202 protein-coding genes, 7 tRNA genes, 2 rRNA genes, 2 pseudogenes and 1 riboswitch (2 of these 214 running past the window's edge) are annotated in these 230135 nt (G+C 61.0%); of the genes and pseudogenes, 80 read left to right on the top strand and 133 right to left on the bottom strand.

Annotated features, from left to right (window positions below):
• From nuoK to EM6_RS13630, 13 genes are all read right to left on the bottom strand, one after another.
• Positions 1–264 carry the 5' portion of an NADH-quinone oxidoreductase subunit NuoK gene (nuoK, locus tag EM6_RS13690; protein WP_013480276.1) on the bottom strand. 45 nt of this gene lie to the left of the window's left edge, so the window shows 264 of its 309 coding nt (coding positions 1–264); the start codon lies at positions 262–264; the stop codon falls past the left edge of the window.
• Positions 261–869: an NADH-quinone oxidoreductase subunit J gene (locus EM6_RS13685; protein ID WP_126423706.1), complete on the bottom strand. Its 609-nt coding sequence runs from the start codon at positions 867–869 to the stop codon at positions 261–263. Before EM6_RS13685 ends, nuoK begins: the two co-directional genes overlap by 4 nt.
• Before the next feature lie 199 nt (positions 870–1068).
• On the bottom strand, positions 1069–1560 hold the full coding sequence (gene nuoI, locus EM6_RS13680) for an NADH-quinone oxidoreductase subunit NuoI (RefSeq protein ID WP_013480274.1): 492 nt from the start codon (positions 1558–1560) through the stop codon (positions 1069–1071).
• Complete coding sequence (gene nuoH, locus EM6_RS13675) at positions 1557–2642, bottom strand: NADH-quinone oxidoreductase subunit NuoH (protein ID WP_126423705.1); 1086 nt, start codon at positions 2640–2642, stop codon at positions 1557–1559. The genes nuoI and nuoH overlap by 4 nt, the downstream gene beginning before the upstream one ends.
• A gap of 6 nt (positions 2643–2648) precedes the next feature.
• The gene (nuoG, locus tag EM6_RS13670) at positions 2649–4712 is read right to left on the bottom strand and encodes an NADH-quinone oxidoreductase subunit NuoG (protein ID WP_126423704.1); all 2064 of its coding nucleotides are present in this window, start codon (positions 4710–4712) and stop codon (positions 2649–2651) included.
• 38 nt (positions 4713–4750) lie between these two features.
• The gene (locus EM6_RS13665; protein WP_126423703.1) at positions 4751–5191 is read right to left on the bottom strand and encodes an NINE protein; all 441 of its coding nucleotides are present in this window, start codon (positions 5189–5191) and stop codon (positions 4751–4753) included.
• 8 nt (positions 5192–5199) lie between these two features.
• Entirely contained in the window at positions 5200–6513 is a 1314-nt protein-coding gene (gene nuoF, locus EM6_RS13660; RefSeq protein ID WP_126423702.1) for an NADH-quinone oxidoreductase subunit NuoF, read from the bottom strand.
• Between the two features lie 2 nt (positions 6514–6515).
• Positions 6516–7181 carry an NADH-quinone oxidoreductase subunit NuoE gene (gene nuoE, locus EM6_RS13655; RefSeq protein WP_126423701.1) on the bottom strand — a complete coding sequence of 222 codons (666 nt, stop codon included), beginning with the start codon at positions 7179–7181 and terminating at the stop codon, positions 6516–6518.
• 48 nt (positions 7182–7229) lie between these two features.
• Complete coding sequence (locus EM6_RS13650; RefSeq protein WP_126423700.1) at positions 7230–7598, bottom strand: hypothetical protein; 369 nt, start codon at positions 7596–7598, stop codon at positions 7230–7232.
• Entirely contained in the window at positions 7598–8857 is a 1260-nt protein-coding gene (locus EM6_RS13645) for an NADH-quinone oxidoreductase subunit D (protein WP_126423699.1), read from the bottom strand. The genes EM6_RS13650 and EM6_RS13645 overlap by 1 nt, the downstream gene beginning before the upstream one ends.
• A gap of 9 nt (positions 8858–8866) precedes the next feature.
• Complete coding sequence (locus EM6_RS13640) at positions 8867–9481, bottom strand: NADH-quinone oxidoreductase subunit C (RefSeq protein ID WP_126423698.1); 615 nt, start codon at positions 9479–9481, stop codon at positions 8867–8869.
• 15 nt (positions 9482–9496) lie between these two features.
• Positions 9497–10057, bottom strand: a complete 561-nt coding sequence (locus EM6_RS13635) for a NuoB/complex I 20 kDa subunit family protein (protein WP_126423697.1) — start codon at positions 10055–10057, stop codon at positions 9497–9499.
• Positions 10048–10425 carry an NADH-quinone oxidoreductase subunit A gene (locus tag EM6_RS13630; protein ID WP_013480264.1) on the bottom strand — a complete coding sequence of 126 codons (378 nt, stop codon included), beginning with the start codon at positions 10423–10425 and terminating at the stop codon, positions 10048–10050. The genes EM6_RS13635 and EM6_RS13630 overlap by 10 nt, the downstream gene beginning before the upstream one ends.
• 320 nt (positions 10426–10745) lie before the next feature.
• On the opposite strand from EM6_RS13630, the gene EM6_RS13625 reads away from it, so the two are divergent.
• From EM6_RS13625 to EM6_RS13610, 4 genes are all read left to right on the top strand, one after another.
• Positions 10746–10822, top strand: a tRNA-Asp gene (locus EM6_RS13625).
• A 60-nt stretch (positions 10823–10882) separates the two neighbouring features.
• A tRNA-Asp gene (locus EM6_RS13620) sits at positions 10883–10959 on the top strand.
• 326 nt (positions 10960–11285) lie between these two features.
• A complete protein-coding gene (locus EM6_RS13615; protein WP_126423696.1) occupies positions 11286–14492 on the top strand; it encodes an autotransporter outer membrane beta-barrel domain-containing protein in 3207 nt (1068 codons plus the stop codon).
• A gap of 144 nt (positions 14493–14636) precedes the next feature.
• Positions 14637–14882 carry a hypothetical protein gene (locus EM6_RS13610; protein WP_013480261.1) on the top strand — a complete coding sequence of 82 codons (246 nt, stop codon included), beginning with the start codon at positions 14637–14639 and terminating at the stop codon, positions 14880–14882.
• Positions 14883–15207: 325 nt separating this feature from the next.
• On the opposite strand, the gene EM6_RS13605 is transcribed toward EM6_RS13610, so the two are convergent.
• The 3 genes from EM6_RS13605 to lon form a co-directional block, all read right to left on the bottom strand.
• Positions 15208–15283 (bottom strand) — tRNA-Val (locus EM6_RS13605).
• 96 nt (positions 15284–15379) lie between these two features.
• Positions 15380–15658 (bottom strand): HU family DNA-binding protein, encoded by a 279-nt coding sequence (locus tag EM6_RS13600; RefSeq protein ID WP_013480260.1) that lies wholly within the window; start codon positions 15656–15658, stop codon positions 15380–15382.
• 264 nt (positions 15659–15922) lie between these two features.
• Complete coding sequence (lon, locus tag EM6_RS13595) at positions 15923–18316, bottom strand: endopeptidase La (protein ID WP_126423695.1); 2394 nt, start codon at positions 18314–18316, stop codon at positions 15923–15925.
• Between the two features lie 259 nt (positions 18317–18575).
• A riboswitch (SAM-I-IV-variant riboswitch) is annotated at positions 18576–18682 on the top strand.
• 41 nt (positions 18683–18723) lie between these two features.
• Here lon and EM6_RS13590 point away from each other — a divergent pair.
• The 3 genes from EM6_RS13590 (at position 18724) to EM6_RS13580 (ending at position 20858) form a co-directional block, all read left to right on the top strand.
• A complete protein-coding gene (locus EM6_RS13590; RefSeq protein WP_172961267.1) occupies positions 18724–19788 on the top strand; it encodes a threonine aldolase family protein in 1065 nt (354 codons plus the stop codon).
• A 123-nt stretch (positions 19789–19911) separates the two neighbouring features.
• Entirely contained in the window at positions 19912–20181 is a 270-nt protein-coding gene (locus EM6_RS13585) for a hypothetical protein (RefSeq protein WP_126423694.1), read from the top strand.
• Between the two features lie 173 nt (positions 20182–20354).
• Entirely contained in the window at positions 20355–20858 is a 504-nt protein-coding gene (locus EM6_RS13580; RefSeq protein WP_126423693.1) for a c-type cytochrome, read from the top strand.
• 169 nt (positions 20859–21027) lie between these two features.
• Here the strand turns inward: EM6_RS13580 and EM6_RS13575 are convergent, their stop codons facing one another.
• Positions 21028–22260 carry an N-acetylmuramoyl-L-alanine amidase family protein gene (locus tag EM6_RS13575; protein WP_126423692.1) on the bottom strand — a complete coding sequence of 411 codons (1233 nt, stop codon included), beginning with the start codon at positions 22258–22260 and terminating at the stop codon, positions 21028–21030.
• Between the two features lie 728 nt (positions 22261–22988).
• On the opposite strand from EM6_RS13575, the gene EM6_RS13570 reads away from it, so the two are divergent.
• The 4 genes from EM6_RS13570 (at position 22989) to EM6_RS13555 (ending at position 28805) form a co-directional block, all read left to right on the top strand.
• A complete protein-coding gene (locus tag EM6_RS13570; protein ID WP_126423691.1) occupies positions 22989–25670 on the top strand; it encodes a ribonuclease E/G in 2682 nt (893 codons plus the stop codon).
• 142 nt (positions 25671–25812) lie between these two features.
• A complete protein-coding gene (locus EM6_RS13565; protein ID WP_126423690.1) occupies positions 25813–27216 on the top strand; it encodes a M48 family metalloprotease in 1404 nt (467 codons plus the stop codon).
• Positions 27217–27228: 12 nt separating this feature from the next.
• A complete protein-coding gene (locus tag EM6_RS13560; RefSeq protein ID WP_126423689.1) occupies positions 27229–28029 on the top strand; it encodes a thioredoxin domain-containing protein in 801 nt (266 codons plus the stop codon).
• A gap of 101 nt (positions 28030–28130) precedes the next feature.
• Positions 28131–28805 (top strand): hypothetical protein, encoded by a 675-nt coding sequence (locus tag EM6_RS13555; RefSeq protein WP_126423688.1) that lies wholly within the window; start codon positions 28131–28133, stop codon positions 28803–28805.
• Here the strand turns inward: EM6_RS13555 and EM6_RS13550 are convergent.
• The gene (locus tag EM6_RS13550; protein ID WP_126423687.1) at positions 28802–30202 is read right to left on the bottom strand and encodes a methyl-accepting chemotaxis protein; all 1401 of its coding nucleotides are present in this window, start codon (positions 30200–30202) and stop codon (positions 28802–28804) included. The genes EM6_RS13555 and EM6_RS13550 overlap by 4 nt on opposite strands.
• Before the next feature lie 316 nt (positions 30203–30518).
• On the bottom strand, positions 30519–31778 hold the full coding sequence (gene clpX, locus EM6_RS13545) for an ATP-dependent Clp protease ATP-binding subunit ClpX (RefSeq protein ID WP_013480180.1): 1260 nt from the start codon (positions 31776–31778) through the stop codon (positions 30519–30521).
• Between the two features lie 259 nt (positions 31779–32037).
• Between clpX and EM6_RS13540 the strand changes: the two genes are divergently transcribed.
• Positions 32038–32640: an HAD-IB family phosphatase gene (locus EM6_RS13540; RefSeq protein WP_126423686.1), complete on the top strand. Its 603-nt coding sequence runs from the start codon at positions 32038–32040 to the stop codon at positions 32638–32640.
• Here the strand turns inward: EM6_RS13540 and EM6_RS13535 are convergent.
• From EM6_RS13535 to EM6_RS13520, 4 genes are all read right to left on the bottom strand, one after another.
• Entirely contained in the window at positions 32637–33266 is a 630-nt protein-coding gene (locus tag EM6_RS13535) for an ATP-dependent Clp protease proteolytic subunit (protein WP_013480178.1), read from the bottom strand. The genes EM6_RS13540 and EM6_RS13535 overlap by 4 nt on opposite strands.
• Before the next feature lie 132 nt (positions 33267–33398).
• Complete coding sequence (locus tag EM6_RS13530; RefSeq protein WP_126423685.1) at positions 33399–33908, bottom strand: DUF2059 domain-containing protein; 510 nt, start codon at positions 33906–33908, stop codon at positions 33399–33401.
• Between the two features lie 121 nt (positions 33909–34029).
• Complete coding sequence (gene tig / locus EM6_RS13525) at positions 34030–35370, bottom strand: trigger factor (protein ID WP_126423684.1); 1341 nt, start codon at positions 35368–35370, stop codon at positions 34030–34032.
• A 169-nt stretch (positions 35371–35539) separates the two neighbouring features.
• Entirely contained in the window at positions 35540–36784 is a 1245-nt protein-coding gene (locus EM6_RS13520) for a dicarboxylate/amino acid:cation symporter (RefSeq protein ID WP_126423683.1), read from the bottom strand.
• 180 nt (positions 36785–36964) lie between these two features.
• Here EM6_RS13520 and EM6_RS13515 point away from each other — a divergent pair, with 180 nt between their 5' ends.
• Entirely contained in the window at positions 36965–37657 is a 693-nt protein-coding gene (locus tag EM6_RS13515) for a class I SAM-dependent methyltransferase (protein WP_126423682.1), read from the top strand.
• Complete coding sequence (locus EM6_RS13510; protein WP_126423681.1) at positions 37654–38964, top strand: MBL fold metallo-hydrolase; 1311 nt, start codon at positions 37654–37656, stop codon at positions 38962–38964. Before EM6_RS13515 ends, EM6_RS13510 begins: the two co-directional genes overlap by 4 nt.
• On the opposite strand, the gene EM6_RS13505 is transcribed toward EM6_RS13510, so the two are convergent.
• Entirely contained in the window at positions 38965–39501 is a 537-nt protein-coding gene (locus EM6_RS13505; protein ID WP_126423680.1) for a DUF1697 domain-containing protein, read from the bottom strand.
• Positions 39502–39633: 132 nt separating this feature from the next.
• On the opposite strand from EM6_RS13505, the gene EM6_RS13500 reads away from it, so the two are divergent.
• The 11 genes from EM6_RS13500 to EM6_RS13450 all read left to right on the top strand — a co-directional run bounded on the left by EM6_RS13500 (position 39634) and on the right by EM6_RS13450 (position 53252).
• A tRNA-Leu gene (locus EM6_RS13500) sits at positions 39634–39717 on the top strand.
• Between the two features lie 321 nt (positions 39718–40038).
• Entirely contained in the window at positions 40039–42435 is a 2397-nt protein-coding gene (locus EM6_RS13495) for a TonB-dependent receptor plug domain-containing protein (RefSeq protein WP_126423679.1), read from the top strand.
• Positions 42436–42563: 128 nt separating this feature from the next.
• Positions 42564–44195, top strand: coding sequence for a S41 family peptidase (locus EM6_RS13490; protein WP_232037175.1), 1632 nt, complete (start codon positions 42564–42566; stop codon positions 44193–44195).
• Complete coding sequence (locus tag EM6_RS13485) at positions 44195–44560, top strand: hypothetical protein (RefSeq protein ID WP_126423677.1); 366 nt, start codon at positions 44195–44197, stop codon at positions 44558–44560. Before EM6_RS13490 ends, EM6_RS13485 begins: the two co-directional genes overlap by 1 nt.
• A 105-nt stretch (positions 44561–44665) precedes the next feature.
• Positions 44666–46141, top strand: a complete 1476-nt coding sequence (locus EM6_RS13480; RefSeq protein WP_126423676.1) for a replicative DNA helicase — start codon at positions 44666–44668, stop codon at positions 46139–46141.
• Positions 46142–46553: 412 nt separating this feature from the next.
• On the top strand, positions 46554–47927 hold the full coding sequence (radA, locus tag EM6_RS13475) for a DNA repair protein RadA (RefSeq protein ID WP_126423675.1): 1374 nt from the start codon (positions 46554–46556) through the stop codon (positions 47925–47927).
• A gap of 194 nt (positions 47928–48121) precedes the next feature.
• A complete protein-coding gene (locus EM6_RS13470; protein ID WP_126423674.1) occupies positions 48122–48619 on the top strand; it encodes a CvpA family protein in 498 nt (165 codons plus the stop codon).
• A gap of 115 nt (positions 48620–48734) precedes the next feature.
• Complete coding sequence (purF, locus tag EM6_RS13465; RefSeq protein WP_126423673.1) at positions 48735–50231, top strand: amidophosphoribosyltransferase; 1497 nt, start codon at positions 48735–48737, stop codon at positions 50229–50231.
• A 35-nt stretch (positions 50232–50266) separates the two neighbouring features.
• Positions 50267–51004: an SDR family NAD(P)-dependent oxidoreductase gene (locus tag EM6_RS13460; protein ID WP_126423672.1), complete on the top strand. Its 738-nt coding sequence runs from the start codon at positions 50267–50269 to the stop codon at positions 51002–51004.
• Positions 51005–51075: 71 nt separating this feature from the next.
• Positions 51076–52419, top strand: a complete 1344-nt coding sequence (locus EM6_RS13455) for an aminotransferase class III-fold pyridoxal phosphate-dependent enzyme (RefSeq protein ID WP_126423671.1) — start codon at positions 51076–51078, stop codon at positions 52417–52419.
• Positions 52416–53252, top strand: coding sequence for a PhzF family phenazine biosynthesis protein (locus EM6_RS13450; protein ID WP_126423670.1), 837 nt, complete (start codon positions 52416–52418; stop codon positions 53250–53252). The genes EM6_RS13455 and EM6_RS13450 overlap by 4 nt, the downstream gene beginning before the upstream one ends.
• A gap of 12 nt (positions 53253–53264) precedes the next feature.
• On the opposite strand, the gene EM6_RS13445 is transcribed toward EM6_RS13450, so the two are convergent.
• The 13 genes and pseudogenes from EM6_RS13445 to EM6_RS13385 form a co-directional block, all read right to left on the bottom strand.
• The gene (locus EM6_RS13445; RefSeq protein WP_126423669.1) at positions 53265–53666 is read right to left on the bottom strand and encodes a DUF6334 family protein; all 402 of its coding nucleotides are present in this window, start codon (positions 53664–53666) and stop codon (positions 53265–53267) included.
• Positions 53667–53669: 3 nt separating this feature from the next.
• Positions 53670–55256, bottom strand: a complete 1587-nt coding sequence (gene der / locus EM6_RS13440; protein ID WP_126423668.1) for a ribosome biogenesis GTPase Der — start codon at positions 55254–55256, stop codon at positions 53670–53672.
• 92 nt (positions 55257–55348) lie between these two features.
• Positions 55349–56764 (bottom strand): PQQ-like beta-propeller repeat protein, encoded by a 1416-nt coding sequence (locus tag EM6_RS13435; RefSeq protein WP_126423667.1) that lies wholly within the window; start codon positions 56762–56764, stop codon positions 55349–55351.
• 41 nt (positions 56765–56805) lie between these two features.
• The gene (locus EM6_RS13430; RefSeq protein ID WP_126423666.1) at positions 56806–57537 is read right to left on the bottom strand and encodes a tetratricopeptide repeat protein; all 732 of its coding nucleotides are present in this window, start codon (positions 57535–57537) and stop codon (positions 56806–56808) included.
• A 188-nt stretch (positions 57538–57725) separates the two neighbouring features.
• Positions 57726–58547 (bottom strand): 3-methyl-2-oxobutanoate hydroxymethyltransferase, encoded by an 822-nt coding sequence (gene panB, locus EM6_RS13425; RefSeq protein ID WP_126423665.1) that lies wholly within the window; start codon positions 58545–58547, stop codon positions 57726–57728.
• A 47-nt stretch (positions 58548–58594) separates the two neighbouring features.
• Positions 58595–59020, bottom strand: a complete 426-nt coding sequence (locus EM6_RS13420; RefSeq protein ID WP_126423664.1) for a hypothetical protein — start codon at positions 59018–59020, stop codon at positions 58595–58597.
• 4 nt (positions 59021–59024) lie between these two features.
• On the bottom strand, positions 59025–59612 hold the full coding sequence (locus EM6_RS13415) for an RNA polymerase sigma factor (RefSeq protein WP_126423663.1): 588 nt from the start codon (positions 59610–59612) through the stop codon (positions 59025–59027).
• Positions 59613–59640: 28 nt separating this feature from the next.
• Positions 59641–60036, bottom strand: coding sequence for a DUF6249 domain-containing protein (locus tag EM6_RS13410; protein ID WP_126423662.1), 396 nt, complete (start codon positions 60034–60036; stop codon positions 59641–59643).
• A 134-nt stretch (positions 60037–60170) separates the two neighbouring features.
• The gene (locus EM6_RS13405) at positions 60171–60518 is read right to left on the bottom strand and encodes an ArsC family reductase (protein ID WP_126423661.1); all 348 of its coding nucleotides are present in this window, start codon (positions 60516–60518) and stop codon (positions 60171–60173) included.
• A 43-nt stretch (positions 60519–60561) separates the two neighbouring features.
• On the bottom strand, positions 60562–60954 hold the full coding sequence (locus tag EM6_RS13400) for an AAA-associated domain-containing protein (RefSeq protein ID WP_126423660.1): 393 nt from the start codon (positions 60952–60954) through the stop codon (positions 60562–60564).
• Between the two features lie 63 nt (positions 60955–61017).
• Positions 61018–61485, bottom strand: a pseudogene (gene arsH / locus EM6_RS13395) (arsenical resistance protein ArsH); the annotation flags it as partial.
• 231 nt (positions 61486–61716) lie between these two features.
• A complete protein-coding gene (locus EM6_RS13390) occupies positions 61717–62226 on the bottom strand; it encodes an MOSC domain-containing protein (RefSeq protein WP_126423659.1) in 510 nt (169 codons plus the stop codon).
• Between the two features lie 89 nt (positions 62227–62315).
• Positions 62316–64259 (bottom strand): isoaspartyl peptidase/L-asparaginase, encoded by a 1944-nt coding sequence (locus EM6_RS13385; RefSeq protein ID WP_126423658.1) that lies wholly within the window; start codon positions 64257–64259, stop codon positions 62316–62318.
• Positions 64260–64427: 168 nt separating this feature from the next.
• On the opposite strand from EM6_RS13385, the gene EM6_RS13380 reads away from it, so the two are divergent.
• Positions 64428–67232, top strand: coding sequence for a TonB-dependent receptor domain-containing protein (locus tag EM6_RS13380; RefSeq protein WP_232037174.1), 2805 nt, complete (start codon positions 64428–64430; stop codon positions 67230–67232).
• Between the two features lie 37 nt (positions 67233–67269).
• Here the strand turns inward: EM6_RS13380 and EM6_RS13375 are convergent, their stop codons facing one another.
• On the bottom strand, positions 67270–69051 hold the full coding sequence (locus EM6_RS13375) for an amidohydrolase (protein WP_126423657.1): 1782 nt from the start codon (positions 69049–69051) through the stop codon (positions 67270–67272).
• Between the two features lie 142 nt (positions 69052–69193).
• Here EM6_RS13375 and EM6_RS13370 point away from each other — a divergent pair, with 142 nt between their 5' ends.
• Positions 69194–70321 carry a succinylglutamate desuccinylase/aspartoacylase family protein gene (locus EM6_RS13370; protein ID WP_126423656.1) on the top strand — a complete coding sequence of 376 codons (1128 nt, stop codon included), beginning with the start codon at positions 69194–69196 and terminating at the stop codon, positions 70319–70321.
• 535 nt (positions 70322–70856) lie between these two features.
• On the opposite strand, the gene istB is transcribed toward EM6_RS13370, so the two are convergent.
• From istB to guaB, 7 genes are all read right to left on the bottom strand, one after another.
• Positions 70857–71624, bottom strand: a complete 768-nt coding sequence (istB, locus tag EM6_RS13365) for an IS21-like element helper ATPase IstB (protein WP_126423655.1) — start codon at positions 71622–71624, stop codon at positions 70857–70859.
• Entirely contained in the window at positions 71621–73114 is a 1494-nt protein-coding gene (gene istA / locus EM6_RS13360) for an IS21 family transposase (protein WP_126423654.1), read from the bottom strand. Before istA ends, istB begins: the two co-directional genes overlap by 4 nt.
• Before the next feature lie 318 nt (positions 73115–73432).
• Positions 73433–74689, bottom strand: a complete 1257-nt coding sequence (locus EM6_RS13350; RefSeq protein WP_126423653.1) for a tyrosine-type recombinase/integrase — start codon at positions 74687–74689, stop codon at positions 73433–73435.
• A gap of 315 nt (positions 74690–75004) precedes the next feature.
• Positions 75005–76555 carry a glutamine-hydrolyzing GMP synthase gene (guaA, locus tag EM6_RS13345; protein WP_126423652.1) on the bottom strand — a complete coding sequence of 517 codons (1551 nt, stop codon included), beginning with the start codon at positions 76553–76555 and terminating at the stop codon, positions 75005–75007.
• Positions 76556–76693: 138 nt separating this feature from the next.
• On the bottom strand, positions 76694–77998 hold the full coding sequence (locus tag EM6_RS13340) for an RsmB/NOP family class I SAM-dependent RNA methyltransferase (protein WP_126423651.1): 1305 nt from the start codon (positions 77996–77998) through the stop codon (positions 76694–76696).
• A 9-nt stretch (positions 77999–78007) separates the two neighbouring features.
• On the bottom strand, positions 78008–78397 hold the full coding sequence (locus EM6_RS13335) for an MAPEG family protein (RefSeq protein WP_126423650.1): 390 nt from the start codon (positions 78395–78397) through the stop codon (positions 78008–78010).
• 12 nt (positions 78398–78409) lie between these two features.
• Positions 78410–79867, bottom strand: a complete 1458-nt coding sequence (guaB, locus tag EM6_RS13330; protein ID WP_126423649.1) for an IMP dehydrogenase — start codon at positions 79865–79867, stop codon at positions 78410–78412.
• A gap of 209 nt (positions 79868–80076) precedes the next feature.
• On the opposite strand from guaB, the gene EM6_RS17410 reads away from it, so the two are divergent.
• Together EM6_RS17410 and EM6_RS13325 are read left to right on the top strand one after the other, a co-directional pair.
• Positions 80077–80220: a hypothetical protein gene (locus EM6_RS17410; RefSeq protein ID WP_172961266.1), complete on the top strand. Its 144-nt coding sequence runs from the start codon at positions 80077–80079 to the stop codon at positions 80218–80220.
• Between the two features lie 61 nt (positions 80221–80281).
• A complete protein-coding gene (locus EM6_RS13325) occupies positions 80282–81346 on the top strand; it encodes a metallophosphoesterase (RefSeq protein ID WP_126423648.1) in 1065 nt (354 codons plus the stop codon).
• A gap of 1 nt (position 81347) precedes the next feature.
• On the opposite strand, the gene EM6_RS13320 is transcribed toward EM6_RS13325, so the two are convergent.
• Together EM6_RS13320 and EM6_RS13315 are read right to left on the bottom strand one after the other, a co-directional pair.
• Positions 81348–81827: a polyhydroxyalkanoate granule-associated phasin gene (locus EM6_RS13320; protein WP_126423647.1), complete on the bottom strand. Its 480-nt coding sequence runs from the start codon at positions 81825–81827 to the stop codon at positions 81348–81350.
• 26 nt (positions 81828–81853) lie between these two features.
• Positions 81854–82189, bottom strand: a complete 336-nt coding sequence (locus EM6_RS13315; protein WP_126423646.1) for a DUF1523 family protein — start codon at positions 82187–82189, stop codon at positions 81854–81856.
• Positions 82190–82264: 75 nt separating this feature from the next.
• On the opposite strand from EM6_RS13315, the gene EM6_RS13310 reads away from it, so the two are divergent.
• Positions 82265–82693: a hypothetical protein gene (locus tag EM6_RS13310; RefSeq protein ID WP_172961265.1), complete on the top strand. Its 429-nt coding sequence runs from the start codon at positions 82265–82267 to the stop codon at positions 82691–82693.
• Positions 82694–82709: 16 nt separating this feature from the next.
• On the opposite strand, the gene EM6_RS13305 is transcribed toward EM6_RS13310, so the two are convergent.
• The gene (locus EM6_RS13305; RefSeq protein WP_126423644.1) at positions 82710–83426 is read right to left on the bottom strand and encodes an RlmE family RNA methyltransferase; all 717 of its coding nucleotides are present in this window, start codon (positions 83424–83426) and stop codon (positions 82710–82712) included.
• Positions 83427–83684: 258 nt separating this feature from the next.
• Between EM6_RS13305 and EM6_RS13300 the strand changes: the two genes are divergently transcribed.
• The 3 genes from EM6_RS13300 (at position 83685) to queA (ending at position 85777) form a co-directional block, all read left to right on the top strand.
• On the top strand, positions 83685–84152 hold the full coding sequence (locus EM6_RS13300; protein ID WP_013480115.1) for a peptidylprolyl isomerase: 468 nt from the start codon (positions 83685–83687) through the stop codon (positions 84150–84152).
• Between the two features lie 121 nt (positions 84153–84273).
• The gene (locus tag EM6_RS13295) at positions 84274–84699 is read left to right on the top strand and encodes an STAS/SEC14 domain-containing protein (RefSeq protein WP_126423643.1); all 426 of its coding nucleotides are present in this window, start codon (positions 84274–84276) and stop codon (positions 84697–84699) included.
• A 31-nt stretch (positions 84700–84730) separates the two neighbouring features.
• On the top strand, positions 84731–85777 hold the full coding sequence (queA, locus tag EM6_RS13290) for a tRNA preQ1(34) S-adenosylmethionine ribosyltransferase-isomerase QueA (protein WP_126423642.1): 1047 nt from the start codon (positions 84731–84733) through the stop codon (positions 85775–85777).
• Positions 85778–85879: 102 nt separating this feature from the next.
• Here the strand turns inward: queA and EM6_RS13285 are convergent, their stop codons facing one another.
• Positions 85880–87013 (bottom strand): pyridoxal phosphate-dependent aminotransferase, encoded by a 1134-nt coding sequence (locus EM6_RS13285; RefSeq protein ID WP_126423641.1) that lies wholly within the window; start codon positions 87011–87013, stop codon positions 85880–85882.
• A 71-nt stretch (positions 87014–87084) separates the two neighbouring features.
• On the opposite strand from EM6_RS13285, the gene EM6_RS13280 reads away from it, so the two are divergent.
• Genes EM6_RS13280 through tgt form a run of 3 tightly spaced genes read left to right on the top strand, consistent with a single transcriptional unit; the run spans position 87085 to position 89381 of the window.
• Positions 87085–87591 (top strand): GNAT family N-acetyltransferase, encoded by a 507-nt coding sequence (locus tag EM6_RS13280; protein ID WP_126424150.1) that lies wholly within the window; start codon positions 87085–87087, stop codon positions 87589–87591.
• A 25-nt stretch (positions 87592–87616) separates the two neighbouring features.
• Positions 87617–88207, top strand: a complete 591-nt coding sequence (locus EM6_RS13275; RefSeq protein ID WP_126423640.1) for a hypothetical protein — start codon at positions 87617–87619, stop codon at positions 88205–88207.
• Between the two features lie 46 nt (positions 88208–88253).
• Complete coding sequence (gene tgt / locus EM6_RS13270) at positions 88254–89381, top strand: tRNA guanosine(34) transglycosylase Tgt (RefSeq protein ID WP_126423639.1); 1128 nt, start codon at positions 88254–88256, stop codon at positions 89379–89381.
• Positions 89382–89407: 26 nt separating this feature from the next.
• Here tgt and EM6_RS13265 read toward each other — a convergent pair whose 3' ends face one another.
• On the bottom strand, positions 89408–90121 hold the full coding sequence (locus EM6_RS13265) for a hypothetical protein (RefSeq protein ID WP_126423638.1): 714 nt from the start codon (positions 90119–90121) through the stop codon (positions 89408–89410).
• Between the two features lie 145 nt (positions 90122–90266).
• Between EM6_RS13265 and EM6_RS13260 the strand changes: the two genes are divergently transcribed.
• A tRNA-Lys gene (locus EM6_RS13260) sits at positions 90267–90343 on the top strand.
• Between the two features lie 197 nt (positions 90344–90540).
• Here the strand turns inward: EM6_RS13260 and hspQ are convergent.
• On the bottom strand, positions 90541–90921 hold the full coding sequence (hspQ, locus tag EM6_RS13255) for a heat shock protein HspQ (RefSeq protein ID WP_126423637.1): 381 nt from the start codon (positions 90919–90921) through the stop codon (positions 90541–90543).
• Between the two features lie 266 nt (positions 90922–91187).
• On the opposite strand from hspQ, the gene EM6_RS13250 reads away from it, so the two are divergent.
• The gene (locus EM6_RS13250; RefSeq protein ID WP_126423636.1) at positions 91188–92402 is read left to right on the top strand and encodes a Ppx/GppA phosphatase family protein; all 1215 of its coding nucleotides are present in this window, start codon (positions 91188–91190) and stop codon (positions 92400–92402) included.
• Here EM6_RS13250 and queE read toward each other — a convergent pair.
• Together queE and queC are read right to left on the bottom strand one after the other, a co-directional pair.
• Positions 92395–93045: a 7-carboxy-7-deazaguanine synthase gene (gene queE / locus EM6_RS13245; RefSeq protein ID WP_126423635.1), complete on the bottom strand. Its 651-nt coding sequence runs from the start codon at positions 93043–93045 to the stop codon at positions 92395–92397. The two genes, EM6_RS13250 and queE, sit on opposite strands and share 8 nt — an antisense overlap.
• Positions 93045–93770, bottom strand: a complete 726-nt coding sequence (queC, locus tag EM6_RS13240; RefSeq protein WP_126423634.1) for a 7-cyano-7-deazaguanine synthase QueC — start codon at positions 93768–93770, stop codon at positions 93045–93047. The genes queE and queC overlap by 1 nt, the downstream gene beginning before the upstream one ends.
• A gap of 249 nt (positions 93771–94019) precedes the next feature.
• Between queC and EM6_RS13235 the strand changes: the two genes are divergently transcribed.
• The 4 genes from EM6_RS13235 to EM6_RS13220 all read left to right on the top strand — a co-directional run bounded on the left by EM6_RS13235 (position 94020) and on the right by EM6_RS13220 (position 96058).
• Positions 94020–94472 (top strand): PaaI family thioesterase, encoded by a 453-nt coding sequence (locus tag EM6_RS13235; protein ID WP_126423633.1) that lies wholly within the window; start codon positions 94020–94022, stop codon positions 94470–94472.
• On the top strand, positions 94469–94882 hold the full coding sequence (locus EM6_RS13230) for a PaaI family thioesterase (RefSeq protein ID WP_126423632.1): 414 nt from the start codon (positions 94469–94471) through the stop codon (positions 94880–94882). Before EM6_RS13235 ends, EM6_RS13230 begins: the two co-directional genes overlap by 4 nt.
• Before the next feature lie 77 nt (positions 94883–94959).
• Positions 94960–95355 carry a hypothetical protein gene (locus EM6_RS13225; RefSeq protein ID WP_126423631.1) on the top strand — a complete coding sequence of 132 codons (396 nt, stop codon included), beginning with the start codon at positions 94960–94962 and terminating at the stop codon, positions 95353–95355.
• Between the two features lie 73 nt (positions 95356–95428).
• Entirely contained in the window at positions 95429–96058 is a 630-nt protein-coding gene (locus tag EM6_RS13220) for a S24 family peptidase (protein ID WP_126423630.1), read from the top strand.
• Between the two features lie 140 nt (positions 96059–96198).
• Here EM6_RS13220 and EM6_RS13215 read toward each other — a convergent pair whose 3' ends face one another.
• Positions 96199–97869, bottom strand: a complete 1671-nt coding sequence (locus EM6_RS13215; RefSeq protein ID WP_126423629.1) for a lysine--tRNA ligase — start codon at positions 97867–97869, stop codon at positions 96199–96201.
• A gap of 190 nt (positions 97870–98059) precedes the next feature.
• On the opposite strand from EM6_RS13215, the gene EM6_RS13210 reads away from it, so the two are divergent.
• The gene (locus EM6_RS13210) at positions 98060–98482 is read left to right on the top strand and encodes a MerR family transcriptional regulator (RefSeq protein WP_232037173.1); all 423 of its coding nucleotides are present in this window, start codon (positions 98060–98062) and stop codon (positions 98480–98482) included.
• 70 nt (positions 98483–98552) lie between these two features.
• On the top strand, positions 98553–100337 hold the full coding sequence (locus tag EM6_RS13205; protein ID WP_126423627.1) for an acyl-CoA dehydrogenase C-terminal domain-containing protein: 1785 nt from the start codon (positions 98553–98555) through the stop codon (positions 100335–100337).
• 131 nt (positions 100338–100468) lie between these two features.
• Here the strand turns inward: EM6_RS13205 and EM6_RS13200 are convergent, their stop codons facing one another.
• A complete protein-coding gene (locus EM6_RS13200) occupies positions 100469–100951 on the bottom strand; it encodes a peroxiredoxin (RefSeq protein ID WP_126423626.1) in 483 nt (160 codons plus the stop codon).
• 205 nt (positions 100952–101156) lie between these two features.
• On the opposite strand from EM6_RS13200, the gene EM6_RS13195 reads away from it, so the two are divergent.
• Positions 101157–101711 (top strand): YqgE/AlgH family protein, encoded by a 555-nt coding sequence (locus tag EM6_RS13195; protein WP_232037180.1) that lies wholly within the window; start codon positions 101157–101159, stop codon positions 101709–101711.
• A 90-nt stretch (positions 101712–101801) separates the two neighbouring features.
• Positions 101802–102959 (top strand): glycerophosphodiester phosphodiesterase, encoded by a 1158-nt coding sequence (locus tag EM6_RS13190; RefSeq protein ID WP_126423624.1) that lies wholly within the window; start codon positions 101802–101804, stop codon positions 102957–102959.
• A gap of 112 nt (positions 102960–103071) precedes the next feature.
• Here EM6_RS13190 and EM6_RS13185 read toward each other — a convergent pair whose 3' ends face one another.
• The 9 genes from EM6_RS13185 to coxB all read right to left on the bottom strand — a co-directional run bounded on the left by EM6_RS13185 (position 103072) and on the right by coxB (position 110961).
• Positions 103072–104352, bottom strand: a complete 1281-nt coding sequence (locus EM6_RS13185) for a M16 family metallopeptidase (protein ID WP_126423623.1) — start codon at positions 104350–104352, stop codon at positions 103072–103074.
• Between the two features lie 86 nt (positions 104353–104438).
• Positions 104439–105131 (bottom strand): SURF1 family protein, encoded by a 693-nt coding sequence (locus EM6_RS13180; protein WP_126423622.1) that lies wholly within the window; start codon positions 105129–105131, stop codon positions 104439–104441.
• Complete coding sequence (locus EM6_RS13175) at positions 105128–105499, bottom strand: DUF983 domain-containing protein (protein WP_126423621.1); 372 nt, start codon at positions 105497–105499, stop codon at positions 105128–105130. Before EM6_RS13175 ends, EM6_RS13180 begins: the two co-directional genes overlap by 4 nt.
• A 2-nt stretch (positions 105500–105501) precedes the next feature.
• Positions 105502–106392: a cytochrome c oxidase subunit 3 gene (locus EM6_RS13170; RefSeq protein ID WP_126423620.1), complete on the bottom strand. Its 891-nt coding sequence runs from the start codon at positions 106390–106392 to the stop codon at positions 105502–105504.
• A 183-nt stretch (positions 106393–106575) separates the two neighbouring features.
• On the bottom strand, positions 106576–107112 hold the full coding sequence (locus EM6_RS13165; RefSeq protein WP_126423619.1) for a cytochrome c oxidase assembly protein: 537 nt from the start codon (positions 107110–107112) through the stop codon (positions 106576–106578).
• The gene (locus tag EM6_RS17405; protein WP_172961264.1) at positions 107109–107282 is read right to left on the bottom strand and encodes a hypothetical protein; all 174 of its coding nucleotides are present in this window, start codon (positions 107280–107282) and stop codon (positions 107109–107111) included. The genes EM6_RS13165 and EM6_RS17405 overlap by 4 nt, the downstream gene beginning before the upstream one ends.
• 4 nt (positions 107283–107286) lie before the next feature.
• On the bottom strand, positions 107287–108255 hold the full coding sequence (gene cyoE, locus EM6_RS13160) for a heme o synthase (protein ID WP_126423618.1): 969 nt from the start codon (positions 108253–108255) through the stop codon (positions 107287–107289).
• Positions 108256–108376: 121 nt separating this feature from the next.
• Positions 108377–110059, bottom strand: coding sequence for a cytochrome c oxidase subunit I (gene ctaD / locus EM6_RS13155; protein ID WP_126423617.1), 1683 nt, complete (start codon positions 110057–110059; stop codon positions 108377–108379).
• 23 nt (positions 110060–110082) lie between these two features.
• Entirely contained in the window at positions 110083–110961 is an 879-nt protein-coding gene (coxB, locus tag EM6_RS13150) for a cytochrome c oxidase subunit II (RefSeq protein WP_232037179.1), read from the bottom strand.
• Between the two features lie 421 nt (positions 110962–111382).
• Here coxB and tldD point away from each other — a divergent pair, with 421 nt between their 5' ends.
• The gene (tldD, locus tag EM6_RS13145) at positions 111383–112822 is read left to right on the top strand and encodes a metalloprotease TldD (protein ID WP_172961263.1); all 1440 of its coding nucleotides are present in this window, start codon (positions 111383–111385) and stop codon (positions 112820–112822) included.
• Between the two features lie 154 nt (positions 112823–112976).
• A complete protein-coding gene (locus EM6_RS13140; RefSeq protein WP_126423615.1) occupies positions 112977–114950 on the top strand; it encodes a TonB-dependent receptor plug domain-containing protein in 1974 nt (657 codons plus the stop codon).
• A gap of 69 nt (positions 114951–115019) precedes the next feature.
• On the opposite strand, the gene EM6_RS13135 is transcribed toward EM6_RS13140, so the two are convergent.
• From EM6_RS13135 to EM6_RS13120, 4 genes are all read right to left on the bottom strand, one after another.
• Positions 115020–116906: a peptide MFS transporter gene (locus tag EM6_RS13135; protein ID WP_126423614.1), complete on the bottom strand. Its 1887-nt coding sequence runs from the start codon at positions 116904–116906 to the stop codon at positions 115020–115022.
• Positions 116907–117045: 139 nt separating this feature from the next.
• Positions 117046–118419: a glutamate--cysteine ligase gene (locus tag EM6_RS13130; RefSeq protein ID WP_126423613.1), complete on the bottom strand. Its 1374-nt coding sequence runs from the start codon at positions 118417–118419 to the stop codon at positions 117046–117048.
• A gap of 179 nt (positions 118420–118598) precedes the next feature.
• Positions 118599–119345, bottom strand: coding sequence for a 16S rRNA (uracil(1498)-N(3))-methyltransferase (locus EM6_RS13125; RefSeq protein ID WP_126423612.1), 747 nt, complete (start codon positions 119343–119345; stop codon positions 118599–118601).
• Positions 119346–119369: 24 nt separating this feature from the next.
• On the bottom strand, positions 119370–120296 hold the full coding sequence (locus EM6_RS13120; RefSeq protein WP_126423611.1) for an alpha/beta hydrolase: 927 nt from the start codon (positions 120294–120296) through the stop codon (positions 119370–119372).
• Between the two features lie 105 nt (positions 120297–120401).
• On the opposite strand from EM6_RS13120, the gene pelA reads away from it, so the two are divergent.
• Positions 120402–121529, top strand: coding sequence for a pectate lyase (gene pelA, locus EM6_RS13115; protein ID WP_126423610.1), 1128 nt, complete (start codon positions 120402–120404; stop codon positions 121527–121529).
• Between the two features lie 90 nt (positions 121530–121619).
• On the opposite strand, the gene EM6_RS13110 is transcribed toward pelA, so the two are convergent.
• Positions 121620–123548 (bottom strand): M61 family metallopeptidase, encoded by a 1929-nt coding sequence (locus tag EM6_RS13110; RefSeq protein ID WP_126423609.1) that lies wholly within the window; start codon positions 123546–123548, stop codon positions 121620–121622.
• Between the two features lie 149 nt (positions 123549–123697).
• Between EM6_RS13110 and EM6_RS13105 the strand changes: the two genes are divergently transcribed.
• Positions 123698–124474 (top strand): hypothetical protein, encoded by a 777-nt coding sequence (locus tag EM6_RS13105; protein WP_126423608.1) that lies wholly within the window; start codon positions 123698–123700, stop codon positions 124472–124474.
• Here EM6_RS13105 and EM6_RS13100 read toward each other — a convergent pair.
• Both EM6_RS13100 and EM6_RS13095 read right to left on the bottom strand, forming a co-directional pair.
• Positions 124440–124871: an OsmC family protein gene (locus tag EM6_RS13100; RefSeq protein ID WP_126423607.1), complete on the bottom strand. Its 432-nt coding sequence runs from the start codon at positions 124869–124871 to the stop codon at positions 124440–124442. The genes EM6_RS13105 and EM6_RS13100 overlap by 35 nt on opposite strands.
• Positions 124868–125740: a pirin family protein gene (locus EM6_RS13095; protein WP_126423606.1), complete on the bottom strand. Its 873-nt coding sequence runs from the start codon at positions 125738–125740 to the stop codon at positions 124868–124870. The genes EM6_RS13100 and EM6_RS13095 overlap by 4 nt, the downstream gene beginning before the upstream one ends.
• Positions 125741–125872: 132 nt before the next feature.
• Here EM6_RS13095 and EM6_RS13090 point away from each other — a divergent pair, with 132 nt between their 5' ends.
• The gene (locus EM6_RS13090; protein WP_232037172.1) at positions 125873–126556 is read left to right on the top strand and encodes a glycoside hydrolase family 2 TIM barrel-domain containing protein; all 684 of its coding nucleotides are present in this window, start codon (positions 125873–125875) and stop codon (positions 126554–126556) included.
• On the opposite strand, the gene EM6_RS13085 is transcribed toward EM6_RS13090, so the two are convergent.
• Together EM6_RS13085 and EM6_RS13080 are read right to left on the bottom strand one after the other, a co-directional pair.
• Positions 126511–127803, bottom strand: coding sequence for a glycoside hydrolase family 5 protein (locus EM6_RS13085; protein ID WP_126423605.1), 1293 nt, complete (start codon positions 127801–127803; stop codon positions 126511–126513). The genes EM6_RS13090 and EM6_RS13085 overlap by 46 nt on opposite strands.
• Positions 127804–128014: 211 nt before the next feature.
• A complete protein-coding gene (locus EM6_RS13080) occupies positions 128015–128419 on the bottom strand; it encodes a hypothetical protein (protein WP_126423604.1) in 405 nt (134 codons plus the stop codon).
• A gap of 278 nt (positions 128420–128697) precedes the next feature.
• On the opposite strand from EM6_RS13080, the gene EM6_RS13075 reads away from it, so the two are divergent.
• Complete coding sequence (locus tag EM6_RS13075; protein ID WP_172961262.1) at positions 128698–129393, top strand: FadR/GntR family transcriptional regulator; 696 nt, start codon at positions 128698–128700, stop codon at positions 129391–129393.
• A 56-nt stretch (positions 129394–129449) separates the two neighbouring features.
• Here EM6_RS13075 and EM6_RS13070 read toward each other — a convergent pair whose 3' ends face one another.
• Complete coding sequence (locus tag EM6_RS13070; protein ID WP_126423602.1) at positions 129450–131027, bottom strand: GH39 family glycosyl hydrolase; 1578 nt, start codon at positions 131025–131027, stop codon at positions 129450–129452.
• Positions 131028–131436: 409 nt separating this feature from the next.
• Between EM6_RS13070 and EM6_RS13065 the strand changes: the two genes are divergently transcribed.
• Genes EM6_RS13065 through EM6_RS13050 form a run of 4 tightly spaced genes read left to right on the top strand, consistent with a single transcriptional unit; the run spans position 131437 to position 136883 of the window.
• Positions 131437–132648, top strand: coding sequence for a sigma-54-dependent transcriptional regulator (locus tag EM6_RS13065; protein WP_126423601.1), 1212 nt, complete (start codon positions 131437–131439; stop codon positions 132646–132648).
• Positions 132638–133810, top strand: a complete 1173-nt coding sequence (locus EM6_RS13060; protein ID WP_126423600.1) for a sensor histidine kinase — start codon at positions 132638–132640, stop codon at positions 133808–133810. Before EM6_RS13065 ends, EM6_RS13060 begins: the two co-directional genes overlap by 11 nt.
• 5 nt (positions 133811–133815) lie before the next feature.
• The gene (locus EM6_RS13055; protein WP_172961261.1) at positions 133816–134502 is read left to right on the top strand and encodes an ABC transporter ATP-binding protein; all 687 of its coding nucleotides are present in this window, start codon (positions 133816–133818) and stop codon (positions 134500–134502) included.
• Positions 134499–136883 carry an ABC transporter permease gene (locus EM6_RS13050; protein ID WP_126423599.1) on the top strand — a complete coding sequence of 795 codons (2385 nt, stop codon included), beginning with the start codon at positions 134499–134501 and terminating at the stop codon, positions 136881–136883. The genes EM6_RS13055 and EM6_RS13050 overlap by 4 nt, the downstream gene beginning before the upstream one ends.
• Here EM6_RS13050 and EM6_RS13045 read toward each other — a convergent pair.
• The gene (locus EM6_RS13045) at positions 136852–137085 is read right to left on the bottom strand and encodes a hypothetical protein (protein ID WP_126423598.1); all 234 of its coding nucleotides are present in this window, start codon (positions 137083–137085) and stop codon (positions 136852–136854) included. The genes EM6_RS13050 and EM6_RS13045 overlap by 32 nt on opposite strands.
• 679 nt (positions 137086–137764) lie before the next feature.
• Between EM6_RS13045 and EM6_RS13040 the strand changes: the two genes are divergently transcribed.
• The 4 genes from EM6_RS13040 (at position 137765) to EM6_RS13025 (ending at position 141991) form a co-directional block, all read left to right on the top strand.
• On the top strand, positions 137765–138943 hold the full coding sequence (locus EM6_RS13040; RefSeq protein WP_232037171.1) for an alginate export family protein: 1179 nt from the start codon (positions 137765–137767) through the stop codon (positions 138941–138943).
• Between the two features lie 13 nt (positions 138944–138956).
• Positions 138957–140207, top strand: a complete 1251-nt coding sequence (locus EM6_RS13035; RefSeq protein ID WP_126423597.1) for a CmpA/NrtA family ABC transporter substrate-binding protein — start codon at positions 138957–138959, stop codon at positions 140205–140207.
• Positions 140208–140282: 75 nt separating this feature from the next.
• Complete coding sequence (ntrB, locus tag EM6_RS13030; protein WP_232037170.1) at positions 140283–141170, top strand: nitrate ABC transporter permease; 888 nt, start codon at positions 140283–140285, stop codon at positions 141168–141170.
• 11 nt (positions 141171–141181) lie between these two features.
• On the top strand, positions 141182–141991 hold the full coding sequence (locus tag EM6_RS13025; protein ID WP_126423595.1) for an ABC transporter ATP-binding protein: 810 nt from the start codon (positions 141182–141184) through the stop codon (positions 141989–141991).
• Positions 141992–142201: 210 nt separating this feature from the next.
• On the opposite strand, the gene EM6_RS13020 is transcribed toward EM6_RS13025, so the two are convergent.
• The 5 genes and pseudogenes from EM6_RS13020 to EM6_RS13000 form a co-directional block, all read right to left on the bottom strand.
• Positions 142202–144862 carry a nitrate reductase gene (locus EM6_RS13020; RefSeq protein WP_126423594.1) on the bottom strand — a complete coding sequence of 887 codons (2661 nt, stop codon included), beginning with the start codon at positions 144860–144862 and terminating at the stop codon, positions 142202–142204.
• A gap of 35 nt (positions 144863–144897) precedes the next feature.
• Positions 144898–145245, bottom strand: a complete 348-nt coding sequence (nirD, locus tag EM6_RS13015; protein WP_126423593.1) for a nitrite reductase small subunit NirD — start codon at positions 145243–145245, stop codon at positions 144898–144900.
• A complete protein-coding gene (gene nirB / locus EM6_RS13010) occupies positions 145242–147728 on the bottom strand; it encodes a nitrite reductase large subunit NirB (RefSeq protein WP_126423592.1) in 2487 nt (828 codons plus the stop codon). The genes nirD and nirB overlap by 4 nt, the downstream gene beginning before the upstream one ends.
• A gap of 243 nt (positions 147729–147971) precedes the next feature.
• Positions 147972–149116 (bottom strand): annotated as a pseudogene (locus tag EM6_RS13005) (ABC transporter substrate-binding protein).
• Entirely contained in the window at positions 149110–149703 is a 594-nt protein-coding gene (locus tag EM6_RS13000; RefSeq protein ID WP_126423591.1) for an ANTAR domain-containing response regulator, read from the bottom strand. Before EM6_RS13000 ends, EM6_RS13005 begins: the two are co-directional and overlap by 7 nt.
• 304 nt (positions 149704–150007) lie before the next feature.
• Between EM6_RS13000 and EM6_RS12995 the strand changes: the two genes are divergently transcribed.
• The gene (locus EM6_RS12995; protein ID WP_126423590.1) at positions 150008–151219 is read left to right on the top strand and encodes a nitrate/nitrite transporter; all 1212 of its coding nucleotides are present in this window, start codon (positions 150008–150010) and stop codon (positions 151217–151219) included.
• Positions 151220–151487: 268 nt separating this feature from the next.
• Here EM6_RS12995 and EM6_RS12990 read toward each other — a convergent pair whose 3' ends face one another.
• The 8 genes from EM6_RS12990 to EM6_RS12955 form a co-directional block, all read right to left on the bottom strand.
• Positions 151488–153890 (bottom strand): glycosyl hydrolase 115 family protein, encoded by a 2403-nt coding sequence (locus EM6_RS12990; RefSeq protein ID WP_126423589.1) that lies wholly within the window; start codon positions 153888–153890, stop codon positions 151488–151490.
• On the bottom strand, positions 153887–155725 hold the full coding sequence (locus EM6_RS12985) for a glycoside hydrolase family 2 protein (RefSeq protein ID WP_126423588.1): 1839 nt from the start codon (positions 155723–155725) through the stop codon (positions 153887–153889). The genes EM6_RS12990 and EM6_RS12985 overlap by 4 nt, the downstream gene beginning before the upstream one ends.
• 391 nt (positions 155726–156116) lie before the next feature.
• Positions 156117–159230 (bottom strand): sugar-binding domain-containing protein, encoded by a 3114-nt coding sequence (locus EM6_RS12980; RefSeq protein ID WP_126423587.1) that lies wholly within the window; start codon positions 159228–159230, stop codon positions 156117–156119.
• 55 nt (positions 159231–159285) lie between these two features.
• Complete coding sequence (locus tag EM6_RS12975) at positions 159286–160269, bottom strand: pectinesterase family protein (RefSeq protein WP_126423586.1); 984 nt, start codon at positions 160267–160269, stop codon at positions 159286–159288.
• A gap of 46 nt (positions 160270–160315) precedes the next feature.
• The gene (locus EM6_RS12970; protein ID WP_172961260.1) at positions 160316–161221 is read right to left on the bottom strand and encodes a rhamnogalacturonan acetylesterase; all 906 of its coding nucleotides are present in this window, start codon (positions 161219–161221) and stop codon (positions 160316–160318) included.
• A gap of 62 nt (positions 161222–161283) precedes the next feature.
• On the bottom strand, positions 161284–162897 hold the full coding sequence (locus EM6_RS12965) for a family 43 glycosylhydrolase (RefSeq protein WP_126423585.1): 1614 nt from the start codon (positions 162895–162897) through the stop codon (positions 161284–161286).
• Between the two features lie 465 nt (positions 162898–163362).
• The gene (locus tag EM6_RS12960; protein WP_126423584.1) at positions 163363–166797 is read right to left on the bottom strand and encodes a TonB-dependent receptor domain-containing protein; all 3435 of its coding nucleotides are present in this window, start codon (positions 166795–166797) and stop codon (positions 163363–163365) included.
• Between the two features lie 585 nt (positions 166798–167382).
• A tRNA-Ile gene (locus EM6_RS12955) sits at positions 167383–167458 on the bottom strand.
• A 252-nt stretch (positions 167459–167710) separates the two neighbouring features.
• Here EM6_RS12955 and EM6_RS12950 point away from each other — a divergent pair.
• From EM6_RS12950 to EM6_RS12935, 4 genes are all read left to right on the top strand, one after another.
• Positions 167711–168454, top strand: coding sequence for an SIMPL domain-containing protein (locus EM6_RS12950; protein WP_126423583.1), 744 nt, complete (start codon positions 167711–167713; stop codon positions 168452–168454).
• A gap of 74 nt (positions 168455–168528) precedes the next feature.
• A complete protein-coding gene (locus EM6_RS12945) occupies positions 168529–169041 on the top strand; it encodes a DUF805 domain-containing protein (RefSeq protein ID WP_126423582.1) in 513 nt (170 codons plus the stop codon).
• Positions 169042–169077: 36 nt separating this feature from the next.
• Positions 169078–169713 carry a TIGR02466 family protein gene (locus tag EM6_RS12940; RefSeq protein WP_126423581.1) on the top strand — a complete coding sequence of 212 codons (636 nt, stop codon included), beginning with the start codon at positions 169078–169080 and terminating at the stop codon, positions 169711–169713.
• Between the two features lie 4 nt (positions 169714–169717).
• The gene (locus EM6_RS12935; protein ID WP_126423580.1) at positions 169718–170752 is read left to right on the top strand and encodes an oxidoreductase; all 1035 of its coding nucleotides are present in this window, start codon (positions 169718–169720) and stop codon (positions 170750–170752) included.
• Between the two features lie 76 nt (positions 170753–170828).
• Here the strand turns inward: EM6_RS12935 and EM6_RS12930 are convergent, their stop codons facing one another.
• Both EM6_RS12930 and EM6_RS12925 read right to left on the bottom strand, forming a co-directional pair.
• Positions 170829–173165 carry a TonB-dependent receptor gene (locus EM6_RS12930; protein ID WP_126423579.1) on the bottom strand — a complete coding sequence of 779 codons (2337 nt, stop codon included), beginning with the start codon at positions 173163–173165 and terminating at the stop codon, positions 170829–170831.
• A 151-nt stretch (positions 173166–173316) separates the two neighbouring features.
• Positions 173317–173934, bottom strand: coding sequence for a DUF1134 domain-containing protein (locus EM6_RS12925; RefSeq protein WP_126423578.1), 618 nt, complete (start codon positions 173932–173934; stop codon positions 173317–173319).
• A 163-nt stretch (positions 173935–174097) separates the two neighbouring features.
• Here EM6_RS12925 and EM6_RS12920 point away from each other — a divergent pair, with 163 nt between their 5' ends.
• On the top strand, positions 174098–174823 hold the full coding sequence (locus EM6_RS12920) for a DUF6348 family protein (RefSeq protein ID WP_126423577.1): 726 nt from the start codon (positions 174098–174100) through the stop codon (positions 174821–174823).
• Here EM6_RS12920 and EM6_RS12915 read toward each other — a convergent pair.
• Positions 174805–175461: a hypothetical protein gene (locus EM6_RS12915; RefSeq protein ID WP_126423576.1), complete on the bottom strand. Its 657-nt coding sequence runs from the start codon at positions 175459–175461 to the stop codon at positions 174805–174807. The two genes, EM6_RS12920 and EM6_RS12915, sit on opposite strands and share 19 nt — an antisense overlap.
• Positions 175462–175944: 483 nt before the next feature.
• On the opposite strand from EM6_RS12915, the gene EM6_RS12910 reads away from it, so the two are divergent.
• Positions 175945–177192 (top strand): SGNH/GDSL hydrolase family protein, encoded by a 1248-nt coding sequence (locus EM6_RS12910; protein ID WP_126423575.1) that lies wholly within the window; start codon positions 175945–175947, stop codon positions 177190–177192.
• A gap of 120 nt (positions 177193–177312) precedes the next feature.
• Positions 177313–179115 (top strand): translation elongation factor 4, encoded by a 1803-nt coding sequence (gene lepA / locus EM6_RS12905; protein ID WP_126423574.1) that lies wholly within the window; start codon positions 177313–177315, stop codon positions 179113–179115.
• Positions 179116–179282: 167 nt separating this feature from the next.
• On the opposite strand, the gene EM6_RS12900 is transcribed toward lepA, so the two are convergent.
• From EM6_RS12900 to EM6_RS12845, 12 genes are all read right to left on the bottom strand, one after another.
• Positions 179283–179669, bottom strand: coding sequence for a hypothetical protein (locus EM6_RS12900; RefSeq protein ID WP_126423573.1), 387 nt, complete (start codon positions 179667–179669; stop codon positions 179283–179285).
• Positions 179670–179685: 16 nt separating this feature from the next.
• Positions 179686–180078, bottom strand: coding sequence for a hypothetical protein (locus EM6_RS12895; protein WP_126423572.1), 393 nt, complete (start codon positions 180076–180078; stop codon positions 179686–179688).
• A gap of 251 nt (positions 180079–180329) precedes the next feature.
• Positions 180330–180722, bottom strand: a complete 393-nt coding sequence (locus EM6_RS12890; RefSeq protein ID WP_126423571.1) for a DUF6491 family protein — start codon at positions 180720–180722, stop codon at positions 180330–180332.
• A gap of 12 nt (positions 180723–180734) precedes the next feature.
• The gene (locus EM6_RS12885) at positions 180735–181211 is read right to left on the bottom strand and encodes a DUF6491 family protein (protein ID WP_126423570.1); all 477 of its coding nucleotides are present in this window, start codon (positions 181209–181211) and stop codon (positions 180735–180737) included.
• A 70-nt stretch (positions 181212–181281) separates the two neighbouring features.
• The gene (mnmD, locus tag EM6_RS12880; RefSeq protein ID WP_126423569.1) at positions 181282–183009 is read right to left on the bottom strand and encodes a tRNA (5-methylaminomethyl-2-thiouridine)(34)-methyltransferase MnmD; all 1728 of its coding nucleotides are present in this window, start codon (positions 183007–183009) and stop codon (positions 181282–181284) included.
• An 88-nt stretch (positions 183010–183097) separates the two neighbouring features.
• Positions 183098–183319 carry a hypothetical protein gene (locus tag EM6_RS12875; RefSeq protein WP_126423568.1) on the bottom strand — a complete coding sequence of 74 codons (222 nt, stop codon included), beginning with the start codon at positions 183317–183319 and terminating at the stop codon, positions 183098–183100.
• Positions 183320–183527: 208 nt separating this feature from the next.
• Positions 183528–184394, bottom strand: coding sequence for a flagellar motor stator protein MotA (motA, locus tag EM6_RS12870; protein ID WP_126423567.1), 867 nt, complete (start codon positions 184392–184394; stop codon positions 183528–183530).
• A gap of 107 nt (positions 184395–184501) precedes the next feature.
• The gene (locus EM6_RS12865; protein WP_126423566.1) at positions 184502–185038 is read right to left on the bottom strand and encodes a hypothetical protein; all 537 of its coding nucleotides are present in this window, start codon (positions 185036–185038) and stop codon (positions 184502–184504) included.
• Positions 185039–185078: 40 nt separating this feature from the next.
• On the bottom strand, positions 185079–185645 hold the full coding sequence (locus EM6_RS12860) for a hypothetical protein (RefSeq protein WP_126423565.1): 567 nt from the start codon (positions 185643–185645) through the stop codon (positions 185079–185081).
• Positions 185642–185893, bottom strand: a complete 252-nt coding sequence (locus tag EM6_RS12855; protein WP_126423564.1) for a hypothetical protein — start codon at positions 185891–185893, stop codon at positions 185642–185644. The genes EM6_RS12860 and EM6_RS12855 overlap by 4 nt, the downstream gene beginning before the upstream one ends.
• Before the next feature lie 151 nt (positions 185894–186044).
• Positions 186045–186968, bottom strand: coding sequence for a 2-hydroxyacid dehydrogenase (locus EM6_RS12850; protein WP_232037169.1), 924 nt, complete (start codon positions 186966–186968; stop codon positions 186045–186047).
• A gap of 61 nt (positions 186969–187029) precedes the next feature.
• Positions 187030–188454: a hypothetical protein gene (locus EM6_RS12845; protein WP_126423562.1), complete on the bottom strand. Its 1425-nt coding sequence runs from the start codon at positions 188452–188454 to the stop codon at positions 187030–187032.
• A 118-nt stretch (positions 188455–188572) separates the two neighbouring features.
• Here EM6_RS12845 and EM6_RS12840 point away from each other — a divergent pair, with 118 nt between their 5' ends.
• The 4 genes from EM6_RS12840 (at position 188573) to EM6_RS12825 (ending at position 191110) form a co-directional block, all read left to right on the top strand.
• The gene (locus EM6_RS12840) at positions 188573–189034 is read left to right on the top strand and encodes a hypothetical protein (RefSeq protein WP_126423561.1); all 462 of its coding nucleotides are present in this window, start codon (positions 188573–188575) and stop codon (positions 189032–189034) included.
• Positions 189035–189065: 31 nt separating this feature from the next.
• On the top strand, positions 189066–189485 hold the full coding sequence (locus tag EM6_RS12835) for a DUF1801 domain-containing protein (RefSeq protein WP_126423560.1): 420 nt from the start codon (positions 189066–189068) through the stop codon (positions 189483–189485).
• Between the two features lie 173 nt (positions 189486–189658).
• Positions 189659–190372 (top strand): hypothetical protein, encoded by a 714-nt coding sequence (locus EM6_RS12830; RefSeq protein WP_126423559.1) that lies wholly within the window; start codon positions 189659–189661, stop codon positions 190370–190372.
• A 72-nt stretch (positions 190373–190444) separates the two neighbouring features.
• Positions 190445–191110 carry a hypothetical protein gene (locus tag EM6_RS12825; protein ID WP_126423558.1) on the top strand — a complete coding sequence of 222 codons (666 nt, stop codon included), beginning with the start codon at positions 190445–190447 and terminating at the stop codon, positions 191108–191110.
• A 15-nt stretch (positions 191111–191125) separates the two neighbouring features.
• Here the strand turns inward: EM6_RS12825 and EM6_RS12820 are convergent, their stop codons facing one another.
• From EM6_RS12820 to rpsU, 3 genes are all read right to left on the bottom strand, one after another.
• On the bottom strand, positions 191126–191614 hold the full coding sequence (locus tag EM6_RS12820; protein ID WP_126423557.1) for a hypothetical protein: 489 nt from the start codon (positions 191612–191614) through the stop codon (positions 191126–191128).
• Between the two features lie 101 nt (positions 191615–191715).
• On the bottom strand, positions 191716–192111 hold the full coding sequence (locus EM6_RS12815) for an acyl-CoA thioesterase (protein WP_041659479.1): 396 nt from the start codon (positions 192109–192111) through the stop codon (positions 191716–191718).
• 128 nt (positions 192112–192239) lie between these two features.
• Entirely contained in the window at positions 192240–192473 is a 234-nt protein-coding gene (gene rpsU, locus EM6_RS12810; RefSeq protein ID WP_041659477.1) for a 30S ribosomal protein S21, read from the bottom strand.
• Between the two features lie 277 nt (positions 192474–192750).
• Here rpsU and EM6_RS12805 point away from each other — a divergent pair, with 277 nt between their 5' ends.
• Complete coding sequence (locus tag EM6_RS12805) at positions 192751–193398, top strand: COQ9 family protein (RefSeq protein WP_232037168.1); 648 nt, start codon at positions 192751–192753, stop codon at positions 193396–193398.
• 193 nt (positions 193399–193591) lie between these two features.
• On the opposite strand, the gene EM6_RS12800 is transcribed toward EM6_RS12805, so the two are convergent.
• Positions 193592–194668, bottom strand: a complete 1077-nt coding sequence (locus tag EM6_RS12800; protein WP_126423555.1) for a 5-(carboxyamino)imidazole ribonucleotide synthase — start codon at positions 194666–194668, stop codon at positions 193592–193594.
• Positions 194669–194672: 4 nt separating this feature from the next.
• Positions 194673–195167: a 5-(carboxyamino)imidazole ribonucleotide mutase gene (gene purE / locus EM6_RS12795; protein ID WP_126423554.1), complete on the bottom strand. Its 495-nt coding sequence runs from the start codon at positions 195165–195167 to the stop codon at positions 194673–194675.
• 114 nt (positions 195168–195281) lie between these two features.
• On the opposite strand from purE, the gene EM6_RS12790 reads away from it, so the two are divergent.
• Together EM6_RS12790 and EM6_RS12785 are read left to right on the top strand one after the other, a co-directional pair.
• Positions 195282–196031, top strand: a complete 750-nt coding sequence (locus EM6_RS12790; RefSeq protein WP_126423553.1) for a GGDEF domain-containing protein — start codon at positions 195282–195284, stop codon at positions 196029–196031.
• Between the two features lie 53 nt (positions 196032–196084).
• Complete coding sequence (locus EM6_RS12785; RefSeq protein WP_126423552.1) at positions 196085–196474, top strand: VOC family protein; 390 nt, start codon at positions 196085–196087, stop codon at positions 196472–196474.
• A 28-nt stretch (positions 196475–196502) separates the two neighbouring features.
• Here EM6_RS12785 and EM6_RS12780 read toward each other — a convergent pair whose 3' ends face one another.
• Positions 196503–197678 (bottom strand): deoxyguanosinetriphosphate triphosphohydrolase, encoded by a 1176-nt coding sequence (locus tag EM6_RS12780; protein ID WP_126424144.1) that lies wholly within the window; start codon positions 197676–197678, stop codon positions 196503–196505.
• 129 nt (positions 197679–197807) lie between these two features.
• Between EM6_RS12780 and EM6_RS12775 the strand changes: the two genes are divergently transcribed.
• Complete coding sequence (locus EM6_RS12775; RefSeq protein WP_126423551.1) at positions 197808–198134, top strand: HesB/IscA family protein; 327 nt, start codon at positions 197808–197810, stop codon at positions 198132–198134.
• A 221-nt stretch (positions 198135–198355) separates the two neighbouring features.
• Here EM6_RS12775 and EM6_RS12770 read toward each other — a convergent pair whose 3' ends face one another.
• On the bottom strand, positions 198356–199030 hold the full coding sequence (locus EM6_RS12770; RefSeq protein WP_126423550.1) for a hypothetical protein: 675 nt from the start codon (positions 199028–199030) through the stop codon (positions 198356–198358).
• 261 nt (positions 199031–199291) lie between these two features.
• Here EM6_RS12770 and EM6_RS12765 point away from each other — a divergent pair, with 261 nt between their 5' ends.
• Complete coding sequence (locus EM6_RS12765; RefSeq protein ID WP_126423549.1) at positions 199292–200074, top strand: hypothetical protein; 783 nt, start codon at positions 199292–199294, stop codon at positions 200072–200074.
• Positions 200075–200446: 372 nt separating this feature from the next.
• On the opposite strand, the gene guaD is transcribed toward EM6_RS12765, so the two are convergent.
• From guaD to EM6_RS12690, 16 genes are all read right to left on the bottom strand, one after another.
• Positions 200447–201817 carry a guanine deaminase gene (guaD, locus tag EM6_RS12760; protein ID WP_126423548.1) on the bottom strand — a complete coding sequence of 457 codons (1371 nt, stop codon included), beginning with the start codon at positions 201815–201817 and terminating at the stop codon, positions 200447–200449.
• 121 nt (positions 201818–201938) lie between these two features.
• Positions 201939–202958 carry an adenosine deaminase gene (locus tag EM6_RS12755; protein WP_126423547.1) on the bottom strand — a complete coding sequence of 340 codons (1020 nt, stop codon included), beginning with the start codon at positions 202956–202958 and terminating at the stop codon, positions 201939–201941.
• Positions 202933–203886 carry a xanthine dehydrogenase accessory protein XdhC gene (xdhC, locus tag EM6_RS12750; protein WP_126423546.1) on the bottom strand — a complete coding sequence of 318 codons (954 nt, stop codon included), beginning with the start codon at positions 203884–203886 and terminating at the stop codon, positions 202933–202935. Before xdhC ends, EM6_RS12755 begins: the two co-directional genes overlap by 26 nt.
• Entirely contained in the window at positions 203883–206192 is a 2310-nt protein-coding gene (gene xdhB, locus EM6_RS12745) for a xanthine dehydrogenase molybdopterin binding subunit (protein WP_126423545.1), read from the bottom strand. The genes xdhC and xdhB overlap by 4 nt, the downstream gene beginning before the upstream one ends.
• On the bottom strand, positions 206185–207618 hold the full coding sequence (gene xdhA, locus EM6_RS12740; RefSeq protein ID WP_126423544.1) for a xanthine dehydrogenase small subunit: 1434 nt from the start codon (positions 207616–207618) through the stop codon (positions 206185–206187). The genes xdhB and xdhA overlap by 8 nt, the downstream gene beginning before the upstream one ends.
• Positions 207619–207632: 14 nt before the next feature.
• Entirely contained in the window at positions 207633–207962 is a 330-nt protein-coding gene (uraH, locus tag EM6_RS12735) for a hydroxyisourate hydrolase (protein ID WP_126423543.1), read from the bottom strand.
• Positions 207959–209353: an NAD(P)-binding domain-containing protein gene (locus tag EM6_RS12730; RefSeq protein ID WP_126423542.1), complete on the bottom strand. Its 1395-nt coding sequence runs from the start codon at positions 209351–209353 to the stop codon at positions 207959–207961. The genes uraH and EM6_RS12730 overlap by 4 nt, the downstream gene beginning before the upstream one ends.
• On the bottom strand, positions 209350–209853 hold the full coding sequence (uraD, locus tag EM6_RS12725; protein WP_126423541.1) for a 2-oxo-4-hydroxy-4-carboxy-5-ureidoimidazoline decarboxylase: 504 nt from the start codon (positions 209851–209853) through the stop codon (positions 209350–209352). Before uraD ends, EM6_RS12730 begins: the two co-directional genes overlap by 4 nt.
• Positions 209850–210230, bottom strand: coding sequence for an oxalurate catabolism protein HpxZ (gene hpxZ / locus EM6_RS12720; RefSeq protein WP_126423540.1), 381 nt, complete (start codon positions 210228–210230; stop codon positions 209850–209852). The genes uraD and hpxZ overlap by 4 nt, the downstream gene beginning before the upstream one ends.
• Complete coding sequence (puuE, locus tag EM6_RS12715; protein WP_126423539.1) at positions 210217–211128, bottom strand: allantoinase PuuE; 912 nt, start codon at positions 211126–211128, stop codon at positions 210217–210219. The genes hpxZ and puuE overlap by 14 nt, the downstream gene beginning before the upstream one ends.
• Positions 211125–212348 carry a pyridoxal-phosphate-dependent aminotransferase family protein gene (locus EM6_RS12710; protein WP_126423538.1) on the bottom strand — a complete coding sequence of 408 codons (1224 nt, stop codon included), beginning with the start codon at positions 212346–212348 and terminating at the stop codon, positions 211125–211127. The genes puuE and EM6_RS12710 overlap by 4 nt, the downstream gene beginning before the upstream one ends.
• A complete protein-coding gene (locus EM6_RS12705) occupies positions 212345–213715 on the bottom strand; it encodes an allantoate amidohydrolase (RefSeq protein WP_126423537.1) in 1371 nt (456 codons plus the stop codon). Before EM6_RS12705 ends, EM6_RS12710 begins: the two co-directional genes overlap by 4 nt.
• A gap of 10 nt (positions 213716–213725) precedes the next feature.
• Positions 213726–215300, bottom strand: coding sequence for a gamma-glutamyltransferase family protein (locus EM6_RS12700; protein ID WP_126423536.1), 1575 nt, complete (start codon positions 215298–215300; stop codon positions 213726–213728).
• Positions 215297–216619: an AtzE family amidohydrolase gene (locus EM6_RS12695; protein ID WP_126423535.1), complete on the bottom strand. Its 1323-nt coding sequence runs from the start codon at positions 216617–216619 to the stop codon at positions 215297–215299. The genes EM6_RS12700 and EM6_RS12695 overlap by 4 nt, the downstream gene beginning before the upstream one ends.
• The gene (locus EM6_RS17400; RefSeq protein WP_172961259.1) at positions 216616–216876 is read right to left on the bottom strand and encodes a hypothetical protein; all 261 of its coding nucleotides are present in this window, start codon (positions 216874–216876) and stop codon (positions 216616–216618) included. Before EM6_RS17400 ends, EM6_RS12695 begins: the two co-directional genes overlap by 4 nt.
• 95 nt (positions 216877–216971) lie before the next feature.
• On the bottom strand, positions 216972–217871 hold the full coding sequence (locus EM6_RS12690) for a LysR family transcriptional regulator (protein ID WP_126423534.1): 900 nt from the start codon (positions 217869–217871) through the stop codon (positions 216972–216974).
• A 296-nt stretch (positions 217872–218167) separates the two neighbouring features.
• Between EM6_RS12690 and EM6_RS12685 the strand changes: the two genes are divergently transcribed.
• Together EM6_RS12685 and EM6_RS12680 are read left to right on the top strand one after the other, a co-directional pair.
• Positions 218168–218998 (top strand): pirin family protein, encoded by an 831-nt coding sequence (locus tag EM6_RS12685; protein WP_126423533.1) that lies wholly within the window; start codon positions 218168–218170, stop codon positions 218996–218998.
• Between the two features lie 189 nt (positions 218999–219187).
• Positions 219188–219799: an FMN-dependent NADH-azoreductase gene (locus EM6_RS12680; RefSeq protein ID WP_126423532.1), complete on the top strand. Its 612-nt coding sequence runs from the start codon at positions 219188–219190 to the stop codon at positions 219797–219799.
• 169 nt (positions 219800–219968) lie between these two features.
• Here the strand turns inward: EM6_RS12680 and otsA are convergent, their stop codons facing one another.
• From otsA to otsB, 3 genes are read right to left on the bottom strand one after another with little or no spacing between them, the layout of a single operon-like run.
• A complete protein-coding gene (otsA, locus tag EM6_RS12675) occupies positions 219969–221420 on the bottom strand; it encodes an alpha,alpha-trehalose-phosphate synthase (UDP-forming) (RefSeq protein WP_126423531.1) in 1452 nt (483 codons plus the stop codon).
• A 9-nt stretch (positions 221421–221429) separates the two neighbouring features.
• Complete coding sequence (locus tag EM6_RS12670; protein ID WP_232037167.1) at positions 221430–223289, bottom strand: glycoside hydrolase family 15 protein; 1860 nt, start codon at positions 223287–223289, stop codon at positions 221430–221432.
• Positions 223282–224028, bottom strand: coding sequence for a trehalose-phosphatase (otsB, locus tag EM6_RS12665; RefSeq protein ID WP_126423530.1), 747 nt, complete (start codon positions 224026–224028; stop codon positions 223282–223284). The genes EM6_RS12670 and otsB overlap by 8 nt, the downstream gene beginning before the upstream one ends.
• Before the next feature lie 470 nt (positions 224029–224498).
• Between otsB and EM6_RS12660 the strand changes: the two genes are divergently transcribed.
• Positions 224499–226070 (top strand): alpha-N-arabinofuranosidase, encoded by a 1572-nt coding sequence (locus EM6_RS12660; protein WP_126423529.1) that lies wholly within the window; start codon positions 224499–224501, stop codon positions 226068–226070.
• 118 nt (positions 226071–226188) lie between these two features.
• Here EM6_RS12660 and EM6_RS12655 read toward each other — a convergent pair whose 3' ends face one another.
• The 4 genes from EM6_RS12655 to EM6_RS12640 form a co-directional block, all read right to left on the bottom strand.
• Complete coding sequence (locus EM6_RS12655) at positions 226189–227205, bottom strand: P63C domain-containing protein (RefSeq protein WP_172961258.1); 1017 nt, start codon at positions 227203–227205, stop codon at positions 226189–226191.
• A 393-nt stretch (positions 227206–227598) separates the two neighbouring features.
• Positions 227599–227675, bottom strand: a tRNA-Arg gene (locus EM6_RS12650).
• Between the two features lie 217 nt (positions 227676–227892).
• Positions 227893–228007 (bottom strand): 5S ribosomal RNA (gene rrf / locus EM6_RS12645).
• A gap of 108 nt (positions 228008–228115) precedes the next feature.
• Positions 228116–230135: ribosomal RNA gene (locus EM6_RS12640) — 23S ribosomal RNA — on the bottom strand; it runs 758 nt beyond the window's last position.

Raw genomic sequence — 230135 nt, 5'->3', positions numbered from 1 at the left:
GTTACGGAAGAACGTCACAAGAATAGCCAGACCGACCGCCGCTTCCGCAGCCGCAACGGTGAGGACGAACATCGCCATGATCTGACCCTGCACATTATGCAGGTGCGTCGAGAAGGCGACGAAGTTGATATTGACCGCGAGCAGGATCAGTTCGATCGACATCAGGATGATGATGATGTTGCGGCGGTTCATGAAGATGCCGAACACCCCGATGGTGAACAGGATGGCCGAAACGATCAGATAGTGTTCAAGACCGATAGTCATTCCTTGATTCCTTCGCCGGTTTTGACCTTGACGATGGCCACGGCGTCCTTGCGGCGGCGCGTCACCTGGGTGTGGATGTCTTGGCGTTTAACATAGGTGCGGTGCTGGAGCGTCAGCACGATGGCGCCGATCATGGCCACCAGAAGCACCAGACCCGCCGCCTGGAAGACATAGACGTAATCTGTGTAGAGCACGCGACCGATGGCTTCGATATTGCTCATCTCCGCGCCATAAACCTGCGGCGATTGACCCGCAGCGGCACCGCGCTGGGCCACGGCCGAGGAGATCATGATCAGCTCGATCAGCAGAAGAATACCGACCACCATGCCGATGGGGAGGTAGTTGGCGAAGCCCTGCCGCAGCTTGGTGAAGTCCACATCCAGCATCATGACGACGAAGAGGAAGAGGACCGCCACCGCGCCGACATAGACGACGACCAGCAGCATGGCGAGGAATTCCGCCCCCATCAGGACGAACAGGCCCGCCGCCGAAAAGAAGGCGAGGATCAGAAACAGCACCGAGTGCACCGGGTTGCGCGCGGTAATCACCAGCGCCCCCGATACGACGGTCACGGCCGCCAGAATGTAAAAGGCTATTGCCAGCATGATCGGGACCTCCGCCCCTTCTCTACTTTGCGGGTTCGGGATCGCTCCCTAGCCCCTCAGACTGTGATCCCGCAAGGCATATCCTTACGGAATCGGTGGATATTCCAGAGCACTTCCCGATTGGGAAGCGCTCTTACTCTCTTGTCGCGCGTTTGTTTCCGAAAACCGCTTCACACTTTTCGGAACGCGCTCACGCGCCTTAACGGTAAGGCGCGTCCAGTTCGAGGGCGCGTGCAATCTCGCGCTCCCAGCGGTCGCCATTGGCCAGCAGCTTCGACTTGTCGTAGTACAGTTCTTCGCGCGTATCGGTGGCGAATTCGAAGTTCGGGCCTTCGACAATGGCATCGACCGGACAGGCTTCCTGACACAGGCCGCAATAGATGCACTTCACCATGTCGATGTCGTAGCGCGTCGTGCGGCGCGACCCGTCCTCGCGCGGTTCGGCCTCAATGGTGATGGCCTGAGCCGGGCAGATCGCTTCGCACAGCTTGCAGGCGATGCAGCGCTCTTCGCCATTAGGATAGCGACGCAGGGCGTGTTCACCGCGGAAGCGCGGGCTGATCGGCCCCTTCTCGAACGGGTAGTTGATGGTCTTCTTCGGCTTGAACATATATTTCACGGCAAGGCCCGTGGCCCCGACGAAGTCAAGCAGCAGCGCGCCCTTGGCGGCTTGGACAAGACGGCCGATCATGCGAAATTACCTCCGAAAACCTGGTAGGCCGCGATGATAACGACGGCAACGAGAGACAGGGGCAGAAAGACCTTCCAGCCCAGACGCATAAGCTGATCGTAGCGGTAGCGCGGTACGATGGCCTTGGCGATGGCGAACATGATGAACCAGAACACCACCTTGACGATGAACCAGCCGAGGCTGATCAGGGTGTAGGCCAGAGTGCCGGGGGCAATGATCGAGTCCATCGGGATGGGCGATTGCCAGCCGCCAAAGAAGAGGATGGTGATCATGGCGCACATCAGCACGATGTTGGCGTATTCACCGATCATGAACAGCAGGTACGGCGTCGAGGAATATTCGACCTGATAACCGGCGACCAGTTCGGATTCGGCTTCGGGCAGGTCGAACGGCGGACGGTTGGTTTCGGCGAGCGCCGAAATGTAGAACATGACCATCATGCCGAACATGACCGGCAGCTTGATGATGCCGAGGCCCAGAAGCCCACCGCCGCCGAGGAAGTTCCAGTTCCAGAAGCCCCCCGCCTGCTTGTTGACGATATCCGACAGGTTCATCGACCCGGCCAGCAGCACGACCGTGATGATGATGAAGCCCAGCGACACTTCGTAGGACACCATCTGCGCGGCGGACCGCAGGCCGCCAAGGAAGGGGTATTTCGAGTTCGAGGCCCAGCCGCCCATGATGATGCCATAGACACCGAGCGACGAAATGGCAAACAGGTAAAGGATGCCGACATTGATGTTCGACACCACCCAGCCCGGCGCAAACGGAATGACCGCCCACGACATGAAGGCCAGAACGAAGGTCAGAAGCGGCGCGATCAGGAAGACCGGCTTATCAGCCCCGGCGGGGATGATCACTTCTTTCAGCACGAACTTGAAGAAGTCGGCGAAGGACTGCATCAGGCCGAAGGGACCGACGACGTTCGGTCCTTTGCGCATCTGCACGCCGGCCCACACCTTGCGGTCACCCCACAGCAGGAAGGCCAGAGAGACCATCACGCCGACGATAACGGCGAGAGCCTGCCCGATGGTGATGATCGTCCAGCCCCACGGACCGGCCCAGAAATTAGCGTCTGTCATATGCTCTTACTCCGCCGCCAGGCTCACCGGACCGGACCGGGTGGCCGAAATATCGGCCATGGCCACGGACGCCCGCGCGATGGGGTTGGTCAGGTAGAAGTCTTTGATAGTGCTGGCGAAGGTTTCGCCGGTGATCTCGCCCTTGGCCCCCAGTATCGCCACGTCGAACGCCTTAGGCGTCGGGCGCGCGTCGATGCGGCCAAAGGTCGGATGATCGGTGATCAGAGTGCGGCGCAGGTCCGACAGGCTGTCGTAAGGCAGGGTCTTGCCCAGCTTGGCCGACAGGGCGCGGAAGATGGCCCAGTCCTCTTTGGCCTCGCCCTTCGGGAAGACGGCGCGTTCGGAAATCTGCACGCGGCCTTCCATATTGACGTAAAGGCCCGACTTTTCGGTATAGGCCGCGCCCGGCAGGATAACGTCGGCCGCCGAGGCCCCGGCATCGCCGTGCGAGCCGACATAGACCACGAACGACCCCTTAAGTTTGGCCGTGTCGATCTCGTCGGCACCCAGCAGGACCACAACATCCAGCTTACCGTTCAGGATACCTTGCGTATCCAGCCCGCCCTCACCCGGCACGAAGCCGAGGTCGAGACCCGCGACGCGCGCAGCGGCCTGATGCACGATGTTGAAGCCGTTCCAGTCGTCGCGCACCACAGTGTAGGGCTTAAGGATTTCGCTGGCGATCAGGGCCAGCACAGCGGCCCCCTCTTCGCCCGACACCGCGCCGGAACCGATCAGAACCGCGGGCTTCTTCGCGTCCTTCAAAAGATCACGGAAAGCCGATTTCTTGAACTCTTTCAGAGCTTTCGGGCCGGTTCCTAAGTGCGCGTAATCATAGGTCAGATCACAGGCTTCGCCGATCACGGCGACCTGAGTCTTACCCTTGAGCCACGACTTGCGGATGCGCGCATTGATCAGCGGCGCTTCGAGGCGCGGATTGGTGCCGATCAGCAGGATGACATCGGCCTCTTCGATACCGGCAATGCCGGAATTGAAGAGCCAGGCTTCGCGCGGCGTGTTGGCCGAAACCGGACCGAAGGCCTCACCCGCCTGACGGCAATCGAGGTTTTTCACGCCCAGAGAGGTGAACAGGTCCTTGGCCGCTTTCAGGCTTTCGGCGTCCTGAAGGTCACCGGCGATCACGCCGACCTTGTCCGCAGACGTCGCTTGCAGCTTGCCCGCCACAGCGTCGAGCGCCTCATCCCACGAGGCCGGGGTCAGGCTGCCGTTCTTGCGCACATAGGGACGGTCGAGACGCTGACGGCTCAGACCATCGACGGCATAGCGCGACTTGTCCGTCAGCCATTCCTCGTTGATGTCGTCCTTCAGGCGCGGCAGGGCGCGCAGCACGGTCGAACCGCGGTAATCGATACGGATATGCGCACCAAGGGCGTCGTGCACGTCGATGGTTTCGACCTTTTGCAGTTCCCACGGGCGGTAGTTGAACGACCACGGCTTGTGCGTCAGGGCGCCGACCGGGCACAGGTCATTGAGATTGCCCGACAGTTCCGACGACACGGCCTGTTCCAGATAGGAGGTGATTTCGGCGTTTTCCCCGCGCGAAATCATGCCCATTTCGGTGACACCGGCGACTTCGGTCGAGAAGCGGACACAGCGCGTGCACTGGATGCAGCGCGTCATGAAGGTCTTGATCGTCGGCCCAAGATACTTTTCTTCGACGGCGCGCTTGTTTTCCTGATAGCGCGAGCCATCGCGGCCATAGCCCATGGCCTGATCCTGAAGATCGCATTCACCGCCCTGATCGCAAATCGGGCAGTCGAGCGGGTGGTTGATGAGCAGGAACTCCATCACCCCTTCGCGCGCCTTCTTGACCATCGGCGTGTTGGTGAAGATTTCCTGACCGTCAGCGGCGGGCAGCGCACACGAAGCCTGCGGCTTCGGCGGTCCGGGCTTCACCTCGACGAGGCACATGCGGCAGTTGCCGGCGATCGACAGGCGCTCATGGTAGCAGAAACGGGGAATCTCCTCACCCGCCAGCTCCGCCACCTGAAGCACGGTCATGCCGGGTTCGAACTCGACCTCGACACCATTGACTTTAGCTATCGGCATCTGCCTCAAACCTCATACAAAAAAAGCATTCCGAACCGTCAGAACCAGGACTTGTCGCCAGCGACATAGTCCTCATGGAACTGTTGTTCGGACTTGAACAGGTAGATGATCAACTCGATGAACGAGATGAACGCCACCGCCAGACCCGGCAGGATCAGGAACCAGCCAATCGTGCCGCATGCGAGCATGATGATGCCGGCATTGGTCTTGCCGAGATAGAATTTGTGGATGCCCCAGATCCCGAAGAAGAAGGTCAGGAGGGCCGCCACCCATTTGTTCTTGTCAGGGATGCCGGACTTGATGACATAGACGCTGACGGCGACGCCTTCAGAGCCTTCGAAATCCACCGCCATACCGGCCGCCACGGAGCGCGCACCGCCCATCAGATCGGCGCGCGAAAAGCTGTAGCGCTGACCGTCGTCGCCACTGATCAGGCCCTGACCCGTGGCATCGCTGAATGAGAGTACCTTGCCCCGCATGACGTCCCCTACTCTGCCGCAATCGAGTGTCCGGCGAAGTTGCCCTTCGACGAACGATATTGCGCGATACGATCTTCAATTTCGTGACGGAAGTGACGGATCAGGCCCTGAATCGGCCAGGCCGCCGCGTCGCCCAGCGCGCAGATGGTGTGGCCTTCGACCTGCTTGGTCACGTCCAGCAGGATGTCGATTTCCTTGGGGTCGGCGTCGCCCTTGGCCATGCGTTCCATCACGCGCCACATCCAGCCCGTGCCTTCGCGGCAGGGCGTGCACTGACCGCAGGATTCGTGCTTGTAGAAGTAGCTGAGACGCGCGATGGCCTTGATCAGGTCGGTCGATTTGTCCATCACGATCACCGCCGCCGTGCCGAGACCAGAGCCCAGCCCGCGCAGGGTGTCGAAATCCATCGGCATGTTTTCGCACTGTTCGGCCGGGATCATCGGCACGGACGAGCCGCCCGGAATGACGGCTTTCAGATTGCCCCAACCGCCCCGGATGCCACCGCAGTGATCTTCGATCAACTGACGGAAGGGAATCGACATGGCCTCTTCGACATTGCACGGGCGCTCAACGTGGCCCGAAATGCAGAACAGCTTGGTGCCGGTATTGTTTTGCGCGCCGAAACCGGCAAACCATGCCGCGCCACGACGCAGGATGGTGCCGACAACCGCAATGGACTCCACATTATTCACCGTCGTCGGGCAGCCATAGAGGCCGGCACCGGCCGGGAACGGCGGCTTCAGACGCGGCTGGCCCTTCTTGCCTTCCAGCGATTCGAGAAGCGCGGTTTCTTCACCGCAGATATAGGCCCCGCCACCGTGGTGGACATAGATGTCGAAATCCCAGCCGTGGACGTTATTCTTGCCGACCAGCTTGGCCTCATAGGCCTGCTTGATCGCCGCTTCGAGACGCTCGCGCTCAAAGACATACTCACCACGGATATAGATGTAGCAGGCGTGCGCCTGCATGGCGAAAGACGCGATCAGGCAGCCTTCGATCAGCAGGTGCGGATCGTGGCGCATGATTTCGCGGTCTTTACAGGTGCCCGGTTCCGACTCGTCGGCATTGACGACGAGATAGTGCGGACGGTCCTTGACCTCCTTCGGCATGAAGGACCACTTCAGACCGGTCGAGAAGCCGGCACCGCCGCGCCCGCGCAGCCCCGAATTCTTCACATTGGTGATGATCCAGTCGCGCCCGTAGGAGAGGATGTCCCTGGTCGCGTTCCAGCAGCCGCGTTGCTTTGCCCCCTCAAGGCCCCAGTCATGGAAGCCGTAGAGGTTGGTAAAGATGCGGTCCTTGTCTTCGAGAATACCCACCATGATTACGCCTTGACCTCCGCTTCCGGAGCATTGGGAATTTTGAGCGGCCTGGCCGCCGAACCGTCATACAGCGACGGGTCTTTCAGCGTGGTTGCGCCGCCCAGCGGTTCGGACGTGAAGCGGCCATTGTACGGGCCGGTCTTCGGCGTCTTGCCCGCCGCGAAATCGTCGATGATCTGGGCCAGATTGTCCGGCGTCAGGTCTTCGTAGAAATAGTCGTTGATCTGCGCCATCGGGGCGTTGGTGCAGGCGCCGAGGCACTCGACTTCCTGCCAGTAGAACTTGCCATCGGCCGACAGCTTGTCCTTCGGGCCGATCTTGTCCTTGCATACCTTCATCAGGGCCTCAGAGCCGCGCAACTGGCACGGCGTCGTGCCGCACACCTGAATCAGCGCCGCCGAGCCCACCGGCTCCAGCATGAACATGGTGTAGAAGGTGGCCACTTCGTACACGCGGATGCGCGCCATGCCGAGCATTTCGGCGACGACGGCGATGGCGGGTTCCGACACCCAGCCCTCCTGCTTCTGGATCAGCCACAGGATGGGGATGACCGCCGACTGACGGCGGTTTTCGGGATACTTGGCAATCCACCAGTTAGCCTTTTCAAGCGTTTCCGGCTTGAACGCAAAGCTATCCGGCTGAACGGCGGCGAGACGGCGAACGGACATCTCAGGCCTCTCTCATCTGGGATACGGTAGGATTATAGGCGGGCAGGCTCATTGCTTATAAGCCTCCCAGCGATCGTTGCGGGCCTTCATCATGCGCGCACTGGCCGCCTTGACCAGCGGGATGCGCCGCGCGACCATCATCGACACGACAGCGACAGCGATGGAGGCAAACACCATGGGGGATTGGCCATACTGCGGGTTGGCGTCGATATAGATGCGGACGCCGAAGATGATCAGCAGCATGGGCGCGTAGGAAATGACGGTTTCCAGCACCAGATCCTGCAAATAGCCCTTCATACCGCCGGGGTGATAGCCCCACGCAGCCTTGGCCAGCCACAGACGCAGACCCAGCGCCACCGCCAGGAACACGAGGACGAGCAGGAAGGTTTGCCAGGTTTGGAGTTGAAAGCCCTGCATCAGCGGTCCACTTCCCCGAACACGATGTCAAGCGAGCCGAGGATGGCCGACACGTCGGCCAGCAGGTGGCCACGGTTCATCCAGTCCATCGCCTGAAGGTGAGCAAAGCCCGGCGCGCGTATCTTGCAGCGGTACGGCTTGTTAGAGCCATCCGACACCAGATAGACGCCAAACTCACCCTTGGGGGCTTCGACGGCGGCATAGACTTCGCCCGGCGGGGTCTTGAAGCCTTCGGTGTACAGCTTGAAGTGATGGATCAGGGCTTCCATCGAATTCTTCATGTCGGCGCGGCGCGGCGGCGTGATCTTGTGATCGGCAGCCAGCACTTCACCGCCAGTTACGCGAAGCTTTTCAACGCACTGCTCCATGATCTTCACAGCCTGACGCATCTCTTCGACGCGGCAGAGGTAACGATCCCAGCAGTCGCCGTTCTTGCCGATGACGATATCGAAATCGAGTTCGTCATAGCATTCATAGGGCTGCGACTTGCGCAGGTCCCACTCGATGCCCGAACCGCGGATCATGACGCCGGTAAAGCCCCAGTCATAGGCTTCCTGCTTGCTGACCACGCCGATATCGACATTGCGCTGCTTGAAGATGCGGTTTTCCGTGACCAGCGACTCGATATCGGCCAGCGCGCGCGGGAATGCCTTGCACCATTGTTCGATATCGTCGATCAGTTCCGGCGTCAGGTCCTGATGGACGCCGCCCGGACGGAAGTAGTTGGCGTGCAGACGCGCGCCACAAGCGCGCTCATAGAACACCATCAGCTTCTCACGCTCCTCAAAGCCCCATAGCGGCGGCGTCAGGGCGCCGACGTCCATGGCCTGAGTGGTGATGTTCAGAAGGTGCGACAGGATACGACCGATTTCCGAGAACAGCACGCGGATCAGTTGCGCGCGCTTGGGCACTTCAAGGCCCAGCAGGCGCTCGATCGCCAGACAGAAGGCGTGCTCCTGATTCATCGGGGCCACGTAGTCGAGGCGGTCGAAATAGGGCGTGTTCTGCAGATAGGTGCGGTATTCCATCAGCTTTTCGGTGCCGCGGTGCAGCAGGCCGATATGCGGATCGACGCGCTCGACGATTTCCCCGTCGAGGTCGAGCACCAGACGCAGAACGCCGTGTGCCGCCGGGTGTTGCGGGCCGAAATTGATGGTGAATTTACGGTCGTCGAAACTGGCGCGTGCCTCGACCTCTTCGAAGGCCCCGGTGCGGGGATCGACAAAGGAGGACAGCGGGGTTTTGATGTCTTCAGCCATGATAACCCTTTACGCCTTGTTCGGATTGGCAGCCTTCTCATCGCCCGGAAGGACGTAGGAGGCCCCTTCCCATGGCGACAGGAAGTCGAAACGACGGAATTCCTGAACCAGCTTGACCGGTTCGTACACGACGCGCTTCTGCTCTTCGTCGTAGCGCACTTCGACATGCCCCGTCATCGGGAAGTCCTTGCGCAGCGGATGACCGGAGAAGCCATAGTCGGTCAGGATACGGCGCAGGTCCGGCTGACCCGAAAACAGCATACCGTACATATCGAAGGCTTCGCGCTCGTACCAGTCAGCGTTCGGATAGACGCTGCGCACGCTGGGCACCGGCACGGCTTCATCGGTCATCACCTTGACGCGCAGGCGCAGGTTCTGCGTCAGCGACAAGAGGTGATAGACGACGTCGAAACGACGCTCGCGCTTCGGATAGTCGGCCCCGCACAGGTCAATGAGCTGGTGGAAACGATAAGGCTCGGCGCGCAGCTTGGTCAGCACCTCGATGATGCGCTCACGCTCTACCACCAGGGTCAGCTCGCCAAAGGCGTGGATGACGTCGATCAGCGCTTCCTTGAAGTCGGCGCGGGCCTGTTCGGCGATCTTGAGGAATTTTTCTTCAGACATGGCGTGAAATCCCTCTTAGCGGCGGATCGTGCCGTTGCGACGAATCTTCTTCTGAAGCTGAAGAAGACCATACAACAGCGCTTCGGCCGACGGCGGGCAGCCTGGCACATAGACATCGACCGGTACGATGCGGTCGCAGCCGCGCACGACGCTGTAGGAATAGTGGTAATAGCCACCGCCATTGGCGCACGAGCCCATCGACAGGACGTAGCGCGGATCGGGCATCTGGTCATAGACCTTGCGCAGAGCCGGCGCCATCTTGTTGGTCAGGGTGCCGGCAACGATCATCAGGTCCGACTGACGCGGTGAGGCGCGCGGGGCCATGCCAAAGCGCTCCATGTCGTAACGCGGCATCGAAGCCTGCATCATTTCGACGGCGCAGCAGGCCAGACCGAAGGTCATCCACATCAGCGAGCCGGTGCGCGCCCAGGTGATGACATCGTCCGCCGAAGCGACAAGGAAGCCCTTTTCGTTGAGCTCCGAGGACACGGCCTCAAAGAACTTGTCGTGGACCTTGGGATCGTAGCCCTCAACCGTAGTGCGGCCAGCCTGACCGGCAGGAATGATTACTCCCATTCCAGGGCTCCTTTGTTCCACTCATAAATAAAGCCGACCGTCAGGACGCCCAGAAAGACCATCATCGACCAGAAGGCAAACTGCATACCCGCCTGCGGTAGGTCGAACATCGACACCGCCCACGGGAAGAGGAAGGCCACTTCGAGGTCGAAGATGATGAAGAGGATCGAGACGAGATAGAATCGCACGTCAAACTTCTGACGGGCGCTGTCGAAGGCGTTGAAGCCGCATTCGTAAGCCGAAAGCTTTTCGGTGTCGGGGGCCTTGGGCGCCAGAACCAGCGCCGCGATGATGAACCCCAGCCCAAGGACGAGGGCGATGCCGAAGAAAATCACAATCGGCAGATACTTTATAAGGAGGGCTTCCATTGTACGATCCCACTTTTGGCTCTGCCCCACCCATGGTGCACCGCAAAAGGTTCGTGGGACAGACTCAACTGAGCCTATTAGACCACCTCGCGCCGCGCTTCAAACACTCAAAAGCCTAAAATCGGGGGAAATGCCAAAAATGTCGTCGAATTTTCTGCACTTGAAAATCGTTCTCAGGCCTTCCCCGGTCTTCCACAGCCAAATGGCTTTTTGACGGTTTTCCGCAATATGGCGCTTGACACCGCAGGCCGCCCCGCACTATCTAGCGCACCTCTTCGGCGGGGCTAACGTCCTGACGCAGAGAACGACAATATATGGATGCGGGTGTAGCTCAGTTGGTTAGAGTGTCGGCCTGTCACGCCGAAGGTCGCGGGTTCGAGCCCCGTCACTCGCGCCACCCCTTGTAACCCAAGCCGGTGGCCTTCGCATCCAAAGACGTCGTTGCCCGAACAGGAATGCGGGTGTAGCTCAGTTGGTTAGAGTGTCGGCCTGTCACGCCGAAGGTCGCGGGTTCGAGCCCCGTCACTCGCGCCACCTGGAGAATACACTCTCTCAGGTGGCCCCGCATATCCTTTCTTTTTCCTTCATGAAAATTCATCTTCGCGCAAAATTTGCATTAGGCAAATCTGTGTCTTCGCGTGTATGTCTGTGACGAAACAGGGTTGACGCAAACGACACATACGGGCCTGCGCATGTCTGCAATGACATAGAATAGCCCATATTCGTCCCGAAGAGTCGCCGCTGACATAAGGGCGGGAAAACGCCGCCAGTATATTGTTTCCTTGGGGGCAGGCGCGCCATTGCATGACGCGACGCGTTGTTCTGTCTGAGAATTCAAATCGACGAGCGAAAGCGAGACTATGCGCAAATCTCATCTCTTCAATGCTACCGCCCTTGGTCTGGTCATCGCGGTTACCGCAGGTGTGGCGCAGGCCGAAGTCGTTATAAACACTTCGACGACCGCCCCTGTTAAAACCTCAACGGCGACCACGGCGGGCGCTGCGGATGATATCAAGCTGGATACAGGCGGCACGATTACGCTCAAGGGCGCAGGCGCGCGCGCAATCACAATCGATTCGAACAACAAGGTGAATGTGGTCGGTGCGATCGACATGTCGTCTTCGGGCGACGACGCCACGGGCATCTATATTGACGGCGGCCGCACCAGTGGCCTGACCCTCTCCGGCAAGATCACGGTCACCGACGATTACACCCCCACGGATACGGATTCTCCGACCGATGGCATTGCCGATGGGGTCTTTGCCAAAGGTGAGCGGCGCTACGGCATTCGGTCGGTCGGCACAACGCCCTTCATTGGCGATGTCAGCCTCGCTTCGGCCAGCGCCATTCAGGTCGAAGGCAACAATTCCTACGGTGTCCGCTTTGAAAACGCCCTGACGGGTAATTTTAACTCCGACAGCACGGTGACCGTTGTAGGTGATAATGTGCGGGCCTATTCGTTTGAGGGCGGCGTCACGGGCAATATCGTCATCGGCGGTTCCACCACGGCTCAGGGGCTGAACGCCACGGCGCTCAATCTCGCCAGCAACCTCACCGGCGCGTTGATCCTGGACGGCACGGTCGCAGGCACCGGCTACCGCCTGACTACAGTTCCCGACAAGGCGACACTGGACAAGCTTCAGGTCGAAGACAAGCTGCAGGCGGGACCACTGGTTAATATCGCCGGCAATGTCACCAAGGGCATACTGATTCAGTCCACCATTGCGGATACGGACGCGGCCAAGGCGGAAGCCGAACGTAATAATGACGAAGACGGCAACGGCGTCACTGACACGGCCGATGGTGCCGCCAGCCTGTCGCAATATGGCGGTGCGGCGGCCCTGAAGGTCGGTTCGGCCACGCAGGACATTACTATCAACGCCATCAACATCGCAACGACCGCGACCGATACCTACAAGAACCAGAAGTTCGGCCTGGTCGTGCGCGGCAGCATCGCCTCTTCCGGCGTATTCGAAGGCGTGGTCGCCAAGGCCATCGAAACGGGCGGCATGGGTCGCACGGTCACCTTTGAAAACGGCATCCTGATCAATGGCACCGTTTCGGCCTCTTCCTACCTGGCCGAAGCGCGGGCTGCCAATCTTCTGGCCGGTACGGTCGCCAATGCCTTTAATGTCGGCGGCAACCTACGCGCCGCCAACAGCTCCACCAAGAACGAAACCGCCTACGCCCTCTATATCGGCTCAGGGGCTAAGGTACCCGAAGTCAATGTCAGCGGCACGATCAGCGCGACTTCGACGGGCTCAAAGTCGAACGCGACAGCGATTTTTGATGGCTCAAACACGCTGGTGCGCCTGAACAATACCGGCAACATCACGGCCTCGATCACCCAAACCGACGATGACGCTAACGGCGTGGTTGACCCGACCAACAACCGGGCTGTGGCCATCGACCTGAGCGGCAATACAGCCGGCGTCACCCTTGTCCAGACCGACCTCAAACCGGATGACAATACGGTCGCCGCCCCCGTTATCTCAGGCGATATCCGTCTGGGCTCGGGCAATGACGTGGTGAAGATCGACGGTGGCTTTGTCATCGGCAATATCGACTTCGGCGCAGGCAGCAACAGTCTGAGCATCACCACCAACGGCATTGTTGGCGGCAAGATGACGGGTTCCGGTACGGTGTCCATCGACATCGTGAAGGGCGCACTCAATCTCGATACCGGCTCAAAGCTCAACGCCACAACAGTAAATGTAAGTGCGGACGGCACGCTACGCTTTGTGCCGGATACGGCCAATCCCAACACCCCCCTTATCGCCGCCTCCGGGGCCGCCGTGTTCGCAACAGGGGCCAAGGTGCAGATCGGCATGTCCAGCATCGTCAAGCCGGCGACGCGCTACACGCTTCTTACCGCTTCGAGCATAACGCTCGGCACGCTTGATAAGGCCAGCCTCGACAGCAATATCCCCTATCTGTACAAGGCCGCCCTTTCGACCAATACGGCCAATACGGCGCTCTATGCCGATGTACGCCTGCGCACACAGAGCGAAACCGCCCTGTCGGTCAATGAGTTCGCGGCCTTCGATGCCGTTTTGACTGCCGCCCAGGGCAATACCAGTGCCACGCGCGCCCTGCTCAATCCGACCACAGCGGAAGGTTTCAACAAGGCCTATCTGTCGTTCCTGCCCGACTATTCCGGCGAAACGCTGCTGACCCTGTCCAAAAGCAATGACGGCCTGTCGCGCACCATGGCCAGCCAATCGATCATCCCGCAGGCCGGTGTCAACCAGTACTGGGCGCAGGAATACGGCTTCCAGATCAATCGCGACCGCACAGACGTCACGGGCTTCGAATCGACCGGCTTTGCTTTTGCCGGTGGGGTCGAACGCGGCATTACCGCGACTCAGGCCGCCGGTCTTTATCTGGCCTACACCGCCACCAACCCCAAGGGTACGTTGGGCGCGCCGGACGAAGACCTCAGCTCGACCGACCTGTCTCTTGGGGCCTATTGGCGCCTGGATAACGGTTCGGGCCTGAAAAGCTGGGTCCGCGGCGGCGTGGGCTACGCCAACTTCGAATCGAAGCGTCAGATCCTCGAATCCGCCTTCATCGCGAGCTCGACCGCCAAGTGGAAGGGCGTCAGCTATTCGGGCAGCATCGGGGCCTCCTACAGCGTCGATGCCGGCTGGCTGAGCCTGACCCCCATGGTTAGTGCCGACTATTTCGGCCTGAAGGAAGACGCCCATACCGAAACCGGCGGCGGCACGGCGTTCGACCTGTCGGTGGATGAGCGTACAGGCCATATCTTCAGCGGCACCGCCTTGCTGAATATCGGCCGCTCCAACAAGAACGCCCTCTTCCGTCCGGAAATCTGGGTCGGTTACCGTAACAACTTCTCGGCGGAAATCGCCGATACGGTGGCGCGTTTTGGCACCGCCACCCCGTTCACGCTCAAAGGCGGCGACATCAAGGGCGGCGCCCCGATTGCGGGTGTGCGCCTTGCGGCCTCCAACGAATACAGCTATTTCGGTATCGAAGCCGAATATGAAAAGTACGACGCCTACAACAACGTCTCGCTGTCACTACGCGCCCGCTTCCAGTTCTAATCGCATTCAGATCGGACCGCAAAAACCGCCGGTAACCCCGGCGGTTTTTTATGCGCCTCCTACTCGCCACCGCTGTTATCCGTGCTGAGCGCTTTCACGCTTGCGCCTATCCTCAGTCCATCGAAGAGACAGAGGAGCCTTCCCATGGCGAGCACAACAACGGCCCCCGGTAAGGGCACAAACAGCATTCTCATCCTGATTGGCGTGGCCGTGATCGCCCTTCTGGCGGTCGGTGCCGTGTTTCTGATGCAGGACAACCGTAGCGGTTCCGAGCGCATGGGTGATGCCGTAGAGGCTCTGCCGCAGGGCGTGGACAAGGCCGCTGATGAACTGGGTGATCAGCCACCCGCCGAAAACATCAAACGTAACGCCGAAAAGGCGACGAACTAAAATTCAGACCGGTCTGGGAGCACTCAGGCCGGTTTTTCATTGCCGCTTTGGACGCGCAAAAACGGTACGATGTGTGGGACAAAGGGTGAGCGATGACGGGATCGCTCCCACGGTTACACCAACCAACAAAGATTCAGCGGTTCGCAAACTGTCGAGAGAAATGGTGAGCGATGGCAGGATCGAAGCCGCGTTTGCGCAAGCAAACAAACAAAAATGCGGCGGTTCGCAAACTGTCGAGAGAAATGGTGGGCGATGACGGGATCGAACCCCCGTTTGCGCAAGCAAACAAACAAAAATGCGGCGGTTCGCAAACTGTCGAGGTAAATGGTGGGCGATGACGGGATCGAACCGCCGACCTACTCGGTGTAAACGAGCCGCTCTGCCAGCTGAGCTAATCGCCCCTCCACAGGGGACCGGACATAAAAAACCGGAGGCCGGTCAATGCCAACCTCCGGTCCCGAAGTCAAGCCGTTTCGGCTTAAATTCTGTGAGTGATATTAGCCGTTCAGGGCGTTCTTCAGGCCTTCGCCGACGCGGAAGCGCGCGGTGACCGAAGCCGGACGCGAAACGGTTTCGCCGGTACGCGGGTTGCGGGCGGTGCCGGCTTCGCGCTTCACAGCGAGGAAGGTGCCGAAGCCGACGAGGCGGACTTCTTCACCCTTTTTCAGGGCGTCCACGACGGAATCGGTGAAGGCGTCAACGGCCTTCTTGGCTTGTTCCTTGGTCAGGCCCGCCTGATCGGCAATGGCGGCCACGAGTTCAGCTTTGGTCGTCATAAGTTTCTCCCTGCCCGCCATGACGGGCATTTGTGTGAACCGTTCCCTGTCGGACTCAGCGAGTCGTCGGCGGGTGGACCCGATAGAGACTACAAAAACCCCCGCTCGTCAAAAGCGAAATCGCATTTTTTGCACTGCAAACCGAGTTTTTTTAAGGACTTACACAAAAAAGAGCGAAATTTGAGGCGCTTAGCCAACAAATTCCGCTCTTTATTTTCAACCGTTTTGGCGAGTGCACGCCAAAATAGCGCTATCCCTTACGGCTTAATGGGCCGTGAGACCGTCTGCGTCGTCGGCAGCGGGCACCGCCGGGGGCGGAATCACCGGCTCCACCCACTCGATGGATTCGAGCGGTCGGGTCAGGGCGTGGGTCAGAACCTGCTCGACATGGCCGACCGGAATGATCTCCAGACCGGCCTTCACATTCTCAGGCAGTTCGGTCAGGTCCTTCTCGTTCTCCTTGGGGATCAGGACCGTCTTGACGCCTGAACGCAGGGCCGCCAGCAGCTTTTCCTTCAAGCCGCCAATAGCCAGCACGCGACCGCGCAGGGTGATTTCGCCGGTCATGGCGATATCCTTGCGCACCGGAATACCGGTCAGGACCGAGACCATGGCGGTGACCATGGCCACGCCGGCCGACGGGCCATCCTTGGGCGTAGCGCCTTCCGGGACGTGGACGTGCACATCGGTGCGTTCAAAGACCGGCGGCAGGATGCCGAACTTCGGCGCCAGCGCCTTGACGTAGGAATTGGCCGCTGAAACGGATTCCTTCATCACGTCCTTGAGGTTACCCGTGACCTTCATATTGCCCTTGCCGGGCATCTTGATGGCTTCGATGGTCAGGATGTCGCCACCGAATTCCGTCCAGGCGAGACCCGTGACGATACCGACCTGATCGGTTTCATCGGTTTCACCATAGTGGAATTTACGCACGCCGGCATATTTGGCCAGACGCGCCTCATCCACCGTGATCGAGCTGACCTTTTCGCGCGCCAGGTCACGGATGGTCTTGCGCGCCAGATTGCCCAGCTCCCGCTCCAGCGAGCGCACACCCGCCTCACGGGTGTAGTAGCGGATCAGGTCGCGGATGGCCTGCTCCGGCACGATCCACTCCTCGCCTTTGAGGCCGTGATCCTTGGCCAGAGACGGCAGGATGTGGCGCTTGGCGATTTCGACCTTCTCATCCTCGGTATAGCCGGGGATGCGGATGATCTCCATGCGATCCAGCAGGGGCTGCGGCATGTTGAGCGAGTTGGCCGTCGTCACGAACATGATCTTGGACAGGTCGTAATCGACCTCCAGATAATGGTCGTTGAAGGTCGAGTTCTGCGCAGGGTCCAGCACTTCGAGCAGGGCCGAGGCCGGGTCGCCGCGCCAGTCGGCCCCCATCTTGTCGATTTCATCGAGCAGGAAGAAGGCGTTGGTCGTCTTGGCCTTTTTCATCGACTGGATGATCTTGCCCGGCATGGAGCCGATATAGGTGCGGCGGTGGCCCCGGATTTCTGATTCGTCGCGCACGCCGCCGAGGCTGATTCGCACGAATTCGCGACCGGTCGCCTTGGCGATGGACTTGCCCAAGCTCGTCTTACCCACGCCCGGAGGGCCCACAAGGCACAGGATCGGGCCTTTCAGCGTGCCCATGCGCGCCTGCACAGCCAGATGCTCAAGGATGCGCTCCTTGACCTTCTCAAGGCCGTAGTGATCGGCATCAAGCGTGCCTTCGGCCTTGCTAAGGTCGATCGGCTTGGGCTTGGACGCGCCCCAGGGAATGGCCAGAAGCCAGTCGAGATAGTTGCGCACGACGGTCGATTCGGCCGACATGGGCGACATGTGGCGCAGCTTGTTCAGCTCCGACATCGCCTTGACGCGCGCTTCCTTGCTCAGCTTGGTCGCCTTGATCTTCTTTTCGAGTTCGAGGATCTCGTCCTTGGCGTCGTCCTGTTCACCCAGCTCGCGCTGAATGGCCTTCATCTGCTCGTTGAGGTAATATTCGCGCTGGGTCTTTTCCATCTGACGCTTGACGCGCGAACGGATCTTCTTTTCGACCTGCAGGACGCTGATCTCGCCCTCCATCAGGGCATAGATTTGCTCCAGACGCTTGGCGACCGCCAGTTGCTCCAGAAGCTGCTGCTTCTCGCCGATCTTGATGACCAGATGCGCGGCAATCGAGTCGGCCAGCACGTCGGCTTCCGACACTTCGGCCAGGGCCTGAAGGGCTTCCGGCGGAATCTTCTTGTTGAGCTTGATGTAGTTTTCGAACTGGTCGGTGACGGCGCGCACCAGCGCTTCGAGGTCAGGCCCCTGCGTCACGGCAGGCTCCAGCGCATAGGCTTCGGCCTCATAGAACTCGCTGCGGCCGGTAAAGCGCTTGATCTTGGCGCGCGACTTGCCTTCGACCAGCACCTTGACCGTGCCGTCGGGCAGTTTCAGCAATTGCAGCACATTGGCCAGCACGCCGATGTCGTAGATGGCGTCGGCTTCGGGATCGTCGTCACCGGAATTTTTCTGGGTGGCCAGCAGGATCTGCTTGTCGCCCTTCATCACCTCATCGAGCGCCTGCACAGATTTTTCACGTCCGACAAACAGCGGCACGACCATGTGCGGGAACACCACGATATCCCTCAAAGGCAATACGGGTATGGTCAGAACATCAAACATTACTTACTCCTGAGCCGGACAGCGCGCCTCGACAAGGGCGTCCAACGACCACCCCGCGTAAAGATAAAGGGCGCGTTCTCCGGATATATACGCGCAATGTCTGCGCAGGGGTTCACCATTCACCTTAGACGATTCCTCGGCTGAACCTAGGCTGAATGTGGGACTTTCCCACCCATATTCAAGGGAGGCCGGATCAGGCGACTCTACCGGTTTCCGCAGAAACTTTCGCTTGCGCAAGTGCTTATGAACGGCTAAGGCGAAAGGGCATCCAGAGTTAAGCGACGCGCTTAACGCCAACCTGCCCTTCCCGGCAAGGTGGCGTCCGGAAACGGAGATGCGGCCGAACCGGCAACCAACGGGACCAAGGCTCATGCGTCGCAAAACTCATTCTATCTGAGAGACGCCCCATGCCGGACACCGCCCTGCCCCTCACGACCTTAGCGCCGCAGCAATTCGCCAGCGACAACTATGCCGGCATCTGCCCCGAAGCGTGGAACGCCATGCATGAGGCCAATGCTGGCTCAGTTCCCGCCTATGGCGACGACCCGTGGACACAGCGCGCCGCGGACGCCCTGCGCGACCTGTTCGAGCATGAGGCCGAGGTCTTCTTCGCCTTCAACGGCACGGCGGCCAATTCGCTGGCCCTGGCGTCTCTGTGTCAGTCCTATCACAGCGTCATCTGCTCCGCCTCGGCCCACGTCGAAACCGACGAATGCGGCGCACCGGAATTCTTCTCCAATGGTTCCAAACTGCTGGTGGCCGCCTCGACCGACGGCAAGTTGACGCCGGAGGCCATCCGCGCGCTGGCCACCAGCCGCTCCGACATCCACTTCCCCAAGCCGCGCGCCGTCACCATCACCCAACCCACCGAAACCGGCCTCGTCTATGCCATCGACGAAGTGAAGGCCATTGCCGCCGTCTGCCGCGAACTGGGTCTGCGTCTGCATATGGACGGCGCGCGCTTTGCCAATGCCTGCGCGGCGCTCAACTGTAGCCCGGCGGACATAACGTGGAAGGCCGGGGTCGATGTGTTGTGCTTCGGCGGCACCAAGAACGGCATGGGCGTCGGCGAGGCTATTCTATTTTTTGATCGCGGTCTGGCGCAGGATTTCGACTATCGCTGCAAACAGGCCGGGCAACTGGCCTCCAAGATGCGCTTTCTGGCCGCGCCGTGGCTGGGCATGATCAAGGACGGGGCGTGGCTGCGGAACGGTCAGCACGCCAATGCCTGCGCCCGCCGACTGGCCGAGAAAATTTCTGGTTTGCCGGAAATAGAACCCATGTTTGCCGTGCAGGCCAATGCCGTCTTCCTCAAGGCGCCGGAATCTGTTCTGGACGCCCTGCGCGCCAAAGGCTGGCGCTTCTATACCTTTATCGGTGGCGGGGCGCGCTTCATGTTCGCCTGGGACGCCGACCCGGCGCGAGTGGATCAACTGGCCGCCGATATTCAGAACGCGTCTGAAAACAGATAGTCCGGTGCACTTTCTGAGACTTCACTTGCGCTTTTGTCAAAACCACCTGCGGCATTGCGCGCATTGATTATTTACCGGGCCGGGCGCACCCTGCCCCCTCAACCACAAGATGGGAGATAGATCATGCCCGGACTGGCCTACCGCTTTTTTGACAACAATACCGGTGAAGAGGTGTTCGCCTCGGACGATTTTGATTTTGCCGCCATGCCGACCGTCAATCACCTGATCCGCGACCCGGAGCTTGTGGCGCGCTACGGTGGCCCGGCAGTGATCAATCGCATCGAACAGGGCGAGGTGAACACAGCGGGAGCCGTCGAATACCACATCTTTATTGACGGCTCTGAGGAGCGACTCAATTCGCAGGACATCGACGAGAATTATCGTCGTTCCTGAGGTTTTCACCGAAAGCCATTGAATGTTAAGCAGGGCACGCTTCTATCGGGCGTGGCCTTTTCCTCTTCCGCCCCCTCTGCCTGTGGCAAGGCGTCACAGGCACGCGCAGAGTCGCCTCTCGCCAAAAGGGACTGTGTCGGCTAAACGCTTGACGTGAACCGATGGAGACTTTGATGCGCGCCGCCTTGTTTTTGGCCCCCCTGACCCTTGCCCTCAGTCTGTCAGGCTGCGGCGATAAACCCGCAGAGACGGCAAGTGAAACCGCTGCACCACAAGCCAATGCGCCGGCGGTCGAGGGGCCGTCCGAGGCGGAAAAAGCGGCCAAACTCGCCACCCTGCCCGCCCCCTACAATACGGCCGATCTGAAGGCAGGTGAGAAGGCGTGGATCAAGTGCCGTTCGTGCCATACGCTGGTCGAAGGGGGGGCCAATATGGTCGGCCCCAACCTCTATGGCGTGTTCGGGCGCAAGTCAGGCAGCAAGGCCGATTATCAGTATAGCGACGCGATGAAGGGCCACAACGCGGTGTGGGACTTCGCCACGCTCGACGACTATATCGCCCATCCGCAAACAACGGTGCCTGGCACCAAGATGGGCTTTATGGGCCTTAAGGACGAGACGGAGCGCCATAACCTGATCGCCTATCTCAAGGTCGAAACCACTCCGGCGCAGAAATAAAACACGTGATAATACCAACGGCCGAAGATGCTGACCGCATCCGGCCGTTGAGAACTCAAGAATGTCTTATATGTATCAGTGACATGAGACATTCTCGAACGGAATACCAAGAGTCATTTCCAATGACCCTTGGTATTGCAGAATTCAGGCGGGTTAAGGCGTAAAAGAGTCAGCGGGCGACAAACCCGAACGAGGCGTAGCGCACATCATTGGCGAAGTACTGGTCGATCGCCTTGACCAGTTGCGCGGCCATCCGGTTGCGATCCCCCGAATCGTTCAGACGCGCCTCGTCTTCGGGGTTGGTGATGAAGCCCATCTCCAGCAGCACAGCGGGGACATCGGCGGCCAGCAGGACCACAAACCCGGCCTGACGGTGGCTACCCTTGAGCAGGGGCACTGTGCCATCCATGTTGTCGAGCATCAGTTCGGCAAAGGTGGCCGAACGGTTCTTGGTGGCGCGCTGGGTCAGGTCGATCAGGATGCGCCCGACCGTCTTGTCCGTCGCGCCCGTCGGTAAAGCCCAGTCGCCGCGGTTCATGGCGTTTCGCGCCGCGCGCTCGGTGCCGGAATCCGACAGGGTATAGATGGACGCCCCCTTGGTGGCCGTATTTGGCCCGGAATCGGAGTGCAGCGAAATAAACAGGTCGGCATTGGCGTTGCGGGCGATGCGCACGCGGGCGACCTTATCGACATAGACATCGGAGTCGCGCGTCATGATGACCTTATAGCGACCCGTGGCTTCCAGCCTGGCTTTCAGCGCCTTGGCCGCCGCCAGATTGACGTCCTTCTCCCACGAAAACGCGCCACGCGCACCGGGATCGTGACCGCCGTGACCGGCATCGACCACGATGATTTTCTTGCCCGTGCGGGGTTTGTCCGCCGCTTCGGTGCGCAAGGCGGGGGGTATGGGCGCAGCATCGGCCACGGCCTTGGCAGCGACCGCCTGCGGCGCAGGCGCATCCGCAGCAACCACGTCGATCACGTAGCGATAGGTGCTGATCCCATCGGCCGGTGGCAGCAGAAAGCGACGTGCAATACGGGCGTTGCGGCTGAAATCAAGGCGCAGACGGGTCATGCCGGCCGTCGTGTCCAGCTTCCAGCCCTTGACAAGCCCCTGCCCCTGCCCGCTCAGCGCCGAACCGACGCCGATACCCGACAGGCCCAGAACGGCGCGCTGCTGGTCTTCCTCGCGGCTGAGGAGTTCCCCCTTGGCCGAGGATTGCAGGTCGATGACCAGTCGCGTCTGGTTCGGCGCACCGCCCAGACGCACATTGACCACATCACCGCTGGAGGCCGCTTCGACCGGGGTGATGTCCCCTGTCGCAATTACGATGGCCCCCGCCATCAGGGCGGCCAGCCATAACTGACCATTGCCGGCCAAACGCCACGCACGTCGGATCATTCACCCGCTCCACCAAACACCGTGGACACCTTTCTGGTGCCGCTGCTTTTGCATTGTGACAGAATGGATACACGATGCGGGTAGCGATCTCGTTAACAACAAAAATAATTGCGTGCTTTTCTTTTGCGCCGCCTTGTTGCATATTCGCCTCGTCCGTGCACGGTGTCTCCGTCAGACCTTGTCTTATAAACGATTCTGACAGACGTTTGTGTCCGTTGCCGGTGTCTGGCCTGCGAGATTTTGAAGGTCGCACGCGCCCCACACCGGACCAAACACCTCCTTGAAGAGGCCCTGTTCCGGCCCTGTGCGACCGGTCAGACCGTCTTCCGGCGACATAGTCCGTCACAGGATAAATCGCCACCCGAATGAAATTCACCGGCGCGTCCGCCAAAGGGGCCTCTATCGGCACCGGGACGCTTCGGCCAAAGCGTAGTCAGGGCGTTCGTCGGCTCAGTTGAGCCGCGGTATGGTTCTGATTTTTTGTAACGCCTTATGTGTTCCCGAAGAGTGCACTGCGCTTTTCGGCACGAGGCTCGAAGGTATTTAACACCCTATGGGCTGTGCCGCTCATTTGAACAGGCTCCGGACTTCTGCCGCTCCGCGCACCTCGCGCGCCGGACCGGGCCTTTGCGCACGCCTTTCACCCCAAATCAGTCAGCGCCCCCTCTCACCGCCCGGCCCTGTGTCCGGCGCGGCGTTCAGGCGTGCGCGCTGCGGAGATCGCGTTAATGTCGAAAACCATGTTAATCGACGCGACGCACGCGGAAGAAACCCGCGTCGTCGTTCTGAACGGCTCAAAAGTTGAGGAATTCGATTTTGAAAGCCATGCCCGCAAGCAGTTGCGCGGTAATATTTATCTCGCCAAGGTCACCCGCGTAGAGCCGTCGCTTCAGGCGGCCTTCGTTGAGTATGGCGGTAATCGTCACGGCTTTCTGGCCTTCAACGAAATCCACCCGGACTATTATCAGATACCGGTCGCCGACCGTGAAAAGCTGATGGCCGAACTGGCGGCGCAGGCCGCCGCTAATGGCCATGATGACGCCGAGGACGAGGATCACGAAGACGACGGCGACGACCTGCCCGATGAGGAGCGCCGCCTGCGCGCCCACCTGATCAAGCGCTACAAGATTCAGGAAGTCATCAAGCGTCGTCAGATCCTGCTGGTGCAGGTGGTCAAGGAAGAACGCGGCAACAAAGGCGCGGCGCTCACCACCTATCTGTCGCTGGCCGGGCGCTACTGCGTGCTGATGCCCAATACGGCGCGCGGCGGCGGCATCAGCCGCAAGATCACCAACGGGGCCGACCGCAAGCGGCTGAAGGCTGTGGCGCAGTCGCTCGACGTGCCGCAGGGCATGGGCCTGATCGTGCGTACGGCGGGGGCCAAGCGCACCAAGCAGGAGATCAAGCGCGACTACGACTACCTGCTGCGCGTCTGGGAAAACATCCGCGAAACGACTCTGCGTTCCAACGCCCCGGCGCTGATCTATGAGGAAGAAGACCTCGTCAAACGCGCCATCCGCGACCTGTTTGACAAGGATTTCGACCACGTGCAGGTCGAGGGCGTCGAAGGCTACAAGTCCGCCAAGGACTTCATGCGCATGATCATGCCGTCGCAGGCGAAGAAGATCCAGCTCTATAACGGCGGGATGCCTTTGTTTGCGCGCCACGGCATAGACGACATCCTCAACCGTATCTATTCGCCGGTCGTGCCGCTGCGCTCGGGCGGCTATCTGGTCATCAACCAGACCGAAGCCCTGGTCGCCATCGACGTCAACTCCGGTAAATCGACCAAGGAGCGCAATATCGAGGCGACGGCGCTCAAGACCAATCTTGAGGCTGCCGAAGAGGCCGCGCGTCAGATGCGTCTGCGCGACCTCGCCGGTCTGGTGGTCATCGACTTCATCGACATGGATGAGTCGAAGAACAACCGCGCCGTCGAAAAGAAGCTCAAAGACGCCCTCAGTGAAGACCGCGCCCGCATCCAGATGGGCAAGATTTCCGGCTTCGGCCTGATGGAGATCAGCCGTCAGCGCCGCCGCACCGGCTTCCTTGAAGGCACGACGGTCATCTGCCCCCACTGCGAAGGCATGGGCCGCGTCCGTTCGACCGACTCCTCGGCTCTGGCGGCCATGCGCGCCATCGACCTTGAGGCCATGACCAATGGCGCGGGCGCCATCACCATCAAGCTGCCGCAGGCCGTGGCCCTGTATATCCTCAACGAAAAGCAGGTGCATCTGGCCAAGCTGCGCCTCGAATGGGGTCTGAAGGTCAATGTCGAGATCGACTCCGACCTGAACCACGCGGAATTCGAGATCGTGCGCACTGTGCACGCCGATGAGGTGGAGTTCACGCCGCCCGTTCGCCCCGATCCGATCATCGACCTTGGCCCCGACCCGGACTACGATGAGGACGAGGACGAAGACGTCATCGCCATCGACGAAGAGGCCATCGAGCGCGAAGACACGGACGATGATGAGGCCTCTGAACGCGCCGAAGCGCGTGAGGACCGCGATGACCGGCGTGGCCGCCGTCGCCGCCGTCGCCGTGGCCGTCAGGACAACGAGCCGCGCGTCGAAGCCGACACGGCTGAGGCCGAAGCCAGCGACTCCGAGGCCGACAGCGAAGACGAGGATGGTGACGAGGACGGCGATTTCCGCCGCAACCGTCGCCGTCGTCGCGGCCGCCGCGGTGGCCGTCGCAACGGTCCCGACGCCCGTCCGCGCGAAGCCTATGCCTGGGTGCGCGCCCGCACGCCGTCGCTGGAAGAGCCGTATGTGTGGATCGACCCGTTCGACGAATCGCAGGGCAAGCGCGCGCCGCAACCGGGCGAAACCCCGGATGGTTTCGATGTGATCGAAGTGGCAGCCGACGCACTGGTGATCGCTGGTGATACCCCCGAAGCCGCCTCGGTGCTGGGGGCCGCCACTCAGGCCCCGACCTCGCTGGTGCCCGAAGACCTGCGCGATCAGCCCGCCCCCAAGGGCAAGCGTCCGCCGCGCAAGCGCCGTGGCAAGGCCGAAGCCGAAGCGAGCGAAACCGTCACGGTCGCCGCTGAGCCTGCCGTGCTGGAAACCGCACCTGAGCCGGTCACTGACGCGGTCCCGGAAGTGGTGGCCGAGGCCGTTGCGGAAGAGGTGGTCAAACCGGCGCGCAAGACCCGCTCACGCAAGAAGAAGACCGACGAGCCGGTGGCCGAGATCGCCGCAGAACCCACACTGGCCGTCGAACCGGCGGTGGAACCCGCGCCGGTCGAAGCCGTCGTCGAAATCGCCCCGGAACCCGTCATTGCGGAACCGGTTCTGGAAAGCGAACCGATGGGCGGCAGCTTCGCCCCCACCGCGCCAGAGCCCGATCCGGCGGAAATCAACACCCCGCCCGCCAAGCCCAAACGCGGCTGGTGGCGCCGATAAAAGCACAAGGCCCGCAATGTTCGCGTTGCGGGCCTTTTGTTTACGGCCAGCCCTCCGGCTTTTCCGGTTGTGTGGGGGCCTTAGATTTGTCACTCTTATCGCCCATATAAAGCTCAACGAAATCCGTGACAGAGACGTGCCTATGGTGTGGAACGGCCTTAAAAACAGAGCGTCCGGCTGGCTGAAGCCTCTGGCGGCGGCCTCGCTGATGACTCTGGCCGTCACGGGTCTTGCCCCCAAGGCGCAGGCACAGACCGTCATCCGCGATACCGAGATCGAGCGCTTCCTGCATAAGGAAACGCGCGGCATTCTGACCGCGTCGGGCCTCAATGCCGATCAGGTGCAGTTCCTGCTGATCGCTGATCAGTCGATCAACGCCTTTGCCACCTCGCGTCAGATTATCGGCCTCAATACCGGCATGATCGGTGAAGCCGAAACGCCCAATGAGCTGTTCGGCGTCATCGCCCACGAAGCCGGCCACCAGGCGGCCGGTCACACCGTGCGCTCCGACGAAATCTATCAGGCGGCCAAGGCCCCGATGGCCATTTCACTGGGACTGGGCATTATCGCCATTCTGGCCGGGGCCGGGGATGCAGGCGTGGGCCTTCTGGGTTCATCGCAGACCTTCGGCACGCTGGGGGCGCTGCGCTATATGCAGACGCAGGAATCCGCCGCCGACATCGCGGGCGTCAAGGCGCTGGAGCGTGCGGGCATGTCCGGCCGCGGTCTGGTCGAATTTTTCGACAAGCTGCGCAATTACGAGACCTTTTCCAACGCCGAGCGCTATCAGTATTTCCGCACCTACCCCCTGTCGCGTGACCGCGTGGCCACGCTGCGCCGCCTGGTCGAGCAGCAACCGCACAAGGACGCGGTGGACTCACCGGAACTGATCGCCGAATTCAGCATCGTCAAGGCCAAGCTGTCGGGCTTCCTCGATCACCCGCAAAAGGTGTTCATGCGCTACCCCGAAAACGACCGCTCCTACCCGGCCCGCTACGCCCACGTCATTGCGTGGTACAAGCAGACCGAGGTGAAAAAGGCGCTGGCCGAACTGGATCAGCTTCTGACCGAACAGCCGAACAACCCCTATCTGTGGGAACTGAAAGGGCAGATCTATTTCGAAACGGGCCAGACGGCGCTCTCCATCCCAGCACACCGCAAATCGGTGGAACTGCTGCCTGATGCGCCGCTGTTGATGGTCAATCTGGGGCAGGCCCTGATCGCTGCCGGCGGGGACGACAATCTGCGCGAAGGGATCGACCGGCTCAACGCCTCGCTGAAATACGAACCCGACAACAGCTTCGCCTGGAACCTGCTGGCGCAGGGCTATGACGGTCTGAAAATGCCGGGTCAGGCGCGTCTGGCCTCCGCCGAAGCCGAATTCTATCAGGGCAATATCCCGCAGGCCCGCACCTTCGCCGTGTGGTCGCAGAAAAACCTGCCCAAGGATTCCGTCGAATACCGCCGCGCCCGCGACATCGTCCTGACCACCTCCTCGCTCATGGGTATCGACCCGGTGGAGGAAGAAACCCGCCTTCGCCGCTAAGAAAGTTGATAAGTGACCGATACCCCCGAGACGCCGACGCCTGCACCCGAAACCCAAACAGAGGCGCCCGCCCCCGCCCCGCGTGAGCCCCTGCTCAGCAAGGCCAATCTGGCGCTGGCTCTGGCAACCGGGGCCTTTGTGCTGGCGTTAGCGCCGTACGTCCTGCCCAATATTCAGGGCCTGATCGTGCGCGGCGGCCTGATGACGCGGCCCGAAGTGCTGGTCGATGCCTCGACGGCTCTGCGTGAAAAGCAGGACGCCGAAACGCGCAAGAGCGTCGAAACCGCCATCAAGGCCAATGAAGGCTCAATCATCGCCGCCGATGATCCCATCCTTGGCAACCCGTCAGCGCCCATCACCATTATCGAATTCCACGACTATCTGTGCGGAGCCTGCCGCGCCAGACACCCCAGCCTGCTGAGCTTCCTCAAGGCCAATCCCGACGTGCGCGTGGTGGTCAAGGAATATCCGATCATCGGCAAGGACAATTCGCGCGTTCTGGCCGCCCTCGCCCTCGCCGCGCGCGATACCGGCCACTACGCCGCCGTGCACAACGCCCTCTATAGCCACGAACTCAGCTCTCAGGCCGATGTCGATGCGGCCCTCACCGCCGCCGGGGTCAACCCGGCCGAATTGCACGCCAAGGCGCAGTCGCCCGCCATTCAGACCAAGATCGAGGAAACCCTGCAACTGGGGTACAAGTTGGGCATCGCAGCGACGCCCAACTTCATCGTCGATGGCGTACTGGTCAATGGCGGCGATATCCCGCAACTCCAGACTCTGGTGACGGCGGCGCGTCAGAAGGCCAAGTAAGAGAAAAGACGAAGTAAGCGAAGAGACTTTGCCCCCAGACCCCCAATAGGGGTTTCACGCGAATCTATCCCCGCGCGTTCAACCCGTGTCATCATGGGCGCATGGATGTCCACGCGCAAAACAAGGCGGAACTGAGAGCGATGCTGGCCGAGCGTCGTGCGGCCTTGCGCGACTATGCCGACAAGGTGCTGGGTCACGTGACCGCGCTGTCGAAACCGGAAACCGCGCTCGAAGCCGAACGCACGGCCCGCGCCGTCATGGCGGCCGACAGCATGTTGTGTCAACTCTTTGCCCCGCCGCCAGAGCCGAAATCACTCAAAGCCGCTGCCCGCACCCTCGCTTCTGACGACGCGGAAGAAGCGAAACCGCAACGTTACGGTCTGAGAAACTATACCATCGACGAACAAGCGGCTCAGAAACTGGCTTTGGAACGCGCCGAGGCCGAACTGAACCGTCAGAGTCACTACGAAACCCACCGTAGCGAAATGTTTGATAAGCTCGTCACCATTGCCAAGGGGATGCACCTCGCCTTGTGGCGCGACGAAGGCTATGTCGAAGCCGATGTCACCAAGCTCATGAACCTGTGGGGTGAGTATTACAAACGCATCCTCGAAGAGACGGGTCAGCCGCCGGACACCGAACTGCGTCGCCACCCGGCCATCTTCGCTCCCGACTATCACCGGGAACATCTCGAAAGGCTGAAAAAGGGAGAAAGGACCGCTCCCTCATCAATGGCGATAAAATCGTACCATCAATCACCGGGACTAAACATTTAACCCGCCTTCAGAAGGCCCTGAATGCTGGTTTTCATACGCTCGGCATGGCCGGACAGGCCGGATGCGGTTTCCTGAACGCTGGAGGCCAGGGCGCCCGTTTCCGTGGCCGAATGCGAAACATTGCCGATATTGCTCGACATCTGCTGGGTGGTGGCTGCCTGCTCTTCCATCGCGCCGGCCATGGAGGTCGTCAGGCCCGACAGTTCGGCCACAGCGTTGGAGATTTCTTCGACCGACTTCACCGCTTCGTGGCTCGACGTCTGAATGGCCAGCACCTGCTGGGTGATCTCGTCCGTCGCCTTGCTGGTCTGTGAGGCCAGAGCCTTGACTTCGGAGGCCACGACGGCGAAGCCTCGGCCCGCCTCGCCCGCGCGCGCCGCTTCGATGGTGGCGTTGAGCGCCAGCAGATTGGTCTGGGCGGCAATGTCCTTGATCAGAGCCACCACCGAGTCCACTTGGCTCGCATTGTCGGCCAGCGCCTTGACTCGATCATCCATCGACTGTGCCTGAGAGGCGATTTCCGACGCGCGGTCGGATACCCGCGTCACCTGCGTCACGATTTCGTGGATGGCGCTCGACATCTGCTCCGCACCGGCAGCCGCCGAAGCCGCCTGCTGGCTGGCGTTTTCGGCCGCGTCACGCAGGCCCTGAGAGGAATCGCTCATCGACATCGAGGAGGCCAGAAGGGCATCGGCCACACTCGTCACCTCACTGGCGACGGTCTCCTGTGCGGTAATCACCGCCCAAGTCAGCATGGGGCCGATATAGGCACCGAAGGAGTCCTTGATCGCCGTGATCTGAAGCCGCAGCACTTCCGGGCCAATCTTGATCTTGGTCGAAAAGGGCAGCATGGCGTCGGTGGTCAGCATACGCCGTTGATGTTCGGGATTTTTGTGGAACACGTCCACCGATGAACCCAGCATCTGGTTGACCTTGATGGGCAGGAACTGTTCGATCGACTTCAGCGTTTTTTTGGAAGTTTCGTTGAGATAATTGATCTTGAAGTCGTTTTTCGGATCAACCGTCATGACCGCCACAGGCATACCGTCGATCATGGTCAGAAGGCGCGTCACTTCGTTCTTCTTGTCGGTAATGTCGAAGGCGAACTTCGTCACCGAGGCCACGCGGCCGTTATCGTCAAAGACGGGGCAATAGCTGGCCTCCAGCCACACCTGACGCCCGGCCTTGTTGAGGCGCTTGAACTCTCCCTTTTGCGGCTTGCCGGCGCGCAAAGCCTCCCAGAACTGACGGTAATCCGATGATTGCGCGTAGTCCGCTTCGATGAACATGCGGTGATGCTGTCCCGCGACCTCCGCCAGCGTATAGCCGACGACAGACAGAAAGCTCTCATTGGCGCGGATAATGCTGCCGTCAGGCTTGAATTCGATAACCGCCATGGAGGTTTCCACGGCTTTAAGGATGTTTTCTGCTGTAACGCCGTTCCCCCGGCTGGAGACTTTATTGGTTTTGTTGAAAAGCACGGCCGACCCTCCCGTCGCCACTTTATGTACGCACTTCGCACAGAGTGTCGCCGAGTCGTTAACGAGGGAATAACATCGTTACAATTTTTGGAGGTTATATACGCTGCCGTGGTCACGCTGGTTCACTGACCACCGGAAAAAACGCTCTTTTTTCACAAAAAAGAGCGGCCCCGTTTCCAGAGCCACTCTTTATCATCTTTAGTCTTTATGAAATGGGCCAGTTCGCCCCGACTCAAGCCGCACCGCCGCCACGCTTTTCCGCATAGATCAGCAGCGGTTGAGCGCGTTCTTCGACCACCTCGGCATTGATCACCACCTCTTCGACGCCCTGCATGTTGGGCAGTTCGTACATGGTGTCGAGCAGTATGCCTTCGAGGATCGAACGCAGGCCGCGCGCGCCGGTCTTGCGCACAATGGCCTTCTTGGCGACGGCAAACAGGGCCTCGTCCGTGAAGGTCAGGGTGACGTTTTCCATCTCGAACAGGCGGGCATATTGCTTGACCAGCGCGTTCTTCGGCTCGGTCAGAATCTTGACCAGAGTCGCCTCGTCGAGGTCTTCCAGCGTCGCCAGAACCGGCAGACGACCGATAAATTCCGGGATCAGGCCGAACTTCATCAGGTCATCGGGTTCGACCTGATGCAGGACTTCGCCCAGACGGCGTTCTTCCGGGTCCTTGACGGTGGCGCCAAAGCCGATTGAGGTGCCCTTGCCACGGCCCGAAATAATCTTTTCCAGACCGGCGAAGGCCCCGCCGCAGATGAACAGGATATTGGTCGTATCGACCTGCAGGAATTCCTGCTGCGGATGCTTGCGCCCGCCCTGCGGCGGTACGGAGGCGACGGTGCCTTCCATGATCTTGAGCAGGGCCTGCTGCACGCCTTCGCCCGACACGTCGCGGGTGATGGAGGGGTTGTCAGACTTACGCGAAATCTTATCGACTTCGTCGATATAGACGATACCGCGCTGGGCGCGTTCGACATTGTAATCGGCGGCCTGAAGCAGTTTCAGGATGATGTTTTCAACGTCTTCACCGACATAACCGGCTTCGGTCAGGGTGGTGGCGTCGGCCATCGTAAACGGCACGTCGATAATACGCGCAAGCGTCTGCGCCAGCAGGGTCTTACCCGAGCCGGTGGGCCCGATCAGCATGATGTTCGACTTGGCCAGTTCCACGTCATTGCCCTTGGCCGCGTGGTTCAGGCGCTTGTAGTGATTGTGCACGGCGACCGACAGGACCTTCTTGGCCTGCGCCTGACCGATGACATAATCGTCAAGAACTTCGCGGATTTCCTTCGGCGTCGGCACGCCGTCCTTGGATTTCACGAAGGCGATCTTGTGCTCTTCACGAATGATATCCATGCACAGTTCGACGCATTCATCACAGATGAAAACGGTCGGACCGGCAATGAGTTTGCGCACCTCGTGCTGGCTCTTTCCGCAGAAGGAGCAGTAGAGGGTGCTCTTGCTGTCGCCACTGGCGGCTTTCGTCATAAGCGCTTCTCACCTTCGTTTGCGCCGGCCGTTTCCCTCTCCGGAGAAAAAGCCGAGGCACTATTCAACCGATACTATGCACCTTTGACCCTTAAGAAAAGGTCATTCCGGTACGATTTTGGGCCAGACCCACACCGCTTTGGCCATCTATGCACAGATTAGACCAGCCCTCAACCACCCCCGCGCCGCAAGCTATGGTTAAGGGGCTTTTTTGCGAACCCTGTTGCCTATATGGGGAGAGGGAACCGGATTGTCAGCCATGCCCCTCCCCGTCCACGCCTTCGATTTCGACGGCACCCTGACCTATAAAGACAGCTTTACCGCCTTTCTGGTGTGGCAATGTGGCCATGCCCGGCTAGCCCTCGCCTTTGTGCGCCACCCCTACATGCTGACGGACTATCTGCGCACCCGTGACCGGGGGGCGCTGAAATCGCATCTGCTGTTTCACCTGATGGGGCCCGTCCGCCGGGACGATCTGCAAGCGCGCTTTACCGCTTTTGCCGACGCGATGGGGGATCGCCTGTTCCGCCCGGACGCCCTTCACACCTGGGCCGAGGTGGGGCAACACGCCGAAAGGGTGATCGTCACCGCCTCCCCGGAAATGCTGGTGGGGGAATTCGGCAACAGACTGGAGGCCGAGCGCACCATCGGCACGCGACTGGGGTTTGATGCTGATGACCGTCTGACGCCGCATCTGGACGGTCTGAACTGTCGCAGCGAAGAAAAGATGCGTCGCCTGCGGGAAGTCTATGGCGAGGCGCTGGACCTCGAAGCGGCCTATGGAGACACAGCGGGCGACCTTGAGATGCTCAAGGCCGCCCGGCAGGGTCATTACAGACTGTTTGTCAAAAAGCCTGTTTAGGCGTTGCTGACCGGGTCGGTACGCTTTTCATAAACGTGGTCGATCAGGCCGAACTCCTTGGCTTCGGCGGCGGTCATATAACGGTCGCGGTCCAGCGTGCGCTCGATCACGTCATAGGGCTGACCCGTGTGCTTGACGTAGATTTCGTTAAGCAGCTTCTTGGTCTTGCGGATGTCTTCGGCCTGGATTTCGATGTCCGAAGCCATGCCGCGCGCCCCGCCCGACGGCTGGTGCACCATGATCTTGGAATTGGGCAGCGAGATACGCTGACCGGCTTCACCGGCTTGCAGGATCAGCGAGCCCGCCGAAGCGGCCATGCCCATGCACACGGTGGTGACCGGCGACTTGATGTACTGCATGGTGTCGTAGATCGCCAGCGCCGAGGTCACCTGACCGCCGGGGCTGTTGATATACATGGAGATTTCCTTTTTCGGGTTTTCCGATTCAAGGAACAGCAACTGGGCGCAGATCGAGGTCGCCATGCCGTCTTCGAACGGGCCGGTGAGGAAGATGATGCGTTCCTTCAGCATCCGCGAATAGATGTCGTAGGCGCGCTCACCGCGGCTCGATTGCTCGATGACCGTGGGGATCAGGTAGCTGGTCAGGTTTTCGACTGGATCGCGCATGGAAGTCCCTAAAGCGTTATGGGTTATGAGACCGCATCTAAGGCTGATTTGATTAACCGAAGGTGTGCGCAGTCCCTGTCGCGTTTAAATTGGCAATTTGCCTGCGCGTTTTCAAGTGGAGAAACGCCCAGATCAGGCCTTGGGCTTTTTAGCCGTCTTACAATCGATGACCGCACATACGCGCTTTTTTATATCTTCCTGAAACTCTGGCAACAAGTCCATGGCAATTTTCGTGGCTTTAGGCATTACCAGAGGCATTTTCTCTAGGATTTTCTTGCCACGCGGGTCCTCATAGAAAGACACCATGTATTCCAGCTCTTCCAATGTGTAGACCTCTGCGTATATTTCCGCGGAACGATCCATCATTTTCACCATGTAGGCGGAAGTCGCGTCCAATGAGGCCTGCATAAGCTTCTGAGCTTTTTCCTCATCCAATTCAGGATTGTCGCGCTTCATCTGTTCGACCATAGCTGGTCCCATGGAGCCAGTGACCTGAGACATCATTTTTTCAAAATCTATCGCTTTGAAATAACGCTTCACCAGCGCGATCTTTTCCGGCGTGGCGGCTTCCTGAGCCATGGCCGAAGGCGCCAGCCCGGCGGCGGCGAAAAACAGTGTGACAGCGATCAGAAAACGGCGCATGGCCTTCCCCCCTAAAAAAATGACAGCCTTGCATAGCAGATACAAACGGCGTGCCCACAAAAAAGCGCAGGAGAGGCTTCTCCTGCGCTTTTCTTATTCCGGCAATACCGTCGAAACGGGATCAGTCCTCTTCGTCGGCCAGCAGGTCTTCCTTGCTGATCGGCTCTTCGCTCACCTTGGCGATGGCGAAGATGTGATCGACGACCTTTTCTTCATAGATCGGGGCGCGGATCTGAGCGGCGGCGGCGGGGTTCTGACGATAGAACTCGAACACCTGACGTTCCTGACCGGGGAAGTTGCGGGCTTCGCGAGCGATGGCCTGCGCCACTTCCTGCTCAGACACCTGCACATTGTTCTTGGTGCCGATTTCGGCGAGGACCAGACCGAGGCGCACGCGGCGCTCGGCGATCTTCATATATTCGCCCTTCAGTTCGTCTTCCGACTTGGCGGCGTCTTCTTCGGACAGTTGACCAGCGGCCTTGTCCTGCTCGACCTGCTGCCAGATGCCGGCAAATTCGGCGTCCAGCATCTTCTTCGGCAGCTCGAACGAATGCTTTTCGTCGAGGATGTCCAGCAGGGCGCGCTTCATCTTGAAACGGGCGGCCTGCGCGTATTGCTGCTGCAACTGGCCCTTGAGCAGGTCCTTCAGCGCGTCAAGACCTTCGAGGCCGAGGCCCTTGGCCCACTCATCATCAGCCACGGCGTCCTTGGGGGCCGAGATTTCGTGCACGGTGGTTTCAAAGGTCGCTGCCTTGCCGGCCAGATTGGCCGCGCCGTAATCAGCCGGGAAGGTCACGTTCAGCACGCGCTCTTCGCCCTTCTTGGCGCCGATCAGTTGCTCTTCGAAGCCCGGAATGAACTGGCCCGAGCCGATGACCAGCTCAGCGCCTTCCATCGAGCCACCTTCGAAGACTTCGCCGTCGATCTTGCCCACGAAGTCGATCTTCAGCTTGTCGCCGTCCGCCGCCTTGGGGGCCTTGCCGCCCTTGGGCTCATACGACTTGGTTTGCTTGAGGATGTTTTCGAGTTGCTCGTTCACTTCCTCATCGGTCGGCTCATAGACCGGACGCTTCAGTTCGAGGGTCGAAGGATCGACCGGCTCGAATTCCGGCATTTGCTCGACCGAGATTTCATAGGCCAGGTCGGCCTCGCCCTTGATCACGGCGTCGATGTCGCCGATGGGGTTCAGTTCCGGCTGGCTGGCCGGGCGCACCTTGTGCTGCTCCAGCGTCGCCTGCGAGGTTTCGTTGAGCTGCTCCTGAAGGACTTCGCTCATCAGTTCCTTGCCATACAGCTTGCGAACGTGCGCCGCGGGCACCTTGCCCGGACGGAAGCCCTTGATTTGCATCTTGGGCGCGATGTCCTTGATCTTGGCGTCCAGCTTGGCGGCCAGGACGTCCTTGGCCACGGTCACATGATAGACGCGCGACAGACCTTCATTCAGTTTTTCAACGACTTGCATCGATCTATTTTACCTGTTGCGAAGGGCAGCTACCGAACATCGCGTTCGTTCCGCGGTTCGCCGTTAGAGACAAACAACCGCCCGCGCAGACCGCGGGCGGCAAATTTAAAGATGCGCTCTTATGGCATGAGCGGGGATAAGGTCAACGATAAAAGACGGTTGCCGCCTTTTAAACCTGCGCCTTTTCCGGCTCCGGGTCGCCCAGTTGGCCTTCCCACTTGGCCACCACCGCCGAGGCGACGGTATTGCCCACCACATTGGTTGCCGAGCGGCCCATGTCGAGCAGGTGATCAACCCCTAGCACGATGGCGATCCACGCATCGGGCAGGCCGAAATAGCTGAGCGTCGCCATAATGACGACCAGCGAGGCACGCGGCACACCGGCGATCCCTTTAGAGGTGACGAGCAGCAGGAACAGCATCATCACCAGTTGCCCTGTGGTGAAATCGACCCCGTGCGCCTGCGCGATAAACAGGGTGGCGAAGGTGCAGTAGATCATCGAGCCGTCGAGGTTGAACGAATAGCCCAGCGGCAGGACGAAGGAGACGATCTTGCGCGACACGCCGACCTTGGGCAGGCCGTCGAGCAGCTTGGGATAGGCGGCTTCGGACGAAGCGGTCGAAAAGGCCAGCAGCGCCGGCTCACGCGACGCCGCCAGAATTTTGAAGATGCGCCCGCCAACAAAGATCAGACCGGCCAGAATCAGCACGATCCACAGCACGCCCAGCGCCGAATAGAAGCCGCCGATGAACTTGGCATAGGTGACGAGGATGGGCAGGCCCTGCTTGGCCACCGTCGCCGCCAGCGAACCGAAGATGGCGAACGGCGCGAACTTCATCACCAGTTCGGTCACCTTGAGCATGATCGACGCGCCCTGTTCGGCCAGGCGCATGATGTCGGGCGACTTGTCATCCAGCATGGCGATGGCAGTGCCGACGAACACCGAGAAGACAACGATCTGAAGGATCTCGTTCTTGGCCATGGCGTCGATGATCGACGATGGAATCATGTGGGTGATGAAGGATTCCAGCGTGAAGTTCGAGGTGTTGGGGGCGTTGATGGCGTCCGCTGCGGTTTGCAGGTTCATACCTGCGCCCGGCTGCAACCACTCGACCATCACGATACCGAGCAACAGCGACACGATGGAGGCCGCGATGAACCAGCCCAGCGCCTTGCCGCCGATGCGACCCACGGCCGCCGCGTCTTCCATATGGCCAATCCCCGCCACCAGCGTGAACAGCACCAAGGGCGCAATGATCATCTTGATCAGCAGCAGAAAGACCTTGGTCAGCAGGCCATAGATCGAAATGGCCTGTTCGAGTTGCGCCGCATCCAGATACTGGTTGCTGGCCCATCCGGTGGCCACACCCAGCACCATGGCCGCGATGATAAAGAGGGCGAACTTGTTTTTCACGGAGGGCTCCGGTTAAGCTAATTGCACCCGACACTACCCATGTGCGGCGTATTAGCAAGGGGTACGCCCCATGAATCCATTCACCGCACAGGAAACCGGTCCTGAATTCAGGCCCCTGCGCGCGGGGTTTGGGCGGCCGCAGGCTTGCTCTGCGGTCAGAATCGGCGGCGGATTCCGTCCATGTCAGACGCCGCCCATGCCCTGAAAAATCGCTATTTTGACCGCCGCAATGCCCAATTGCGTCAGTCGGCAGGGCCTGACCGCGCCGCTCAGGGCGAACGGGAATGGCGCACGCTGGAAACCCTCACCCGCCTGAGCGGCTATGGCGACGTGATGCAGCCCTCCACCGGGCGTGTCGTCGATGCCGGATGCGGCGACCGCTATCTGGAAAGCGGTGCCGCCGCGCGCGGCTTCGCTTATCAGGGTTACGATATCGACACGCTGAACTTCGAAAGCGACGCCTTTCCGCTGGAGGCGCAAAGCCTTGACCTGTTTGTGTCTCTGGCGGTGATCGAACATCTGCGCGATCCCGGCCTGTTCCTCTCCGAGGCCTTGCGCCTTCTGCGCCCCGGTGGTGCGGTGGTCATCTCTACCCCCAACTTCCAGCAGGATTTCCGCAACTTCTATAACGACCCGACCCACGTCAAACCCTACACCCCCCACAGTCTGGCCCTTGTGCTGAAGCTGGCCGGTTTTGCGGACGTTCAGGTCTATCCGGGCCTAAGATGCAAGCCGGACTGGTACTATCAGGGGAACAACCGCTTCTGGAAGGCGCGCTATCTGCTGCCGTTTCGCGGCGATAACCGACTGGCGCCCGACTGGCTCAAAGGCCGCGCGACCTCCATGTTCGCCATAGGACGAAAGCCCCTGTGAAGATCACCCACCTGAACAATTCGTTCCTGATGATCGAAGCGGGCGGCACGCGCCTCCTGTGCGACCCGTGGGCGGGCGTCGCCAATGAAGGCGGCTGGCACAGCTTTCCGGAATATGACCCCGATGCGCTTCACGCCTTCATGCGCTCGGCAGACGCCGTCTATATTTCGCACATCCACGCCGATCACTTCGACCCGGCCCTGCTCAAAGCCTCAGGTGTTCTCGATAAGCCTTTCATCATAAAGGACTTCACCAGCAAGACGCTCAAAAACCGTCTTCTCAGACTGGGGGCCACGCGGGTGATCGAACTGGCCGGCCTGACGCGGTTTGATTTAGGCGGCCTGTCGCTGAGTATCGTGCCTCAGATGACCAGCAATAGCGGGGGCTTTGAGGATCAGATTGACTACGATCTCGATACCTCGCTTATCGTGCATGGTGACGGCCTGACCCTGTTCAATCAGGTCGACAATCCCCTCTCGCTCGATAACTACCGCACGGTACGCGACTACATTGCACGCACCTATGGGGCGCTGGACGCCGCCTGCCTGATGACCGGAGCCGCCAGCGGCTATCCCCAGCATTTTGTCAATATTGATCGTCCCGCCGAACAGGCCGCCGTTATTGCGCGCTCCCTCGACAAGTTTTCGGCCATTATCGACGTGCTGCAACCGCGTCTCTACATACCGGCGGGCGGCACCTATGTCGTACCGGGACGCTTTGCGCCCCTCAACCGCTGGGTGGCTCAACCGACTTTTCCGGCCCTGCACCAAAGGCTCAGCGGGCGAGCGCAGGCCTTTGATATCGAAGGCGGTCGTTGCCTGGACCTCAGTGATCTGACGCTCAGCCAGCCCCTCAGCCCCCTGCCCCGAAGCAAGGCCGAAGCCGTTAAGGCCCATGCCTCCGATCCCTATCCGCACGACGATTTCGACGACAGTGACGTGGATGCGGCCGCGCTCGACGCCCTGTTTGCAGACGCCTATGCCCGCTACAGCGCCCGTATGGCGCAAGGCGGCGTGATCATCGGTCAGACCGTCACCTTTATCCTGCACGAACGCCTGAGCGTGGACGCCGACGGGTTGCCATCGGATGACATTATCGGGCGTTTCACTCTCAGCGACCACCGGGCCGAAGGCCACGTCTTCAACATTCATCTGGACCGCAAGCTGTTTATCAAAGGGCTGTCGGGGCGGTCGAACTGGAACCAGCTCCTCAGTCTGGCCCTGTTTGAACGCACACCCAACCTCCACATGCCGACGGTCGATTTCAGCCTGAACTATCTGGTCTGCGGCCCGGCTCCTGCTGGATAATCAGCCGTGCGCCAGTTCGATCAACGCATCGACGGTCCTCAGATTGCGCGCCGTCAGTTCCGCCTTGAGGAAGCGCGGCAGCTTTTCGGCCACCACAGACTTGCCAAAGCCTTGCGGCGTGTACAGATAAAAGACCCCCTCCCCCATGTGGAACCGCTCGCCCTGTGTAGCCAGCGCCGCGAGTCCGTCAGGGTCATAGGTCTTTATCCCGCCCTTGATGAACATCAGATGCACCTGTTTGTGGCCATCCTCTCCCTCCGGCACGTAGAGGCAGGCCTGACGCGCGGCGCGGACCTGCTCCAGGCTCAGCACGTGGCAAACGGACGTAAACCCAAACCGCGCCCCTATGTCGGCGGTAATCAGGTCGGGCAGGCTTTCGGCGGCCCTGTCGCTTTCAAAGACGGCATTGCCGCTCTGGATATAGGTACGGGGATTGCAGAGACCCAGTGCCGCAAGGCTTTCGCGCCAATCTTTCATCGGCAGTTTGTTATTGCCACCGACATTCACCCCGCGCAGCAGCGCCACATAGACCGTCATGCCCGCCTCCTTTTGTCTTAAGCCGTGATAAGGCGCTGATGGGCGATTAGCCACAGCTTTTTCCGCCCACAGATAGCAATTGCACCACGCCCCCTAGCCAAAGCGAACCGATATGTCTAAAGGAGAGCCAGCGCGGCTATGGCGGAATTGGTAGACGCACCAGGTTTAGGTTCTGGCGCCAAAAGCGTGGGGGTTCGAGTCCCTCTAGCCGCACCACCTCCCTTTTCAAAGACACCTGCTCGTTCAGGTCGCCATCCCGACCGGATGCCGCCGGAATGGCGTCGCATAATTGCCACTATTTTCCTACTCATTTGATTTTAAATATGTACGTACGCCCCCGCTTCGTTTATTAATGTTCACCTATATTCAAATTAAATTATTGATTTATATATCCTTACTTAAAACCATATCCGACATGAATTAGCAAAACTAATCGTCTCCCTTAGAACATATGCCTCGGCTCAGCTCTTTAAACGGGTCTATGCCGCTCCAAGATATGGCCCAGTTCAAGCCATGATCTGTTCAGGAGCATTCCCCATGTCCATCCGTGCCTCCCATCGCACACTGGCCGCCGCACTCACTGCGACGACGGCCCTCAGCTTGCTTTCCCTGCCTGCCTTCGCGCAGGAAGCCACCGCTGACAACGACGTCACCGAAGTGGTCGTCACCGGCAGCCGCACCCAGCCGCGCTCGCGCCTCGATACCCTTGCCCCCGTCGATGTGATCCGTAAGGACGCGCTGGATGCGCTGGGCTCGACTGAACTGGCGCAGACCCTGTCGCGCGTCGCCCCATCCCTCACCTTCCCGCGCCCGTCCGCCGTGGATGGCACCGACAGCGTGCGCCCGGCCTCTCTGCGTGGCCTCAGCCCGGACCAGACTCTGGTCCTGCTGAACGGCAAGCGTCGCCACACCTCGGCGCAGGTCAACACCAATGGCTCCGCCGGTCGCGGCTCGGCACCAGCCGACCTCAACGCCATCCCGACTTCGGCGCTCAGCACGGTCGAAATCCTGCGCGACGGGGCTTCGGCGCAATACGGGTCGGACGCCATTGCCGGCGTCGTCAACCTGCGTCTGCGCGAAGCCCGTTCGGGCGGCAGCGTCTCGGCCAGCTATGGCCAGTACAATACCGAGGTCAAAGCTGACCGCTCATCGCGCAAGGAAAACGACGGCCGCACCTATAATGTCGCTGGCTGGGTCGGCCTGCCGCTCGGCGAAGACGGCTTCCTGACCGTATCGGGTGAGTACCGTAACCGCGAAGCGACCAACCGCGCCGACACCGATCCGCGCGTCACACCCAACCGCGTGACCGGCCGTTATGGCGATCCGGAGCAGGAAAGCGTCGCCCTGTTTGCCAATGCCGCCAAGCCGTTGGAGAACGGCTGGAAGCTGTATGGCTTCGGCGGCGTACAGAGCCTTGAGTCCGAAAGCGCGGCCTTCTTCCGCCAACCGGGCAACAGCGGTAATGTCGCAGCCATCTATCCCAACGGCTTCCTGCCGCTGATCAATGTCAAGTCGAAGAACTATTCGGCGACCTTTGGCACCCGCGGGCAGTGGGGCGACTGGACGTCCGACTATTCGGTCAACTGGGGCCGCAACGAGCTGGAATACAACACGCTCAATTCGGTCAATGCCTCCTACGGCACGGCCTCCAAGACCAGCTTCTATGACGGCGAAGTGATCTATGACCAACTGGTGCTCAATGCCGACATCAGCCGTGAGTTCCCGATTGGCTTCTACAGCCCCCTGACCTTCGCGCTGGGCGTCGAAGGCCGCCACGAAAACTATCAGATCAAGGCCGGCGAGCAACAGTCCTGGGCGCTGGGCCCCATCACGTCGGCCACCGCCGGGGCGCAGGGCTTTATCGGCTTCCAGCCGTCAAATGCGGTCGATGTCAACCGCGACAATTTCGGCCTCTATGCCGAACTGAGCGCCACGGTCGTGCCGCAACTGAGCTTCGACTTTGCCGCCCGCGCGGAAAAATACTCGGACTTTGGTGACAACCTGTCGGGCAAGCTGTCGCTGCGTTACGAACTGACCGACAATCTGGCCCTGCGCGGTTCGGTGTCCACGGGCTTCCGTGCGCCGTCCCTGCAACAGCAGTACTTCACCTCGACGGCTTCGGTCGTGTCGGGCGGTGTCGTGGTTGAAACCGGCACCTTCCCGGCCTCGTCTGCGGTGGCCAGAGCGCTCGGCGCCCCGGCGCTGGAGGCCGAAGAGTCCACCAACTATGCGGCCGGCTTCGTCTATCGCAAGGGCCCGTTTGAGCTGACGCTGGATGCCTACCGCATCAATATTGATAACCGCATCGTCCTGACGGAAAACCTGTCGGGCACGTCGGAAATCACCGCCCTGCTGAAGCCCTATGGCGTGACGGCCGCCCGCTTTTTCACCAATGGCGTGGATAGCGAAACGACCGGTATTGATCTGGTAGCCAATTATCGTCTGCCGACCGACCATTACGGCCGCTTCAACTTCAACCTCGCCTGGAACAGCGGCAATACCGAAATCACCCGCCTGCCGGGTGCCAACACGGTGTCGAGCCTGCAAAACCCGCCGGCGCTGTTCGCCCGCATCCGTCAGTATATCCTCACCAACTCGACGCCTGAGAACAAGGGCAGCACTACGGTGGATTGGAAGGGCGGCAAGTGGAGCGTCAACGGTCGCGCCACGTATTATGGCGACGTGATCGACGCGGCGGCGAACTTCCCCAGCGATATCCACACCGGCGAAAAGACCCTGCTCGACCTGTCGGCCAGCTACAAGCTGACGGACAAGACCTCGGTCACCTTCGGCGCGGACAATGTCTTCGACGTCTATCCGGACAAGACGATCGCTTCGCTGCAAGGGTCACAGGGCGCGCTGGCCTTCTCGCGCTTCTCGCCCTTCGGCTTCAATGGCCGCTATCTGTATGCGCGCGTAACGCACAACTGGTAAGCGAAAACCGCTCCGGCCCCAGCCCCCGCAGACCTCTCTGCGGGGGCTTTTTTGTCTTTTCCTCCCGCGAAAGAGGGACTTGCGGTCTGCCAACTTCGTGGCATCATCGCGCCATGACAAAGCGCCTGATGACCTTCGCCCGCATGTTCGTTCTGACAGCCGCCGCGGCGGCCCTGACCGCCTGTGGCGGCGGAGGCGGCGGAGGTGGCGGCGGTTCGACCGCAACGGGATCGAGCGGTGGCGGAAGCGGCGGCGGCGGCGTCGCAGGCTGGGTCAGCGGCGTGTTTCAGGCCGCCAGCACCTTCAAGGACAAGTGCGAAACCGTGCGCACCGGCGTCGATATCGAGGGCAACCGCTTCCCGGACAAGGCCGGCACGGCGCTCGACGAAAAGAACTGGCTGCGCTCCTGGACGCGCGAAACCTACCTGTGGAACACGGAGGTCACCGACACCGATCCGGCCAGCGGCGGCACGCGGACGGCCTATTTCGCTACGCTGAAGACCACGGCCAAGACAGCGTCTGGCAAGGACAAGGACAACTTCCATTTCAGCGAGCCGACAACGGAGTATCTGGCGCGGCGCAATGCGGCGGCCACCGCCAGCTACGGCATGGAACTGACGGCCTATTCGACCACGACGCCGCGCGATTTCCGCGTTGTCTATACCGAGCCGGGCTCGCCCGCCGCCGGTGTAGTGCCGCGCGGCGCGCGCATCCTGACGGTCAACGGCATCGACCTTGTCAATGACAATACGCAGGCGGGTGTTAATGCACTGAATGCCGGGCTTTTCCCGACGGCGACCGGCACCTCCACGACCTTTGGGCTGCGTCTGGTCGATGGGTCAACAAAGACCGTCACCCTCACCTCGGCCAATGTCAGCCCCAAGCCGGTCAACAAGACGAGCGTCCTGACGGATGGTTCCTCGAAAATCGGCTATATTCTGTTCAACACCTTCAGCCCCTATTCCAGCGAAACCGAAATCGTTTCGGCCATGCGCGACATGCAGACTGCCGGGGTCAGCGACCTGATCCTCGATCTGCGCTATAATGGCGGCGGTCTGCTGGCGGTGGCATCACAGCTCAGCTACATGATCGCCGGCAATACGCGCACCGCCAACCGCACCTTTGAAACGCTGAAATTCAACGCGGCCGCCGGTAACACCAATCCCGTGACAGGTCAGGCCAACAACCCCGTGCCCTTCTACAATCAGGGGTTGGGCTTCACCGTAACGGCGGGAACGTCGCTGCCGACCCTGAATCTGTCGCGCGTCTATGTGCTGGCCACCGAAGACACGTGCAGCGCCTCGGAAGCGGTGATTAACGGTCTGCGCGGTGTCGGTGTCGAAGTCATCCTGATCGGCGGCAAGACCTGCGGCAAACCCTATGGCTTCTACCCGCAGGACAATTGCGGTGAGACCTACTACACCATTCAGTTTCAGGGCGTGAACGATCTCGGTTTTGGTGACTATGCCGACGGCTTCGTGCCGAACAACACCACCTCGGCCACGGGCGTCAAACTGCCCGGCTGCGTCGCCAGCGATGACCTGAGCAAGGAGCTGGGTCTGGCGACCGAGGGGCTGGTCAGCACGGCGCTCAGTTATCGCCGCACCCGTTCGTGCCCGGCCTCGGCCACCGCCTTCGCGGCCGCCAGTTCGGCGGTCCAGTCGGCGGGCCCGGTCAGCGGCGGCTCAGGCCCGGCCATAGTCCCGCCCAAATGGATCATGGACGTCAACCGCGACATGACCCTGCCGGGAGGTCGCTGATGCGCGGGCTCCTCCCTGCCGGTCTGTTGTGTGCGCTGGGGCTGGTGGGCTGTCAGACGATGGCGGCCGGAAAGGCCGTCCCCGCCAGCGTCGATCTGAGCGATCCGCAAACCGTCAGCCGTCTCAAGGCCGCTCTGGCCCCGGTGATCGGTCGGGCTAATATCGAGTTTGGTCCTTCGGCCGCCAGTCAAACGACCATGCTCGGAGTCCTGCCACCGCCTCTTGGGCCGCTGGAAACCCATTCCACTGCCGTGCCGACGGTCTTCGATGTGGTGCTTAAAGACGGCAAGTGTCTGGCCGTGCGGCACGATACAGGGGTCGAAACCGAGTTGAAGGGCGTCACCTGCCGCCCGGTGCCGGAATAGCTTATCCCCATTATTCACAGGCTGTGAATCGGAGTTAAGTGGACAGTCGCCTTTGCGCCGCATAGGGGCAGCGACAGCCCGTCCCTGACCTGCTTAAACACCGCAATGAACACCACCCTGCTCGACGCCCCCCTGCCCGTTTCGGCCGACACGCCCCAAGCCCTGCCGCACAATCTCGAAGCCGAACAGGCCTTGCTCGGCACGCTGATGTTCGACAACGGGGCCTATGAGCGCCTGTATGATGGTCTGAGCGCCCGGCATTTCTACGAGCCGTTTCACCAGAAGCTGTTTGCCACCATCGAAGAACAGATCCGTATCGGGCATCTGGCCGAACCCATCGTCCTGCTCGACAAGTTCAAGACGGATCAGGCCTTCAATGATCTGGGGGGTATCCGGTACCTGGCCGATCTGGTCGATCGCGCCCCGCCCTCGGCCAATGCCTCGGACTATGCGCGCGTCATCTACGATCTGGCGCTGCGCCGCGACCTGATCCGTCTGGGCGGCGAAATCGCCCGTTCGGCCACGCAGGAAGGCAATGGCCGCGAACAGATCGAGCGCGCCGAAGCCCAGCTTTATGAAATGGCCGAAAAGGGCACCTCCTCGACCGGCTTCAAGACCTTCTCCGAAGCCGTCACCGGGGCCATCTCCAATGCCGAAGAAGCCTTCCACCGCGACGGCGGCCTGTCGGGTCTGGCCACCCGCCTCGACGACCTCGACCGGCAGATTGGCGGTTTGCATAAGTCGGACCTGCTGATCCTCGCCGGGCGTCCGTCGATGGGGAAGACGGCGCTGGCCACCAATATCGCCATGAACGTGGCCAAGAAATACCGCTTCGAGATTCAGCCCGACGGCACGCGCAAGACGGTCGATGGCGGCGTGGTCGCCTTCTACTCGCTCGAAATGTCCGCCGACCAATTGGCGACCCGTCTGCTGGCCGATGCCTCCGGCGTCTCCTCAGACCGCCTGCGCAAGGGCGAAATCGACGCGGTGGAATTCGGACGGCTCAAGGACGCGGCGATGGAGATCGCCTCCTATCCGCTCTATATCGACGATACCGGCGGCCTCAGCCTCGCTAAACTGACGGCCCGAGCGCGCCGCCTGAAGCGCACGGCCGGCCTTGACCTCATCGTGGTGGACTACCTGCAACTGGTCACCACGGGCGACAGCAATATGAACCGCGTGCAGGAAATCTCGACCATCACCATGGGTCTGAAATCGCTGGCCAAGGAGCTTCAGGTACCGGTCATCGCCCTGTCGCAGCTCTCGCGTCAGGTCGAAAGCCGCGACGACAAGCGCCCGCAACTGTCGGACCTGCGCGAATCCGGCTCGATCGAACAGGACGCCGATATCGTCATGTTCGTCTATCGCGAAAGCTATTATCTGGGCCGCGCCGAACCCAAGGAAGGCACGCCCGAACACCTGCAATGGCAGGAGGATATGGACAAGCTGCGCGGCACCGCCGAAGTCATCATCGGCAAGCAGCGTCACGGCCCCATCGGCACGGTACGCCTGTCGTTCGACGAAAACGTCACGCGGTTTGGCAATCTGGCGCGTCAGGACCGGTACAGCAGCTACGAATAGAGTGGCGTATCTTACCGGCCAAACCGCCTTACTTTGCTCTATCGCTTCGCTGCCTGAGAGCGGGCGGCAATCTGGCGCGTCAGGACCGGTACAGCAGCTACGAATAGAAGAGTGGTGATATTCTCCACAGATAGCCACAAAGGTATTTAGGAACCACAGATTTCACAGATTTCACAGATGGTTGTGTTTCAAGCGGGAACCCAGAGCGGTGAAGGCTGAAAGGCGCGAAGCGCCAATCCGTGAAATCTGTGTAATCTGTGGTTTGAACTTCACTTTGCCCGCCCCGCGCTGAGACCATCTGTGTGCATCTGTGGAGAACCGTCCCGACACAAAAGTTCGCAGTTTGTTCTGGATTTTTGCAACCACTCAGGCTATCGGTTGCGCAGCATAAACCCCGTTGCGCGAGCGAATCATGTCCAAGGCTCAGGCCGTCTTTGTCTGTCAGTCCTGCGGGATGACCCACACCAAATGGGCAGGTCAGTGTTCGGGGTGCCTGAGTTGGAATACTCTGGTGCAGGAGAGTTTTTCCGCCCCGCCGGGCAGTCTGAAACCCGAAACCTCACCTTCGAAAATCTCAAGGCTTTCAAAGCTCAACTTTGAAACTCTTGATGCGCCGGACGAGGCGCCTCAGCGCATGGTGACGGGCATAGAGGAGTTCGACCGGGTGTGCGGTGGCGGCATTGTGCCGGGTTCGGCCATCCTGCTGGCCGGTGATCCCGGCGTTGGCAAATCGACCCTGTTGTTGCAGGTCACCGCCCACGCGGCGCTGCGCGGCCTGAAGGTTGCCTATATTTCGGGCGAAGAGGCCGTTGAGCAGGTGCGCGGGCGGGCCTCACGCATGGGGGTCAGCAAGGCCCCGGTCGATCTGGCCGCTGAAACCTCGCTGCGCACCATTCTCGATGCGCTGAAACGCGATACCTACGACCTCGTTATCATCGATTCCATTCAGACCCTGTGGTCGGACGCCATCGACGCGGCGCAGGGCTCAGTGTCCCAGGTGCGGGCCTGCGCCGGGGAACTGGTGCGGCTGGCCAAGAAGAACCGTATCGCCATGATCCTGGTCGGCCATGTCACCAAGGAAGGCCAGATCGCCGGACCGCGCGTCGTCGAACACATGGTCGATGCCGTGCTGTCGTTTGAGGGCGAGCGCGGCTATCCGTTCAGAATCTTACGCGGGTCCAAAAACCGTTTTGGAGCCACTGATGAGATCGGCGTGTTTGAAATGGGCGACGGCGGTTTGCGCGAAGTGCCCAACCCCTCCGCCCTCTTCCTCGGTGACAATGATGAGCGCTCATCGGGTTCGGCGGTGTTCGCGGGTATCGAAGGTTCGCGTCCGGTACTGGTCGAAATTCAGGCGCTGGTGGCCCCCTCGGCCCTGGGCACGCCGCGGCGCGCCGTGGTGGGGTGGGATTCCGGGCGGCTGGCCATGATTCTGGCCGTGCTGGAATCGCGCTGCGGCTTGGGCTTCGGCGGTAAGGACGTCTATCTCAACGTCGCGGGCGGGCTAAAGATCAACGAACCCGCCGCTGACTTGGCCGCCGCCATGGCGCTGGTCTCTGCCCTGCTCGATCAACCCTTGCCGAAGGCGTCGGTTATCTTCGGGGAAATCAGTCTGTCGGGCGAGGTGCGCGGCGTGTCGCGCATGGAAGCGCGCATGAAAGAGGCGCTGAAACTGGGCTTTTCCAACGCCATCGCCCCCGTCGCCGCTCAGGACAATGCACCGTTCGAGGTCAAAACCTACTCGCATCTGGTCAATGCCATGAGCGCCTTTGACCTCCAAAATTAGAGCCTTAGTCGGCTCAGTTGAGCCGCCGCATGGCTCTAATTTTTTGTAACACCTCATGTATTTCCGAAAAGTGGTGTCCACTTTTAGGCATGAGGTTTAAATCAGGGCTATCGCTTTTTTATAAAAAAGGCCAGAATGGTTAATAGGCGCCGGTAACGCCGGTACGGGTTTAAAGCCATTGTGAGGGGACGCACATGCAAGGCTACGATCTGATCTTTCTGGGCATATTGCTGTTTTCCTGCCTGTCGGGCTTTACGCGCGGCGCGACGCGCGAAATCGTCGGTACGGCCTCCTTTATTCTGGCTATCCTGATTGCCATCTGGCTGGCACCGTGGCTGCAAAAGACCTTTAATCTGGGTGAAATGTTCGCGCTGGTGGTGATCATCGTGGTATTCATCTCTACCTATTTTGGCATCCGCGCGTTGGGCAACTCACTGTCGGAAAAGGTCAACAAGCAGCAGATGATGGGCTATGCCGACCGCACCCTTGGGGTGGCGTTTGGCGTATTGCGCGCCCTGGCCATTCTGGGCTTTATCCATTTGCTTTTTTCGGTCGTACTGCCTAAAGGAAAGCCCGACTGGTTCACCGAAGCCAAGGTCTATCCTTTGAGCGTTCAGTGCGCCAAGGCCATCGTGTCGGTAGCGCCTTCCTGGGCGAAATATGCCGACAGCGTGGCGTCGCCCAACCAATAGGTGATATGGGACTGCTGGGCGTAACCGGGGCTTCCATTTCTCCTTATACCGACTATATGGAGGCAGCCCCTCCCCTGTCTCGCGTCAGGCCTTCACCGGCCACAAAGGTATCGCCATGCTGACCTCGCCCTCGGAACTGTCGGATAGCTTCGTTTCACGCGATCCCGACGACGACAGCCTGCGCCTTGAATGCGGCGTGTTCGGCATCTACGGCATGGAGGACGCCTCGGCAGTCACCGCGCTGGGGCTGCACGCCCTGCAACACCGCGGACAGGAAGCCTGCGGTATCGCCTCGTGCGACGGCCGCCGCTTCTACACCGAACGCTCGCACGGTCTGGTCAGCGACGTCTTCACCGATGCCGACCTGATCAAGCGCCTGCAAGGTCACGCCTCCATCGGTCATACGCGCTATTCCACCGCCGGCGGATCGCACCTGCGCAATGTGCAGCCTATGTTCGCCGATCTCGATTCGGGCGGCATCGCCATCGCGCACAATGGTAACCTGACCAACTTCATGTTTCTGCGCACCAAGCTGGTGGCCGAAGGCGCGATCTTCCAGTCCACCTCGGACTCCGAAGTCATCCTGCACCTGATCGCGCGCTCGCGCAGCCTCAAGATCATCGACCGCTTCATCGACACCCTGCGCGATATCGAAGGCGGCTATGCGCTGGTCGCCATTACGCGCAAGGGCATGATCGGGGCGCGCGACCCGCTGGGTATCCGCCCGCTGGTAATCGGCAAGCTGGGCCACGCCTATGTGCTGGCTTCGGAAACCTGCGCGCTGGACATGATCGGCGCGGTTTTCGTGCGCGATGTCGAGCACGGCGAAGTGGTACAGATCGACGAGGAGGGTCTCAAATCGTTCAAGCCGTTTGAGCGCAAAGCCGCCCGCCCCTGCCTGTTTGAATATGTCTATTTCGCGCGACCGGATTCGGTTGTGAATGGCAAGTCAATCTACGAAGTGCGTAAGGCGATGGGCCGTCAACTGGCCATCGAGCACCCTGCCGATGCCGATATCGTCGTGCCAGTGCCGGATTCGGGCGTCCCGGCGTCACTGGGCTTCTCCGAAGAATCGGGTCTGCCGTTCGAACTGGGCATCATCCGCAACCACTATGTCGGCCGCACCTTCATTCAACCCACCCAGAATATCCGCGATCTGGGGGTGCGAAAGAAGCATTCGCCCAACCGCGTCGTACTGGAAGGCAAGAAGGTCATCCTGATCGACGATTCCATCGTGCGCGGCACCACCTCAGTGAAGATTGTGCGCATGGTGCGCGCCGCCGGGGCCAAGGAGGTCCACCTGCGCTCGGCCTCGCCCCCCATCCTGTGGCCCGACTATTACGGCATCGACATGCCCGACCGCGCCAAACTGCTGGCGGCGCAACATTCCATCGAGGAAATGCGCCAGATGCTGGAATGCGATAGCCTGGGCTTCCTCTCGGTCGATGGTCTGTATAAGGCGATGGGCCATGACGGCCGCAACAACGATCAGCCGCAATATACCGACCACTATTTTACCGGCGACTATCCGACCCGTCTGACGGACAAGGAAATCGCCGCCGAGGCCGAAGCCAGCGGTCAGCAATTGTCGCTTCTGGCCAATACCCACTAAAAAATAAGAAGGACAGGGCGATGAAGACGGGGGCGATGACCGATACCCTTTTGCAGGGGCGTATCGCCCTGATCACCGGCGCGTCGCGCGGCATTGGCCGGGCGACGGCGCTGGGTCTGGCGCGCGCCGGGGCGCATGTGATCGCCTGTGCCCGCACGACCGGCGCGCTCGAAGAGCTGGATGATCAGATATTTGCCGAAACCGGTCGTCACGCCACCCTGATCCCGTTTGACCTCGCCGACGGGGCCGCGCTGGAGCGTATCGGCGGGGCGATCTATGAACGCTTCAAGAAACTCGACATCTTTGTCCATGCGGCGGCCACTCTGGGGTCGCTGACCCCCGTTTCGCACTATGAGCCCAAGGATTTTAACCGCGTCATCACGCTGAACCTCAACGCCACCTACCGTCTGATCCGTCAGCTTGAGCCGGTGATGAAGCTGTCGGATGCCGCACGCGCCATTTTTGTGTCGTCAGGTGCGGCCTCAAACCCGCGCGCCTTCTGGGGGGCCTATGCCGCCTCAAAGGCCGGGATGGAGGCGCTGGTACGCACCTGGGCCGATGAGATGGAAGTCACCTCCATCCGCTGCGCCCTTGTCAATCCGGGGGCCATGCGCACCCGAATGCGCGCCGAGGCGTTTCCGGGCGAAGACCCCGAAACCCTGCCCTTGCCCGAAGAGATCATCCCGCTGATGGTCGAGCTGGCGCGCGCCGACCGCGTCCCGCCGCTGGAGACGATCGCGTTCCGGGAATGGGCTCATTCCGGCCACGCATAACCGGTCAAGTTTTTTCCAGAAAAACAAAGGTTTCCGGTTCACTTTTTGTGGGATTCGGGTCAAATAAACGCATGACCCAGGCCATGCTCACGACCAACCTCACCTTCCCCAAACCCGACAGCGCCGCGCTTCTGGACGAACTGTCGCAGTACGTCATCGCCGAGCCCTATCCGTTCGTCGTCGATCTGGAAGCGTCGCGCGGTCTGGAGCTGGCGACCGTCGATGGCGACCGCATCACCGACTGGTGCGGCCTCTATGGGTCGCGCCTGATCGGCTACAACCACCCGCGCCTGTATGAGCCCGACTATATGCGCCGGCTGGTGGTCGCGGCCAATACCAAGATGGCCAATCCGGACTTCCTGACGCGCGAATGTCTCGACTATTACCGCCTGCTGCACGCCCTGCGCCCCAAATGTATGCGCGGTGAGCGCGTCGAGGTCTATGCGGTGAATTCCGGCGCCGAAGCGGTTGAGAACATGATGAAATACCTCATCAATCTCCACCACAAGAAGATGCAGGCGCAGGGCAAGACGGTCCTCAATCACCGTTTCATCTATTTTGAGCAGGCCTTCCACGGGCGCACCGTCTATGCGCTCAATATCACCAAGCTGTCGAACGACCCCATCGCCACCCGCGACTATCAGGGCCTGATTCAGGGCAATCTTCAGGTGCCCTTCCCTGAGTATGACAGCCGCCGCCGCGAAGCGGACAATCAGCGTGAAGTCGATAAGTGTCTGGCGACACTCGACTATCTGATGTCCACCTATCGCGATGAAATCGCCGGGGTTATTCTTGAACCGCTTCAAGGGGCCGGTGGCCATCGTCTGGCCCTGCCGCGCTTCTATCAGGAGTTGTCGCGCCTGTGCCACCACCACGGCATCGCCTGGGGGCTGGATGAGGTGCAGACCTCCGGTGGACAGACGGGTGAGGTCTTCTCCATCGACCTGTTTGACGTCCCCCACCCGCCGCAGGCCGTCGCCACGGCCAAGAAGTTCGGCAATGGCGTCGTCTATATGCTCAATTCGATGGACGATATCGGCGTCCTCGATTCGACCTGGGGCGGCACCTTGTCCGACATGGTGCGCTTTTGCGAGGAATGGCGGATCGTCGAGGACGAAGGCCTGCTGCAAAACGTCGAAAGCAAGGGCGCGCGCCTGTTTGGCGGGCTGAACAGCCTCGTTGAAAAATACCCCGACACCCTCGGCAATGTACGCGGACTGGGCCTCTATCAAGGCTTCAGCCTGCTCTACGCGCCGAACAAGGGGCGGCTGATCGACATGGCGCTGGAGCAGGAGAAGCTGTTGCTGCTGGGGGCAGGCACCGACTCGATCCGCTTCCGCCCGCCTCTGGACGTGACGGAGGCCGAGATCGACGAGCTGATCCGCAAACTGGGCAGACTGCTGGGGCAATTATGAGCGAGCGCCGTTTTCAGTTAGTCGATGTCTTCCATTCCGGGCCGTTCAGCGGCAATCCGGTGGCCGTGGTGCTCGACGCCGGGGGCCTGACGACCGAAGACATGCAGCGCATCACGCGCTGGTTCAACCTGTCGGAAACGACCTTCCTGCTGCCGCCGGAGACGCCCGGAGCCGATTACCGCGTGCGTATCTTTACGCTCGATCGTGAATTGCCCTTCGCCGGTCATCCGACTCTGGGCTCGGCCCATGCGTGGCGTCTGGCAGTCGGTTCGGACAAGACAGAGGTGGTGCAGCAATGCGCAATCGGTCTGGTCCGCGTGCGCTTTGATGGCGACCGTCCAGCCTTTGCCGCGCCGCCGCTGGTGCGCAAGGGCCCGCTTGATGCGGCCAAACGGTCCGAAATTGTCGAGGTGCTGCGTATTGAGCCGGACGACATCCTCAGCGCCGAATGGGCCGATAACGGGCCCGGCTGGGTGCTGGTGCAACTGGCCTCCGCCGAAGCCGTACTGGCCGTCGATCCGCTGCGTTATCTGGATCGCCGCGTTGAAATCGGTCTGGTCGGCGCGCATCCGGCGGGGCACGAGGCGGCGTTTGAAATCCGCGCCCTGTTCAGCGACGCCACGGGCGGCATTATCGAAGACCCGGTGACGGGCTCGCTCAATGCCTCGGTCGCCCAGTGCCTGCTGGCCGATGGTCGCGCCACCGCGCCCTATGTCGCGGCTCAGGGGACGAAGCTGGGCCGCGCCGGGCGCATCCATGTGTCAGAAGCCGACGGCGATATCTGGATCGGCGGCGAGACGCGCACCCTGTTTAGCGGCACCGGGAGTTTTTGAGGACCACAGCCTTCAAAGTAAGGCTGACAGCCGCAAAATGCCTATCACCGAGCCTTCTCCGATGAAGCCTACCGCCGGCGTCAGAGCTTCTGCCGCCTGACCTGATTTGGAAAAACCAATCAGGAACAGGTCGTTATATCCCAGATAGTTTTCTGCAAACCACGCCCAGCCAAATTCCTGCCCTATGCAGAAGTCCAGAGCGGGCACAGGGTGGCATTGAGATGGCGACTCAAGTGCGGTCGTTTGGAGGATCAATTGATCCGTATCTGGGTCAACGCTTAGGGATAAGCCCATACCGTCACAGGCGAAGACTATGCGATCAGGTCGAGCATCAGGCACGGATTGATCATCAAAGTACCCATAAATGGCCTGAATACGCCGCCCCTGAAAGACTTCCCAATCAAGGCGACGCATGGCTTACCGCTTCCCCTTGCCCGCGGGTTTGCTGCGGCCGCCGGGAGCGGCGGCACCGGGCTTGGTCGAAGGCCCAAGGCTGCGCGAGGTGCGTGATTTGACCACCACCTTAGGTGTTGAGGGCATACCCTTGGGCTTCTGCTTGACACGGTTGGGGTGAGCCGGCTTTTCGCCCGGCTTGACCTTCGGCTTGGCGCGCACGCGCGGTGGGCCGCTGGTATCCTTGCTGCCGCCTTCATCGAAGGGATTGACCCCGGCATTGGCCTTGACGCTCAGGCGAATAGGCACGCCCGGCATATCAAAAGATTCGCGCAAGCTATTGATAAGATAGCGTTGATAGTGGGCCGGCATGGCATAGGCGCGGCTGGCGAACAGCACAAAGGTGGGCGGACGCCCCTTGGTCTGCGCCATATATTTCGGCTTGATGCGCTTGCCATCTACGGCGGGGGGCGGGTGACGCTGAATGGCCAGTTTCAGCCAGTCATTGAGGTCGCGCGTCTTCACCTTGGCCGACCAGTTGCGATAGGCCTTGAGCACCGCAGGCATCAGGCGATCGAGCCCGCGCCCGTTCAGCGCCGACAGGGCTACGAACGGAGCCCCGCGCAGTTGCGGCAACATGCGCTCGGCGATTTCGCTGAGTTCGTGCAAACGCGCCTGCGGTTCTTCGACCGTATCCCATTTGGAGATGACATAGATCAGGGCGCGGCCTTCGCGTTCGACCAGATCGGCGATCTGAAGGTCCTGCGTTTCAAAGGCGTTTTCCTGATCCATGACCAGTATCACCACCTCGGCAAAGGTGATGGCGCGGATGGTGTCGGCGGTCGAAAGCTTTTCCAGCTTTTCCTGCACGCGCGCCTTGCGCCGCAGACCCGCCGTATCGACGAGGCGAATCTTGCGCCCTTCATATTCCCAATCGACCGAGATCGAATCGCGGGTAATCCCCGCCTCCGGCCCGGTCAGCAGGCGGTCTTCGCCCAGCAGGCGGTTGATCAGGGTCGATTTGCCGGCATTGGGACGCCCGATAATGGCGATGCGGACGGGCTTGGTGTCCTCATCCTCGTCTTCGTCCTCATCGGCAATGAAGTCGCCTTCGATCAGTTGGCGGTACTTTTCCAGCGCCTCATAAAGCTCGGAAATCCCCTCCCCGTGCTCGGCCGACAGGTGCAGCGGCGCGCCGAAGCCCAGAACGTGCGCCTCTTCGGCCCCGGCAAAGCCGGCGTGGCCCTCGGCCTTATTGGCGATCAGGATGACCGGCTTGTCCTTGAAGCGCAGGATGTCGGCAAAGATGCGATCGAGCGGCACCACGCCTTCGCGGGCGTCCATGACGAACAGGGCAACGTCGCATTCCTCGATGGCCTTTTCGGTCTGCTGGCGCATCCGCGCTTCCAGCGAGGTATCGGCCACGTCCTCGAAACCGGCAGTGTCGATGAGGTCGAGATCGATGTCGCCGATATGGCCCGAAGCGTAGCGGCGGTCGCGCGTCACGCCGGGCTGGTCATCGACAATGGCCAGTTTCTTGCCCGCAAGGCGGTTGAACAGGGTGGATTTGCCGACGTTCGGACGGCCGACAATGGCTATTTTTAAGGTCATGAGGGGGTTATTACAGGAGATACTGTGTAAAAAAAAGAAAAGATGCAGGAGGGGAGCCTCCTGCATCCGAATGGTCATCGCTTTCGGTTGGCTTACTGAACGGCGATCAGCTTCGCCTTGTCGGTCAGGACGAACAGCTTGTCTCCCACCACGATGGGGGCCAGATAGGCCGCATCACCCAGTTTCAGCGTCTCTTTGCGCGCCCCGGTCTTGGGGTCGAAAGCCACCATTTCGCCTTCGGAATTGACCATGATCAAGCGGTTGGAGGCCAGAATCGGGCCGGTCCACACCGGCAGATTCTTGACCTTCTTTTCGCCGCCCATACCAAAGAAGCTTTTCTTGGTCTTGGCGCGGCCCTGATTGAGATCGACCAGCCAATAGACCTGACCCGACGCGGCATTGGCCGCCATCAGCTCGCTTTGCAAGGTCGAGAGATAGACAGCATCGCCCGCCACCCACGGGGCATTGGTCGAATCGGCGCTGACCGACCAGCGACGCTGACCCGACTTGGCATCCAGCGCCGAGAAGACGCCCGAATGGCTGGCCGCATAGACGAGGTTATTGGCGACCAGCGGGCGACCGGAAATGTCGCGGATTTCCGACAGGGCGTTGGTGCGCGTCGATTGCGCCAGGGTCTGGTTCCACACCTGCTGACCGCTATTGGCGTCGATACCGACCAGTTCACCCGAAGAAAACGGCGCGATAAACAGGTTCTCATAGATGGCCGGAGCGGTGGTGCGCAGGATGCGCGCCGGTTCGACCAGCGCCTGATAGGTCCAGGCGGGTTCACCCGTTTCCTTGTTCAGCGCAATCATCTGGTTATCGACGTCGCTGAAGACCACCACATTACCATTAACGGCCGGCGCGGCGCGCAGCGGGCTGTCGAACGTCTTGGTCCACAGCACCTCGCCCGACGCAGCATCAAGCGCGGCGGCCAGACGGAAGCCGGAAGTGACGTAGAGCTTACCCCCTGAAACGGCCAGACCACCGCCAAAGGCGTCCTTGTCGCGGCGGATGTCCGGATTGAGGTTCCGCGTCCACACTTCGTTGCCCGAATTGACGTCGAAGGCGCGAATACGCGCTTCGCCGTCCATGGCGTAGATCAGCTTGCCATCCGATACCGGCGAGGCGACGACCTGAGTGGTGCGTGACGATCCCGCCCCCACCGACTTCGACCAGGCGATCTTGAACTGCTCGGCTGCGGCGGCGTGCTCGACCGTCGTGGTCGGGCCGCTGGCAAAAGGCCAGTCAGCGACCGGTTGCGGCGACGGCAGGTAGAAGTCCTTGCCCGCCAGACGTTCGGACGGCTGCACCTTTTGCTCGAAGGCGACGATGGACATGCGCTCGCCCTGCGTGGCGACCTCTTTCGGCTCTTCTTTTTTGAGCGGATTGAGGTTTTGGATGGTCGAGCAGCCCGAAAGCCCCGCGCCCAGCACCAGCGCCATAGCCGTGGCGGTCAGGATACGACCGGTTTGGTGGCCATTATGGTGGGAAGTCTTTGCCGTCATCAGGGCTTTCTCATCAAGGCGAAGTTAGTCGGGTGTGTCGTTTACTGTTGCGGCAGGCTGAGCGGGGCGGCCATCTGCGGCTGCGCCTTCACTTCCGGCAGCTTGATCGCCTGACGCGCCACTTCGGCTCCGCCGGAATCGATCAGGGCCACCGCCATCTGGGCGCGTTGCTTGAGCGGATCAGAGGCGTCGAGCGAGAAGGCCAGCGCCTGAAGGTCGCCGCGCGCGCCCTGAAGGTCGCCCTTCTGGATCTTGGCCATGGCCAGCGCTTCCTTGGCCAGAGGCGCGTAGGGACGGCCTTCCTTGGTCAGCGGCGTCAGGCGCTTCTCGACGTCCTCAAAAGACGCCTTGTCCATGATCAGGAAGGTGGCTTTCAGCGTCGCCAGATCGGCAATCAAGGGGTCCGAAGAGACCTTCGACGCCTCTTCCAGCAGCTTAACAGCTTCGTCGGTCTTGTTGTCCTCAACGGCCAGCCCGGCCAGTTGCGATAGGGCCAGCGCCTTGTAGCCCGGTGCGCCCGCGTCCACGACCTTCTGGAAATCGGCCTTCGCCGCCGCCTTATCGTTCTTGGTCAGGGCTTCCTGAGCGGCCACATAGGCCTCAGACGCCTTGCTCACGCGTGAAGCGTCCCACGACGTATAGCCCCAGAAGCCCAGAGCCCCGATCAGCGCCACAGCCAGTGCACCGCCTACGAAAGGGGCGCTCTTTTTAGCGATGGCGGCCCAACGGTCCTGACGCAGACCTTCTTCGGCTTCCTCGAAAATATCGCTCACGTTTATTCCTTGTCTCAGAACACACTGACGGGACCGCAGCGCGGCGGTCACCGGTAAATCTGGCGCGAACCTAGCCGCAACAGGCCGGATGCGCAATGATGATTAAAGCATGCCCCGAAAAAGTGGAAACCGGTTTTTCCAACAGGGCATGCGACCCCAAAAGATGACGCCCCATCAGAGCTGTCATTCTACTTCGCAAAATATGTCTCTTGTGGGGCCGGAAAGTCGCGGCTTTTGACATCTTTGGCGTAGGCGGCGGCGGCCTCACTGATGGTTTCGCGCAAGGCGGCGTAGCGGCGCACGAATTTGGGGGACCAGTCGAACTGCCCCAACATGTCATCGACGACCAGTATCTGCCCGTCACAGGCTGCCGAGGCGCCGATACCGATGGTGGGGGCCTTGACCGCCGCGGTGATTTCTCCGGCCAGATCGGCTGCCACGCCCTCGATCACGATGGCAAAGGCTCCAGCGGCGTCGGTATCGCGGGCTTCCTGAAGGACTTTTTCGCGTTCTTCGGGGGTGCGACCCTTGGCACGGAAACCGCCATCGACATTGACCGCCTGCGGACGCAGACCAATGTGCCCCATGACCGGGATACCGCGCTGCGTCAGATAGGCGATGGTGCGGGCGACCGTCGGGCCGCTTTCGACCTTGACCGCCTGCGCCCCGGTTTCTTTCAGCAGGCGGGCGGCATTGTCAAAGGCCACTTCCGGATCGCCTTCATAAGAGCCGAATGGCATATCGACGACAACGAAGGCGCGTTTAGCCCCGCGCATCACCGCCTGACCATGCAGGATCATCATCTCCATCGTCACGCCCAGCGTGTTGGGCAGACCGTGCACCACCATACCGACGCTGTCGCCGACCAGCAGGATATCGCAGTGATTATCGAGAATTTCGGCCATCGGCGCGTCATAGGCGGTCAGGCTGACCAGAGGCGTACCGCCCTTGCGCGCATAGATTTCCGGCGCGGTCAGACGCTTGACGGGGGATGGGGTATGGCTGCTCACCTTAAGGGCACCTTTCGCTCAGCCGGGAGGACCGGCAGGAAATGGGCCTATATCCCCTCTTCACGCATGTTGACGAGGTACAGGCCGACGATGCTCATACATAGCGAAAAGCTGATCCAAAAAAAGAGGGGCGACTGGGCGAAGGCCAAATAATCCGTGGACTTGCTTAAGGCGAGCGCCAGCCAGTTGGCGACGTTTTCCACCAGTTCGCGCCCAAAGCCGAGGCTGGCCTCGAAGGTGGCGTCCGGGGCCGCCGCCGGGCGCGTCGCGGCCTGCGCTGTGGACGACAGGCCGGGCAGACGCACAAGCTGGGTCAGGGCGTAAAGCCCGCCCAGCAGACCCGCCAGAGCGATCAGGCCCTGACGCAGCCAGTTTTTGGCGCCCAGGCGGCGCATCACCCGATCCTGAAACGCCGGTTCGTCATCGAAACGCATGGGCGTCTGGAACAGATGGTAGAGGTCTTCATCCTTCATGACATCACCTTTCGATAACCGCGGGCACGGCTTCGGCCATGTCCAGCATGGCCCTCAATTGCGTCAATCCGCGTTTGATATGGCTCTTGACCGTCCCCAGCGGCAGGCCCGTCTCATTCGACACGTCCTGATGGCTGAGCCCGCCGGAAATGTTCAGCGTGACGCACAGGCGCTCCGCCGGTTTCAGCCGCGACAGGGCCCCGTCCAGATCACGCGCCGCCCCCTCGTTCTGACCGGCCTGATGCAAGTCCGGCGCGGTCTCATAGGGGGTAACATCCTCGACCAGCAGATATTTCTGCGTGGTCTTGACCTTTCGCAGATAGCGGCGGGCGGCGATCATCTTGAGCCAGTTGAGAAACGGACCATCGGCCCGGTACTCGGTCAGGCGCTCATAGGCCGTGATAAAGGCCTCCTGCGCCATATCGTCCGCATCGGCCCCCTGCGCCCCCATGCGCCGCAGGTGCGTGCGCAGGGCCGCCGAGTGCCGCCGCACCAGTTCACCGAAGGCATCGGACGCGCCCAGCACCGCCTGAGCGATCAGGTCATGATCGCTCAGATGTCGGTAACCGGCAGCGCTGGAAGGGGCGGACATGGCGGGTCGATCCTGAAAGCGTTACGGTTCAGGACTTCTTTTGATTGTTCAGGCCGACAATGCCCATGATCAGCAGGGCAACCCCGATAAAGCCGGGAATGGCCGCAATACCGGACAGGGTCTCAAACGTGTAGTCATTGCCGACATAGTCCATCACCACCAGCCCCAGAGCCACAGCCATCAGGATCAGACCGGAGCGGATATCATTGACCGGCGTTTTCATCTTGCCGATCGTTGCACCGGACTTTTGCAGGCTGTCAAGATACTCCGGCGGCAGGGGCTGTCCCTTTTCGATGGCCATTCGGATGGTCTTCTGCACTTCCGCCCGGTCCTTGGCGCGGAAGTACATGACGATGCCCACGATAAAAATAGGCATCAGGATAGAGATGATGGGGATGAGAAGTGCCGCTTCGAAACCGTGCATGTTACGATCTCCCTTGAGAAAGTGTCAGGCGAAAATCCGCCTCTGTAGGATAAGAGGCGCGGACAGGGCCATTTGGATGCACAGATAAGTATTAAATAAAATTCATCCCGCAGAGGGCGCTCCCTCTTCTGAGATCAGGCAAACAGCGCCGCATAGACCTCCGGCTTGAAGCCGACGGTGATCGTACCGTCCTTATCCAGCACCGGACGCTTGATCATCGACGGATTGGACAGCATCAGGCGGATGGCCTTGGCCTCGTCAATGTCGGCCTTATCGGCGTCGGGCAGAGCCTTGAAGGTCGTGCCCGCCTTGTTGAGCAGGACGGTCCAGCCCACCGCCTTGACCCAATCCTTCAGATGCGCCTCATCAATAGCTGCGACCTTATAGTCGTGAAAGGCATAGGCCAGCCCCTGCCCGTCCAGCCACACCCGCGCCTTCTTCATCGTATCGCAGTTTTTGATGCCGTAGAGGGTTAAGGCCATGAGGGGACTCCTGTCTGTAAACTGAGCCCCCTCCCTAAACGGCTTACACCCCGTCCTCAAGGCTGAAACGATCGGCCTTTTCATCATAGTCGAAGGCCTCGGCATAACGCCCCCACTGAACCACTGAACGCAGGGTCTGCTGCGCAAAGGTATCAGACATGTGGGTCTGCAACTGATCGCGCACGCGCCGCGCACTCAGCCCGGCTTCACCGCCGGTTTCCAGCGCGTGGCGGATATGGGTCGCCAGCGGCACATGGGTCAGAAGCTGTTGCCGGAACAGGTGCTTGCGCCCATCGACATCGGCCTCAACAAAGGCCTGACCGACGGGCAGCAGCAGGAAGGCGGCGAGATCGGCGAAGGACACACCGTAGCGGTCGGCGCGGGAGGCGCGCACGAGCGGACGCGCGCCCTGACTATCTTCGAAAAAGAAGACCATCGACTTACCTTTGATACTGAGGCCGCAAAGCCCGCTATCGGTAAGCCGGAAACCCGTTTAGTCAGCCCGCTCACGCGTCAGGAGCGTGAACTTCACCAGTTCCTCCATCACATCAACGATGCGGTCGTAATACGCAGAGGGCTTCATCCGGTCGTTTTCGTAGAACTCGGCGAAGGCCTTAGGCACGGACGACTGGTTTGGGATGGTAATACAGCGCATCCAGCGCCCAAGCACGCGCAGCTGGTTGACTGTATTGAAGGACTGGGAGCCGCCGCTGACCTGCATCACGGCGAGGGTTTTACCTTGTGTCGGTCGGATCGATCCCAGAGCCAGGGGTATCCAGTCGATCTGGGATTTCATGACGCCGGTCATGGCACCATGCCGTTCGGGCGAACACCACACCATGCCTTCGGCCCACTGCACCAGATCCCGCAGTTCCTGGACCTTGGGGTGGCTGGTTTCGGCGTCATCGGGCAGCGGCAGACCTGACGGGTTGAAAGTCCGCGTCTCCGCTCCAAGGCGTTGGAGGATAACTCTTCGTGCTTACCGCTCAGGTCGCATTTGTCCGGCGTGGACGGACCGACCTGCACCGCAAACTGGGCATGGCCGCGATGATGGTGGCCGGGTCATTTTGGTGTTGGGGCCTCTAACAGCAATCTACGTCCAGGCTCTTCGTCTGGACACGCCAGCCTCCTGGCTCGCCTTTTTGCCAATACCGATGGCAGCCATGCTGAATAAAGCGCATCCCCATTTAGTCCTTATTCAGGTACCCAATGTCTCGTGACCTTCTGGCACCATAAGATCCCCAACACGAAAACGGCCACCCGTAATGACCCGTGCGGTGATCCCGCCACGTCCACGCACGGCGTTATAACCACCGACCCCAAATATCTCTTCCATGCGCGAGCAGGGATGGCATTCGCCGGTGTATTCCAGCACCGCTACACCCAACTGGAAGCGCTTATCCTTCAGCGCCAGCAGGTTGATCCCTGAGGTGACGACGTTGCGCCGAAGCGCGTGCGCCTGCACGGACACGCCGAGGAAGCTTGCGATCGCATGTATGTCCTCCTGGCCGATAAGCGTCAGGTGCCGGTTGCCACTTCGTCCCTGATAATGGTCACCGATTAAGCCAACCTCAGGTGACAGATGGGCCTCGTCCGCCACGATCATGTCACCACGCCGTTCCGGTCGCAGACCTATCCACTGCACCGTGCCGGGGCGCACCGGAGCCTGCAGGAGATGAGCGAGACTGGACTTGGGATGAAAGGCCATGGTGGAGGGCATCCGTCACGAGCAATTTTGGCCGTCAGCTTAGTCACGTAACCGTTTGCGCAATCTCAGGGTGGTGAGGTGCGGACGGCCTACTTCAACGCTTCACCCGCAAAGATGCCGGTGAGTGGCGTCGGTGCGTCCGAAGACACGGCCCCGCGGTACATGCCGAGATCATTGATCGCAAACACCGCCCTGCCATCCTTATCCATGGCAATCAGACCGCCATCGCCGCCCAGAGCCCCCACCGACATAATTGTGTTATAGGCGGCCTGATCAATCGTTTCCTTATTCCAGCGCACGCGGTCACAGACCTGCCGCGCGGCGCTGTCACGAATGAAATACTCACCGGTTCCCGTCGCCGAAACGGCGCAGTCCCCGTCGCGGGCATAGGTGCCCGCCCCGATGACCGGGGCATCACCGATGCGGCCCCACTGTTTCCCCATCAGCCCGCCCGTCGAGGTGGCGGCCGCCAGATGGCCGTCAGAGTCAAGCGCGACGACGCCGATGGTGCCATAGAGGTGCGACCGGTCGATGCCCGCCAGATTCTTCGCCTTCCAGGCCTCAAACGCCTTCTGGCGCTCAGGTGTCAGGAAATAGGACGGATCGACCTGCTCAAGCCCCTGCGCCACCGAGAAGGCGTCCGCGCCTTCCCCAGCGAGAAACACATGGCGCGTCTTATCCATCACCCGGCGCGCCAGACGGATAGGGTTTTTTGTGCGCGTGACACCCGCAACCGCCCCCGCCTTCATCGTGCCGCCGTCCATGATGGCGGCATCGAGATAGGCCTTACCATCGGCGGCAATGACCGCGCCCCGGCCGGCGTTGAACAAGGGATCGTCTTCCAGCACGCGCGCCGTGGCTTCGACGGCCTCAAGCGCGCTTCCGCCGCCCGCCAGCACCTTCTGCCCCACCTCAAGCGCCTGCGTCAGAGAGGCCCGATAGCGCGCCTCCTTCTCCGGCGGCATGTTGGCGCGCTCAATGACCCCTGCCCCGCCGTGGAGGGCCAGCGACCAGTGCAAGCGCTGTGTCACCACACCGTCTTTGACGTCATAGGTGCGGGTGAAGGCCGGGTTACCGACCGCCAGCGTCCGGATGTTAAAGGTTGAGGATTTGCCGATACCTATAACAGAAACCCCTTGCAGGTTCAGCGGCTTGCCAGGTTCGAGGTCTGTCACCTCACCGCCCGCAACCAGCCACGCCTTGCCATCCTTGTCGGTGTGGACACGCGCCGTGCCGTCGGCTTCAACAGTCAGCGCGGCTTCTTCGTCTATGCCAAGCCCCACCAGCGGCTGGGCATAGCGCACGGTGGGCGAGGCCCTGAGTTGATTAGCCTTGACCACAAAGGCAAACAGACGGCCCAGACGGTCACGTTCGGCAAAGTGGCTGTCGGTGACAATCCGGGTCAAAAGCTCGAAATGCAGGAAATCACCGACCATGGTGACCGCTGGCCCCAGCGGGTCTTTCAGCGCCTCCGGCGAGGTGACGCTGCCGCCATCCATAGCCCCGTAGGCCCAGCTCCCCTGCACCGCCAGCCCCGCACTGGTGCCGCCCAAAGGCTTTCCGGCTGCGACATGGGCATCGATCAGTTGATTCAGCGGCGTCCCTTTCCAGTAACGCACGTAGCGCGCCTGATCCCCACCGGCCAGAAAGATGCCATCGGCCTTGCGAACCGCCGCCAGAAGTTTCGGGTCAGAGGCCGCCTTCCGATCGGTGAACAAAAAGGTGCGAACGCTCGTGACACCCTTAACGCCGTTATAGAATTCGTCCTGCGATTCCGTCGTCCCTGAGGCGCGCAGCACCACGATATGGCCGTTGCCGGCGCGATTGACGAACCAGCGAAACGCCTCATAGGCCCAGTCCCCGCCGCCGGACATCAAAAGCCCGCCCTTCACCTCACCGGGGGTCGGGCGGCTTTCATCCCCAATAACAAAGGTCTTGTAGCCCGGCCCACCTGTCCAGCTTTTGGGTTTCGCCTGCGCGGGCAGGGCCATAGCCAGAACACACAGGGCGAGGCTCACGATCAGACGGCGCATTTCAGTCTCCTGTGCGGTATGTGAGTGCAACAAATTTACGTCACCTTGACGGAGAATTTATGACGCGACAACAAAATGATTGCGTGAAAAAGTAAAATACGGCCCGCTTAAGACACGAAATCTCCGCGAAATGTCCGGTTTGCAATAAAATCTGCCGGACGGCCGGAGATGTCACCGTCGCACCAATGGACTGGAGATTGCCTGATGCCGCAGAACCGCCTCACCACCTATTGCAAGTTGAGCCTGATGATGGGGTGCAGCCTGTATGGACTTGCGGCCACGGCAGCGCTGGCGCAAACGACCCCCGCCACCAGTGAACCGGTCTCGGCCGAAGAACCGCAGGTGGTGACGGTTGTGGGCTCACGCATCCCACGGGTGCGCAAGGAAGGCCCGGCTCCCGTGACCGTCATCACCTCTGACCAGATCCGTGCCGGCGGCTTCGCTAATGTGCCGGATGTGCTGAAGACCCTCACCCAGAACAGCGGTGAAACACAGAGCATGCAATCGGGCAACGCGGCCGACTATTCGCCGGGGGCCCAGCAGGTGAACCTGCGCGGCCTTGGCCCGAACCATACTCTGGTCATGGTCAATGGCCGCCGCGTCGCCGACTATCCGATGCCCTATAACGGCGATTCAAACTTCACCGATATTTCGAACATCCCGCTGGGCATGGTCGATGCCATCGAAGTGCTGAGCGGATCGGCCTCGGCCATCTACGGTTCGGACGCCCTTGCCGGTGTCGTCAACTTCAAGCTCAAGCAGCACGCCGACGGCACGACCTTCGACTACCGCTACGGCTGGACCGAACAGGGCGGCGGTGCCTCACACCGCTTCAATGCGTCATCCGGCTTTGACTTCGGCAAGTTCCACGGAGTCTTCGGCGGCGAAGTGATGATCCAGGACCCGGTCTATGGCTATCAGCGCAAGCGTCAGGACTCGACCGCCGACGCCCCCGACCCCGCCTATCAGATGGGGGTGACCAACTGGCTGCGCGTGGATTACGATGTCTATGCCATCAACCCGTCGGCTGCCGATTGCGCGCGCACGGCGTCCACCAATGGCGGCACCACAACGGTGCAGAGCGACCCCTATTATGACGGCACCTATTGCGGTTCGCAGACGGCTCAGGGCTATCGCACCGTCGTCTCAGACCGCAAAAGCGCCAACTTTGTCGGGTCCTTCACCTACGACCTGAACGACAACACGCACCTCTTCCTTGACGCGCAGGTGGGATTCAGCAAGCTGAAGCTGCTCAAGCGTCCGTTGTCGTGGGGGTATCAGGACGCCGACGGCAATGATGTGGGCGACTTCTACAATGCCCACGCTTCTCGCGAAGACACCGATAACTGGTACCGTATCTTCACGCCGGAAGAGATGGGCGGGCTGGACCGCGCCATGCGCACGGTGGACTCGAAAACGATCACCCTCACGCCGGGCATCCGGGGCACCTTTGCTGAAAAATGGACGTATGAGGCGGCCATCAGCGCCAGCGCCTATAACGCCAAGGTGACCTTCCCCATGATCAATGTGGCCAAGGCCAATGCGCTGTTCCTTGGGCCGCAACTGGGCATGGATACGGATGACGCCTATCTGGGCGAAGATGACGGCTACGGCCTGCCGGTGTTCAACGCCAACCCGACACGCTTCTACACGCCCCTGACCCCGGCGGAGTTCGAGTCGATCCGTGAAGAAAGCGTCTATAAGCCGCGCTCATCGGTTGTTCAGGCCTCGCTGCAACTGGGCACGCAGGAGCTGTTCCAGATGCCGGCGGGCCCGGTCGGTTTCAGTGCCATTATCGAAACGGGCCGTCAGAACTTCAATCAGGGCACCGACCCGAAGGCGACGCAGCCCTACTATTTCAGCTGGGTGGACTTTACTTCCAAAGGGCATCGCACGCACGCAGCCGCGGCCGTTGAATTCTCCGTGCCCCTGCTCTCCACCTTGCAATCCAGTCTGGCGGCGCGTTACGACACGTTCGACTATGCCGGCAATAGTGTGGCCGAGACGACCTATAATATTGGCCTGGAATACCGCCCATTGGACACCCTGCTGTTCCGGGCCGCCTGGGGTACGGGCTTCCGCGCCCCTGACCTCAACTACGTCTATCGCGGCACCGGCTTTGAAGAAGGGCGCGCCACCGACTACTATCAGTGTATTCAGGATGGAGACTACCCGTCGGACTGCGGTCGCGGGCCGCGTATTCGCGTCCGTACCGGCGGCAATCTCAAGCTTGAGCCGGAAACCTCGGAATCGTTCAACACCGGTTTCGTCTGGGCCCCAAGCCGCGCTTTTGACATCAGCGTGGATTACTTCAAGATCGACATGAAGGGTCAGGTTGAGGATCTGCTGGTCAACAATCTGACGCGGACCGAAGGCGAATGCCGCGCCGGCCTGCAAAACATTAATACCCCGACCTGTCAGGACGCGATTGCCCGCGTTACGCGCGATAGCGACGGCGATATCACGCAGGTCTTCGTCAGCCCGATCAACGTGTCGGTGGAAAGCACATCCGGTGTGGACCTGTCGGCCCATGCCCGCCTGCAAACCCCCATCGGCAAGCTAAGCCTGACCGGCAACTATACGCACACCATCGACCACGACTATACGCGCTATGTGGGCGACCCGGCAATCAACAAGCTGGCCAACGATTCCAGCTACTATATTCCGCGCGACAAGGCCTCGATCACCGCCAATCTGGAGAAGGGCGCGTGGAGCTTCAATCTCTCCGGCAACCATCTGAGCCGTCTGCCAAACTACGATGAAAACGCCTGGGTCGGCTCCTACACCACCTATAACGGCTCGGCGCAGTACAAGGTCAATGACAAGGTGCGCGTCTCTCTGGCTATCACCAACCTGTTCGACAAAAAGCCGCCCTCTGACACGACGTGGGTCAGCTACCCCTACTACAACACAAGCTGGTACGATGGGATCGGCCGATCGGGCTTCCTGCAGGTGACCTATAAGCTGGATTAAAAAACGAAAGGCCGGGAGCGATCCCGGCCTTTCTGTTTTACAAATCTCCTGCCTGATAAACCACCTGACCACCGACGAGGGTCAGCAGGACCTTTGTGCCGCTGATCTCTTCGGGGGGAATGGCGAACAGATCACGGTCAATAACGATCAGGTCGGCCATCTTGCCGACTTCGATTGAGCCCACTTCGCGCTCCTGATGCAGACTATAGGCGGCATTGATGGTCATGGCGCGTATGGCCTGTGTCAATGACAGGCCGGGGTCAACGCCCAGACGTCCAGGATATTTTTGCGCCTCCGCCCCAACGGCGCGCCGCGTCACCGCAATTTGCAGCGCGAGCCATTCGTTGAGCGTATCCACCGGCCAGTCGCTGCCGAACACGAGGCGCGCCCCGTAAATCTCCAGCAACCCCGAAGGTTCAAAGAGCGCGTGGCGCGCAGGTCCCAGATAGTCGCGGACGCTGTCCACCGTATCCGGTCCCGGCTTGCCCCACTGAAACGACAGCACCGGCAAGGCATTCAGTTCACCAAAACGGCTGTAGTCAGCCGGATCGACCAGTTCAGCGTGGGCAATCGCCGGGCGGACAGGGCTTTGCGGACGCGCCGCGCGCAAGGCGGCCACGGCATCCAGCGCCTGACGCACCGCGCCGTCACCGTCGGCGTGCATATGCGCATCAAGTCCGGCATCCGCGAGGCGGATCAGGGTATCCTGCAACTGGGCGTCGCTGAAATAGGGCTGAGGGCCCCGGCTTTTGCCTGGCCGCCAGTGTGGGACGGCTGCCGTACCGGCATTCTCAAAATAAGGCGCCAGCATAACCCCGGTCAGTGACGGCGCGGCCACCACCCCATCCAGAAACAGCTTGGCGGTATGAAGGCGCAAGCCCGGCTCGGTGCCTTTGGCAACCCGCTCATAGGTCTGCTTCTGGCGAACCACCTCCGCCACGGCCTTACCGGCGTCGTAATCCGTGCCCGAATCGATCAGCACCCCGAAATGCCCGCGCGCCGTGAGTTCACCCGCGCGCATCACCTCGCCATAGGCCGTGAGGGTCTCAATATCGGTGTAGGCGTCAAGGAAGCTCGTAATCCCCTGCGCACGCATCATTTTGAGAGCGATCCGGGTCGCCTTGAGATGGGTCGCCGCGTCCGGCGGCGGGACGTGCTGGCTGATCAGGGCCTGCGCCGCGTCTTCGAAGCGACCGGTGGGCGCGCCATTCGCATCCCGCCGGATAAGGCCATCCTTGGGGTCAGGCGTGTCGCGGGTGATGCCCGCGATGTCAAGGCCACGCCGGTTGGTCAGGTTGGAGTGACCGAACGACGAGCGGACCATGATCGGTCGCGTGGTCTTAAGCCCGTCAAGATCGGTGTGGCTTAAGACCGTGCCTTCGGGCTGCATGGCCTGTTCGTACCAGTTGATGACCGTCAGCCAGTCCTCAGGGCCAGCCCCCGGCTCGGCGTCGAGACAGTCCTGAATCTTTGCCTGAAACTGGGGAACCGTCAGCGGCTCATAACGCAGATTGCAACTCAGTTCGCGCAAGCCTCCCGATTGCGGGTGCATATGACCATCGATCAGGCCGGGCAGGACCATGCGACCTTTGAGATCAAAAGTGCGCGTCTTGCGTCCGATCAGAGCCTTAGCCCCCCCATCATCGCCGACATAGACGATCCGCCCATCACGCAAGGCGACGGCCTGCACAACCGTGTCGGAGGCATCGACCGTATGGATGCGCCCGTTCACAAAGGCCATATCCGCCGGTCTGGGCTTGGCCAACGCGGCTGAGGCACAACAGACCAACACGACCACAACGGCGTAAAGCGTTTTCATGAGGGTATCTCCTGACCAGCCATACATATATGTCTAAGCGAATTTAGCGTTGGCGTTAAGGTGCCTTGACGTCATATGCGGCCAATGGACACCGCAGCGGTGCAGGGCTAAGGTAAGCGTCGGATTAGTCTGGATTGCCCGTATGCGCTCACGTCTTTTTAGCCTCGCTGCCTTCGTCCTGCTTACGCTGGCCACGCCGCTTTCCGCCGCTACGACCTATACCGGCGACCGCATCGACGGCGTGAAGGTCGTTGACAGACTGGAGGTCGCGGACCTGCCCGCTGGCAAAACCCGATTGTGGTTCCGCGTACTCGACACCTCTATCGGTCAGGGCTGGTATATTCCGGTCGTGGTGATCAAGGGCGCGAAACCGGGGCCGAAACTGCTGCTCACCGCCGGCATCCATGGCGATGAGCTGAATGGCATTGCGGTGATCCATACGCTGGCGGAAACCCTCAGCCCGGACAGCCTCAGCGGCACCATCGTGGCCATTCCGGGGTTGAATACGCCAGGCCTCCTGCATTCTACACGCGGCTTTACCTCTGACGTGATCGGCACCGGCGGAGACAATCTTAACCGCCTGATGCCCAGCGTACCCCATCCCGATGAAGCGACAGGCAACCCGGCCACGCGTTACGATCATCGCATCTGGACCCAATTGTTTGTCGGGAATGCCGACTTCGCCGTTGACCTCCATACCCAGTCGCGGGGGACCACCTATCCGGCCTATATCTTTGCCCAGACGGGCGAGGCGCGCAAAATCGCCGACGCTCTGAAACCTGATGTCATCAATATGGACCCCGGCGTCGATGGCGCTGTTGAGAACATGCTGAACGCCATTGGCGTACCGGCCGTAACCTACGAACTGGGCGCGCCCGAAACCTTTGACGAGCCGATGATCGCACGCACCCTGTCGGGCCTGCGCAATCTGATGATCACGCGTGGCATGCTGGCGGGTAAGGCCGAAGGACCGGGCAAGCCGTTTGTCGGCAACGCAATTGGCAATGTCAAATCGCCGAAAGGCGGCTGGGCCCGCCTTAGGGTGAAGCTGGGTGATACGGTCACGGCCGGACAGCCTCTGTTCACCGTGCACAACCCCTTCGGCGACACAGTGGCGACGATCAATGCCCCCCGTGCGGGACAGGTTCTTTCCCTGGCGACCGATCCTCGCATTGAACCCGGCGATTGGGTGGTGCGGCTCATCTGGTGGGACGACACGCTGCCCTGCAAAGCTGATGGCTGTCCTCCCGGCTCCTCTCCCGCAGAATGAAGTGCAGTCGCTCCAACCGTTAAAGGGGCAGATTTCCGGGGCAGGCGACTCAAATGACCGGTCTGGATCATTATGATTTCTGGTAGAAACATAATGATCCAGCTTTTGTTTTACCCCTCGCCGGGCGGTGGCTTGCGCCACCTTGGCCGCGGCGTCAATGGCGGCTTGAGAGGAATGATTCCATTAGAAATCACTCCTCTCTGAAAACCGAGACGCCTGCAGCGACGAAACGCAACACATTGCGATCAACAGGCAATTCACGACAGTCTTGCACCTGGGATGCCATGCTCGCCCGCGTTGGAAATGGGTTAGCGGAAAGCTATACCACCGGTCCTAAAGGGATGCGTGCAGGGGAAGGTCTGGTGCGCATAGTTCAGGGTTGAGAACGGGCTTCCCGCTTACGTGTCAAGGGCGGCGCAAAATTCGGCCACGGGGCGGCGCAAAATCAGGCCAGTTGAGTCGCGCGTATGGGAGGGCCTGGAGGGCGTAGCCCGTAAGGGGCTCCCATACGCGGGCGGCTCGTTTTTCCGGGGGATTAGGGAGTGGGTCTGGCCTTGCGGGCGCGGCTATGAGCCAGACGATAGCTGTCGCCATTCATCTCAAGGATGCTGACGTGGTGGGTCATGCGGTCCAGCAAGGCACCGGTGAGCCGCTCGGATCCGAAGGTTTCGGTCCATTCATCGAAGGGCAGATTGCTGGTGATGAGGGTCGAGCCGCGCTCGTAGCGCTGTGAGATCAGTTCGAACAGTAACTCCGCCCCGGTTTTCGACAGAGGCACGAAGCCCAGTTCGTCGATGATCAGGAGCTTGTAAGCCGCCATCTGCTTCTGGAAGCGCAGAAGCCGGCGCTCATCGCGCGCTTCAATCATCTCGCTGACCAGGGCCGCCGCCGTTGTGAAGCCGACGGACAGGCCCTTCTGGCAGGCGGCCATGCCAAGCCCTATGGCGACATGGGTCTTGCCCGTACCGCTGGGCCCAAGGGCGATGACGTTCTCCCTTCGCTCTATCCACTCGCAACGCGCCAGTTCCAGAACCAGCATCTTGTTGAGTCTTGGGATGGCGGCGAAGTCGAAGCTGTCGAGGGTCTTCTTCGCGGGGAACCGGGCGGCCTTGATCCGCCGCTCGACTATGCGCCGTTCCCGATCGATCAGCTCCATCTCAATAAGGCGGGAGAGGTAGCGGACATGGTCTACGCCTTCGAGGGCGCAAAGCCGGGCCAGTTTCTGATGTTCGCGCAGAACGGTGGGCAGCTTCAGCATCTTGAGCTGAGCGCCCAGCAGGATTTCGGGGACGTCCGTGCTCATGCCGCCGCCTCCGCACACCCCAGCAGGCCCATATAGGCCGACACGCGCGTCGTCTCGACGGTTGCCCGCGGGAGATAGGGATAGACATCGAGGTCCAGCCGTGGCGGGCGCTGTTCGATACGGCACAGAACCAGATGCTTGACGGCGTCGAAGCTGACCGCGCTAAGAGAAAGGGCCTGCTTCACCGCGGCGGTCACCTCGGCCAGCTCGAAGGTCTCCAGGAGGCGCAGCACCTGCACATACTCGCGCTTGCCATGCTTGCCCATGCGCGCTTCCATCAGCCGGCGCAGGGTGGCGAACACATCGGGCAGATCCCAACCCTGTAAAGGGGCCGCCTGATCAAGGGCGTTGATCTTGCGTTCGATCAAAGGCAGGTAATGCAAGGGATCAAAACTGACGTCTTCCCGATCATAGCTACGGGGATGACGGGCGATGATCTCGCCGCGGCAGCCGATGACCACCTCGCCGACATAACCCCGGATCCACACCTCCTGATGGCCGAAGCTTACCGGGACGGAGTAGTCATTGGTCTTATAGCGCACCAGAGCCTGTGACGAGACTTGCCCACTGGTCTGGTCACAGGCCTCGAAGGCGGGGGCCGGTAGGGGATGCATAGCCGCAAGGTCACGCTTCAGCCGCTCACCAATCGTCTCGCTCTCACCGCGCAGGGTGTCGTTCTGGCGCAGCCGGCACTGCGCTTCCAGCCACGCATTGAAGGCTTCCCACGTCGCGAACCGCGGTATGGGCACCATGAAGTTGCGACGGCTGTAGCCCACCAGGCCTTCGACGGCGCCCTTGTCATTGCCCTTGCCGGGACGGCCATAACGGTCCTCAATAACATAGTGCGACAGGAAGGCACTGAACAAGGTCGCCCGTTTGCGCGTCCCATCGGGCAGTATCTTCGCCACCAGGCAGCGGTCGTTGTCGTAGAGGATAGACAGGGGCTTCAGGCCGAAGAAGGCAAAGGCATGGACGTGGCCGTCGACCCACGCCTCGGCGGTGGCCGCCGGATAGGCCCGCACATAGGGGGCGTCGCTGTGCGGCAGGTCGAAGGCGAAGAAATACGCCTTCTGTTCGACGCCACCAATGATCACCAAGGCTTCGCCGAAGTCCGCCTGCGCATGGCTAGGCGGGTGCGCCAACGGTACGAACATCTCCCTATGTCGGCGCTCATGGTCGCGGACGTATTCCTTGACGATCGTGTAGCCGCCCGTGAAGCCGAACTCGGTTCGTAAACGATCGAATATCCGCTTGGCCGTATGCCTCTGCTTCAGCGGCATCGACCTGTCCGCTTCCTTGATGCTGTCGATGATGCCTGTGAACCCGTCCAGCTTCGGGCGCTTGATCTCGGCCTGGCGCCGGTACCCCGGCGGAACTGAAAACGACAGCATCTTGCGTACGGTGTCGCGCGACAGGTTGAAATGCTTCGCCGCTTCACGCTGGCTCATGCCCTGCGAACAGGCAAGCCGAACCTTCAAATACAAATCCACGGTGAAAATCCCCGGCCCTCCATGCGACTCGCTGAAGGGCGATAGGTGGACGACTTTTACACCACCCGCAGCGAAACGATTCCGCCGCTTCCGTGGTAGGTTTTTGCACCGGCGCTTATACCCTTGCGCTCCATTTCATAAATCGTGCTGTCACTAAGCGGCACGATCTCTTTCAACTCGTCCCTTCGGATAGGTCGTTGTTCTGAGGAAGCCACTGCCAATCCCTTTCGTCTTGAAGCATTTTTATGGCTGGGGTACCTTTACGCAACCCCTCGGGGAAGCCGCGGGTGCCCAGGGGTAAGAAAACGTGGTTGAGGACTACAGGCTGGGGTCAGGGATCTCCCAGTCCACCGCGGGTGGCACGAGGACAGGCATGTATTTGAGCCCCTCGATCCAAGCATCGATCGTGTTCGCCCATTCCTGAAGCATATGGCGACGCTGCCGTTCATACTCAGCTTTGTTATAGGTGCCGCGCGACGTGCGGTTGTCCTCATGCGCCAGGGCCTTTTCAATCCAATCCTTATTGAAGCCCAGTTCATTCAGGAGGGTGGAACCTGTGCGTCTCAGGTCGTGAACGGTGAAAGGCTCCAGTGGCAGGCCCTCCCTTTTTGCCCGCTCTACGACGGCGGCAGTTATTCGGTTGAAGGTGGCATTCGACATCGGTTGATCAGCCTCGTAGTGAGACGGAAGCAGGTAGGGCGAATTGCCGGCACAGGTTTTCAGAGCGACCAATATGTCCAGCGACTGTTGCGACAGATATACATTGTGGTCGCGGTTCTTCTTCATTCGCTCCTTGGGGATGCTCCATACCGCGTTCTCGAAATCGACCTCATCCCAGGTCGCAAAACGTAACTCGCTCTTGCGCACCATTGTAAGCAGTAGAAACTTCATCCCAAGACGGATCGTCGGCAGGGTCGCGATATGCTCATGCTGGCCGAACAGAACGCGTATCTCCCGAGGCGATAACGCCCGGTCTCTGGGAACGAAGGTTGCGATGGTGGATGCGCTGACTTCATCGGCGGGGTTAGCGACTTTTTCGCCCCGGGCAATTGCAAACATGTAGATCAGCCGAACGATCTCGCGCGCGTGGATGGCGGTTGCCGGGGCGCCCCGCGCCTTGACCTTTTCCAGCATCACGCGCAGGTCGGGGGGACGTATTTCGGACATCAGGCGCCGATCAAAAACCGGGAGGATGTCGCGCTCATACACGGAGCGACGCATGGCCCTGGTGCTATCGGCCATCCGATGTTCCAAGAACCATTTTTCGGCCCACTCGGAAAAACTCTTCGCAGCCTTGCCGCGCTGTTTCTCCCGTTGCTTTTCGAGCGCTGGCGATAGCCCCTCTGCGATGGCCCGCTTAGCGTCTATCAGCTTCTCACGAGCCCGTGCCAGGGAAAGTCCTGCGCCACCGTAACGCCCCAGCGTCAGGGTCTCTCTTCGCCCATTCAAACAGTAGTCCAGCCGGAACGTGATCGACCCCGTCGGCTGGACGATAACGTACATACCGTCACGGTCGGCAACCTTATAGATTTTATCCCTTGGTTTCAGACTCTTAAGCGCAGCGTCTGTCAGCATGACCTCGCCTCCAAAGCGGTAATATGTTAAGAAACGAGACAAAAAATACCGTCACCCCGAAATCGCACTTTCGGAAGTTGTTTTCTCTCGTTTTTACAGTGAGTTAGGGCAAAAAAAATACCGTCAGAGCCCTTAGCACCCTGACGGTATATTTATTTCTCGGCGGTATCAAGCTGACGGCATACCCTCGTCTACGCCGTCACACTATTCGAGCGCACATCAAAGGCTGCCGACAGAACTCGAAAATTTGTTATTTAAATACAAGAGATTATAGCGTATTTGAGGGTATAAGAGGGTGCAAAAACGGGCTCGTTTTTATTCCCACTCGATCGTGCCGGGAGGCTTGGAGGTCACGTCGTAAACGACGCGGTTGACCCCCCTCACCTCGTTGACGATGCGCGTGGCGCAGCGGCCCAGTACCGGCCACGGGAACTCATAGAAGTCCGCCGTCATCCCGTCCGAAGAGGTCACGGCGCGCAGCGCCAGCACATCCTCATAGGTGCGCGCATCGCCCATGACACCCACGGTTTTCACCGGCAGCAGCACGGCAAAGGCCTGCCAGATATCGTCGTACAGACCCGCCTTGCGGATTTCATCGAGGTAGATGGCGTCGGCGTCCTGAAGCGTCTTCACCTTTTCCGGGGTCACTTCGCCGGGGATGCGGATGGCTAGGCCCGGTCCGGGGAAGGGGTGCCGACCGACAAAGGCTTCGCTGAGGCCCAGTTCCCGGCCCAGAGCGCGCACCTCATCCTTGAACAGTTCGCGTAGCGGCTCGACCAGTTTCAGCTTCATATAGTCGGGCAGACCCCCGACATTGTGGTGGCTCTTGATGACGGTTGATGGCCCGCCGTGCGGCGATACGCTTTCGACCACGTCGGGATAAAGCGTGCCCTGAGCGAGGAATTCCGCACCGTCGATTTTGGCAGCCTCTTCGTCGAAGACCTCGATAAACAGGCGGCCAATGGTCTTACGCTTCTGTTCCGGGTCGGACAGCCCCTTGAGCGCGCCCAGAAACTTGTCCTGTGCCTGCACATGGATCAGCGGGATGTTGTAGTGATCGCGGAACAGCGACACCACCTGCTCGCCTTCGTTCTTGCGCAACAGGCCCGTATCGACAAACACGCAGGTCAGTTGCTCGCCGATGGCTTCGTGGATCAGCACGGCGGCGACCGACGAGTCCACCCCGCCCGACAGGCCGCAGATAACGCGCCCCGATCCGACCTGCGCACGGATCTTTTCGATCATTTCCTGACGGAAGGCGGCCATGGTCCAGTCGCCCTTAAGCCCCGCGATCTCGAACAGGAAGTTACGGATCATCTGGGTGCCGCGCACCGTATGGACCACTTCGGGGTGGAACTGCACGGCGTAGAAGCGGCGAGCCTCATCGGCGATGGCGGCAAACGGCGCGCCTTCGGAGACAGCGATAACCTTGAAGCCGTCGGGGATGGCGGTGACGCGATCGCCGTGGCTCATCCACACGATTTCCTTGTCACCCGGCTTACCCAGACCGCGGAACAGCGGCGTATCGGCGGCGATTTCGATTTCGGCGCGGCCAAATTCGCGGTCATGGCCGCTTTCAACTTTACCGCCCAAAAGGTCGCACATCAGTTGCTCGCCATAGCAGATGCCGAACACCGGCAGGCCCATATCGAACAGGGCCTTGTCGAGGGTCGGACCGGCTTCGACGACGCTGTGCGGCGACCCGGACAGGATGACCGCATTGGGGGCGACGCTTTTGATCGCCTCGGCCGCCTTGGTGAAAGGATGGATTTCGCAATAGACGCCGCATTCGCGTACGCGACGCGCGATGAGCTGAGTCACTTGCGATCCGAAATCAATAATCAGGACTTTTTCGTGATGCGACATACGCCTGTCTTTCTATGGGTTTTGGAACCACAGATTACACAGATTACACAAATTAAGGGTCGGGCGGGGCTTATCCGCCTCCTTGGCGCGAAGCGCCCAATCTGTGTGATCTGTGTAATCTGTGGTTAACGACCTTTCTTACGGCTTGCGCCGGTATAGCGAAACGAAGAACCCGTCGGTGTGGCTGGTTCCGGGGCTGAGGCGCAGGCGATGGCCCTGCGCAATCTTTTTCAAAGTCTCCGCCCCTTCCGGGGTCACCGCGGCGCCATCCAGCGCTTCGGCGACCGGGCGCGGTGTGAAGTGAGGGTGGTCGGCTTCGAAGCGGTCGGCGGTCAATTCATTCTCGTCCGGCAGGATCGAGCAGGTGGCATAGGCCAAAAGCCCGCCCGGCTTCACAAGACGCGAGGCACGGTGCAGGATGGCGCTTTGCAAGTCATGCAGGCGCGCCACCTCTTTTTCTTCCAGCTTGTGCGCGGTTTCGGGCCGGCGACGCCAGACGCCTGAGCCAGAGCACGGCGCATCGACCAGCACCAGATCGGCCTGGGCTTCGAGGTCTTCCATCCCCTCGCCGTCCGGGCCAAGCTGGCGCAACTCCGCCTCCAGACCAGCGCGGGTCAGGCGGGGTTTGATATTGTTGAGGCGCGTCTTTTCGACGTCGGAGGCGATCAGACGACCGGATGTTTCGCCATTTGGCCCTTGCATGGCTTGCAGCAGGGCCAGAGTCTTGCCGCCGCCTCCGGCGCAATAATCGACCACCGTCATGCCGGGCCGGGCGCCGGCGAGGAAGCCCGCCAGTTGCGAGCCCTCGTCCTGGATCTCGATCGTGCCCTGCCGGAAGGCGGGCAGCGCGCGCACATTGGGCGGTGGATCGGCGGGCAGGCGCACGCCAAAAGCCGAAAACGGCGTCGGTTCGGGTCTGTAGCCCAACATTTCCAGCCCGGCGATCAGCGGTGCACGATCCCCATTGACCCGCAGGTCGATAGGGGCGCGCGGTAGCATCAGGGCCTCGGCCTCTTTCAGCCAGTCATCGCCATAGACGTTTTTGAGGCGTTCCACGACAAAGGCCGGCAGGCCGGATTCCAGCCATTGCGGCGCTTCGCCATCCCCGGCCTCAAGTCGCTTGCGTTCCGCAACTGATAGTTTTTGCGGCGCATAGCCTTCGCCGGTATAGAGGTCGTCGATCTCGGAAAGGCTTACGCCGTCAAGGAAATGCAGCGCCCCCAATACCAGCGCGCGGCCCGCCGACGAGTCCATTGCAAAAGACAAGCGTTCGCGCGCGCGCAGGCACTGATAGACCTTATCGGCGATGGCGCGGCGGTCCTTTGACCCGGCGTAGCGGTTGTTGCGGCCCCAGTCCTTCAGCACCTCTTCGGCCGGACGGCGCGTCTTGCCCAGAAGGTCGAGAATATCGGAAGCGGCTTGCAGACGGGCGGCGGGGGTCACTCTTTATCCTTACGCAAAACAGGTCCAGACGCACATGCCGATACCGACCAGCGAGAGGCCGTAGAAGGCACTGCGCAGTTTGGTGCCCAGGGCATAGGCCGGGAAATAGGCGACACGCGCCAGCAGGTAGATATGGGCCCCCAGACGCGACACGTCATTCGACTTGCCCGCAAAGGCCAGGGCAATGACGATCACGGCGAAAAACGGGAAGGTCTCCAGATAGTTCTGATAGGCGCGACGCATCCGCCCGGCGGCGGGGCCAACGTCAAAGTCTTCGTCGCGGGGGCTGGCGTTCCACTGAAAATAGCCCGGTTTGAAGGCGGGCGCGACAGCAGCGATAAGGATCTGAGCCACGCCCCACAGGGCGGCAAAGACCAGAACCTGTAATTCCACCGTCATGCCCGCTCTCCCTTACTGGCGATAATTCGGGGCTTCGCGCGTGATCATCACGTCGTGGACGTGGCTTTCGCGCAGGCCCGCATTGGTGATGCGCACGAACTTCGCCCGCTTCTGGAACGCTTCGATGGTCGGTGCGCCGACATAGCCCATCGAGGCGCGCAAGCCGCCAACAAGCTGATGGATGACCGGAGCGATGGGGCCCTTGTACGGCACCTGACCCTCGATACCTTCCGGCACCAGCTTCATCGAATCCTGCACGTCCTTCTGGAAGTAGCGGTCGGCCGAGCCGCGGGCCATGGCCCCGACACTGCCCATGCCGCGATAGGACTTATAGGAGCGGCCCTGATAGAGGATGATCTCGCCCGGCGCCTCTTCGGTGCCCGCGAACATCGACCCCAGCATGGCGGTCGAAGCCCCGGCGGCAATGGCCTTGGCCAGATCGCCCGACAGCTTGATACCGCCGTCGGCGATGATCGGCACGCCGGAGTCTTTTGCGGCGCGCACACAGTCGGCCACGGCGGTCAGTTGCGGCACGCCGACACCGGCGACCATGCGCGTGGTGCAGATCGAGCCCGGCCCGATCCCCACCTTGACCCCATCGGCCCCGGCGTCGATCAGGGCGCGCGTCGCCTCATAGGTGGCGACGTTACCCGCGACGATCTGAACGTGGTTGTATTCGCGCTTGAGGCGCTCAACCGCCTGCCCGACCAGCGACGAGTGGCCATGCGCCGTGTCGATGACCAGCACGTCCACCCCGGCGTCGATCAGGAACTGCGAGCGCTCATAGCCGGCATCGCCGACGGTCGAGGCCGCCCCGACCAGCAGGCGGCCGGACTCGTCCTTGGCCGCGGTCGGATAGGCCTGTGCCTTTTCCATGTCCTTGACGGTAATCAGGCCGACGGCGCGATAGGCGTCATCGACGACGATGATGCGCTCGATGCGGTGCAGCGCCATCAGTTCGCGCGCCTTGCTCTGGTTGACGCCTTCGGTCACGGTGATCAGAGCGTCGCGCGTCATCAGATCGGCCGCGGTCTTCGAGCCATCGCTTTCGAAGCGGATGTCGCGGTTGGTGAGAATGCCGACCAGCTTGTTGGTGTCGCGCTCAACCACCGGGAAACCCGAAATGTGGCGCCGCGCGATGATGTCACGCACTTCGCTGAGCGTCGTTTCGGGATGGATGGTCACCGGATTGATGACCATGCCCGACTCGTAGCGCTTTACTTCGCGGATTTCCTCGGCCTGACGCTCATTGGACAGGTTGCGGTGGATGATCCCCAGACCTCCGGCCTGCGCCATTGCCACAGCCAGACGCGCCTCGGTCACGGTATCCATCGCCGATGAGACCAGCGGGATGTTGAGTTTGATGGTGCGGGTGAAGCGGGTCTTCGTATCGACCTGAGTGGGCACCACGTCCGAAGGACCGGGCTCCAGCAAAACGTCGTCGAAGGTTAGGCCTTCGCGTATATCCATAAGGGACTCTCCATTTTGCGGGTTGGGCTTAAGCGAAACGCCGCGCCGCGTAAAGAGGGGGCGCGTCACTTTTGGGGAAATATTGTTTCAGACGCGCGGATCAGGGCGGCAAACCTTTGCTTAACCGTGTTTGTTGGCGGCCTGTTCAGCCTTTGCGGCTAAACTGTTCACAGCGTCCCCCTTGCCTGCCCTGACTGAAAGTCGCGCCCATGAGCCAGTTGAAAATCCGCACCGAGTACTGCATCGCCTGCTGGCTGGTGGAAATGTCCTATGGGCTGACGGCCTTCTTCCGTCAGGCGCGATTTAAGACGATGATGCGCGCGCACCGCCTGAAGCTGAAGCTGGCGGTTTAATTCCCCATTCTTGCGCCTGTCACAGAGGCGGATTAGCCTGCGGAGAGTTCCGGAAGTACTGATGAAGCGTCTGTTGATTGTTGCGACCCTTGCCCTGTCCGCCAGTTTGAGCGGCTGCGCGCTGCTTCCCATCGCTGAGCCCGCGCGGATCGATTTTGTCGTCATCAACGACACCCCTTACGACGATACCGACCGCGCCATGCTGGCCAAAGCCATACCGGCGGTCAAAGCGCAAACGCCTCCCTTTATCCTGCACGTCGGTGATACGCAGTCGGGCGGCGAAGTCTGCGGCCCGCCGGATGCGGCCTTCGCCAAAATGCTAGCTGATCTCAAGCCCATTCCGGTCTTTTACACGCCCGGCGACAATGAATGGACCGATTGCGACCGCAAGGATGATCCGGCGACGGGGCGCAGATTCTCCGAATTGCACAGGCTTGAGGGCCTGCGTCAGCGCGTCTTTGCGACGCCACCGGTCAGAGACACCAAGTGGCACTATGCGCAGCAACCGGACATGCCGGAAAATGCCCGCTTCGATTACGGGCGTTTCGTTGTGGTCACGATGAATGTGGTCGGCACCAATAATGGCCGTGATCTGGTCATGGGCGACGATCTGCGCGTGGCCACCCGCGCCGCCGATGCGCGCGACGCCCACAATGTGGCGTGGCTGAAAGCCGCCTTTGCCCATGCGCGCAAACGCGGTGCCGCAGCGGTCATCGTCGCCACTCAGGCCGATATGTTCAATGAAAAGGCGGAGGCGCGCTTTGTCCCCTGTCACGATGTGGCCGCCGACGACAATCGCCTGTGCGATGGCTTTTTGCCGGTGCGCGCGGCCCTGATTCATGAGAGCCGCGCCTTCGGCAGGCCGGTCTTCCTGATCCACGGCGATACCTCGCCCTTTACCCTGACTCAGGGCGACCTGCCCGGCAACAGCCTGACGGACAAAGCCGGCAATCTGTGGCGGCTGAACGCGGCAGGCGACGCCGGAGCGGACAAGGACAAAAGCTGGGGCGTGCGCGATGTGACCACGGTCAGCGTCGACCTGTCCAAGGCGCAGCCTATCTCGGCGCGCGGCCTGCTGACCGGTGAAGTGCCCGGTCGTGAGACGCCGGGACCGGACACTGATTGAGTTATTTGCGCTTTTTCAGACGCTTGGCATTGGCGACGGCACGGCTATGCACCGGTTTCAGGCCGTGCTCGGTCAGGGCCGCCGCCTTACCCGACAGGTCAGCGGCGTCATTGACCCCGCGCATCACGCTGTCGGCCAGACGCGCCTGATGCGTCAGGGCCTCGGCCGCCGAACGGCTGGTGGCCAGCGCCGTCAGGCTGTAGCCCATATCCATCATGTTGTGAAAGGCCTGCGTGCTGACCTCTTGGTTGAGGTTCATCCAGTACTGGCTCATCGCCATCAGCGATTCGGTCCCGGCTTCGAGCTTTTCCTGCCCCATCAGGGTGAATTCGCGCTGATCCTCCGCACTGGGGATGGCGTCGGCATTGGCCATGCGGTTGACGCGGTGGGTGATGACCTCCGCCGAAGCCATCAGCATTTCCGAACTTTTGAGCGCCAGAGACGTCCAGGCAAAGAACGGATTAAGCGGTAATTTGGTCATTCGTTTCCTTGGGGTACGCATACTGTTTATGGAGCCGGTTCGGCTCTGGTTATATTCCGGTACAGAGATAACACAGGAACACGAAAACCATAATAGTTTATGCGGTAGCGGCCGGGCCGGTTGAGCTGGCCCTGAAGATCGGAAGAATCGAACTTCAGATAGTGCAGGCTGTCGGTATTGCGGAAGGTTCCCGACGTGGTGAAGACCAGATAGACGTCTCTGCCGCCTTCACGCTTGGTGGTTGTCCCCGTCACCTCGACCACCGCCTCACCGTGGCTCCAGTAGGGGGTGGTCACCCAGCCCACGAACATAAGACCGATAACGGTGAGCGCGATGCCTGCGATGCGTAAGGTCTTCTTCATGCCATTATATTTCAATAGACCCAGCTAAAGCGGCAATACGGTTCTTATATCGCACGACGGGATGGAGGATCAGGCATGAACAATCGGGACCGGGCGTTTGTTAGTCTGTTGTGCACAGCGACCGTCACGGGATTTGGGGGCACCCTGCTGGCGGGGATCATGACTATCCAGTCCCTGTCCCGCAGCCCTGAGGATGCACCCGGCCTGCTAGTTTTACCTTTTATGGTGCCTGTTATTGGCATGGGCTGCACCCTGCTGACCCTTATTGTGGGCTTCCCCCTGGGGTGGGGGCTTAAACGGCTGCGACTTCTGAACGGGCTCACGGCCTCAGCCTGCGGGGCTGCCCTTGGCGCCGCTATCGGCGTCTGGATGGTTGGGGGGCAGATGGCTAATGAGGGAGATAAAGTCGTTAAACTCACCACAGCGATTGGCACATTAAGCGCCTTCACGACCTATGCCGTCTGGGCGCGCACGGGACGCCGCAAGGCCATACCTGCCCCCTGAATCGTCCCCGTAAAGCCTACCCCTTGAACCCTTGGGCCACGATGTAGATTTCCGACGAATCCGCCCGGCTCGATTTCGGCTTGAAGTGCTTTACATCGCGGAAGGCGAGTTTCAACTTGAGCAGCAGATGCTCCGTCTCACCGCCCTGAAAGGCCTTGGCGACGAACGCGCCGCCGGGCTTGAGATTATCCAGCGCGAAATCCGACGCCAGTTCCAGAAGCCCCATGATCTTGAGGTGGTCGGTTTGGCGGTGACCGACCGTATTGTGCGCCAGATCGGACAGCACCACGTCCGGCTTATCGCCCATCATCTCCATAAGCCGCCCCGGAATGGCCGGATCGGTGAAGTCGGCTTCGATCATGTCGGCACCGGGAATGGGATCGACGGGCAGCAGGTCCACCCCCACCACGTGCGCCGCACCCCGCGACTGCGCCATCTGTACCCAGCCCCCCGGCGCGCAGCCCAGATCGACCACGCGCGCGCCGCGTTTGAGGATATGAAAGCGGTCGTCGATTTCCTGTAGCTTGAAGGCCGCGCGCGAGCGCCAGCCCTCAGCCTTGGCCTTCTGCACAAAGGGGTCGTTCAGTTGCCGTTCCAGCCATTTGGCAGACGACTGCGTGCGCTGCTTGGCGGTCTTGACCGCCGTGTGGCCCTTGGCGCGACCGGACAGGTTGCCGCCTGCGGGCGGCTTGACCATGCGGCGGCGTGGTTCTTCGGGGGTATCGTTACTCATGCGGCGTCTATAACGGGTTTTGCCTCACACGGAAAATCATTTTGCCGCCATGACGGGTGCGTCTCAAAGCGAAAAAGCCTGATGAATGCACCGGATAGGATTTGTCAAAGCCCGACGAATAGCCTATTTCAGCCGCAAACTTGGAGCATCCGCCGGCTCAGTTGAGCCGCCGTATCGCTCAATTTTTTTTACAACGCCTCATGTTTTTCCGAAAAGTGGTGCCCACTTTTCGGCATGAGGCTCTAAACAGGAGCCCCCATGTCCGAAGATCTGGAAAACACCCTCATTCTGACGCTGGAAAGCGGTGATGTGCGTATCAAGCTGCGCCCCGACCTCGCCCCCAACCACGTCGCCCGCATCAAGGAACTGTGCCGTCAGGGCTTCTATGACGGTATCGTCTTCCACCGCGTCATTCCGGGCTTCATGGCTCAGGGCGGCGATCCGGAAGGTCAGGGCTATGGCGGCTCGGGCAAGAAGCTGAAGGCCGAATTTTCGCGCGAGCCGCACGTGCGCGGCGTTTGCTCGATGGCGCGTTCGCAAAACCCCGACTCGGCCGACAGCCAGTTTTTCATCTGCTTTGCCGACGCCCGCTTCCTCGATGGCCAGTACACCGTCTGGGGCGAAGTGACCGAAGGCATGGAACACGTCGATGCCCTGCCCAAGGGCGAGCCGCCGCGCGCGCCGGGCAAGATCGTCAGTTTCAAGGTCGCCGCTGACGCCGCCTGAGGCGTGTAAGCCCGCTTTGACAGAACCCGCCGGTCGGACACCTGTCCGGCCGGTTTTTTGTTTGTGGACAGACGTGTGTTAGGTTAAGACAACGGTGTCGCCAACATTCGGAGCCTGCCCTATGACCCCGCGCTCCCGTCTGAACTTTTCGCAGAACGACGAACAGAAGCGTATCACTATCCGCTACATCGGTGATGTGGACGGTCAGGAGATCGTCAACGGCATCGCGCGCTATCTCGAAAGCGTGGGCGAGGTCTGGCTCTACGACATCATCATCGATATGCGCCGCTTTGAGGGCTTTGTGCCCTTTGAGGAACTGGGGCGTCTGGCGCGTCAGTGGGCCACTATCGCTCAGGGCCGCGACATGGGGCGCAAGGTGGCCATCATCAGTCAGGACCCACTGGTCCTGGCGCGCGCCAAGGCCTATCCGGTCACCTTCCCCACCCGCGTCATCCGCATCTTTGCCGAAATGATCGACGGCGAAAACTGGATCGAAGGCAATGAAACCGCGTCTGAGGCCAGTGCGGACACGCCGCGCGCCTCTTGATTTTCGGCTCGCAATCGCCTTTTAAGCGGGCATGAAGGTTTCCGATTTCGATTTTGACCTGCCTGAGGATCGCATTGCGCTGCGGCCTGTTACCCCACGTGAGGCCGCGCGGCTGCTGCGTGTCGATGGCGAGGTGCGCGAAGACTGGCGCGTCGGCGACCTGCCGTCGCTGCTGAAGGCCGGCGACCTGCTGGTCATCAACAATACGCGCGTCCTGCCGACCCAGCTCAAGGGCACCCGTGAGCGCGACGGTCAGAGCGTGACATTCGAAGCCACCCTGATCAAGTCGCTGGATGGCCAGAGCTGGCAGGCCTTTCTCAAGCCCGGCCGCCGTATCCGCGAAGGCGACACCCTGCGCTTTGACGACCTGAGTGCCCGCGTCCTGTCAAAAGACGAAGACGGCGTCTATGTCTTGCGCTTCGATCAGGCGGCGTCTGAGGTGCTGAACGGGCTGCACCGGCTGGGCGGGATGCCGCTGCCGCCCTATATCCGCTCCAAACGCCCGGAAGATGAGCAGGACAAAAGGGACTATCAGACCGTCTTTGCCCGTGACGAAGGCTCCGTTGCCGCCCCCACCGCCGGGCTGCATTTCACGCCGGAACTGCTGCAAGCCCTGCGAGACAAGGGGGTACTGTTCGAAGAAGTCACCCTGCACGTCGGGGCCGGCACCTTCCTGCCGGTCAAGGTCGAAGACACCAAAGACCACAGGATGCACGCCGAATTCGGCGTCGTCTCGGCTGACTCCGCCGCGCGCATCAATGCCGCCCGCGCCGCCGGAGGCCGCATCATCGCCATCGGCACCACCGCTCTGCGCCTGATCGAAAGCGCCTGCGATACCAAGGGCCACATCCATCCGTTCAGCGGCGACACCGACATCTTCATCACGCCGGGCGTGCCGGTGCGTTCGGCTGATATGCTGTGGACCAATTTCCACCTACCGAAATCGACCCTGTTCATGCTGGTCTGCGCCTTCGCCGGCACCGAGGCCATGAAGGCGGCCTATGCACACGCGATCGACAGCGGGTATCGCTTCTTTTCGTACGGCGATGCGAGCTTGTTGATGAACAGATCGAAGTAAGATGCAGGGGCCACAGGCCCCTGCACCCCGAAACTTGGAGCGCAACACCGACGATAGAGCGCGAAATGTAATGGGGTGCAGGGGTCTGCGACCCCTGCGTCTTTAAAGACTTTTCGCTTTAAACCACGGCACCATACGCTTCACCGCCTCTTCGACCTCGGCTGTTGAAACGGCAAAGCTGAAGCGGATAAAGCGGTGCCCTGCGACCGGATCGAAGTCGATGCCGGGGGCTGTGCAGACGCCGGTATCGTTGAGCAGTTCCTTGCAGAAGGACAGGCTGTCGTCGGTCAGGTGCCCGATATCGGCATAGATGTAGAAGGCCCCGTCGGGCGGTGCGATGCGGCTCAGCCCCAGTTGCGGCGGGGCGTCGAGCAACAGACGACGGTTGCGGCGATAGGTTTCAACGTGCCCGTCCAGCTCAGAGCGGCTATCGAGCGCGATCAATCCCGCGTGCTGGCTGAGCGACGGCGCGGTCAGGAACAGGTTACCGACATAGGCGCGTGCGATGGCCACATGGCTTTCGGGCGCCAGACACCAGCCCAGCCGCCAGCCGACCATGCTGAAGTATTTGGAGAAGCTGCTGACCACCCAGGCGTCCGGCGCGTATTCGAGCAACGACCGCGCCGGGGCCTCATAGGTCAGGCCATGATAGATTTCGTCCGACAGGATGCGGATACCGCGCGCTCGGCACGCCTTGGCAATGGCCTTGAGTTCGTCCGGCCCGATCACCGTGCCGGTCGGGTTGGCCGGGCTGGCGATAATCACCCCGTCCGGGGCCGGATCGAGCGTGCTCAAAGCCTCGGCGGTCAGTTGAAAGCGCACCTCCGGCCCACAGGGGATTTCGACGGGCACCATGTTCAGCGCCTTCAGCACATTGCGGTAGGCGACATAGCCGGGCCGTGCCAGCGCGATACGCGCCCCCGGCCTAAAGCCCGCACTGAGCGCCAGCACCAGAGCGGGCGACGCCCCACAGGTGAGAATAAAGCGCTCCGGATCGACGCTGACGCCGTAGCTGTCGAGATAATGCTTCGCCAGCCGCGCCTTAAGCGACGTGCTTTCCCAATAGCCCATACCGTCGCTGTCGAGAATGCGATGCGCGGCCTCAATGGCGGCTTTCGGCGCGCCGGTGGAAGGTTGTCCGAACTCCATATGGATGATGGAGCGTCCCTGATCCTTAAGGGCGTGAGCCAGCCGACTGATCTCGATGGCGTAAAAGGGGGCAATATCTGCGGTCATACCCGCTTATAGCGCAGGATGCGGTGTGCGCCAGATTGCCCGACGAAGAAAAGCACGGTACGCCTTGGGTCATGATCGAAACGCCTCGCCTGATCCTGCGTCCGCACGTCCTTGACGACTATAACGGCCTGTGTGCCATGTTCGGCGACCCGGACTTTTACCGACTGTCGGGTCTGACCCCGCAGTCGCCGGAAGAGGTGTGGCACCGCCTTCTGCGCTATATGGGGCACTGGACGGCCTTTGGCTGGGGTCTGTTCGCGGCCATTGAAAAGGACACGGGACGGTTTGTCGGCGATACGGGCCTGGCCGACTTCCACCGCGGTCTGGGGCCTGACTTCGACCTGTCGCCGGAAGCGGCCTGGGCCATCACGCCCGCCTGTCAGGGCCGAGGCTACGCGCTGGAGGCTGTGCGCGCCGCACACGACTGGTTTGACGCCACCCACCCGCAACGCACCGTGTGCATTATCGACCCGTCCAATACACCGTCGCAAAAGGTGGCGGCTGCACTGGGGTACACAGCCTTCGCCGACGCAACCTACAAGGGTCACAAAGTCACCCAATTCGAGCGGTATCTCTGAACCCCGAAACGAGGGAGGGTATGCCATGACGATTGGCATGGGGATATTGTGGGGCGGGTTGTTTGGTGCGCCTCTGCTCGCTTATCTGATCCATCGCTTCTGGCGGCATAAACGGCACAAACTCCTGCCCCTCTCCTTCGCTGTTCTGTTCGTGGTCGCCTTAGCTTGGGCCGTGGGTTTGCGTTTCACCTCTCCACTCGCCAATCTGATGGCCTTAGCTCTGGCTTACACGGCCTATGCCTTTCTGGCGTGGGAAGGCTGGGGCATACGGGACAGGCGCATCGGGTTACGTATGATCCTCAAATTCGTGACCGCCCTGCCGATTGTATTCGGGTATTTTATGGCCACGTTTGGCTTTCCTTTGCTCCTATTCATATCGTTCGGTTTGGATGAGGGTAATAAGCACACTGAAATTTTGGAACCGGGTATTGGATGCGAAATTCGCACACAATCAGGCGGCCCGTCATGGGGCACCACGGTCGTCTCCGTGCACCGCGAACTGACGCCGTTTTTGCGTTGGGAACGCGCTCATCAGCGCCTTTCCGAGGAAGAGGCTGTTTACAGACGCGCGTCTGATCTGTGCAGAGATGCCTACACCAAATGGCGCAACGGATAGGTGCCACGGGTTTACTCGGTGAGCGGCCTTCTGTATGACCCCGCCCATGTCCGCATTCCCTTTTGAAATCTCCGCTTCCGATGGTCAGGCCCGCACGGGCGTGCTGAAAACGCCGCGCGGCGACATCCCGACCCCCATCTTCATGCCAGTGGGCACCGCCGCCACCGTCAAGGCCCTGACGCTCGATATGGTGCGGCAAAGCCATGCCAAAATCATACTCGGCAACACCTATCATCTGATGCTGCGTCCTTCAGCCGAACGTGTGAAGCGACTGGGTGGCCTACACACATTTATGGGCTGGGACGGTCCCATCCTCACCGATTCCGGCGGCTTTCAGGTGATGAGCCTGTCGCAGATTTCCAAAGTCACTGAAGAGGCCGTGACCTTTCAGAGCCATATCGACGGCTCAAAGCACGTCCTGTCGCCGGAACGTTCGATGGAGATTCAGGCTGACCTGCTGGGTTCCGACATCGTGATGCAACTCGATGAGTGCGTCTCATGGCCCGCCGACGAAGCGCGCGCGCAAAAGGCGCTGCAACTGTCGGCGCGCTGGGGGCTGCGGTCGAAACAGGCCTTCGGGCAGCGCGACACGCAGGCCCTGTTCGGCATTCAGCAGGGCTCGACCTTTGAGAGCCTACGCCGGGAATCGACCGACCGCCTGCTGGAGATCGGCTTTGACGGCTACGCCATCGGCGGTCTGGCCGTCGGAGAAGGCCATGAGGCCATGTGCGACACGCTCGAATACTGCGCGCCGCTCCTGCCGTGGGATCGTCCGCGCTACCTGATGGGGGTGGGTAAGCCGATTGACCTGGTCGAAGGCGTGGCGCGCGGCGTCGATATGTTCGACTGCGTATTGCCGACCCGCTCTGGCCGCCATGGTCAGGTGTGGACGTGGGAAGGCCCCATCAACATCAAGAACGCCCGCTTTGCCGAAGACGACACGCCGCTGGATGCCACCAGCGACTGCCCGGCCAGCCGCGACTATTCCAAGGCCTATCTGCACCACCTGTTCAAGGCCGAGGAAATCCTGGGGCAGGTGCTGCTGAGCTGGCACAACATCGCCTTCTTTCAGGCCCTGATGATCCGCATGCGCTCAGCCATCGCAGCCGGTGAGTTTCAGGCCTTCCGCAAAGGGTTCCACGAAACGCATCTGAAAGCGCCCACCCAAAACTGACGGGCGCTTTAATACCAACGGTGTAATTATTTGCGTTTGTTGATTTTTCGCGGTGTCGGTGCCGCAGCCGGTGTCGGCTCGACCACTTCTTCCACCGTCACACGGGCCTGTTTGGGGACGAACCACGACGGCGCCGCCGGTGGGGCGCAGTTCTTGTTCATGCCGATGCCTTTCAGATAGGCCCGGCGTACATTTCCGGCAGCAATGGCGCGGTCCATGGCCTTCTGATGCTTTTCGGCCCCCGTCACCTTGCGGATCAGGCCGCGCATGGGCAGGACATCGGTGGCCGCTGAACGCACCGCCGTCAGGGTGGCGTCCGAGGCCATCTTGCCGCCGCGTGAGGTCATGGTGCCTTCCGGGGGCGGCGGTTCATCAAAATCCGGCCCCAGCGCCTGGTCCAGCAGGGCCACCTCGCCCGCGATGGATTCGCAATTCTCCAGATTGGCCAGATCGTAGGTGTTTTTCGACGCCCGCATCAGAACCGGCGGGATTTCCTTGCGTTTCAGGTTGAGATCGACCAGCGGCGCGGTAATGGCATCCCCGAAGCCGTCCCCCACATCCGAAGCGCTCTTGCGCATGGTCTGAGTGAAGGTCGGATCATTTTTCGTCTTGGGGTCGGCGGCCTCTACGGGGTGGGATTCGACGATCTGCACCTTGTCAGGCTTGCTGGCGCAGGCACTGAGGGGGCCGAAGAGGCACGCGATTCCGCCAATAGCCGAAGCGATACGCCACATCTTCATTCTGAAAGTCCCTCCGCGCACCCTGCTGTACGCCATTTATCTACAACACAACACATAAAACTTGAACCTTGCGCTTGCGCAAACAAAAACTCCCCACTATGAAGGCCGCACCCGAAACGACTTCGGTCGTAAGGTTCGTCTTGATGAGCCCGTAGCTCAGCCGGCTAGAGCATCTGACTTTTAATCAGAGGGTCCTGGGTTCGAGTCCCAGCGGGCTCACCAATTCTTCCAGAATTGGTGAGCTTTTTTTATGTCAGTTTCATTCGCCATCATAAAGAAACCATCATGAATGCGGGCTGAACGCGATTTCAGCCGCGTGCGGACCCTGCCGCCTTATGCGCGACGAAACGATTGCAGCACGGCAAAATTACGGCAGTCCCTTACAGGATTGGGGATGACGCCCCGCTGACCAGAGCCGCTTAATTGGCCAGACGCGATTTCAGCAGATAGCGGCCATTTTCGAAACGCTCGAAGATCAGTTCGGCCTGCGGGTGGCGCAACGGCATACCCGTGTCGTCCGGGCAGAGATTGCCCTCGGACGCATAGGCGACGTAGCAGATGTCGCCATTTTCAGCGAGCAGATGATAAAAGGGCTGATCCTTTTCCGGGCGCACCGCTTCGGGGATGGCCAGCAACCATTCCTCGGTATCGGAAAACTGTGGATCAATATCGAAGACCACGCCGCGAAAGTCGAACAGGACATGACGGACCAGCTCACCGATGCCGAAACGCGCCGCACGATCCCCCTGACCGGCGGTATAGGCACCGGTAACGGAACCAGAGACAGAATCGGTCATCATCAGCGCCTCCCCTCGGTTGCGGTATTGTCCACCCGTCTGGTGTAGCGCGACTCGGCACCTGCGCCTTCCCCCTTCCCCCTTTGGTTGTCGGAAACGCCGTCAATTCATGCGGCGCGTGGGTCGTTGCAGAATTACCCGTCCGCGCCGTGACGAAATTAACACAAAAGCGCTTTGCACGGAGGAAAATGCGTTCTAGGTTGAGGGTAACTTGACGCGGCCAAAGGCCCCTGCGTCCCACATACTGATAAAGCGGGGTATGAGCCACCATGAGTGAGGCTCCCTCAAAAAGCGGTCCGAACCGCAGGCGCGGACCGCGCCGCGCCCGCAAAGGCAGCGGCCACCGCGCGGCCCAGACCGTTACGTCGGTGCCCGCCGCTTCGCCCGCGCAAGCCCAGCCGCAAAAAGACAGGCCGCCCCCGCGTCCGGTGACGACGGACGCATCGCCGCTCTATGCCGCGCTTGATCTCGGCACCAATAATTGCCGCCTGATGATCGCCGCCTGGCACAATGGTCAGTTCCGCATCGTTGAGGCTTTTTCGCGCATAGTGCGGCTGGGCGAAGGCCTCAGCCAGACCGGAAACCTGTCGGATCGCGCCATGGAGCGTGCATTGGCGGCGCTTAAGCTGTGCGCCGAAAAGATCGGGCGGCGGCCGGTGGTACGCACGCGCGCCGTCGCCACGCAGGCCTGCCGCATCGCGCAAAACGGTCCCGACTTCATCCGCCGCGTTGAAAAGGAAACCGGTCTCAAACTGACCATTATCACGCCGGAAGAAGAAGCACGCCTGTCGGTGGTCGGCTGCGCCTCCTTGCTGGAAGGCGACGCCAGGGCCGCCATTGTGATGGATGTCGGCGGTGGTTCGACCGAGATTTCATGGCTGCCGCTGGGCGAAGAAACGGAATCGAGTGACTCCTCGGCCGCGCGGGGCCTGACCGCGCGGGGCAAGCCGCCGCGACCGCAATACTGGATTTCCATTCCCAAAGGCGTGGTCAATCTGGCCGAACGCTTCCCGGAGCCGCCCGACGGCGACAAGCAGGCGTGGTTCGCGCAGATGGTCGAGGACGTGCGTCAATCCCTGATCGACTTCAGGGCCCCGGAGCCCCTGCGCCCCCATTTCGACGCGCAGCAGGCCTATATTGTCGGCACGTCCGGGGCCATTACCTCTCTGGCTGGGATGCACCTGAAGCTTGAGCGTTATGACCGCTCCAAGGTCGATGGCCTGTGGATGACACATGATCAGTGCCGCGCGGTTATCGACCGCCTTTTGGGGCTGGGGCAAAGGGGGCGTGAGCAGGAACCGTGTATCGGCAAGGATCGCGCCGATCTGGTGCTGGCCGGGGCCGCCATTCTGGAGGCGGTGCAAAGCCTGTGGCCGTGTGACCGTCTGCGCGTCGCTGATCGCGGCCTGCGCGAAGGCCTGCTGCTGTCGATGGTCAAAAAGCGGCCGCGTCGCCGCCGGGCGCGCCGGGGTAAATCTACCTGATCCCCACGACCTTGTGCGTCTGCACACTCATGCGCCATTGCGGGTGCGCCAGGCAATAGTCGATCACGGCCTGGGTATGGGCAGCGCGCGTCAGCAGGTTCTGATCCAGCGGGTCTTTCGGTTGCAAATAGAAGCGCTCAAAGTCCATAGCGGCAAATTCCGCCGGATCGACGCGCTCCTGCGGCCAGACCAGTTTCAACTCCTGCCCCGACGTCTGATGCAGGCGGTTTTCGCCCTTGGGCGAGATGCACAGCCAGTCGATCCCTTCGGGGGCGCGCAGCGTGCCGTTCGATTCCACAGCGATAAAATAGCCGGCGGCCTTGACCGCTGCGATCAGAGGCGCATCCAGTTGCAGCAGCGGTTCGCCGCCGGTGAAGACCACCGATTTGTGCGCCGGGTCAATCTGACCCCAATGGGCATCCAGCGCTGCCGCCACGGCTTCGGGGGTGTCGAACTTGCCACCACCCTCGCCGTCCGTGCCGACAAAATCGGTGTCGCAGAAGGTGCAGGCCGCCGTCGCGCGGTCCTGTTCGCGCCCGCTCCACAGGTTGCAGCCGGCAAAGCGCGCAAACACCGCCACACGGCCCGCCTGCCCGCCTTCTCCCTGAAGAGTCAGGAATATCTCTTTGAAACTATACACCATCAGCCGTTACACCACTGCTCGAAACCGCGTGCGCGCAGGTCGCACGCCGGGCAGGTGCCGCAGCCATAGCCCCATTCGTGGCGCTCACCGCGCTCGCCCATATAGCAGGTGTGGGTGTCTTCGAGCACCAGATCGACCAACGCCTCTCCACCCAGTTGGTGCGTCAGCGCCCAGGTTTCGGCCTTGGTCAGGAACATCAGCGGCGTGTCGATAATATAGGGCCGCTCGATGCCAAGATTGAGCACGGTTTGCATCGCTTCCAGCGTATCCTTGCGGCAGTCGGGATAGCCGGAGAAGTCGGTTTCGCACATGCCCCCGACCAGATGGTCGATGCCGCGACGGTCCGCCACGGCGGCCGCATAGACGAAAAAGACCAGATTGCGCCCCGGCACAAAGGAGTTGGGCAGGCCGCGTTCGCCCATGCGGATTTCCTGTTCGCGCGTCAGCGACGATTCCGCCACGCGCCCGAAGCCCTTGAGATCAACGACATGATCGTCACCCAGTCGCGTGCGCGCCGGTTCAAACACCTCGGGAAAGCGTTGCAGCACGCGGGCGCGCGTCGTCATTTCAATGGCGTGGCGCTGGCCATAGTCGAAGCCGATGGTTTCCACGCGCTCGAAATGGGTCAGGGCCCAGGCGAGGCAGGCGGTCGAATCCTGCCCGCCGGAAAACAGCACCAGAGCCGAACGGTCGGCGGGCACGGTTTCAAGATCGGACGGGGTCATGGGTACTCTCTGGGTAACGGAAACAACGGTTTCTCCTGTAAAGAAACCGTTTCAGCGAATTTGCAAGTGCAAACTATCGCCTGTGAGGCGCGCAATAGTTTTGACGCGAAGGTCAAAATGCGTCACAATGTAACCAAAAAGGCCTGTGCCTCAGACAATAAGACTATTTTGTGGCGTATTTATAGGTGGCAAGTCGCATCAGAACTTTCCAACAACCCATTGAATAATAAAACATAGAGAGGCGAAGCAATGCCAATTGCGCCTTTTCGTGAAGGTTTCGACCTTCTGGTGGACAATATCCCCTATATGAAGGCGCTGGGCGCCCGCTATGCTGGACGCAGCGAAGACGGCATCCGACTGCGCCTGCCCTACGCTCAGCCCCTGATTGGCGATCCGGAGACGGGGGTCATCGCGGGCGGTGCCGTAACGGCGCTGCTTGACCACGCCTGCGGTATGGCGGTTTGGGATGAACTGAATGAATACAAACCCATAGCCACCATGGATTTGCGCATCGACTATATGCGCCCAGCCCAGCCCAACCGCGATCTGTTTATCCTCGCCAAATGCTACAAGCTGACCCGCAGCGTCGGCTTCGTGCGCGGCTTCGCCTATGACGACACCCTAAGCGACCCGGTCGCCGCGGCGCAAGCCGCCTTCATCATCTCGCATCCCTGCCTCAAAAACCGCGAGGCCCACGCATGATTGCCGACCTGATGATCAGCGGCCCGGAAGAGTTGTTCAGCCGCATCCCTTTCGCGCAGTTTCTCAACCTGCGCATGGAAATGGCGGGCAATGAACTGACGACCATCCTGCCGTTCGCGCCGCACCTGATCGGCAATCCGCTGCTGCCGGCCCTGCATGGCGGCACGATCGGGGCGTTTCTGGAACTGACCGCCACGGCGCAGTTGTCGGTGTTTGAAACGTTCGATCAGATCCCCAAACCGGTCAATGTCAGCGTGCAGTATCTGCGCTCCGGCAAGCCCATCGACACCTATGCCCGTGCGCGCATCAACCGCGTCGGCCGCACCATCGCCAATGTCGAGGCCTGGGCGTGGCAGGAACTGCGCGAACAGCCCATCGCCACGCTTCAGGCACACTTCTTGATTTGCTAAATCGGGCTTGCCACAATCTATAGATGTTTCTACTCTTCCCGACCTGTTCTGGTGTTTCGGGGGGGAGCCCGTTGCCGGTGGAAACAAGACGCCCACAGGGGCTACGGCGCGCAATCCGTCAGCGAATCGACGGCGTTTTCAGCGATGACGGGCGTCAGCGTGTGTGGATCGCCGGGCTCCTGAGCTGTCTGCCGCTGCTGGCGCTGTGGGGCAGTGCCTATGGCTATGTCATCAGCGCTTTGATAGCGAACGGCTTTTTTCTGGGTGTGCTGATTACCCTGAGCTGGAAATCCCCACATCCGTGGCCAGTGATCGCAGGGGGCTGCCAATGGCTTTCGGTGATGCTGCCCGTCCTGACCCTGAGTGACGGACGGATCAGGCCGATGACCCTGGTAATGGCGCTGACGGTGTCTACTGTGGGCGTGCTGGGGGTGATACTGTGGGGCGCGCTGGCCACATGGCGCAGGAAATAGGACTATATTCATAAAATAAGTTGATTTTCCTGTAGGTGGATTTATTTTCCTTCCACCTCACGGAAAAACCGGTATGTCTCTGTCGCACGCGCAAATCTGGAACGCCATAGACCGTCTGGCGCTGAACCTCGGCACGTCGCCGTCGGGACTGGCGCGACTGGCGGGTCTCGATCCCACGGCGTTCAACAAGTCGAAGCGGCAATCGACCGAAGACCCGCCGCGGCCGCGCTGGCCTTCGACCGAGAGTCTGGCCAAGCTGCTGGATGCGACGGGCCAGAGCTTTTCCGATTTTGCCGCCTTGACCGAACCGCGCCCGGTCCCGAAGGGTGTGCCTTTGATCGGGTTTGCGCAGGCGGGCAATGACGGCCTGTTTGACGATGCGGGGTTTCCGGCCGGACAGGGCTGGGACGAGATCGGCCTGCCGGCGGGCGAAGGGCTCTATGCACTTGAAATTTCAGGCGATTCCATGCTGCCGCTCTACCGCGACGGTGACCGTATCATCGTCGATCCGCTGCGTCAGAACCTGCGCCGGGGCGACCGGGTGGTGGTGAAGACGGCGGAGGGTGAAGTCATGGCCAAGGAACTGGTGCGACTGACCGAGAAGCAGGTTGAGTTGCGTTCACTCAATCCGGATTTTTCCAATCGGGTGCTGGAGCGATCGCAGGTGACGTGGATGGCGCGGATTGTGTGGGCCAGTCAGTGACGGTGAGCGTTATGGGGTTTGGGGCCTGCGGCCCCAAGTCTTCTGCGCCCAGAGACAAGGCCTATCGGTCAATCGATAGGCCTTGTCTTTGGGTATAAAGGTTTGTGGGGTCACGGACCCCACACCCCGGAACATACCCATCACACCGCCAGCTCGCCCTTAATACCCTGATCGAGCAGGTCCAGCGTCCGTTCGATGCCGAAAATGGCTACGAAAGAACCGAAGCGCGGCCCCTGGGATTGCCCCAATAGCACCTCATACAGTGCCTGAAACCATGCGCGTAAAGGCTCGAATTCATGAGCCTTTCCGACTTCGAAGACGATGTTCTGGATGGCCTCAGCATCGCGCGTTTCGGGATCAAGCGCCGCCAGACGATCACGCAGGTCGATCAGCGCCGCCTTTTCCTTGGCGTCGGGCAGACGGAAGGTCTTGGACGGTTTGACGAAATCCTCGAAATAGTTGAGCGCGTAGCCCGCCAGACGGTCGAGCACCGGCTCTGTTTCGGGCGTCGCCCCCGGAATATAGGCGCGCAGGAAGCCCCACAGCGTCTCCTTGTCCGAGGCATTGGCCGCCGAAACGAGGTTGAGCATCAGGCCAAAGGTCACCGGCGGCGACTTCGTGCCCGTTTCCCCACGCAAGACGAACCAGACCGGATTTTCGATCTGCTTGGCCTCTTCCTGCTTCGGGAAGGCGTCGAGCTGCTGGAAGAATTCGTCCGTGGCGCGCGGAATGACGTCGAAATAGAGCTTCTTGGCCGATTTCGGCGACTGGAACATGTAATAGGCCAGCGATTCTGGCGCGCCATAGCGCAGCCAGTCTTCCATGGTCAGGCCGTTGCCCTTCGACTTCGATATCTTCTGGCCCTGCTCATCGAGGAAGAGTTCGTAGTTGAAGCCTTCCGGCGGCGTACCGCCCAGCACCTTGCACACCTGCGACGACACCTTGACCGAGTCGATCAGGTCCTTGCCGGCCATTTCGTAATCAACGCCCAAAGCCGCCCAGCGCATGGCCCAGTCGGGCTTCCACTGCATCTTGACGTGGCCGCCGGTGACCGGCACCTCGAACTTTTCGCCGTTTTCCTCAAAGACGATCGTGCCCTTTGACACGTTGCGCTCCAGCGTCGGCACCTGAAGCACGTGGCCGGTGACCGGAGAAATCGGCAGGAACGGCGAATAGGTGGCGCGCCGATCCGGCCCCAGGGTCGGCAGCATGATCTTCTGAATCTCGTCGAAGCGTTCCAGAGCCCTCAGAAGCGTGGCGTCGAACTCACCCGACTTATAGGCATCCGTGGCCGACTTGAACTCATAATCGAAGCCGAAGGAGTCGAGAAAGGCCCGCAGACGCGCATTATTGTGCGCGCCGAACGAGTCGTGCGTCCCGAACGGGTCGCGCACCACGGTCAGCGGCTTATACAGGTCTTCGCGCAGGATATCCGGATTGGGAATGCCTTCGGGCACCTTGCGCAGACCGTCCATGTCGTCCGAAAACGAGATCAGACGCGATGCCCAATAACCGCCGGTCAGGGCCGTAAAGGCCTGACGCACCATGGTGGTGCGCGCCACTTCGCCGAAGGTGCCGATATGCGGCAGGCCCGACGGCCCGTAGCCGGTTTCAAAGATCACCGGACGGTTCAACGCCTCAAAGGTCTTCAGCGCCTCATCGGCCTTGCCCGCCGTGATCAGTTCCTGCGCCTGTTTTTGCTCCGCCTGATCCTTCAGACGCACTTTCAGCACGCGCGCAATCAGGGCGCGGGCTTGCTCGAAGGGCCAGGCACGGCCCTGTTGCGCGAGGAGGGTCAGTTCGGAAGACACGTGGGAAAACACCTTTCGGGGCAAACAAAACAGAGCTGTGGCTTTAAAGCGCGCGACGGCGGGCGTCAAATGAAACCGCTGACTGGCCCAATGGCACGAAGATGTGAAAAGCCGCCTCTTGACGTTTGGGGCAAGTTAGATGTACGTTTACGTAAACGTCAATTATAACGACCTTATACAGGGGGTCACCATGGACATGCGTACCTACACTATTCGCCAGCTTTCCAAGGAGTTCGGCGTCACCGCCCGCGCCTTGCGCTTTTATGAGGACAAGGGCCTCATCAGCCCGGAACGCAAGGGTCAGACGCGCATCTATTCGGCGCGCGACCGGGCGCGTCTGAAGATCATCCTACGCGGCAAGCGCATGGGCTTTTCGCTGATCGAAATTCACGAGGTGCTCGATCTGTATAACCGCGAAGACCGTGGCGTGAAGCAGATGCGCGCCACCGTGGCCAAGTATCACGACCAGATTGAGAACCTGAAGCGCCAGCGCGAAGACATTGATCAGGCGATCAAGGACATGGTCGAAGGCTGCGCGTGGATGGAAGGCGAGATCGCCAAGCACGAAGCGGCGCAGGCCGCCCACGCTGAAGACGACCGCAAAAGCGCCTGATAATCAACGCGCTCACGCCGATATTTAAGACACCGAAATAAAGCTCACCATAACGCCAAGGAGCACCTCCATGCCGTATAAGGCCCCCGTGCGCGACTATCAGTTCCTGCTCAACGACGTGCTGAACATCGCCCAGTATTCGAACCTGAAAGGGTTTCAGGACGCTTCACCCGATGTCGTTCAGGCCATTCTGGAAGAAGGCGCGAAGTTCACCGAAGAGGTGGTCGCGCCGCTGAACGCGCCGGGCGACAAGGAGGGCTGTGTCCTGCACCCCGACCACAGCGTCACCGCGCCGAAGGGCTATAAGGAAGCCTATCTCCAGATGGTTGAGGCCGGGTGGCCCGCTCTGGGCGGAGATCCCGAATACGGCGGTCAGGGCCTGCCACACGTCGTGGCCACGGCCTATTCGGAAATGCTCACCGGCGCGTCTTCGGCCTTTGCCATGTATCCCGGCCTAACCGATGGCGCGGTGGCCGCGCTGAGCGTCGGCGGCACAGACGAGTTGAAGGCGCTGTATCTTCCCAAGCTGATTGCCGGCGAATGGTCGGGGACGATGAACCTGACCGAGCCACATTGCGGCACGGACCTTGGCCTACTGCGCACCAAGGCGGTGCCGGACAGCGACGGCACCTATAAGATTTCGGGTCAGAAGATCTGGATTTCGGCGGGTGAGCACGACTTTACGGGCAATATCTGCCACCTCGTTCTGGCACGCATCGAAGGCGCACCGGCGGGCGTGAAGGGCATATCGCTGTTCCTCGTGCCCAAATTTATCCCGGATGCGAACGGCAATCCGGGCGAGCGCAACAGCCTTCATTGCGCCGGTCTTGAGCACAAGATGGGCATTCACGGCAATTCCACCTGCGTCATGATCTATGAAGACGCCAGGGGCTGGCTGCTCGGCAATGTCCACGAAGGGCTGAAAATCATGTTCTACATGATGAACAATGCCCGCCTCGGCGTCGGCCTTCAGGGCCTCGCCATCGGTCACGCCAGCCACGTCGCCGCCGTCGAATTCGCCAAGGACCGCCTGCAAGGGCGCGCCCTCACCGGCCCCAAATCGCCGGACAAGCCCGCCGACTCTATCCTCGTCCACCCCGATGTGCGCCGTATGCTGCTCGAAAGCCGCGCCCTGCTCGAAGGCGGCCGCGGTTTCCTCACCTGGGTCGCGCTTCAGGCCGATCTGGCCAAACATGCCGAAGACGAGGCGACGCGGGAAAAGGCCAATGATTTCCTCAGCCTGCTGACACCGGTTGTGAAGGCCTTTCTCACCGAAAAGGGCCTAAAGGTCACGCAGGACTCGATGCAGGTGCACGGCGGTTCGGGCTTCACCGAACACTTCCCGGCCTCGCAATATATGCGCGATATCCGCATTACGCTCATCTACGAAGGTACCAACGGCGTGCAGGCGCTCGACCTCGTCGGACGCAAACTGCCGTCCAAGGGCGGGCGCGCCGTGATGGCCTATTTCGCCGAAATCGACGCCTATGTCGCCGACCACGAAGCGGGCAGCGCCGCGACCTTCGTCAAGGGCCTGAAGGACACCAAGGCGCGTCTGATGGACGGCACCCTGTGGCTGATGCAAAACGGCATGGGCAATCCGGACGCCGCCGCCGCGGGTTCGCTCGACTATCTGTGCCTGTTTGGTCTGACCGCGTTGGCCTATAGCTGGGCGCAACAGGCGGCCGCCGCGCAAGCCGCCATCGACGCGGGCTCGACCGATCCCTTCTATGCCGACAAGCTCAAGGTCGGTCGCGTTTTCCTGGAACGCATTCTGCCCGAAGCCGAGGCGCATCTGCAAAAGATGAAGGCCGGATCGGAGGCCCTGTTCGCATTGGAAGATGATCGTTTTTAAGACGCGGGGTCGCAGACCCCGCACCCCATCACTTAGAGCAAAAAGAAGGCCGGAGTTTACGCTCCGGCCTTTCCGCTTGTTCCCGGTTAAGGGGTGCGGGGTCTGCGACCCCGCGTCTCTTTCTCTGATGTTTACAGCTGTTCCAGCACATAGTCCGCAGACGAGACCTTGAACTCGCCCGGCGCTTCGACGAACAGCTTTTCGACGACGCCATCATTGACGATCATGGCGTAGCGTTGCGAGCGCTTGCCCATGCCGAAACCTTCGGCGTCGAGGACCAGACCAACCTTTTCGGCAAATTCGCCATTGCCGTCGCCCAGCATCAGCACTTCGTCGGCAATGCCCTGATCCTTGGCCCAGGCCTTCATAACGAATCCATCATTGACGCTGGTGCAAGCCACCACGTCGATAGTCTTGAATTTGAAGGCTTTCGCCTGATCGCGGAAGCCCGGCAGGTGACGCGCCGAGCAGGTCGGGGTGAAGGCGCCCGGCACAGCAAACAGCACGGCGCGTTTACCGGCAAACACTTCGGAAGTGGTCAGCGGCTTCAGGCCGTCTTCGGCCGGGGAAGAGAATTTCACTTCGGGCAGCTTGTCACCGGGTTGAATCGTCATGGGTAAATCTCCGTTGAATGGCCCGCTGCTTATAGGCCTGTGTCAGCCTACAGACCAGAGCGCACGCACCGTCTTTATACGCTTTTTTCTTGCCAGAGACGGCTTCCATGCCCATCTTTGCGCCATGCGCAAAACAGGCATTGCCTCCTCAGACCCAACAGCTTCCGTTGAGACCACCTCCCTCCAAGGGCGATTGCTGGTGGCTATGCCGAGCCTGGACGATCCCAATTTCGACCACAGCGTCATCTATATGTGTCAGCACGACGCGGAATCGGCGATGGGGATTGTGCTGACGCAGCCCATAGGCGGCCTGACCTTCCCACGCATGATGGAGGAACTGGGCATCGACATCACCGACAACCGCCACGTCGCTACTCCCATCTATAATGGGGGCCCGGTGCAGAACGAGCGCGGCTTTGTGCTGCACAGCCTCGACTACTTTATTGATGAGGTGACCCTGCCGCTCGATATCGACCCGGAGGCGCTGGAACTGCGCGACGGCATCGGTTTGACCGTGTCGCGCGATATTTTGGTCGATCTGGCGCGCGGAGCGGGTCCGTCGCGGGCGCTGATTGCGCTGGGCTATGCCGGGTGGGGTCCGGGCCAGTTAGAAGCCGAGATTCGCGACAATGCGTGGCTGATCGCGCCCTCCAGCGCAGATATTCTGTTTTCACACGATGCCGCAGGTTTATGGAACAGGGCACTCAAAAGTCTCGGAATTTTACCGGAGCACCTCAGCCTCAATGCCGGGCGGGCCTGACGCGGCTCAACGCTTTCAGAGGCCAGACTTTCACAGCCCTGTCATCGACGCACTCTATGGACATCCTCACCCCTTCCGGATGAGTGTACCATGCCCCTTACCGTCGATACCGCCCGCCGCCGTTTCACCTTCGGAGCCATCGCCGGCACCGGGGCCGTTCTGGGCGGTGCCATCGGGCTCAGGCCGTCTCTGGCCGCCACCAAGCCGACGGAGCACAAGATGCCCCTGATCATAGCCCACCGCGGCGCCAGCGGCTACCGCCCCGAACACACACTCGAAGCCTATAATCTCGCCATCCATATGGGCGCCGACTATATCGAACCCGACGTGGTGGCGACCAAAGACGGCGTGCTGATCTGCCGTCATGAGCCCATGCTGTCCGGCACGACGGACGTGGCGCAACGCCCGGAATTTGCGGCCCGCAAGCGGACCCTTACCGTGGACGGGGTGAGCATCACCGACTTCTTCGCCAGCGACTTTACTCTGGCCGAAATCAAGACCCTGCGCGCGCGACAGGCCTTTGCCGATCGGGACCAGAGCTATAACGGCCGCTTCGAGGTGCCGACGCTGGAAGAGGTGATCGGTCTGGTGCGGAATCACTTCAAGACGACGGGCAAGAGCGTGGGTTTGTATATCGAAACCAAGCATCCGACCCTGCACCGCGCCGCCGGTCTGCCGCTGGAAGAACGCCTGATCGAGGCCCTGAGCAAGGGCGATATGAACAAGGCCGACTCGGCCGTCTTCCTACAATCCTTCGAAGCCGACAGTCTGAAGCGCCTGAAGGCCCTGTCGCCTCTGCCGCGCGTGCAACTGGTCGATGGTGGGGACGTCAATTTCGCCACGGGTGACGTTGGGCCGTCGGTGCCCTTCGACTGGGCCGCCGCCGGACGCAAGGGCGTCTATGCCGACATGCTGACGCCCGAAGGTCTGGCCGAGGTGCGTACCTATGCCGATGTTATTGCGCCGTGGAAGCGTTACCTGCTCAAGGCCGTGGCCAACGGGCCGGTGACAGAAAAGACCAGCGAGGCCGACTGCCGCATCGTCGAAAATCGCGCCCTGATCGACGCCGCGCACAAGGCGGGGCTGAAGGTCCACACCTGGACCCTGCGCAATGACCGCCTGCCCGCTGCCTATAAGGGCGATGCGCAGGCCGAGTTCAAGCAACTGTTCGCCCTCGGCATAGACGGCCTGTTTACCGACTTCGCCGATACGGGCGTTGCCGCCCGCAAGGTGTTTCTGGATCATTAATCATAATGATCCAGATTTTTTTGCTTAGCCCCTCGCCGGGTACGGGCTCCGCCACCTTGGCCGCCGCCTCAATGGCGGCATGAGCGGAATGATTAGAAATCATTCCGTTAGGTTAAGCCAAAACCGCTTCGAGACGCTTCTGCGGATCACTTTTCAGCGTGGGCCCCAGAATAGCGGTCGCCACACCGGCTTGCAGCGTGCGTTCACCCACGCGGCGCAGGTCGTTGAGCGTCACCGCCTCCAGCCGCGCCACCTGCTCCTTGAGCGTAAAGGCGCGGTCATAGGTCAGGACCTGCCCGCCCAGCGTATTGGCGCGCTGCGCCGCGTTCTCGTCGTTCAGATAGAGCGAGGTGGTGTATTGCGCTTTGGCACGCTCCAGCTCGGACTCCAGCGGTTTGTCGATCAGGCCGCGCATGACGCTGACGATCAGTTCGCTGAGGTCCGCCGCATCCTTGGGCGCGCAGCCGGCATAGATGCCCAGCATCCCCGTATCGCGGAACTGCGTCGTCCAGGCGTCGATGGAATAGGCCAAACCACGGTCTTCGCGCGCCTCCTGAAACAGGCGAGACGCCATGCCACCGCCCAGAATCTCGCCGAACAGCTTGAGCGCAAACAGGTCGTCGTCAAAGCGGTTGACGCCCTCAAAGGCGAGCGTCAGGTGCGTCTGTTCGACCTTGCGCACGTGGCGGATGTGGCGCGGCATAAAGCGCGCCGCCCCGTCGGCCTCGCGCGCCGGCCGCGCCGGCACATTCATATGGGCCTCGACCGCGGTCAGTACGCCCGCCGCTTCGACGCCGCCGGATACGCACAGCACGATATCTGCCGGATTATACAGGCCTTCGATATAGGCACGCAGCGTCTCCGGCCGCGCCGGAGCCAAACTTTGCGGTGTCCCCAAAATAGGGCGCGCCAGACTGTGGTCGCCGAAGCAGGCCTCTTGCAGCAGGTCGAAGACGTGGTCGTCGGGCGTGTCAAACGCTTCGGAAATCTCCTGCTCGATGACCTTCTTTTCGCGCTCCAGCTCCTCAGCCTCCAGCGCCGGGCGAAACATCAGGTCGCCGACCACCTCGACCGCCAGCGGCAGCAGTTCGGCCATGCCGCGCACCTCAAAACGGGTGTGCTCGTAGCCTGTGGAGGCGTTGATGGTGCCCCCGCGATGTTCGATCACCTCGGCCAGTTCGCGCGCGCTGCGCCCGCCTGCCCCCTTGAACACCATATGCTCGCTGAGGTGGGCCCAGCCCGATTGATGCGGCGCTTCGTAGCGCGCCCCGCCGTGGATGATGGCCGTCAGGGCGAAGGTGTGCAGGCCGGGGATGGGGTCGTGAACCACCCGCAGGCCGTTGCTCAGGGTGGCGACTGAGGCGTTACCCACGCCAAGAGGGGTGAAACTCATGCTATGCCTTTGTTCGGCGCAAGCGCATTCCAAAAAGTGCCCTGCGGTTTTTGGAATCCAATGCGCGACCAGATAAAACCCAAGAGCTATTTCCTTTGGGAAATAGCTCTTGGGCGCGAATACAGGAGCGCTATATAGACACCGATCAGCGCCGCCGCCAGCCCATACCAGGTGAGGGCGTATTCCAGATGGCGATTGGACAGGTTGGCCGCCGCATCGACCGGCGTCAGGCCGGGTGCCACGGGCTGGGTCGCGGCTACAAAATAGTCCGATCGTAATGTAACGTTCCAGCGCTTCGAGAGGTCGGGCACCGAGCGCGTGTACCAGTCGTCGGCCTTAGGATCGTTCGGCGGCACGAAAGCGTTGGGCGTTTCAAAGCGCCGTAGCCGCCCGGTCAGGGCGGTGAGAGCGACCGCACCGGTCAGCGGCTGTTGCGCCGTAAAGCCCAAATCGGCAAGGATCACCCCCTGCCCCCCCTCCTGCCCCGTTGCGCACACAGTCAGGACGTGGAACCCGGCCACGCCGTCCGACACGCCGTGCATATAGACAAAATCGCGCGGATCACTGCGGCAATCGAGCGTCACCTGCCGCCAGACGTGATCGCCGGGCTGAGATAGAAGGCTGTCCAGCGCCACTGGGGCTATGGCCCGCGTCCGCGCCAGATCGGCCAGCAACTGCTCTTTCCAGTGCAGGCGCTGCATCTGCCAGGTGCCGAGCCCCAGCAGGATCAGCAGGGCCACGCCGACGGCGAGGGTCAAACCGACAGGCAATCGCTTCATTTAAAGCGGTCCTTGTCACTGACGCGGTTTTTGAGCTGCGACGCCACCATCAGCCCCTTGAGCGGCGGCATCAGCCCCAGACTGAGGAAAAGCGCCATAGGCAGCCAGATGATCATATGCAGCCACAGGGGCCAGTCATGGCTCAGGGCCGTGATCATGAAGCCGAAACAGACGATAAAGCCGACGATCAGAATGACAAAGACGACGGGACCGTCTCCGGTATCCGCCGCCTGAAAATCTGTGTGACATTGGCTGCATTCCGGCGCGACCTTGAGGAAGCCCTTAAAGAGCTTACCCTGACCGCAGACGGGGCAGCGGCCCCGCGCCGCCGCGAGGAAATTGACCTCGCGGCTATCGGGACCGGCCATGCTTAGGCTCCGAAGATGACGTAGATGAAGGCGAACAGGAACAGCCACACCACGTCAACGAAGTGCCAGTACCAGGCCGCCGCTTCGAAACCGAAGTGCTTTTGCGGCGTGAAGCCACCGCGCATCAGGCGGATCAGACAGATCAGCAGGAAGATGGTGCCGATCAGGACGTGGAAGCCATGGAAACCCGTGGCCATGAAGAAGGCCGAGCCGTAAAGACCGGCATTGGCGGCTTCTTCGTTGAAGAACAGGTGATGGTGGAGAATGTGATAATATTCAAAGGCCTGTACGCTGGTGAAGATAGCCCCCAGCACCACAGTCAGGAACAGGCCCCACTTGGCACCATTGCGATCGCCCTCCTGAAGCGCGTGGTGCGCCCAGGTTACGGTCGTGCCCGACAGCAGCAGGAGAAGCGTGTTGAGCAGCGGCAATTGCCAGGCCGAAACAGCCTCAACGCCCGCCGGCATCCAGCCATTCGGATCGGTGCTGCCCGTCGAGGCCCACGCCGTGCGGACCTCTTCGATGGCCGAGGCCACACCCGCGCGGTGTTCGTGGAACAGGGCCATTTCGAAGAAGACCCAGAACCACGCCACGAAGAACATCACTTCCGAGGCGATGAACATGATCATGCCATAACGCAGGCCGATCTGCACAACCGGCGTATGGTCACCGGCGCGCGATTCCTTGATCACATCGGCCCACCAGCCCCACATCACGTAAAGCACGCCCAGCAGACCGATACCGAAGACCACCGGGGTCTTTTCGATGCCGAACAGGCCCTTCATCCAGATCACCAGACCGATGAACATGACCACGGAGAACAGCGAACCGAGCAGCGGCCACGGGCTGGGGTTGATAATGTGATAATCGTGTTTGACGGCGTCGTTAGACATAGTCGGCAACTCACCTCGATGCGCCGTGTCCCCCTGTATCGGACACTGACGGTTCCGTTATATGATTAGACCTTGAGTCTTAGGGCAAATCGGCTGTGAACACAATCCGGCCACCCTGTTTTTATGGGGCTGTGGCCCCGTAGCAAACAAATTCAACTACGCTTTACAAGAGACTGAAACGCTTTACTTTTTAGCCCCCTGAGACGGAAAGAAGGTATAGGACAGGGTCACGTCCTTAGTGTTCTTTGCGTCAATGTTTTCCAGCATCTTCGGATCAACATAATAGACGACGGGGAAGGTGCGTTCCTCGCCGGGCTGCAAGGTCTGATCCGTAAAGCAGAAGCACTGCAATTTCATGAAGTAGCCGCCCATGGCTTCGGGCAACACATTGTAGCTGGCGCGACCGGTGAGCGGCACATCCGCATCGTTGCGCACCGTGAAATAGATCATATTGGTCTTGCCGAGCAGCGTGTTCTGCACCGGGCGTTCGACCTTGAAACTCCAAGGAATGTTGTTGGCATTGGTGTCGAAATAGACGCGAATCTTGCGGTCGAGCACCACCGAGGACTCGGTTTCCACGCGCTGCGTCGTGCCATCAAAGCCTGTCACCTGACAAAACAGGCGATAAAGGGGCACCGAGGCATAGGCCAGACCGAACATACCCAACAGACCGGCCAGACACCACGCGGCAACCTTCTGATTACGGGTCAGCTTTTTCATCCGCCGTGCGCCGCCTGTACGCCTTGCGTCATACGGATGATCGAAACCAGAAACACCAGCACCACAAAGGCCAGGAGGCCCAGCCCTATGGCGATGTTGCGGCGCTTCTGGGCGGCCAGATAGGCTTTCTTGTCATCTTCGGGGGTGGTCAGAACGTCCTTGTCAACCATTGGCTCAGGCTCCCATGAAGGCGTGATGGATCAACAGGGCGGCGAAAAGCGCCGTCAGATACAGGATAGAAAAGGCAAACAGGTTGCGCGCGGCCAGCGCTTCCTTCTTGACGTCATAGAGCGAATTTTCACCCCCTTCGGGATGATCACCCGCCCGCGACAGGAACAGACGCACGGCCAGAAAGATGAAAAAGGCCCCGCCCAGAACCGACACGACTGCGTAGATCATGCCGCCCATGCTGAACGCAATGGGCAGACAGGCCACCGGGGCCATGATCAGGCTGTAGATCAGGATTTGCAGACGGGTCGATTTGGCACCCCTGGCCACCGGCATCATCGGGATACCGGCCTTGGCGTAATCTTCGGCGGTGTAGAGGGCCAGCGCCCAGCTATGCGGCGGCGTCCACAGGAAGATGATGGCGAACAGCACCCAAGCCTCCACAGGCGCGTGGCCCGTGGCGGCGGCCCAGCCGATCACCGGTGGAAAGGCCCCGGCCGCCCCCCCGATGACGATATTCTGCGGCGTGCGGCGCTTCAGAACAATCGTATAAAAAACAACATAGTAAAGGATAGTCAGGGCCAGGAGACCGGCGGCCACCGCATTGATGGCCAGCCACATCATGGCCACCGACAAAAAGGCCAGCACGCCGCCAAAGGCCATAGCGTCGGACTTGGTGACGCGGCCCGAAGCCACCGGGCGACCGCGGGTGCGGCGCATCAGGGCATCGGTTTCGCCCTCAATCGCCATGTTCAGCGCACCGGCGGCCCCGGCCCCTAACGCAATACACAGAACTGCGATAAAGGCCAGAAACGGGTCCATCTTCTGCGGCGCGACGACCAGACCGGTCAGGCCGGTGAACACCACCAGCGACATGACGCGCGGTTTCAGCAGTTGAAAATAGTCCGCCGGCAGGCCGCGCAGGGCCTTCTCCCCGTAGGCGGGGTGGCTCGGTTCGGACTTGGGCGTTGTCATATTCACCGGCTTTGGGGTCACGGGCTCAGGGTTCACAGTGGGTACTCGTAAAATAAAGGGGATGACGACCTCCGGCCTTCATCCCCCATACTATAGCCTGCCGCCCGTTCGGGCGAAGCGCTTAGTGATGGCCGTCTTCGTCCTTGATCACCGGCAGTTCAGAGAACTGGTGATAGGGCGGCGGAGACGACAGGGTCCATTCGAGCGTGGTAGCGCCCTCACCCCACGGATTGGCCTCGGCCTTGCGGCGGCGGATGACCGACTCGACGATCATGACCAGGAAGACCAGGACACCGATAGCGGTGATGACATAACCGATCGACGAAATCTGGTTCCAGTAGGTGTAGCCTTCCGGATAATCGACGTAACGGCGCGGCATCCCCTGAAGGCCCAGGAAGTGCTGCGGGAAGAAGACGACATTGACGCCGACGAACATCAGCCAGAAGTGAATCTGACCCAGAAGCTCGTTGTACTTGATGCCGAACATCTTCTCGTACCAGTAGTAGAAGCCGCAGAAGATGGCGAACACCGCCCCCAGCGACAGCACGTAGTGGAAGTGCGCCACGACATAGTAGGTGTCGTGCAGGCTGTAGTCGATACCGGCGTTGGAGAGAACCACGCCCGTAACGCCACCGACGGTGAACAGGAAGATGAAGCCGATGGCCCACAGCATGGGCACTTTGAAGTCCAGCGAGCCGCCCCACATGGTGGCGATCCACGAGAAGATCTTCACACCCGTCGGCACCGCGATGACCATGGTCGCCATCACGAAATAGGCGCGCAGGTTGAAGCCCATGCCAACCGTGTACATGTGGTGGGCCCACACGATGAAGCCGACGAAGCCGATGGCGACCATGGCGTAGGCCATGGCGAGATAGCCGAAGACGGGCTTTTTCGAGAAGGTCGAAACCACGTGGCTGATGATACCGAAGCCCGGCAGGATGAGGATATACACTTCCGGGTGGCCGAAGAACCAGAACAGGTGCTGGTACATGACCGGATCCCCACCGCCCGCCGGATCGAAGAAGGCGGTGCCGAAGTTACGGTCGGTCAGCAGCATGGTGATGGCACCGGCGAAGACCGGCAGCGACAGCAGCAGCAGGAAGGCGGTGACCAGCACCGACCACGCAAACAGCGGCATACGGTGCAGAGTCATGCCCGGCGCGCGCATGTTGAAGATGGTGGTGATGAAGTTGATCGCCCCCAGAATCGACGACGCGCCCGACAGGTGGAAGGAGAAGATGATCAGGTCAAAGGCCGCGCCGGGGCTGCCCTTATTGGCCGACATCGGCGGATACATGGTCCAGCCGCCGCCGAAGCCGTGCTCCGAGGCGCCGCCCGGTCCGCCCGGCACGAAGATCGACACCATCAGCAGGATGAAGGAGGCGACCAGCAGCCAGAAGGAGATGTTGTTGAGGCGCGGGAAGGCCATGTCCGGCGCACCGATCATGATCGGCACAAACCAGTTGCCAAAGCCCCCGATCATGGCCGGCATGACCATGAAGAAGATCATCAGAACGGCGTGAGCGGTGACGACCGAGTTATAGCCGTGCTTGCCTTCGAAGACATTGAGCTGATCGAGCAGCGAGCCCTGTACGAAGACCTGAAGACCGGGTTCATAAAGCTCCCAGCGGATCAGGCCCGACAGCGCGCCGCCCAGAAGACCGGCGAAGATGGCGAAGATCAGGTAGAGCGTGCCGATGTCCTTATGGTTGGTGGACAAAAACCAGCGCGCGAAGAAGCCGGGTTTGTGGTCGTGATCGTCGTGATGATGATCGTGAACGACAGAAGCATTCGATGCCATGACGAGCGTCTCTCTTACCTGAATTATTGAACGGCGGGAGCCGCGGCCGAGGCCGCTGCGTCCGCTTCTGCCGGGGCTGCCGCTGCGGCCGCCGCTTCTTCGGCGGCGATCATGGCCTTGGTCTTGCCACCCGCCTTGATGATGTAGGCGTCGAATTCCTTTTCGCTGACCACGCGTATGGCGATCGGCATATAGGCGTGATCGACGCCGCACAGTTCCGAGCACTGACCGTAGTAGATGCCGGGCTTTTCGGCCTTGAACCAGGTCGAGTTCAGACGACCGGGAATGGCGTCGGTCTTCAGACCGAAGGCCGGCAGGGCGAAGGAGTGGATGACGTCATAGCCGGTGACCTGCACCTGAACGACCTTGTTGACCGGCACGATCAACTCGTTGTCAACCGCCAGCAGGAAGGGCTTGGTTTTGGGATCGGACGTCTTCAGTTCGCGCGCTTCGGGCAGCAGGCGCGATTCGACACCTTCGACGCCCAGCTCCGGATAGTCATAAGCCCAGTACCACTGATAGCCCGTAGCCTTCACCACAACATCCGGGGTCGGCATGTCGTTATATTTGCGCAGCAGCGAGAAGGAGAAGAAGGCGATGAAGACGAGGATCAGGACCGGGATAACCGTCCACAGAATCTCGATAGCCGTATTGTGCGAGAAGCTGGCCGGCTTCGGATTGGCGCGCTTGTTGTAGCGCACCACGATCCAGATCAGCAGCGCCAGCACGAACAGCACGATAACCGTGATGATCGGCAGCAAGATGACGTCGTGGAACCAGATGGCGTCGTGTTTCAGCGGGGCGGCGCCCGGCTGAAGACCGAGCGACTTGTCGGTCGGTTGCCCCAGTTTTTCCTGAGCCCAGACGGCTCCGGCCCCCAATGCTCCTGCAAGGGCAGTCATCACGGCGGCGGTCCCTGCCATCAGCCTTCGGATGCGCATTCCTTCAATCCCTAACTGTGGGTGCCCGGCGCGCCTGCCTTCTCGTGAGCAGGAGTTTCCGCGCAGTCCCGTTTAATCCTCGGTCTTCGGGCGCGACAATGGGTCCCAATGGGACACATGGTCTCACCCCGTTCTTCCCCATTAATGCCATATTTGCAAAATGCAAAGGCCTAAAAGCAAGGCAACACCACTGTCTGCAAAGACAGGTGCGTTCTCATACGGCCCAGGGGCGAATATGGCTTTTGCACAGGCCGCACCTGCGCGCTTTTGTCGCGCCCCCTCACCCTTCAGAGCTAAGCGCGCGAATCTCGGGTTCATAGTCTCTGTTCAAGCGCCGCACGGCGTCCTACATAGGGGGCAGTGTTTCATTTGGTATGTGCTTATGTCCGCCTCCCCCCTCGCCGTCACCCTGCCCGACTCGCTGCGTGATCTCGACCTTTCCGCCTGTCAGACGATTCTGGAAGAGGCCCTGAACGGGGCCGACGATGGGGAAATCTATTTTGAAACGCGCGAAAGCGAATCACTGGTCTTTGACGACGGGCGGCTGAAACATTCGACCTATGGCGCCGATCAGGGCTTCGGCCTGCGCGTGGTCGCCGGAGAAACGGTCGGTTTTGCCAATGCGGCCGAACTGTCGGTCGCGGCCGTTCGGCGCGCCGCCGCCGCCGCCGTGCTGGCCAAGCAAGGGCAAGCGGTCAGTCTGAGCCTGTCCACGGCCCCGGCGCGCTCCAACAGCCACCACTATGGTGACCACGATCCCATCGGCTCGATGCCGTTCGTCGACAAGATCGCGCTGCTGGAGGCCATTAATGACTATGCCCGCAGCCGGCACCCGGGCGTCGTGCAGGTCTCGGCCTCGGTCGCCGCCGATCAGCGCCACATCACCATCCTGCGGGCGGGTGGCGAGGTCTATCACGACTACCGCCCGCTGGTGCGCCTGTCGGTCGGGGTGTCGGTTGAAAAGGACGGCCACCGCGAAAGCGCGTCGGCGGGTGGCGGCGGACGCATCGCGCTCGATCTGCTGAGCGATCCGACATACTGGCAGGCACAGGTCGATGAGGCCCTGCGGCAGGCCCTGATCAGCCTGGAGGCCAAACCGGCCCCGACGGGCGAAATGGATATTGTGCTGGGGCCCGGCTGGCCCGGCGTGCTGCTGCACGAGGCGGTGGGCCACGGCCTTGAGGGCGATTTCAACCGCAAGGGCACCTCGGCCTTTTCCGGCAAGATGGGCCAGCAGGTGGCTGCAAAGGGCGTCACCGTGGTCGATGACGGCACGATTGCCGACGCGCGCGGCTCGCTCAATATGGACGACGAAGGCACGCCGACCCACGCCACGACGCTGATCGAGGACGGCATTCTGGTCGGTTACATGCACGACCGGCTGTCGGCGCGTCAGATGGGGGTGGCCCCGACCGGCAATGGCCGGCGTCAGTCCTACGCCCATCCCCCCCTGCCCCGCATGACCAATACCTTCATGAAGGGCGGTCAGGACAAACTGTCCGACATGATCGCCTCGACCAAACGCGGCCTCTATGCGGTCAATTTCGGCGGCGGTCAGGTCGATATCACCAATGGCAAGTTCGTCTTTCAGTGCACCGAGGCCTATCTGATCGAAGACGGTCAGGTGACGGCCCCGGTCAAGGGCGCGTCGCTGATCGGTGACGGCCCGGCGGTGATGCGTCAGGTCGAGATGATCGGCGATGATTTCAAATTCGATCCCGGCGTCGGCACCTGCGGCAAGGCGGGTCAAAGCCTGCCGGTCGGCATCGGCCAGCCCAGCCTGAAGATCGGCGGCCTGACGGTGGGGGGCACGGCGGCGTAACCGTGATCCGCCACGGGTATGGTAAAGCCTTGTTATACTTTGCCTATTGGTCACTTTACGCACGGGTGAACTTGTCATTTGGCGTTTAAGGCGGCATATTGTCCGCACAAGGCGCAATATCGCGCTGGTTTCTCTGCAAGCGTGATGAGGTCTTATGCGGCTGTTGTGGCTGACATCGGTGTGTGCGCTGGCTTTATTGCCGGTTCAGGCTAATGCGGCGGACGCACTGAGCACGGCGGCCAGCTATACGGCCTCGGACTTTGTCGGTAAGCCGGTGCAATCGGCCGCCGACGCGCTGAAATACATTCCCAACTTCATCGTCACCGGATCGGGCGGGTCTTCCAATGTGCTGATCGACGGTCAGCGCCCGTCGGACACCAATGACGCCCTGACGCGTCTGCCGCTGAACCAGATTGAGCGCATTGAACGCATCGCCGCCGGCAACGGCAATTACGACATGCAGGGCCATAGCGAGCTGATCAACATCGTGCGCAAGTCGATGTCGAAGCCCGTTATCACCATCCACTCCTCGGCCAATATCTATCCGGACGGTAAGATCAAGCCGCAGGTCGGCTTTACGTGGCAGAAGAACCAGAACGGCCGCAATCTCGAAGCCGGTCTGGACCTCTATCAGAACCATGACGAAGGCACGGGCCACGGCGACAAATACACCACCTATGCCGATGGCACGACGCGGCATCAGGCGCTTGATTCCAAGGGGCAGAGCGAAGGGGCTGAGGTGCGCGCGGCCTGGGGTGGCCCGGCCAGCGGCGGCCGCCTCGATGTCAATGGGGCCATGCGCTACAACCGCTCGGCCTTTGATGCCGTCTATGAAAACGGCGTCACCGAGTACGAGCAGCGCCAGAACGCCAACCTGACGCAGGAAGTGTCCGGGCGTTACGAAAAGGCGCTAAACAAAAGGTTCAAGCTGAACCTCAACCTGTGGGGCAAGCGCAATGTCAGCGACAGCCGCACCGACCATCAGAAGCCGGACGAGGTTTCGACCTATAGCGAGGACAAGGACACCCGGGAAGGGTCGCTGGCGGCGCAGGCCACGTGGCACTATTCCAAGGCCCTGATGCTTCAGGCCGGGGCCGAGAGTCGCTTTAACCGCTTCGACGCCGAAAGCCTGTCTATCGGGTCCTGGCTGGACGAGAACACAAATCCGGAAACCGGACGCACGCGCGGTGAGGAACAGCGCGGGTCGCTCTACGTCTCAGGTAATTGGCGACCGAACGAGACGCTCAGCATCGACAGCGGGCTGGCCGTCGAAAGCATGACCTTCCGCCATCGCGGCACCTATGCGGCCGAACGCAGCTATGAGTACCCCAAGCCGCGCCTCAGCCTGCAATGGAAGCCTGACAAGGTGTTTCAGGTGCGCCTCAGCCGTGCCCGCGAAGTCGGCTACATGGGGTACTGGGACTTTGTGTCGATTGCCGAGTGGCAGTATGAGCGCCCCGATCAGTTGCTCTATCCGCTCAACCTCGTCCCCTATCGCCAGTGGTCGAACGCCTTCAGCGTCGATTATCGCTTCTGGGAAAAGGGTCAGTTGGCGCTCAGCTTTGAACGCAACGACATTGACGATGCCGTCGAGCGCGTGCCCCTCTATACTCAGAAAGGGAATATTGAGGACATCATCGGCAATGTCGGCGATGGCGCCAATCAGCAGATTTCGACGCGCCTCAGCGTGCCGATAGATGACTATCTCGAAAACGGTATGATCCGGCTAAATGCCACCTGGTACGATTCCGAAATCACCGATCCGATAACGGGGCTGAAACGCCGCATCTCCGGACAGACGCCGCGCACCTTGTCATTGAGCTTCAATCAGGACCGGCCGGGCATGTCGTGGGGCTGGTCGGTGGACAGCGGCTGGAACAATACAAGCTGGCGCGCCAGAGAGATCAGCCAGTCCGAGGGCTCACCCTGGGTCAGCCTCTATGCGGAATTCAAGCCGTCACCCAAGCTGTCGGTACGCACGGAATTGCAGAACCTTGGGGCGCGCACCACGCGCTATGACGTGACGCGCTATGAAGGTCTGCGGTCGGGTAGCGCGCTGTCTTATGAGGAATCGACGCAGCGTGACTCCGAACCGAAGCTCTATCTGCGCATCCGGAACGAGCTTTAAGCCCTTCACATTCAAAACAAAAACCCCCGGCGGTACGCACCGCCGGGGGTTTTCGTGTCATCTGACCGATCAGTGACCGGTCTTAGGCGTATCGTCCACCGTATCCGAGGCCCCGTGCGCCCAGCCCTTGAGGACAAAGGACAACAGGAACAGGACACCGCCGAGGATAACGCCCGCCCAGCCGATGGTGTTGAAAGTCTGGAGCGAAGCCTGGAGCGCAGCAGCCGGATCCAGTACCTGACCACCCACCGTCTCAGTCGAAGCGAGCTTGGCGATAATGGCTGCCAGATACTGCGCCCCTGAGGTGCCGAGGAACCAGATGGCCATCATGGTCGAGATCAGCACCGCCGGTGACAGCTTGGTTTGCTGCGACAAGCCAACCGGCGACACCGACAGTTCGCCCCAGGTGTGGAACATGTAGGTCAGGAACAGGCAGAACAGCGGCACGCGGAAATCAGGCCCGGCCAGAGGCGCCGCCCAAACCAGCACAAAGAAGCCAAGCCCGGCCATGACCAGACCGAAGGCAAACTTCTTGACTGGGTCCGGGTCCTTGCCACGCTTGGCGAGGAAGGTGAAGATACCGGCAAAGATCGGCGCGAAGACCAGAATGAAGAAGGGGTTGAAGCTCTGGGTCTGCGAGGCATTAAAGCCCATGTCGATCCAGAAAGCGCCTTCCGGCACGCCGCCCATGGCCTTGATCTGATCCGGCGTGGCCAGCAGCAGGGCCCCCAGACGCAGCGGCTCGGCGATCAGGTTGAGGTCGGTATTGCGCTCGGCAAACAGACTGAGCGACGAACCGGCCTGCTCGAACAGGGTCCAGAAGACGACCGACGACAGGGTCAGCACCATGGCCAGACCGAGGCGATAATTTTCCACCTTACTGAATTTGGTGAACATCTGCGTGAAGACGTAAGCCAATATACAGACGGTAGACGCCAGCAGCGCCCAGCCGACGATATCGTTGCGCTGAATGACGAAGTAGATCAGCGGCACACCGGCCAGACCCAGCAGATAGATCAGGTTTTCCTTGGAAATCACCCCGCCGACCTTCTGGCGGATAGCTTCAGGATTGGGCGGTTCGCCCTTGCCGTCCAGCAACTTCTTACCGAGTACAAACACCAGAAGCCCCACCAGCATCCCGACGCCGGCCAGACCGAACCCGGCCCACCAGCCGACACGTTCGCCCAGAATGCCGCACAGGATGGTGGCCCAGAACGACCCCATATTGATGCCGAAATAATAGAGTTGGAAGCCCGAATCCCGGCGCGGGTCCTTGTCGCGGTACAACTGCCCCACCAGAGACGAGATGTTCGGCTTGAGGAAACCGACGCCCATGGCGATCAGGGCAATCGACAGATAGAAGGCGTTTTCAGCCCACGGCGTAGCGCTGCGCACGCTCTCAACAAACTGCCCCTTCGGCAGAACTGCTGGCAGGGGCGCATCCGCCGGCAGGCCCTTGATTTCGCGGCCGCCATCCGGCGTGCCCACGACTTCGTAATAGCTGTCACCGACCTTCAGACGCGGCGGAGCATTGCCCGACTCCACGTCACGGATGGCGTACTCATAGGTCTTGCCCTGATAGTTCAGAACAGACTGGTTGGGCGTGCCTTCCAGCGCCATGCCCGTATGCCCGGCGACCAGCAGCAGCCCCCCGAACACGATCGCCTTACGTGTGCCGATATAGCGGTCGGCCACCAGACCGCCGATCAGCGGCAACAGATAGACCAGCGAGGTATAGGAACCGTACTGCGCATTGGCCCGGTCATCCGAAAAGAGGAAGTGACGCGTCAGATAATAGATGAGGAGCGCGCGCATCCCGTAATAGGAGAAGCGCTCCCACATCTCGGCGAAGAAGCAGACGATCAGCCCGCGCGGATGATGCCGCATTTGGGTAACGACCGGAATGGCCGTCAGCAGGGTGATCAAAATCCCTGCGGCGATAACGATATTGATCATGGAACTTGCCCCGTAAGGCCTGTGCCGGGGCACCATTCGGGCCACAATCGGACAGCAGACGGTTAATTTGCGGCGATAGGAGCAGCAAATTAACCGGTTGGCAAGCGCACTTCCGTTTCAGGGGAAACGGTATACGGTTTTAATAGGCTTCTTCTGTGTACAATTTACGAAGGTCGCCCGCCCATATCCCCTGATATTTTTCAATCAGACGTTCGGCCGGGGTGACGCCGCTTTCCGCGATTTCAAACAGTTCGCTGAGATAGCCGGTTTCATCGACCAGCCCGCCGGACAGACGCTGACGGCGCTTCAAGCCCTCACGCGCGATGGTCAGGGTATCGAGCGCCCAGTCCTTCACCGGACGCCCGGCGATCTCGCCCTTCAGGCCGGTTTTGGCCGCCATGCCGCGCAGGGTATCGTGGTCTTCGATGCGCCAGCCCTTGACCAGATCCCAGGTCGCTTCCAGCGCCGCCTGATCATAGAGGAGCCCCGCCCACAGGGCCGGCAGGGCGCAGATGCGCGACCATGGGCCACCGTCGGCCCCACGCATTTCGAGATACTTTTTGAGGCGCACTTCAGGGAACAGCGTCGTCAGGTGGTCGGCCCAGTCGTCCATCGTCGGGCGCTCCCCCGGCAGGGCGGGCAGCTTACCGTCCATAAAGTCACGGAACGACTGCCCCGAGGCGTCGATATAGCCGCCATTGGGCGCGCCCTTGCGCTTGACGAAATACATAGGGACATCAAGGGCGTATTGGGCATATTTTTCGTAACCGAAGCCGTCTTCGAACACGAAACCGAGCATCCCCGTGCGGGCGGCATCGGTATCAGTCCACACATTGGCGCGCGCCGACAGAAAACCGTTGAGCTTGCCTTCCGTGAAGGGCGAATTGGCAAACAGCGCCGTGGCGATGGGTTGCAGGGCCAGAGAGGTGCGGAATTTCAGCACCATATCGTCTTCGGACGAAAAATCGAGATTGGCCTGAATGGTCGAGGTGCGCAGCATCATGTCAAGGCCAAGCGTGCCGACCTTCGGCATATAGGCGCGCATGATATTATAGCGGCCCTTGGGCATGACCGGCGTTTCGGCCCGCGTCCACAGAGGCGAGAAGCCGACGCCCAGGAAGCCCAGCCCCAGTTCGGAGGCCACGGCCTTGACCTCCTCAAGGTGCTGACCCGTCTCGCTGCAAATCTCGTGAATGGTCGAAAGCGGTGCGCCCGACAGCTCGAACTGCCCGCCGGGTTCCAGCGACACCGACGCGCCGTCGCGTTCCAGCGCGATCAGGTGGTCGTCTTCATAGACGCCGCTCCAGCCAAAGCGCATCAGCCCTTTCAGCAGGGCTTCGATGCCGTCCGGACCTGCATAGGCAGGGCGACGCAGATCGCTCAGGTGAAAGACGAACTTCTCGTGCTCGGCCCCGATGCGCCAGCGCTCAGACGGCTTTTCACCCGACGCAAAATAGTCGGTAAGCTGCGAAAACGATTGAATGGGTTCCGAAATCTTGACCACGCGCCCCATCCCTAAAGTAACAGGCTCAATTGCAATTTACGGGTATATGGGCGTTCGCGTCGAACCGCACAAGCGAATTAGACTAAACTAGAGCCCTTCGGCGGCTCAACGGAGCCACCAAAGAGCCCTAGTCTTTTGTGACGCCTCATGTTTTTCCGAAAAGTGGTATCCACTTTTCGGCATGAGGCTCATTTCCAGTCGCCCTTTGCGGCCTGATAAAGGGTCAGGGCCGAGATGGCCGCCGTATCGGCGCGCAGGATGCGCGGCCCCAGATTGACGGCCACGGCGTTCGGCAGGGCACTCAGGGTCTGGCGCTCGACCGCGTCGAACCCGCCTTCCGGGCCGATCAGGATAGACACAGCCCCTTCGCCCAGCCCGCTCAGAGCCTCCAGCATGGGCGGGATGGTGCGTTCCCCTGCTTCGTGGGTGGAATCCTCGTCGCCATAGATCAGGATTTCCGTTGCGGTTTTCAGATAGACCTCCAGTTTGACGGGGGCCAGAACCTGCGGCACGTCGAGGCGCTCGGTCTGCTCCGCCGCCTCCTGCGCGATCAGTTGCAGTCGCCCGACATTGGTGTGGTCGGCATTGGTACGGTGCGTGATCAACAGTTGAATTTCACCGGCCCCCAGCTCGGTTGCTTTCTCGATAATCGTCTCCAGCCGGGCACGTTTCACCAGCGCAATCAATAGCTTCGGGGCATGTCCTGCGGCCGGTTGCGCGCGCGTCTGCACGATCAGTTCGACATGGACGTGCTTTTTGCTGACGCTCTGCAAACGGCCACGCCATTCGCCATCGCGGCCATTAAAGACGCTGATCTCATCGCCCTCCCCCAGCCGCATCACAGCGGCGACATAGCGCGCCTGATCGGGATTGAGCGGGAAGATCAGCCCTCCGGCAAAGGGCGGCGTAGTTTCGGCGATAAACAGTCGGATCATGACCGGGTGATAAACCCCGACCGGCTATTTGCCAAGACGCGCCGCGACAAAGGCGTCGATGGCATCGGTATAGGGACCGGGCACGCCGACCATCTTGTTGATTTCGCCGTGGCTTTTGTCTTCCTTCTGCACCGGGGCCGGCTTGCCCAGTTGCCGCAGAGCCCGGCTGAAGGTGTCGGCCTGATCGCAGGGCCGGTCCTTGCGCTGGGTCGAACAGACCATCATCATGGGGACGGCCTGCGGCGTCAAACGCTCCAGCGGCGAGGCCTGCGCCCAACGCTTCGGATCGCTGCCAAAGGCGTTGGAATAGAGGGGCAGCACGCGCTTTTGCGTCATCATCGCCCGAAGATCGAGCGTCGCCGAGTCCAGCACCACCGTCCCGGCCCACAGTCGCCCGCCTCTGGCCGTCACCACCGACGGATCGGCAGACGTCACGGCCACCAGTTGCGCCCCGGCGCTGTGCCCCATCAGGATCAGGCGCGAGGCATCCCCGCCCCAGGTGGCGGCATTCTTTTGAACATAGACCAGCGCGGCTGCCACATCCTCGGCCTGCGCATAGGCATCCGCCTGCGGCAACAGGCGATAATTGACGCTGACGACGATGTAGCCCTGGGGCAGCCAGTGCTTGACCTTGTTCTCGACCACGCCGCTATGGGCCTTGTCACCCGTCCGCCAGCCACCGCCATGCACCATGACGATCATCGGCGCGTTGCGGGCATTAACCGGACTGTAGACATCCATGGCCTGCAAAGGATCCGCCCCATAACTGACGGTCTGCTTTTGGGTTCCGGGCAGCACGGCCTTATACACACGCGCCCCTTCTTCCGCTGACTCCCCGTCCTGAAGCCGCTCCATATAGCGCGCTTTCAAACGCTCACGCAGCGGCCCCTCCGCATGGGCCGGCACAGACGCCAGCATCAGAAGGCTCAGCAGGACAGGGGTCAGGCGCATGGCAAATCTCCGTTATGTCAGGGCTGATACGCCTGGTTCGGACCGGACCCTGCGGCAGTGGCGAAAAATCCCGGCCGTGCTAAGTTGGCCAAAAAAGGAAACACCATGAAGACAATGCCCGCCCTTATTGCCGCCCTCACCCTGTCGGCTTGCGCCACACCACCGCCAGCGTCTGCACCGTCGCTGGACGGGTTTTACGACGCGGTTCACCATTGGCAGAACAAGAACGGCAAGACCTATGCGCGCTATGCGGACGACGACGTGACGGCCATCGCCGACAATCTGCTTCTGCTGCAACGGGATAATGGCGGCTGGATCGAGAACCGCGACCCGGCGCGCATCCTGTCCGAGGCGGAAAAGGCGGCGGCGCTGAAAGAAAAGAGCGACCCGGCCTTCAGCTTCGACAATCGCAACATCTATACGCAGGTCGAGTATCTGATGGCGGCCTATGAACGGACACGGCGGTCAGACTACCGTACCGCCGCCTTGCGGGGTCTTGAGCTGATCCTGTCGCAGCAGATCAAAAGCTGCGGCGGCTGGCCCCACACCGTGCCGGCCAAGAGCAGCTTTCATGACAAGATCACCATGGCCGATGAGGTGACATCGGGCAATCTGCGCCTGCTGCGTCGCATCAGCACAGGCGAATATCCTTTTGATTCTATGAATAAAGACATGCGCAAGTCGTCAGCATCGGCGGTGGCCGCTGGCGATGCCTGTCTGCTCAGGCTGCAAATCCGTCAGAACGGGCAGCTCACCGGTTGGGCCGGTCAGTACGATCCCGTGACCTTGCAGCCCGTCAAGGGGCGCAGCTTTGAACTGGTGTCGATTGTCTCTCAGGAAAGCGTGGAAAACACCCGCTATCTGATGTCCATTCCAAACCCCTCGCCTGAGGTGATTGCTGCGGTCGAGGGCGCCGTAGCGTGGATGAAGCGTTCGGCCATCCACGGCAAACGGCTGGAGACCTTCGCCCTGCCCGCCCCGGTCAAGTACGACTATCACACAGCGACCACCGATAACCGGCTGGTGGATGATCCCTCGGCGCCGCCTCTGTGGGCGCGATTCTATGATATCAGCGACAATTCGGTGATCCTGGCCAACCGCGACGGCGTGCGGGTCGCTACCTATGCCGACATTCACCCGGAACGGCGCTCAGGCTATGGCTGGTATGGGCAGTGGCCGCAAAAGCTGATCGAGGTGGAGTATCCGGCGTGGAAAGCGCGGGTAAAGAGGTAAGCCCCCGCCACCGCATCTCAGCGGCTTTCGCCCCTTCGTGCGGTCCCCCTCCCCAGCACGCCGGGGAGGTATAAACCCGCATAACCCTGCCTACTTCTTTTCGGCCAGAATATCGTCCAGATAGGCCTTCTTGCCGTCGATGCGCTCAAGGCGCGGATAGCGCAGCCCGCCCGTATAGTCGAGCGTCACCGTCTTATAGGTCTTGCCGCGTTTGATCAGCAGTTCGACCGGCTTGCCGTTTGGCTTGGTGGCGTCGGCAATGGCGGCTTTAAGACCATCCGCCTCATAGGCGGTGCCGTTGACGGCGACCACGCTCATCCCCTGCCCCAGTCCGGCCTTGAAGGCCGGGCTGTCCCAGAAGACGCTGCCGATATCGCCCGTGGCGGTCAATGACAGCCCCAGCGAATAGCTGAGGTCCGTTACCTTGGTTTTCTTTTCGCGCGCCTTGAACCAGTCGGTCGGCGTGTCGCTATAGGTCAGCCTATACCCCCCGCGCTCCAGTCCGTCGAGGAAGGTGCCTTTTGAGGTCTCATTGACGCGCATCCTGAGGAAGGTGTCCCAGTCATAGGCGTAGACACTGTTGAGCGCAGCCACCACGTCCTTGAATTCATAGGTTTCTGGCGTCCACGAGCCGTCCTTGATGCCGAAGAACAGACCCGCGAAATCATCCAGCGACTTCTTGTTATTGGTCTTTTCACGGATCAGCGTATCGGCGTCGAGCCAGATCAGCAGTCCCACGCTGTAATAGTCTTCGTTGCGCTGCTGGCTCAGCCAGTTCTTGGGCTGACGCGCCGACAGGATCGGATCATTGGTGGTATCAAGCACCGGACGCCACTGCGAACCGGAGAAGTTGTCGTATTGTGCGGCGATCAGCGCGATGGCCTGCTTGGCCTGCTCCGGCGTGTAGAGGCCCGAGCGCGCCGACAGGACATAGCCCCAGAACTGCGTCTGACCTTCATAGACCCACAACAGGCTGTTGCGCATGGGGGTGTGGAAGTCGGGATTATACAGGTCGGCACCGCGGCGGAACTTGCCGTCCCAGGAATGGGTGTATTCATGCGCCAGCAGGTCGCGCCCGACATAGTTGGTCTTCCACTCAGTAAAATAGGTGGAGTCGTGGCCATTTTCGGACGAGCGGTGGTGCTCAAGCCCGATATCGCCCAGTTCTTCCGACAGGTGGACGAGGAAGTCGTAATGGTCGTAGTGCTGCGATTTGAAGACCTTGACCGCCTGCGCCACCATCTTCTTATGAATGGCAATCTGTTCATCGGTGGCGGCCAGATCGCCCGGCTTGTCGGCAAAGACGTGCATGCGCACCGGCACCTTAGGGTCGACGCTGAGGTCGAAGGTCTTGCTGAACTTACCCGCAAACATCGGCGAGTCGATAAAGTGCTCATAGGGCAGCGGCTTGAAGGTGACGGTGCCGTCGGCATTCTTCGACGCCACATCAAGCGCCGCCGCATAGTCCCAGCCTTCCGGCAGTTTCAGCGTCAGTTCGACCGGCACGCGCGTCACTGCATAGCCTGCCGGATACATGGACAGGTTTTCCCATTGCAGGTTGGCCATGACGTCGGTGACCACCACGCGGCCGGCGGCCGTGGTCATGGGGGTCAGGAAGTCGAACTCCGCCACCACTTCTTTGGTACCGGCGGGCACGTCGATATGAAAGGCTGTCACTTCAACGGGATCGCGCAACCAGCTCAGGTTCTGACCACCCGCCGAAAAGCGCACATTGGCGATCTTGTCGGCCTGAGGGCGCGGGGCGTGCTTGCCGGGCAGCCAGCGCGGCATGATCAGGGTGAAGGGGCCGGATTTGGCCACCGGAATGACCTGCCGCACGCGCATGACGCGCTGCTGCGTGTCGGTGGCATCGACATAGACTTTCAGCGTGCCGGGATAATCGACCTGCGCCGACACCGGCAGGGGGGGCGGCAGAGGCGCCGACACCTGAGCCGAAACCGGAACCGAAAACAGAGCCGCCGCCAAAACCGCCGCGCTGACCATCATGCCTTTTTTCATGGACGCTACCTTTTTCATGTCGTGGGGACATTAAAGAGGCCCGGCGCGCCCTGTAAAGTCATAATTGTTTCAAACGAAAGCTTGCCTCAGACGGAGCCGTTTGCGACAAAGAAAGCGGGTACGGGAAACCGGAATGGGAGGGATTGGATATGTGGCCATTTGGCAATAAGACTCTGCTCGATGCCGACACCACGGCATGGCACGTGGACAATTTCGAATGGTTGCTGAAGGTCCTTCCAACTGAAAATGACTTCGCCAAGACAAGGCTGATCCTGCCGCGTCCCGGCTTTTTTGACAGTCACGGCCTAAAAGGGGACGCCCTTGCCCAAAGCCTTTTCAATCAAGTCAAAGCCTACTGCGGCATGGCTGATTGGCCTGTCGAACTCATAAGCGAAGGGGCAGCCCCTAAACGCAACCGTGATCTGATTCAGGTTCCAGACCGCAATCTTGGCTTTTCAGGCACTTTTGCTACCGATGGCAATGCCGCGGTTATCACCTATGATCCCGCCTTACTTGACACCCCGCACGACTTCATCACCACCATGGCGCACGAACTGGCGCACTACCTGCTTGCCACTGTGCCGGATGAACGGGCCTGCGACGACACGCATGAAGAACATCTGACCGATTTGACGGCGGTGTTTCTGGGATTCGGTGTCTTTCTGGCCAACAGTGCCTTTACGTTTGAGCAATGGCGAGACGAAGGCCTCGGTGCATCACAAGGCTGGAGCTACAAGCGCAGCGGTTACCTGTCGGAAACTGAACTGGTTTTCGCTACGGCCTTGTTTCTGACCCTGAGCGGTAAAGACTGTGCCGCAGCCGAGACCTCTCTCAAACCCCATCTGGCCAAACAATTACGTCAGGCCATAAAAGAACTCAGCAAGTCCGACCTCAGCGCTCTGCGAGTCCTGACACTGTCTCAATAAACGCGCCACCCGTCAGGGTTTTGTGCACCGGACATTTGGCAGCGATGTCGTGCAGTCTTTGCCGTTGCTGGTCGCTGAGCTGGTCGCCGATAATCGTTACCGACTTGCGGAAGATATCGGCCTTGCCCGATTCGTGACCGGCGACCTTTTCGTGGGTCAGCTCCACCCGCACATCCTGCAAGGGCCAGTTCTTCTGTCTGGCGTACCAGCGCACGGTCATGGCCGTGCATTCGCCCAGCGCCGCCGTCAGATAGTCATAGGGCGACGGGGCAAGGTTCATCCCGCCCTGCGATTCAGGTTCGTCGCCGCTCAGGCGGTGACCGCTGACCTCGATAGCCACGCTGAAATCGGAGATATGGGTCTCTTCGACCCGTGCAGAGATTATATCTGACATCATTCGACCGGCAGCGGGATGAATTCGATCTCGTCGCCCGGCACCTTGGGGAAGCGCCCTTCGCGCCAGTCGGCCTTGGCCTGCACGATGCGCTCTTTGCGCGACGAAACGAAGTTCCAGTAGATGTGGCGCTCGGTAAAGGGCTCCCCGCCGATCAGGGCCAGTTGCGCCTCCGCGTCGGTCGTGACGCTGACCGTCGCACCGGCGTTGAGAATGACCATGTGCGAGGCTTCGACCGGCGTGCCATTGACCGCTGCGCGGCCCGACACGACGTAGAGCGCGCGCTCAGCCACATGATCCGGCAGGACCAGCGCCTGCCCGGCGCTCAGGCGCGCCTCCAGATACAGCGTTTCGGCATAGGTCTTGACCGGCGAGGTGACGCCATAGGCCGAGCCCATCATCACGCGCACCGGCACACCTTCGACCGTCAGTGCCGGAATCTCTTCGGCGTCATAGTGGAAAAAGGCGGCGTCGATCTCTTCATCGGCCTCCGGCAGGGCGTGCCACAATTGCAGCCCGTGCAGTTGCCGCGTGGTGTCTATGCCCTCCAGCGGCTCGCGTTCGGAATGGACGATGCCCTTGCCCGCCACCATCAGATTGATAGCCCCCGGTGTGATGACCTGATCCGAACCCAGCGAGTCGCGGTGGTGGATATGGCCTTCAAACAGATAGGTGACGGTGGCTAGGTTGATATGCGGGTGCGGGCGGACATTGGTGCCCTTGCCCGGCTCAAATACCGCCGGCCCCATATGATCAAAGAAGATCCACGGCCCGACCATACGGTGTTTGGCAAACGGCAGGATGCGCTTGACGGTAAAGCCGCCCAGGTCCTTTTCGCGCGGCGGAATAAGAAGTGCGATGGCGTCGGTCATGAAGGCACCCGATGGCTGATCTGCCGCAAGGCTTACGCTCTTTCCCCGCACGGGTCATGCAAAATCGTGTGACGCCTACTCCGCCTGAAAATCGACTGTGGCCGTCGTCAGGCCCGATGACACCAGCCTCAGTTGCCCGCGGCCGCCGGTGTGGCCGTGGTGCTGACGTTTTGTACGGCGACCTTGTGGGATATCGACTCTCCTTATCTGTATCAGGTGCGCACCCAGCTTATCCAGCAGGGGCGTGTCCTTGACGAGGTGGGACCCCCGCCGGGTTCCGCAGCCAGAGCTTTGATCCGGACAGGGGCTCCTTCCTCAATGGCCGAGCTGGAGCGGTTGGTGCGCCGCGATCGCAACCACCCCTCGATCGTCCTGTGGTCGGTCTTCAACGAAGAACCGATGCAGGGCACGAAACAGGGCTCTCAGATGGTCCGGCGCATGGTGGCAAAGGTCAAATCGCTCGACGCCACCCGTTCGGTGACGGCGGCCATGAATGACGGCCTGTTCACGCCCGTCAATGTGTCTCAGGCCGTCGATGTGGTTGGTTTCAACTATCAGTATCAGAATTACGACACCTTCCATAAGGCGCAGCCGACCCTGCCCATCACCTCGTCCGAAGACTGCTCCGCCTTTATGACGCGCGGGGAATACAAGACCATAAAGGACAAGCCCATCATCGCCGCCTATGACGATGACGCCGCCGACTGGGGCACCACGCAGCGCGTCGGCTGGAAAGCCATAGCCGAGCGGCCCCTTTCCGATCTAATCTGTTATTTCTTACCGGCCCCGATGAGCAGAGCGTCCAGCATCGCCTGATCCTTGACCGCAAGCGTCGTGCGGTCGATGAGGGCTCCGGTGTCCCAGAAGAAGGGCACGGCGCCATTGGCCCGCGCCTGCTGGGTGACATACCGGTTCCAGAAATCCACCGAGGCGTTGTGCTTGGGCATGTCCAGCGGCTGGGTTTTGCGCCAGGCACCGTACTCACCAATGATGACGGGGATGCCCTTATCGATGAAGTGGGTCTTCATCGCCAGCATCTGCTGATCGACATAGGGCTCCTCGCTGTGGGTCGCGTTGCGGTCTGGCTCGATCGTCGAATGGTTGTCGCGGCCCCAGTAATAGAACATCTTGCCCCAGGACGCATCCTGATCGATGATCATGAATTGCGCCGGCGCGTAGTAGTGGACTTCGAACATCAGACGGTTCGTCGCGGTGTCGGTAGGCATACCCGGCCACACCGAAACGGCAAGTTCGGTATTGGTTTGAGGGGCCTGCACGATGAGGGTGCGATAGGCGTTTCGGCCACCGGTCGCCCGCACTGCGTCAATGAACGTTTGGTGATAACTGAGGAGGACCCTGGTGTTCGGCGCCGTGCTGGCGTCCGGCTCGTTAGCGCTGGCGAAGATCAGGCGTTCGTCGAAGTCGCGCAGGTGTGTGGCGATCTGCTCCCAGAACGCTTTCTGCCTGGCGTTGACGGCATCCTTGCTGGCCTCATCTACGTGCTTCTCAAGCCAGCCCCCATCCCAGTGGATGTTCAGCACCACATAGAGGTCGGCGTTGATGCAATACTGGACAACCGTCCTGACGCGATCCAGCCAGGTGTTCGAAATCTTTGCCGTTGTCTTATCCGCATACTGGTCCCAGGCGCACGGCAGCCGAATGGCGTCAAATCCCAGAGCCTTATACGTGTTGACAAGCGCCTGGGTGATAAGCGGATTACCCCAGGCGGTCTCACCACCTATGGCTTCCATCGTATTACCGATATTGATGGCCAGCTTGATTTTGCCGGCAATCTCGGCCGCCGTGCTGCTCATCCCCACCGCATTCGCCGACAGCGGATTTGTATTATAGCTGGGATACAAACCGCTCGTGGATGAAGACGATGATGATGAGGAGGAGGAGGAAGACGACGAAGACGAAGTGCCACCCGCGGAGGCCGTCGATACACCACCACCGCCGCCCCCACCGCAGGCCACGACCGATAGGGGCACCACGCAGGCGGTAGCCATGATCAGATGGCGACGGTTCAGAACCTTGGGCGTCTTGCCGGTTTGTTTTGTCATAGGGTACTTCCTCGTTTTACAGGCCGTTTACGGCTCTATTTGTGAGTATTTAGATATTTCAGTGAGTTAAAAAACGATCTGGCGCAGGCGCTTTGACAGCCTCGGCCCGAAAACGGGTGATCCACATACCTCCGCCTGCTGACAGTTCGGCTGAGATCACCTCAGGCATCGTTTAATTGAATGATTATATGATAATGCCGCTTACTCACTGTCAAGCATCGCCTAAGACGGTCAGTCGGCTCGAAACCGCCGGTTGACAGACCAGTCTGGAACGGAGCTGAGACAGGCTGCGTATCTGCACCTCCAACAGCCCGGATACCGCGCTTAGAGCCTTGCTCGACTCCTGACCACTCAGGGCCTCGGCGTAAAAATGCAGGGTCCGCTGCTGACCCGGCGCCACAGAGCACCCTTCCCACCCGATCAGCCTTTCGCACACCCCGCCATCGGCCTGTCTCAGCCGGGCGTAGATCTGGACGTATTCGGTGATATGCCACGGGGTGGGGTTATCGACCTGAAACGACAGGAACACCTGCCCTTCATTCACGCACAGGCGCGGCGGTCCATAACGCAAGGACTCGTGATGAGCGTCTGTGATCCGCAAGGCGTCGTCGTACATTCCCGTTCCCCTGAACATCGGTGGCGTTTGCGCAACCGTTTTTCAGCAGTATAACGCGCCACCGCGCCTCAGCTAACAATCTGAATATATGCGATTATTTCCCATATGGCACATCCAGCATGATCGAAACTGTTCGCAGCGTCCGAATACGGACACATCGCGACTCCCGAAGGCCCCTCCACACGGTCACCTTTGCAAATGCGCCATAGTGCTTTGAAGTGCACATTGAATGCGTTAGACGTACAAGGAGAATGAATGCGGCACGATCTGAGGGCGCAATGACTGACCTTATGGAGACGGGGGCCAAGATGGCCGTCCATGTTCACCGCCTGCTCGGTGAAGCCATTGTCGCCGGTGAGTTTGACGGTTCGGGCCTGCCCAACGAAGCCGAACTGAGCACACGCTATGGGGCCAGCCGCACGGTGATCCGCGAAGCCATCCGTATGCTGATGGGCAAGGGCCTGATCAGTATGCGTCAGCGCGCCGACCGTATTCAGCCGCTGGCCGCCTGGAACCTTCTCGATCCCGAAATCAGCTTTTGGCTGCGCCGCCGGCCCTTCTCTCTGGAGATTTTCCGGGAATTCATCCAGATGCGTCTGGCGGTCGAGCCCGTGGCGGCCGGTCTGACGGCGGCGCGAGGTGATGCGGCGGTGGTAAAATCGCTTCAGACTCTCTTTGCGGCGCTCGAAGCAGCTCCGGCTCAGTCGGAAGCGCGCCTGACGGCGGCGATCCAGTTTCACCAGACGATCGTGCTGGAATCCGGCAATGCGTTTTTCACGCGCCTGCTGGCCCTGATCAGCACCGCCCTGCACATGGAACATACCCACGCCCAGCCCAGCCCGCTCACCCTCTCCTTCCAGCAGCAGATCATGACCTGCATTGCGAATGGCGATGCCGCCGGGGCCGAGGGCATGATGCGGGAATTGCTGCGCGCGACGCTGCGGCAGGTCGAAGCGGCCCCCATCGAAGCCTGACGCCCCCGCAAAATGCCTGTGAGCCGGCCGGAAGACCGGCCCACAGGATGACCGCATCAGGACGCGGGTTGCACCTTTACCAGCACCACATCATTGCTCGACATCGGGACGCTGAGCGACACTGTCCCGTTTGCCCCAACCGTCACCTTGCGGTCGGTTTCGGGAGCGTCGGCCGTCAGGGCCTGCATCTTTTCGATCTGCGCCGGCGTCAGTGTGTCCGGTGCCCCCAGCTCGATATAGGCGGAATAGGCATCGTTCTTCTTATAGCCCGTGCGCTGCACCGTCAGTCGGTAGGCACCCGGTTTCAGGCCTGTCAGCTTCAGGCTGACCGGGGCCGATCTGGCGTTGGGGACCAGCTTCGAGAAGAAGGTCTTGTTGCTTGAACCCTTCTGGTCCGGCAACTGGAAGTCCCAGATAACCGCCGAAGCCCCCTTGCCGTCATAGGCCGCCCACACCTGATCATCAGACGTAGGTATTTCTTTGCCGCTCAGGGTGTTGAGATACTTATAGGCAAACCACGAAGCCTTGCGGATGCCTTCGCGGTTCATCAGGCCAAAACCGCCGTGGAAGGGGGCGTTGGGGGGGCCGGCTTCCTCGAACAGGTCGGAATAGACCCAGTAGCTCATGCCCTGCGCCACCCCCTTGGTGCCCTTCAGCTTGCTGAGGATGTAGGGGGCAGCGACGTAGGAATCGTGGCTGAGGTCGCGCGGGTTATAGCTGGTGCTCCATTCGGTGAAGATCAGCGGCAGGCCGGGCAGGTGCGAGGCTTCGATCTCGGCACGCACCTTTTTGACGTCACCAATGATGGCGTTCGGGCTCTTCGATAACTGAAGGTCCATCTTGCCCTCTTCGTCGAGATAGCCGTAATCGACGCCATAGGTGTGGGTGGTGGCGAAATCGACAGGCGTGTTCGTCGCCTTGGCATAGGCCAGAAGCTCCGGCACCCAGGCCGCCCCGGCGGTAGACGGGCCGCCGACGCGCAGTTGCGGGTCGATGGCTTTCAGGGTGCGGGCCGTGACACCATAAAGGGCGAAATACTGCTCCTGATCGGCATATTGGAAGAAGCCGTCGAGATTGGGTTCGTTCCACACCTCGAAATACCAGCTACGCACCTCTTCAATGCCGTAACGATCAATCAGGTGTTTGGTGAAATCATGCACCAGTTGCTTCCACAGATCGAGGCGCGGCGGCGAGGTATTGCCCTTCCAGTAAAAGATGGTCTGATCCGAGGTCTTCAGCGCCGAGGGCGTAAAGCCCAGCTCGACAAAGGGCTTGATCTTCATCTTCAGCAGGCGGTCGTACAGATAGTCGATCTTTGTCCAGTCATAGACCAGCTTGTTATCAACCGTCTTCACCGTGCCCAAATCGTCGTGGAAGATGTCGTGGAAGCGGATATAGCGGAACCCCAGTTCCTTAGCCGCGATTTCCAGTTGCGCCAGATTGGCCTCACGGATCGTCGTGCCCGGATAATCGGCCCCGACCGACAGATCATAAAAGCGGTCAACCGGCTGTGTGGCCTTGGTGACGTCGAGCGTGACCTGACGCGCGGCGGGGGCGGCCAGCACAGCAGAGGGCACCAGCAGGGCGCCGGCGATCAGGGCCGCGAGGGTTCTGCGGGAAGCTTTAACGGGCATAGAGTCTCCTGTGTAAAACGTTATTTTTGAGGTTCGGAAGGGGGTGAGAACACCGAGAAATCCGGCCAGACAACAGGGGCTAAGGAACTATATCAACGCCCTCCGCCTCCAGATTCAAGCCCCGACTACGTCTCCCTTGGTCCATGGTCCTTTAGCGGCGACCTTGACGCGCACAGACCGGATTTTTAGATTATTGTCAGACCAACACAGAGAGCAATCGGCCTCTGCGTGTGTGGCTGCGCATTTTTTGACATCCGCGCGTTTCGTCCGTCGCCGCATCGAATCGTCAGCGTTGACCCACGCAGTTTACCAGACGCCTCCACCATAGATAACAGACAGTATTGGTTGACTTTTTTCAAGGGCGCCCACAAGGTGTCCGCTCAATTGACCGCTCCGTCCGAAAGCGTACATGTCCGAAGCCTCTCGCACCCTTCTGTTTGTTGATGACGACGCGGATGTACGCAAAACGGCCGAGCTTCTGTTCCGACGGGCCGGATACGCCTATCTGGAGGCCGCGTCGCCCGTCAGCGCCCTCAGCCTGCTGGCCACCAGGCCGGTCGATCTGGTGCTGCTCGATCTGAACTTTTCCAAATCGCAGACCTCCGGTCAGGAGGGCCTTGACGGTCTGGCGGATATGCTGCGCCACGATCCGAGCCTCAGCGTCATTGTCGTCACCGGGCATAGCGGGCTTCAGATCGCCGTTCAGGCCTTGCGGGCCGGGGCGCGCGACTTCGTGATGAAGCCGTGGAACAATGAGCGCCTGCTGGCGACCGTGGAAGCGACCCTTGCGTCGCGGCGTACCGACACGCTCGCCCCCACCCGCCCCCCGGCCCTGATCGGCCTGTCCGAGCCCATGCGCCGCATCATGGCGGCCATGGACCGCTGCGCCGCCCTGACCATCCCCGTGTTGTTCAGCGGCGAAACCGGAACGGGCAAGTCGCTGGCGGCGACGGTCCTGCATCATCAGTCGCGCCGCTCAAGCCTCAGCGTGGTGGAATGCGCCACCTTGTGCCCCGAAGACCTTGACGATACGCCCAACCGCACGCTGATCCTCGAAAATATCGACCGCCTGCCGGACAAGATCATTCCCGCCCTGCTGAGCTATCTGCATCGCGCCCCGCGTTCCAACAGCCGCGTCATCTCCACCAGCGCCAGACCCCGCGGCGAAATCGGGCTGGACCGCGGACTGATGTACGCCCTCAGCACCATGGATATCGCCCTCGTTCCCCTGCGTGAACGGGTCGAAGACATCGTGCCTCTGGCCGAGCATTTTATTCTGACCACCTGTCATTTGCACGGCTTTCACCCGCGCACCCTGTCGCCGGAAGCCCGCGCCAGTCTTCAGGCCGAAGCGTGGACCGATAATGTCCACGCCCTGAAACACGTGATTGAACGCGCCATCATCCTGTCGGACCATCCGACCCTGACGCCTGACGACCTGCGCCTGCACGATCGCCCCGACGCGGCCGGCGACGCCCCCAGAGGCAATCTGGCGCAATCAGAAAAAAGTCTGATTGAAGAAGCGCTTAACCGGCATAACTTCAATGTGTCTGCCGCAGCGGCAGAACTGGGTCTGACCCGGCCTTCGCTTTATCGAAGGATGGCCAAACATGGCCTCTGAGCCCCGCCTGAGGCAGGGGCTGGCCCTTCTGGCACTGGCCCTGAGCGCTGCCTTTATCGGAGACGCTGTCAACCGGGCGCTATGGGCCAATGCCGCGCTGGGGGCGCTCGTCTGTCTGATCCTGTTTGCCTATCTGATGAGCGGAAACCGGGCGGCCGCGGCGCTCCCGCCCGCCTCTGCGCCGACGGGCCATAGCGATCCCGTCCACGTCTTTCTGGATCAGATTCCCCTGCCCCTGATCAGTCTGGCCCCCGGCGGGATGCCGCAGGCCGTCAACCGGGCGGCGCGCGCCCTGTTTGAAACCGACGACGCCATTGTGCGCGGTCGCGAAGCCCTGCTGTCGGCCCTGACGCCCCCGAACGAGCCGCGGCTCGATCTCTTCGGGCGACGCTACGCCCTCACCCTCAACGAGGTACAGACGGAGGACGGTGCCTTCCGGCTGGCCACCCTGACCGATGTGCAGTCGGAAATCTATCGCGTCGAAGCCGCCACCTTGCGCGATACGCTTCAGGTGCTGGGCCATGAAATCATGAACTCCCTGACGCCCATCTCATCGCTGGCCGATATCGCGCGGGACTATCTCAGCCCGATGTCAGGCGAAGCCGCCGACCACGCGCGCGACGCCCTCACCACCCTGTCGCGCCGTTCGGCCAGCCTGACCCGCTTTATCGACGCCTATCGCGCGCTGGCCCGTTTACCCGCCCCGCAGTTGCAGCCGGTGCATCCCGGCCGTCTGGTCGAGGACGTGCTCCGTTTTTTCACACGCAATCCCGCCATGGCCGGTATCCGTTTCGACCTTGAGGTCGAGGCAGGCGTGCCCTGGGTGGCGCTGGATGAGGCGCAGGTCGGTCAGGCCCTGATCAATATCATCACCAATGCCGTCGAAGCCACCGAGTCCAATGCCGGTCTGCGTCAGGTCAGCGTCCGCGTATCCCATACGCCACACGATGTGGTCATTCGCATCGCGGATAATGGCGAAGGTATTGCCGAAAGCGTGCGCGCCGGACTGTTTATGACCTTCACCTCCACTAAGCCGCACGGGTCCGGTACGGGCCTCAACCTGGCCCGTCAGATCGCGCTGGCGCACGGCGGCAATCTCGGTTTGCTTGATGAGCCGTCCGCCTCTACGGTCTTTGCTTTCACCTTCCCGGTCACCGGATAGACCCCATGCCGCTGATCCAGCTCACGCACATTCATCATACCTATGCCGAAAATGCGCGCCCGGTGAACGCCCTGCGCGGCGTCAGTCTGGACATCGAAGCGGGTGAATTTGTCGCCATTGTCGGGCCGTCGGGCAGCGGAAAATCCACCCTGCTCAATATCATCGGCACGCTGGAAAGCCCCAGTCACGGCGACTATCGCTTTGACGGCCGGGCCGTTGCCGAAATGTCGGGGCGTGAACGGGCCCTGTTGCGGGCCTCGCGCATCGGCTTCGTCTTCCAGAACTTCAACCTGATCGACCACCTGACGGTGTTTGAAAACATCCGGCTGGGGCTGCGTTATCGGCGTGATCATCTGAAAAACGAAAACGAACGGATACTGAGCGCCATGGACAAGGTCGGTCTGGCGCACCGGGCCGACCATCTGCCGCGCGAATTGTCCGGCGGGCAGCAGCAGCGCTGCGCCATTGCCCGCGCCATCGTGGGCGACCCGCAGATCGTGCTGGCCGACGAACCGACGGGCAGTCTCGACTCTCAAAATGCCGCTCAGGTGCTGGGCATTCTGGCGGAACTCAACAGCCGCGGCACCACGCTGGTCATCGTGACGCACGCCCCCCGTCAGGCCGACCGCGCCGGACGGGTGGTCGAAATGCACGATGGCCGCATCCATCTTTCGACCCGACGTCTGGCATGAGGCAGACCCAACGCGACTTTGGTTATGTTTTGCGCAGCGTGACGCGCCGCTGGGGCGTCTATGGCCTGATGATCGCCGGAACGGGCCTCGCGCTGACCCTGACCCTGATCGTCGGCCTGTTTATCCGCAGCGAGTTGAGTTTTGATCGCTTTATCCGCGATTCCGACCGTGTCTATCTGGTGTCGGCCCTGTACGGGCTGGAAAACAAGCCTCTGGTGGGCAGCGACATCACCCCCGCTGGCGTAGCCCGCTGGATGCGGTCGGATATGCCCGAAGCGCGGCAGGTGGCGCGTCTCCTCCCCGTCGAATGGGCTTTTTCGACGCCGCGCCGCATCGCCCGCGAGCGCTTTTTCTGGGCCGACCCCAACCTGTTCGAGGTGCTTGACCTGCCCGCCGTCGCCGGAGACCTGAAGACCGCACTAAACGCACCCGACAGCATCGTCCTGACGCAGCGCATGGCCAAAGCCTATTTCGGCGATCAGAACGCGCTCGGCCGCACCCTGACGACGCGGGATAATCAGCGTCTGCGCGTCACGGCCATACTGAAGGATTTTCCGTCCAATACGCATCTGGACCGCGAACTTTTCGTTTCCGGGCGTTCTGCCTACAGCGTGCTGGCGCTGCACGACGCCAACCCCAGCTATCTGTGGAGTATCTGCTATACCTATGTGAAGATGGCCCCCGGCGTCCGGCCGGAGACGGTGGCGCAAACCCTCAGCCGGCTCACGCATCAGAACTGGCAGGGGCCGAACAACATCCCCGTCAGCTACGAACTGATCGCCCTCAAAGACCTGCACCTGCACGAACGGGGTGACCTTCAGATGAAGGCGCGCGGACACGTGGATACGCTTGTGGCCCTGTCGCTGGTTGCCTTGGTTATCCTGTCGATTGCCTGTGCCAACTATGCGGGGCTTGTGCTGGCGGAAACCAATGAACGCGGAGCCGAAATGGCGTTGTTGTCCGCGCTGGGCGCCGGGCGGGCGCATCTTCTGGCCACGGTGCTGCGCGAAAGCCTGATCGTGCATCTGATCAGCCTTCTGGTGGCGCTGGCCCTGACCGAGCGGCTGTTGCCCTATCTGAACCACAGCCTCAATCTGGACCTGAAACTGTGGGCCTCTCCGCTAAGCCTGATCGCGATTATGGCGCTGATTACCACCGCCCTCGCCGTGTTATCGGCCCTGCTGCCGGCGATTATCGTCACCGCCCCTTCGGCGGTGCGCCGGGCCCGGATGCGCACACAGCCGCCGCAAAGGTGGCAGGGATGGATCATCGCGCAGTTTACGCTGGTCATCAGCCTGCTGATCGCCGCGCAGGTCGTCTCGCGGCAATGGGACTATGCGCTTTACACCGCGCCGGGGTTTGACGGAGATCATCTGTACATCGTGCCGCGCCATGACAACCCTTGGATAAACCGGGCTTTTCTCAACGAAATCGAGCAGATGGACGGGGTTTCGGGCGTCGCTGAGGCCTTCGGAGCCCCGACCTCGAATTTCGTGCGCCCCGCTCTGGTGAAGGGTAAGGACGGACGGGTTCGGTCCTTTACCCGAAACTCGGTTTCCCCTGACTTTTTTGAAGTTTATGGGGTCAAGCTGCGCGCCGGACACGGGCTAAACAGTACGTTTTCCGAGATTATTGCGCCCAGAGACGTCCTGATCAATGAGACCGCTGTGCGCGCCCTGGGCTTCGCGTCGGCTCAGGAGGCGCTGGGGCAAACGCTCGAATACGAAACCGACCGCACGCACATGCAGTCACGCATTATCGGCGTGGTGCCGGATATCCGCTTTTCTACCGTTCATTATGCCGTCGCCCCCATGATGTTTGACGGCTTCGACCGGTTTTTCACGCATTTCAGCATCCGCGTCAAAGCTCAGGGAGAGGTCGAAACCCTGAGACAGATCGATCAGGTCTGGCTGCGTCACACTGGCGGGACCGAACCCATCGCCCGACAAGCGTTTCGGGACTATCTGACCTCGCAATATCACGACCTTCATCAGCAGGTGGCCGTCAGCCGCCTTGTCGCCGCCGCTGCCATTGTCCTCTCGGCTCTGGGGCTGATGGGGCTGTGCGTCTTCCTGACTCGCCACCAGAGCCGGGAACTGGCGATCCGCAAGGCCTTGGGGGCGCATTTTGGCGATCTTTTGAGGCACCGCCTCAGACCCTTCTGGCTGCCCCTGCTGATCGCCAATATCACCGCCTGGCCGCTGGCCGGGTTCGTCCTGCAAAAGTGGCTGGGGACGTTCGCGGCGCACGCGCCCCTGACGCCCCTGCCCTTTGTGCTGGCCAGTCTGGCGACCAGTGCCTGCGCCGGCGGGGCCATCCTTCTGCACGCCGTATGGTCAAACCGCAGCGTCAGGACGTCCCTTCTGCGTCAGGATGCCTAGCCAGTTCAAAGGCCAGATTGTCGCTCATGCGCAGGGCCGGCTCCGAGATTTGTGCACTCAGTGTGGTGCGCCCCGTCTCCTGCGGATTGATCGAGAAATGCTTGACGGTCGAAACGAAGTGAACGGACTGCACGCCCCGGATCAGTCCCGCGGCGTCCAGTACGGCGAACTGCGCATCGCTCAGAGTCGGGTCGGCACTCACCTCTTGCGTCTCCGCGCGCGACGGATCGAGGGCGCGGAGACGGGCACCGCGAACGCAGCCGCCTGACACGTTTTTTCAGTAACACCCTGCCCTCTTTTAAGCTTTTTGATACGCCACAGGCCCGCCGATCGCACCGGGGCAAGACGCGCCCGAACGGCGTTTCGCACTCTACACGAACACCCGCCCCTGACCGCGCAGAGCCGCACGTGCCCATCAACTGGGCTCTATGCTAGCAACGGCGTCGCCCTCGACGCGAGCAATATTTGTCTGACTATATTATCTAAAATAAAGTTAGGGAACTCATAGAGGCGGCAAACCGTGCGCGTTTATAGCCGCTGAAACCGTCTTCACACGCCACGGAATGAACGTGGCGAAAATACATCACAACTTTGTAGCTTTGCATAAAGTTTACGCAGATGCGAAAAAAAGATTGACGCTCAATGAATGTTATATGACGCTGACGGTGTTATCCAAAGGCGGATAACACACGGCGAGGCCATAGAAGGCTTCGCCCATCACCGGACAACGACGTCTCAGACCATTACCGCACAAGGGGAACCTGCGGTTTAGTCTGGGGCGTTTTTTTTTGCTCTTTTCAGGGGATATGACCGTGGCCCATCTCAAGCTGCGTCGGAAAAGCGCGCCTTTAATTTTGTGCGGCGCAACATTTTTAAGCGGGGTGTATGCCCCCGCTTTCGCTCAGGAGACGTTTGGCGAGGCGCTGGCCATGGGTAAGCCCCTGCTGGAAAGCCGTCTGCGCTACGAGGGCGTTGATCAGGCGGGGCTGAAAAAGGGGTCAGCCCTGACCCTGCGCAATCGCATCGGCTTTCAGTCGGCGGACTGGAAGAACCTGAAATTCCTCGTGGAATTCGACGATGTCCGCGCTCTGGATGACGACTATAACTCGACGACCAACGGCAAGACGCAATATCCGACCGTTCCTGATCCTACAGTGACCGAACTGAACCGCGCGCAGGTGGTGTGGACGCCCTCAAGCTTCACCACCGTCACCGCCGGTCGTCAGCGCCTCCTCCTCGATGATGCACGCTTCATCGGCAATATCGGCTGGCGTCAGGACGAACAGACCTTCGATGCCTTGCGCGTCGATACCACGGTGGGCAAGCTGGCCGTCACCTACGCCTATGTGTTTCAGGTCAACCGTATCCTTGGTGAAAGCGCCGACTGGGATTCCGACAGCCACCTGTTGAATGTCACCCTGCCGATCAATGAAGCCCTGAAGATTCAGGCTTTTGATTACGCGCTCGATTTTGAGAATGCCAAGGCGAACTCGACCAATACCATCGGTCTCAAGGCGTCAGGTTCGGCCTGGGTGTCATCCTTCAAGCTGGCCTATTCCGGCTATTATGCCAAGCAGACGGACTATGGCTATAACCCGGCCGATTTCGAGCTGTCCGCTTCCAATATCGACGGGGCGGTGACTTGGGACATGTACACCTTCAAGGTTGGTTACGAGACCTTTGAAGGCGACGGCACGCGCGGCTTTATTACGCCGCTGGCTACGGCGCACGCCTTTAATGGCTGGTCCGATGCGCTGGCCTTCAATGGCAACAAGACCATGGCCAACGGGTTCAAGAACCTCAGCTACACCCTGACGGTGGCGGGCTACACCCATCCGTCCTTCCCGCTGATCAAGAACCCGACCCTGACGCTCGCCTACCACGATTTTGAGACAGATCGCCTCAGCCAGTCGATCGGCACGGAGTTTGACGCGCAGTTTGCCTCTGGCCTGACCAAGAACCTGTCGCTGCTGCTGAAATATGCCGACTTTGAGCGCGCCAACACCCTCATGCCCGCCTCGCGCACCAAGGTGTGGGTCGGCTTCGAATACAAACTTTAAGGGACCGACTGATATGACCACCTTTTCCCGCCGTCAGGCCCTGATCGGGGCCGCCGCCACCGTCGCCGCCGCTAAAGGGCTTTTCCCCTCAGGGGCCTTTGCCGCCGGTAAGGGGCCTGAGGTTTCCGGTGCCAAGCTGGGCTTTATTGCCCTGACCGATGCCTCCCCCCTCATCATCGCCAAAGAGAAGGGCCTGTTTGCCAAATACGGCCTGCCCAATGTCGAGGTGCTGAAACAGGCCTCATGGGGGGCCACGCGCGACAATATCGTGCTGGGCTCACAGGGCGGCGGCATCGACGGGGCGCATATCCTCAGCCCCATGCCCTATCAGTTCACGCTCGGCGTCGGGGCGCGCAAAACACCGATGTATATTCTGGCGCGGCTAAACACCAATGGTCAGGGTATCAGCGTCGGCAACGATCTGAAAAACGTGCAGGTCGGGCTGAACGCCGCCGGTGCCAAGGCCAAGTTTGCCCAGATGAAGGCCGCCGGCAATCTGGCCAAGGTGGCCATGACCTATCGCGGCGGTACGCATGATCTTTGGGTGCGTTACTGGCTGGCGGCCGCCGGGATCAACCCGGATACGGATGTCTCCACCATCGTCATCCCGCCGCCGCAGATGGTGGCCAATATGAAGGCCGGGACGCAGGACGTCTTCTGCGTCGGTGAGCCGTGGAACGGTCAGTTGGTCAATCAAAAGATCGGCTATACCGCCACCACCACCTCCGAAATCTGGATGAACCATCCGGAAAAGGCGCTGGGGATGCGTGCCGACTGGGTCGATAAGTACCCGAATGCCGCCAAGGGCCTGATCGCGGCGGTCATGGAAGCCCAGCAATGGTGCGACAAGAACCGTCCCGCCATGTGCGCCATCACCGCCGGGCGTCAGTATATCAACGTCCCGATCAACGACATCCTGCCGCGCCTTCAGGGCAAGATCAATTACGGCGATGGCCGTAATGTCTCCGGTTCAGCGCATCTGATGAAATTCTGGGCCGACAATGCCGGCTTCCCGTTCAAGTCGCACGACACCTGGTTCGTCACCGAAAACAAGCGCTGGGGCATTATCGACAACGACGTGGATACCAAGGCGCTGGTCAACAAGGTCAACCGCTCCGACCTGTGGCGCGAAGTGGCCAAACAGTATGGCATCCCGGCCCCGGCAGATTCCCGCGGTGTCGAGCGCTTCTTCGATGGCAAGACCTTCGACTGGACCAACCCGAATGCCTACCTCGCCAGCCAGCCCGTCAAGAAGCTGGCCTGATTTAAGCCCCTCCCAACCCTCTCCCCGTCAGGGGAGAGGGATATTGAGGTTTCCATGCCCTTTGAAGTTCACAAAATGACCTCCCCTCAGACTGATGTCTCCGCAGACCCGGTCGCCGAACATAACCAGATCCTTCTGGCGGCGGCGCAGGCCAAACAGATAGCGGCCTCCAGACGGCGAAAGCTGGCTGACAAGGCCGGGAACTACCTGATGCCTTTGCTCACGGTGAGCGCCTTGCTCCTGATGTGGGAAGCGCTGGGCACCGCCTTTCCGGGGGGTCTGCCCTCGCCTTCCATGGTCCTGATGGAAGCGCAGGAGCTGATCTTTGATCCCTTCTATGACCGGGGCGGCGTGGACAAGGGCCTGTTCTGGCACGTCCTGACCTCCCTGTCGCGCGTAGGTATCGGCTTTGGACTGGCCGCCGTGTGCGGTGTTCTTCTGGGCGCCTTCCTCGGCACGGTCGATTGGGCGCGCAAGGGGACCGATCCGATCATTCAGGTCCTGCGCACCGTGCCGCCGCTGGCCTGGCTGCCTATCTCACTGGCCGCCCTGCGCGAAGCCCAGCCGTCGGCCCTGTTCGTCATCTTTATCACCTCCATCTGGCCCATCGTGATCAACACCATGGTCGGCGTGCGCAATATCCCGCAGGACTATGTCAATGTCGCCAAGGTGTTACGCCTGACGCCCGCCGAATACTTCTTCAAGATCATGCTGCCCGCCGCCACGCCGCACATTTTCACAGGCCTGCGCATCGGGGTCGGTATGAGTTGGCTGGCCATTGTGGCGTCCGAAATGCTGCTGGGCGGCGTCGGCATCGGCTTCTTCATCTGGGATCAGTACAACTCGTCGCGCATGTCCGACATCATCGTGGCCCTCGTCTGGGTCGGTCTGGTCGGCTTTGTGCTCGACCGTCTGGTGGCCCTTGTGGGTCAGTACGTCTCGCGCGGCACCACTGCGGATTAAAAGGTTACCTCATGTCCAAACCGCTTCTTTCCCTTGAAAACATCTATGTCGATTTCGAGCGCGATGGCGTCATCTCGCAGGTGCTCGACAACGTCTCGCTCAGCGTCAATAAGGGCGAATTCCTGTCGATCATCGGCCATTCCGGTTGCGGCAAGTCCACCCTGCTGAACGTGGTCGCGGGCCTTGTGCCCGTGACGCTGGGGGCCGCCCTGCTCGACAATAAAGAGATCAAAGGCCCCGGCCCCGAACGCGCCGTAGTGTTTCAGAACCATTCGCTTTTGCCGTGGATGACCGTCTATGAGAACGTGCGTCTGGCCGTCGCCAAGCTCTACGGTGCCAGGGAAAACCTGAAACAGCTCCACGACCGCACGCTGCACAATCTGGAACTGGTCAAGATGACTCACGCCAAGGATAAACGTCCCGGCGAAATCTCAGGCGGCATGAAGCAGCGCGTCGGCATCGCCCGTGCCCTGGCTATGGAGCCAAAGGTATTGCTGCTGGATGAGCCCTTTGGCGCGCTCGACGCCCTCACCCGCGCCCACCTTCAGGATACGGTGATGGAACTGCACGAACGCATCCGCTCAACCGTGCTGATGATCACACATGATGTGGATGAAGCCGTTCTACTGGCGGATCGCGTGGTGATGATGACCAATGGCCCGAAGGCGCGCATCGGGGAGATCGTGGACGTGAAGACGCCGCGCCCGCGCGACCGTAAGGTGGTGATGCAGGATGCGCAGTTTGTCGAATGCCGCCGTCGCATCGTCAGCTTCCTCGAAGCCCACGATCACGCACCCATCCCACTGGCCGAACCGGCCTGAAACACTCAGCCCTGAGACAATCGTCCATGAAAAAAACGCCGCCCGCAAAGATCGGGCGGCGTTTTTTTTGCGTTTGGGCCTGTCTCATACCAACGGCCGAAGATGCTGACCGCATCCGGCCGTTGAAGAAACGAGGATTTCTCATATGTGTCAGTGACATGAGACATCCTCGAATGGAATACCAAGAGTCATTTTCAATGACCCTTGGTATCAGGCTTGCACCGTTTCCTTTTTTAAGCCCTCAGCGTGGCGCAACAGGCATTGTTTCAGTTCGCCCTTGCACGAGCCGCAGGCCGTGCCGGCGCGCGTCGCGTCGCCGATCGCTTCGACCGTAGCCGCGCCATCGTCTATGCAGGCTAGGATGGCGTTTTCGCCCACACTGTTGCAGGCGCAGATTATGCGGCCTCTGTCCGACACACCCGGCATCCGGCCGATCAACAACGCCGCACGCTGTGGCGCGCTCAGTTCCGGCTCTCCGAAGCACTCGAGCAGCCAGTCGCGTGGCGGCAGTTTTTTGTGGATCGGTGCTATGAAGAACACCCGCGTCAAACGGCCGTTTTCGACGCGCACCTGACGCCGGATGCCGGTGGCCGGGTCCTCAAGCGTCGCCGTGGCGTCAAAGTCCGCGCTGTCCGGCGTGCCCGTACCCGCCATCTCATAGCCATCGGCGTGGGCATAGGCGGTGCGACGCCAGACCGTATCCGGCTGAAACACAGGCGGCGCGCCGTCGCAATCGCGCGGCACCATCAGAAACCCGTGCCAGACCTCGCCGAAGGCCCGCACCTGCGCCGGGGTGTGCTTGAACTCCGGCTGCCCGGACACGGGATCGACCGCCGGATTGATCAGCGGGTTTGAGCGACCAAAGGGCGCGAACTGCTGTGTCCAGTGCATCGGGGCGTGCAGGTTGCCGACGCGCACATCGTCGGTCACGCGCGCCTTATAGATGGCCTCGCCCTGCGCTGTCGTCACAACCGCCAGCCGTCCGTCACCTATCCCCAGCCGCCGCGCATCCTTCGGGTGGATGTCCAGCGTCGGCTCGGTGATATGGCGGTTCAGTTCCGGCGCCAGCGCCGTGCGCGTCATCGTGTGCCAGTGGTCACGCACGCGGCACGAATTGAAACTGAACGGAGAGTCCGGCGTCGGCGGCTGAGCCGGGCCGCGCACCACCGGCGGCACCAGCCGCGCCCGACCATTCGGCGTGTTGAAACGCCCATCGGCGAACAGGCGCGTCGCCGGCAGGCCATCGGCCGGAAAGGGCCAGCGCACCGGCATCAGCGCGTCGTATTGGGCCTTTGACATGCCACAGAGGCCGCCCAGATCGAGAAAACGCTGCCCGTTATTTTCAAAGGCCGTCAGCCCGGCGTGCTCGGCAAACACCTCATCCGGCCCGGCCCAGTCAAAGGCCTGCGCCCAATCCGGGTTCATCCGCCGCGCCACCTCGGCAATGATGGCCCAGTCCGGGCGCACCTGCCCCGGCAGCTCGGTCAGGGAGCGTTGCCTTGAGATGACGCGCTCGGAATTGGTCACCGTGCCGTCCTTTTCGCCCCAGGCGGCTGCCGGGAGCTGGATATGGGCCATGTCCATCGTATCGGTGCGTGCCATGACGTCCGACACGACCACCAGTTCGCACGTCGACAGGGCTTCGTGGATGCGGTTGGCGTCGGGCATGGACACCATGGGGTTGGTGGCCATGATCCAGATAGCCTTGATCTTGCCCGTGCGCACCGCCTCAAACATATCGACGGCTTTCAGGCCGGGTTTGGGCGCAAGGGTCGGTGAGCCCCAGTAGCGTTGCACAAGGGCTTTCGACGAGTCATCGAAATCCATATGCGCGGCCAGCATATTGGCCAGCCCGCCCACTTCACGCCCGCCCATGGCATTGGGTTGGCCGGTGATCGAAAACGGCGCGGCCCCCGGCTTGCCGATCTTACCCGACAGGAGGTGGGCATTGATCAGGCTGAGCCCCTTGTGCACGCCCTGCGACGACTGGTTGGAGCCCATGGAGAACAGGCTCACCACCTTATCCGTGTACAGAAAGGCATCATAAAAAGTCTTCAAATCGGCCGGCGAGATACCGCAATCCGCGGCCACGGCCTCAAGGCTCTGATCGTCGGCGGCGAGCGCGGCCATCAGGCGCGAAAAGCCCTGCGTATGCTGATCCACAAAGTCATGATCGAGCGCATCACGCGCGATCAGATGCGCGCACAGGCCATTCCACAGGCGGACATCCGTCTGAGGGCGAATCATCAGATGCAGGTTGGCCGCCTTCGCCGTATCGGTGCGGCGCGGGTCGATGCAGACGCGGAACTGATCCTGACGCGCCTCAATGCGGCGAAAAAGAACCGGGTGGGTCCAGGCGGCATTGTGGCCGCTAAAGACCAGCAGGTCCGCCTCAGTCAGATCATCATAGACCCCCGGCACCAGATCGGCCCCGAAGGTCAGTTTGTGGGCGGCCACCGCCGAACTCATGCACAGGCGCGAATTGGTGTCGATATTGGCCGTACCGATATAGCCCTTGGCCAGCTTGTTGACCGCGTAATAGTCCTCGGTCAGCAACTGACCGGAGACATAAAAAGCCACCGCATCCGGCCCGTGTTCGGCGATGATGTCACGGAAACGCCCGGCCACCTCGTTAAGCGCCGCGTCCCACGTCGTATCGACAAAACCCTGTGGCGTGCGACGGCGCGGGCTGAGCAACCTCCCCTCCAGCCCGAAGGTCTTGCCGAGCGCCGTGCCCTTGGAACAGAGCCGGCCCTGATTGGCCGGATGCGCCCCATCGCCCCGCACGGTCATCTGACGACCAGCAAGCGTCGCTTCGACGCCGCAACCGACGCCGCAATAGGGACAGGTGGTGGATTGGGTGGTGGTCATTGTACCTCTCCCCCTCTCTTTTTAGGGAAAGGGGTTCAACGCAGTCCGAGAAAAATCCGGGCGTTTTCAATCTTCAGCGGCACGGTGGGCGTACAGCCCTTCCCCGCATCTACCCCGACGGCCTCGCCCGTTTCGAGGCTGAACGACCAGTTGTGCAACGGACAGGCAATATGACGGCCGTGCACGATACCTTCGGACAGAGGACCGCCCTTGTGCGGGCATTTGTCCATCACGGCGTAATAGTCATTATCCACGGTACGAAAGACGGCGATGGCCCCCTTGTCCGTCTCGACCCGCCGGGCCCCCTGATACGGCACATCCGCCGCCGCCCCGACGTCCAGCCACGTCAAAGGCGGGGTTTGCAAAGCCAGATCGCCGCTCATCGCGCCATCTCCTTCTTTTCGCTGCGCAGGTCCGCCAGCGGTGAAAACACCTTGGCCGGTTCGGACTGGGGGGCGTGCTCCGCCCACGGATCGACCTGAAACACGGCCTGTGACTCCAGAAAACGCGCCATCAGGGCCTTTCGGGTCTCCTCATCGAACAGTTTGGCCTTGATCGCCTCAAGGCCCACACGCTCGATCCACGGCGCGGTGCGCTCCAGATACCAGGCGTCTTCGCGGTAGAATTGCACGAAGGCCATAGAATATTCGCGGGCCTCGGCCTCGGTCGCCACCTTGCACAACAGGTCCGTGCCGCGCAGGTGGATACCGCCATTGCCACCGACGTGCAGCTCATAGCCGGAATCAACGCAGATGACGCCGAAGTCCTTGATCGTCGCCTCGGCGCAGTTGCGCGGGCAGCCTGAGACCGCCATCTTGAACTTGTGCGGCATCCATGAGCCCCAGGTGTCCTGCTCCAGCCGGATACCCAGCCCCGTCGAGTCCTGCGTGCCGAAGCGGCACCATTCCGACCCGACACAAGTTTTCACCGTGCGCAGCGCCTTGGCATAGGCGTGGCCCGACACCATGCCAGCGGCGTTGAGATCGGCCCAGACGGCGGGCAGGTCCTCTTTTTTGACGCCGAAAATATCGAGACGCTGGCCGCCCGTGACCTTGACCATGGGCAGGTTGAACTTATCGACGACATCGGCAATGGCGCGCAACTCCCTGGCCGAGGTGACGCCGCCCCACATGCGCGGCACGACGGAATAGGTGCCATCTTTTTGAATATTGGCGTGGTTACGCTCATTGACGAAGCGCGAGCGCGGATCATCCTGATACTCACGCGGCCACGCACACAGGAGGTAGTAGTTCAGCGCCGGGCGGCACGAGGAACAGCCATCCGGCGTCTCCCATTTCAGCGCCTGCATGACGTCGGGGATGGTCTTCAGTCCTTGCTCGACAATCGCCTGACGCACGACGGCGTGGCCATGATGCGTGCATTTGCACATCGGCTTGGGGCCGGTCTGCGCCTTGAAGGCATCGCCCAGAGTGACCTTCAGCAACTGCTCGACAATGCCGGTGCACGAGCCGCACGACGCCGACGCCTTGGTGCAACCGCGTACCTTATCCAGCGTGTCCGCGCCGCCGCTGATGGCCGCGACCACCGCACCCTTGCTCACGCCGTTGCAGCCGCACACTTCCGTGTCGTCGGGCCATGCCGCAACGGCGGCGTTAGGGTCCACGCCAGCCAGCGCCTCCGTCACCGCCTGACCGAAGATCAGGGTGTCACGAATCTCACCAATGCTTTCGCCCTTTTTGATAAGGTCAAAGTACCAGCCGCCATCCGCCGCCTCACCAAACAGCACCGCGCCCACAAGCTGGTCATTCTTGATGACGATGCGCTTATAGACGCCGCGCGCCGGGTCACGGAACACGATGTCTTCGCAGCCGTCGCCACCATTGAACTGACCCGCCGAATAGAGATCGACGCCGGAGACCTTAAGCCGCGTCGCCAGTTCCGAGCCCAAATAGGCCGCCTGCGGGTTCTTACCGGTCAGCACATCGGCCAGCGTGCGGCACATGTCCCAGATGGGCGCCACAAGGCCGTAGCACTGCCCGCGGTGCTGCACGCATTCGCCGACCGCAAAGATGAAGGGGTCGCTGGTACGCATCTGGTCATCGACGACGATGCCGCGCTCGACAGTCAGACCGGCCGACTTCGCCGGTTCCACATGCGGGCGGATACCCACCGCCATGACCAGAAGCGAGGCCGGAATCACGCGCCCGTCCTTGAGTTTCAGCCCTTCTACGTGGGTTTCGCCCAGTATGGCCTCAGACTGCGCGTTCAGCACGGCTGACACACCGCGTTCGGCCAGCGCCTTTTCCAGCAACCGTCCGGCGGCCTCATCGAGTTGCCGCTCCATCAACACATCGACCAGATGGATCACCGTGGCCTTCATGCCGCGTTTGGCCAGACCGTAGGCGGCCTCCAACCCCAAAAGTCCGCCGCCGATGACCACTGCCTCGCCGCCTGCCTCCGCCGCCTTCTGCATCAGATCGACATCGTGCAGGTCGCGGAAGGCCACGACGCCCGACAAATCCGCACCGGGCAAAGGCAGGCGGATCGGGTCAGAACCGGTAGCGAGGATCAGACAGTCGTAAGCGATCGTCTGACCGTCGTGCAGCACCACCCGCCGGGCATCGCGGTCAATACCCTGCACCCAACAGCCGAAATGCGTCTTCACGCCATTGAGGTCATACCAGTCCTGCGAATGGGTGACGATCTGTTCAAACGTCTTTTCGCCCGCCAGCACCGGCGAGAGCTGGATACGGTCGTAGGTGGCGCAAGACTCGGCACCGATGATCGAAATGTCGAACATACGATCATCGCGTTTGAGAATCTCTTCGACGATACGGCCACCGGCCATGCCCGCGCCAATGACGACGATCCGGGGTTTGGCCACAGGCTCAGAATGAAAGGCCATGGGATTGCTCCAATGCGAGCGCGTGGGAATTGAGCCAAAAAAAATCCCGCACCCCTTTGACGCCAAAGCGTTTCAGGAGTGCGGGACATCTTTGTCCGATGAAGACTCAAACGCGCCGCCGTTGGCGCTTCTGAGCAAATGTCGTGGATCGACCTTGATCCGTAGCTTTATTGGGCCACAGGACGCGCGCCCTGTCAATCGGCGATTTTTGCGCCTGCGAGATTGGGATTCCGCCACGAAAACCTATGAGCGTCTGACCCGGAACACCCCCCCGTCGAACAGGGTATTGGGCGGCATCAGGACCGGGGCGGGCGCGGCCGGCAGCGTCCACGGCGCTTCGGCCCCACCCTCGTCCTTCTCATCCTCGACAGGCAGGGACAGGCTGAGCGGGGCCGCCGCCTGCCGCCAGAGGTCCGGTCGATAGACCCGCCGCGCAATGGCGTCGAAATCGTGGCTCCCCTCCGTCAGGCCCCAGCGCACAAACTGCCCGATGAACCATTTGGCGTGGCTGATCCACGGGAAGGTCGCCGTCTGCGGATCAAGGATCAGACCCGCCCCGCCGGGCGCCAGCGCCGCCTGAATAGCCTCCAGCGGCGCGCGCACATAGGCCTCACGGCTAAGGATCAGGGCCAGTTCCTCGGCATGAGAGGGCTCCGTCGCCCACTGCCCGGCCCGCAACAGGGCGCGCGTCAGGGCCACGGCGGCCTCCGGGTGCTCTTCGGCCCAGACACCTCGCAGAGCCAGCACCTTTTCGGGCTTCAGCGTCCAGAAGGCGGGGTCGGAGAACAGCACAACCCCATTCCCGTTCAACTCCGCCATCTGCGGCCAGGGGGAGCCAGAGCAGAAGCCGTCAATCACCCCATCGCGCAGGTGGTCGGCCATGCGCGACGGCGGCAGAACCACCCACTGCACCTGCCGGTCGGGGTCGATCCCCCGGCCGCCAGCCAGTGACGCAGCACGAAATGGTGCGGCGAATAGTTGAACGGAATGGCCAGGGTCACCTTGCCTTCGCTAACGGCGCGCCGGTGCTGGATCACCAGCCGCAGGGCGCGCGCCGACTCCAGCAGGGTCGAGGCCCCCAACCCTTCAAACACCTCTTTCAGCTTGGAGGAAATGACCACCGAATTGCCATTGGCCCCCAGCGCCATGGGCGCGATGATGTGCCCGATGGCAGGCCCAAGCCCCAGTCCACGCGCCAGCGGCAACGTCGCCAGCACGTGCGCGCCATCCAGCAGGCCATAGGACAGCTTGTCGCGAATATTCGACCAATTGGCTTCGCGGCTGAGCGAAACATCCAGCCCTTCGGCGCCGTAAAAGCCCAGCGCTTCGGCCAGCACGACCAGAGCGGCGTCGTTGAGCGGGCTGAAACCGATACGTACACTCAACATCCGTCGTCCCTCTTCTTCAGCAGGTCGGAAATGGCGAGGATGTCCTCGGCGATGGCCGCGATGGGGCGGCCTGAGTCCATGGCGTGCTTACGCATCAGGCGATAGGCCTCCTCTTCGCCGATGCCGCGTGAGGTCATTAGCACCCCCTTGGCGCGGTCAATGGTCTTGCGCGCCGCCAGATCGGCCCGCGCCTTCGACAGGTCATGGCGCAGGGTCTGCATCAGGTTGAAACGATGCGCCGCCACCGACAGGATGGAGGCCACGCGATTGGGCGCATAGCCGTCCACCACATAGGCCGCCACCCCGGCCTCCAGCGCCTGCGCCGTCGTATTGGCATCCGAACGGTCCACAAACATGGCCACAGGGCGCGGCGCGTGCTCATGGGCGATCTGCAGCGCATCCAGCGTATCGCGATCCGGGCTTTCGCAGGCGATGATGACCATGTCCGGGTTGATCTCGCTGAGGCGGGCCAGCTCAAAGCGCGGCCAGATGTGCAGGGTTGCGCCATGCAGGCTGTCGTCCAGCCGCATGCCTTCGGCCACAAGGGCCGCGCGCGCGTCGTCGGGATCGATGATCAGCACATTCACGGGGAATTATCCGGCAGGGAAAGGGTATCGGGTACGCCCCACCGCGCTGCGGGGCGTCGATTCTGCTCTTACGGCTAATGCCAACATGCCGCCGGGCGCAAGCGAAAAATTTTGACCTTTCCCGCAACGCAAAATCGCGCCTTGACAGGGTCTGCCTGAGTGACTTAGCCTTTTGTAGCGATTTGGGAACTGGCCAACGGCGGTCAGCCTCCGGAACGAACCGGACCGTCGTCTCCACCCGAAAAAGTCTCCGCATTGCCGAAGTGGCCGTTGCGCTGCCCGGATCGACGCCGCAGGTTTATCCATGATTTCCAAAGACTTCCTCAAAGCCGGACACGCACCTACGCTGGTCTCGGCCTTTCTCTATTTCGACATGAGCTTCATGGTCTGGGTGCTGCTGGGGGCGCTGGGCGTGCAGATCGCCAGCGATCTGGGCCTCACCCCGGCGCAAAAGGGCTTCATGGTCGCCGTACCCATCCTGACCGGGGCCTTGCTGCGGCTGGTGGCGGGGGTGATGGTCGATCGCATTGGCCCCAAGACGACGGGCGCAATCGCTCAGGCCATCGTCATTGGCGGGCTGCTGGCGGCCTTTGTGCTGAAAATCGACTCCTATGCCGGTGTGCTGATGCTGGCCGGCGTGCTGGGCGTCGCCGGGGCGTCGTTTGCGGTCGCCCTGCCCTTGGCATCCCGCTGGTATCCGCCGCAGTATCAGGGCGTGGCTCTGGGCATTGCCGGTGCGGGCAATTCCGGCACGGTGTTTGCCTCGCTGTTTGCGCCGTCGCTGGCCAAGGCCTTTGGCTGGAGCACCGTCTTCGGTCTGGCGGCCCTGCCGCTGATCGCCGCCTTTATCTTTTACATGCTGTTTGCCAAGGATGCGCCCAATCCGCCCGCGCCCAAGCGTCTGGATCAGTATTTTAGCGTCCTCAAACAACAGGATGCGTGGTGGTTCCTGTTGTTCTACGGTGTGTCCTTTGGCGGCTTTGTGGGCCTCAGTTCCTCCCTCAACATCTATTTTAACGCTGAATACGGCCTCGATCCGGTCAAGGCCGGCTTTTTTACCGCGGCTTGCGTCTTTGCCGGTTCGCTTTTCCGGCCGGTGGGGGGCAGCGTTGCCGACCGTATCGGCGGCATTCGCACCTTGTCGATCATGTACGTGGTCGCGGCCATTGCCCTCATCATCATCAGCTTCCGCCTGCCGACCGAATTCACCGCCCTGTTATTCCTGATCGTGGGTATGGGGGCGCTGGGCATGGCCAATGGCGCCGTGTTCCAACTGGTGCCGCAGCGCTTTCGCGCCGAAATCGGCGTGATGACCGGCCTTGTCGGCATGTTTGGCGGCATCGGCGGCTTCTATCTGGCCACCAGTCTGGGCCTGTCGAAACAGGCGCTGGGCTCCTACCAGCCCGGGCTGATCGGATTTGCGGCGCTGGCCCTGATCGCCTTTGGCGGCCTGAGCCTGATCAAGCGCCGCTGGCGCACCACCTGGGGCGGCGCACTTGAGAATGTACGGATATAGCTGTGGTTTTCGCTTGTGCGTCCACCGTTTCAAGCGGAATGATTTCTAGTGAGATCATTCCGCTCAAGCCGCCATTGAGGCGGCGGTCAAGGTGGCGAAGCCACCGCCCGGCGAGGGACTAAACAAAAATCTAGATCATTATGTTTCTACCAGAAATCATAATGATCTGGAGCGATATGTCGAAACGTGTGAGCGGCTTTCGACAAAAATATCGCGATAAAACAAAAATTTAGAGAGGGATTATGTTTCCATTTGAAATCATCTCGCTCTAAGGGCACGCACCGGACGTGAAATCCACACCGTCGAGAATGATATCCGGGCGCGGTGACCGAAGCTGCACCTCGCGCGGTCCGGCACCGAGTGTCAGGGACACAGAGACCGTCAGGCGATTATTCAGCACGCCCTGCTGCCATGCCTTGTCCTGCGGTCCGCGGGCGTAGGTCAAAGGCGTGGTTACCCCCTCGGTTGTGAGATCAAGCGACCATGCCGACGCCCCATCGGTCGGGAAAACCGGCAGGATATGGGTACTGATGCACCACGTCCCGGCCTTGGGTAGATCGGGACGCAGGCTGACGACCGCATCCGCCTGCAAGGCGCGCAGGCTCCCCTCGCCGCGCCCGAGGCCTTCGATCCGCCGCCAGCCCTTGGCCACACCGTCTTCGGCTTCAAGGCGGATCACCCCGTCATCGGCCAAGCGATAGACAGGCAATTCCCCCGTCTGAGCCAGCGTCGCGGCCGGTAGAACGGGCGGTGACAGGCGGAACGAGGTCCACAGGGCATCGGCGGGTTCTTCGGCGATTATGCCCGTCCATTTGCCGCTGTTGTAGCGTGCCGTCAGGGCCTTGATCTGCGCGTCGAACACACGGGCCCGTCCCGCATAGAGCCCGCCCAGACGCGGATTGCGCTCATATTCCGCTACATAGGCCTCCAGCGCGAAAAACCGCCGGTTGGCCAGAGCCGAAGCCTTGAGCGGGTATTCGACCAGTTGAAACAGACCCGGATCGTCGCTTTTCAGCGCCTCGACATCGGTCATCAGGTTTTCAAAAGCGCTCACCCGCTCAAACACCTGCCGCGGCGACAGGCCGGAGCGCCGCGCCTTCTCTCCGGGCAGGTAGTATTGCAGGTGTTCCGGGCGACGTTCGAAATTGAGCCGGTAATAGCGATCCCACAGGTCGCCAATCACCGCCGACTTGTCTGCACCAAAGGTTTCCCCCGCCAGTCGCGTCAGATACTGCTTCTGGCTGAGGGCGCGCACGCCCTTCACATCCCAGGCCAGATCGAAAAAGTGGGTCAGATTGACCTCTGCCGGCTTGATATCTCCAGCATTGACGACCCACAGACGGTCCGCGCCATTGTCATAGGCGCGCGTCATCTCTTCGGTCACCAGAGCGGGCGGCGTGGTCGAAAGCCACAGATAGGAGAGCGGGGCACCCAGATAGGACAGGTGATAATAGACGCCCGACCGGCCCGAACGCTTTTGTTCTGCGGCACTGGGAAAGTAGCGGATATAGCCAAAATTATCGTCGGGCCACACCAGGGTTACATCCTCCGGCAGGTCTATTCCGGCACGGTAGATATCCAGAACTTCCTTATAGGGCACAAAGACTTGCGGGAGTGTTTTTGGATCACCGACCGTATCTTTCAACAGTTGACGCTGATCCGACAGAATGCGGTTGAGCAGCACCTGCTTTTCCGCAGTCGTCGAAGCCCCGACAATGCCGGAATCGTGGATGCCACGCATCCCCAGTGTGTACAGGTTTTCATAACGGCCATTGGTTTTGAGACGCGCTTCCCAATAGGCGCGGACACCCTGCGGATGGGTCGCGTAGTTGAACCGCTCACCCGGTTCGGTCCATTCCCCAACATTGTTCCGCAGCATGGGCTCGGCGTGAGACGAGCCCATAACGATGCCATAACGTTCGGCTAAAGCCGCGTTTCGTGGGTCGGCGTTGAACGGGGCGGACACCTTGTGCATGGCCGGCCACAGGGTATTGGCCTTCAGGCGCAGCAAGAGCTGAAACACCTTCTCGTAGGTTTTCGGACCGATATTGCCCGTTTCCGGATCGAAGGTTTGTGCCGCCCAAGGGAAGAGACCCCAGTCTTCATCATTTATGAAAAGACCGCGATAAGTCACGGAAGGTTTGGAGAAATAAGGCTTTGACACCGAGACATTCAGCCCCTTTTTCACCGGCGTCACATCGGCCCACCATACCCACGGCGACACCCCCAAAGCGCGCGACAGGTCATAGACGCCAAAGGCGGCACCCCGCCGATCGGACCCCACAATGATCAGGGCGCGCTCAACGCCTGACGCAGGCTTCGATACCACCGCCGTCAGTGAACATTCCCAGCAGTTTTTCAGCCTTCCGACATCCAGTGCGCCCGCCTTGATCAGCGCATCAATACCGGCATGATGGCCGGGCGTTCCGACCCAGACCTGTGTTCGGGCCGATGACGCCATTGTGACCGCCTGCGCCTGCCCCCCCAACCGTGCGATATCGTCGGCCAGATCACGTGCGGCAATGCCCACCAACTCGGCATCGCGGGCGTCATAGACAATCGCGGCCCCGGTCAGGTCCAGCGAGCGCGACGTGGCGGCGGGCGACACGACCACCTGAGCGCTAGTCGGTGTGGCCACACAGGCCATCAGCGCTATCAGCCAGCCCCTCACGGCTGCTTGTCCTGATAATAGGTGGCCAGGACGTCGAAGGCCTGTTTACGCACACCGGTTTCCGAGAGCAATCCCTTGCGATTCCAGCCGTTCTGATAGATCGGGTGTTCGCGGCGAGGCGACTGAAAGTCCTTCAAAATCCACGGCGACATGCCGTTCAGGGTCGGTATCCTGTCGGCCATTTTCAGGGTCTGGCGATAGTATGCCGCCTGATAGTCCTCGGAAAACTTATGCGTCGCGGTCGGGTCGCGATAGCCCGCCAGCGCATCGGCCCCAAACTCCGACAGGATCAGCGGGCGGTCCGCCGGCACATTCCAGTGCAGACCCGGCAACGCCGACAGCGGATCATCGCCATACCAGCCGGCATAGGTATTGACCGCCAGCACATCCAGCTTATCCACCAGCGGGTCGGCCAGATAGATTTCATTGCCCTTACGCTCGACCAGCAGGGCGGCACTGATCAGGCGCGTCGGGTCGAGCGCGCGCACATTATCGGCCATGGCGGCGTGGAATTGGGTGCGCGGCGCTGACACCGGGGTTTCATTCCCGACGCTCCACAAGATGACCGACGCCCGGTTGCGATCCCTGAAAACCGTCTCCGCCTGCATCCTCAGCGCCTTTTGCAGCACCGCCGGATTTTCCCAATCGACCGTCCAATAGACCGGGATTTCGCTCCATACCAGCAGCCCCATTTCGTCAGCCAGACGCAGGGTCGTCTCCGAATGCGGATAGTGCGACAGGCGTACATAGTTGCCGTGCAGGCCGTATTTGATCTCGGACAACAGGGCACGTGACGCCGCTTCCGTCATGTTACGTGCCGGATGGCTGCCGAATTCTTCCTCGTGCAGAGAAACACCTTTGAGAAAAATAGGCTTACCATTCAACAGGATCTGATTCCCCTTAACCGTAATGGTACGAAAGCCAATCCGGTCCCTCAGCTTGTCATCAACGGTTGAAAAGCTCACCTCATAGAGGACCGGGGTCTCCGGTGACCACAGTTTCAGCGCACGCGGCGCTTTCAAATCAAAAACCGCCTGCCCTTTGACGTCTGTGGTCGCAGATACCGTGGTCTTAAGGCCTGCAATGCTCAGCGTAACGACTTGCCCGGCGGCGCGGGGGCCGTTCAGTTGCGCCATACCTTTCAGACGCCCCTCCGGAGTCAGGGTCAGGGTGGCGTCATCGACAAAGGTTTCGGGTGTATAGATCAGCTTCACAGGACGGGTAATGCCGCCGTAGAGGTCCCAGTCGGTAATCGCCGTCGGAATGGACTGGGCGTCATGGGTGGAATCCACACCGACGCTCAGGCGGTTTTCACCGGCGCGTAGGGCCTGCGTGACCTCAATAACGAACGGCGTGAAACCGCCTTCGTGGCGGCCAATTTCCTTGCCGTTCAGATAGACATAGGCCTTGTAATTGACCGCCTCGAACCGCAGAAAAGCGCGTTTGCCGTCAAACACTTTGGGGGTAAACTTGCGCTGAAACCAGATCAGCCCGTCATAATAGCGCAGTTCGGGTTCGGCAGCATTCCACGCGCCGGGTATCGCCATCTGCGGGCCACGATCAAGGTCAAATTCAAAGAAGGTCGCCCCACCTTTGGCCTCTTCGGCGGCCACATCCACATCGCGGTAACGCTGCATCCGTGACTTGGCCACCCAGCCATTGATGTCCGTCAGACCCGTGCGATACAGGTCCTTGGAATAGGTCCATGTGCCCGACAGATCCTGAACCTCACGATACGCCGCCCCCGTCAAAAGGTAGGCCGGCCGCACATCCTGCGCCACCGCCGGTAGGGCAAACAGGACCAATACCGCCGCAATGGTGGAAACCCAACGCATGACCACTCTCCCTCCTGCAATCCTTATCAGACCTAATAATTTTATTGGTAAGACCTTTTAGCGTTCCAAACGATCAATTTCAATCAAATTCGATGCCGATCAAGCTGCGATTTTGCCTACCGGCGCAGTTGGCCCATGTGAGGGCGGCGGTCGATCAGACGCGCATCGCCTCAGACGTTCGCACACTGTCGCAAATGAGAACGGCCACAACTCACCGCAAAATACATCGCCCCCTTTATTCAGAGGGATTTGCGCAGAGTGATGCCTGTCAGATTATTTTAGAGCGATGTGTCGAAAAGTGTGAGCGGTTTTCGACAAAAATATCCCGACAAAACAGAAATTTAGAGCAGGATGATGCTTCCATTTAAAATCATCCCTCTCTAGGAATGATCTACTCGATTAGCCACGTAATCGCATTGATCAGTAAGCGTTTCTGAAGCGGGGCCACCATGTCGGGTAATCGGTGTACGATAACCTTCATGCCGTCCTTGCGTACCGTAAAGCACGCTGCGCCATTCTGACGGTCATGGTCGCGGCTATAGGCGGCGATAACCTCAATGCCATCGGGCCCGATGACGGGGCCGTCGATCAGCAACCCATTCGAGGGCTGACCTTCGACCTGATGGAAGACCGAAGTGGCCTGATCCACCGGCAGACCGTCGAAGATCGGGTGGGCGCGCAGATAGTTCCAGTTGCCCATCCACGGCGCGCGCAGATTACCCACCTGACCGGCGTAAGAGAACAGGCCCAGCGCCGACAACTGCTTTGCCACCCCTTCGGCCAGACCGTCTTCCGGCACATAGGCCAGCAGTGGCGTCCCCGCCTTCACTGCTGCCTGCACGTCCGCCGGCAGTTCGCCCAGAATGAGCTTGGGTTTTTCACCGGCCTTGGGCTGGGCTTCAAGGCCCGTCTGCTCCCCCACCTGACGCTTCGCGATCTCTTCGGCTTTGAGGCCCGAAGCGATGATGGCATCATATTTCCCACCGGCCTTGAAGTCTTCAACCGTCAGGCCGGGGATGGCCGTCAACTGATCGCGGAAGGATTTGGCCACACCCGATACGGCCAGCGTCACCGGCTTTTTCAGCCCTGAGGCATTGTCCACAACCCACAGGTCGCGCACAAAAGACGGGTAGCCTTTCAGCTCAATCTGAACCTTGTTGATACCCGGCTTCGTCAGGGTGGGCGTCAGCACCTTCTCCGCCAGCAGGTAGCGGAACTGATCTTTCACATGCGTCGGCGCGGCATAACGGGCGATCTCGGTCGTCGTCCCATCCGGCGCGATCAGGCTCAGGATCATTTCGCCCCTGATCTGCGCATCGGTATCGTTGAGCAGGTAGATGTCGAGTTCGGCCGCTTCGCCCGTCGCATAGACCAGACGACGTTGCTTGGCGATCGGCCGGACCGGCAGCAGGCTATTGCGCAGAAGATCGGGCGGCGATTTGAAATAGCGCAGATTATCGACAATACCGGAGTGGTTCTCGATGGCCGTCGTCTCCCAGCCCGAAATCGCGGCAATATCAACCTCATCCCCGATGCGGATGTTTTCCAGATAATTCTGCCAGGCGTCATAAACCTTGCGACCCACCGACAGGAACAGGCTTTCCGTCGTCGGAAACGCTTTGCGGAAGCCCCATTTATCGAGATAGGCCGCGGTATTCTGCACGATGACCTTATGGTCTTCAAGGTCGTAGGACTTACCGCCATTGGCCAGAATGTCGGCGACCATCAGCACATGGTTGTCCGCCGTGGCGCAGCCCTGCATTTCACCGAATTCGACGATATAGGGCTTACCGGTCTGATAGTGGATATAGCTGTCTTTCGACTGATAGAACTTGTCGTACCACTGATCCCCGGCCCCCTGATGCTCCACCCACCAGCCGCCGAAAGGTTCAACATCCGAACGGAAATAGTGGTCATTATAGGCCAGATACATGGCCTGCGCCGCGCCCCGTTTCACAAAGCCGTCATTGAGGATGACCGTGCGCGACGGGTCTTCGTCGTGAATAATTTTCAGAACATTCTGAACGTCAGGATTATTGAGATTGGCCCCGATTTCGTTCTGAAGCGTGTAATGCGCCAGTGACGGATGCGAACGGAAGGTTCTGGCCATCAGACGACACTTCTCGATCATATAGGCACGACTGAAGGCATCGGCCTCGGACAGGCTCTCACCGGGTTTCAGGTCCTTGCCAATGGCGTGGCGCCCGCCGCCGGGTTCCATGACGCGCATCAGCCCCAGTTCGTCCTGACGATCGAAGACATCGTGCTTGCCGACATTGCGGTGCGCATGGAGGCAGTTGAGGCCCAGAGCCTGCGCCGCCTCTACCTCGCGCCGCGCCAGGGCGGGCGTCGGCCACATGCCGTTATAGCCCCAATAGCCCCATGAAATCGCGGAATAGAGTTTGATGCGTTTGCCATTCAGCCGCAAAAGCGCATTGGTGCCGATCCCTTCGACAGCAAACCAGCGAAAGCCAAAACGCACGGTCTTTGATGACAGGCCGGTATTACCCTTCCAGTCGAAGCGCATATGGTAGAGGTGGCGGTTTTCCAGGTCCCACAGCTTCGCATCAGGGGCATGAAGATCATAGACCAGCGTCGCTACGCCGTTTTCGATCCTGGCACTTTTTAAAGCGGTTTTGACTTTAACCGACTTTCCGTCCGGGCCTTGCAACCGGACAGAAGCGCGTTTGGCGAGTTGCTCCGCGCTGATTTTATCCGTCAGCCGCACCTGCATATGGGCGGTGACTTTACGGGGCTCAGGCGTATTGAGCACCCATGCGTCCTCGATATGGCTGTCCAGCGGGTGCACGCTGAGGGTCATGCCGCGGTCCAGCCCGCCGAACCCGTGCGAGGCAAACAGCTTGAGCTTACCCCACATCATGGTGGTGGAATCGCGCCAGTCGTAGCGTCCACCGGGATTGGTGATGCGGATGGCCAGACGGTTGGTGCCGCCGGGAGCCATGGCACCCGTCAGATCGCAATCGAAGGGCTGTTCGGAGAGGATCGAATACCCAACCAGCTTTTCATTGAGGAACACCTCGGCGCGCAACCGCGCCCCCCGGATATGCAACAGAACGCGCTGGTCCTTGGCTGAGGCAGGAATAGTGATCTCGCGCCACCACCACGACACACCTCGATACGCGCCGTTTTGTGGCACCGGATCGTCTTCAGCATAGCGGTATTCATCGCCCGTATAGGGCCTTAGTCCAAAGCGGCCCCAGAAGTGCTGCTCAACCGTGGCCGGAAGGGTAACCGTGGCTTCGGGGGTCAGCGCCCCCCACCCTCCGGTCGGTGGATTGACCGGAAGGGTCTTCAGGTCCGCCTGCGTCGGCAGGTAGATGACATCGTCCTTATAGGGGGCTTTTTCGTCGATCCACAGGCTCCAGCCCTCGTCGGGTACACCCCACGCAGATGTCTCCGCGCCTACTGAGGGGGCCGCCACAGCCGCGGCGGCACCACTCGCGGCGGTAACGGTGAGAAAATTACGGCGATGGAGTTGGGTCATGAGTCTGACATCCTGGCATTCATCCCTCCCCGTAAACGGGAAGGGATTATCTCTTTCAATTCATCCAGCTACGATCGGGGAACACGCTCTCAAGTCGCCATTTTGCGGCCTGATCGGCGCTTAACCGCTTCGCCCAGAAGACCCGCTGGCTGACATCTGCGCCCGGTCCACTGGAATTATATTCCGCAAAATGCGCCGTGGCGTAGGTCTCGGTCTTGCCCGGCGTCCATTCGCGCCAGCCTTCCGGATGAATACGCCCGTCGATGCGCGTATCGAGGAAAATGACCTGCGCATAGGGTCGCCACGCCCGGCCGAAATAATAGCTCCCCTCGCCTGCCGTGGTAATGCGACAATGATCGAAGACATAGGCTGTGGTTTCAGTTTCCGCTGTGCGGCTGTGGGCCGTGATGAAGGCGCCATTGCGCTCAATGATATGCAGATGGCAGCGATCAAAGAAGGCCAGGGCATTGCCGAAAATGAAATCGACATGCCCTTCGATGTAGCAATCCTTATAGTACTGACGGCTTGGGAGGGTCGGTTTTTTTGACGCCGCATAAAGGGTATCCTGCGCCCCCAGAAGGCGGACATTGCGCAAAACCGCGCGGTCAGCGCTTATCGATAAGGCCACGGCCTGAGAGGGATTGTCCGGCTGAGTGAGGTGGTAGTCGTTCTGGATCGTCAGATTACTGGCGCGAAAGCCATCGCCACTGACTGTAAACGACGCTGATTTGCCTGTGCCACCGGCCATCTTCGCGCTGTCGCCCCAGACAATGACCACGTCTTCCGGCTTTTTGCCTGTCCCGACCAGATGCACACCCGGCTTCGACAGGCTGAGTTTTTCGCGGTAGGTCCCCGGTGCAATCTCGACCACGCCTCCCGCGTCAGGCAGGGCCGCAAAGGCCTCAGCCAGAGTCTTGTACTGCGTCGGTACACGCACAATCGCCTGCGCCTGTGCGAAAACCGGGTGGGCTGCGATCAAGACCAGCGCGCCCGCCCCGCAGAACAGTCGGCGATTCAGCATGGGCTGCTTTGCGCTCATCAGCGTTTCCTCAAAAAATGCTGTTCAAATGTAAGACTGGAGCTGTTCAAGGAATGAGGTCCCGTTTCAGTTCCGGAACCGCACGCGCCAGCTCATAGGCAACGATTTTGGAAAAAAAGTCCGCACCCTCTCTGCCCAGATGCGTGTAATCGAAACTCAGCTTGGCCTGCCCCAGAGGCTCTTGGGCATTGCGTATCTGCTCTTCGGTAAGCGGGGTCTGCGCCGGTGCCACGGGCACGCCTGTGGCCCCGGAAATCGTCGTCCCCGTTTTGCCCGCTTCCAGTACTTCCGGGCTGGGCGGCTTTTGCGCAAATCGCATAGCCGCCACGGGGCCCATTGCCTGAACCTCGCTCTGTGAGCGCGCGTAAAGGTCCACAAGGGGTACGTTCAGTTCCGCCGCCACCTTGCGCGTGGCGGCGGCCCACGGAGCCAGATCGGTCTCCAACACGCCATTTTTGAACCCGCGACGCGTCAGGGGCGTCACCAGCACCGGTATAGCCCCGACCGCACGGGCTTCATTGACGTAGCGCTTCAGAAGCTGCGGAAATTCGTTTTCGAGGTCTGTGGAACGGCCGGGTTTACCCGGTTGATCATTATGGCCAAACTGAATGAGGACGTAGGTTTTTGAAAACCCGCCACTTTTCATTTCAGACAGAGCAATATCCCAAGAGCCTTCGGCAATATAGTTGAAGGTCGAACGCCCGCCTCTGGCCAGGTTTATACAGGCCACGAATGAGCTTAGGTGATGGCCGCAAAAACTGGGCCCCCAGCCCCCCAGAACCGCCGTAGTGGAATCGCCGACCAGAATGACCTTTTTGGCATTGATCTTCTTGATCTGGGCACGGGCTTCAATGTCCTGTGGCGACAGATTGGGTGTGGTCTGCGAAAGGGCCGGCGCGGCTAACAGGCTGAGCGCGAGCATCGCTGAGCCAAAGGCAATGGACTTTTTCATACCGGAGGCAGGCACAGTTATGGTGAGCATTTCTCTCATGAGATTTTTTTCTTCTCCCGGCGTTAAAGCGCCCGGTAGCGGAAGTTGCGAAAGCGTGCCTCGCCCTGTCCGGCGGCATAGAAGCCGGGTTTGAGCATCAGGAAGCCGCCGCGCACATTGTGGTGATAGCCCGACACCTCCATGCCACGGTCAAAGCGTCGCCAGGTCTGACCATCAGACGAGGTGTCAAAGGTCACAATATGCCGGTCGTTGCGCAGGCGCATGAACATCCGGCGGCCGTGCGGATTGGCCGGACGCCCGCGCTCGATACCGTACTGATGCGTAACGAAGTTTTTGCCATCAAAGCCCAGACCGCAATAGAGTTTGGTGTCATAGAACAGCAGCAGCCCCGCACGCACGCCCTCGTCGATCTCGATATCCATCTCGATCTCATAGGCCGGATCACCGACTATGGTGATCAGTGGCGCGCCGGAGCTGGGCGCTTCACCCGACGCCGTGAGGTGCAGCACGCCATTTTCACGGCGGATGCGGCTTTTCTCGTCCGGCGACGGATTAAAGAAGTTCCACTGGATGCCGTACTTATCGGTCGTGAAGTCGTCCGACAGGGCAAACCCGTGCGGCGGCTGAAAGCCATGCGGTTTGCCACCCTTGGGCTTCTTTATAGGCTGCGACAGATCACCGCCGCCAAAATCAAACCAGCCGTCCTTTGACCACGTCACCGGGGCCAGAAGCGTCTGCCGCCCCAGCGTCCAGAAGCCGTTTTCATAGCCGTGATAAACGCCCCACCAGTCGCCCGCCGGCCCTTCGACCAGCGTAGCATGGCCGCGCGACCACCACTTTTCCTCGACCGAGGTCGTGCGTACCAGCGGATTGCGCGGGTGGTGTTCCCACGGTCCGTGGATCGACTTCGAGCGCGCCGCAATGACCATATGACCCGTCGGCGGGCCCGCTGTGCCTCCAATGGCGAGGATCATGTAGTAGTATTGACCGTGCCGCGTGATCTTTGGCCCTTCCGGGGCAAAGCCTTCAACGATCCAGTCGGACGGATAGCGCCACGGATCATAGACGTGCTCGACCTCACCCGCCTTCGACAGACCATCGTCCGACAGGCGCACGCGGTCACCGCCCGACAGGAACAGCCAGCGCGAACCGTCTTCGCCCACCGCGTGGCCGGGGTCGATGTGGCGCGGCAGATCGAGGTCGATCGGCTCGGACCACGGCCCTTCGATACGATCGGCCCAGATCACCCACGAAGTGGTCTTTGAACCCGGTGCCGAGGTCTTTTTGGTCGGGATATAGAGATAATAACGCCCCTTGTGCTTGCAGAGTTCCGGGGCCCAGACCGAGCCGATATTGCGGGTCAGGGCCGGACCGATGGGCCGCCAGTTGACGAGGTCCTTCGAATGCCAGATCACCAGACCCGGATAGGCATCGAAGGTCGAAAACGTCATATAGTAATCGTCACCGTCCTTGAGGATGGACGGATCGGGATGGTCACCGGCCATGATCGGATTGAGGAAGGTGCCGTCACCCAAATCCGGCTGGCGCTGGCCCTCAATGCCCTTGGGCCATGTCGCAGGTCTCGACTTTGGGCCAGCGGCCAGCGCACCGGGGGCACCGAACAGAAACGCGCCAAGGCCAAGAGCCTTCATTGTGTTACGCCGGGTACTGATCATTTTCACTTTCCTTCCCGCTCGACAGGGACATGGCCGAAGCCTCCAGGGCACTCGTTTGATTTGCGCAGCGGAGTCTTTACGCCCCACCTCACCCTTACGGCTTTGCCAAACAGGGTTGACGTCTGTTGGTCCACACCACCTTAGAGCGATATGTCGAAAATTGTGAGCGGTTTTCGACAAAATATCGCAATAAAACAAAAATTTAGGGTGGGATGACGCTTCGATTTAAGATCATCCCGCTCTGGCATCCCGTTCAAGGATATTGAAACCAGAGACAAAAAAAGGGCAGGCGATAAGCTTATCTTACACCTGCCCTGTACAAAGGAGGGGGCTCAGGCTTCCCTCAGATGTCAGTTGAAAGGTGCCGCCACAGGGAGTGTAAACGGCACCCATATTTACAAACGCAGCAGCGCGTCGCCTGAGCCTGAACAGAGCGATCCCTGCGAACAGGGATAGCACCCGGATCTAGTACTTGTACCGCACGCCCAGCGTCAGTTGACGGCCGGTCGAGCCGTACTGGCTGACCACGGTCTGGCTGGTGGCGCCATAACCGAAACGGTTGGTCGTTTCATTGGTCATGTTCAGACCCTCAAGCGTGATGGTCAGACGCTTGGTCGGCTTGTAGCTCATCGAGAAGTCAACGTTTTGTGTCGGCAAAGAGCCAGCGAAATCGTTGATCAGCGGCGAGTTACAGGGGGTGCCGTCCGTAATGTTCAGGCCCGGCGAACACGAACCCGCGGCCAACGGATAGGTGGTGTAATAGCCTTCGCGCTTGGCCATCGAGACGCGGGCGCTGAACATATCCGCTTCGTAGTAGAGCGTCAGGTTGATGGCGTCGGGCGACGCCCCCAGCCACGGGCCGTTACCAAAGGTCGGGGCCACGGTCGCGGTGCCGGGGTCCAGAATATAGGTCAGCTTGGAGTCGATGTGCGTCATGTTGAACTGCACACCGGTGTTTTTGAGAATCCACGGCAGGAAGGTGAAATCCTGCTGATAGCTGAATTCCCAGCCTTCCAGCGTGCCACCGGGCGCATCGCGGAACTGACGCGCGGTCGCTTCGCCATTGGCGTCGATATAGGCCAGACGCGCATTGTCGGCGACCGACCCGGTATTGAACTGAAGCTTCAGGGTCGCCAGATCCTCCGCCGACAGGAAGTTCGACAGCGGAGCCGAGAACAGAACCGTCTGCGGATAGGAAGCGATGTCCTTTTTGAATACCGCCATCGACAGCAGCCCACCCTTGGCGAAGTACCATTCTGCTGACAGGTCGTAGGTCTTACCGCGGAAGGGTTGCAGCTTCGGGTTACCGATGGTCAGGGTCGCACCCGTCGTACCACCGGTCGTGGGAATGCTGATCGCGGTGATGGACGGCGACAGATTGCCCAGAAGCGGGCGCGCCATCACCTTGGCCGCGGCGGCGCGCAGATAAACGTTCGGGACGACCTGCCAGGCCACGTTAAACGCCGGCAGGGTGTCGGTATATTCATTGCGCCCAGTGATTGGACGCCCACCCGAAGTGTTGCCGTAGGAAGTCAGGTCCGTCTTGACCTGACGCACGCCGATATTACCGAAGACGTTACCGCCCAGCACGTCATAGTCGAAGTTGAGTTGCAGATAGCCGCCTTCGCTGCGCTCCTGCACCTTGAAGTTTTCGCGGCCGCCATTGCGCTTGCCGTGAATGCGCCAGTCGCCCCACTTGTTGATACAGTTACAGGTGAAGTCGAAGACCGAATTGAAGCCTTCGATGGACGGGGCGAAGAAGGAGGTCGTCGTACCGCCCGGCACATCCAGCCCCTGCCCGAACTGAACCACGCGACCGAGAGACGCCACAGAAACCTTGGCTTCCTTTTCGGTCGGGTTGAGCAGGTCGTTTTCACGCTCCAGCAGGTTGGTCTGGAAGTCGTACTTGCGCGAGGTGACGCCGAACTTGAGCGACAGATTTTCGTTCAACTCATAGCCGAAATCGGCCTTGGCGCCGGCGTATTTGTTGGTCACGAACCGCTGGAAGTGGCGGATGGCCGAGAAGCCCTTGACCATGCCCCAGTTGGCGGGATCAGCCGCGTTGAAACCGAGGTTAAACACCGGCATCTCGCCGCCGCCGCGTTCGTCAAACACGAAACTTTCGGGCGAGTCCATGCGGTTGAATTCGACCAGCAGACCCTGGTTTTCGTTGTAGGACTCCGACGCGCCAAGGGTGAAATCCCCCGTCAGGCGATCGGTGAACTTCTGATTCAGGTTGAACGAAAGCTGTTTGAATTCCGTGGTATAGAAATTGCGGTCAGCGCCTGAGCGCCAATCGACGTTACGCAGCACCAGATAGTCTGCCACGCCATTCGAAACATTGGCCGCCAGCACGTCAGTGGCCTGACGCCCGATCAGCCGGTCACGGAAGCCCAGCAGATCGGCAGACGCCACATAACCCGGATTCCGCGTACCATTGACGAACTCTGCATTGTAGTAATCGTAGGGGTCGAGGTTGTTCGGATTGTACGAGAAGGCGGTACCCGAAACGAGCGTCGTACCATTCAGGGTCTGACCACAGTCGATAGCCGCGCGCACGTCTGTGGCATCCTGCTGTGTACAGGTGCCGGGATAAAGCGCCCGGCGGTTGGCAAGGCTCAGAGCCGTACCGGGATTGGTGCCCGTATTGCTCGTGGCTGCTCTTGCGGCATCGTTCACCGCAGTGCCGTAACCCGCATTGGTATTATCGCGGTTCAGACCCACCGATGACACCTGATAGATGGTGCTCTCGTTACGGAACTTGGAATACAAACCGTCGATAGAGACGCGTGTATTGGGATTCGGCTGCATCTGGAACGAAGCGGTTATGCCCAGACGTTCCTGATGCAGGTCCTGCTGTTCAATAGAGCCCAAGGCTGGGATACGGACCAGAGATGCATTGAGCGGATTATGCAGCAAATCGTAAGCGGTCTGATCGGACCCCGTGACCGCATTGGCATAGTTGGTGTTCGATATAGGCAACGGACAGGTAAAGCCCGCCGGACGCACTGGCGTCGTCGTACCAGGGCACAGGCCCCCATTGGGAAGGCTGGTCGCCGGGAAGGTCGTGCCTGCGGGCGCAGAGAAGCCCGCCCGCATCGGTATTTCATTGGTCAGCCACGTGGCGTTCCGATACAGATATTCCGACTGACCGATACCGCGGCGGTACTGATCGTTTTCAGAGTCACGCTCGGAATAGGCGACCGAAGCGAGGAAGCCCAGCTTGCCATCGGCCCAGCGCTTCGAGATCAGCCCTGTGACGCGCGGATTGTGGAAACCGCCATTGTCATAATAGGCGTCCTGAATCGAAAAGGCGTACTGATCCTTCTTGTAGTCGAACGGACGGCCGGTGATCAGGTCCACCGTTGCGCCCAGCGAGCCTTCATCGGTTTCGGCCGACGAGCTTTTGCGCACACGCAGGCTGTTGAACAGTTCAGACGCAAAGGTGTTGAAGTCAAACGCCCGCGAGCGGTTGGGGTTGGAACCGGCGTCATTGGCCCCAGCCGTGGACAGGGCTTCGAGGCCGTTGATACGCACGCGCGTAAAGTCAGCCCCCAGACCGCGCACGGTGATCGTGCGGCCTTCGCCATTGTCGCGGTCGATCGAGATACCGGGGATGCGTTGCAGAGACTCGGCCAGGTTGGCATCGGGGAAGTCGGCAATGTCCTCGGCATTGATGGCATCCATCATCACGTCGGCCTTGCGCTTGGTCGTCAGCGCGCTTTGCAGACTGGCGCGATACCCCGTCACGATAACCGTGGTCGGCTCCTCGGCACCCGGGCTCGCCTCCTGCGCCTGAGCAGCCGCACTCAGCAGCAGGGCCGTGGCCACAGCCGAAACAGAGACGGTCTTGCGAAGGGTCGAAGACGCAATGCGCCCCTTGGGTGTCTGATGTGTCATATTTGAATCCCTGTTTTTTGGCGGGCCACTTAGGTGACCTAATTTTCGCTTAGCCTTTTGACACCGGTGTCACTCATAACCGCAGTCATCTATGGCCTGAAGCATACCTAGCGTCGTTTTCACAAAAAAAAAGCGCAAAGACATAAACCTGCGCGTTTGCGTTCAAAGATGAAAGAATTGTGTCCATAACGACACAATTTCTCCAATCGTCATTCATAACCAGGTGCTTAGTCCGGGCTTTTGACGGTACGCTCTTATCGCCATCGGCCGAATGCCAAAGTTCGCCTGAGTCGAGTTGCATCAAAAGGCGGGCAAGATGGCGGCGACACAGTTCCTTCGCAAACTGGCGGGCTCTCGTCTGGCCAAGGCCGGGGGCTCTGAGAAAGAAATAATGGCGGTCTTAGGCCTATCGTCGATCACAGAAGCCGCGCTTTACACCGCAGGAGCGAACCAGAAAAACATGACGAAAGAGGCTATGAAAAAGGTCCGCACACGCGAAGCTCAGACGAAAAAGTGTCTAACCCAAGTGTCTAACTCACTTCGGCGATCAAAAAAGAATGCAAAAACAATATCTTTTTGGGAATTTGGTAGGCGCGGAGGGACTCGAACCCCCAACCAGACCGTTATGAGCGGTCGGCTCTAACCATTGAGCTACACGCCCGCACCAGAGGCAGGGGCTGCGTGCCTAACACGCTCGCGCCCGGATTTAAAGCCCTCTGCCGGGATTTTCAACATGCAGACACGGTAGCGACTAAGCTGACGCCAGATCGTCAGTCCGGTTCATGCGTCATTCACACGCGCACATGGATTATTGACACACAGGCGGGGCATTCTCCGCCCCGTGACGCCCCCGCCGGGACTCAAAAAGGCCACGCCGGAGCGCCAGACAGATTTTGAAAGAAGAGAGACACCTATGAAACGGATGTTCGCGGTTTCCGCCGCCGCCCTCGCCCTGATGACCGCCGCCGCGCCGGTGATGGCCCAAACCCCTGATGCGCCCAAGGCCGAACACATGGCGCCTCATCAAATGGGCACCCTGCTCACCCTGTCGGAAACGGCCGAGGTGCGCTCGACGCCGGACGTCGCCTTCATCACCTTTGGCGTGGTCACCGAGGCCAAAACCGCCGAAGAGGCCATGAAGCTCAACGCCCAGAAGATGAACAGCGTCTTCGCCGCCGTAAAGGCGCAGGGCATTGCCGACAAAAACGTGCAAACAACGGGCCTCAGCCTCAACGCCGTCTATGATTATCCGCAAAACGGCGGCACGCCGACCTTGCGCGGCTATCAGGCCAGCAACCGCATCAGCGTGCGCGTGGAAGAGGTCAAAAAGCTGGGCGGTGCCATCGACGCGGTGGTCAAGGCCGGTATCAACCAGATCGACGGCATCTCCTTCGGTCTGAAAGACCCGTCGGCCGCCGAGGACAAGGCGCGCATCGAGGCGACCAAGACGCTGATGGCGCGTGCCGAGCTTTATGCCAAATCTCTGGGCAAGACGGTGAAGCGCATCAAGTCGCTGAACGAAAACGCCGCCATGTCGGAGCCTCCGACCATGCCGATGGTCCGCGCCATGGCCTTTAAGGCCGAATCCGATACGGCCATTGCCAGCGGCGAGGTTTCGACCGCCATGACGCTCAATGCCGAGTTTGTGCTGGAATAGGATTTGCTCTGAACGCATGACAACGCCCCCCGGTGAGTGATAGGTTACCTGTCATAACCACCGGGGGGATTTTTATGTGGCGTTTTCTTCTGTCCACCAAAGGGCGTACCGCGCGCCTGCCCTATGCGCTGTTTATGGTATCGACATCGCTGGCTTGGTTTGCCGCCTCTTCTTTTCTGTTGCCGGTAATGATGAATACCCCCATTTCTATCGCTAGCCCGGTTATCAGCGTCCCCGGGCTGCTGTACGTCTTGTGGATATGGTCCAGCTACGCTCTATCAGTTCGACGCCTTAAGGATATGAATAGTCAGACGTGGCCAGCGGCTTTTTTCCTGCTCTCCTTCCTCATCTCTGGCCTTTCCGGTGCGCTTCCCTTCGCGGTCCCTATCGTTTCGCCAGACGGCACCGGTATTAATCCAGATTACGAACACATCGCCCGTGTGATAGGGACGGCCGGCAATATCATTCATTGGCTAAATAGAGCCCTTATCCTGATCCTCTCCGTCATCCCCGGCACCAAGGGGCCCAACCGTTACGGCCCGCCGCCGGGACAAAAGGCCGCGCCCGACCTCAGCGTCTTCGAATAGGCTTGCCGCGCGCGTCCCTTTGGGCGAAAAGGCAGCATGAGCCAGCCCTACGCCTCCACCGTCACGCCCTTGTTCACCACTGAAATCTACCGGGCCGACCTGTCGGACATGCCGGATTTCGCGGCCTATCTGGAGGAGATCGACGACACCTGTCGCGCCTTCGCCGATGAGGACGAGGCCGGGCAAAACTGGTCGCAGCAAAAGGGGTATCTCGGCTACACCTCCTACGGGTCGTTGAACAACCTGCCCCTGCTGGCCAGCGCCTTTGAAGACCTCAAGGCGCATACCGACGCCCACGCCGCGCGCTTCGTCGAGATTCTGGAATACGACCTGCCCGCCGGGGCGCTGAAGCTCGACAATATGTGGATCAATATTCTGGAGCCCATGGGGCACCATTCGAACCACATCCACCCGCATAGCCTGATTTCCGGCACCTTCTACGTCAGCGTGCCCGACGGGGCCAGCGCGCTCAAATTCGAAGACCCGCGCCTGACCAGCTTTATGAATTCGCCGCCGCGCAAGGAAGGCGCCAAGCGCGAGCATCAGCCCTTCGTCTATGAGGCGCCAAAGCCCGGCACAATCCTGATGTGGGAAAGCTGGCTGCGCCACGAAGTGCCGATCAACCTGTCTGAAGACATCCGCATAAGCATCAGTTTTAACTACAGTTGGTGAGACGATGAGCGCTCCGGTACAGACGGCATTGGTGGGCGATGGTTATGCCGGAAAGACCTTCCATGCGCCGCTGATCCGGGCGGCGGCAGGCCTTAGACTCACCACCGTCGTGTCGTCGCGCCCCGCTGAGGTGCAGGCCGATCTGGCGGGTGTGACCGTCTGTGATTTCGAGGCCGCTCTGGCCGACCCGGCGATCGAGCTGATGGTCGTGGCCACGCCCAATGATCTGCACGCCCCGCAGGCCATCGCGGCGCTCAAAGCGGGCAAGCACGTCGTTATCGACAAACCCTTTGCCCTCACCACCGCAGAGGCCGAAACCGTGCTGGCGGCGGCGACTGCGGCCAACCGGCTGGCGACCGTCTTTCATAACCGCCGCTGGGACGGCGATTTTCTGACCGTGACGCACCTGATCGAAACGGGGGCCCTGGGCGAGATCAGCCTGTTTATCTCGCGCTTTGACCGCTTTCGCCCGGCCTTGCGCAACCGCTGGCGGGAGCAGGCCTTGCCGGGGTCGGGCCTGTGGTACGATCTGGGGGCGCATCTGGTCGATCAGGCCCTGTGCCTGTTTGGCGCGCCCGACGCCATTGCGCTCGATCTGGCGCAACAGCGCGACGGCTCGGTTGTCGATGACTATTTCCACGCCACCCTGTTTTACGGTGCGCGCCGCGTGCGTTTGCAGGCCAGCGCCCTGACGCCCGCGCCGGGACCGCGCTTTGAAATTCACGGCCGGCTGGGCAGCTACGTTAAATACGGCCTCGATACGCAGGAAGAGGCGCTAAAGGCCGGACAGCCGGTCGGTGGCGCAGGCTGGGGCTTGGACCGCGACGGCGTACTGACGCCCGTGTCGGGTGCTGATCCCCTGCCCCCGCTGGCGCAGCCGACTTTACCGGGGCGCTATCCGGCCTTTTATGAGGGCGTGGCACAGGCCATTCGCGGCACCGGCCCCCTGCCCGTCGCCGCCGCAGAGGCGCTCCGCGTCATGCGGCTGCTCGATCTGGGCCGCCAGAGCGCCGAGACGCGCCGGATTCTTTCCCTATAAAAAAACCGCTCCGGTGGGGTCACCGGAGCGGCAGTGTGTATCCGGGCCGCAGCAGAGGCCCGGAGGTCTTCCAAATTTAGAAACGCTTACGAACCGTGACGAAGGCCTGACGCGGCGCGCCTGGCAGCAGGGTCATGGTCGTGCCCGCGGTGTCGCGGTTGACGAAGCCGCCCGAACCGACCGTCGAGATGTAGTTTTCGTCGGTCAGGTTGGTGACGTTCAGTTGCACGTCGATATCGGCCGGGAAGCGGTAGCCCAGCGTCGCATCGACCGTGGTAAAGCCTTCGACCTTACCGCCGATGTTTTCGTAGGTGTAGTAACGGTCACCCGTGTACTTGGCACCCGCCGTAGCGAACAGCGTACCATTGTCGTAGCTCAGGTCAGCGCTCAGCATGTGCTTCGGCGTATTGACGACGGTCTTGTCCTTGGTCTGATAGGTTACGCCGTTGCTGGTGTAGTTATCGGCGTACTTGGAGTCGTTATAGCTGTAGGACGACGACAGACGCAGGCTGTCGGTGAAGCGCCAGGTGCCGCCCAGTTCGACGCCGTTGGTCTTCACCGAACCGACGTTCGACAGGACCGAAGCGTTGCCGAGGATTGAAGCGCCCTGCTGGATGGCCAGCAGACGGTCCGAGAAATCGACGTGATAGATGGCGGCGACGCCGCGGAAGTTGCTGAGGTTCAGGCGCAGGCCGCCTTCAAACGTCTTCGAGCTTTCCGGCTTCAGCTTCTGGCTGACGAAGTTGACGATGGCCTGCGACTGCGAGCCGAAGGGGCCCGACGTCGCCGCCGACACGTAGGCGGCCATGTTTTCCGAGTAGGAGCCGAACAGTTCGACTTCCGGCAGGGCCTTGAAGACGATACCGGCCTGCGGCAGGAAGCTGTCGTCCGACTTGATCTTGCCCGACAGGGCGTTGCCCGTGACGGTCGAGACCGAGTTTTCCACCTTCATCGCCTTGAAGCCGTAGTTCAGCTTCAGGCGCTCGCTGAGGGTCCACACGTCCTGAACGTAACCGACCGTGGTCTTGGTGTTGAACCTGTATTCCCACGAGGTCTTGAAGGGGTTCGACTGGAAGCCCAGCGAATCGCGCGACGGGGTCTTCAGGGTTTCGCCATAGAAGCGACGGGCCTGATTGAAGTCGTTGTCTTCGATCCACAGACCGGCGGTCACCTGATGCGCGCCGAGGTCGAAATTCACCGCGCCGAAGGCACCGGTACGGTCGATGTCGTATTCCGTGGTGCGGATCGACAGCGGCGCATTATTGGTGGTCGCGCTGGCCACGCCGTAGTTCGGCGAGATCGTATAAGGGGTGACCCACAGGCCCTGACCCTTGTTCTGGTGGTTGTAGAGGGTGCCCGATACCTTGATCATGTCGTTGATCGGGGTCTCATAGCTCAGCGCCATCAGGTCGTCATCGCGCACGCCCGCGCCGTAATAGTAGGCGTCGTCCGGGTTGGCCACACCATAGGCGGCGTAGGGGTTGACGCCCTTGCCGGTCCAGTAGCCCGAATTGGGGTCAAGCTGACCCGAAGCGTAGAGGGCCGGATTGTTGAGGACAGAACCGACGCCGATGGCGGCGGCGTAATTCGGCTGGAAGTTATCCCAGTCGCGGCCCAGACGTCCGATCATTTCGAACGACATGTCCTGATAGTCCTGCTCGCGGCGTTCGGAGTGGTTGATGAAGCCGGTCAGCTCGCCTTCGCCCAGCGGCAGCACGGCCTTGGCGCTGATCTGCTGCTGCTTCTGCTCGCCGCCGCCCTTCCACTTGTCAGACTTCTGATCGGCGACCGACACGAAGGCGCGCAGGCCACCGAGGTTGTCGAGCGTGCCGGTTTCAAAGCGGCCATAGAGGCGGTGCATCGAGTCCGAACCGACCGTGCCGGCCAGTTCGCCGCCCATGTCCTTGGCCGGGTCGCGCGAGAAGAATTGCAGCGTGCCGCCGAGGTTGGAGGTCGAGGCGGTCGAAAGCGCACCGGCGCCCTGCATCAGGTCCACACGGGCCACGTCTTCGGAGATGATGGCACGCGAAACGTGCAGGCCGTTGTGGTTGCCATAAGACATGTCGCCCAGCGGCACGCCATCCAGCGTAAAGCCGAGCTGGTTCTGGTTGAAGCCGCGCAGGGTGATGCGGGTGGACCATTCATAGGCCCCGAAGGCGTCAGCCGACTGGAAGGACACGCCCGGCAGCTTGTCGATAGCCTTCAGCGGCGAGGTGCCGGCGGCTTCGAGCGACAGTTCGCTGCCCTTCAGCGTCTGGAGCTGACGGCTCTGACCCTGACCATAGACGATGACTTCGGTGATCTCTTCGGCCGGAGCCGCGGCGGCCTCCGCCTTGGGCGCTTCCGCCGCCAGAACCGGCGCGGCAGCAAACAGAAGAGCCAGGGCAGTCCCGGCTTGCAGATAGGTTTTCATACTCAAATCCCCGATGGGCGTCCACACGACGCCACTGGGGAAGGCTGCTACGCGGCCATGATGACACCCGCTTAACCAAACGGCGACACAGCCATGTCAGCCGTGTCGCCGTTTTGTGACGGGGATTTTTCGCAACAGTGGGAAATGAGGCTTAGGCCGGGAACCACTTGCGCGTCTTGGAATAGGCCAGATAGCCGATATTGGCCCCCAGACGGAACCCGACGCCGGCGCGGATCGGGGCCACGATGGTGTCGTCGGACTGCTGATAATTGACGCCGAGGCCACCGATAAAATAGGCCGAGCCATCGACGCCGGGGAAGCGCTGATAGATTTTTTCAACATCATAAAGGCCATAGACCAGCGAGAAGACGCGCGAGGCATTGCCGCCGGTATCAAAGCCGACCGACGGGCCGCGCCAGAAGATTTTCTGCGGGCTGGGCAAGGCCTTCATATGGACCAGCCCCTTGCCATAGCGCAGACCTACGGCAATGGCGCCGGACACTTCTTCGCCGGCGATATAGGCGGTCGGGCGATCGCCATAGTCGGAGAAGATTTTTTCGATGGCTCCGCCCAGCGCCTCGACCGTCACGCCGAGGAAGTCGGACCCGGCGCGCAGGATTTCATCGCGCTGATAGCCTTCGGCACGACCGGATGCGGCGCTGGAAGACGAGGCGGAGGCTCCGGTCTGGGCCAGGGCCTGAAGCGGCGAAGCGATCAGCGGGGTGGCGGCCGTAGCGGCGGCTCCCATCAGAAAATGGCGGCGTTCCATGACGCAAGAGACTCCGTCGAAAATAAGTGTAAGGCTTTTATTAACCCTGAAGGCGTGACCAAATCCTTACCGGGGGCTTAAGGTGAGGTTTATCTCTCCAAAGCACATAAACTCGTGGCGGGATTACGACGAAAAGCCGATCAGATCAGCAAAGGGGGCAAATATGTGGAACTGGCTACGGAGGGGGTTTTCACTCAAAAAAGCACTCGAAGTTCCCGGTGATAGCGGCTTTGATGAAGCCACGCCCTTCTTGGTTGATCTCTTGGAAACGCACGGGATGGCCTCCGCCACAACTCATAATGGGTTTGTTTTTACGAGTGATGACTGGCCCGCCATACGAGCCCGTTTTGAACCCCAAGGAGAAGGTATCAGACAATGTCTGGACGTAGAGCTTTGGCTTGACCGCCACCGGGCGATTTATGAGAGATACCCCGGATCGGGAAGCGACGATGCCGAAGCCAAACGAAATGCTTTGGCCTACTTTTGCGGCGTAAGCCTACACGTCTACCTTGCTGCCTTTTGGAACCAGAGGTGCTGTGATCAGGTGGATGAAGAAATCTGGACAGTAAAGGGCGAAGTCTGGAACGCCTATATAAGCCCTTGCGTTCAGCGCGCCACAGATGGTCAGAAAATCCCAGTCCCCTTGGAATTTCTTCCTGCCCTTCAGGCGCTCGTAGAAGGCATATCGTTCAACGAGGATGTTGTAAGTATTTCCAGCTTCTACGGCGGTTTGCCTGACGCGCGACTGGCCGAGGTCAGAGTGAATAATGAGGTTAACGCTACACTCAGCGAAGCCTTGAAGGCCCTGCCTTGGCCGGAAAGCCCCGTCTTTTATTCTATGCGCAATTTCATAGTGTTGACACGACAAGTTCAATCATCCCAGCCCTGACGGCACTTCTTCTTGCCGGAGACCATATCGCGCAGGCCCGGATAGGCCCCGCGCCCTTCGCGGTACTTCTGCCATTCGCGTTCGCGGGCCGCCAGACAGAGTTGGGTGGGGCGGGTTTCCGGCGGTTTGAGCGGCAATACGACCTCTTTGGAAGCGCTGACGGGGCAGTCCTTGTCCATCGGACGGCCGTCATTGCGCTGCTGGATGCAAAATTGCCGCTTGTTCAGGGCGCGCGTCGCCGCCGCCCGTCCCGCGTCGCCGCCTTCGGCATAGGCGCGCGGTGTAACGCCGGTGCCGGTTTCGGTGGCTGCGGGCGGTGCGGATGGCCTTTCAATGACCGATGGCGGGGTCTGAGACTCAGGCGGGCGCGGCGCAGGCTGCGTAGGTGCGGGTAAAGAACGGCGCGGTGTGGGTTCGGTCAGCTTCGGGGCGGGCGCAGCCTCGGCTTGCGACTGGGGCCGATCCATAACCGGCATGGGCCACAGCTCGACTTCTACCGGCGGCGGCTCTGGCGCAGAGGGCGCGGGCGTCAACCACACCGCCAAAAAGCCAGCCACCGCGTGCAGGACCAAAGCCACCGCTACCGCCCAGCCCCACCGTCCTGCGCGGTTACGCACCTTGCCCTGCCCGTTCGTCATAGCCGCATTGACCACGCCGTCGTGTCGGGATTACGGCGTCAGTGGGGCGGCAATAGGCATTTTCACGACAAGGTGTACATAGAGCACCTGATCACGAAGCTTAACAGGTTTCGCCGCGTTTGCTTACCGGATGTGATGAGGCTGCGACATATCGACCCCTAACCTTTTTCGCAGTCGCAACATATATAGTCTTCGTCAACACAAGGAGAGTATCAGATGACCCTGATCAAGTTGAGCGACACGTTCGGTATGGTTGGCAACCTGTTGTTTGCCGGTATCCTGCCTATGGCAGCCCTGATTGCCGCAGCCAGCGTGCTGTAAACCGAACTGTAAAATCTATGAAAAAGGACGGCGGATCATCGGATCGCGCCGTCTTTTTCATTTGAAACGCCTCAAGTGAGAAACCGCGCCCAGCGCATTGACACACCGCTCAGGCCGGTGATGATGGCCGCATAATCTACAAAAACGCTACAGGAGCGAAACATGACCGCCATTGACCGCCGTGCCCTGCTGGGGGGGATCGCCGCCGGTGCCGGGCTTGTCAGCCTGCCGGCCTCTGCGGCGGCGGGGGGTACGGTGTGGGTCGGGGCCTGGGCCTCGGCGCAGATGGTCCCCAATCCCGACACCACCCTGCCGCCGGACATCGCTTCTGACGTGACGATCCGTCAGATCGTGCGTCTGACGCAGGGCGGGCGGCAGTTTCGTGTGCGGCTGTCCAATGTGTTCGGCACCAGGCCGCTGAAGATCGGCGCGGCCCATGCGGCAATTTCGGCGGATCAGATGACCTCGCGTATCGACACGACCAACGCGCGCGGCCTGACCTTCGGCGGGCGCACAGCGATCACTATTCCCGCCGGAGCGGAGTATGTGTCCGATCCTGTGGTCATGCCCGTCAAACCCTTCACCGACCTGACCCTGTCGCTGTACCTGCCCGAAGCCGCTTCGCCCCAGACCAGCCACCCCGGCGCGCGCATGGTCTCCTACTTCGCCAAAGGCAACCGCGTGGCGGAGGCGTCTTTGGACGGGGCGAAGACTATGGAGCGCTGGTTCCATATTTCGGGCGTCGATGTCTTGGCCCGGCAAGGCGCGGCGTCGATTGTGGCGCTTGGCGACTCCATCACTGACGGCTATGGCGTCAAGCCGGGGATGAATGCGCGCTGGACCGATCAACTGGCGCGGCGGCTTCAGGCCGATGCGCGCACGCGGCACTTGTCGGTGCTCAATGCCGGCATAGGCGGTGGGCGCATCCTCAATGACGGCTCAGGCCCCAATGCTATGGCGCGGTTTGAACGCGATGTGCTGAGCCAGACGGGGGTAAAGTATCTGGTCATCCTCGAAGGGGTCAACGACCTCGGCACCCTGACCAAGGATGCGCCGGTGAGCGCTGCGGCCCATGCGCAGTTGGTCGAAGACATGATCACCGCCTATCAGCAGATGATCCGCCGGGCGCGGGAACGCGGCCTCAAAGTCATCGGCGCGACCATCCTGCCCTTTATGGGCTTTTCGCTCTACCACCCCGATACGCAGAACGAAGCCGACCGTCAGGCGGTCAATCGCTGGATACGCACGTCAGGGGCATTCGATGCGGTGATCGACTTCGACAAACTGATGGCCGATCCGGCGGACCCGACGCGCCTCAAGCCCGACTACGATTCCGGCGACCATATCCACCCGTCGATAGCGGGCTATAGGGTGATGGGCGATGCGGTGGATTTGCGGCTGTTTAGGTAGCCTTATGGCTCACTTTCCGGGCAGCGCTTTTATTTGCGTACCAAACGAATAAATTTCCGGGTGCAGGTGCCGTTCCCCTGCCCCCTTCCCCTTAAGGGCGCATCATGCTATCGCCCCCGCATGACCGAACTGTCCCAAATTCGTAACTTTTCCATCGTCGCCCATATCGACCACGGCAAGTCCACCCTGTCCGATCGCCTGATTCAGTTCACCGGCGGCCTCACCGCGCGCGAGATGAAGGAGCAGGTGCTCGACAATATGGAGATCGAGCGCGAGCGCGGCATCACCATCAAGGCGCAGACCGTGCGCCTGAATTACAAGGCCAAGGACGGAAAAGATTACGTCCTGAACCTGATGGACACGCCGGGCCACGTCGATTTCGCCTATGAGGTGTCGCGGTCGCTGGCGGCCTGCGAAGGCTCGATTCTGGTGGTCGATGCGTCGCAGGGCGTTGAGGCTCAGACGCTCGCCAATGTCTATCAGGCCATCGACAACAATCACGAAATCGTCCCCGTTCTGAACAAGGTCGATCTGCCCGCCGCCGAGCCGGAGCGCGTGCGCGCCCAGATCGAGGACGTGATCGGCATTGACGCCTCCGAGGCCGTGCTGGCTTCGGCCAAGTCGGGCATCGGCATCGAGGACGTGCTGGAAGCCATTGTCACCAAGCTGCCCGCGCCCAAGGGCGACCCCACGGCCCCACTGAAGGCGTTGCTGGTCGATGCCTGGTACGACCCCTATCTGGGCGTCGTCGTGCTGGTGCGCGTGTTTGACGGCTTCCTCAAGCCCGGTCAGCAGATCAAGCTGATGAACGCCGGTGCCACCTACAAGATCGACAAGCTGGGTGTGTTTCAGCCCAAGGCCACCGATGTCGAGGCGCTGGGCCCCGGCGAGGTCGGCTTCTTCACGGCGCAGATTAAGGAAGTGCAGGACGCCGCCGTCGGCGACACCATCACCGATGAGCGCAAGCCGACGTCACAGGCCCTGACGGGCTTCAAGGAAGTGCAGCCGGTCGTCTTCTGCGGCATCTTCCCGGTCGATGCGGCGGACTTCGAAGACCTGCGCTCGGCCATGGGTAAGCTGCGCCTGAACGACGCCAGCTTCTCCTATGAGATGGAGACGTCGGCGGCGCTGGGCTTCGGCTTCCGCTGTGGTTTCCTGGGGCTGTTGCACCTCGAAATCATTCAGGAGCGCCTGAGCCGCGAGTTCAATCTCGACCTGATCGCTACCGCGCCGAGCGTGGTCTATAAGATCTATATGAACAATGGCGATGTGATCGACCTGCACAATCCGGCAGACATGCCGGACCCGGTGAAGATCGACCATATCGAGGAGCCGTGGATCAAGGCGACCATCTTCACGCCGGACGACTATCTGGGCGCGGTGATCAAGCTGTGTCAGGACCGCCGCGGCATCCAGACCGACCTCTCCTATGTCGGGTCGCGCGCCATGGCCGTCTATGAACTGCCACTGAACGAGGTGGTGTTCGACTTCTACGACCGTCTGAAGTCGATCTCGAAGGGCTATGCCTCGTTCGACTATACGATCGAGGAATACCGCGAAGGCGACCTCGTGAAAATGTCGATCCTCGTCAATGCCGAGCCGGTGGACGCCCTGTCCATGCTGGTGCACCGTGACCGCGCCGAACAGCGCGGCCGGGGCATGTGCGAAAAGATGAAGGACCTCATCCCGCAGCACCTGTTCGTCATCCCCATTCAGGCGGCCATCGGCGGGCGCATCATCGCGCGCGAAACCGTGCGCGCCCTGCGCAAGGACGTGACGGCCAAGTGCTACGGCGGCGACGCCACGCGCAAGAAGAAGCTGCTGGAGAAGCAGAAAGAGGGCAAGAAGAAGATGCGGCAGTTCGGCAAGGTCGAAATCCCGCAGGAAGCCTTCATCGCCGCGCTCAAGATGGACAATGACTGATGAGAAAAGCCCGGATCGCTCCGGGCTTTTTGATTGAGCGGAATGATTTCTAGTGGACTCATTCCGCTCAAGCCGCCATTGAGGCGGCGGCCAAGGTGGCGAAGCCACCGCCCGGCGAGGGCAAAACAAAGCTAGATCATTATGTTTCTACCAGAAATCATAATGATTTAGAGCTCCAGCGGAGTCACTTTGAGCAGTGACGGCGGGCTATATTGTCCCTGATAGGTCACCTCGCAGGTGCGGGTTCTGGCCATGCTGTTACCGTAAACCACCTGCGCCTTGCCGCCATATCCGATGGAAATCTTTTGTTCCGTCATGTGAACGTGTACGAAGGGCGCATCGACCAGACCCTTACAGGCCTTCGCCCCGGTAAAGCGGTGCGTACCGCCCAGCGATTTGATCAGCAGGTCATTATCAATGACCTCAACGACCCCCGTAAAGGACTGTGGCGGGATGATCGTTATGGTTTCGGTCACCGACGAGATTTCCGCCTGAGCGCTGCCCGCCAGCGACAATCCCGCCACAACCGCGCTTAAAACAAGACTCCGAGACATAAGCCCCCCTATAAATTTAACGATCCGTGCGTTGATACTTCTGCTTGCGCAGGGTCTTGACCTCTTCGGCGCTGACCGGTGTCACCGACTGCACAAAACAGGGCGTCTTGAAGCCCCCGACCCCGCTCTGGCGCACCGAAAGCTGCACATCCAGCGGATCACAAATCTGCACCGAGCCGCGGTATTCGAACACCAGAATATCAAAGGGCGTCAGCCGACAGCCATCGACCTTGATCAGCACCCCGCCGCGACCGGCGCCTTCGGCCAGTATCGTCTCCTGATCGAGGACGGTCGTGTCGATCCCCGGCCCGTTTACGCAGCGCGGGGGGGCCTTCTTTACGTCTTCCGCCTGTGAATTCATCGGGATGAAGGCCATAGCCATCAAGCCGCCCACAAGCCCGGCAGCCACGATCATCGTTCTTTTGCTGATGCCAAACATGTGTCTCTGCATTCCCTTATGCACACTCGGCCCCGCCCCTCAGCATGGACCGAAAATGAAGTCAGCGGTTTTCACGTTCCTGCGTTTGCCCGTTGTTTCCATAGCTCGAAACCGGTCGGGTTTATGCTCTAAATCATTGTGATTTCTGGCAGAAACATAATGATCCAGATTTTGTTTAGAGCGATATGTCGAAAAGTGCGGCACACTTTTCGGAATGCGCTCTAGTACTTTTTCGCCTCTTCCTTGGTTAGCGGGGTTATGGACTCGATCAGACAGCGCACCGGGGCCTCGTCAAAACGCGAATAGAGGATCTTGACGTCGCGCCGGTCGCAAATCTGCGTACCGCCGAAAAACTCAAAGCCGATCTTGTCCAGATCATCGAGGTTTTGACAGGGGGCCGAAAGCTTCAACAGGGCCGAACGGCCGAAGCTGTCTTCGATCAGCACCGTCGTCTTATCGACCACCATCTTGCGGTTCAGGTGGCTGGCGTCCAGACACCGCGCCTTGCCCGCCGGTTTGGGGGCGTCTTCGGGCGCGGCAGAGGCCAGACTCAAGGCCCCCAGTCCGCTGGTCACCACAACGGCCACCGCCGCCAGTTTCATCAGGACTTTCATCTCTGCACCCTCTTACGTTCCTTCTCTGTCCCTGTTTTCCGCCGTCTTCGGCGTGACGCCTTCGATACGGTCGGCTTCTTCCTTGGTAATGGCTTTGACATCGGTGATGTGGCAGCGCGCCAGACGGCCCGACCCCGGCTCGGAATACAGAACCTCCGCATCAAAGCCGCCGCAGACATTGATCGCCCCGGCGCGCGTGCGTATCCCAATACGGAAGGCGTCCTCGATGCCCATACAGGCCCCGCTCAGTTCCAGTTTGTAATTCTGGCGGCCATAGGTTTCGACAATCATGGTGCGCGAATCGATCGGATTAAAGCGGTCGATATCATCGCTGCGGAAGCATTTGCGCATTTCCTTTTGCGCCGGTGTCGCGGCCTCACGCTCGCGGTTCGGCTGAGCGGAGGCCGAAGATTGCGCCTGCGCCGGAAGCAGGCTGAGGGTCGTCAGCCCGGCGGCCGCCACGGCCACAACAGTCATCAGAGTCTTCATCGCATCACTCCTTCGCCAAACCGCACGCGACGGTCCTTTATCTCCAATGAGGCGAGCGGAATCAGGCCATTTAATGACTATGAACAGCCTGTAATCTTTCCGGGCGCAACCGATGCGCGGATGCCACAGTCAGCGGCGACGCTACCCCCAGCGCCTGCGCCACCGCCGCCATGCCGAGCAAAGGCCCCAGACACAGGCCGCGCGCCCCCAGACCGGTCAGCACTGTAAGGCCGGACGCCACCTCCCCCATCACCGGCAGGTGATCGCGCGTGGTGACACGCACCGCGGCGCGCGACACTGTGCCCTCCGCAGCCCTGTCCGCCGCTTCGGGGAGGGCGGCGCGCAGGGTGTCGAGATTGTGGGCGCGGTCGGTTTCGCGTCCCTCCGTTGCGCGATCCCCGCGAATATGGGTCGAGCCGAAGACAAACCCTTCGGGCATGGGCACGTAATAGCCCCCCCAGGCCTGCGGCTGCGGGTCCGGTGGCGGGGCGTCGGCGGTTTCGATCTGGCCACGCACCGGCCGCAGATCGAGCGCCTCGGCCCACGGCAGATCGAAAATCCCGTCGCCACAGGCCAGAAACACCCGATCATAGTCATGGACCGCCCGGTCAGTGACGATACGCACCGGCGCACCGGGCTCCACGCGCACTACGGTTTCGGCCACCACCGCAGCGTCTCCCAGAAGCGCCTTGACGATCTCCGGCGGGCGCACCGACGCCGCGCGCGCCATCCTGAGCCCTTCCGGGGTGAGTACCATATCGCCCGGCGCGAAATCGGGCTGGGCGGCGATTTTGGCAAAGCGCGCTTCGTCGCGCGCGTCGGCGCAGCGTTGCTGCACCCCCTGCGCCAGCACGGCTTCGGGACACAGGCGCGCATAGAGGTCGGTGGCGGCATAGAGCGCATCGGCAAACAGAGCGCTGATCGCCCCGCCCCCGGCATCCAGCCGCGGCGTAACCAGGCCCGCCGGATTGCCCGAGGCCTGCGGGCCAATGTCGAAAACAGTGGCCTGATAGCCATAATGGCGCAGGGCGTGGACGATGGAAGCCCCGGCAATGCCCCCGCCGATAACGGCGATGCGCTCTGGCGCGGGGGACGCTTTGACAGTGCCGGGGAAACCCGCCTCCAGCCGTTCGCGCTTGCGCCCAAAGCCGGGCTGTTTCGACACCTCAAAGCCGGCGGCCTGAAGCCCGCGCCGCACAAACCCCGCCACGGTAAAGGTCGCCAGCCGCGCGCCCGGCGCGCTGTGCGCCGCCACGGCGCTCAGCACGTCATCGGCCCACATGTCGGGGTTCTGCGCCGGGGAAAAGCCGTCGAGAAACCACGCATCGGCCTGACCGTCCCACTGGCTCAGCGCGTCGCGCACATCCATCAGGGCCAGCGTCAGGGTCACGCCCCATTCGGGGAAGGTCATCAGGTGAAAACCGCGCCGTTGCGGCGGCCAGCGGGCGATAATCGCCTCGGCAAAGGGGGCCAGTTCCGGCCAACTGGCCAGCGCGCGCGCAGCGGCCTCACGCGGCATCAGATAGGCTTCGACGGAAAACAGGTGCAGGTGCCCCTGTGCCGGCCGATGAGTGGCCCAGAGCTGCATCAGAGCAGCGATATTGAGCCCGGTGCCAAACCCCAGTTCGCCCACCGTGTAATGACGTCGCCCCGCCCACCCATCAGGCAGGCCACAGCCGCTCAGGAACACCGCGCGCGTCTCCGACAGACCGTCCTGCAAGGAATAGTAGATGTCATCGAAACGCGCCGAACGCGGGTTACCGTCTTCGGCAAAATAAAGCTGGGGGTCGTCGGTCATCGGGCTCACGCACAAAAAAGAAGAGGCCGTTCCCGGGAACGACCTCTTCCAAACTCTTATCTAATCCAGCGCCGCGAGGCGCAGGGGATTAGTGAGCAGCAGCCGGAGCTTCAGCAGCCGGAGCTTCAGCGGCGGCCGGCGAAGCGGCTTCCGAAGCTTCGACAGTGGCCGAGGCGTCAGCCGAAGCGTCAGCCGGAGCGGATTCTTCGGTGGCGGCGGGCTCTTCAGCCGGCTTCGAGCAAGCGGCAACCGACAGAGCGGCGACGGCGGCGGCGGCGAGCAGGGCCTTGCGGACGATTTCAGAGGTCATGGATCCAGATCCTTAGATTCTAACGTTAGAGCGCCTAGCAACTGCGCCCGACTCCTTCATACGCAAAACCGCTGAGTCTCGCAAGAGGTGTTTTCACAAATATGTGATCACCTCTCGCAACAAAGCCGCAATTCCCCCTCAAAATACGCCAAAGGCGGGAAATTGCGGCTTTTCAGCGGGACGGATTCGCCCCTGCGTTAACCTTACCCTATTCGTTCGGGATATTGTTGAGCGCCTCTTCCATCTCGGCAAAGGACGGCTGCGCCCCGGACGGGATGTTGCCACGACCGATTTCGACCGAAATCTGCGCCGCATTGCCGTGCAGGTGCGCCACCAGCACCGCCTGAATGATCTTGTAGAAGGCGCCTTCTTCTTCAACGATACCGTTGAGACGGGCCGCAAACGGCCCAACCAGCCCATAGGACAGCATAACACCAAGGAAGGTGCCGACCAGCGCGCCGCCGATCATGCCACCCAGCACTTCCGGCGGCTCGGTGATGGCACCCATGGTCTTGATAACCCCCAGAACGGCCACAACGATACCCAGCGCCGGCAGGGCGTCTGACATGTTTTGCAGAGCATGAGCGGGATGCGCAGCCTCGTGGTGATGCTTTTCGAGCTGCTTTTCCATCGCGTCCTCAACCTGATGCGGGTCTTCGAGGTTCATCGTCATCATACGCAGTGTGTCGCAGATGAAGTCGATGGCGAAGTGGTCCTTCATGATCTTCGGGTAGCGCGAGAAGATCGAGGAGTCATGCGGCTTTTCGATATGGCTTTCCAGCGCGATGACCCCCTTGGCCTTCATCGTCTTGGTCAGTTGGAACAACAGCGACAGAAGATCGCGATAATCGGAGCCCTTCCACTTGGGACCGCTGAACACCTTACCCAATCCCCCGGCCATTCCCTTTAGGGTATGCAGGTCATTAGCGATCAGCGTGGCACCAATGGCCGCCCCCAAGATGCCCGTAAGTTCGTAAGCCAGGGAGTGCAGAATCGGCGCCATGGACCCGCCGGACCACAGATAGCTGCCGAACACCGTGGCAAACAGGACGACAATACCGATAATCTGAAACATGCAGGCGGGGTCCGGAGAACTTCGTGATTCTTCCGACCTTACCCCGCCAAATCTTAAGAGGCGGTTTCCGGTTAACGCCTAAGGTTAATGAAAACCTTGTTGGGCCGCTATTGCGCCATAAACAGCTTAACCAGCTTGTTCATATCCATATAGCTGACGAACCCCATAGCGGCGGTCTGCACATCGGGATGGGCCATCAGATCCTTCATGCCGCGCTCTCCGACGCCCGAAAAGGCCTCACCGAAGGCGGCCTCAATGATATTCTTGTTGCCGGTCTTATAGATTGCGCGGATTTCAGCCCCGCACTGATCGACCATCAGCCGCGTCATCATGTTCCCGACGTCACGGTCAAGTGCCGTGCGTTCGTCCTGGGAAATAGCCGCATAGCGAGAGACGTCGGGGTGGCGCGCCATCATGAAGAAAACGTAGCGCAGGATCAGGCGCTCATCTTCCGCCGTCACCGCCCCGGCAATACAGGTCTTGAGCGCCGCCGCCTGTGCGTCACCCTGAGCGGGGGTGGCGGTCTGGGCGTGCGCCTGAGCCCCGAACCCCAATGCCGCCATCACCGCAAGGCTTATCAGCCCCTTTTTGATGTTCGATCCGTACATGATGCGCCCCTCCTCGTCACGTTTCAGAGCGGACATCCTAACCCGCCGCCGGAGCCTCGTCCATAGGCTGACGGGCTCAGCGGCGCGGCAACAGGTCATCGAGCGCCACAGTCTCCGGCCTGGCCGCCGTCTCGGGCGTCACGGTCGGCAGGGAGGTGGTGTCGCCCCCCGTGGTTTCGACGGTGCCTGTGGCCGCCTGATGCGCGTCGAAACAAGTCTCGGTGCATTCGATGACGCCCGGCACGGCGCGCGGCCGGGTGGCCTCGGCCAGAGCCGCAGCATCGCTGGCATCCGGCGATACATAGGCCATATCCGCCGCTGCTGAGGTTTCAGAGCTGAGCGAAGTGGCGTCTTCGGGCGGGGGCAAGGCCTCAGTCGCGGGCCAGACGCTGGCGAGGGCGAGCGTTTCCACCACCGGCGGGCGCACGTCCAGCACATCGCGCTCTATGGCTTCCGTGGCCGGGAACACGGCGTGCGGGTCGCGGCGCTCATCGACCTGAGTCAGCATAGAGCCATCGAAGGTGGCGATACGCGCCGCAACCGCCCCGCTACCCACCGTCAGCACCACCCCGGCGGCCCACAGGCTGAGGCCCAGCGCGCGCCGGGCCCTTAAAGCGGCATCAGGCGCGAGGACGGCGCTCATGCCCGCCTCCCACTGATCCGTGTCGCCTTACGACGCTGGATGTCCCTGACGAAGCGGGCCACCGCAACGACGGCCAGACCAACGCTGATCAGACCGCTCAGGCCGGGGGCCACACGCCGCGCATAGGGCGTATTGATCAGGCCCGCCGCCGCGATCAGTTTGGCCGACGGGGCACGACCGGTCAGGGTCTGAACGAAGGGCAGAAGGCTCAGCACCTGGGTGGCGACAGGGACGATACGGCGGGTCATCTTATCCTCGGCAGAATAGCTTGGTCTGCGCACCCTACGCCCAACCGCATAAGGATGAAGGCGCGGCCATAGCGGCGCGCCGTCAAAAAGGCCTCAAGACATTATGCCCACGGCCGAGGATGCTGACCGCATCCGGCCGTTGAAGACGCGCTTAATAACCGCGCGTGCGGTTCACTGTCAGCGGCAGTTCGCCCGTCATCCGCCAGCGGCGCAGATTATCCGCCACCACCTGCGCCGCTGTGTGGACGTTGGTCGGAGCGGAGATGTGCGGCAGGACCGTCACCTGCGGGTGGCACCACAGGGGCGACGCGGCCTCCAGAGGTTCGGACTCAAACACATCCAGCACGGCGTGCGACAGGGTGTGGTCCAGCGCCTGCAACAGCGCGGTGATGTCGAGCGCCGCGCCGCGTCCGAAATTGATCAGCCCCGCGCCCGGCGGCAGCCAGCCCAGGGTTTCGGCGTTCAGAATCCTTCGCGTGTCCGGCGTCGAAGGCAGCAGGTTGACCACTATATCACTCTGCGACATCAGGGATTGGAGCCCGTCCATGCCCGTAAACACTTCAAAATCGGCGGGTTTCGATGTGCGGCTCCAGCCGAGAACGCGAAACCCCGCCGCCCGCAGCCGCGCCACCGCCGTCAACCCCATATAGCCCAGCCCCAGCACCCCCACCGTCACCGCCGACGGCGCGCGATAGGGCCGCTGATGCCACTGACGCGCCGCCTGCTGACGTGCATAGGCCGGCATGCCGCGCTGAAGGTAGAGCGTCCAGGCCAGCACCGCCTCGCCCATCACGCGGCTCAGTTCCGGATCGACCAGCCGCACAATCGGCAGGTCCACCGGCAACTCAGCCACCAGCCGCTCGACCCCGGCCCAGACGCTGTGCACCCATTTGAGGCGCGGCAGGGCCTGCAACAGCGCCGGGTCAGGATTGGCCACTACGGCGACCTCAACCGCCTGCGGGTCGGCAGCGCTTAACGGCACGACGGGCATGTCCGGCAGGGCCGCAGACAGGGCAGCAATCCATGCCTGCGCTTCGGCATCGCAGACGCGGCCCGTAAAGACGATGGCAGACACAACACCTCTCCGCACCTTAAGACCCCCTTTATGCGGGCGTCCATAGGTGGGCGTCAATGACTCAGGGCTGAGGTTTCGACCCCGCCGTCGCGTCTGTTGCGGTTAGACTTTCGACACCGACCGAGGCCGTACCGTTGTCGAGATTGATCCACAGGAAGCGCCGCGCGTTTTCCGTCTGCAATTCCGTAAAATAGGCATCAATCTTGCGCCATTTGGCATCAGCATGGTGCCATTCTTTTGCGTTGCTTATCAATTCTGCGCTGACATTCAGGTTGTTATAATCCTTGCAAGCCTTGGTGGCGGCACCCGACTTGCCCTTGGCACAGTAGAGATCGAAATACGGCTGAAGAGCATCTCGGGTCTGCTGGTAATCAAGCTCAATAGAGTAACTGGCCCGCCCCGGTTTAGGGATGGAAATAGCCTGTAAATTCAGTAACGGCATCTCCATCGCCATGACCGACTTGCTTTGAACGGTGCCGGCATTGCGCAGGACGAGGCTGTCATCCCCCCCACCCAACAGCTTGCTCGCGACATCAAAAGGAGTAGTGATGATGCGGCTCAGGGCTGAATAGGCTGTAGGGCGGTTTTCCTGGCCTACCGTATTAACGAACTGCTTGTATCTGAGCCAAGCACCAACGCGATCTCCGTTGAATTTATTGAGAATATCTCCCTGTGAGTTTTTGAATAAAACGAAATTTGACCGCGTGATCTGATAATTATCACACCAGCGTTTAAAATCATCAACATTTAACTTAAATTTATTCACCAGTTCAGGAACTTGATCAGAACCCGGTTTATTGTTTAAAATACTGTTAGCCGCAGCGGTTAGTTTTTTGGCCTTTTCCTGCAATCCCAGAGTATTTTTGCAACCACTGACGTCGCTGAGCACTACGTAATTCAATTGCTCTACTCGCTGCTTGACAAACGTGTTTCGACGACTGGCGAGGTGGGTCCCGGTCACCGCCCCGGTGTAGAAACGCGACAAAGGTGACACAGAACGCAACTGGTCATTAATGACCGCCGCCAGCGCCAAGGTAGCAAAGCCATTTGACATGGCCGGGGTCACATTGTCCTTGCTGGCGAGATACCCCACAGCCCCTACCGATGACAGGAGGGCGTTTGTACGCCTAATATCGCGCATACAGGCCGAACGCCGAAACCATGAGGTCTGCACCACCTCAACAGCCTTTCTGAGATCCTCCGAGCCCATATCAGGAGAATAGTTCCCCGGAGACTGATTGATATCCCCCTCTTTACGGTCATATGTCGTGTTAAAGTAGCAAACAACACCATCTTGGAATGATGGCGGCCAATTAATACTGTTATATTGTTCTTTTTCTTTTTTTACTTTTTCTGCCTTTTCTGCGTCCTCTGTTTTGACCTGTGCCTGCGCCCTGTCAAAAACACCCTGTCCTTGCGACAGGTTGGCCACCGACGTATAGAAAGCAATGACGCAGACGAAGGCGAATAAAATACGGTTTGTCATGATGTAACCCCACCCGATTAAAGACGAACAGGCGACCATGAGCCTCGCGTTTATTCAACTTTAAAATGTGCGAATGTAACAAAATACATTCAAGGCGTGTCATTCGGATCACAGCGTTATGATCCGTTCCCTCACCCTTTCCGAACGCACGGCCCTGCCTGCGGGACTGATCGCTGCCGTGGCGGTCGAGGGCGTGCGGCTGATCGAGCGGGCGCATCCGCTGTCTTGGCTGTCGCAGGCCGTCGGGCGCGGGCCGCTGATCGTGGTGCGCGGACGCAGGATATTCTGGCCGGACCTGCCCGCTGATCTTTCGGGCCGTCCGGAGGTTCTGGCCCTGCTGGCGCATGAGTTGACGCATGTGTGGCAATACGCAAACAGCCTGACCCTGTGGCGCTATCTGTGGCGCGAACGCGGGCGCTATCGCTACCGCCTCACCCCCGGCAAAGCCTTTACAGACTATGGCTATGAGCAGCAGGCGGCCATGGTCGAAGACTGGGTGCGTGGCATGAACGGCCTGCCGCCGCGCTGGGGGCATCCAGCCGACGTCCAGAGCTTGCCCACCTGCCTGCCGTTTGCTTGACAAACCCGCGTTACGCCCACAGTCTGAGGGCATGGCCGAACCGAAGACCCAGCCCACCGACGCCGATCCCGTGGCCTTTCTGGACGCGAAAGCCCCCGAAAAGATGCGCGCCGACGCCCAGACCCTGCTTCGCCTGTTTGCGGACGTCACAGGCGAGCCGCCGGTCGTGTGGGGGACGTCCCTGATCGGCTATGGCCGCTACACCTATCTCAGCGGCAAGACGACGGTGCCGTGGCCGCTCAGCGCGTTTGCCGTGCGCAGCGCCGCCCTTACGCTCTATGTATTGGCCAGCGCCCCGGAGCAGGCCGATCACCTCGCCCGCCTTGGCAAGCACACCACCGGCGGCGGCTGCCTCTATATCAAGCGTCTCAGCGAGGTGGATATGGACGTGCTGCTTGAGATTATTGCCACCGCACACGCCCTGATGACGGCGCGTCACCTGTCGTCCTGATGCCTTTCTGATCTCTTCATCTGCGGTTCAGCCTTAATTTTGTAAAAGGCATAGGCTAGAGCGGAACGACCTCTAGCTGAATCGTTCCGCTCAAGCCGCCATTGAGGCGGCGGCCAAGGTGGCGAAGCCACCGCCCGGCGAGGGGCTAAATCAACGAGAGAAAGAACAGAAAGATGGATCTGCCTATGTTTGTCAAAGCCGCCAAGCCCGCCCTGCTGGCTGCCGCCCTGTGCCTGACCCCGGCCGCCGCCGGACTGATCCCCGTGAGCGCCGTCGCGCAGCAGACGCAGCGCGAAATCTCCGCCGATCAGGCCTTTCCCTTCCTGTCGAAATTCCTCGCCCTGCCGACGTCTGAGCGCGATGAGATCACCGTCGCCTATATTCTGAAGATCAAGGGCGGTACGCAAGGCGCCAGCATCGTACTCAAGCACAATGGCCAGAACCAGAAGCTGAATATCGGCGGTGACGGGCGTATCACCCCCCTGCCGACGCTGGCACAGTTGCGCGGCGGGGCTACGGTGGTCGTCAATGGACCGGAAAAGGGCGTGTCGATGCGCGTGCGCGTCTATGCCACCGAAACCCCGGCGAAGACCATGACGGTCGCGCCGCTGGCCAAGGCCGTGACGCAGAGCAACAGCGTGATGCGCAAGGTCGGCGGCGTGCTGGCCTTGACGCAACCGAAGCTCGACCGGCTGTATTTTGTCGGCTCCGGCAATGCGCGCGTGACGATGGCCGATGGCAGCCAGAAGCTGCTGCCGAAATCCGCCGTTGATGACGCCTACCCGTCCGGCACCCCCTATCTGGTGCCCACGGAATACCCCGGTGCGGTCAGCGTCAGCTTTGATGCCACGCCGTCAAAGATCGGCATTGACGACCGGGCGAAATAGATTTGAGATAGCCGTGATTTTGCCGCGATCCCGAACCACAGTTCGGGATCGTCTGTTTTTGCGGGGTGGTTCATGACTGTTTTCAATCGGCGGGCATTCGTAGGGTCAGCGGCAGCGCTGGCGGTCTTGGGGGCCTCCACAGCGCGGGCCGAAACCAAGGACGTGCCGTGCACGGACATCTTCCCGTTTCTGCTCAACTACCTGAACCTGCCAACCGCCGAACGCACGCACTTCCGGCTGGCTTACAAACTGGCCGTCACCGGGGCTAGGCTGTCGGATATCCGGCTGGTGCTGAAGCATAATGGCGAAACGCCGCTCAACGTGGCCGCCGACAACACCCTGACGCCCCTGCCCCCCGTCGCGGCGCTGAAAGCCAAGGCCCCGGTTACGGTCACGCGCCCGGACGGCAGCAAGATCGGCCTGACCCTGCTGATCGCCGCCGCCCTGCCGCCTTCGGCCGCCTATGCCGCCCCCGACCTCAAGAAGGCCGTCGATCAGGCGCGCGCCGGGGCCAAAAAGGCCGCCGGTGTGATGAGCCTGGCGGTGCCCAATCTCGACCGCATCGTCTTTGTCGGGGCTGCGGGCGGGCAGGCCATCGGCACCGATGGCAAGGGCGTGGCCCTGCCGAAGACCAAGGACGGGCATCCGGTGTTTCAACCGGCAGCGCAGGCTACGGCGGCGCGCGTCACGCTGGACAAGGCCCCCACCCTGCTCAGGATCGACGCCAAGCCGAAATAAAGGCGGTGACTTAACTTAACCGCGCATCTGGCGGATCAGCATGTAGTTGCCGAGCAGACCCGCGGCGAAGGCGGACACGGCGCACAGCGGCAGGCAGATCAGCACCACCCAGGTGGGGTGCGGGATGAAGCTCATATGGATCATGTAGCTGGCCACCAGCAGCACGCCGGTGAGCCACGCCGGAAAGGCCCCGACCTTAGCCATACGCACGGCCAGATAGCCGCCGCCGAACGTGCCCAGCGCCCATGAGATGATCTTGATAATATAGGCGTCCGCCGGCACCGTATCGAGCAACTTGGCAATGTCTTCGGGGCTGGCCATATCGAAGGTCGGCGGCGGCGGGAACATATAATTGCCGACCTGACGCAGGATGGTATCGAGCACCATGCCGAACAAAAGACCCGTCAGCACGGCCAGCGTGATATTGAGCACGCTGCGCGTCTTGTCCTCGTCCCACACGGTAAACCACGTGACAAGCCGGTCTGTTACCGATGCCTTGGCCATTTCTGCCTCCCTGACTGGCGGAGAAAATGACAAGGCGCGCGGCTTTGGTCAACGTCTTTATAAAGACAGCGTTACCACAGGGTTGAAAATCGTTATCCCGTTCAAGGCAGGGGCAGCGGGCGCGAATTGCCGTTTTCGTCGATGGCGACAAAGGTAAAGTCGGCATCGGTCACCTTGATGCGCACGTCGGAGTCGCGTGAGCGCCGCCACGCCTGAACGTGGATCTTCATCGAGGTACGCCCGGTGGAGATCAGCTCGGCATAGACGGACACTTCGTCGCCCACCCGCACCGGCGTATGGAAGGTCATCCCCTCAACCGCAATGGTAGCGGCGCGGCCCACGGCCCGGCGCGCGGCGACGTTACCAGCGGCGAGGTCCATCTGCGACATCAGCCAGCCTCCGAAAATATCGCCCGCCGGATTGGTGTCCGCCGGCATAGCAATGGTGCGAATGGCAATCAGCGCCTCGTTCGGCTGCGTGTCTTTCTGGTGTTTCATCGACTTACCCCACATGCCGCTATTCATTGCCGCAGGTTTGACTTTTTGCAATGCAAAAAAAGCCAAAACAAAAAGCGACGAAGCTGAGGCTTCGACGCTTTTTAAAGATCGGATCGTGTCCGTAAGGCTTACTTCGAGCGGCCCGTGGTCGCACCGCCTTCGCGTTGCAGACGCTTGCGCGCCAGCTTGCGGGCGCGGCGCACGGCTTCGGCCTGCTGGCGAGCGCGCTTTTCAGAGGGCTTTTCGTAGTGGACGTGACGCTTCATTTCGCGGAAGGAGCCTTCACGTTGCATCTTCTTCTTCAGCGCCTTCAGGGCCTGATCGACGTTGTTGTCGCGGACAAAGATCTGTACCAGAGGTATCTCTCCATTCTGTCTGTTCCGCCGGACCGTAAAGCCTTGCGACGGACCGCCTCGCCCTTTTGAAGTTCGGGCCATAAAAGGGCGGAGGGTGAAAACAAGCTGCCCGCAAACCGTGGTCTGCGGGCGTGTGGGCGAAGCCATTACATCATGCCCGCGCCCAATTCAAGCCGCACCACCTTTGAAAAACGCCGGATTAAACATTTTATCGGGCTGTTGCCTTTTGACGCAGGTGCAATTTGGTCTTGGCGCGGGGCGGGCTTGGGCCTATTCTGGGTCCATGTCCGCAAATGCCCTTACCGAACTGGAACAGTCACTGGCCACGGCCTGTGCCGCGCTGATGCCCGATCTGGGCCTGACCCGCGTCACCGTGCGCGTCGCGGGTGCGCGAATCGGCCTCAGCCCCGCTGAAGTCGAACTGATCTGTCCCAACGGGCCGTCGGACATCGCCGCGATCCTGTGGCGTCAGGGGGATGCAGCGCTTGCGGGTGATGACATTGACGCGCAACTGTCTGCGATGAAGGTGCGTGAACGCATCGGCTTCCTGCTCAACCGCCGCATCGACGCCGCCTGCGCGGATGAACGCGCCACGCACCGCCTGATAGGGCACCTGTGCCTGCCGCAGCATCTGGGGCTGTACCGTCGCCTGCTGTGGGAGTCGGCTGACCTTGTGTGGCGCAAGGCGGGGGATAAGGCGCTGGATGAAAACCACTATTCCAAACGCGCCATCGTGTCCGGCATTCTGGCCACGGCCCTGATGACGCGCCTGACGCAAGGGGTTGAGGCCCAGCACGAGCAGATCGCCCGCAATATCGAGCAGGTGATGGCGTTTGAAAAATTCAAGGCCAAACTGCCGCTCAAGCCGGAAGACGCGCTTTTGGGGGCCGTGGAATTTCTGGGTAAGCTGCGCTTTGGGGCGGCGGCCTGATCTCCGCCTTTACGTTACGTCGCCATGTGAGGACACGCCACCTACAGTCTGGCTCCTCTCCTCACCATCTCATGGGGAGGTGGCATTTTTGAGCGTCAGCGAAAAAATGACGGAGGGGGTACAAATGGTCGACAGAATACCCCTCCGTCTGCTCGCTAAGCTCGCATCCACCTCCCCACAGGTGGGGAGGAGATTAAAGACTCGCCTTCAAGCGGTTGATATGGCCCATTTTGCGGCCCGGACGGGGATCATCCTTGCCATAGATATAGAGCCGTGAGTCCGGTTCCTGCGACAGGGCTTCCCAGACCAGCACATCCGGCCCCAGAAGATTGGTCATTTCGACCTGAAAACGCGCTGTGGTATCGCCCAGCGGCCAGCCAGCGACGGCGCGGATATGCTGCTCGAACTGATCACACAGGCAGCCGTCCTGCGTCCAGTGTCCGGTATTGTGCACGCGCGGCGCGATCTCGTTGAGGATCAGTTCATCGCCTTCGAGCACAAACAGCTCGACGCCCAGTACGCCCACATAATCAAGGCCTTCCAGCACCTTCCTGGCAATCGTCTCGGCCCGTTCTTTCAAGGTTTCCGAGACCACTGCCGGGGCCAAGGTCGTTGAAAGAATGCCGCTGACGTGGTGGTTTTCTCCGACCGGATAGGTTTTCACCGTACCGTCGTAGCCGCGCGCCGCGATCACCGAGACTTCGCGCTGAAAATCGGCCTTCGCCTCCAGAATCGCCGGGCGACCATTGAGGCTGTCGAAGGCCGCTTTCGCTTCGTCGGCGGCGCGAATCCACACCTGACCCTTGCCGTCATAGCCTTCGCGGCGCGTCTTCAGAAGGGCGGGCAAGCCATTGGCTGCAATCGCCTTTTCGAGATCGTCAAGGCTGTTGATCTCATAGAAATCGACCGTGCCGATGCCGACGCTGCGGGCAAAGCGCTTTTCGAGGATACGGTCCTGCGTGATGCCCAACGCCCGCGCATTGGGGGCGACCTTCGCGCCTTTGGACACCAGATAGTCGAGCGAGGTGACGGGTACGTTTTCAAACTCAAACGTAATCACGTCCGAGGCCGCGGCAAAGCGATCGAGCGCCGCCTCATCCGTATAGCGCGCCACCTTCGACACCGCCGAGACGCTGGCCGCCGGCGATTCGGCGTCGGGCCCATAGACCACCACCTTGAAGCCCAGCCGTGACGCCGCCTGCGACAGCATCCGCCCCAACTGACCATCGCCCAAAATGCCGATTTTTGACCCCAAAGGCAGCGGTTTCAATGGTTTAGTCCTCAACGCTATCGGGCACGCCGTCGGTCTGCGCCTGACGCAGGGCTTCGACGCGGATCGCCAGTTCGGGATCGGACAGGGCCAGAATCTGCGCCGCCAGAAGCCCGGCATTCTTGGCACCGGCTTCCCCGACCGCCAGCGTGCCGACCGGCACACCGCCCGGCATCTGCACGATCGACAGGAGCGAGTCGAGGCCTTTCAGCCCGTCGCGCACCGGCACCGGCACGCCCAGAACCGGCAGCGGCGTCAGCGAGGCGGTCATGCCCGGCAGGTGGGCGGCCCCACCGGCGCCGGCGATAATGACCTGAAAACCCTCAGCCTTGGCGGATTTGGCAAATTCGACCATGCGCTCCGGCGTGCGGTGCGCCGAGACGACGCGCGCCTCATAGGTGACGCCCAGGCCGTCCAGCGCCTCGGCGGCCTTTTTCATCACCGGCCAGTCCGAGCGCGAGCCCATAATGATGGCGACTCTGGGTTTCGACGCGGTCATGCCCACCTCCGAAAGCTGAAAGGCCGCGAACTATAGGATTAGGCCCCGGCCTGCAAGGGGCGTCTGTGCAAATAGCACTCGCTTCGCGCCCCAAACGCCGCTAATCTTGGGCGCATGACCGCCTTGCCGCCCTCAGCCTCTGCCGATTCTGAGCCCTCCGCCCTGTCCGCGGGCGGATTGACGGCGTCGATGCAGGCCCTGCTGCAAAGCCAGTTTGGTGGCGCCCCTCGCCCTGTTACGGCCCCCGCCCCTACCCCGCCCGCGCCGGAGCCCCAGACGGGTGACGAATGGCCCTTGGCGGCGCGCACCCTGATCGACAGCCTGATCCGCGAAAACATCCGCCTGAAGGCCGATATCAAGGCCCTGACCGAGCAGGTGGCGCTGGCTGAGCACCACGCCGATCACGATGTGCTGACGCCGACGCTCAACCGTCGCGCCTTCCTGCGGGATCTGGGCCGCGCCATGGGGGATGGCCGCCGCTATGGCGATCCGGCCTGCCTGATCTATCTCGATCTGGATGGTTTCAAGGCCATCAACGATTCCTACGGCCACGCCGCCGGCGACAAGGCGCTGATCCACATTGCTGAGCGGCTCAACGCCAATGTGCGCGAAGGCGATTCGGTCGGGCGGTTGGGCGGCGATGAATTCGCCATCTTGCTGCGTCACGCCGATATTTCCGTCGCTCGCAGCAAGGCGCAGAAGCTTGAGGCTGAACTGAATATCGCCACCTTTGAGCATCAGGGTCTGTACCTGCGCGTCGGCGGTTCGTTTGGCGTGCGTGCCTACGAAGGGCAGGCCTCGGCCGAAGAATGGATCGCCGAAGCCGATGCAGCCATGTTTCTGGTCAAGAAATCGAGCCGATGAGCGCCCCCCAAAAAGTGTGTAGCGGTTTTTGGATACGGGGGCGCGACTAAAAGATGAGCCACATAGCCGCCGTTACCCTCGTCGTGCCCGATTACGATGAGGCCATCGCCCATTACTGCACCGGGCTGGGCTTCGACCTGATCGAGGATAGCGACCTCGGCGGCGGCAAGCGCTGGGTGCTGATTGCCCCGCCCGGTTCGAGCGAAGCACGCCTGCTGCTGGGTAAGGCGTCGACCGAGGCTCAGCGCGCCGCCATCGGCAATCAAGCCGGTGGGCGTGTCTTTCTGATCTTGTTCACCGATGACTTTGCCCGCGACCATGCGCGCTTCAGCGCGGCGGGCGCGGTCTTTACCGAAGCCCCACGCCACGAAGCTTATGGCACAGTGGCCGTGTTCCGCGACCGGTTCGGCAATCTGTGGGACCTGCTGGAACCGAAGGCGTAATCTCCGAGCTGTGCAACCGAGTCGTCCCCTATGACATACTGAACAACTGCTTGTGCTGTTCGATGGCATAGGCGTCGGTCATACCGGCAATATAGTCGCAGACCACGCGGGCGCGCTGGGTTTCGGTATCCTTGGTGCACACCCGCCCGTACCAGTTGGGCGGCAGCACCTCCGGCTCCTCCATATAGAGGCGGAACAGGTCATTCAGCACGCGCCGCGCCTGCGAGCGGTGGCGATTGACGGTATAGTGCTTGTACATGCGCGCATAAAGAAAGGCCCGCAGGCGCGACAGGTCCTCATTCACCGTGCGCGAAAAGGCCACCATCTGACGCCCAGCACGGCGCACATCCTCCGCCGTTTCGATGCCGTCTTCTTTCAACCGCCGCTCGGTCTCCAGACAGACATCGCGGATCATAAAGCCAATCACGCGGCGGATGGCCTCCAGCCGTAACAACCGTTGATCGATCAGCGGCCAGTCCTTTTCGACCTCGGCAATCGCCGGTCCGATCAGCGGGATGTCGCGCAGGTCAGTCAGGGTAAACAGCCCGGCGCGCAAACCATCATCGACATCGTGATTATTATAGGCGATGTCGTCGGAAATTGCGGCAATCTGCGCCTCAAGCGACGCATAGGTTTCCGGACGCAAGTCCCAGAAATCGCTGAAATCGGCCACGGCCTTCCAAGCCGGCTGGCCCAGCTTGTGCGCCACGGGGCCGTTGTGCTTGATCACCCCTTCCAGCGTCTCCCAGGCCAGATTGAGTCCCTCAAACGCCGGATAGCGATGCTCCAGCCGCGTCACGATGCGGAAGGTCTGCACATTGTGATCGAAGCCGCCCCACGGCTCCATCATCTTGTGCAGTTCGTCCTCGCCCGCATGACCGAACGGCGAATGACCCATATCGTGCGACAAGGCGATGGTCTCGGCCAAATCCTGATCGGCCCCCAGCGTGTGCGCCAGCGAGCGCGCCACCTGCGACACCTCGATCGAATGCGTCAGGCGCGTGCGGAAATAGTCGCCGTGCCCCGCCACAAACACCTGCGTCTTGCCCTTCAGCCGCCGGAAGGCCGTGCAGTGGATCACCCGGTCACGATCCCGCGCAAAGGCCGTGCGCGTCAGGCTGTCCGGCTCGCTATATAACCGTCCGCGAGAGCGGCTGTGGTTTTCGCTATAGGGCGCAAGCGTCAGGATCAGCGGATCATGCACGGGCAGGGTCTTTCGCAATGGAACTTACGCCCTAAATCCCCCTCTGCGCGCCAATTTGCAATGCAAATTCATGACAAAAAATAACTAAGCCCTCTAAAACTCGCGCCCGCCCCGCGCTATATTGCGCTCATGAATCCGATTACGCTTTCCGCCAGCGCCGCGCGCCACCTCAACCGCCTGTCCGCCGACGCCGGGCACCCGATCCTGTTGCGCGTCGCCGTCGAAGGCGGCGGCTGCTCTGGCTTTCAGTACCAGCTCGATCTGGTCGAAGCGCCCGAAGACGGCGATACCGTCATCGCCTATGACGGCGCTCAGGCCCTGATCGACGAAGTCTCCGCCCCCCTGCTGGCCGGGTCGATCATCGACTATGTCGAAGAACTGGTCGGCGCGCAGTTCAAAATCCTCAACCCGCAGGCCAAATCGTCCTGCGGCTGTGGCGTCAGCTTCTCGATCTGATTTTTGACCTGTGTTTTGGGCCGTTCAAGAGCCTCCGGCGGGCAGGGGCACGGCCCCTGCACCCTATTGTCTTCCCTGTGGCAGCGCGAGGGCAAGGCATTCGAGCTTTGGCGGTACAGACTGAGGCGAAACCCGTGGGCGCCTGAGACGCTGGCAAACGACACAACCGACGCCACAAAATATGATTGCGGGTCATGCCATTAGAAATGACTGTACTTATCTCAATAAATAAAAATTGATTTCAGTTTATCTTCTTTGTCGCTTTTCGGTTTAAACACGGACAAGCACTCACCGTACAATTTCGCATTATCAGTTACCCTGCGTTTTGGTATACTCATTTGCGAAACATTCCGGTCGAAGAGATAAACGGAATTTAACCACGATCCTGCGTATTTTTCAGATATATAACCGTCTGTTAGATCAAATTTGCGGCCATCCTTAGTGAAAACGTTATAGTCAGCCGCCGAATTCAGGTTTCGATTAAAACCCCGGCGAACATGTTTTGAATTTTTGTCACACGACAGATCGACCCAAGCCAAATCTTTGATCATATAGGTCTTGGTTTCCATAGAAAAATAATTCAAATTTCTTGTGACGATTTTATCGCTATATATAGCAACCCCAGAAAAAAGACTTGTTATCAGGCAGAAAAGAAACAATAAAATGCTTATCTTTACTGCATTGCGGAAAAAATCTGATTCAAATAGATTGATTGCAGCCCACATTCCAAGGACAATAATGCACGGAAAGTTGAGCAACGGCCACCAATAATTCGGCACATCAGGTAGAAATTTAGGAAATATGGAATAATTTATTAAAATTAATTTACTTGTAAGGAACAAGTAAATAAAGAATAAAAACATGGGCACAACCATGTTTAAAAGAGCATTCGACATCCGCTGCGCTTTCACCGTTCCCTCCCCGCTTCGTTGACCGTCTTGGCCAAGCGTAACACAGGTCGCTGTTGACCCGGCGTTTCCCCGTGACGCTCTCTGCCGTCAGACGCATCCCAGATGACAACGGGTTTGAGGGATCGTCAACGCGAAAAGCTCCGTGTTGTTCGTCGCCCCTCGCGGCGCAAACCTCGGCATTGCCGGTTTCAACCCTTTTGCCCCCAATCTATCCCCGCACTAAAAAGCGCGGTTACCCTTTGGGGCATGACCGAGACGACGGACATGGCTGGCTCTCTGACCCCCGAACAGCGGCGCGAACACTTGCGCGCCTATGCGGACCGGATGCTGCTGGCCTTAAGCGCGATGGACGCGCCTGAAACGCCGGACGCGGTCACCAAGGGCATCCGCACAGCGCTGATGATCGAGCGCCTCTATGCCCGCTGCGACGCCTCTCAGGCACAGGCGCACAAACACGCCATCGCCGCCATCGAGGATCAGGTGAAGCTGAAAAACAAACTCGAATGGTCTGGAGACTGGCTCGACAAGGCGCCGGACGTGCCCTTCATCACACTCAAACCCGATGCGCTCAAAGGGATGCAGTGGCCGCACCCGCCGCGCGATCACATGGCTGAACTCAGCGCGCGGATCGAACAAATGCGGGTCAATGCCCGCGCCTACAAACAAGCGCGGTCACAACCGGCACCACAGCCTGAAACCAAACCTGTCGCACCGGTCGAGGTCAAACCCGCTCCTCAGCCGAAATCTGAAGCTGCAGCCCCGTCGCGGCCCCTGACGCCGCAAGAAATGGCTCTGCGGGAGCGCGTGCTGAACACGGTCGCCATCCCCCGGCCGCAGGATACGCCGTTAACGGCGCACGATTACGGCCTGATCCGGGATGAGGACGTGGAAATCCTCCACGGTGACCGGCTCCCCCGCCTGTATGAAATGGGCGAGACGCGCGACACGCTGCTGAAAGCGCTGAAAGCCTATAGCCGCGAAGACCTCAACCTGCTGTGGCCCGACCTGTTCCCGCTGGATACGGGGTGAAGGGTTTAGCCACTGGAGATTTGGCCACTGAAGATTAGCCACGAAAAACACGAAAAGACACGAAATTAGCCGTTAAAGCGCCCGGCCCACAGGGCCATGACCTTCGTGCGGCCTGCACGAGTGAGGGGCGCTGCGCGCCAAAGGGCTTTGAACCACAGATTTCACAGATGGCACAGATTGGCGCTGCGCGCCCCTGCGTGACGCAGGCACGGATAATCTGTGAAATCTGTGTAATCTGTGGTTTCTAAAAAATCTCGCGCGCCACAGTGCTGCATTTGATAGGTCAGGCGCAGACTTGTGCCACAGGCTCCCGTTCGTGCTTTTTGTGTTTTTAGTGGCTAAACCCTTTAGCCTCACATCCGGGGTCCGGGGTCAACTGACCCCGGAATCCTTACACCGATCCACAACGCGCTCAGCCGCAACCCAGACGCGCGCGATATTGGCTTTTGAGGCCGTATAGACGATTTTTTGCAGCACATCGGCGTCACTATCGAGGTCGTCCATCAGGCGGATGGTCCCGTTCGCGGCCTGCGGATCAATCAGTTGCGCGTCGAAATAGCGACCGGGCTCAAAGCTGCCGACGGGCAGGTCCAGCGCTTCGGCCCCGCCTTTAGTGGCGAGGTAGAAGGCGGTGCGCCAGTCGATCTGGCTGTCGCGGATGCCGCGGTTATCCCAGTGCAGGCGCGCATCGACGCCGTCGTGCAGGGCGCGGGACGAGGCGACGGCCCAGCGCATATTGTCGTAGATCGAGGACGACGGCCCACCCGAAATATCGGTGCCGAGGCCCACGCGCACGCCTTTTTCCAGCGCGCGTTTGAGCGGGAAGACGGCGTTGGAGAAGTAGTAGTTGGACAGGGGGCAATGGGCGACGCCGGCGCCGCGTTCACGGATGGTCTGCATATTGGCGTCGGAGATGAAGTTGGCGTGGGCCAGCACCGTATGCCGCGTCAACAGGCCGAAACGGTCCAGACTGTCGGTATCTTCGCGGCCGTGGCGATCAAGGACGTAATTGTGTTCCCAGTCGCTTTCGGAGCAGTGGGTCTGAACGTGGCAGCCGCAGCGACGGGCGATGTCGCCCAGCCCTTCCAGCGCCGCATCGGTACACGAGGCGATAAAGCGCGGCGTGACCACCGGCTTGATACGGTCGCTGTTGAGGCTGCGCACATGGTCGATAAAGGCTTCGGTGCCACGCAGGGCGGCGTCGGTGGATTCGACGTAGAAGTCCGGGCATTGCTCCGGATTGTCCATCGCCACCTTGCCGATCAGGGCGCGCTGGCCCTTGGTCAGACAGATGTCGGCCAGAAGGCGCGTAGCGTCCTGATGCTGGGTGGCGAAATAGAGCGCCGTGGTGGTGCCGTTCGACAGGAGGTCGTCCACCAGCCCTTCGTAAGCGCGGCGCGCGAATGACAGGTCGGCATAGCGCGCTTCCAGCGGGAAGGTATGCTTTTGCAGCCAGACCTCCAGCGGCACGTCCAGCGCCTTGCCCAGTTGCGGCCACTGCGGGGCGTGGATGTGCAGGTCGCAAAAGCCCGGCAAGGCGTAGGTGCCCTCTGGTAGGGTTTCCAGCCGCCCGGCGGCGCGGTCTTCGGACAGGGCTTCGGCATAGGTCGGCGCGTCGGAGCGCAGGACCTCAAGGATACGGCCCTCCGCATCGCAGCGGATCAGGGTATCGCGCAGGACCTCAATGCCGCCGCAGACGGGGGCGTGGAAGAAGGTGCCTTTGAAAGAACGGGGTGTGGTCATTTCGTCCAAGCCTCCCCCCTGATATCAGGGGGGAACCCGGCAAAGCCGGAGGGGGGTTAGAGGTAGGGCATAACCCCACCCGGCCCTTCGGGCCACCCTCCCCTGAAATCAGGGGAGGTGCTTAACTTGTGTACGTGTCGATGGCATCTAGGTGCTTAAATACCTCCGCATCGCTGAGGAAGGACCCCAGAAACGAATTGCGCGCCAGGGTGATCAGGTCGTCGCGATCGACCAGCCCCGACGCCGCCACGGCGCGGTAGTTGTCGTTCACATAGCCGCCGAAATAGGCCGGATCGTCGGAATTGAGCGTGGCGCGCAGGCCCTTGTTCAGCATGGTGCGGATGGGGTGCTGCGCCATGTCGTTGACCACACACAGTTTGAGGTTCGACAACGGGCAGACGGTCAGCGTCATGCCCAGACGCGCCAGCCGCGAAGTCAGATGCGCGTCTTCCAGCGAGCGGTTGCCGTGGTCGATACGGTCCACCTTGAGGATATCCAACGCTTCGTGGACGTATTCGGGCGGCCCCTCCTCGCCGGCATGGGCGACTTTTTTGAGGCCCAAAGCACCGGCGGCCTCAAACACGCGGGCGAATTTCGACGGGGGGTGGCCGACTTCGGACGAGTCGAGCCCCACCCCGGTCAGGCGGTCGAGAAACGGCTCGGCGGCCTTTAAGGTGGCAAAGGCCGCGTCCTCATCGAGGTGGCGCAGGAAGCACAGGATCAGTTTGGAGGTCAGGCCGTATTCGGCTTCGGCCGCCTTCATGCCCGACGTCAGGCCGTCCATCACGACCGACATCGGGATACCGCGGTCGGTATGGGTTTGCGGATCGAAGAAGATTTCAGCGTGGCGCACGCTGTCGGCGTGGGCGCGGTCGAAATAGGCCTTGGCGAGGTCGTGGAAGTCGTCTTCGGTGCGCAGGACATTGGCCCCCTGATAGTAGATGTCGAGGAAGTCCTGAAGGTTGGAAAATTCGTAGGCCGCGCGCACCTCTTCGACCGATTTGAACGGCAGGGCGATCTTGTTGCGTTGCGCCAGCGCGAACATCAGCTCCGGCTCCAGCGAGCCTTCGATGTGGAGGTGCAGTTCGGCCTTGGGCAGACCGGCGATAAAGGCGTCAAGCGACGGGAAGGGTTTGGTCATGACGGGTATCCTCGGTCAGGGTGCGGATTTTATCTGTAATTTGAAGCAACTGCGCGGCGACGGCAACCGCGATCACCTCCGGGGCCTTGCCCGTAATGCCGGGCAAACCGATGGGGCAGGTGATACGCGCGATCTGGTCTTCGGCAAAGCCATCCTTGCGCAAACGGCTGAAGAAGCGCGCGCGCTTGGTGGCTGAGCCGATCAGGCCGATAAACCGCGCGGGCGACCGCAGCGCCGCCTTGGTCAGCTCATAATCGAGCGCGTGGTCGTGGGTCAGGATCAGGGTCAGGCCGGTCCCAGTCTCGGCCTCCGCGCACAGGGTCAGGGCATCGCCAATAAGCACGCCTGGCGGCACATCGGTGCGGTCATCGCACCAGCGCAGGTGAAACGGCAGGCCCTTCAGCACGCGCGCGATGGCGATGCCGACATGGCCCGCGCCAAACATCAGCACAGGCATCAACGGTTGACCAAGGCGCTCAATCAGATGATCCCCGACCACCGGCACCGGACCGCGCGCTGACACATTGGGCACCTCTTCGCTCAGGCGACGGCGGACCCCATCGGCGTGCAGATCGCTGCGCAAGGTAAAGCTATCAAGGCCGCGCACGGCCTCCAGCCAGTCCGCCTCCGCCGGGTCGAGGTGCTCGATCATTACCCGCACGCGACCGCCGCAACATTGCCCCAGCAGCACCCCCAGCGGATAGTCCTGAATGCGCCAGGTGCCGGATGGGTGTTTCAGGGCCAGCCGCGCCTGATCAATGCACTGAAACTCCAGATTGCCGCCGCCAACCGTGCCGTAGATGGCCTTGGCGGTGACCAGCATCCGCGTCCCGGCCTCGCGCGGCGTCGAGCCTTCGACGGCCAGCAGCGAGACCATGGCCAGCGGTTCTTTATCCAACAGATAAAGGGCTTTGACGACCCAGTTCACAGCCCACTCCCCTTTACCGCCCGCAGGATACGTTCCGGAGTCGCCGGAGCATCAAGCGTCGGGCGCGGGTCACCGGTTGCCGCCGCCACCGCATAGGTCAGGGCCGAAAACACGCTGTTGGCCAGCATGAAGGGCGGCTCGCCTACGGCCTTGGAGCGATGGATGGTCGGTTCGCGGTTGTCGCCCGCCCGCCACAGATGGATATTCATCACGGCCGGCCGGTCAGAGGCGCAGGGGATCTTATAGGTCGAAGGGGCGTGCGTCAGGAGCCGCCCTTTGGTGTCATAAACCAGTTCCTCAAAGGTCAGCCAGCCCTGCCCCTGCACATAGGCGCCCTCAATCTGACCCAGATCGAGCGCCGGATTGATGGAGCGCCCGACATCGTGCAGGATATCGGCGCGCAGCACCTTATGCTCACCGGTAAAGGTGTCGAGGACCACCTCCGACACCGCGGCCCCATAGGCGAAGTAGAGGAAGGGCCGACCGGTGTGCGTCTTGCGGTCGTAATGGATTTTCGGCGTGGCGTAAAAGCCCGTCGCCGACAGCGAAATCCGGTTAAAGTGCGCTAATCGACAGACCTCGGCAAAGCCCAGCACCTCGTTGCCCGCGCGCACCACGCCGCCTTTAAACACCACGCTGTCTGCCGCCACGCCGTTGCGTGCAGCCATCAGTTCGGCCAGCCGTTCGCGGATGGTATTGGCCGCGTTCCACGCCGCCCAGCCGTTGAGGTCCGTCCCTGAGGAGGCCGCCGTGGCCGAGGTATTGGGCACCTTGTCCGTGCGCGTTGACGTGATGCGGATGCGTTCCAGCCCCAGACCGAAGACGTCGGCGACGATCTGCGCCACCTTGGTATTCAGCCCCTGTCCCATCTCGGTGCCGCCGTGATTGAGCGCAATCGAGCCATCGACATAGGCGTGAACCAGGGCCCCGGCCTGATTGAGGTGGCTGGTGGTAAAGGAGATGCCGAACTTTACCGGCGTACAGGCAATGCCACGCCGCAGATAGGGATGCGACGCATTGAAGGCGTCGATCTCGGCCTTGCGCGCCTCGTAATCGGCGGCGGTTTTCAACTCCTCAACGAGGGTATCAGCGACGAAATCTGTCACCGCCATCTGATACGGCGTTAGATTGCGCTCAGGGCCGTAGAAGTTGGTCTGGCGCACGCTCAGCGGATCACGCCCCAGATGCAGGGCAATGGCGTCCATCACCCGCTCGATGGCCAGCATCCCCTGCGGTCCGCCAAAGCCGCGAAAGGCGGTATTGGAAACGGTATGGGTGCGGTAGCGATGCGAGACGATCTCAATATGTTCAAGGAAATAGCAGTTATCGGCGTGGAACATGGCCCGGTCATTGATCGCCGGCGACAGGTCGGTCGAACAGCCGCAGCGCGAAGCCAGCTCCAGCCGCAGCGCCCGGATACGCCCCTCGTCATCAAAGGCCACGTCGTAGTCGGCGGTGAAATCGTGCCGTTTGCCGGTGATCTGCATATCCTCGTCGCGGTCGGCGCGATACTTGGCCGGGCGACCGGTTTTGGCCGCCACCAAAGCCGCCGCCGCCGCAAACAGCGATGCCTGGGTTTCCTTGCCGCCAAAGCCGCCGCCCATGCGCCGCACCTCAACCGTCACATCGGCGGAGGTGACGCCCAGAAGATGCGCCACCAGATGCTGCACCTCGGACGGATGCTGCGTCGAACACAAAAGGTGCACCCCGCCCTGCTCCATCGGCGTGGCAACGCTGATCTGCCCTTCGAGGTAGAAGTGATCCTGCCCGCCGATCTCTAGCCCGCCTTGGATCCGATGCGGTGCGGCCGCAAGCTCTGCCATATCGCCGCGCCGCATCACCTGCGACGCCTCGATCAGGCTGTGGGCGGCCTTGGCCTCGGCAATGGTCAATAGGGCGGGCAAGGGCTCGTAGTCGATGCGACCCAGCTTGGCCGCCATACGCGCCGCCTTGGCCGAGGTGGCGGCAACCAGAAACACCGGCTGCCCCATAAACACCACCTCGTCGGCGGCCAGCAGACGGTCATCCTTGGCCACCGGCGCGACATTGTTGTCGCCGGGGATGTCGGCGGCGGTGAAGACGGCGACCACACCCGGCGCGGTGCGCACGGCGCTGAGGTCCAGACTTACGATCTTCGCGTGGGCGTGCGGAGCGCGTCCGAAGGCCAGATGCAGCATCCCCGCCGGTTCGGCCACATCATCGGCATAGAGGGCGGTGCCGCTGACGTGCAGGGGGGCGCTGTCGTGGGCCAGAGACGTATGGACCCTTGGGGTATGAATTTGGGGAGGGTGACCGTGCTCAGCCATGCGCCACCCCCAGCACATCACCGCCTTGACCCTGAATATCAAACCACATTTTTTTCAGGATATTACCGGCAACAGTTAATCTATAGTCCGAGGAGCCGCGCACATCGCTGAGCGGCGTGAAATCCGCGTGCAGCGCCTCGGCCGCCAGTGCCAGACGCTCCGGCGTTAGCGGGTGACCGGTCAGGACGGCCTCGGCGTGCGTGGCACGTTTGGGCGTGCCTGCCATGCCGCCAAAGGCCAGCCGCGCGCCCTGCACCACCGCCCCGTCAAAGCGCAGATGCACGGCAACGCAGACCGCCGAAATATCGGAATCAAAGCGCTTCGACAGCTTGACGACACGCACCACATCGCCGGCTTTCGGCGCGGGCACAAAGACGCTTTCGACAAACTCACCGGGCTGGCGGTCCTGCTTGCCATAGTCGAGGAAATAGGCCTCCAGCGGCAGGGTGCGGCGCGTCTCGCCCCGGCGCAGGGTCAGTTCGGCCCCCAGCGCGATCAGGGCGGGCGGCATGTCCCCGATGGGCGAGCCATTGGCGATATTGCCGCCGACGGTGCCGGCATTGCGCACCTGAACCGCGCCGATGCGACGGATCAGTTCCCCCAGATCGGGCGACAGGTCGGCTAGCGCCGTACGCGCTTCAGAATAGCGCACACCGGCGCCCAGTCGCACGCCCTGCGGCGTCCCCTCGATGTCGCGCATCAGGTGGCCGATAAAGGCGACCTCCGGCAGGACGCGGTGCTGCTTGCTGACCCACAGGCCGACATCGGTGGCCCCGGCGATCAGCCGCACATCGGAGTTTTCGATAAGGATTTCCGCCAGATCATCGGCGTTGCGCGGCACATAGGCCCGGCGCGTCAGCCCGGCCAGCGGGTCTTCGTAGCTGAGGATCAACGAGGTGTCGCGGGGGAGTTTCAGCAGCGCCTCACGGATGGGCGCGTCGTCAAACGGCACTGATGCCACCTGTTCGGCGGCCTTGAGGATCGGGCCATAGCCCGTGCAGCGGCACAGGTTCCCGGCCAGCACCTCCGCCGGGTCGGCCCCCGCCGTGCCGCACGCCCCCATCGACCGCCCGACCAGCGACATCACAATGCCAGGCGTGCAGAAACCGCACTGCGAGCCGTGCAAATCAACCATTGCCGATTGTACAGGATGCGCGCCTTTCAGGCTTTCAACGGTCATCAGCGCCTTGCCGTCCAGCATGGGCAAAAACAGGATACAGGCATTGACGGCGCGCCAGTTTAGGCGCGCGTTCTCCAGCTCGCCCACCAGCACCGTACAGGCCCCGCAGTCGCCTTCGGCGCAGCCTTCCTTGCTGCCCGTGCGCCGCGCCGTGTAGCGCAGCCAGTCGAGCACGCTTTGCGTCGGGTCGATGCCGGACAGGGTGACGATCTCACCATCGAGGTAGAAGCGGAGTTTATCGGGCATGGCGTGCACTCCCATCAGCTCCCCCTGTAGGTCGAATAGCCATAGGGACTGACCAGCAGCGGCACGTGGTAATGCCCCACCCCGTCCATGCCGAAGTCGATGCCCACGCGGTCGAGAAACGGCGGCTCGGACAGCGTCACGCCCCGGGCGCGAAAATAGTCGGCCACATCGAATTCCAGCCGGTACAGCCCCGCGCTCAGGCTCAGGTCGCGCAACTCCGGGCAGCGACCATCGGCGTCGGTTTTTCCGGCAAACAGCACTTCGCGCCCGCTGAGGAGGTGCAGCCCGACCCCCTGGGCCGGGGTGCCGTGGGCCGTGTCGAGGACGTGGGTCGAAAGGCTCATGAGGCGCTCCACTCGCCGACAAATTCCGGCTCATCATAGGCAAAATAGGCGTCAAGGCAGGCCGTCTTCTGATCGAGGAACAACTGATCGGCCACGGCACTGGCCAGCTTCGGCAGGGCGTATTTCAGCCCCGACAGGGCCGAGGCTGACAGGCCGAAATTGATCAGGGCCGAATAGTTGAAGGCAAACAGGCCCTGCAGTTTCGCCTGCCACTCAGGGTCGCGCCCGGTAAAGGTGAAGCCTGCGCCCAGATAGGGATGGGCGTCAAGCAGCGGGTTGCGGATCGCCTCCGGGGCCGTATAGACATCGGCCCAGCGCGCAATGCCCGGCTCCAGTCGCCGCAGTTCAGGCCGCAACGCCGGATCGGTGACCAGACCGGTCGAGATGACCAGAAAGTCGAAACCGTGCTGGCCTTTGGGCGTCGTCACCACCGCCTGCCCGCCGTCTTCGCGCACGGCTTGCCAGGGCGAACCCGTATGCAGACGGAAGCCTGCAAAGGCCGCCGCCCGATTGAAGGTGTCATTGGTCGGCGGTTGATTGAACTTGAAAAAGTGCGACATGGCGGCGTATTTCTCGCCATCGCTGAGCGCGGCAAAGCGCGGGATCAGGCCCGCCGCCTCCATGTGCCGGATGGGATTGATGCGCGGCAGGGCCTCACGCCGCACAAAGACGTGCGCTTCGGCGGCCCCGGCATCGAGCAGGTGGTGGGCATTGTCAAAGGCCGAGGCCCCACCCCCCAAAATGCCGATACGCTTGCCTTTCAGCGCCGCCACGTCGATGGGCTCAGAGGTGTGGGCGTAGAGGTGTCGCGGCAGGCCCCTGATCATTTGCGGCGTATGCCAGCCACCGCCGCCCTGAATCCCGGTGGCCAGAATGACCTTGCGCGCCAGATAGGAACCGTCGGAAGCGTGCACACGGAACAGGCCGCCTATGGGCTCGATATCGCTGACCCGCACGCCGTTTCTGACCGGCAAATCCAGCACGCGGCGATACCAGCGCAGATAGGCCATCCAGTCGCCCCGCGGAATCTTGTCAAGCCGCGCCCAGCCTTCGGCCCCGTGCTGCGCCTCCCAGAAGGCGCGGAAGGTCAGGGAGGGGACGCCCATATCTATCGAGGTGATGCCCTTGGGCGTGCGCAGGGTCATCATGCGGGCATAGGTTTCCCACGGCCCTTCAAAGCCTTCGGCGCTCTCATCGAGGATCAGCAGGTTGTGGATGCGCTCGCGCTTCAGCGCGAAGGCGGCGCTGAGGCCCGACTGGCCCCCGCCGATGATGATGACGTCGTGCACCGGACCTTCCGGATGAGTCGCCGGGCTCAGCCAGTCGCTGCCGGGATAGCCCAGCGCCTCAAGATCGTGCCGGACGCGGGCATTATGGGCTTCGAGGCTCATGCGCCCTCCACATCTTTGAGGCGCAGCCAGACGATCTTATCCACCTCAGCCAGGGCCGTGCTAAACTCTGTCTGCGGGTCGTTGCCGAGCCGCGACTCCATCGCCGCGAGGATATCCGCCTTACCCCCGGCCAACCGCACACAGAGGATAAAGGGGAAACCAAAGCGCGCCTCATAGGCGGTGTTCAGCTCATAAAACCGCGCAAATTCGGCCTCCGTCAGGGCATTGAGCCCCACCGATGCCTGTTCCGAAGCGGATTCTTTCGTCAGACCGGCCTTCACCTGTGCCTTATCGGCCAGTTTGGGGTGGGCGCGCAGCAGGGCCAGTTGCGCCTCCGGCCCGGCGTGCGCCACCACCTTCATCAATCCGGCGTGCAGGGCCATAAGGTCCTTGAACGGCCGCATCGTCTCGGCCTGTGCCACGATCCACGGGCTGTGTTCGAACAACAGGCCAAAGCGTTCAATAAAAACCTTACGAGTCAATTGGTTGAAATCACTCATGACGTCACCCCCTCAATCGACACATGCGCCGACACCACCTTCCAGCCATCGGCAAAACGCACCCAGGCCTGAGACTGACGCCCCCTACGCTCGAAATTGTCCCGGAAAAACTCGGCGTGGGCGGTGGCGAAGGCGTCGCCATAGACGGTGATTTCGACCCGGCCCAGTTTGCGCTGCGGCGAGCCGCCCCGGCCTTTGCGGAAGGCGCGGATGGCGTCGATGCCGTACAACACCTCACCCACGCCGAAGCGGATGGTTTCCGGTGCCTCACGGAACAGGCGGTCCATGGCCGGGATGTCGTCGGCCATCAGCGCCGCCTCATAGGCGTAGAAGGCTTCGGTCACCTCTTTCAGGCGAACAGGATCATTGAGCTGCATAGGGATGCACCTTCAGCCAGTGACGGGCGATGTCGATGCGGCGCGCCACCCACACCTTGTCGTGGCTCAGCACGTGGTCGAGGAAGCGCGCCACGGCGGCGGCCCGCGCCGGCTTACCCGCAATGCGCCCATGCAGGCCAATCGACATCATGCGGCTGCCTTCGGCGTACAACTGATCGAACGTGTCGCGCAGGTAGCGATAAAAGGGTTCGGCGTCGGCAAAGCCGTTATAGGCCACGAACTTCATATCGTTGACGTCCAGCGTATAGGGCACGATCAGTTGGGCGGTTCCATCGTTTTTCAGGCCGTATCGCGTGTCGTAATAGGGCAGATCGTCGGCGTAAGAGTCGGCGTCATAGACAAAGCCGCCCTCCTCCACGATCAACCGCGCCGTTTGGGGTGAGGTGCGCCCCTGATACCAGCCCAGAGGCCGCGCCCCGGTCAGTTGCGTGTGCAACTCTATGGCCTTGTGGATATGGTCGCGCTCCACCTCTTCCGGCACGTTTTGATAGTCGATCCAGCGGTAGCCGTGGCTGGCGATCTCCCAGTCGGCGGTCAGCATGGCCTCAACCGCCGCCGGGTTCATCTGCATGGCCGTAGCCACGCCATAGACGGTGACCGGGGCCTTGCGTTCGGTAAATAGGCGGTGCAGTCGCCAGAAACCGGCGCGCGCGCCGTATTCATAAAGGCTTTCCATGGCCATGGCCCGCGCCCCGATATGGCTTTGCGCGCCGACCATTTCGGACAGGAAGGCCTCAGACCCCTTGTCACCATTGAGGACCGAGTTTTCGCCACCCTCTTCGTAATTGATGACGAACTGCACGGCGATGCGCGCGCCGTCGGGCCACTGCGCATCGGGGGGTGTCGGACCATAGCCGATCAGGTCACGCGGGGTCATCCCCACACCTCCCGCGCGGCAGGGACCGCGGCCCCCAGATTGACCGCTACCCCTTCGGCGACCAGACAGGCCTCCAGCGCGGCCAGGGTCGTCAGCACCTTGGACTTCATGGCGTTATAGCCCATGGCCCCGATGCGCCAGATCTGCCCCTGCAAGGGGCCAAAAGCCGTGCCGATCTCGATTTCGAAGTCTTCGCGCATCCGCTGACGCACGCGCTCGCCATCAAGGCCTTTGGGGATGTACACCCCCGTCACATTGGTCATGCGGTAGCGGTCGTCGCCATAGACGCTCAGCCCCATGGCGCGCAGCCCCGCCGTCATGGCCGCCCCGGCCTTCGCGTGGCGGTCAAAGCGCGCCTCAAGCCCCTCCTGAAGCGCCACGCGGGCGCATTCGCGCGCCCCGTAGAGCATGGTCGTGGCCTCGGTATGGTGGTTCAGCCGCTTTTCCGACCAGTAGTCCATGATCATGGCCAGATCGAAATAGTTGGAGCCGATGCGCGGGCGGTGGCCGTCTTCGGCATCGGCGGCGCGGATGCCCTTTTCGGTGTGGCGACGCGAAAAGATGAACTCGGCCGCGCGGTCGGAAATCGTGATAGGCGCCGAACCCGACGGCCCGCCCAGACATTTTTGCAAGCCCGCCGTGACGATATCGACGCCCCAGCCGTCGGTCTCAATGGGCATCCCGCCCAGCGTCGCCGTGGCATCGACATAGGAAAAGGCCCCGATCTCACGGCACAACTCGCCCAGCCCGTCCAGCGGCTGCGCCATAGTCGTCGAAGTGTCGCCGTGCACGCAGGCGATCACATCCGGACGATACGCCAGCGCCTTGGCCCGGATAGCTTCCATCGGCACAACCTCCCCCCACGGCACATCCACCGTCGCATAGGCCGCGCCCAGCCGCTCGCAAATCTCGGTCAGCAGCAAACCAAAGCGTCCAAAGCGCACGATCAGTACCTTCGATTGCGGCGTGATCAGTGACACCAGCGCCGCCTCGATCGCCGCCCGCGCCGTGCCGTCGATCAGGAAGGTCCAGCGGTTGTGCGTGCGGAAGACCTGCCGATAAAGCGCCATGGTCTCGTTCATATAGGCGGTCATTTCGGGGTCGAACTGCCCCAGAAGGTCCGCCGACATGGCGCGCAGCACGCGCGGATGGGCATTGACCGGCCCCGGCCCCATCAGCAGGCGTTGCGGCGGATTGATCTCACCGAAATAGTCGGTCATGCGGAGGCTTCCCCCAGTTTGAGTACAAGGCCGAGCAGGGCCTGAAACGCCGCTTCGGCGTCGGCCGGCTCGACGGCTTCCAAAGGATTGTGGCTGATTCCGTCCTTGCAGCGAATAAACAGCATGGCGGTGGGCGTCACACCGGCAAAGGCCATGGCGTCATGGCCCGCGCCTGACACCAGACGGCGCGGGATGTGACCAGCCTCACGCACGGCTTGCGACAGCAAATCCATCATTGACGGGTCGCAGGGTGCGGCGGGCAGGTCGTGGATCAGGTGGTGGGCGACCGTCACCCCGCGCGCGGCGGCAATGGCCTCGATACGGCTGAGGATGGCATCGGCGGCGACGTTGCGCGGGGCCTCTTCGCCCGCCCGCACGTCGATGGTGAAGGCCACCTCGCCCGGCACCACATTGGGGGCATTGGGCGTGACCGTGAAACGCCCGACCGTGGCCACCAGATCGTCGGACCCGGCGCGGCCTACGGTTTCGATCGCCAGCACCATTTCCGCCGCGGCGGTGAGCGCGTCCCGGCGCAGGGCCATGCTGTTGGTCCCGGCGTGACCGGCCACACCTGTGACCGTCACCGCATAGCGTCGCTGACAGGCGATGGCGGTGACCACGCCCAGCGCCAGCCCTTCGGCCTCCAGCACCGGCCCCTGTTCGATATGGGCTTCGATATAGCCGATCAGCTCGGACGGGTCGCGGCAGGCGTCCGTAAAACGGTCGATATCCAGCCCGAAATCACTCAGTGCCTTGGCTAAGCTGATGCCGTCGCGGTCGGCGACATCAAGCTGGGCCCGCGCCACCTGCCCGCAGACGGCGCGCGAACAGAGCATGGAGGCCGGAAAGCGCGAGCCCTCCTCGTCGCCAAAGGCATAGACCTCGATGGCAAACGGCAGGCGCTGGTTTTGCGTGTAAAGGGCGGCCACGACCTCGATCGCCAGCATGACCCCCAGCGGCCCGTCATAGGCCCCGGCATCGCGCACCGAGTCGATGTGCGAGGCGAGGATGAGGGATTTAGCCCCTCCCCTGATTTCAGGGGAGGTACCCGCCGACCGGCGGGGGGTAGGGTTAACATCGGAGTCGGCCCCCACCACCGCATCTCGCGCTGAGCGCGTCGTGCGGTCCCCCTCCCCAGCAAGCTGGGGAGGTATAGTGACGGCCTCATACCGCCCGATCAGATTGCCCGCCGCATCGAGGCGCACGGCCATGCCCGCCGCCTCCATCCACTCGCGCACTTGCGCCAGCGTCGCGCGGTGCGCCTCGCCGAGGTAAGGCCGGAACAGGCTGTCCGCCGCCTCGCTGAACGGCGGGCGTCTGAGGGCGTCGCAGCGGGCGACGGCGCGGTATCTGCCTACCTCTATCATGCGACCACCTCTACCATGCGGCCACCCCGCCATCCGAACGCGGATCGGTGGCCCCTTCGATACGCCCGTCGGCATGACGCACCAGCGCCCCGGCATGGCCCATCATAGAAGTGAAATCAGATACGATTTCAGTTTGATGCCCCGCTTTCTTTAAGTTCTCAATTAACTCTGCCTCAAACCGGCCTTCGAGCTTGAGCGACACGCTCTCCTCACCCCAGGTCTTGCCCAAAAGCCAGCGCGGCGCGGTGATCGCTGCCTGCAACGGCATACCGGCATTATACCGGCTGAAAACAGCGGCTTGCGTCTGCGGCTGCCCCTCACCGCCCATCGTGCCATAGCTCATCACCCGCCCGTCCTCAAAGACCGCCAGCGCCGGATTGAGCGTATGGAACGGCTTGCGCCCCGGCTTCAGGGCGTTCCAGCCGCTTTCGACCAGACGGAACGACGCCCCGCGGTTCTGCCAGATAATGCCCGTTTCCGGCAGGACGAGGCCCGAACCGAACTCGAAATAGGTGCTTTGAATGGCGCTGACGGCACGACCTTCGGCGTCGATGGCCCCGAACCACACCGTGTCGCCCTGTTGCGGCTCATAGGGCCACGGCAGGGCCTGTGCGCGGTCGATGGTGGCCGCCAGCGCGTCGAGCGCCGCCGCGTCGGACAGCAGGGCCTGCGCGTCGAACGCCATATAGGCCGGGTCGCCAATATGCTGATCACGCAGCAAAAACGCCTGTTTGGTGGCTTCGATCAGGCCGTGCAGATGGTCGAAATGGTCGTGTCCCTCGACCCCCAAACGGTCGTACAGGGCCAGTATCAGCAAGGACGCAAAGCCCTGTGTCGGCGGGGTCATGTTGTAAAGCTGCGCCCCACGCAGGCGCGTGGTCAACGGCACGGGCGTCGTGGCGCGGTGGGCGCGCAAGTCGTCGCCAGAGACCGGCGACCCGGCGCGACCGAGATCAGCCGCAATGACACGCGCCAGATCGCCTTCGTAGAAATCGCGCAATCCCTTATTCGCCAACGCCTTCAGCGCCTTGGCCAGAGCCGGTTGCGTCAGGATCGCGCCTTCTTTCAATGGTTGATTGTCAGGCCGAAACACCGCACCATAGCCGTACTGATCCTTCAGCTCGACGTCCTTGGCGGCAGCGATGTCGGCTCCGCCTTTGGTGAGCACAACACCCTTTTCGGCGTAGTGGATGGCCGCTTCCAGCAGCGCCTCCAGCGGCAGGGGATCGGCCATCCGCTGCAACAGCGCCTCCCAGCCGGAGACGGTGCCCGCCACCGTATTGGCCGCCAAAGGCCCGCGCCAGGGTACGCGGGCGTGGCCCTTATAGAGGTCGAGCGTGGCACCGTGCGCCGCCGCGCCGCAGGCACTGACGCCGTGCACGGACCCGTCAGGTTCGCGCACGATCCAGAAGCTGTCGCCGCCGATAGAGTTCATGTGCGGATAGACGACGGCCAGCGCGGCTGCCGTGGCCACCGCCGCCTCGATGGCCGTGCCGCCGCGTTTGAGGATGTCGAGCCCCGCCTGTGCCGCCAGATGGTGCGGCGCCGTGACCATGCCCCTGAGGGATGCCGCCGTATGGATCATGCGCGGCCTCCCGGTGCCGTAAAGCCCAGCACGCCTTCGTCCTCCAGCCGGTGCATCAGGTCGAACACCGCGCCTTCCAGGCCCGGTCGCGTGATGATTTGCAGGCCGATGGGCAGGCCGTCGGTCTTCAGCGGCGCGGCGATCACCGGCACGCCGGTCAGCGAAATGGCCTGCGCATAGATCCCCAGATGGGCGCGCGCCGGGGCCGGTTTGCCGTCGATCAGGATGGTCCCCGCCTCAATCAGCGGGGCAGAACAGGGCGTCGCCGGAGCGACCAGAACATCAAACTGATCAAACAGTTGATAGAAAATCCTGCGATAATGGTCACGATAGCGCAACGCCTTATCCAGCACAGCCGCGGGCAGCATGGCCCCGGCGATCAGCCGGTCGCGCACCGCCGGATCATAGTCCTGCGCCCGCGCCCGCAAGGTGTCCAGATGCAGCGCCCCACCGAGCGCCGCCGTCATCACAAAGCCCGCCGAACGCCCGGCCTCGGCCTGCGGCAACTCCGCGACGGCGCTGCCCCCCAGATGCGCCATCAGTGTATCGACGGCGCTCACCGCTTCCGGGGCGGCATTGCGCGCGAAAAAGCCGTCCAGCCGCGCAATGCGCAACGGTTGATTGCCCCCGGTCAGCGCCTCACCGGCAAGCACCTCATAGAGGCGGCGCAGGTCTCGGCTGCTGCGCGCAAACGGCCCGACCGTATCGAGCGCTTCGACAAACGGAAACACGCCGTCCAGCGGCACCGCCCCTTGCGCCGGGCGCATCCCCCACACGCCGCACAGCGAGGCCGGCACGCGCACCGAGCCATTGGTGTCTGACCCCAAGCTCAGCGGCACAAACCCCGCCGCTACCGCCGCCGCCGACCCGCCGGAAGAGCCCCCGGCCAGCCGCGACGGATCGTGCGGGTTCAGCGTGGTGCCGAAATGGGTATTGACCGTGGCAAAGCCGTAAGCGAATTCGTCCATATTCAGCGTGCCGATCAGCACAGCCCCGGCGGCCTTCACACGGCGCACCACCTCGGCGTCCTGCGTCGCCGCTGCCGCGCCAAGGCGCAATTTGGCCCCGGCGGTGGTCACCTGCCCCGCCACGTCGAACAGGTCCTTGACGGCAAACGGCACCCCGGCCAGAGGCCCGGACATCTCGCCGCGATCAACGGCCTGCGCACTGGCCACGGCTTCGGAGGCAAAGACGCGGGTAAAGGCGCAAAAGGGATCACTCAGCGCCGCCTCGACCGCCTGACGCACCACCGCTTCCGCCGTGATCTCGCGGCGGGCAATGGCATTGGCCAGATCGAGCGCGCTGCGGGTGTCGCTCATGCCTCGGTGTCCTTAGAGCGCATTCCGAAAAGTGTGAAACGGTTTTCGGAATCAAATGCGCGACAAAACAAAATGTTAGAGCGGAATTTCGATTCAGGCTGAACGAAATCCACTCTAAACGCATCCTCGATAATGGCCGCGTGCTGATGCAGAAGCCGCAGAGTGGCGCTCACCGCCGCCTGACTGTCCTCGCTGAGGGACAGGCCCAAAAAGGCCGCCGCCCCTTCGCTCAACCGGTCGAAATCCTCCGGCTCCATCACCGCCTCCGTGTTATCAAATATGAACTTAAACGTTTCACCAAGCCTGACAAGCCCCTTTTCGCACCCGCAACAATCTTCCGTAGGCGGCGCGTTTACAAGACCTCGTTGGCGAAGCGCAGGGCCAGAAAATCGACCAGCGCCCGCACCCGCGCCGTGCGCGAACGACCGGGCGGCATGACGGCGCACAGAGGCACGGTGGTATTATACTCCGGCAGGATGGGTACCACCTGCCCCGACGCAATGGCCTCGCTGCTGATAAAGGCCGGCAGGCGCGCCACGCCCAATCCGGCCACCGCCGCGCTGAGCAGCATGTCGCCATTGTCCGAGCGCAGGCGCACCGGGATACGCACCATGCGCTCTTCGCCATTGACCACGAAGCGCCAGACGTCGCCGGGAGCAACATTGGTGTAGAGGAGGCAATCGAGTTGCCCCAGATCGTCGGGCGTCTGCGGCGTACCCTTCTGGCTCAGATAGTCGGGGCTGGCGACGATCATGCCGTTGATATGACCGATGCGACGCGCGATCAGCGTCGAGTCGGTCAGTTCGCCGATACGGATCACCACGTCAAAGCCGCCGCCCAGCACATCGACCTTGCGGTCATCAAAGCTGACATCCAACTCGATGCGCGGGTTGCGGACGGCAAATTCGGTCAGGACCGGGGCCAGGTGCGACACGCCAAAGCTCAGCGGCGCCGACAGGCGAATGGGCCCGGCAACCTCCAGCATGGCGTCATTGACCGCCTCCTGCGCCGCCTCAAGCTGCGCCATGGCTTCGCGCGCCTTGGCGTAATAGAGCGCGCCCACATCGGTGGTCTGGGTGCCGCGCGCCGTGCGCGTCAGAAGCCGCGCTTTCAACTGGTCTTCGAGGTGCGCTACGCGGCGTGAGACGATGGACTTGGCGACCCCCAGCCGGTCGGCCGCCCGCGCAAAGGAACCGGTTTCCACCACCAGAAAGAAGGCGTTGAGGTCGTCGAGATCGACTCCGGGGGTCATGGGTGTCCCTCTTTCTAGTGTCCTGAATCTGAAATTCGCATGCGCTTGATATCGCCCTCTGGCGAATTTCAGATTCAACGGGACACTAGCAACTTATTGTATCTAGTATCGTTTTGAATTTGAAGTTCGCCCGGCTCTCGATATCAGAATGAAGCGAACTTCAAATTCACGATACTAGCGTTGCTCTGTGCGAAACACCGGGGTTCATTTTTGCAGGCTTCTGACAACGCATAAACCCGGCTATAGGTCTCGTCAACACGGGGAGCCCCCGCTCCCGCGTATGGAAAGACACCACCATGACCACACAACGCAGCGTTACCCGCCTCGTGCGCGGCCTGCCGGCCACTGATGGCGCGGGCGTCAAGCTGACCCGCGTTCTGGGCACGCAGGCCCTGCCGGAGGTCGATCCCTTCCTGATGCTGGATGAGTTCCGCTCGGACGACCCGCAGGCCTATATTGCCGGCTTCCCCGACCATCCGCACCGCGGCTTTGAAACCATCACCTACATGCTGGCCGGGCGGATGCGCCATAAGGATTCCAAAGGCAATGAAGGGCTTCTGGGCCCCGGCGACGTGCAATGGATGACCACGGCGCGCGGCCTCGTCCACTCCGAAATGCCGGAGCAGGAAGACGGCCTGATGCAGGGCTTTCAGTTGTGGCTGAACCTGCCCGCCAGGGAAAAGATGCTCGATCCGCAGTATAAGGATGTGCCCGCCAACACCATCCCGGTGGTCCGCCATTCGGAGGCTTCCGTCAAGCTGCTAGCCGGGACCTATCAGGGCCAGACCGGGCCGATCCAGTCGCCGACGACGAAGCCGTTTATCGCCGATGTGTCGCTCGACGGCGGGGCCGCCCTCGCCCTGCCCGTGCCCGCAGGCCATGCCGGTTTCGCCTATGTCTTCGATGGCGACGCCCTGATCAACGGTCAAAGCGTGGCGCGCGGTCAGGCGGCGGTCCTGAGCGACGGTGCCGAACTGCCGCTCAGCGGCGGTCTTGACGGCGCCCGCGTGCTGGTCGTGCTGGGTCAGCCGCTGAAGGAGCCCATCGCCCGCCACGGTCCGTTCGTCATGAACACGCCGCAGGAAATCTATCAGGCCTTTGCCGACTATCAGGCCGGGCGTTTTTAATTTAGCCCCTCGCCGGGCGGTGGCTCCGCCACCTTGGCCGCCGCCTCAATGGCGGCTTGAGCGGAGCGATTATAGAAATCCCTCCGCTCTGAAACCCTGATGTCTGACCCGTCCCCTCTTGACGGATCAGGCTTACCCCAAATATAGAATCGTATCTGTTACGGTTATCTTTTACGCAAGGAGACTACCATGTCCAAGGTTCTCATCGTCAATTCCTCGATCAAGGGCGAAGGCTCGATCTCGCGCCAACTGGTCGAAACCTATAAGGATAGCCTGCTGAAGGCCGACGCCAAGACGCAGTTCATCGAACTCGACCTCGGCCTCAACCCGTTGCCGGTGCTGAGCGCCTCGAACATCAACGGCTTCTTCGACAATATCGGCGAGAGCGCCGAAGCCTCGGCCCTGGCCGAAACCGTCGAAGCGCGCGTCTCGGAGCTTGAGGCGGCTGATATCCTCGTCCTCGGCGCGCCGATGTACAATTTCGGCATGTCGGCCCTGCTGAAGACGTGGTTTGACTACGTGCTGCGCGCCGGTCGCACCTTCCGCTACACCGAGTCCGGCCCGGAAGGTCTGGTCAAGGGCAAGAAGGCCGTGGTCATCGAAACCCGCGACGGCAAATATTCCGAAGGCCCCGCCTCGGTCATGGACTTTCAGGAAGGCCATATCCGCACGCTGCTGGGCTTCATCGGCATCACCGACGTGACCTTTATCCGCTCGGAAGCCATGGCCTTTGGTCCCGACATCAAGGCCGCGGCGATTGAAAGCGCCGCCAAGGCCCTGAGCGAACTGGCTGCCGCTTAATAGCAGGGGTCATTGAAAATGACTCTTGGTATTCCTTTCGAGAATGTCTCATGTTGCCGACACATATGAGACATTCTCGAGTTTTCAACGGCCGGATGCGGTCAGCATCTTCGGCCGTTGGTATAAGTTATGTCGCCTCCTCCCTGTGCCTTCGGCTCCGGGAGGAGGGTTAGCTGGCCACCGGTAAGGTCACGACCCTGTCGTCGGACTGTCCGTCCGGAAAGGTGTCGCCGTCCGGCGTCACCTCGCCTTCGCCTTTCAGCTTGGCCACAAAGTCGTTGCGCCACCACACCACGTCCTCGGCCATCACGCCGCGCATCAGGTCTTCGTGGCGTTGCCGGCGTTCCTTGAGCGGCATGTGCACCGCCTCGGCAATGGCTTCGGCCATGGCCTGCCGGTCGAACGGGTTGACGATCAGCGCCGCCTGCATCTGCGCCGCCGCCCCGGCAAATTCCGACAGGATAAGCACCCCCGGATCGCGTTCGTCCTGCGCGGCCACAAACTCCTTGGCGACCAGATTCATGCCGTCGCGCAACGGCGTCACCAGCCCGACGTGCGAGGCGCGATAGATGCCCGCCAGCTCATCCCGGCGATAGGCGCGGTTGACATAGCGCACCGGCACCCAGTCGATAGTGGCGTGTTCGCCATTGATGCGCCCGGACAGGCTGTCGAGCCGTGCGCGCAGTTCCTGATAGGTATTGACCTCCTCGCGCGTCGCCGTGGCGATCTGCATCAGGAAGACCTCGCCCTCCATGCGCGGATGGTTGTTGAGGAACTGCTCATAGGCCAGAAAACGCTCCTCCAGCCCCTTGGAATAGTCGAGCCGATCGACACCGGTGATCATCTTGCGCCCGGCCTGCGAATTGCGCATCAGATTGTAGAAGGCCAGCGCCTTGTCCGAGGTGGCGGCCGCCGTGAAGTCCTCGCTGTCGATGCCGATGGGAAAGGCTCCGGCGCGGATCGTCTTGCCAAAGGCGCGCAGGCGGCCATCGGGCAACCTCTCGCCCTCAGCGGCGTGGACCACATATTCCTGAAAGGCATTGAGACTGTCTTCGGTCTGAAAGCCGAGCAGATCATAGTCGAACAGGGTTTCCACCAGCTCGCGATGCTTGGGTAGGGTCTGAAACACGCGCATGGCTGGCCACGGAATGTGCAGGAAAAAGCCGATGCGGTTGCTCACCCCGTGCTTGCGCAGCATCGAGGCCAGCGGCAGCAGATGATAGTCCTGCACCCACAACAGGTCTTCTTTCTCGACCAGCGGAAACAGGGTATCGGCAAAGCGATGATTGACGCGCAAGTAACCCTCGTCAAAGCTGCGCTCAAAGGCCACGAGGTCGGTGCGGTAATGGAACAGCGGCCACAAGGTGCGGTTGGCGTAGCCGTTGTAATATTCCTGCACGTCCTGCGCCTCCAGGTCGGTCAGGGCGACGGTGACGCCGCCGATCTTCTGGATCGACAGATGGCCGGTAAAGGCCTCGGTCGTCTGCCCGGACCAGCCGAACCAGATGCCGTTTTCTTCGCGCAGGGCTGCCGACAGGGCCATGGCCAGCCCACCCTGCGTGCCGACGCTGGCGTCGCTCGGCGGGTTGACGCGGTTGGATACAACGATCAGTCGCCCCATAGCACTCTCCTATCTGACATCGCGCCACGGGCGGCTGAGCAGCCCGGCGCAGTTGATGATCCCGACCAGCGAATAGGTTTGCGGGTAGTTGCCCCACAACTGGCCGTCGTCGTAGGCCGTATCTTCGGACAGCAGACCGGCCGCGGTCCGTCGTTTCAGCATCCCGTCGAACAGGGTGCGCGCTTCATCGCTGCGGCCCGCGTGGTGCAGGGCCTCGATCAGCCAGAAGGTGCAGAAGTTGAACGCCGTTTCCGGCTCGCCGAAATCGTCGGGCACGGCGTAGCGCAGCATGTGCTCGCCACGCCGCAACCCGGCCTCGACCGCCGCCAGCGTCGCCAGATGACGCGGATCGTCGGGCGTCAAAAAACGTAGGTCGATCATCTGAAGCAGGCTGGCATCCAGTTGCGCGTGGTCGAAACAGGCGCTGAAACTGCCGCCTTCGCCGCAAAAGGCGCGCGATTCGATGGCGGCGCGGATGGTGCGGGCGTGGCCGCGCCACACCTCAGCACGGTCGGCCAGCCCCAGCGCCAGAGCCGCATTTTCCAGCCGGTCGCAAGCCGCCCAGCACATCAGGGCCGAATAGGTATGGATGTTGGACAGGGTGCGGTATTCCCACAGGCCGGCATCGGGCTTGTCAAACACCTCCAAAGCCCGCTCGCCCATGCGTTCCAGCGTGCGGAAATCGCTTTCCGTCCCCGGTTGCAGCAGGCGCTGATCGAAGAAGGCGTGCACCGACGACAGGACGATCTGCCCATAGACGTCGTGCTGATGCTGGATATAGGCCAGATTGCCGACGCGCACCGGCCCCATGCCGCCATAACCGGGCAAGGCCTTCGCCTCGGTTTCCGGCAGTTCCGGGCCGAAGCCGATGCCATAGACGGGCTGGATGGGCCCCTCACCCGCCTGATCGACGATATTACGCAGATATTTCAGGTAGTTTTCGAGGATATCGACCGCCCCCAGCCGCGTCAGGGCCTGCACCACATAATAGGCGTCGCGGATCCAGCAATAGCGGTAATCCCAGTTGCGCCCGGAATCCGGGGCTTCGGGGATGGAGGTGGTCATGGCCGCCACAATGGCGCCCGTCTCTTCATAGACGCATAGCTTCAGGGCGATGGCGGCGCGGATGGTCGCCTCCTGCCACTCCAGCGGCAGGGAGAGGGTGCGCACCCAGCGCTTCCAGTAGGCGTCGGTCTGCTCGTACATGTCGCGCACCCCTTGCAGGATGCCGGTCGAAAACGGCTCATCCGGCCCCAGGAAGAAGGCCAGCGGCTCCTCGACGCGGAAGGTGCGTTCGTTCAGCAGGTGCGAGACGGGGCAGTTGGTGGTCAGGCGCAGATCGGTGTCCGTGCCCATAAAGCGGATATGGTTGGAGCCGAAGGAATGCGGCGCGCGCTCTGTGCCGTAATCACGCATAGGCCGCAGCCGCACGCGGATGCGCGGCGCGCCGCTCAGGGGCCTCAGCAGACGGCAGAAGGCCACGGGTCGATACTGCCGCTCATGGTGGCGAAAGCGCGGGCAGAAGTCGAGAATCTCAAGCTGCGCGCCCTTTTCGTCGGTCAGGACGGTGCGCAGGACAGCGCTGTTGCGTTCATAGGCCTGTTCGGCGCGCGCCAGACCGATCAGGTCGATGGCCCACACGCCCTGCGCCGTCGCCTCGCTCGCCGCCACACCGCTCAGCAGGTTGCTGAACACCGGGTCGCCGTCAAAGCGCGGGATGCAGGCCCACACCCAGTTGCCGCGGTCGTCGATCAGGGCCGACACCGTGCCATTGCCGATCAGCCCCAGATCGAGCGTATGGCTGAGCGGTCCGCGGCTTGGGGCGGAGGCGGTCGCCGTGACCGGCACGGGAGACGACTGATCAGGCATGATGGGTTACCCCCGCTTCCAGCCAGTCGAGCACGGCCTGCACATTGGGCAGACGGAAGGCGGCGGCACTCTCCCTCGCCTCCCCCACCAATATGCCGAAGCCGCCCAGTCGCGCGGCCGCCCGAAAGGCGTGTTCGTCGGTCAGGTCGTCGCCGACAAACACCGGTCGAAAGCCTTCAAACGGCGGCTCATTCATGAACGCACGCAAGGCGTCGCCCTTGTCCGGGCCCGGCGCGCGCAGCTCGACCACACGGTCGCCCGGTTGCAGGACCAGAGGCGAATTTTGCGCGATATTGGCGGTGATGGTTTTCACCATGCCCTCGGCCTGCGGATTGAGGCGGTAATGCACGCCGATCGACGGCCCCTTGGCCTCTATCAGCACGCCGGATTTCTGCTCCGCCAGGCCGCTTAAGACCAGTAACGCCTGCTCCAGCGCGTGGCGCACCGGCTCGGTCAGAATCTGATCGCGGCGCTCCCCTTCGGCATCGCGGCGTTCCACTCCGTGCACCCCCGCCACAGCCCGCACCGTATTGCCGGTAATATAGTCAATCTCAGCAATCGAGCGGCCTGACAGAATGGCCAGCCGTCCGCCCAGTACGCGGCGCGCCCGCCCCAGCAGGTCGGTGCGTCTGGGCTCCGGGCCGACATCCTCCGGACGCGGGCGGATGTGGGCCAGAGTGCCGTCTATATCGAGGAACAGCGCGGTCGTCCGCGCGTCCAGCCGCTCAGGTAATATCATACATCAAACCGTCAATGTCATGGCTTCGCAAAACAAAGCCTCTGGCCGCAGAATCGGGCCGGTCAGCGGGGCACAAAAGGGCGAAAGGCGCACCGCAGGGTCAGGGCTTCTTAAATGGCCGAACGGGCCATAAGGATGCCATTATAAAAGGTCGCTTCGCTATGTGGCCACTAAGACCGAAGCGTAAGCACCTGACCACCTTACACTTTTGTCGTTCACGCAGCGGTCAAAAGGCCGTCATGGGTGCGTTACCACCATTCAATCGGCCGCATAGGACGCGTCGCGCATTTGATTCCGAAACGGAGTTCGGCGAAGCCAAAACCGCCTCACACTTTTCGGAATGCGCTTGAACACGGTTGATTTCACCCAAGGCCGTGCTAATTGTAGGACATAATAAGAGGCTTGGGAGGCAGTGCCACCTGCCAACGTCCCTATCCCACCCGACACATCACCCCCAAAGAGGTAAGCCCATGTTGAAATCTCTCACCGCCCTGGCGCTGACGGCCACTGTCGGCTGTTCGGTCACCACGGCCTTTGCGGCCCCGGCCAAAATCGACGCCACACTGAAACCGGATCAGCCGGGGCTGGAAATCCCCCGCCACATCTACGGTCAGTTTTCCGAACACCTCGGCCTCGGCGTCTATGAAGGCATCTGGGTGGGCAAGGACTCGTCCATCCCCAACACGCGCGGTATCCGCAATGACGTGGTGGCGGCCCTGAAAGCCATCAAGATGCCCAACGTCCGCTGGCCCGGCGGCTGCTTCGCCGATGAATACCACTGGCGCGACGGCATCGGCGATCCGGCCAAACGCCCGGTGCGCAAGAACAACTGGTGGGGCGGCACGCCGGAAACCAATCAGTTCGGCACGCACGAATTCTTCGATTTTATCGAACAGACGGGCTCGGAAGCCTATCTGGCGGTCAATGTCGGTTCGTCCAACCCGACCGAGATGCGCGAATGGATCGAATATATGACCTCCCCCGGTGAGGACGATCTGGCCAAGGAGCGCCGTGCCAATGGCCGTGACAAGCCGTTCAAGGTGCCCTTCATCGGCATTGGCAACGAAAGCTGGGGCTGCGGCGGCGAAATGCGCCCGGAATACTATGCCGACGTCTATCGCCGTTTCTCGGCCTTCTTCCATAAGGGCACGGACAATCCGGCCGTGCGCGTTGCTTCGGGCTCCAATGCCGACGACGTCAACTGGACCGACGTCGTGGTCGGCCGTGCCGGCAAGCGCATGGACGCCATCTCGCTGCACTATTACACCTTGCCGACCGCCAACTGGTCGAAGAAGGGCCCGGCGACCAACTTCCCCGTCGATCAGTGGTATTCAACCTTCTATCAGACCTCGCGCATGGACAAGATCATCAGCGATCATACTGCGGCCATGGACAAGCACGATCCGACCAAGCGCATCGCCCTCTATGTCGATGAATGGGGCACCTGGTACGACGTTGAGCCCGGTACCAATCCCGGCCACCTCTATCAGCAGAACACTCTGCGCGATGGCATTGTGGCGGCCTATAATTTCAACATCTTCCACCGCCATACCGACCGCGTGAAGATGACCAATATCGCCCAGACCATCAACGTCCTTCAGGCCATGATCCTGACCGACAAGGAAAAGATGGCCCTGACGCCGACCTATTACGCCTACAAGATGTACGTGCCGTTCCAGGACGCCACCCTCATCCCGCTCGACGTGACCGCCCCGAACCTGCAAGGCAAGGACGGTAAGGGCGTGCTTCAGGACTATCCGGCCTTTAACGTCACCGCCGCCAAGGCCAAGGACGGCAAGACCTATATCGGCGTCGCCAATACCAACCTGACCGAAGGCTATGTGCTGAACATCAACCTCGGCACGCTGAAAGCCAAATCAGTGTCGGGTGACGTCCTGACGGCCGACAAGATGGACGCCCACAATGTGCCGGGCCAGCCGGAAACCATCTCTCTGGCCCCCTTCAAGGGCGGCAAGATCAAGAACGGCACGCTGGAACTGACCATCCCGGCCAAGTCGGTCGTAGTGGTGAAGCTGGACTAAGGGCTTTTATTTTGAAGCGCTTTGCGCCCCCTGCGTCTTCGGATGCAGGGGGTTTTTTGTGGGCACGATGTAAGGCGCTTAAATAGGCACCACACAGAACGTGATGGAGTTGAACAAGTTATAAATCCAATCGTCCTTGATCTCCTGATTTAGGAAATGCTTGTTCCAACAACTTTTTGAAGCCATCCCATGTTTTTGAGACCTTCATAAGCGGCAATATTTGAAGGATATGATCTCTCAGATCGGGCTGACCTACTTCTGGGGACAGAAACTGGTGATGCTTGAATTTTCTCCTCTTAGACTCTTCATCAGCTGGATTCAGTTCGCGTAATTTAGGCAGGACACCAGTAGGAAGGCGCTCATAAACAATATCATTTGTTATGTGCCCTAGCACCGGTGGCTTTGCTCTGCCATTAGGAGGCCAAGTCCAATCTTTTAGTCGATAGATTTGCTTATAAAACTCATCCGGGAACCGCTTAGCCCATGCTAGGCGCTCTTCCGATAGATAGGCCTCTAACAGCCTGTGAAGTTCTCCTCGCTCACGTTCACTTTGATAGCCTGTCGCCTCATCCACCAGAGCGACTATGCCCACCTTGGCCATAGCTTGAACAATAATCGAGGCAGCAGCAGCAGTCTTCATTTGAGCTGGGGTAAGGACACCAGCCTCTTTTGCTTGCATCCATACAGAACAAACTTCAGGCAACATTTCTGCGGGATATCCATGCCCTACAGTGTTTCCTCCCGGCAGTTTAAATTCTATAGGCGTAGTAGCCGATAACGCTAAGTCATTCGAAATAAAGCTTCTAATATTGCTGGGATACAAGAAAGATGGCAGATTGCCGACAGCGTCATAGACCGGCTTACGACGACTAATCGAACCGGACTCTGCTCTTTGAAGCGCTGCGTTCATTCCGCGCTGCGATATGACACGCCGGCCATCCGCGAGCACATAGCATTGAATTTCAGCGTCACCTATTTTAAGTGGCTGGTCAGCAGACCCATGAGTTGCCTGCGGCAGATCTTTAAGCTTAGCCCATCGCTTTTGAGCCCCTTGACGAGCGATTTCTCGTCTCTCATCCGCAGACAGTTTTTCAGCGCGGCTTTTGCCGCCTTTAGATTGAGGGGAATCAGTCATTTCAACACTCATGCTTGCTGAACCCGAAGTATGCATGCTTGCTAAAAATCAGCAAGCATTTTTTTACAGACATCAGAATTGCTTGCTTGGCGCTCTCCGCAAATGCACCAACACGGCTTTTTCGCCGACATACCATCGACTCATATCACTGAGCAGGCGGCGACTCGGCATGTACTGTTCCGCTATATCGAGGCAGTTTTACGTGTCGCAAAAAAGAGACTCCCTAGGGGCGCACCCGACGCGATTGATGCGCCGCGTTTTAACGCGGCTTACCCCTTCGGGGCGCCTTCGGCGTCGCGCGCCCTTCCGGGTCGCGCCGAACGCAGGTGCCTCCAACCGGCAGAGTCCCCCATAAACAAACAGCCTCCCCTTTTGAGGGAGGCTGTTTGTTTATGGCGCACCCGGCGCGATTCGAACGCACGACCTTTGCCTTCGGAGGGCAACGCTCTATCCAGCTGAGCTACGGGTGCCCGTTGGGGCGTAAGGCCTGTTGAGGCCTTGGACAGGGCGGACCCTAAGCTAAACCGCTTGGGCGCTCAATCCTAAAAACGCAGTCGCCCCCGACTTTTACCACGACTTTTCAAAGTCACGCCAACAGGGCTTTGGACAACAAAAAAGGCCGAACGCTGAGCGATCCGGCCTTTGATATATTTGTGCCTGAAGGGTTTGGTTACATGAACGTTATAGACCTGGCGGCGACCTACTCTCCCGCGCCTTAAGACGAAGTACCATTGGCCCAGGCAGGCTTAACGACCGAGTTCGGAATGGGATCGGGTGGGGACCGGCCGGCATAGCCACCAGGTCAATAACGTTCAAGCTGAGAAGACATTGAATGAAGAACGAGCACGGTGTTTTTGTATGCGCTAACGCTCTCGCTGTTTGAGCGCGCACGGTGCGTTTATTTGAGGGAACGATCAAGCCGATCGGATTATTAGTACTGGTTAGCTTCACTCCTCACGGAGCTTCCACACCCAGCCTATCAACGTGGTCGTCTACCACGATCCTCAGCGAGACCTTGTTTTGAGGTTAGTTTCCCGCTTAGATGCTTTCAGCGGTTATCTATTCCATACTTAGCTACCCTGCTGCGCGGCTGGCGCCACGACAGGTCCACCAGAGGTATGTCCATCCCGGTCCTCTCGTACTAGGGACAGATCCTCTCAAGTCTCGAACACCCACGGCAGATAGGGACCAAACTGTCTCACGACGTTCTGAACCCAGCTCACGTACCACTTTAAATGGCGAACAGCCATACCCTTGGGACCTGCTCCAGCCCCAGGATGTGATGAGCCGACATCGAGGTGCCAAACTTTGCCGTCGATATGGACTCTTGGGCAAAATCAGCCTGTTATCCCTAGAGTACCTTTTATCCGTTGAGCGATGGCCCTTCCACGCAGGACCACCGGATCACTATGGCCGACTTTCGTCTCTGCTCGACTTGTCAGTCTCGCAGTCAGGCGGGCTTATGCCATTGCACTCAGCGAACGATTTCCGACCGTTCTGAGCCCACCATCGCGCGCCTCCGTTACACTTTGGGAGGCGACCGCCCCAGTCAAACTACCCACCACGCCATGTCCCGGACCCGGATAGACGGGCCGCGGTTAGACGCCAACAGCAATAAGGGTGGTATTTCAAGGATGGCTCCACAGAGACTGGCGCCCCTGCTTCATAGCCTCCCACCTATCCTACACATGTTGCTGCTAACGCCAAGGCGAAGCTATAGTAAAGGTTCATAGGGTCTTTCCGTCTGACCGCGGGAACCCCGCATCTTCACGGGGAATTCAATTTCGCTGAGCCTATGCTGGAGACAGTGGGGAAGTCGTTACGCCATTCGTGCAGGTCGGAACTTACCCGACAAGGAATTTCGCTACCTTAGGACCGTTATAGTTACGGCCGCCGTTTACCGGGGCTTCAATTCGGAGCTTGCACCCCTCCTTTTAACCTTCCGGCACCGGGCAGGCGTCAGACCCTATACGTCGCTTTACAGCTTCGCAGAGCCCTGTGTTTTTGATAAACAGTCGCTACCCCCTGGCTTGTGCCACTCAGTCCTGCTTGCGCAAGGTGAGTCACGCTTATCCCGAAGTTACGCGTGTAATTTGCCGAGTTCCTTCAGCATAGTTCTCTCAAGCGCCTTGGTATGCTCTACCTGACCACCTGTGTCGGTTTCGGGTACAGTCTATGTATGAGTTATTTCCAGGGACAGCTTCGCTGCACGTACAATCCAATAAGCACGTACAACTTACACCATCCGTCACTTCATACTGGCTCCGGAATATTCACCGGATTCCCATCGACTACGCCTTTCGGCCTCGCCTTAGGGGCTGGCTAACCCTGCGCAGATTAGCTTTACGCAGGAACCCTTGGTCTTTCGGCGAGAGTGTCTCTCACACTCTTTATCGCTACTCATGTCAGCATTCTCACTTCCGATACCTCCAGCCAACCTCACGATTGACCTTCTCAGGCTTACGGAACGCTCCGCTACCGCTCACTTACGTGAACCCATATCTTCGGCGTATGGCTTGAGCCCCGTTACATTTTCCGCGCAGGATCGCTTGATCAGTGAGCTGTTACGCTTTCTTTAAAGGATGGCTGCTTCTAAGCCAACCTCCTGATTGTCAATGCAATCCCACATCGTTTCCCACTTAGCCATAACTTGGGGGCCTTAGATGATGGTTAGGGTTGTTTCCCTTTTCACGACGGACGTTAGCACCCGCCGTGTGTCTGCCGGACAGTTCTCTTGGGTATTCGGAGTTTGGTTAGAATTGGTACAGCTCGCGCCGCCCGCATCCATCCAGTGCTCTACCCCCCAAGGAATACATCCGACGCTCTACCTAAATAGATTTCGCGGAGAACCAGCTATGTCCAGGTTTGATTGGCCTTTCACCCCTATCCACAAGTCATCCGAGTCTTTTTCAACAGACACCGGTTCGGAC

Origin of the sequence: Asticcacaulis excentricus (assembly GCF_003966695.1) — a bacterium.
GTDB classification, from domain to species: Bacteria; Pseudomonadota; Alphaproteobacteria; order Caulobacterales; family Caulobacteraceae; genus Asticcacaulis; species Asticcacaulis excentricus_A.
This window is presented reverse-complemented; position numbering and strand designations above follow the sequence as displayed.

Excerpts from the sequence above, each read along its gene's own strand:
- ctaD (WP_126423617.1), bottom strand. The coding sequence starts at position 110,059 with ATGGCATCGAATGCTTCTGTCGTTCACGATCATCATCACGACGATCAC.
- EM6_RS13120 (WP_126423611.1), bottom strand. The coding sequence starts at position 120,296 with ATGCGCCTGACCCCTGTCCTGCTGAGCCTTCTGATGCTGGCGTCTGTG.
- lon (WP_126423695.1), bottom strand. The coding sequence starts at position 18,316 with ATGTTTGATGTTCTGACCATACCCGTATTGCCTTTGAGGGATATCGTG.
- EM6_RS13295 (WP_126423643.1), top strand. The coding sequence starts at position 84,274 with ATGACCCCGCGCTCCCGTCTGAACTTTTCGCAGAACGACGAACAGAAG.
- EM6_RS12985 (WP_126423588.1), bottom strand. The coding sequence starts at position 155,725 with ATGCGTTGGGTTTCCACCATTGCGGCGGTATTGGTCCTGTTTGCCCTA.
- EM6_RS13285 (WP_126423641.1), bottom strand. The coding sequence starts at position 87,013 with ATGACCGCAGATATTGCCCCCTTTTACGCCATCGAGATCAGTCGGCTG.
- EM6_RS13565 (WP_126423690.1), top strand. The coding sequence starts at position 25,813 with ATGGTGTGGAACGGCCTTAAAAACAGAGCGTCCGGCTGGCTGAAGCCT.
- EM6_RS13455 (WP_126423671.1), top strand. The coding sequence starts at position 51,076 with ATGACCCAGGCCATGCTCACGACCAACCTCACCTTCCCCAAACCCGAC.
- EM6_RS13550 (WP_126423687.1), bottom strand. The coding sequence starts at position 30,202 with ATGGCGGTTATCGAATTCAAGCCTGACGGCAGCATTATCCGCGCCAAT.
- EM6_RS13280 (WP_126424150.1), top strand. The coding sequence starts at position 87,085 with ATGATCGAAACGCCTCGCCTGATCCTGCGTCCGCACGTCCTTGACGAC.
- EM6_RS13530 (WP_126423685.1), bottom strand. The coding sequence starts at position 33,908 with ATGCGCCGTTTTCTGATCGCTGTCACACTGTTTTTCGCCGCCGCCGGG.
- EM6_RS12705 (WP_126423537.1), bottom strand. The coding sequence starts at position 213,715 with ATGATAGAGGTAGGCAGATACCGCGCCGTCGCCCGCTGCGACGCCCTC.
- EM6_RS13325 (WP_126423648.1), top strand. The coding sequence starts at position 80,282 with ATGAAGCGTCTGTTGATTGTTGCGACCCTTGCCCTGTCCGCCAGTTTG.
- EM6_RS13275 (WP_126423640.1), top strand. The coding sequence starts at position 87,617 with ATGACGATTGGCATGGGGATATTGTGGGGCGGGTTGTTTGGTGCGCCT.
- tig (WP_126423684.1), bottom strand. The coding sequence starts at position 35,370 with ATGCAAGTCGTTGAAAAACTGAATGAAGGTCTGTCGCGCGTCTATCAT.
- EM6_RS13460 (WP_126423672.1), top strand. The coding sequence starts at position 50,267 with ATGACCGATACCCTTTTGCAGGGGCGTATCGCCCTGATCACCGGCGCG.
- pelA (WP_126423610.1), top strand. The coding sequence starts at position 120,402 with ATGAAGACAATGCCCGCCCTTATTGCCGCCCTCACCCTGTCGGCTTGC.
- EM6_RS12775 (WP_126423551.1), top strand. The coding sequence starts at position 197,808 with ATGAATCCGATTACGCTTTCCGCCAGCGCCGCGCGCCACCTCAACCGC.
- istB (WP_126423655.1), bottom strand. The coding sequence starts at position 71,624 with ATGAGCACGGACGTCCCCGAAATCCTGCTGGGCGCTCAGCTCAAGATG.
- EM6_RS12805 (WP_232037168.1), top strand. The coding sequence starts at position 192,751 with ATGTCCGCAAATGCCCTTACCGAACTGGAACAGTCACTGGCCACGGCC.
- EM6_RS13305 (WP_126423644.1), bottom strand. The coding sequence starts at position 83,426 with ATGAGTAACGATACCCCCGAAGAACCACGCCGCCGCATGGTCAAGCCG.
- EM6_RS13490 (WP_232037175.1), top strand. The coding sequence starts at position 42,564 with ATGACCTTCGCCCGCATGTTCGTTCTGACAGCCGCCGCGGCGGCCCTG.
- EM6_RS13205 (WP_126423627.1), top strand. The coding sequence starts at position 98,553 with ATGCCGTATAAGGCCCCCGTGCGCGACTATCAGTTCCTGCTCAACGAC.
- EM6_RS12765 (WP_126423549.1), top strand. The coding sequence starts at position 199,292 with ATGACCGAGACGACGGACATGGCTGGCTCTCTGACCCCCGAACAGCGG.
- puuE (WP_126423539.1), bottom strand. The coding sequence starts at position 211,128 with ATGACCCCGCGTGACCTGATCGGCTATGGTCCGACACCCCCCGATGCG.
- EM6_RS13505 (WP_126423680.1), bottom strand. The coding sequence starts at position 39,501 with ATGACGGTCTATGTGGCGCTGCTGCGCGGGGTGAATGTCGGTGGCAAT.
- EM6_RS13380 (WP_232037174.1), top strand. The coding sequence starts at position 64,428 with ATGTCACCGTCGCACCAATGGACTGGAGATTGCCTGATGCCGCAGAAC.
- nuoF (WP_126423702.1), bottom strand. The coding sequence starts at position 6,513 with ATGGTGGGTATTCTCGAAGACAAGGACCGCATCTTTACCAACCTCTAC.
- nirB (WP_126423592.1), bottom strand. The coding sequence starts at position 147,728 with ATGGCCTTTCATTCTGAGCCTGTGGCCAAACCCCGGATCGTCGTCATT.
- EM6_RS13070 (WP_126423602.1), bottom strand. The coding sequence starts at position 131,027 with ATGCCCGTTAAAGCTTCCCGCAGAACCCTCGCGGCCCTGATCGCCGGC.
- EM6_RS13180 (WP_126423622.1), bottom strand. The coding sequence starts at position 105,131 with ATGAAGCGATTGCCTGTCGGTTTGACCCTCGCCGTCGGCGTGGCCCTG.
- EM6_RS13575 (WP_126423692.1), bottom strand. The coding sequence starts at position 22,260 with ATGATCCGACGTGCGTGGCGTTTGGCCGGCAATGGTCAGTTATGGCTG.
- EM6_RS12790 (WP_126423553.1), top strand. The coding sequence starts at position 195,282 with ATGACCGCCTTGCCGCCCTCAGCCTCTGCCGATTCTGAGCCCTCCGCC.
- EM6_RS13580 (WP_126423693.1), top strand. The coding sequence starts at position 20,355 with ATGCGCGCCGCCTTGTTTTTGGCCCCCCTGACCCTTGCCCTCAGTCTG.
- der (WP_126423668.1), bottom strand. The coding sequence starts at position 55,256 with ATGACCTTAAAAATAGCCATTGTCGGCCGTCCGAACGTCGGCAAATCC.
- EM6_RS13075 (WP_172961262.1), top strand. The coding sequence starts at position 128,698 with ATGACTGACCTTATGGAGACGGGGGCCAAGATGGCCGTCCATGTTCAC.
- guaD (WP_126423548.1), bottom strand. The coding sequence starts at position 201,817 with ATGACCACACCCCGTTCTTTCAAAGGCACCTTCTTCCACGCCCCCGTC.
- EM6_RS13250 (WP_126423636.1), top strand. The coding sequence starts at position 91,188 with ATGAGTGAGGCTCCCTCAAAAAGCGGTCCGAACCGCAGGCGCGGACCG.
- EM6_RS13300 (WP_013480115.1), top strand. The coding sequence starts at position 83,685 with ATGTCCGAAGATCTGGAAAACACCCTCATTCTGACGCTGGAAAGCGGT.
- otsB (WP_126423530.1), bottom strand. The coding sequence starts at position 224,028 with ATGATATTACCTGAGCGGCTGGACGCGCGGACGACCGCGCTGTTCCTC.
- EM6_RS13320 (WP_126423647.1), bottom strand. The coding sequence starts at position 81,827 with ATGACCAAATTACCGCTTAATCCGTTCTTTGCCTGGACGTCTCTGGCG.
- EM6_RS13515 (WP_126423682.1), top strand. The coding sequence starts at position 36,965 with ATGTCAGACGCCGCCCATGCCCTGAAAAATCGCTATTTTGACCGCCGC.
- queE (WP_126423635.1), bottom strand. The coding sequence starts at position 93,045 with ATGGTGTATAGTTTCAAAGAGATATTCCTGACTCTTCAGGGAGAAGGC.
- EM6_RS12950 (WP_126423583.1), top strand. The coding sequence starts at position 167,711 with ATGAAACGGATGTTCGCGGTTTCCGCCGCCGCCCTCGCCCTGATGACC.
- EM6_RS13485 (WP_126423677.1), top strand. The coding sequence starts at position 44,195 with ATGCGCGGGCTCCTCCCTGCCGGTCTGTTGTGTGCGCTGGGGCTGGTG.
- coxB (WP_232037179.1), bottom strand. The coding sequence starts at position 110,961 with ATGACTGCCCTTGCAGGAGCATTGGGGGCCGGAGCCGTCTGGGCTCAG.
- EM6_RS13095 (WP_126423606.1), bottom strand. The coding sequence starts at position 125,740 with ATGACCGACGCCATCGCACTTCTTATTCCGCCGCGCGAAAAGGACCTG.
- EM6_RS13570 (WP_126423691.1), top strand. The coding sequence starts at position 22,989 with ATGTCGAAAACCATGTTAATCGACGCGACGCACGCGGAAGAAACCCGC.
- EM6_RS13165 (WP_126423619.1), bottom strand. The coding sequence starts at position 107,112 with ATGAAAAAGCTGACCCGTAATCAGAAGGTTGCCGCGTGGTGTCTGGCC.
- EM6_RS13375 (WP_126423657.1), bottom strand. The coding sequence starts at position 69,051 with ATGAAAACGCTTTACGCCGTTGTGGTCGTGTTGGTCTGTTGTGCCTCA.
- EM6_RS13185 (WP_126423623.1), bottom strand. The coding sequence starts at position 104,352 with ATGAGTTTCACCCCTCTTGGCGTGGGTAACGCCTCAGTCGCCACCCTG.
- nuoH (WP_126423705.1), bottom strand. The coding sequence starts at position 2,642 with ATGACAGACGCTAATTTCTGGGCCGGTCCGTGGGGCTGGACGATCATC.
- EM6_RS13590 (WP_172961267.1), top strand. The coding sequence starts at position 18,724 with ATGCCGGACACCGCCCTGCCCCTCACGACCTTAGCGCCGCAGCAATTC.
- EM6_RS13195 (WP_232037180.1), top strand. The coding sequence starts at position 101,157 with ATGCCGAGCCTGGACGATCCCAATTTCGACCACAGCGTCATCTATATG.
- EM6_RS12700 (WP_126423536.1), bottom strand. The coding sequence starts at position 215,300 with ATGATCCATACGGCGGCATCCCTCAGGGGCATGGTCACGGCGCCGCAC.
- EM6_RS13410 (WP_126423662.1), bottom strand. The coding sequence starts at position 60,036 with ATGCACGGTTTCGAAGCGGCACTTCTCATCCCCATCATCTCTATCCTG.
- EM6_RS13310 (WP_172961265.1), top strand. The coding sequence starts at position 82,265 with ATGAACAATCGGGACCGGGCGTTTGTTAGTCTGTTGTGCACAGCGACC.
- EM6_RS13055 (WP_172961261.1), top strand. The coding sequence starts at position 133,816 with ATGCCGCTGATCCAGCTCACGCACATTCATCATACCTATGCCGAAAAT.
- EM6_RS13480 (WP_126423676.1), top strand. The coding sequence starts at position 44,666 with ATGAACACCACCCTGCTCGACGCCCCCCTGCCCGTTTCGGCCGACACG.
- EM6_RS13610 (WP_013480261.1), top strand. The coding sequence starts at position 14,637 with ATGGCGAGCACAACAACGGCCCCCGGTAAGGGCACAAACAGCATTCTC.
- EM6_RS12785 (WP_126423552.1), top strand. The coding sequence starts at position 196,085 with ATGAGCCACATAGCCGCCGTTACCCTCGTCGTGCCCGATTACGATGAG.
- EM6_RS13645 (WP_126423699.1), bottom strand. The coding sequence starts at position 8,857 with ATGGCTGAAGACATCAAAACCCCGCTGTCCTCCTTTGTCGATCCCCGC.
- mnmD (WP_126423569.1), bottom strand. The coding sequence starts at position 183,009 with ATGACCGACGACCCCCAGCTTTATTTTGCCGAAGACGGTAACCCGCGT.
- ntrB (WP_232037170.1), top strand. The coding sequence starts at position 140,283 with ATGACCTCCCCTCAGACTGATGTCTCCGCAGACCCGGTCGCCGAACAT.
- EM6_RS13020 (WP_126423594.1), bottom strand. The coding sequence starts at position 144,862 with ATGACCACCACCCAATCCACCACCTGTCCCTATTGCGGCGTCGGTTGC.
- EM6_RS13085 (WP_126423605.1), bottom strand. The coding sequence starts at position 127,803 with ATGACAAAACAAACCGGCAAGACGCCCAAGGTTCTGAACCGTCGCCAT.
- EM6_RS17410 (WP_172961266.1), top strand. The coding sequence starts at position 80,077 with ATGAGCCAGTTGAAAATCCGCACCGAGTACTGCATCGCCTGCTGGCTG.
- EM6_RS13190 (WP_126423624.1), top strand. The coding sequence starts at position 101,802 with ATGCCCCTTACCGTCGATACCGCCCGCCGCCGTTTCACCTTCGGAGCC.
- EM6_RS17400 (WP_172961259.1), bottom strand. The coding sequence starts at position 216,876 with ATGGAGCCGGAGGATTTCGACCGGTTGAGCGAAGGGGCGGCGGCCTTT.
- purE (WP_126423554.1), bottom strand. The coding sequence starts at position 195,167 with ATGACCGCGTCGAAACCCAGAGTCGCCATCATTATGGGCTCGCGCTCG.
- EM6_RS12755 (WP_126423547.1), bottom strand. The coding sequence starts at position 202,958 with ATGACCAAACCCTTCCCGTCGCTTGACGCCTTTATCGCCGGTCTGCCC.
- EM6_RS13335 (WP_126423650.1), bottom strand. The coding sequence starts at position 78,397 with ATGACGGTGGAATTACAGGTTCTGGTCTTTGCCGCCCTGTGGGGCGTG.
- EM6_RS12695 (WP_126423535.1), bottom strand. The coding sequence starts at position 216,619 with ATGAGCGACACCCGCAGCGCGCTCGATCTGGCCAATGCCATTGCCCGC.
- EM6_RS13105 (WP_126423608.1), top strand. The coding sequence starts at position 123,698 with ATGTGGCCATTTGGCAATAAGACTCTGCTCGATGCCGACACCACGGCA.
- EM6_RS13350 (WP_126423653.1), bottom strand. The coding sequence starts at position 74,689 with ATGCTGACAGACGCTGCGCTTAAGAGTCTGAAACCAAGGGATAAAATC.
- EM6_RS13450 (WP_126423670.1), top strand. The coding sequence starts at position 52,416 with ATGAGCGAGCGCCGTTTTCAGTTAGTCGATGTCTTCCATTCCGGGCCG.
- guaA (WP_126423652.1), bottom strand. The coding sequence starts at position 76,555 with ATGTCGCATCACGAAAAAGTCCTGATTATTGATTTCGGATCGCAAGTG.
- EM6_RS12660 (WP_126423529.1), top strand. The coding sequence starts at position 224,499 with ATGTTGAAATCTCTCACCGCCCTGGCGCTGACGGCCACTGTCGGCTGT.
- uraD (WP_126423541.1), bottom strand. The coding sequence starts at position 209,853 with ATGAGTGATTTCAACCAATTGACTCGTAAGGTTTTTATTGAACGCTTT.
- EM6_RS12825 (WP_126423558.1), top strand. The coding sequence starts at position 190,445 with ATGACTGTTTTCAATCGGCGGGCATTCGTAGGGTCAGCGGCAGCGCTG.
- EM6_RS12710 (WP_126423538.1), bottom strand. The coding sequence starts at position 212,348 with ATGACCGACTATTTCGGTGAGATCAATCCGCCGCAACGCCTGCTGATG.
- EM6_RS12680 (WP_126423532.1), top strand. The coding sequence starts at position 219,188 with ATGTCCAAGGTTCTCATCGTCAATTCCTCGATCAAGGGCGAAGGCTCG.
- EM6_RS12930 (WP_126423579.1), bottom strand. The coding sequence starts at position 173,165 with ATGAAAACCTATCTGCAAGCCGGGACTGCCCTGGCTCTTCTGTTTGCT.
- EM6_RS13400 (WP_126423660.1), bottom strand. The coding sequence starts at position 60,954 with ATGGTCTTCTTTTTCGAAGATAGTCAGGGCGCGCGTCCGCTCGTGCGC.
- EM6_RS12935 (WP_126423580.1), top strand. The coding sequence starts at position 169,718 with ATGAGCGCTCCGGTACAGACGGCATTGGTGGGCGATGGTTATGCCGGA.
- hpxZ (WP_126423540.1), bottom strand. The coding sequence starts at position 210,230 with ATGCAGCTCAATGATCCTGTTCGCCTGAAAGAGGTGACCGAAGCCTTC.
- EM6_RS12830 (WP_126423559.1), top strand. The coding sequence starts at position 189,659 with ATGGATCTGCCTATGTTTGTCAAAGCCGCCAAGCCCGCCCTGCTGGCT.
- EM6_RS13235 (WP_126423633.1), top strand. The coding sequence starts at position 94,020 with ATGCCAATTGCGCCTTTTCGTGAAGGTTTCGACCTTCTGGTGGACAAT.
- EM6_RS12815 (WP_041659479.1), bottom strand. The coding sequence starts at position 192,111 with ATGAAACACCAGAAAGACACGCAGCCGAACGAGGCGCTGATTGCCATT.
- xdhA (WP_126423544.1), bottom strand. The coding sequence starts at position 207,618 with ATGCCCGATAAACTCCGCTTCTACCTCGATGGTGAGATCGTCACCCTG.
- EM6_RS17405 (WP_172961264.1), bottom strand. The coding sequence starts at position 107,282 with ATGGTTGACAAGGACGTTCTGACCACCCCCGAAGATGACAAGAAAGCC.
- EM6_RS12655 (WP_172961258.1), bottom strand. The coding sequence starts at position 227,205 with ATGACTGATTCCCCTCAATCTAAAGGCGGCAAAAGCCGCGCTGAAAAA.
- EM6_RS13635 (WP_126423697.1), bottom strand. The coding sequence starts at position 10,057 with ATGGGAGTAATCATTCCTGCCGGTCAGGCTGGCCGCACTACGGTTGAG.
- EM6_RS12970 (WP_172961260.1), bottom strand. The coding sequence starts at position 161,221 with ATGAAAAAGTCCATTGCCTTTGGCTCAGCGATGCTCGCGCTCAGCCTG.
- EM6_RS13495 (WP_126423679.1), top strand. The coding sequence starts at position 40,039 with ATGTCCATCCGTGCCTCCCATCGCACACTGGCCGCCGCACTCACTGCG.
- EM6_RS13230 (WP_126423632.1), top strand. The coding sequence starts at position 94,469 with ATGATTGCCGACCTGATGATCAGCGGCCCGGAAGAGTTGTTCAGCCGC.
- EM6_RS13615 (WP_126423696.1), top strand. The coding sequence starts at position 11,286 with ATGCGCAAATCTCATCTCTTCAATGCTACCGCCCTTGGTCTGGTCATC.
- EM6_RS13585 (WP_126423694.1), top strand. The coding sequence starts at position 19,912 with ATGCCCGGACTGGCCTACCGCTTTTTTGACAACAATACCGGTGAAGAG.
- EM6_RS13540 (WP_126423686.1), top strand. The coding sequence starts at position 32,038 with ATGCCCCTCCCCGTCCACGCCTTCGATTTCGACGGCACCCTGACCTAT.
- EM6_RS12945 (WP_126423582.1), top strand. The coding sequence starts at position 168,529 with ATGTGGCGTTTTCTTCTGTCCACCAAAGGGCGTACCGCGCGCCTGCCC.
- EM6_RS12840 (WP_126423561.1), top strand. The coding sequence starts at position 188,573 with ATGATCCGTTCCCTCACCCTTTCCGAACGCACGGCCCTGCCTGCGGGA.
- EM6_RS13385 (WP_126423658.1), bottom strand. The coding sequence starts at position 64,259 with ATGCGCCGTCTGATCGTGAGCCTCGCCCTGTGTGTTCTGGCTATGGCC.
- EM6_RS13555 (WP_126423688.1), top strand. The coding sequence starts at position 28,131 with ATGGATGTCCACGCGCAAAACAAGGCGGAACTGAGAGCGATGCTGGCC.
- EM6_RS12975 (WP_126423586.1), bottom strand. The coding sequence starts at position 160,269 with ATGAGCGCAAAGCAGCCCATGCTGAATCGCCGACTGTTCTGCGGGGCG.
- EM6_RS13200 (WP_126423626.1), bottom strand. The coding sequence starts at position 100,951 with ATGACGATTCAACCCGGTGACAAGCTGCCCGAAGTGAAATTCTCTTCC.
- EM6_RS13640 (WP_126423698.1), bottom strand. The coding sequence starts at position 9,481 with ATGTCTGAAGAAAAATTCCTCAAGATCGCCGAACAGGCCCGCGCCGAC.
- EM6_RS13665 (WP_126423703.1), bottom strand. The coding sequence starts at position 5,191 with ATGCGGGGCAAGGTACTCTCATTCAGCGATGCCACGGGTCAGGGCCTG.
- EM6_RS13315 (WP_126423646.1), bottom strand. The coding sequence starts at position 82,189 with ATGAAGAAGACCTTACGCATCGCAGGCATCGCGCTCACCGTTATCGGT.
- EM6_RS12845 (WP_126423562.1), bottom strand. The coding sequence starts at position 188,454 with ATGACAAACCGTATTTTATTCGCCTTCGTCTGCGTCATTGCTTTCTAT.
- EM6_RS12920 (WP_126423577.1), top strand. The coding sequence starts at position 174,098 with ATGTGGAACTGGCTACGGAGGGGGTTTTCACTCAAAAAAGCACTCGAA.
- EM6_RS13125 (WP_126423612.1), bottom strand. The coding sequence starts at position 119,345 with ATGATCCGACTGTTTATCGCCGAAACTACGCCGCCCTTTGCCGGAGGG.
- EM6_RS12995 (WP_126423590.1), top strand. The coding sequence starts at position 150,008 with ATGATTTCCAAAGACTTCCTCAAAGCCGGACACGCACCTACGCTGGTC.
- tgt (WP_126423639.1), top strand. The coding sequence starts at position 88,254 with ATGTCCGCATTCCCTTTTGAAATCTCCGCTTCCGATGGTCAGGCCCGC.
- EM6_RS13130 (WP_126423613.1), bottom strand. The coding sequence starts at position 118,419 with ATGGGGCGCGTGGTCAAGATTTCGGAACCCATTCAATCGTTTTCGCAG.
- EM6_RS13080 (WP_126423604.1), bottom strand. The coding sequence starts at position 128,419 with ATGTACGACGACGCCTTGCGGATCACAGACGCTCATCACGAGTCCTTG.
- EM6_RS13035 (WP_126423597.1), top strand. The coding sequence starts at position 138,957 with ATGACCACCTTTTCCCGCCGTCAGGCCCTGATCGGGGCCGCCGCCACC.
- EM6_RS13435 (WP_126423667.1), bottom strand. The coding sequence starts at position 56,764 with ATGACGGCAAAGACTTCCCACCATAATGGCCACCAAACCGGTCGTATC.
- EM6_RS12925 (WP_126423578.1), bottom strand. The coding sequence starts at position 173,934 with ATGGAACGCCGCCATTTTCTGATGGGAGCCGCCGCTACGGCCGCCACC.
- EM6_RS13445 (WP_126423669.1), bottom strand. The coding sequence starts at position 53,666 with ATGCGTCGCCTTGATTGGGAAGTCTTTCAGGGGCGGCGTATTCAGGCC.
- EM6_RS12890 (WP_126423571.1), bottom strand. The coding sequence starts at position 180,722 with ATGAAAGTCCTGATGAAACTGGCGGCGGTGGCCGTTGTGGTGACCAGC.
- EM6_RS12860 (WP_126423565.1), bottom strand. The coding sequence starts at position 185,645 with ATGAGCGCCGTCCTCGCGCCTGATGCCGCTTTAAGGGCCCGGCGCGCG.
- EM6_RS13650 (WP_126423700.1), bottom strand. The coding sequence starts at position 7,598 with ATGCAGGGCTTTCAACTCCAAACCTGGCAAACCTTCCTGCTCGTCCTC.
- xdhB (WP_126423545.1), bottom strand. The coding sequence starts at position 206,192 with ATGGCTGAGCACGGTCACCCTCCCCAAATTCATACCCCAAGGGTCCAT.
- EM6_RS12875 (WP_126423568.1), bottom strand. The coding sequence starts at position 183,319 with ATGACCTCTGAAATCGTCCGCAAGGCCCTGCTCGCCGCCGCCGCCGTC.
- EM6_RS13220 (WP_126423630.1), top strand. The coding sequence starts at position 95,429 with ATGTCTCTGTCGCACGCGCAAATCTGGAACGCCATAGACCGTCTGGCG.
- nuoI (WP_013480274.1), bottom strand. The coding sequence starts at position 1,560 with ATGATCGGCCGTCTTGTCCAAGCCGCCAAGGGCGCGCTGCTGCTTGAC.
- purF (WP_126423673.1), top strand. The coding sequence starts at position 48,735 with ATGCTGACCTCGCCCTCGGAACTGTCGGATAGCTTCGTTTCACGCGAT.
- EM6_RS13370 (WP_126423656.1), top strand. The coding sequence starts at position 69,194 with ATGCGCTCACGTCTTTTTAGCCTCGCTGCCTTCGTCCTGCTTACGCTG.
- EM6_RS12915 (WP_126423576.1), bottom strand. The coding sequence starts at position 175,461 with ATGACGAACGGGCAGGGCAAGGTGCGTAACCGCGCAGGACGGTGGGGC.
- EM6_RS12855 (WP_126423564.1), bottom strand. The coding sequence starts at position 185,893 with ATGACCCGCCGTATCGTCCCTGTCGCCACCCAGGTGCTGAGCCTTCTG.
- tldD (WP_172961263.1), top strand. The coding sequence starts at position 111,383 with ATGTCCGCCTCCCCCCTCGCCGTCACCCTGCCCGACTCGCTGCGTGAT.
- EM6_RS13175 (WP_126423621.1), bottom strand. The coding sequence starts at position 105,499 with ATGGCCGGTCCCGATAGCCGCGAGGTCAATTTCCTCGCGGCGGCGCGG.
- EM6_RS13265 (WP_126423638.1), bottom strand. The coding sequence starts at position 90,121 with ATGAAGATGTGGCGTATCGCTTCGGCTATTGGCGGAATCGCGTGCCTC.
- EM6_RS12960 (WP_126423584.1), bottom strand. The coding sequence starts at position 166,797 with ATGACACATCAGACACCCAAGGGGCGCATTGCGTCTTCGACCCTTCGC.
- EM6_RS13390 (WP_126423659.1), bottom strand. The coding sequence starts at position 62,226 with ATGGCCTTTCATCCCAAGTCCAGTCTCGCTCATCTCCTGCAGGCTCCG.
- hspQ (WP_126423637.1), bottom strand. The coding sequence starts at position 90,921 with ATGATGACCGATTCTGTCTCTGGTTCCGTTACCGGTGCCTATACCGCC.
- queC (WP_126423634.1), bottom strand. The coding sequence starts at position 93,770 with ATGACCCCGTCCGATCTTGAAACCGTGCCCGCCGACCGTTCGGCTCTG.
- EM6_RS13535 (WP_013480178.1), bottom strand. The coding sequence starts at position 33,266 with ATGCGCGATCCAGTCGAAAACCTGACCAGCTACCTGATCCCCACGGTC.
- guaB (WP_126423649.1), bottom strand. The coding sequence starts at position 79,867 with ATGGATATACGCGAAGGCCTAACCTTCGACGACGTTTTGCTGGAGCCC.
- EM6_RS13060 (WP_126423600.1), top strand. The coding sequence starts at position 132,638 with ATGGCCTCTGAGCCCCGCCTGAGGCAGGGGCTGGCCCTTCTGGCACTG.
- EM6_RS12835 (WP_126423560.1), top strand. The coding sequence starts at position 189,066 with ATGGCCGAACCGAAGACCCAGCCCACCGACGCCGATCCCGTGGCCTTT.
- EM6_RS12865 (WP_126423566.1), bottom strand. The coding sequence starts at position 185,038 with ATGTCCGCTCTGAAACGTGACGAGGAGGGGCGCATCATGTACGGATCG.
- EM6_RS13210 (WP_232037173.1), top strand. The coding sequence starts at position 98,060 with ATGGACATGCGTACCTACACTATTCGCCAGCTTTCCAAGGAGTTCGGC.
- lepA (WP_126423574.1), top strand. The coding sequence starts at position 177,313 with ATGACCGAACTGTCCCAAATTCGTAACTTTTCCATCGTCGCCCATATC.
- EM6_RS13170 (WP_126423620.1), bottom strand. The coding sequence starts at position 106,392 with ATGTCTAACGACGCCGTCAAACACGATTATCACATTATCAACCCCAGC.
- EM6_RS13415 (WP_126423663.1), bottom strand. The coding sequence starts at position 59,612 with ATGTCCGCCCCTTCCAGCGCTGCCGGTTACCGACATCTGAGCGATCAT.
- radA (WP_126423675.1), top strand. The coding sequence starts at position 46,554 with ATGTCCAAGGCTCAGGCCGTCTTTGTCTGTCAGTCCTGCGGGATGACC.
- EM6_RS13100 (WP_126423607.1), bottom strand. The coding sequence starts at position 124,871 with ATGATGTCAGATATAATCTCTGCACGGGTCGAAGAGACCCATATCTCC.
- EM6_RS12770 (WP_126423550.1), bottom strand. The coding sequence starts at position 199,030 with ATGTCGAATGCTCTTTTAAACATGGTTGTGCCCATGTTTTTATTCTTT.
- clpX (WP_013480180.1), bottom strand. The coding sequence starts at position 31,778 with ATGACGAAAGCCGCCAGTGGCGACAGCAAGAGCACCCTCTACTGCTCC.
- EM6_RS13110 (WP_126423609.1), bottom strand. The coding sequence starts at position 123,548 with ATGAAAAAAGGCATGATGGTCAGCGCGGCGGTTTTGGCGGCGGCTCTG.
- EM6_RS13470 (WP_126423674.1), top strand. The coding sequence starts at position 48,122 with ATGCAAGGCTACGATCTGATCTTTCTGGGCATATTGCTGTTTTCCTGC.
- cyoE (WP_126423618.1), bottom strand. The coding sequence starts at position 108,255 with ATGACAACGCCCAAGTCCGAACCGAGCCACCCCGCCTACGGGGAGAAG.
- EM6_RS13065 (WP_126423601.1), top strand. The coding sequence starts at position 131,437 with ATGTCCGAAGCCTCTCGCACCCTTCTGTTTGTTGATGACGACGCGGAT.
- queA (WP_126423642.1), top strand. The coding sequence starts at position 84,731 with ATGAAGGTTTCCGATTTCGATTTTGACCTGCCTGAGGATCGCATTGCG.
- otsA (WP_126423531.1), bottom strand. The coding sequence starts at position 221,420 with ATGGGGCGACTGATCGTTGTATCCAACCGCGTCAACCCGCCGAGCGAC.
- EM6_RS12885 (WP_126423570.1), bottom strand. The coding sequence starts at position 181,211 with ATGAAGACTCTGATGACTGTTGTGGCCGTGGCGGCCGCCGGGCTGACG.
- EM6_RS12965 (WP_126423585.1), bottom strand. The coding sequence starts at position 162,897 with ATGATCAGTACCCGGCGTAACACAATGAAGGCTCTTGGCCTTGGCGCG.
- EM6_RS12670 (WP_232037167.1), bottom strand. The coding sequence starts at position 223,289 with ATGCCTGATCAGTCGTCTCCCGTGCCGGTCACGGCGACCGCCTCCGCC.
- EM6_RS12940 (WP_126423581.1), top strand. The coding sequence starts at position 169,078 with ATGAGCCAGCCCTACGCCTCCACCGTCACGCCCTTGTTCACCACTGAA.
- EM6_RS12900 (WP_126423573.1), bottom strand. The coding sequence starts at position 179,669 with ATGTCTCGGAGTCTTGTTTTAAGCGCGGTTGTGGCGGGATTGTCGCTG.
- nuoE (WP_126423701.1), bottom strand. The coding sequence starts at position 7,181 with ATGTCCGTTCGCCGTCTCGCCGCCGTTCAGCCGGATAGCTTTGCGTTC.
- EM6_RS13025 (WP_126423595.1), top strand. The coding sequence starts at position 141,182 with ATGTCCAAACCGCTTCTTTCCCTTGAAAACATCTATGTCGATTTCGAG.
- EM6_RS13050 (WP_126423599.1), top strand. The coding sequence starts at position 134,499 with ATGAGGCAGACCCAACGCGACTTTGGTTATGTTTTGCGCAGCGTGACG.
- EM6_RS13685 (WP_126423706.1), bottom strand. The coding sequence starts at position 869 with ATGCTGGCAATAGCCTTTTACATTCTGGCGGCCGTGACCGTCGTATCG.
- EM6_RS13405 (WP_126423661.1), bottom strand. The coding sequence starts at position 60,518 with ATGGCCTTAACCCTCTACGGCATCAAAAACTGCGATACGATGAAGAAG.
- EM6_RS12910 (WP_126423575.1), top strand. The coding sequence starts at position 175,945 with ATGACCGCCATTGACCGCCGTGCCCTGCTGGGGGGGATCGCCGCCGGT.
- nirD (WP_126423593.1), bottom strand. The coding sequence starts at position 145,245 with ATGAGCGGCGATCTGGCTTTGCAAACCCCGCCTTTGACGTGGCTGGAC.
- nuoG (WP_126423704.1), bottom strand. The coding sequence starts at position 4,712 with ATGCCGATAGCTAAAGTCAATGGTGTCGAGGTCGAGTTCGAACCCGGC.
- EM6_RS13420 (WP_126423664.1), bottom strand. The coding sequence starts at position 59,020 with ATGAAGGATGAAGACCTCTACCATCTGTTCCAGACGCCCATGCGTTTC.
- EM6_RS13135 (WP_126423614.1), bottom strand. The coding sequence starts at position 116,906 with ATGATCAATATCGTTATCGCCGCAGGGATTTTGATCACCCTGCTGACG.
- EM6_RS12820 (WP_126423557.1), bottom strand. The coding sequence starts at position 191,614 with ATGGCCAAGGCATCGGTAACAGACCGGCTTGTCACGTGGTTTACCGTG.
- EM6_RS12685 (WP_126423533.1), top strand. The coding sequence starts at position 218,168 with ATGACCACACAACGCAGCGTTACCCGCCTCGTGCGCGGCCTGCCGGCC.
- EM6_RS12980 (WP_126423587.1), bottom strand. The coding sequence starts at position 159,230 with ATGACCCAACTCCATCGCCGTAATTTTCTCACCGTTACCGCCGCGAGT.
- motA (WP_126423567.1), bottom strand. The coding sequence starts at position 184,394 with ATGTTTCAGATTATCGGTATTGTCGTCCTGTTTGCCACGGTGTTCGGC.
- EM6_RS12730 (WP_126423542.1), bottom strand. The coding sequence starts at position 209,353 with ATGAGCCTCGAAGCCCATAATGCCCGCGTCCGGCACGATCTTGAGGCG.
- uraH (WP_126423543.1), bottom strand. The coding sequence starts at position 207,962 with ATGAGCCTTTCGACCCACGTCCTCGACACGGCCCACGGCACCCCGGCC.
- EM6_RS13600 (WP_013480260.1), bottom strand. The coding sequence starts at position 15,658 with ATGACGACCAAAGCTGAACTCGTGGCCGCCATTGCCGATCAGGCGGGC.
- EM6_RS13630 (WP_013480264.1), bottom strand. The coding sequence starts at position 10,425 with ATGGAAGCCCTCCTTATAAAGTATCTGCCGATTGTGATTTTCTTCGGC.
- EM6_RS12690 (WP_126423534.1), bottom strand. The coding sequence starts at position 217,871 with ATGACCCCCGGAGTCGATCTCGACGACCTCAACGCCTTCTTTCTGGTG.
- EM6_RS13140 (WP_126423615.1), top strand. The coding sequence starts at position 112,977 with ATGCGGCTGTTGTGGCTGACATCGGTGTGTGCGCTGGCTTTATTGCCG.